Consider the following 223673-nt stretch of genomic DNA (forward strand, 5'->3'; position numbering starts at 1 on the left):
TGCCCACGGGCGCGCCCGCCACGTCCGGCACGGTCGCCCAGGCGGACGGCAAGCGGTTCCTGCTGGTCGCGGCGGCCACCGTGGCCGCCATGCCCGACGAGGGCACGTGGTGGGGCAGTAGGGAGGTCCAGGGCCTGCAGTACCGCGATCCGGGCGGCCGGTACGTCCTGCACGAGAGCACGTCGATCGAGACCTGGATCCCCGCGGATCCCGAAGGGCTCACCTGGTACCGCGAGACCCCACAAGGGGTCAGGCCCGCGACGCCCCGGGACGAGGCGGCCTGGCGTGCCGACGGCTCACCCACGTCGTGGACCTACGACGGGGCCGGGGAGCGGGAAGGCCCCGGTGTCGTCCGGGCGGAGCCCGGCGAACAGCGGACCTGGTCCACCGAGGACTGGGACTTCCGCATCGTCACGGCCGGCAAGCCGCTGACCAAGATGGGCGATCTCCCCGGCACCCCCGAGGGGCTCAAGACGCTCTTCGGCGGGGACGACCGCACGACCGTCGACACGGCGGCGCGGCTGCTGGTCTTCGCGCCGGTGACGAGCGAGACCCGGGCCGCCGCATACCGGCTGCTCGCCTCGACACCCGGGGTCGCCGCCGTCGGGCAGGTGACCGACGTCCTGGGCCGGACCGGGCAGGCGATCGAGTACGAGTCCGGGGAGTTCGCCCTGTCCGGCCGGGTGGGGGCGACCAGGACCCGGCTGGTGATCGACCCCGTCACCGGCAAGCCGCTTTCCCTTGAGACCCGTTCCGCCGCGGACGGCCTGCTCCGGCTGTACACCGCGATCCAGGACAGCCGCTGGGCGGATGAGAACCCGTTGAAGGAGAAGAAATGAGATTCACCCTCGCTGTCACCGCCGGACTCGTCTTCGCCGGTGTGACCGCCGCCCCCGCCTCCGCCGACGCGCCGGAGGGCGCGTACTGGCGGGTCGAGACGACCATCACCATGACGCATCCCCGCCCGGTCGGCAGCGGCTACCACCTGACCCAGCGCCGGGTCAGCACCGAGTGGCTGTCGCCCGAGGGCAGGAGCTGGCACGGCTTCCGCGAACTGGGCGCCAGGCCCGCGACGCCGAAGGACGAGGCCGCCTGGCGCGCGGACGGTTCGCCGACGACGTGGGCGTACCGGACGGAGGGGATGAAGATCCGCCTGTCCACCGAACCGGGCAAGGGCTCTGTCACGCAGGCCGAGGGCCAGCCTGCGGGATTCCGTCTGGGCGAGAAGTATGTGACGTACCAGCAGCTCCAGTCGCTGCCCACGGACGCCGGGGTGCTCAGGAAGCAGTTGTCCGCGGAGGTCGACGCCTGGATCGACGAGGCCGCCGAGGAGGCCAAGACCACCAGCCCGAACTCCAGGAAGGACGACTGGCTGGTCAACAGGGACAGGTACGTGGCCCAGCGGGCGATCGAGCTGCTGTACGCGAACCCGGTGCCGGAGAAGGTCAGGGCCGCCGCCTACCAGGTGCTGAAGACGACCAAGGGCGTCGTCGACCTCGGCCGGGCCAAGGACCCGCTGGGCCGCTCCGGCCGGAAGCTGGCCCTGCCCGTCCCCTCCAACCGCGACTCGGTGCTCAAGCAGGCGTTCCTGGTGGACGCGAAGACCAGCACGCTGCTGGCCATGTACACCGATCTCAAGGACGGCGGCAAGCAGATGCTCGGCAAGTCCGGCGTGCAGACGTACGAGGTCGGCTGGACGAACGACAAGCCCGCCGTTCCGGGCGCGCGCTGACCCGCCGGTCCCGGCACAGGGGCCGGGGCCGCGGCGGTGGGTCAGGAGGAGTGCACGGCGGGCTCGGTGAGGCGGTTGCTGAAGCGGGCGAGCATGGTGGTCTGAATCGTCTCGGGGAACAGCCTGGCGAGGATCGGCGGGGTGCGCCAGTTGGCGGGATTACGCCTGGCCAGCCGGGAGACCAGGGAGATGCGCGGGTAGCGGTCCTTCTCGTAGGCACGCAGCCGTGCCGCCGGATCGTCGTCCCCCTTGGCCAGCTCGCGCCCGAGCACCCACGCGTCCTCCAGGGTCTGGTTGGCGCCCTGCCCCAGGGTGGGCGGCATGGTGTGGGCGGCGTCGCCGATCAGGGTGATGCGGCCCTCTCCCACCACCGGGCGGACCTTGTTCCAGTGGTGCCCGAAGAATTCGAGGTCGCCCTCGGTGGCGGCGGCGAGCACCTCGGGAACGGGCGACGCCCAGTGCCCGAACCGTCTCCTCAGCTCGGCCAGCGGCGCGGCGGGCCGCGGGTCGGCAGGCGACCAGCGCACGTCGAACCACCACTGCAGCAGTCCCCCGCCCACCGGCATGAGGCCGCACGCGCCCTCCCTTCCCGAGATCATCAGGTGGCGGGCGGTGTCGGTGATGTCGATGTCGATCGGGCTGAGCCCCTGCCAGGTGCCGAACGTCGCCGGCCGGACGGTGCCCTCGCCCCACAGGTGGCGCCGGACGACCGAGTGGTGGCCGTCGGCCCCGATGAGCAGGTCTGCCGTGTCCGTCGAGCCGTCACTGAAGGTCGCCGTGACCCGGCCCTGGTCCTGCGTGACGGCCCGGCAGCTCGCGCCGTAGCGGACGAGGCCGTCGGGGAGCCCTTCGGCCAGGCGTCGCTGCAGGTCACGGCGGGCGATCGCCTGGGTGACGAAGCCGTAGCGGTCGGCCGCGTGGGCGATGTCCATGCTGGTGCGCAGCCGGCCGTCGTGGGTGAGCGCGTCGATGCGGTCGATGCGGGCGCCCACGCCGTCGAGGCTGACGCCGAGGTCGGCCAGGACGGCGTTGCCGTTGCTCCAGACGAGCACCGCCTTGCCGCCGGTCCGGGGGCCGGGGGCCTGCTCGTGGACCCGCACGCGGTGGCCGGCGGCCAGCAGCGCGCGTGACACGGCGAGCCCGCCGACCCCGGCGCCTATGACGAGAACGTCCATATCTCCTCCACATCGGAGTATCTTCGATATGAAGATACTCCGGGGAGGAGTAGGTTGGGAAAGTGGCCCACAAGCATCCCGGCGAGGCGGTCTTCCGCGAGTTCCTGATCTCGATCGTGCTGCACAACGAGGCGGTCGCCGACCGGCTCGGCCTGCAACCGGTGGACGTCGCCGCCACGATGCTGCTGGAGACGCGCGGACCGCTCGCCGTGGGAGCGATCGCCGACGAGCTCGGGCTGCCGTCCGCCTCGGCCACCCGGCTGATCGACCGGCTGGAGAAGGCGGGCTACGCGCGCCGGGTGCGCGGCGAACGCGACCGGCGCACGATCACCGTGGAGCTGGTCGAGGGCGGCCTGGACGCCTACCACGCCGCCTGCGCGACCTCCCGGCGGCACGTGGAGGCCTTGGCCCTGCGCTACGGGCCGGAGCAGGCGCCGCTGCTGCTGGACATGTTCGCCCGCGTCACCGACGCCCACCGCTCCGCCACCGCCGAACTCCGCGCGACCACGCCCTGACCACCTAAGCCCGTCGGTTTGTAAGCCTTCAGTCGGTTCTCACCAAGTACGGGTGTAGATCGACGAAGGGAGCAAGGCCGGTGCGTCTCAAACGGGGAAAGCTTGCCACCGACCCCGTGGCGTTCGAAGCCTTCTACCGGCGGCACATCGACGCTGTCACGCGTTTCCTGTCACGCCGGGTCGACGACCCGCACACGGTCGCCGACCTGGCGGCCGATGTGTTCCTCGCGGTGTTCGACTCGGCGCACACGTACCGCCCGGGCAGGGGCAGCGAGATCGCGTGGCTGTACGGCGTCGCGCGCAACACGCTGTCGGCCGAGCGGCGGCGAGCGCTGCGGGAGTCCCAGCTCACCCATCGTGTGAGCGGGCGGCGTCCGCTCGACGGCGACGACGTGTCCCGGTTGGAAGAGCAGATAGACGCGGAACGGCCCGCCAGGGCGGCCTTCCAGGCCATGGCCGGGTTACCCGACGGGGAGCGCGCTGTCCTGGAACTGGTGGTTCTGGAGCAGCTCACGCCGTCGGAGGCGGCGGTAGCGCTGGGAATCCGGCCGGGGACCGCCATGGTGCGGCTGCACCGCGCCCGCAGGACACTTCGCGACCTTCCCTTCGTCATGGAAGGAATCCCACGATGAGATTCGAGGAGCAGTTGCTGATGGACCTCAAGACCGAGATGACCGCGCGGAACGAACGCAGCCGCCGTGTCGGCCGCCGCCTGCTCGCGGGGGCGGCGGTGGCCGGGCTGGCGGCTGTGGCGGCGGTGGCGATGCCGCTGCTGACCGGGCCTGAGCCGGCGTACGCGGTGAGCGAGAACGCCAACGGCACCATCACGGTGGAGCTCAAGGAGTTCAGGGACGCCGACAAGCTGGAGCAGGACCTCAAGGATGTGGGCGTGAACGCCGACATCACGTACCTCAAGCCCTACACGAAGTGCCAGGACGGCCGCGGCACGCTCGTCGGCGGCGAGTACGACACTCCGGAGGAGTGGCGCCAGTCCGTGCACTACAAGGTCGCCAGGCCGGGGCCGAAGAGTTTCGTCATCGATCCCCGCTATGTCGGGAAGGGTCAGACGGTGGCGCTGGAGTTCACCGAGAACCCGAAGGGGCCGTTCAAGTCGCAGCTCAACGCGTCGGTGATCGAGGGCTCTGTCAAGCCGTGCGTCCCGGTGCACGACCCGACGCAGCTCGGCTGACCGGCGGCTGTGCGAGGCCGGTCCGCGCGTCGTGGTGATCGGCGACAGCTGGTGGCGCATGATCTGCGCCACCAGCTGTCCCACCGACCGGCCCGGCCAGGTCCTCATCCCGCTCCTGCACGGAGGCGCCGGCGTTGGGGGACGACCGTGTACTTGGGGTCGAGGGCCGAGGCGCGGCCCGCCTCCAGGATGCCGAAGCGGGTGCACAGGGAGCCCGCGGTGAGGGCGAGGCCGGACAGGACCGTGAGGGCGCGGCTGCGTCCCGCGACCGCCGCCAGCAGCCCGCCGCCCGCCGTCAGGGCGCGGGCGGTGCGCATGAGCCGGCCCGCCCGTCCCGTCCGGTACGGCTCGCCGAGGAAGCCGAGTCGGCGTTCCATGACCTCGCCCGCGACCGTCTCCACGGCGGCTCCGAGCACGGCGACGACCCGCGCGGGACCGGCGTGGACCCGGGGCGTGCCCAGCATGGAGACCGCCCCGGCGGCGGCCATCGCGCTGCCCGCGAACAGGAAGGGCAGCTCCCGGTAGGCCTCGTGCCAGGCGGGCACGGCGGTGTCGGCGACGAGGACGGCGGTGTAGGTGGCGGTCAGCGGCCCGGTCACGCCGCTGGCCAGCAGCGCCGCGTCCCCGAGGGGCCGCAGGACGCCGTGGAGGACGCCGGCGGGCGCGCGGCCCGGACCACCGGTCCGGCCGCCCGCGTGAGGCAGGCCGCCGGGTGGGCCGGCGTTCAGGGGACCGGCCAGCGCGGCGGCCGACAGGCCGCCCTGGGCGGCGAGGATCCATGAGCCTACGCTCATCGGCGAGGTGGGCTTGAAGATCCGCAGCATGTTGAGGAACCGTTCGGGCCTGCCCAGTTCGGCGGCGAGCAGGGCGGCTCCGGAGGCCGCCCCCGCCGCCGCGGCGACGCGGGCGGTGGCGGCCAGGCGGTCGTGACCGGTCAGCCGGGCCATGACGGCCATCATGGACGAGACCCCGGACATTCCGCCCAGATAGAGATATGTCGGCATGTGGGGCTCGTGCCAGATGGGCGGCTTGATCACCGGGCGGCCGTAGTAGGACCGGAACTCCGCCTCCGGCACCACGGCCCGTTCCCGCGTCACCGCCCGCCTCCCGCACGCGAGCCAAGCGGACCAAGCGGACCGCGCGAGCCGCCCCAGCCGCGCGAGCCGCCCGACCCGCGCTGTCCGCGCGGGCCCAGGAACGCCAGCGCCACGGCCCCCACCGCCGACACGGCCGCCGCGCCCGCCCAGCGCCACATGGCCGGCAGGTCGCGGGTGGTCACCACGGGGTCCGGCGGCAGCCCGTACGCCTCGGGCTCGTCCAGCAGCAGGAAGAACGCCCCCGCTCCCCCGACCCCGTCAGAGGGGCTCTCGCCGTACAGGCGGGCCTCCTCGTGCCCGTCGGCGCGCAGCCGGGCCACCCGCTCCTCGGCCCGTTCCCGCAGCTCGTCGAGCGGCCCGAACTGGATCGAGTCGGTCGGGCACGCCTTGGCGCAGGCGGGTTCGAGCCCGCCGCGCTGCCGGTCGTAGCACATCGTGCACTTCCAGGCCCGCCCGTCGTCCTCCCGCCGGTCGATCACGCCGAACGGGCAGGCGGGCACGCAGTAGCCGCACCCGTTGCAGATGTCGGGCTGCACCACCACGGTGTCGAACTCGGTCCGGAACAGCGCCCCTGTCGGGCAGACGTCCAGGCAGGCGGCGTGCGTGCAGTGCTTGCACACGTCGGAGGACATCAGCCAGCGCTCCACGCCCTCGTCGCCGCCGGGCACCGGCCGCGACTGCTCGATGAACGCGACGTGCCGCCAGGTGCTCGCCCCGAGCATGCCGGTGTTGTCGTAGGAGGTGGCCTGGAAGACGAAGCCGTCGTCGGGGAGCTGGTTCCACTCCTTGCAGGCCACCTCGCACGCCTTGCACCCGATGCAGACGCTCGTGTCGGTGAAGAACCCCGTCCGCTCAGCCATGGCGGTACATCTCCAGCAGGTCGAGCGCCGCCCGGCCCCTCGGCCGACGGCCCGGCCGCACGTCGCAGGTCATGGCCTTGCCCTCCTGGATGTAGACGTTCGGGTCGAGCACCAGCGGCAGCAGGTCGTTGGTCACGTCGCCGGTGACCAGGCCGCCTCCGCCCCACCCCCAGTGGTACGGCAGGCCGACCTGGTGGACCGCCCTGCCCTCGACGCGCAGCGGCCGCATCCGGCCGGTGACCAGCACCCTGGCCTCCACGACGGCGCGGCTGGTCACGATCGTCGCCCAGTCGCCGTTGGTCAGCCCGAGCCGGGCGGCGAGCTGCGGCGACACCTCGCAGAACAGCTCGGGCTGCAGCTCGGCGAGATAGGCGAGCGGCCGGCTCATCCCGCCGGCCGTGTGGTGCTCGGTCAGCCGGTACGTCGTCAGCACGTACGGGAAGCGTCCCCCGGGCGCGTTGTACGGGCTCTCGGGGCGGTTGTAGGTGCGGCGGGCCGGGTTGGCCTGCTGGGCGTACAGGGGATTGGCGACCGGGGACTCGTGCGGCTCGTAGTGGGCGGGCAGCGGGCCGTCGGCGAGACCGGCCGGCACGTACAGCCAGCCCTTGCCGTCGGACTGCATGATGAACGGGTCGGTCCCGGCGAGCGCGGCCTCGGCCCACGCGCCTTCGGGCGGCACGTAGTCCGGCGGCTTGCCGATCTCGCAGTCGGGCACGTCGTGCCCGGTCCACTCGCCGCGTTCGGCGTCCCACCACACGTACGCCTTGCGCTCGCTCCACGGGCGCCCCTCGGGGTCGGCGGAGGCCCGGTTGTAGAGGATGCGCCGGTTGGCGGGCCACGCCCACCCCCATTCGGGCGCCACGGCGCTCTGTTCGCGGCCGGGGCGGCGGCGGGCGGCCTGGTTGACCTCGTCGGCGTACACGCCGCAGTAGATCCAGCAGCCGCACGCCGTGGAGCCGTCGGGGCGGAGCTGGGTGGACGACGACAGCGCCCGCCCGTCGGGGCCGACCCCGTTGATCTCGCGCAGCACGGCCTCGGCGGAGGGCTCCCGGTGCGCGCCCTGTTCGGGGTAGTCCCAGGTCAGCTCGCGCACCGGCCGGTCGATCTCGTCGTCGGTCAGGCGTTGCCTGACGAGCCTGCCCAGGTGGTAGTAGAACCACAGCTCGCTGCGGCAGTCGCCGGGCGGGTCGAGCGCCTTCTCCCGCCACTGGAGCAGCCGCTGGGTGTTGGTGAACGTGCCCTCCTTCTCCACGTGGCTCGCGGCGGGCAGGAAGAACACCTCGGTGCCGATGTCCTCGGTGCGCAGCTCGCCGGTCTCCAGTTCCGGGCCGTCCAGCCAGAACGTGGCCGTCTCCACCAGGGTCAGGTCGCGGACGACGAGCCAGTCGAGGTTCGCCAGGCCGAGGCGCTGCGCCCGGCCGCCGGAGGAGCCGACGGCGGGGTTCTCCCCCACCACGAAGTAGCCCTTCACGATCCCGTCGATCTGGCCCATCACGGTCGTGTAGTGGCCGTGGTCGCCGGTCAGGCGCGGCAGGTGGCCGAAGCAGTAGTCGTTCGCCTCGGTGGCGGCCTCGCCCCACCACGCCTTGAGCAGGCTCACCAGGTAGGCGCGCCGGTTGCCCCAGAAGCCCGTCGAGCCGCCTGCCACCTCCAGGTAGTGGTCCAGGCCCTCGTGCCGCTCGGCGTGCGGCATGTCCAGGTAGCCCGGCAGGATGTTGAACAGCGTCGGGATGTCGGTCGAGCCCTGGATGCTGGCGTGGCCGCGCAGCGCCAGGATGCCGCCGCCGGGCCGTCCCATGTTGCCGAGGAGGAGCTGCAGGATCGAGGCGGTGCGGATGTACTGCGCGCCGACGGTGTGCTGGGTCCAGCCGACCGAGTAGACCCAGGCGGTGGTGCGCTCCCGGCCGGAGTTGGCGGTGACGGCCTCGGCCAGCTCGGCGAAGCCGTCCCGCGGGATGCCGCACAGCCGCTCGACCAGCTCCGGGGTGTAGCGGGCGAAGTGCCGTTTCAGGATCTGGTAGACGCAGCGCGGGTGGGCCAGCGTCGGGTCGGTGCGGGGGCTGGGGTGCGCGGCGGGCCCGCCCGCGCCGTAGGTGTCGGCCCCCGCTGCCTCGGCGTGCCGGCGGCCGCCCTCCGCCTGCTCGGCTGAGGGCTGCTCGGTGGAGGGCTGCTCGGTGGAGGGCTGCTCGCCCGTGGACTCGTACGCCCAGCTCCTCGGGTCGTACGTGGCCGTCTCCGGGTCCCAGCCGGAGAACAGGCCGTCGAGGTCCTCGGTGTCGCGGAAGTCCTCGGACACGATCGTGGCGGCGTTGGTGTAGGCCAGCACGTACTCGCGGAAGTCCAGCCCGTTCGTCAGCACGTGGTTGATCAGCGCGCCGAGCAGCACGATGTCACTGCCCGCGCGGATCGGCAGGTGCCGGTCGGCCAGCGCGCTCGTGCGGGTGAAGCGCGGGTCCACGTGGAACACCCTGGCCCCGCGCGCCTTGGCCTCCACGACCCACTGGAAGCCCACGGGGTGGCATTCGGCCATGTTGGAGCCCTGGATGACGATGCAGTCCGCGCCCGCCAGGTCCTGCTGGAAGGTGGTCGCGCCGCCACGCCCGAAGCTGGTCCCCAGACCGGGGACGGTGGAGGAGTGTCAAATGCGCGCCTGGTTCTCGACCTGGATGGCGCCGAGGGCGGTGTAGAGCTTCTTCATCAGGTAGTTCTCTTCGTCGTCGAGCGTCGCCCCGCCCAGGCTGGCGATGCCCATCGTGCGGCGCACGACCCTGCCCTCGCGGGTCTGCTCCCAGGTCTCCCGCCGGGTGCGCACCACCCGGTCGGCGATCATCTCCATGGCGGTGTCCAGGTCGAGCCGCTCCCAGCCGGTGCCGTACGGCCTGCGGTGGAGCACCTCGGTCCGGCGGCCGGGATGGGTGACGAGCTGCTTGCTGGCCGAGCCCTTGGGGCACAGCCGCCCCCGGGAGATCGGCGAGTCGGGGTCGCCCTCGATCTGGGTGACCTTGCCGTCCTCGACGTAGACGAGCTGGCCGCAGCCGACCGCGCAGTAGGGGCAGATGGAGCGGGCGACCGTCGTGGCGTCCTCGGTGCGGGGCCGCAGCGCGTCGGTGCGGGCCGAGCGTGCGGCCTCGCTCCTGCCGTCCTCGCCCCTGAGCTGGCGGATCACCGGCCAGCGGGCAAGCCATCCCCTTCCTGACACAACGCGAGTTCTGCCCGCTTTCGTACGGTCTATGCGAGATGTCGGGAGACCGGTGTGACGGCGGCGGGCAGGGACCCTGGACCTCAGCGGTCGCGGACCAGCGCGTCGACGTGCTCCTCCGCCTCGGCGACACCCTCCTCGCTCCACAGCCGGCGCAGCTCCGGACAGCTCTCCAGCAGCTCGCCGAGCGGGCCGTACCCGGCCACCCGGCCACGGTCGAGCACGACCACCTGGTCGGCCTGCTCCAGCGCCGCCCTGCGGTGCGAGACCACCAGCAGCGTGCCGGGGCCGCGCCCGTCTCGGGCCGCCCCGGCGATCCGCTCCCACAGCAGCCGTTCGGTCTCCACGTCCAGCGCGGACGACAGGTCGTCCACGACCAGCAGCTCGGGGTCGCGCACCAGCGCCCGCGCCGCGGTCGCCCGCTGCGCCTGGCCGCCCGACAGCCGCACCCCGCGCGGCCCGACGACCGTGTCGAGGCCCTCGGGCACGGCGGCCAGGTCGTCGTCCAGCACGGCCAGCTCCAGCGCCCGGTCGAGCCGGTCGTCGCCGGGCCGGCCGAGCAGCAGGTTCTCCCGCAGGGAGGCGGAGAACAGGCGGGGCACCTGACTCGCGTACGCCGCCCGGTCCGGCACCAGGAACGCCCCCGGGTCCTCGATCGGCCGGCCGTTCCAGGAGATGGTGCCGGCCTGCGCCGGGATCAGGCCGAGCAGCGCCCGGACGAGCGTCGTCTTGCCGGACCCGACGGCGCCCGTGACGACCGTGAACGAGCCGCGCCGGAGCGTCAGGTCCACCTCGCGCACTCCCCGGCCGCCGCCGTGGAGCGCGGTGAGCCCGCGCACCTCGACCGTCTCCAGCGGGTCGTCGCCGCGCGGACGCGGGACCGCGGCCGGGGGCGGCTCGCGGTGGTACCAGACGCCGGAGTCGCGCGACAGGGCGGCGGCGTCCTCGTGCGCGGCCATCAGCCGGGTGAGCCGCTCGGTGGCGACCGCCGCCTGGGGCAGGCGCGACAGGATCCCGCCGATGGTGCGCGGCAGCGCCGTCAGCCAGCCGATGTAGCTGGTGAACAGCGCCAGGTCGCCGACCGTGAACTCACCGCTGCGCATCGAACCGGCCGCGAGCAGCAGCATCAGGCCGATGCTGATCTCGACGGTGGCGCCCGTCGCCGTGCCGAGCAGGTCGGCGGCCACCCGGTTCTTGACGGCGGCCTCGCGGCGCGCGCGGTTGCGCCCGCGCAGCCGGTCCAGCGCGGCGTCCTCGGCGCCGGCCGTCTTGATCGCCAGCACCCCGCCGAAGAGGTCGCCGAGGTACGCGGTGACGGCCGCCCCCAGCTCGCGGGCCCGCAGGTGCAGCCGGTGGACGAGCCGGTGCGTCATCCGGCTCAGCACGGCGACGGCCGCGATCGGCAGCACCAGCACGACCGTGATCACCGGGTCGATCGAGGCCATGACCACCAGAGCGCCGAGGCTGAAGAGCGCCGAGTTCACCAGCGGGACCGACTCGTCCGCGAGCTGCACCAGGTCGCTGACGTCGTCGCGCAGCCGGGCCAGCGACTCGCCGGACGAGTGCGGCAGCCGGGCCGCCGCCGGACCGCGCGCGGTCAGGAGCGAGCGGAGCACGTTGGCGCGCAGCAGGGTCGCCGCCGCGTTCCACCAGTAGACCCCGTACGACCAGGCGACCACCGTCATCACGCCCCGCACCAGCTCCGCGCCGACGAACGCCGCACACAGCCACAGAGCGTGGTCCAGGGACGCCGCCCGGCCGCCGCTGATGTGGTCGAACAGCTCCTTCAGCAGCCAGCCGCTGCCCAGCAGGACGAGATCGACGGGCAGCCACAGCAGCGCGCCGATCAGGTAGCGGCGCAGGTCGAACCGGAGCAGCCGGCCGACCACCACCCGGACGGGCCTCATCCGTGCACCCCCGCCAGGCCCAGCAACCGCGCGAAGGCGCTGTCCGGGTCCGCGGCCAGGTCCTCGCGACGGCCGTACTCGACCACCCTGCCGTCGGCGATGACCGCGATCTTGTCCACCTTCGCCAGGGACGAGAGCCGGTGCGCGATGAGCACCCCGGTCCGGCCGGCGAGCAACCGGTCGATGCCGCGCTCGATGCGCCGCTCGGTGGCCGGGTCGAGCCGGCTGGACGCCTCGTCCAGCACGACGAGCCCCGGGTCGGCGAGGAACGCCCGCGCGAACGCGAGGAGCTGCGCCTCGCCCGCCGACACGCCGCCCAGCTCGCCGTCCAGCCCGCCCGGCACGCCCGCCAGCCACTCGGCGAGCCCCACCTCGGCGAGAGCGGCCAGCAACCGACCGTCACCCGGCCGATCCCCACCCAGCCGGTCCTCACCCGGCCGGTCCTCACCCAGCCGGTCCTCACCCGGCCAGTTTCCACCCGGCCAGTCGTCACGCGGCCGGTCCTCACCCGGCCAGTCACCACCCGGCCGGTCACTGTCGGCGGCGACCGGCCGGAAGAGCGTCAGGTTGTCGCGGACGCTGCCCGAGAAGAGCTGCACGTCCTGCGTGACCACGCACAGCCGGCGGCGCAGCGAGCCGGGATCGGCCTCGCGCAGGTCGATCCCGCCGACCCTGACCACCCCTTCGACCGGGTCGTGGAGGCGCAGCACCAGCCGGCCGAGGGTGGTCTTGCCGCTGCCCGTCCGGCCGACGAGGCCGAGCGTCTCACCGGGGGCCAGCGTGAGCGTGACGTCCGACAGCACCCGTTCGTCGTCGTAGGCGAAGCCGACCCCGTCGAGCTCAAGCCCGAGCGCCCCGGTCTCGGGCAGCGGCCGGGGCCGGGCCGGCTCGGTCAGCGTGCTCCGCTCGGCCAGCAGCTCGCCGATGCGGGCCACGCCGGCCAGGGCGGCCTGGTAGTCGCGCAGCCGGTCGATCAGCCGCTCGAACGGCGTGCGCACCATCAGCGTGTACTGGAAGAGCAGCACGGCGGTGCCGACGGTGAGCGTCCCGGACTGCCGGCCCCACGCGGCCATGGCGAGCACGACCGCCGTGCCCGCCGCGAACACCACGGCCGTGCCCGCGATCAGCCCGCTGCCGACCGTCGATCCGCGCAGCTCCGCGCGGTACCACGCGGCTGCCGACTGGTGGAAGCGGCGGACGACGTGCTCGCCCGCGCCGTTGGCGCGGATGTCCTCCGCTCCGGCGAGCCGCTCCTCCAGGGCGCCGAGCATCTCGGCGTCGGCCGCGCGCGAGCGGGCGGCCGACGGGACCGCGAGCCGCTGCGCCCGGGCCATGCCCCACCCGGCCAGCACGCAGTAGACGAGCAGCACCCCGCCGAGCCGCGGGTCCACCGCGAAGACCACGACGAGCACCCCGCCGAGCAGCAGCACCCCGGCCACCACGTCGAGCAGGAACGCCACCACGAAGTCGGCGACCGCGACCACGTCGCCGTCCACCCGCTCGATGAGCTCGCCGGGCGTGTGCCGGGCGTGGAAGCGCAGGTCCAGCCCGAGCGCGTGCCGGGCGAGCCGTTCGCGCAGCCGGTCGGTGCCGTCCCAGGCGAGCCGGCTGGCCAGCCAGGTGGTGACCATCCGGGCGGCCTGCCCGGCGACGGCGACTGCGAGGTAACCGAGCGCGATCAGCGTGAGGTGCCGCAGGCCGGTCCCGCCGATCGCGTCGTCCACGAAGGCGCGGGTGAGCTGCGGCCCCGCGAGCGGCAGCGCGGTCATGGCGGTGACGGAGACGGCGAGCGCGACCGCCTGGCGGCGGCGCGGCAGCAGGTGGCGCAGCTCCGCGAATGAGGTGGCCATCGGCTACACCCGCCGCTGGACGTGCAGCAGGTATTCCTTGCGGTCGAGCGGATTGTGATCCGTCCGCGGCCGTTCGGGCGGCGCGCCGCGCACCGGCTCGTAGTGGTCGAAGGCGCTCTCCAGGATGCCTTCGCCACTGGTCAGCGACGGCAGCCGCTGCTCCAGCCCGTGCACCCGGGCCGCCGGGATCAGGCCCTCCACCGCCGCCGGCTCGACCCGGACCGGGACGGCGCCCAGCCGGGTGAGCGCCGGCAGCACCGCCCCGACCAGGTCGGCCGGCACCTCCAGGCGGAAGCGGTGCATCGGCTCGCACACCGTCGTGCCGGCCCGCCGCAGCGCCTCCATCAGCACCAGCGGCGTCAGGCCGCGGAAGTCCGCCCCGGTGCTCGACATGCTCTTGTCGAACGAGGCGTGGCTGTGGCTCTGCCGCGGCGCGTAACCGCTGTGGGTGAGTGTGACCACGCAGTCGGTGACCTCCCAGCCGTGCGGGCCCTGGCGCAGCGTCTCGCGCACGGTGTCCTCGACCACCTTCATGAACGCGTACGGCATCGAGCCCAGCTCGACCTCCAGCCGGTAGGCGACGCCGGACCCGGGCGGGGCCGGTTCGACACGCAGGCCGACGGTCGCGAGGAACGGGTTGGGCTCGTGCCCCATCACCTCCACGGCGGCGCCGGTGCCCGCGAGACGTTCGACACAGATGGTGGTCGTCTCGCGGAAGGCGACGTCGAGCCCGAACTCCTCGGCCAGCGTCGCCTGGATGACCTCCTTCTGCACCTCGCCGTAGAGCGAGACGGAGATCTCCTGCCGCACGTCGTCCTGGCGCAGGTCGATCAGCGGGTCCTGCTCGGCGAGCCGGCCGAGCGCCACGTGCAGCGCGGGCCGGTCGGCGGGGCGGCGCGGCTCGACGACGGTCTCCAGGCTGGGCGGGGCGAAGCGGTGACTCGGCCGCGGCGGCGGGGTTCCGACGTGGTCGCCGATCCGGACCCCGGCGAGACCCCAGAGCCTGCCGATCCGGCCCGCGCCCACCGCGTCGCGGGATACCGCGGAGCCCGCCTCGAACACGCTGATCCCGGTCACCTTGGCGGCGCCGGCCTGCCCGGGGCCGAAGCTCACGGTGTCGCGGGTGCGGACGGTGCCGGAGAACATCCGGACGTAGGCGATCTTCTCGCCCGCCGGGCCGCGTTCGACCTTGAACACGGTGCCGGAGACGGGCCCGCCGGCGTCGCCCCCGGCTGCGGGCAGCAGCTCCGTCAGCCCGGCGACGAGCGCGTCCACGCCCGCCCCGGTGATGGCGGAGCCGAAGTACACCGGGTGCACCAGCGCCCGCCGCGTCTGCGCGGCCAGCTCGGCGCGCAGCCGGCCGTACGACACCCGCGACTCGCCGACGTACGCGGCGAGGACGGCGTCGTCGTGCTCGGCGAGCACCTCGGCCGCGCGCGCCGTGAAACCCGGATCGCCCGGCCCGTAGGGGACGAAGCCCGCCTCCGGGGTGCCGAGGGCGTGCGCGGCGCCCATGGCGACGAGCGACGGGGTCAGCCGTTCGGCCATCGCCTTCACCACGGCGTCGTCCCGCGCGCCCGACCGGTCGATCTTGTTGACGAAGACGAGCGTGGGGATGCGCAGCCGCCGCAGCGTGCGCATCAGAACGCGGGTCTGCGGCTGCACGCCCTCGACGGCCGAGACGACGAGCACGGCGCCGTCGAGCACGCCGAGCGCCCGCTCCACCTCGGCGATGAAGTCGGGGTGACCGGGCGTGTCGATGAGGTTGACGGTGACGCCGCCGACGGCGAACGACACGACGGCGGACTTGATCGTGATGCCGCGCCGGCGCTCCAGCGCGAGGGAGTCGGTCTGGGTGTTGCCGTCGTCGACGCTGCCGATCTCGTCGATGACGCCGGCGGCGAACAGCAGCCGCTCGGTCAGGCTGGTCTTACCGGCGTCTACATGCGCCAGGATCCCCAAGTTGAGCGTACGCAAGAAGCGTCATGTCCTTTGGATAGACGGAGATTACGAGCTGGGACATGACCGGAGACCTCATCCTCGTTACCTCCTCGATCCGTGGGACGTCACCGCGAGTAGAACAGACACCGCGCCACGCGATCAACCGGTTTTCCGGCGTGGCGGGAAGATGGACGGGTCAACGCACGGCACGACAGCGCGAAACGAGGCCCGAATGCCGACCGTCCTGATCCTGAACGGCCCCAATCTCAACCTCCTCGGCACCCGCAGGCCCGAGGTCTACGGCTCGACCACGCTGGCGGAGGTGGAGGCGCTGTGCCGCGAGGAGGCCGAGCGGCTGGGCCTGGAGGCCGTGTGCCGGCAGTCCAACCACGAGGGACAGCTCGTCGACTGGATCCACGAGGCGGGCGTCGAGCACAAGGCCGGCCGGTGCGTGGGCGTGGTGTTCAACGCCGGGGCCTACACGCACACCTCGGTCGCGCTGCACGACGCGATCGAGGGCGCCGACGTGCCGGTGGTCGAGGTGCACATCTCGAACGTGCACCGGCGAGAGGAGTTCAGGCACCGCTCCTACCTCTCGCCGGTCGCGCGCGGCATCGTCGTCGGGTTCGGCGTGTACGGCTACGTCCTCGCCATCCACGGCCTGCACCAGGCGACGCGCCCCTGAGCCCGTCTCATTCGGGCAGCCGCCAGCCGGCCGTCCACAGGCGCGTCCCCGACCGGCGGTCGAGGCGGCGCAGGAACGACAGGACACCCGCGGCGCCCGTGCTCCAGGTGTGGCCGGGCTTGTCGAGGTCGTTGCCGGGAAAGACCGGTCGCGACGGCTCGCCGCCGGCCCGGACGAGCATCAGCTCGGCGACCTCCTCGGCGCCGCGCCAGTAGCCGTCGTCGCCGGTGACCATCGCCAGGTCGATCAGCGCCTCACCGATGCCCGCAAGCCCGCAGCACTGGGAGACCACCCACGCCTGCGGGGCGACGGCCAGGCACGCCCGCGCGCCCCGCTCGGCCAGCTCCAGGTAGCCGTCCTCGCCGTACACGCGGGCCGCGTGCGCCAGCGCGCCGGAGATGCCCGACATGCCCTGGCACCAGGACGCGCCCATCGGGCGGGCGTCGGGGCCGGTCAGCTCCCCCACCAGGGCCTCGGCCCGCACGGCGAGCGCCGCGAACCGTTCCCTGGCCGCCTCGCCGGCCGCCCGGTCGCCGGTGGCCTCGTGGTAGGAGAGCAGGAAGTCCGCGCAGCCCGCCTCGCCGTGGGCGTAGGCCGTCTCGACGGCCACGCCGGAGCCCGCGGGCGGCGGGGGCGCGTCCGCCGCGTCGTCCGGATCCGTGACGTCGCCGGCCACCAGCAGCCGGGCGCACTCGGCGGCGACGGCCAGGTGCCGCGCACCGGCGGCGGGCTCGACGGCGGCCAGCGCGAGATGGCCGGAGCCGATCCCGGCCAGGCCGTGCGCCTGGTCGGCCCGCTGCGGTCCGTCGAGGGTGACCGGCGCCGGCTCGGCCAGCTCGGGCACGGCCGTCAGGCGGGCGGCGGTCAGGAACAGCGCGGTGCCGGTGCGGCCGAAGTACAGCGAGGGCGGCAGCTTGGCGGGCGGCATCACCCGGGCCGTCCACCGGGCCAGGTCGCCGGCCACGGTCTTGGCCTCCGGGTGGTGCAGCAGTTCCATCCCGACGCCGGCGCAGCCGCCGTAGACGTTCGTCACCGGCGGGCTCTCCCGGCGGGCGTCCTCGGGGGCGGCCATCAGCCGTTCGGCGAAGGCGGCGCACTCGCGCAGGGTGTGGTCGAGCGCCCGCGACAGCAGCTCGCCGGTGAGCTTCGGCGTGGCGGGCAGCGGCCACCGGCTGCTGCGGGCCGCGCTCGGCGCGCCCGCCACGCGGGCGGTCCCGTACGTGGCGCGGATCTCGGCGGCGGCTTCGGTGCGCTCGCCGGGGTCCAGACTCAGCAGGCCCGGCAGCAGGCCGCGCACGCCCGTGGCGCCGCCGGGGAACATCCGGGCCAGGCACATCAGCGTGCGCTCGACGTTGCGGGCCGGATCGGGGTCGATCATGATCGGGTTCATCGTGGTGGCCGCGAAGAACAGGGTGGCGCCCAGCGAGAAGTAGTCGTCGGCGGGCACGGACTCGCGGCCCGACTGCTGGCCGGGGACGCTGTAGCCGTAGCTCCAGCCGGGCAGTTGCAGGCCGTCGTACCTGCTGTTGCCGAAGTCGATGAGCGTGCACCGGCCGTCGTCGCCGAGGACGACGTTCTTGGGCGAGAGGTCCCTGATGACGACGCCGCGCTCGTGCACCGCGTCCAGCACCTCCAGCAGCCGGGCGGCCAGCGCGCCGAGGTCCCGTTCGGTGCCGGGTTCCTCGGTGAACAGGCCGTGTTCCCCGACGTACCGGTTGAGGTCGCGGCTGCCCGCGTCGGTCATGACGAGGAACTCGTCGTCGCCGTGCCGGAAGTGGTCGATCGGCTCGGGCACGCCCGCCACGCCGCGCAGCGCCTGGAGGATGCGCAGCTCGTTGCGGAGGTACATCCGCAGGTCCCAGCCCTCGGTGTTCTCCCCGACGTAGGCGCGGGCCTCCTTGACGACGACCCGCCTGCCGGCGGCGTCGGTGGCGCGGTAGACGTTGCCGCGCGGGCCCCGGACGACTCCGGACGTCACGCGGTAGCGGCCGCCCACGATCCGGCCGCCGCCGGTCCCGTCCTCCTCCGGCCCCGTCTTCCCCGGGGGAGCGGCGGAAGGGGCGGCGTCGGGGCGGAACGGGTCGGTGGCCCAGGGCGGGCAGGTGAACTCGGGCCCGGCCGCGCCCGCGAGCTGCTCGCCGTCCGGCCCGATCACGATCAGCTCGAAGTCGCCGTTCTCGTCCACCCGGTACTGCGGGGCGAACGGGGCGTAGCGGTAGTAGACCGGCGCGTCGGGCCGTACCCGCCGGTCGCTGACGATGCGCGGCGCGGACAGCCCCGACAGGGCGTCGGCGAGGGCGTGGCCCAGCTCGACCACCGCGTCCTGCTCCGGGTAGACCGTCATGGCCTTGCCCACGGCCGCGGCGTCGACGTCGCCGGTGTTGAGCTCCATGAGCGTGCCGGCCGACCGGGCCACCTTGAACACGCACCCGGCCTCGGCCAGGATCGGCAGCGCCCGGTCAAGGGTGTCGGCCAGCGTGCCCGGACGTGCGGAAACGTGAATTTTCCAACCTTGCGGTGGAATGTCGCTGTGAGGGTCGTGGACGCTGATCCACGTGTCGTCCTCGTATAATTCCCTACTGTTCGACTCTGCAAATTGGGCAAGGCGGTCCCGCACGGTTTTGTCCACAGTCACCCCTCGATCGCGCAGCGCATCGGCCCTCATGCGAGAAAGGCCGCCGGAATGGCGCCGGCGGCCTTTCCCAGCGCATGGCGTCACCCCGCGTCACCACGCGGGAACTGACGCTTCTAGACGATGGACGGGCAGCAGGGGAAGCTGCTGCACACCGTGCGCTTGCAGGTGTTGACGCAGGCCTGCGGGCCGTGGAGCAGCTTGCCCAGCTCGGCTTCGAAGTCGACGACGAGGTCCTCGTACTCGAGGACTCCGGCGTCTCGGGGTTCCAGGGCCAGGACCGACATAAGGGCTCCTTCCTTGGTCGCCTTTGGGCGGCCGACGTAGGGATCTGAGCCTCGGGATGGTACCGGTAGGCACCTTTTCCCGTGCCCTGCCCGCGACCGCGAATCGTTCTCACGATCCCCGCGTCGCAAGCAAACGGACGCATTATGTGCATATATCCGGAAGCCTGTCCATAGGGTGGCCGTAATCGCCAAAATGTATTTACATGCACCTTTACACGGCGAGTTCGATCTTCTAGATTGACCTGCGTGATGGGGGCATTCCGGGCGTTCCGGCGACCGTGGGCGGGCGCCGGCGTATGAGGCTCTGGCGGCGCAGACGCCGGACGGACGTCCCGGACGACAGGTCGGGACTCGTGGTCGCGTACTGGGAGAGCCACGACGAGCACCTGCTGACCGCCGGCCTCGGCACGATCGCCCGCAGGCTGCCGTCCCTGGTCGCCGCGGCGCTGCGGATGGCGTGGCAGGCGAACCCCCGCGACACGGCCGTCGCCCTGGCGGGCAACCTCGTGGCCGGCGTCTTCACGGTCTTCGGCCTGGTCGCCACCTCCGATGTGCTGGCCTCGCTGCTCGCCGCCGGTCCCACACCCGAGCGGGTCCGGGCCGCGCTGCCGTCGCTCCTGCTCGTGGCGGCGGCGACCGGGCTGCGCGGCGCGCTGCTGGCGGGCGCGGGCTGGGCGCAGGCTCGGCTGAAACCGCAGGTCGAGCGGCTGGCCGAGACCCGCCTGTTCGAGCTGACCACCCAGGTGGAGCTGGCCGCGTTCGACGACCACGACTTCCACAACGCGATGCGGCGGGCCCGTGACAGCGGCGTGCCGGACACCGCCACCGTGGTGGAGACGACGATCGCCGTCGTCACGGGCGCGGTCGGCGTGCTCGCCTCAGCGGTGGCGCTCGGCCTGCTGCACCCGATCCTCATGCCGTTGCTGCTGGTCACCGCCGTGCCGGCGGGCTGGGCGGCGGTGCGGACGGCCCGGCTGGGCTACCAGGCGTTCTACCGGCTGTCGACGGCGCGGCGGCGCAAGTTCATGCTGTCGGACCTCATGGCCGAGCGGCAGCCCGCCGCGGAGGTGCGGGCGTTCACGCTGCGCGACTTCCTGCTCGGCCAGTACGGCAAGGTCGCCGACCTGGAGCAGGACGTCCAGCTCGACGTGGCCCGCCGCCAGGCGGCCGTCAAGGCGAGCGGCGACCTGCTGACCGGCGTCGCCACGGCCGGCGTGTACGTCGTGCTCGGCGTGCTGCTGGCCGTCGGTGTCATCCCGCTGTCGGTGGCCGGTGCGGCCGTGCTCGCCATCCGGACCGGGCAGGTGTCGCTCACCGCCCTCGTCCAGACCATGAACCGGCTCTACGAGGCCGGCCTCTACTTCGGCGACTACCTCGCCTTCTGCGAGCTGGCCCGCGAGCGGATCCCCGCACCGCCGCTCCCGGCCGCCGCCGCCGAGCCCGCGCCGTTTCGCCGCCTGACGGCCGAGCACGTCACGTTCACCTACCCCGGCGCCGACCGGCCCGCGCTGTCGGACGTCAGCGTCACCCTCGGCAGGGGCGAGGTCGTCGCCCTGGTCGGCGAGAACGGCTCGGGCAAGACGACCCTCGCCAAGCTGCTCGCCGGGCTCTACCGGCCGCAGCACGGCACGATCCACTGGGACGGCGTGGACCTCGACGCCTTCGACGGCGAGACGCTGCGCCGGAGCATCTCGGTGATCGCCCAGGACCACACCCGCTGGCCGCTGACCGTCCGCGAGAACATCGTCATGGGCCGTCCTCCGGAAGACGACCGGCTGGCCGCCGCCTGCGCCGCAGCGGGGGCCGACGAGGTGGTGGCCGGGCTGGCCGGCGGCTACGACGCGCTGCTCGACCGCCGCTTCCGCGGCGGGCACGACCTGTCGGGCGGCCAGTGGCAGCGCATCGCCGTGGCGCGCGGGTTCTACCGCGACGCCGCGCTCGTCATCTTCGACGAGCCGACCTCCGCGCTGGACGCCCGCGCCGAGCACGCCCTGTTCGAGCGGATCCGCGGCCACGCCGAGGGCCGCACGATCGTGCTGATCACGCACCGGCTGGCCAGCGTCCGCTACGCCGACCGCATCTACGTCCTCGACCACGGCACGGTCGCCGAGCAGGGCACCCACGCCGAGCTGATGGCCCGCGAGGGCCTGTACGCCGACCTGTACGAGCTGCAGGCCTCCGCCTACCGGCAGCGGGTGCCGTGATCGTCGCGGAGTCGGCTCACCTCGCCGTGGCCGCGGTGCTGCTGGTGGCGGCGCCGGCCAAGCTGCGTGACGTGCCGGGCTTCGCCGCGTCGGTGGCCGGCTACCGGGTGCTGCCCGGCAGGCTGTCGCTGCCGGTGGCGGTGGCCGCTCTGGCGGCCGAGGTGGTGTCCGCCGGGCTGCTGCTCGTGCCGGGTGCGCGGCAGTGGGGGGCCGCGGTGGCCGCGCTGCTATTCACGGCATTCCTCGTGGCCATGGTGGCCGTGCTGCGGCGCGGGATGAGCGTGGCCTGCGGCTGCTTCGGCGGCCGTGATCTGGTCGGTCCCGGCACGCTGGCGCGTACCGGCCTGCTGCTGGCGCTGGCCGTGACGGCGGGCCTGGCGGGGCCGGTCGCGTTCGCGCCCGCCCAGGTGCCGGTGGCGGCGGTCCTACTGGGGCTCGCCTTCCTGACGCCGCGCCTGTTCCGGCGGCGACGCCCCTCGTCCGGCCCGCGCCCCGGCAGCCGCTTCGCCCTGTCCGGCGCGCCGGAGCCGGCCGGGGACCGGGTGCTGTACGCGCTGGTCTCGCCCGGGTGCGGGCTGTGCGGCGCGATGCTGCCGGAGTTCGCCGCGACGGCCGCTCGCATGGAGGTCGTGCTGGTGAGCGCGGTGGACGGGTACGGCGGCGCCGGGCTGCCCGTGGTCGTGGACCCGGACGTCTTCGACCGCAACGACATCCCCTGGCCGCCGTACGCGGTGGTGACCGGCCGCGACGGGACCGTCCTGGCCGGCGGCGGCGCGGCCGGGCCGGCCGAGTTGGAGCGGGTGCTGGCCCGCGCCGAGCGGGTCGCGCCGACCTGACGAGCCCTCCGGTGGAGATCCACGCGGGCGGGCGTCAGAAGGTGCCTGACCGGCGCAGGTCGGCGGGGCGGCCGTCCGGGTCGACGGCGATCCGGTACAGCGGCAGGGCCAGCAGCTTGCGCAGCCGTCCCAGCTCCGGTCCGGCGTGCGGCCGCAGCCGGCCCCGCGGCCGGGGTCCCCGGCAGCCGTCGCGGTGCCAGCTCTCCAGCCGCGCGGCGCACTCGGCGAACGCCTCGAACGCGGCCTTCGGGTCGCACAGGTCGTCGCCGTCGTCCGCCGGGTCACGGCCCAGGTGCTCGGCCGCGAGCGCGATCCGCAGCCGCCGGGCGAAGACCCGCCCACCGGCGGGCAGGCGGGGGTCGGGCTCCTCGTCCACGACCGCGCAGCTCAGCTCGGAGTCGTACGTCCACGACCGCAGGTTGATGTTGTCGGAGCCGACCGTCGCCCACACGTCGTCCACCACGCACACCTTGGCGTGCACGTACACCGGGGTGCCCGCCTCGTTCTCCAGGTCGTAGACGCCGACCCGGTCGCCACCGGCCTCGCGCAGCCTGGCCAGCGCCTCGCTCCTGCCGATGAGGCTGGCCGGCGAGGCGAGCCAGCCGTCCTGGTCGGGGTGGCGCGGCACCACGACGATCATGCGGAGCTCGGGCTCGCGCTCCAGCGCCTCGGCGAACGGCTCGATCACCTCGGTGGACCACAGGTACTGGTCCTCCAGGTAGACGATCCTGCTCGCCCGGCCCAGCACCTTGTGGTACGCCCGAGCCACGCTGCGCTCCCCTCGCGGCGCGAACGGGTAGGGGCTGCGCCGGCTGGGATAGGTCCGCAGCAGTTGCACGGCGTGCGTGCCGACCGGGCCGGGGGCGGGCCCCGGCGGCGGCAGCGGCGGCACGTCGTCCATCTGCTCCAGGCGGTCGCGCAGCCGTCTGAACGGCTGGCGGGTCTCGGGAGCGGGGTCGTCCCAGCGTTCGCGGAAGACCTTCTCCACCTCGGCGACGGCCGGACCCCGGATGGCCGCCTGCGCGTCGTGCCAGGGCGGCCGCTCGCCGTACACGTGGGGCATAGGAGCCGCCTGGGGGTCGCCCACGTGCCGGGCGTCGTCGCGGCGGCTGTGGCACAGGTCGATACCGCCGACGAACGCCACGTCCCCGGCCGGGTCACGGCGGTGGCGCAGCACGACGAACTTCTGGTGGTGGGAGCCGCCCGGCCGGACCCGGGTGTCGAGCAGGGCCTGGCCGCCCGCGGCCTCGACGTCCTCGCCGAGGTGCCGGTTCTCGGCGGCGCTGAAGCGCAGCGCGTCGAGGTGCGAGCGCCAGATCAGCCCCCTGACCAGCGCTCCCCTGCGGGCCGCCTGCGCCAGCGCGCGCCCCACGGCGGGCCCGTCGTCGGTGAGCCGCTCGTCGGGGTCGCCCCGCCAGTCGGCGAACAGCAGCAGGTCGCGCGGACCCAGCCGCTCCAGGCAGGCGCGCAGCTCGGCGAAGTAGGTGGCGCCGTGGACGAGCGGGCGCACCAGGTTGCCCGTCGTCCAGGGCAGCAGCCGGGTCGACGGGTTGTCGCGCTCCTCAGCGGTGAGGAACCACTCTGCCAGGTCCGCGGTGCTCATCGGCTCCGGCTACCCGGGCTGGGCTCCGGCATTCCTCAGCAGGCGCCAGACGGTCTCCGGCGTCAGCGGCGTGCGGGTGACCCGGTCGGCGATCTCGGGCAGGGCGGCGGCGACGGCGTTGCCGATGGCCGCGGGCGGGCCGATGGTGCCGGCCTCGCCGACGCCCTTCATGCCGCCCGGGGTGACGGGCGAGGCGGTCTCCAGGGTCACGACGTGGATGCCGGGGACCTCGCGGGTGGTCGGCAGGAGGTAGTCGGTGACAGGCTGCCCGTCGCCGGTGTAGACGATCTCCTCGGTCAGCGCCATGCCGATGCCCTGCGCGACCGCGCCGCGGAGCTGGCCCTCGACGATGGCCGGGTTCACCATCACGCCGGCGTCGTTGACCACCCAGTAGCCCTCCACCTCCACGGCCCCGGTCTCCGGGTCGACGGCCACGGCCGCCGCGTGCGCGCCGTAGGCGTAGGTGGACGACGAGGGGTCGTAGGTGGCGCGTTCCTCCAGGCCGGGCGAGGCGCCCTCGGGCAGGTCCCACCCGCGCCACGCCGACGTGGCGATCTCCCGCAGGGTCAGCGAGGCGCGCGGGTCGCCCTTCACCCGTACGGCCGCGCCGGCGATCTCCAGGTCGCCGGGCGCCGCTTCGAGCCGGTGGGCGGCGATGGCCAGGATCTTCTCGCGCAGCCGGGCCGCCGCCTGGATGAGCGCCCCGCCTCCGACCGCCAGCGACCGGCTGGCGATCGAGCCGATCGAGGAGTACGGCGTGACCGCCGTGTCGCCCAGCACGACCCGGACCCGGTCCAGCTCCACCCCGACCCGGTCGGCGGCGAGCTGGGCGAGGGCCGTCTCGATGCCCTGGCCGATCCCCGCGACACCGGAGGCGACGACGACCGAGGCGTCCGGTTCCATCCGCAGCACCGCGGTCTCGAAGCCGCCCGCCAGCATCCCCATGGCCTTCATCTCCATGGACGGCCCGAGCCCGGTCGACTCGACGTGACAGGAGAAGCCGATCCCGCGCCGCCGCCCGTCGTCCCGGGAGACGGGCCTGACCAGGTCGCGCAGGACGCGCAGGGCGCGCGGGTAGTCGCCGGAGTCGTAGGGCTGCCAGGTGCGGGTGGTGCAGGGCAGTTCGTCCGGGCCGAGCAGGTTGCGCAGCCGCAGCTCGACCGGGTCGATACCGAGCCGGCGCGCCGCCTCGTCGATGAGCCGTTCCCGGGTGAAGGTGGCCTCCGGCTGGCCGAACCCCCGGTAGGAGCCGGTCGGCGTGGTCGTCGTGACGACGCCGCGCAGCCGCGCACCCGCCCGGTCGAACCGGTACGGCCCGGGCAGCGTCACGGCGGTCACCGCGAACGGTGAGATGCCCACGTTGGACGGGTGCGCGCCGAGGTCGCCGACCACGTCGGCGTGCAGCGCCACGAACCGCCCGGTCCCGTCCAGCGCGAGCCGCGCCCGGTGCACGGCGGCGCGGGCGGGCAGTGTGGCGACCAGGCGGTCGCCCGGCGACTCGGTCCAGGCCACCGGGACGCCCAGGCGCGTCGCGGCCAGGCAGACCAGCGCCTCGTCCGGGTAGAGATGCTCCTTGCCGCCGAACCCGCCTCCGGCGTCGCCGGTGACGACCCGCACCCGGTCGTGCGTGAGACCGAGCGCCTCGGCCGCGTGGTCGCGCACATGGTGCGGCGCCTGCGTGGACGTGCGGATCGTCAGCTCCCCGTCGGTGAACGAGGCGACGACGCCGCGCGGCTCGATCGGGTGCGGCGAGGCCCGTCCGATGGAGAAGGCCAGTTCGACGACGTGTTCGGCGCCGGCGACGGCCTCCTCGCAGTCGGGGTCGCCGAGGACGGAGTCGGTGACCACGTTGGTGCCCCAGTCCGGGTGGAGCAGCGGCGCGCCGTCCGCCAGGGCCCGCTCCACGCCGACGACCGCGGGCAGCTCCTCGAAGTCGAGATCCACCAGCCGGGCGGCGTCGGCGGCGGCCTCCGGTGTCCGGGCGACGACCAGGGCGAGCGGCTGGCCCACGTAGCGGATGGCCTCGTCCAGCACCGGATAGGAGGTCTGGAGCTGGCCGAGGCCGAGCGTGACGCAGGGCAGCCGCATCCCCTCGGCGTCGGCCGGGATGATGACGTCGAGCACCCCTTCGACGGTCCAGACGTCCTTGGGGTCGCAGCGGGTCAGCCGCCCGTGGGCGATGGGGCTGCGGACCACCACGGCGTGGGCCGTGCCGGGCAGGCGGACGTTGCCGACGTACCTCGCCCGGCCGGTGAGCAGCCGGGCGTCCTCCCTGCGCGGCGTGCGCGCACCCACGTGCCGCTGCCCGTCCCGCCGCTCGTCCCGCCGCTCGTCCCGCTGCCCGTCCGGCCGCTCGTCCCGCTGCCCGTCCGGCCCGTCGTCGTGTCGTCCCGGGGCGCGCTCGTCTCCACGGTCATCCATGACCTCGAGTGTGAGCCTCGTCCAGGGACCGGTCCAGCGTCTGGTCCACGAGCCGCAGGACCTGGTCGCGGTCGGTGATGCCGAACGCCCCGCCGAGCGCCTCGGCGAGCTTGTCGAACGGGTCGTCCATCGGCAGACCGGGCAGCGCCTCGGCGAGCCCGGCCACGTCCCACGGGCCGTCCTTCTCGGCCCGTGCACCGCGCGACCACCCGTGGTTGACCGCCACCGAGCCGCCGCGGATCGACAGCACCTGCCCGGTGAGAGGGCAGTCCGCGGCGGCCAGGTAGGCCGCGAGGGGCGCGGTGGTGGCCGGGTGCTGGGCGTCGAAGCCGCCGGAGGGCGGCTCCTGGATGCCGGGCACGCCCGTGGTGAGCCGGGTCCGCACCATGGACGGCGAGACGCAGTTGACCCGCACGCCGTACCTGCGCAGTTCGAGGGCGCCGACGACGGTCATGGCGGCGACGGCGGCGTTGCCCGCGGCGTACGAGGTCTGGGTGGGCAGCGGGTTGAGCAGGCCGGAGCCGGAGGCGGTGTTGACGATGGCCCTGTCTGTGCGGTCGCCCTCCTCGAAGCGGGACCGCCAGTGGCGCGCGGCCCAGTGGCTGACCGCGAAGGTGCCCTTCAGCTTGACGGCCAGCACGTCGTCGAAGTCGGCCAGGGCGAGGGCGACCAGGGGCGCGTTGCGTTCGATGGCGGCGTTGTTGACTACGACGTGCAGGTCGCCGAACGCCTCGACGGCCGTGGCCACCATCCGGCGGGCGCCGTCCCAGTCGGCCACGCTGTCGGTGCTGGCCACGGCCCGCCCGCCGCGGGCGGTGATCTCGGCGACCACGGCGGCGGCCACGCCGTCGTCGCCGCCGCTGCCGTCGGCGGCCACGCCCGGGTCGTTGACCACCACGCTCGCTCCCTCGGCGGCGAACAGCAGCGCCTCCTCCCGGCCGATGCCGCGTCCCGCGCCGGTGATGAGGGCGACGCGCCCGTCCAGTGTTCCCATGAGCCGTTCCTTTCGCAGGTCAATCAGTGCAGTCACTGTAGCAATTCAGTGAGTGTAGTAAAGTGGCGGCATGAACGAGGGGTTGCGGGAACGCAAGAAGAACCGCACGCGGCAGGCGCTGGTGGACGCCGCCGTGCGGCTGTTCGAGGAGCGGGGGTTCGACGCGGTGACGACCGCCGACATCGCCGCGGCGGCGGACGTCTCACCGCGCACGTTCTTCCTGCACTTCGCGGCCAAGGAGGACGTGCTGTTCGCCCACTCCGAGATGCGCGTCGACCTCGGGCTGCGGACGCTCGCCGAGCGGGCGGCCGGCGAGCCGCCGGGCACGGTGCTGGCGCGCGCGATGGAGCGGATGATCGTCGACAGCTGGGGCGCCGACCTGACCAGCGGGCTGGCGGCGCTGCGGGTGCGGCTCGCCGCCTCGGCCCCGGCGCTGCGGGCGAGGCTGGTGCAGCGTTTCGCCGGCGCGCAGCACGACCTGGCCGCGGCCCTGCTGGCGGCCTACCCGGAGGAGCTGGACACGGTCACGGCCGCCGCCCTGGTGGGCGCCCAGGTGGGCGCGGTGGGCGCCGCCGCCGTGGCCAGCCTGGACCGCGGTGACGCGCCCGGCGAGGTGCGCGACGCCATGCTGCTGGCCGCCGCCCTGGCCGCGGGCTCTACCGGGACGCGCGCCAGCGCGCCACGACCTTCTCCACGTCGTACGGCACCAGGTTGAGCGGCGGGCCCGCCAGGCCCGTCCTGATCGCCTCGCGGATCCGGTCGTTGACGTCCTCGACGATGCGCCGCGCCTCGCTCTCGGACCGGGCCCGGGCCGCCTCCTCCAGCGCCTCTTCGGCCTCCTTGCGCAGCGCGAGCGTCGGCGGCAGCGGCATGGACAGGCCCTCGCTGCGCATCTTCTGCTTGATCCACCACATCTCGTCGTACGGCTTGTCGAGGTCGGGCAGCGGCTTGCCCTTGCCCGGCAGGTCGTCGAACTCGCCGCGCTCCTCCGCCTCGCGGATCTGCCGGTCGATCCACGACTCGAAGTTCGTACCCAGCGGCTTGCGTTCGGTCACGGTAGGGGCCCCCGTCGCTCGGCTCGCACACCAGGCTACGTTCCCGGGCCGCGTACCGGCGGGGCCTCACTTCCCCCGCGCTAAAGGGACATCTCGCCATCCTCACGCTCCGTACACACGTCGCCACTACACTCGGGCCCGTTCAACCGGCCGATGACCCGCGAGGCTCTGGCCCCGTCGGCCCCGTCCCTTGGGAGTCACGTGAGAAGCGGGCTGACCCAGGCGCCGCCCAGGCACGTGCCCGCTCACCGGCGCCCGCGCGAGCCCCGGCGCTGGGCGTGGTGGCTGGTCACGGCCGTGGCGGCCCTCGTCCTCCTGGTCGCGACCACGATGGTGATCGTCTACGCCAGGCTGACCGGCAACGTCAGGCACATCGACGTGACCGGAGCCGACCTCGGCGCGGCCCGCCCGGCCAAGATGGCGAGCACGGCGCTCAACGTGCTGATCGTCGGCTCCGACCGGCGCGACGGCGGGAACTCCAGGTACGGCCGCCTCGCCGGCGAGCGCACCGACACGATCATGCTCGCGCACCTGTCGTCCGGCCGCGACAACGCGATGGTGGTCAGCTTCCCCCGCGACTCGCTGGTGCGGCTGCCCGCCTGCCAGGCCCGCGACGGCCTGCCGGGCCAGCAGCCCCACCTCGGCATGATCAACGAGTCGTTCAACTCCGGCGGCATCGCCTGCACCTGGAAGACCGTCGAGACGCTCACCGGCATCCGCATCGACCACTTCGTCAAGGTGGACTTCAGCGGCTTCACGAGCATGGTGGACGCCGTCGGCGGCGTCGAGGTGTGCCTGCCCGAGCCGGTGCACGACGCCAAGGCGCTGCTCCACCTGCCGGCCGGACGCCAGACGCTGAACGGCGAGCAGGCCCTCGGCTACGTCCGAGCCCGCTACAGCTTCGGCGACGGCTCCGACATCGGGCGCATCCAGCGGCAGCAGATGTTCATCGCGTCGATGGTGAAGAAGGTGATGAGCGGCGAGACGCTCACCGACCCGGCCCGGCTGCTCGGCTTCCTCGACGCGGGCACCAAGGCCGTCACCACCGACCCGGCACTGACCCCCGGGGTGATGAAGGACCTGGCGCTGAGCCTGCGCGGCCTGAACGCCGGGCGCATCCGCTTCATCACCACCCCGTGGCACTACTCCCTGACGCATCCCGGCCGGGTGGAATGGGTCCAGCCACAGGCCGACCGGCTGTTCGAGCTGGTCGCCCGGGACCGCGACCCGGGCGAGGTCGAGGGCGGCCAGACCACCGTCCCCCGCTCCCAGGTGCAGGTGGAGCTGCGCAACGGCACCTACCAGGCGGGCCTCGGCACGCAGGTGGCCGCCCTGCTCGAACAGCGCGGCTACCACGTCACCAAGGTCGGCGACACGACGCGCAAGCCGTACGCGAAGACGCTGGTCTACTACTCGCCGAACGGCGAGGCCCGCGTCCCCACCCTCACCAAGGACCTGGTCGCCGCCACCCCGGCGGCCGTCCCGCAGGCCGCCACCAGCCGCCTGGTGCTGGTCCTCGGCGACGACTGGGCCGGGCTCAAGCCGCTGCGCACCGGCGACACCGAGGCCGTCAAGGGCTTCGACGCCACCCACGACACCTGCGCCACCTCGTAGGCGGCGCAGGGCCACCCGAGGACTGGTGTGGCCGACTGTCCTGGGTGGCGCAGGTGTCGCTGGCGGTGCCCGTGTCGTGGGCGGTGCGTGCCGGTCAGGAGACCGGGGCGCCGGCGTGCTCGGCACCGGGCATGCCGGCCGGCGCGGTCCCGGCCGGCCGGTCGCGCAGGACGAAGAAGGCCAGGGCGGCGGCGGCGAGAACCCCGGCGGCGCTGATCACGAAGGCGGAGGACATGGCGGTGGTGAAGGCGTCGCGGGCGGCGCGGGCGATGCCGGGGTCGCCGAGCGCGAGAGCGTCACCGATCGACAGCCTGGCCCGGCCGGGGGCGCTCGCGGGCAGCGCGGCGGCGTACGTGCCGGACAGGACGCTGCCCAGGACGGCGATGCCGAGGGCCGCACCCATCTGCTGGATGGTGTCGTTGAGCGCCGAGCCGACACCGGCGTGCGCGGCCGGCACCCTGCCCATCAGGGCGGAGACGGCGGCGGGCATCGCGGTGCCACCTCCGGCGCCGAGCACGAAGAGCGCGAGGACGCAGACGAGGAGCCCGTCGGCGGGACCGAGGGTGGCGAGCAGCGCGAACCCGGCCGCCATCACGGCCAGCCCGGTGACGATCATCGCGCGGTTGCCGATCCTGGCGCCCAGCGTGGCGCCGAGGGTGTTGAAGGTGAGCGAGGCCACCGCCATCGGGATGAAGGCCAGCCCGGCCTGGGTGGGCGTGTAGCCGAGCACGAACTGCAGGTACTGGGTGAGGACGAGCAGCAGCCCGCCGTTCCCGATCTGCACGAGGGTGAGGGAGAGGCTGCCGCCACTGAACGTCCGGTCGCGGAACAGGGCCAGCGGCACCATCGGGTGCGACGTGCGCAGTTCCCACACCACGAAGGTGGCCAGGGCGGCGGCAGCCAGCAGCAGGGTGGTCAGCGTGCTCGGGTGCGTGAGGCCGTGCGCGGGCAGTTCGATGATCGTCCAGACCAGGGCGGTCATGCCGACCACTGACAGGATCGCGCCCAGCGGGTCGGGCTTGCTCCACGGCCCCTTCGACTCGGGCATCAGCACGAGCGCGGCGACGATGGCCAGGACCGCGATGGGCACGTTGATCAGGAAGACGGCGCCCCACCAGAACCACGCGATCAGCACGCCGCCCAGAACCGGGCCTCCGACCAGGCCGAGCATGGCGACGGCGCTCCAGGCGGCCATCGCCTTGCGCCGCTCGTCGTCGTGGAACACGGTGATGAGGATCGACAGCGTGCTCGGCATGATCAGCGCCCCGCCCACACCCATCGCGGTCCGCGCGACGATGAGCTGGGCCGGGTCGGCGGCGTGGGCGGCCGCCACCGAGGCCGCGCCGAACAACACCAGACCCACCACCATGACGCGCCGGCGGCCGAACCGGTCGGACAGGCTGCCGGCCGTCAGCAGCAGCCCGGCGAACACCAGGATGTAGGAGTCGAGGATCCACTGGGTGTCCTGGGCGGTGGCGCCCAGGTCGGCGGCCAGCGCCGGGATCGCCACCGCCAGGACCATGTTGTCGACGACGAGCACCAGCGTGCTCAGGCAGAGCACCACCAGGATCAGCCACCGGCGTGGGTCTCGCGCTTCCATGAAGCCTCCTCCTGCGTACAATATTCTCGCGTTGCGAACACTGTACGCAGACGAGTCGATCGTACGCAACCCGTCCGGCCAACCGGCCGCGCACCCGCGCACCCGCGCGGCCGGGCGGGCGGACGGACGGACGGGCGGACGGGCGGGCGGGCGGGCGGGCGGACGGGCGGTGGACGGACGGGCCCGCCTGGTAGCGGCCGCTGACGGCCTGGTCCGCCTGCCCCCTCCCCGTCCGGAGAGCCTGCGCGGCGGCGGACGGCCCGGCGTCGGTACAGTCGTGTCCCGTGCTGTACGGCAGAGCCACGGAGACCGCCGCGATCGGCGGCCTGCTGTCCTCGGCCGCCTCGGGACAGGGCGGCGCCCTGGTGCTGCGCGGCGAGGCGGGCGTGGGCAAGTCGGCCCTGCTCGACCTGGCCGCCGCCACGGCGGCCGCCACCACGGCCACCACGGCCACCACTGCTGCCACAACCGCGACCACCACCGCCCTCACCACCGCGAAGGGGGCGTCACGCCCCCCGGGCGCGAGGATGCGGGTGCTGCGGGCGAGCGGGGTGGAGCCGGAGGCGGACCTGGCGTTCGCGGCGCTCCACCAGCTGCTCCACCCGGTGACCGGCCTGCTCGACGCGCTGCCCGCACCGCAGCGGGACGCCGTCGCGGGCGCGCTCGGGCTGGCCGCGCCCACCTCCGACCGGTTCCTGGTGTCGGCAGGGGTGCTGTCGCTGCTGACCGAGGCGGCGGCGCCCGGTGGGCTGGCGTGCCTGGTGGACGACGTGCAGTGGTTCGACCGGGCCTCGGCGGACGCGCTGCTGTTCGCGGCCAGGCGGCTGCGCGCCGAGGGCATCGCGATGCTGCTGGCCGTCCGGGGTGACGCGCCGTTGAAGGGGCTGCCCGAGCTGCGCGTGCGCGGGCTGGACGCGGACAGCGCCGGTGACCTGCTCGCCTCCCGGGCGACGGTGGCTCCGGCGGTGCGCGCGCACCTCGCCGCCCTGTCCGGCGGTAACCCGCTCGTCCTGCGCGAGACGACGGCCCGGCTGACGCCCGACCAGCTCTCGGGCCGTGCCCCGCTGCCCGACCCGCTGCCGGGAGGCGAGCAGCTCTTCGGCGAGCAGGTGTCACGACTGAGCGAGGCGGCCCGGCTGGTGTTGCTCGTCGCCACCCTCGACGCCCACCTCCCCACCGTCCTACGCGCCTCCCCCACCCTCGCCGCCGCCACCCTCACCCCCACCACCCCCACCACCCTCGCTCCCGTCGTCCCGCCACCACCGGCCACACCCACGGAGGCCGTCCCGGGCACGCCACCCGGCGTCCCGGGCACACCACCCGACGGCCCCGCGGCGACCACTCCGGCCGCCCGAGCCGACGGGCCCGCGGGTGGGGTGGGGCTCGCCGAGGGCTCGGCCGGCTGGGTGGCCGAGGCGCTGCGCGAGGCCGAGACGGCCGAGCTGGTCTTCGTGGAGGGGGCGGCGGTCCGGTTCCGCCATCCGCTCGTCAGGTCGGCCGTGCACGTGGCGGCCGGTTCGGTGCGGCTGCGGCAGGCCCACGCCGCCCTGGCCACCCTGGCCTCGGGCGACAGGCGGGCCTGGCACCTCGCCGCCGCGAGCCTCGGCCCGGACGAGTCGGTGGCCGCCGCGCTGGCCGCCTCCGCCGTACGGGCGCGGGCACGCGGCGGGTACGGTGACGCCGCCACCGCCCTGGCACGGGCCGCCGAGCTCACCCCCGACCCCGCCCCGCGCGCCGAACGGCTCAAGGACGCGGCCACGGCCGCCTGGCTCGCCGGCCGCCCCGGCCTGGCCCAGAGCCACCTGTCCGAGGCCCGCGACCTCGCCGAACACCTCGCGAAGAGCCACGAGCGCGACCCCCGCCTCCCCGGCACGTCTCCCGAGCGGCCCGTCCCGTCCACCGGTGAGCCGATGCGGGGAAGCGGGGGTCCGGCCGCGGCGACGCCGAAAGGGGCGCTGCTGGCGGAGATCGCGCAGTTGCGCGGCCGGTTCGAGCTGAACTCCGGGGACGCCGCCGAGGCCGTGCGGATCCTGAGCCGGGGTGACACGCTGGAGATGCTGGCCGACGCCTCCGAGGCGGCGAGCTACGTGGGTGACGTGCCCGCCATCGTGGAGCTGGGCCGCCGGGCGCTGGCCCACCCCAGGGGGTTCCTGCGCGACACGGTCGCGGGGATCGGGGCCGTCCTCGGCGGCGACCCCGGCGGGGCCGAGCTGCTGCGGGCCGCGCTCGACCGCACCGGGACCCTGACCGAGGCGGCCGAGTTCCTGTGGGCGTCGGCCGCCGCCAGTTACCTGGGCGAGGCGGACCTGTCGGCCGAGCTGGTCGGCAGGGCGGGCGGCGTGGCGCGGATGTCGGGCATGGTGGGCCAGCTTCCCGTCGTGCTGGAGTTCGTCTCGACGGCCGAACGCTTCCGGGGCCGGCTCGCCGAGAGCGCCGCGATCGCCGAGGAGGGGCTGGCATTGGCCCGCGAGGCCGGTTACACCAACTCGGTGAGCGCCCACCTGGCCAACCTCGCCGTGGTGGCGGCGCTGCGCGGCGAGGAGGAGGCGTGCCGCCGCCACGCGGAGGGGGCGCTGGCCATCGCGATCCCGCATCGGGTGGGGCTGCGGGCGGGTGTGGCGGCGTACGCGCTGGCCATGCTGGACCTGGGCCAGGGCCGGTTCGCGGCGGCGCACGACCGGTTCGTGTCGATAACCACCGCGGGGCCGGGGGCCGGGCACCCGACCGTGGTGTGGCGTTCGACTCCCGACCGGGTGGAGGCCGCCATGGCGGCCGGCGAGCCCGACGCGGCGCGCGAGGCCGTGTCGTGGCTGGAACGGTGGTCGGCGAACGCGGGCACGGCCGAGTCGCGGGCGCTGCTCGCCCGCTGCCGCGCCCTGGTGGGCGGCGGCGACGAGCTGTTCGAGGAGGCGCTGAGCCTGCACGGGGAGCCGTTCGAGGGGGCGCGCACCGCGCTGCTGTACGGCGAGCGGCTGCGTCGCACCCAGCGGCCGGGGCAGGCGCGGCCGCATCTGCGGGCCGCGATGGAGACGTTCCAGCGGCTCGGCGCGGAGCCGTGGGCCCGGCGCGCGCACGGCGAGCTGCGGGCGGCCGGCGAGTCGGCGGCCCGGCCGGACGCCGGGGTCCTGGCCGGGCTGACCCCGCAGGAGCTGCGCATCGCCCGGCTGGTCGCGGACGGCGCGTCCAGCAAGGAGGTGGCGGCACAGCTCTTCCTCAGCCCGCGGACCGTCGAGTACCACCTGTACAAGATCTACCCGAAGCTCGGCATCACCTCCCGTACCGAACTCGCCCGCCTCCTGTGAAGCCCAGTAGGACTACGGAAGGCGTACGGGCACCCGCGCGCCACAGTGAGCTCATGCAAACGAACCTGATCGACATCGACGGCGTCCAGCTCTTCACCGAGGAGTTCGGCGACCCGGCCCACCCACCCGTCCTGCTGGTGATGGGCTCCATGACGCAGGGCATCCTGTGGCCCGACGAGTTCGTCGGCCGGCTGGCCGCCGGGGGCCGCAGGGTGATCCGCTACGACCACCGCGACACCGGCCAGTCGGCCGTGTTCGACTTCGAGCGGCAGCCGTACACGTGGGAGGACATCAAGGACGACGTGCTGCGGGTCCTCGACGCGTACGGCCTCGACAGCGCCCACCTGGTGTGCCACTCGGCGGGCGGGCTGCTCGGCCAGCTCATCGCGGTGGAGCGGCCCGAGCGGGTGCGAACCCTCACCGTGATCGGCTCCTCACCGCTCGGCGGGCACGAGGGCGCAGTGATCTTGCGTGCGCTCATGGGCGAGCCGCAGCCCGAGGGCAGCCTCCCGCCGCCCAGCCCGGAGTTCGTGGCCTACTACCAGAAGGTGATCACCAGCCCGCCGGCCACCGGCCGCCGGGAGCAGATCGACCGGATGATCGAGGAGGCGCGGCTCCTGAACGGCACCGCACTGCCGTTCGACGAGGACGCCGAGCGGCGGCTGCAGGAGCGCGTGTACGAGCGGGCCCGCGACCTGTCGGCGCTGGCCAACCACCGGCTGGCCCACGCCGCCAAGCCCGACTTCGAGCCGGAGGGGGTGCTGGACCGGGTGAAGGCCCCCACCCTGGTCGTCGAGGGCACGCACGAGCCGGTCAAGCCCGGCCACAGCGCGATCATCGCGGAGCGGATCCCCGGCGCCGAGCTGCGCATGATCGAGGGGATGGGACACATGATCCCGCCCCAGGCGTACGAGGAGCTGGCCGCGGCCGTCCTCGCCCACACGGCCCGGTAGGCCGTGCGGCTCAGAGCCTCCGGCCCGTGAAACCTCGGCCCGGGGAACTTCCGTCCGCGAAACCTCGGCCCGGGAAACCTCCGGCCCGTGAAACCTCGGCCCGCGGACCTCTCACGAACACCTCAGGCCGCGAACATCGTCAGCGCGGCGAGCGCGTCCACGACCTGCCGGGCGTCGGGCGTGCTCGCCGGGTCGAGCAGCCACTGCAGCAGCAGCCCGTCGGAGACGGCGATCAGCACGGAGACCAGCACCTCGGGCTGGACCGGCGGCTCGACGCCCATCTCGGCGCAGGCCCGTCTGATCATCCCGACGCCCGCCTCGCGCGCCCGGGCGTACATCGCCGCCATCCTCTCGCGCAGCACGCTCTCGCGCAGCGCGGCCGGGTAGCCCTCGACGCAGACGACGAGCTGGGGCCGCAGCTCCTCGAACACGTCGACCAGCGCCACCATGGCCCGCTCCAGCAGCTCCCTCGGCGTGCCCGGAGCCGGGCTGAAGATCGCTTCCTCCACCCGCCGGGTCCACGCCTCGAAGCAGCCGGCGATGGCCTCGTGCAGCAGCGCGTCCTTGCCACCGAAGTGGTAGCCGATGGAGGCCAGGTTGGTGCCCGACGCCGCCACCAGGTCGCGTGCCGTCGTGCGGGCGTAGCCCTTCTCCTGCAGGCACGCCACTGCCCCGGCGAGCAGCCTCTCGCGGTATCCGCCGGCTTGCGTTGTTCGTGACACGAGACCATGCTACAGATATATACAAGCGTATATGACGTACGTACATATCAACTGGAGGCATGGCATGATCCCTCCCGGACCCCGGCTGCCCGCGCCGGTGCAGACGGCGTGGTTCCTCAACGACCCGATCGGCTTTCTCACGCGATGTCACCGCAGGTACGGGCCGGTCTTCACCGTGCGGTTCCTCGGCTTCCCGCCCGAGGTGTACGTCACCACCGGCGAGCTCGCCGACCAGGTCTACAGGACCGACCAGGGCGGCGGTAAGGCCGGCGAGGCCCGCCGCGACTTCCTGGAGCCCCTGGTCGGCGTCCACTCGGTGCTCACCCTGGACGGCGACGCGTGGTGGCAGCACCGCAAGCTGCTCAACCCGCCGCTGCGCGCCCGGCAGGTGGCCGGCTACCACGACGAGATCACCCGGATCGCCGCCGCGCGCATCGCCACCTGGCCGCTCGGCCGGCCCTTCACGCTGCGCGAGCGCATGCAGGAGATCACCCTCGACGTGATCCTGCAGCTCGTCTTCGGCATCCGCGACGCCGGGCGCCTCGACCGGTTGCGGGTGCTGCTGCAGCGCCTGATGGAGGCGAGCGGGACCATGTCGGTCGCGATGGCGCCGCCGAAGCTGCGCGACAGGATGGCCCGCGTGCCGGTCACGCCCTACGCGCGCTTCCTGAGAGTGCGGGCGGCCGTGGACGCGATCCTGTTCGACGAGATCGCCCGCCGCCGCGCCGAGCCCGGCGGCACCGACGTGCTGGCCCGGCTCCTGGAGACCGAAATGGGCGATCAGGAGATCCGCGACGAGCTGATCACGATGCTGCTCGCCGGGCACGAGACGACCGCCACCGGCCTGTCATGGGCCTTCGAGCGCCTGCTGCGCACGCCGGACGTGCTCGACCGCCTGCCCGACGACGAGCCCTACCTCGACGCCGTGGTCAAGGAGGCACTGCGGCTACGGCCGGTCGTGTACGAGGCGCCGAGGCTGCTCGACGCCCCGCTGCGCCTCGGCGCGTACGAGGTCCCCGCCGGATGGTACGCCGGACCCAGCATCCCGCTCGTCCACCATGACCCGGTGGCGTTTCCCGCACCCGAGGAGTTCAGGCCCGAGAGGTTCCTCGACGGCGGGCCCCACAGGTCGTGGATGCCGTTCGGCGGCGGCCGGCGCTTCTGCGTCGGCGCGCAGCTCGCGCTGCTGGAGATGCGCGTGATCATCCGCGAGGTGTTGCGCCGCCTGGAACTCTCCGTGACCGATCAGGCCCCGGAGGCCAGGCGGCTCACCGGCGTGACGCTGTCGCCCGCGAAGCGGGCCCGCGTCATCGCGCGGGCTCGGACTCTTGCTCGGACGACGTAGCGGGGTGCATGTCGTCGCGTCGCGAGTCCGCCCCCAGCTCCTCGCGGAGCCGGTCATAGTCAATGGTGTGGCTGGTGTACTTCAGCTGGCGAGCGACCTTCGTCTGCTTCGCCTTGGCTCTTCCTCGGCCCATGGCTACTCCCTCAGTCCCCGCTGTCATCCTAGCCAACAACGTTACGACTTGAAGAATTATGCAACTGCACTGGATTAGTCTGTCACTATGCACGTGGAGGTCTACCAGGCCAAGGCCGACTTCTTCCGCACTCTCGGCCACCCCGCTCGCATCCGAGTGCTGGAGCTCCTACAGGAAGGCCCGCTTCCCGTCCGGGATCTCCTGGCCCGGATCGACATCGAGGCGTCCAGCCTCTCCCAGCAGCTGGCGGTCCTGCGCAGAGCCGGGATCGTGACCGCCATCCGCGAGGGCAGCACGGTCGTCTACACGCTGGCCACCCCCGAGCTTACGCAGTTGCTCGGCACCGCCCGGCGCATTCTCACCGACATGCTCGCCGATCAGGGCGAGCTGCTGGCGGAGCTACGCGCGGAGGTCACCTAGCGGGGGTTCGGTTAGGCTCGGCCCCATGGTCTCCGAGCTGTTCGATCCCAAGGCGTGGCAGCAAGTCGAAGGGTTCGACTTCACCGACATCACCTATCACCGGGCGGTCGACCAGGGCACGGTGCGCATCGCGTTCGACCGTCCCGAGGTGCGCAACGCCTTCCGGCCGCAGACGGTCGACGAGCTCTACCGGGCGCTCGACCACGCCCGCCAGACCACCGACGTCGGGTGCGTGCTGCTCACCGGCAACGGCCCCTCGCCCAAGGACGGCGGCTGGGCGTTCTGCTCCGGCGGCGACCAGCGCATCCGGGGCAAGGACGGCTACCAGTACGCGGACGGCTCACCTTCCACCGGCCGGCTGCACATCCTGGAGGTGCAGCGGCTGATCAGGTTCATGCCCAAGGTGGTCGTCTGCGTGGTGCCCGGCTGGGCGGCGGGGGGCGGGCACAGCCTGCACGTGGTGGCCGACCTCACACTCGCCAGCGAGGAGCACGCCCGCTTCAAGCAGACCGACGCCGACGTGGCCAGCTTCGACGGCGGCTTCGGCTCCGCCTACCTCGCCCGGCAGGTCGGCCAGAAGTTCGCCCGCGAGATCTTCTTCCTGGGTGACACCTACACGGCCGCCGACGCCCACCGCATGGGCATGGTCAACGCGGTCGTGCCGCACGCCGAGCTGGAGGCGACGGCCCTGGAGTGGGCCCGCAAGATCAACGGCAAGTCGCCGACGGCGCAGCGGATGCTGAAGTTCGCGTTCAACATGGTCGACGACGGGCTGGTGGGTCAGCAGGTGTTCGCCGGGGAGGCGACGCGACTGGCGTACATGACCGACGAGGCCGCCGAGGGCCGCGACTCGTTCCTGGAGAAGCGGGCCCCCGACTGGTCGCCGTTCCCCTGGCACTACTGACCCACCGGAGCCGCCACCGGCACGACGGCGTCGGAGATGCGCAGGGCGGCCACCGGCGACCGGTAGAGGTCGCCGGTGGCTCCGCGTGCCCGCCCTGGGCGCGTACCCGGCCACCCTCCAGGACCACGATGCTGTCGGCGTCCATCACCGTGGACAGACGGTGACGCTCTGGGCGATGCTCTACGCGGCCTGGACGCACAGCCGCGACAGCTGCGTGCCCAGGCACACCGCGCTCCAACTGCGCCTACGGTCCTTCCGGAAGTCGATCGCGGCGGGCGATCCTGACGGCGCCACGGTCGGAGTACTCGGCCGGCCCGGCGGTGGGCGGCCGCCGGACCGGGCTTTCGGGGGAGGTGGCCGACGGTCACCGCCGGCCGGTCCCACCGCGCGTAGAGTGGAGGAATAAGGCGACAAGGGATTGGGTTCTGGCCTATAAGTTTAACTTTCAACTAGGCCGAGGAGTCGTCATGGAACTTGCCTTCATGATCGCCATGGGCGCCGTCATCGGCAGCCTGCTGACGATCGCGGTGGTCGCACTGGTGCTGAGCGGCATCAGGGGCAACGAATGGCCGGTGCTGCGGCGGAAGCGGACCGTCTACCGCGGCTTCCACCCGCGCTGACCGCCGTCAGCCGACAACAAGGGCGATCTTGCCCCGGCCGTGGCCGGTCTCGATCTCCCGGTGCGCGTCGGCCGCTTCCTCCAGCCGATACGTCCTGCGGATGGGGAATTTCAGCCGCCCCTCGGCATACCGCACGGCGTAGCGGCCGAGGCGCTCGGCCGACCGGGTACCCCGCACCACCTGGACCCCCAACTCGGCCGCCTTGCCGTGCTCGACCAGCGTGACGATGCGCCCCCGGTCCTTGACGAGTTCCAGCGAGACGTCCAGCGCCGCGCCGCCCGCGCCGTCGAGTGCCGCGTCCACGCCACCCGGGGCGAGGGCCCGCACCCGATCGGCCAGCCCGTCGCCGTACACCACGGGCACCGCCCCCAGCTCGCGCAGGTGCTCGTGGTTCTCCTCCCGGGCGGTGCCGATCACCACGGCCCCGCGGCTCCGGGCGATCTGCACCGCCGCCGTGCCCACCGCGCCCGCCGCGCCGTGGACGAGCAGCGTGTCGCCTTCCCCCACGGCCAGCCCGTCGAGCGCCAGCTCGGCCGTCTGCACCGCGGCCGTCAGCGCGCCCGCCACCTCCCAGGGCACGCCCGCCGGCTTGGGCGTCACGTCCGTGGCGGGCACCACGATGTACTCGGCGTAGCTGTTGAGCAGCGAGAACCCGAGCACCTCCTGTCCCACCGGCACGCCCGTGACCTCCTCGCCCACCTGGTCCACCACTCCCGCGAACTCGTTGCCGGGGATGCGCGGCAGGTCGCCCGAGACCCCGGGCGGCGTCCATCCCGCCCGCACCGCAGCGTCGAACGGCTGCACCCCCGCCGCCCTGACCCGCACCCGCACCTCGCCCGGCCCGGCCACCGGCGCCGGGAGCTCCATCACCTGCAGCACCTCCGGCCCACCGAAGGTCCGGAAGGCCGCCGCTCTCATCGTGTGTTCGCTCATGAGGACGAGCGTTCAGCCTCAACCATGGTTGAGGTCAACGCCTTTCGCCGATGTTTCACGTAAAACATCGGCGACGGCAGGTGGGCGGCCCGGCGCGCGGATCACAGGAAGCCCGCGTACCCGGCCGTGGACCTTGACGGCCGCGAACCGTCTCGTCAGCACCTCTCACGACTCGGTCGTGAGCTCGGCGGTGGCGCTCCGCTGGACGGCGGTGGCGCGGGTGAGGAAGTCGAGGATCACCGCCAGTTCCTCGTCCGTGTAGCGCTCGTACAGCTCGGAGAGCCCGCGCACCAGCGGCTCGAACAGCTCGGCGAACCCGGCGAGCCGCTCGAAATTGATCTCCACAATGACCCGCCGCCGGTCCTTCGGGTCGCGGACGCGGCGCACCAGCCACTTGCGCTCCAGCCGGTCGATCAGCCCGCTGACGGAGGCCGGCGCCAGCCCCGTGTGCTGCGAGACCTCCCCCGCCGTCAGCGGCCCGAGCCGCTGGAGCAGGTCGAGCGCCTTCTCCTCCGTCATGCCGAGGCCGATCCGCTCGCCCATGGCCGTGTGGTACATGACGGCGGCGTTGCTGTTGTCCCGGCCCGCCTCGCTGAGCGCCTCCAGCAATTTCTTTCGTCCGTCCGAAATATCTCTGGACACCCATGCCTCCCGCCCCATATATTTCTTTCGAGCGAACGAAAGGTTATCACGATGAAGGCTCTGATCGTTGGGTGTGGTATCGGCGGCCCGGCCACCGCGATGGCACTGCGTAACGTGGGCGTCGACGCCGAGATCTTCGAGGCGTACCCGGAGTCCGCCGAGGGCGTGGGCGCGTTCCTCAACGTCGCCTCCAACGGCCTCGACGCGCTGCGCGTGCTGGGGGCGCACCGCCAGGTCATGGCGGCCGGCGTCCCCACCCCGCACATGGTCATGTGGAGCGGCACCGGCAAGCGCCTGGGGCAGGTGGCCAACGGCCTGGCCCTGGACGACGGCACGGTCAGCCACACGATCCTGCGTTCCGACCTCTACCGCATCGTCCGCGACGAGGCACTCGCCCAGGGCGTCGCCATCACGTACGGCAAGCGCCTGGTCGGCTTCGACGACACCGGAGACCAGGTCGTGGCCCACTTCGAGGACGGCACCCAGGCGGCGGGCGACATCCTCGTCGCCGCCGACGGAGTCCACTCGCGCACCCGCGCGCTCCTCGACCCCGGCGCGCCGCGACCGCGCTACAGCGGCCTGTACAGCCTGGGCGGCATCGTCCGCAACTCCGGCGTCACCGGCACCCCGGGCGTCTACAACATGATCTTCGGTAAGCGGGCCTTCTTCGGCTACACCGTGACCCACGGCGGCGACGCCTGGTGGTTCGCCAACCTGCCGCGCGAGCTCGGCGACGTGCCCGCCGACTGGAAGGCTGCGCTGCTGGAGGCGTTCGCCGACGACGCCGGCCCGGCCACGGAGCTGATCCGGCGCGGCCCGGTCGGCGACGGGCTGCCGGTGCACGACCTGCCGCCGCTGCCGGCCTGGCACCGAGGGCGGGTCGTGCTCACGGGCGACGCCGCGCACGCCACCTCGCCCAGCGCCGGGCAGGGCGCCTCGCTCGCCATCGAGGACGCGATCGTGCTGGCCCGGTGCCTGCGCGACGCCTCCGGCCACCGCGAGGCGTTCGAGCGGTTCGAGGCCGAGCGGCGCGGCCGGGTCGAGCGGGTCGTCGCCTACTCCAGGACGATCAGCAACGGCAAGGCCGCCGGGCCGGTGGCGCGGGTGTTCCGCGACCTGGCGCTGCCGTTCTTCCTCAAGAAGACCGCGAGCCAGGAGTCACTCGCCTGGATGTACCGCCACCATGTCGCACTCTGACAGGGCACGCGCCACCGCCTCCGCGCCGGCGGGCAGCAGCGGCAGCCGGACGTCCGGCGTCGGGATCAGGCCGCGCGCGTGCAGCACGCCCTTGACGACGGTGGGGTTCGGCTCGGCGAACAGCGTGGCCGACAGCCTCGCCAGCCGGTGCCCCAGCTCCCTGGCCCGTACGGCGTCGCCCGCCTGCCACGCGGCGACCAGTTCGGCGAACCGGCCGGTGGCCAGGTGCGCCGAGGCGAGGATGCCGCCCGAGGCGCCCAGCGCGAGCAGCGGCGAGACGAACACGTCGTCGCCGCCCAGCACGTCGAACTCCGCCGGCGGCTCGCCGAGCAGGTCCACGGCGTCCTGGTCGATCCCGCCCGCCGCGTACTTCACGCCGGCGACGCGCGGATGCCGGCCCAGGTGGCGCAGTGTCGCGGCGCTCACCTGTTGCCCGGTGCGGTAGGGGATGTGGTAGATCACCAGCGGCACCGGCGATCCGGCGGCCAGCGCCTCGAAGTAGGCGATCACGCCGCGCTCCCCCGGCCGCAGGAAGTACGGCACGGTGACCAGGGCCGCCGCGACCCCGTCCGGCAGCTCGCGCAGCGCCGTCAGCACCGAACGCGGCTCGTTGCCCGTGACGCCGACCGTCAACGGCACGTCCCGCTCCCGGCAGACCCGGGCGCACACCTCGACGACCGCCGCCCGCTCGGCCGGGGACAGCGCCGCGACCTCGCCCGTGGTGCCGAGCGCGACCAGCCCGGCGGCTCCCTGATCGAGCAGGTGCCCGGCCAGCTTCTCGACCGCGTCGAGGGCCACCTCGCCGGCGGGGCCGAACGGGGTGACGAGTGGTACGTGGATTCCCTTCAGCATGCTTCGAGCGTGGAGCCGGCACACCCGTAAGGTCCAGCGCCAATCTCTGCGGTTGAGCTTAAGCTGGACTGATGCTCGACCCTCGCAAGCTGCGCCTCCTGCGCGAGCTGGCCCGCCGCGGCACGATCGCCGCCGTCGCCGAAGCCGTCACGTTCACCCCGTCCGCGGTGTCCCAGCAACTCAGCGCACTCGAACGGGAGGCGGGGGTGCCTCTGCTCGAACGCACGGGGCGCACCGTCGCCCTGACCCCGGCCGGCCACCTGCTGGTGGAGCACGCCCAGGCCGTCCTCGAGGAGCTGGAACGGGCCGCGGCGGCGCTCGCCGCGGTGCGCGGGGCGCCGTCGGGCCCGCTGCGGATGGGCGCGTTCCCCACGGCGGCGCGCGTGCTGGTGCCGGCCGCCCTGGCGGAGCTGGCGCGCGCCCATCCCGCGCTGGAGCCGATGGTCCGCGAGATCGACCCCGCCGACGTGTCCGGCGCGCTGCGGGCGGGCGAGCTGGACGTCGCCCTGGTCCACGAGTACGACTTCGTGCCGCCGGTGACCGACGCCTCGCTGGCCACCGAGCCGCTGTTCGCCGAGCCCATGTACCTCACCGGCCGCCGGACGCTCGGCGACGCCCGCCACGACCCGTGGATCATGAGCAAGCCGGACACCCTCTGCCACACCATGGCGGTGCGCGCCTGCCAGGCGGCGGGCTTCGAGCCGCGGGTGCGCCACCACGTCGACGACTTCGACACCGTGCTCGCGTTCGCCGCCGCGGGGCAGGGCGTGGCGCTCGTGCCGCGCCTGGCCGCCCTCGCGCCGCCGCCCGGGGTGACGCTCACCGAGCTGTCCCTCAGCCGCCGCACGCTGGCGGCCTTCCGCAGAGGGTACGGCGAGCACCCGGCGATCAGGGCGGCCGTCGCCGCCTTCCACACCGCGCTGACCGGCCTGCCGCTCACCCCGTCGAACCTGCCGTCCAGCCGGCCGGGGCCGCCGCTCAGCCGGTCGTGACATCCTCGGTCACGGCGCGCAGCACCGCGGCCGTGCTGCGCTGCTCGGCGTTGTACTCCCCGGCGGTCACCGCCACCACCAGCTCGCGCTCCGGCGCCACGTAGATCCGCTGCCCGCCGTTCCCGTGCGCCGCGATCCACCGGCGCGGTCCGCCGCCCACGTACCACTGGTAGCCGTAGTCGGTGTCGTCGCCGATCCGGACCCGGGGCCGCGTCATCTCCGCGATCCACTCCCCCGGCACGATCCCGCGCCCGCCGTCGAGCACCAGCGCGCCCAGGGCGGCCAGGTCACGCGGCGTCAGGCGCAGCCCCGCCGCGGCCATCTCGACCCCGTCGGCACCCGTCATCCACTCGAACGCGGAGATCCCGGCCGGCCCGAACAGCCGCTCCCCGGCGTACTCGGCCAGCGGCCGGCCCGTGCCCTTCGCGATCAGCCTGCCGAGCAGCGCCGCCGCGCCCCCGCAGTAGACCCACTGCCGTCCCGGCTCCGCCACGACCGGCCGTTCCAGCACGTAGCGGTGCCGGTCGGGCGCCGCCTCCATGGCGATCTCGCTGTTCTCGGTGCTGGTGTAGGGGGCCGTCTCGTCCCATTCGAGCCCGAGCGTCATGGTCAGCACGTGCTCGACCGTGATCCCCGCCCGTGCCGGGTCGGCCACCAGGTCCGGATACTCCGGGAACTGCGCCAGCAGCTTCTCCCCCGGCTCCGGCACCGCCCCCTCGGCCAGCGCGATGCCGTACAGCAGGGCCACGACGCTCTTGGTCACCGACCGGACGTCATGCGGCGTGCCCGCGTCGAAAACGACGTGCCCGAGGGACTGGTTGAGCCGGAAGTCCTCCCCCGCACCGTACCGCTCCAGCACGACCCGCCCGCCCCGCAGGACGACCAGCCCGTGCAGGCCGGGTGCCCCTCCGTCGCTGAGCAGCCCGTCGATCCGCGCGACGATCCCCATGATCCCTCCTACAGTCGGCAACCTCCGTAGAACTAGCACCTGACACGGTGTCCGGGTCAAGCGCCCTCGACTGCGACTCGCGGACGACCGGCTCCACGGCACGTCCCTCACCAGGCCGTCCAGGAGGGTGAGCGGCGCCGGAGCCGTCCAAGGTGCCGGGCCCGACGCCCTCAAGATCGCCGTCTCCCGCGCAGGCTACGCCCCCGACCTGCCGCTGGACCTGCGCTGAGGCCCGGAGGACCTGGTCGCCGCCTGGCGGTGATGGCGTCGCACACGGTCATTGACGGCCAGGAGTCGTGATTTGTTGGAATGATTGGTAGAAATGCCCCGCACGGCGCGCGGAGTGTGCTCATACTGGAGTCAGCTGGCCCTACAGGAGCGCCTCATGCGGAAGACACCCCCACGCATGACGCCGGAGGAAGGGCTGCCGTCGAGCCAGTTCCTGCAACTCGCAGCAGTCGACTTCACCGGCATCTATGCCGTCCACCTCGCCGCCAAGGACGAGCGCCTGAAGATGACCAGGCTCGCGATGAGCCTGCTGTCTGGACCGTTCCTGGCGACCATCGCGCTCGCCGGGGCCAAGGTGGTGGACCCGCAGGACCTGGCCGCCTGGCACACGGTGCCGTGGTACCTGTTCGCGCTGGTGGTGGCGTTCGGGCTGCTCAGCGTGCTGCCGTTCCTGCGGCTGATCGAGGCGGTCAACGCCTGCGCCAGGACCGCCCGCGCGATCAACAACTTCCGGCTGCTGTACGCCACCCGGCTCAAGGACGAGCTGGCCTGGTCGCCCAACCTGCCGGTGGACCCGCGCTTCCCCGAGACGTACGCGCCGCTCGCCTGGCCGGGGATCAACGTCATGGTGCTGGCGATCGCCAACTCGGCCTACCTGACCATCGGCGTCACGGGCCTGAGCGGGCAGGATCCCCACACGGTGCTCCTGCTGACCGGCGTCCTGCTGGTCGCGCTCGTGCACTACTCCGTCTACTACGTGCGGTGCAACGTGACCAGGCGACGCCGGCTGCCGCACAACCCCTACCAGTTCCCGAACGTGGAGACCTGAATGCCCGGCCCGGATGTGTGGGCGTCATGTGGGGAGGCGTGGCTCTGGCTGATGCGCCACGTGTGGACCGCCGGAGCGCTCGGCGACGACGACCGGGGCCCGGTCATGGAGGGGCCGCCCGTGCTGTTCGAGATGGCCGAGGTCAGCAGGGACGACCCCATCATCGGCAGGTACGGCGACGCCGACCGGCTGGCGCTCTACTGTCGCAAGTTCACCCAGGACACGGTCGTGCCGCCGTTCAAGTACAGCTACGGGGCCCGGATCAAGGGGCAGCTCCGCTGGGCCGCCGACCTGCTCCGGGCCAAGCCGTACAGCAAGAGCGCCTGGATCTCGCTGACCACGCCGGGCGAGCCGTACGACTCGGTGCCCTGCCTGAGCGGGCTGGCGTTCCGGCTGCGCGACGGCACGCTGATCATGACGGCGGTGTTCCGCTCGCAGAACGCGTTCACCAGCTACCTCAACTACGTGCCGCTGGCCGACGTCCAGGCGGGGATGGCACGCCGGCTCGGCGTGGAGACCGGGCCGATGCGGGTCTTCGTGGACGTGCCCCACCTCTACCTGTCCGACAGCACGCAAGTGCTACGCGTCATGCGGCCTTCTCTGCCGCGGCTGCTGTGAGGGGCGAAGATCAGCGGCCCTCTACCGGCTTCTCTCCCGCGAGCATCCACATGTTCGCCCACGGCCCGCCGTACCAGTAGCGCCAGCCGAGGTCGCGCCGGCGCACGTTCACCATGCCGAGGTCGCGCAGGATGTCCTCGTACGCGGCCGTGTGCCACAGGTCGGCGACGAGGATCAGCCCGCCGGGACGCAGCACCCGGTACGCCTCGCGCACGGCCCGCGCCCGTTCCTCGGCGTCGTGGACGTGGTGCAGCGCCAGGCTGGAGACGACCACGTCGAACGCCCCGTCGCCGAACGGCAGGTCGCGCATGTCCGCGGTGACCAGCTCGACGGACACGCCCTCGGCGGCGGCGTTGGCCCTGGTGACGCGCCCGGTGTTGCCCGACTGGTCGCGCGAGCGCCACATGTCCGCGCCGACCGCCCGCCCCTCGGGCAGCCGCCCAGCGGCGAGGAGCAGCACCGCTCCCCTTCCGCAGCCGAGGTCGAGCAGTCGCTCATCGCCCTTGAGCCGGTCGAGCTCGCCCGCCCAGACGGCGAACTTGCCGCGGCGGGTGGTGTACAGATGGCTGCCCGCGCTGGCCAGCGTGTAGAGGCCGCCGAGGAGGAAGACCACCCCGGCGGCGGGCACGTCGAAGGCGAAGGAGACCGCGCCCAGCCCCAGCAGCGCCAGGCCGCCGAGGACGAGGCCGGCCAGCGCCCAGGGCGCGTCGAACCCGTAGTTTCCGCGTCGCACACTCACAACCATGCCTTGCCCGCGAATTGGGGCGACACTTCCCTAACGCAATCCCAATCGACGACAAACCGTTACTAACCTGGAATGGTCGTGCTCGGAAACAGGGGGTTGACCAGGGATGACAGGCACGGAGCGTGGTTTCAGCCCCGTCTCGAGCATCGCCCTGACCCTGGGCTCCGCCCTGCTGTGGGGCGTGGCCCATCTCGCCACCGACCGCCGCCGGACCGGCCTGGCCCTCATGGCGGCCCACGTGTTCGTGCTCGCCGTGGTCATCACGGCCGTCACCGGGTTCGGCCCGCACCTGCTGGCGCTGGCCGTGCAGCCGGCCTGGCTCACCACGCTGTCGGTCGTGCTGGGCCTGATCGCGCTCGCCTGGTCCCTGGTGATCATCCGCTCGTTCGTCCTGGTCCGGCCGGCGCCCTCCGACACCGTGGGCCGCGCCCTGACCGCGATCGTGGCGGCCGGGCTGTGCGCGACCGTCCTGGCGCCCACCGCGTACGCGGCCCGGATGGCCTACCTGTCACGGGACGTGGTGCAGACGCTGTTCACCAGCACCTCGCCGGTCGTGGCCCAGGACCCGTGGAACGGCGCCCCGCGGATCAACTTCCTGCTGCTCGGCGGTGACTCGGCCCCGAGCCGGCCGGGGGTGCGCACCGACAGCATGACGGTGGCGAGCGTGAACACCGCCACGGGCGCCACGGTCCTGTTCGGCCTGCCGCGCAACCTGCAGCGAGTGCCGCTGCCCGTCGGCCCGGCCAGGGACCGTTTCCCGAGCGGCTTCGCCGGCGCCGGCCCGGAGACACCGGGGCTGCTCAACGAGGTCTTCCAGTACGCCGAGGACCATCCCGAGGTGGTGCCGGGCGTGCGGCGCGGCCAGCGGGGCCCGGCGCTGCTGAAGCAGACGGTCGGCGACATCCTGGGGCTCCCGGTGAGCTACTACGCGCTGGTCGACATGCGGGGCTTCGCGCAGATCATCGACGCGATGGGCGGTGTGAAGGTCACCATCAAGGAGCCGATCGTCTACGGCAAGTACCGCGAGGGCCTGATCGCCCCCGGCACTCGCAAGCTCAGCGGCTCCGAGGCCCTCTGGTACGGCCGCTCGCGCACCGACAGCGACGACTACGTGCGCATGGGCCGGCAGAAGTGCCTGCTCAACGCCGTCGCCAGGCAGGCCGACCCGATCACCGTGATCAACAGCTTCGAGCAGCTCGCCACGGCCACCAAGCGCGCCATCTCCACCGACATCCCGCAGGGCCTCCTGCCGCCGCTGGTGGACCTCGCCCACCAGGTCAAGGACGCCAAGATCCGGAGCCTGAACTTCGTGCCGCCGCTGGTCAACACCGCCTACCCCGACTGGGACCTGATCAGGGACAAGGTGGCCGAGGCGCTGGCCGACGGCCCGGGGCACCGCACGCCGCGCAGCGCCACGCCGGGCACCGGGGCGCCGACCGCCCCGCCCGCGCAGAACCCGGAGCAGGCCGTCGCCCTGGACGCGGCCTGCGGGTAGCGTCCGGCGGCCTGCGGGTGGCGTCCGGCGGCCGACGGGCGGCACAGCGGGCACCGGGCCGATTGGTCAGACGGTCTCGTCGAGGTGGTCGGCGTAGTAGTCGACGGCCCGGCGGTAGCGGCCGACCTCCTCGGTCTCGGCCAGCACCTTGAGCAACGTGCCGACCGCCTCGCGGGCCTGGCCGGTGTTGTAGAGCGCCATCGCCATGAACGTGCGCAGCCCCTGGTCGCCGGGGTACTCGGCGAGCCCGCGCCGGAAGACCTCCAGCGCCTCGCCGTAGCGCCCGAGCACCCGGAACGTGCTGCCGAGCCCGGTGAAGGCGCCCAACCGGTCGTCGGCGGCGAGCCCCGTGCCGTCCAGCGCCCGTTCGTAGAAGGGCACGGCCTCGGCCTCCAGGCCGAGCGCGTCGTGCACCCAAGCGGTCTGGTAGGCGATCTCCGCGTCGTCGGGATGCCGCTCGGACAGACTCAGCAGCAGCTCGCGGGCCTCCTCGCGGCTGCCCGCCTCCCGCAGTCGCACGGCCTCGGCCAATTCGTCATCGCGCACCGACCGAGTGTGGCATGATTGCCAGCGATCCATTCGACAACGGTTTTCATAATCATTTGGAGCGCGCGTGAGGGTGGCGTTCGTCGGCAAGGGCGGCAGCGGCAAGACCACGATGTCGGCCCTGTTCGCGAGACACGTGGCGAGCCAGGGCGGCCCGGTGGTCGCCATGGACGCCGACATCAACCAGCACCTGGCCCTGGTGCTCGGCGTGGAGGAGCCGCCGGAGCCGCTGGGCTCCCATCTCACCGCGATCAAGCACCACCTGCGCGGCGACAATCCCCGCATCGCCTCGGCCGAGGCGATGGTCAAGACCACCCCGCCGGGGCGCGGTTCGCGCCTGCTGAGCTTCGCGGACCTCGCCGCCGGCCGGATCGAGGGCCGCGAGTTCGCCGTCACCACGCCGGAGGGCGTCCGCCTCATGGCGACCGGCCCGTTCAGCGAGGACGACCTGGGCGTGGCCTGCTACCACTCCAAGGTCGGCGCGGTCGAGCTGCTGCTCAACCACCTCGTCGACGGCCCGTCCGAATACGTCGTGGTCGACATGACCGCCGGGGCCGACTCCTTCGCCTCCGGCCTGTTCACCCGCTTCGACCTGACCGTCCTGGTGGCCGAGCCCACCCGGCAGGGCGTCGGCGTCTACCGGCAGTACCTCGACTACGCCGCCGAGTTCGGCGTGCGGATCGCCGTGGTCGGCAACAAGGTCCACGACGCCGCCGACGTCGACTTCCTCCGCTCCCACGTGGGCGACGACCTGCTCACCTGGATGGAGCACTCCGCCGCCGTCCGAGCCATGGAGCAGGGCCGCCCGTTCGCCCTCGGCGACCTGGAGCCGGCCAACGCCGACGCCCTGACGGTGCTGCTCAAGGAGGTGGACGCGCAGGAGAAGGACTGGGCGCGGTTCGGCCGCCAGGCCGAGGAGTTCCACCTGCGCAACGCCCGCGCCTGGGGCGACGCGCGGACCGGGCTCGACCTGGGCGAGCAGATCGATCCCGGGTTCGTCTACGGCCCCTGACCACACGAGTGTCCCCCTCCAGACACCTGGAGTGCCACGCCGGTGCCGCATAGCGTCGGTGAGATCCCTTCCGAGAGGAGACAGCATGTCGCTGACCGTTCCGAACGATCTTCTCGACCGGGCCAGGGCAGGCGAGATCGACGACGCGGCGTTCGTCGCCTGCGTCCGCGACTCCCTGCCGTACGCGTGGTCGCTGATCAGCGAGCTGGTCCAGCAGCGTGACACGAGCGGAGCCGAGTTCGCCGACAACCACGTGCCGCCGCCGTCGGAGGAGGCGCGCGGCCAGCTCCTGCGCTGCCTCGCCAGCGACGCGATGCGTGGCGCGCTGGAGCGTCACTTCGGCGTCCGGCTCGCCTTCCAGAACTGCCACCGGGTGGCCGTCTTCGACCCGGCGGCCACCGAGGCGCTGCGCGACTTCGTGACGCCGCGGGCGCAGATTCTCAACCAGCAGCCCGAGCTGGTCGACTGCTGATCGGGCGCGGGGCGGTGGTGGGCCGGGGCTCCCGGTTCACCACCGTTCGTGTGCGCGGACCTCGGGCAGCACCTCGGCGCCGAGACGGCGGATGTTCTCCAGGGTGCGCCGGTGGTCGCCGGCGCCCTCCACCAGGAGGATCAGGTGCCGCAGGCCGGTGGCCTCGGCGGTGGCGACGATCGTCTCGGCGCAGTGGGCGGCCGACCCGACCGGGTGGACTCGGGTCAGGAAGTCCACGTACGCGCCGACGTCCCGAGGCGGGCGGGGCCGGCCGTCCACCCGCAGGTAGCCCGCCAGACCCGGCTCCAGCCAGCGCGGCATCGCCTCCGCCAGCTCCCTGACGGCCTGCCGCGTGGAGTCGGCCACGTACCCGACCGCCGCCGCCACATGCCCCGCCATCCCAGGCCCCGCCACCCCGTCCTCACCCCCTGCTGCGGCGTCTGCCCGCACCCGCTCGTAGGCCGCCACGGCCGCGGCCTTCTCCCGGTCGTCCACGTGCATGCCGAGCAGCATCGGCAGCCCGAGCCGCGCCGCCAGCGCCAGCGTCGCCTCCGAGGTGCACGCCACGACCGGCCGCATGGTCGCCGCGGGCACCATCGGCACCTCGCGGAAGCCGAAGAACTCCCCGTCGGCCGACACCCGCTCCCCCGACAGGGCCCGCACCAGCACCTGCAGCAACTCGCCGAAGCCCCGCTCGAAGCGCACCAGCCCCGTGCCGAACACCTCCAGGTCCACCCACGGCCCGCCCCGCCCGACGCCCAGCGTGAACCGCCCGCCCGACAGGTGGTGCAGCATCGCCGCCTGCTCCGCCAGGGCCACCGGATGCCAGGTGGACAGCACGCTCACGGCCGTGCCGAGCCCGATCCGCGACGTCCGCCCGGCGGCCACCGCCGCGAACGTGGTCGCCGACGGGCACACCCCGTAGGACATGAAGTGATGCTCGGCGATCCAGGCGTCGTCGAACCCCGCTGCCTCGGCCGCCACGACCAGCTCCACCGCGTCGGCCAGAACCCGCCCCGGCTCCCGGCCCGGAAACTGGGCCGCGACCAGAAAGATCCCGATTCGCACCCAACCGATAATGACCGATTCTTCGAGGTCAGGACAGTGCTTAGTATCAGGTTGTAGAAGTAACGCATGACACCCGAACCGGTGATCACATGAAGATCAACAGCAAGGGCCAGGTGACCATCCCCGCGCCGCCCGGCGCTTTCGCACCTACTTCCCCAAGCTCCGGCTCGTCTGCCCCGACTAGCCGAACAGGCTGACCTGGCCCTCGGTCACCGCCGGATCGCGGTGCCGCTTGAGGTGCCGCCAACGCGGCAGGTCGTCGAGGTAGGACCACGACAGCCGGTGGTGCTCGGTGGGCCCGAGCCTGGCCAGCGCCTCCTGATGCGCCGGCGACGGGTAGCCCGCGTTGTCGGCGAAGCCGTACTCCTCGCAGCCGAGCGCCGCCAACTGGGCGTCGCGCCGCACCTTGGCCAGCACCGACGCAGCCGCCACCGAGACGCTGGCGGCGTCGCCCCTGACCTCCAGGCGCACCGGCCAGGGGGCGCCGATGTAGTCGTGGCCGCCGTCGAGGATCACCGCGTCGGGCCTGACCGGCAGGGCCTCCAGCGCCCGGCGGGCGGCGCGGCGCAACGCCTCGGTCATGCCGACGGTGTCGATCTCGGTGTGGGTCGCCTCGCCGAAGCCGATGCCGGCGGCCCACTGGAGCAGTTCGGCGGCGACGCTCTCGCGCCTGGCGGGCGTGAGCTGCTTGGAGTCGGTCAGCCCGGCGGGCGGCTCGGACAGGTCGGTGACGACCGCGCAGACGGTCACCGGGCCGGCCCAGGCGCCCCGGCCCACCTCGTCGACGCCCGCCACGGTGCGGGTGCTGGGCTGCGCGAGCAGGAGGTGCTCGATGTCGTAGGTCGGCGCCATGGCCCCAGACGCTATCGGTCCGCCGGCCGTACCGGACCCGGAATCTCCTCGCCCGGCGCGCCGGTGACGCCCGCGGCCGGGCCCGGATGGCGGTCGGCGAGCCGGATCGGCTCCAGGTCGGCGGCGATGTAGCGGGCGGCCACGTGGATGGCCCGCAGCGTGACCGACACCGAGGGGCGGTGCACGCTGGAGCCGCGGGCGACGGCGTGCACGTCGCGCCCCACCGGGTTGCCCGGGAACTGCCGCACCACCACCCCGCGCACCCCCGCCGCGAGCGCCAGCGCCGGCACGGCGGCGATGCCGAGGCCCTTGGCCACCAGCGACAGGATCGTGCCCAGCCCCTCGAACTCCCACGGCTGCGGCTTGGTGCCGCCCACGTCCACCAGGAGCCGGTCGACCGCCAGCCGCGACGGCTCGCCGTCCGGCGTGGCCATCCACGGTTCGTCGCGCAGCTCGGCCAGCTCGAACGGCACGCCGGGGTCGGCCAGCCGGTGCCTGCGCGGCACCACCAGCACGAGCGGGTCGTGCAGCAGGGGGAAGACCCGCAGGCTCTCGCTGTCGCGCGCCCGGCCGTACCAGTCGTCCACGAGCGCGATGTCCACCTCGCCCGACTGCACCTCCCGCATCCCCCGTCCGGACCTGCTCTGCCGCAGCCGGAGCGTGAGTTCGGTGTGGCGGCGCAGCGAGCGGGCGAGCGCCGGCGCGAATGCGACGGCCGCTGTGGGGAAGGCGGTGACGACGACCCGCCCGGCAGGCGTGCCCCGGTGCGCCGAGAGGTCCGACTCGGCCTCTTCGACCATGGAAAGGATGCGTTCGGCGTGGAGGACGAGCCGGCGGCCGGCGTCGGTCAGCTCGGCGCTGCGGGCGGTCCGGTCGATGAGGGCCGCGCCGGCCTCGCGTTCGAGCGCGGCGAGCTGCTGGGACACCGCGGAGGGACTGTAACCGAGCGACTCGGCGGTCGCGGCGATGCTGCCGCGCCGGGCAAACTCGCAGATCAACGCCAAACGCCGCAAATCGAGCATCGCACTTCCTTATGCCTACCCACGAAAAGCCTCGCTTGTACTGATGCCCTCATCCAATCACCCTGGGAACGTGACAAACATGACCGTGACGCTGTCCGCCACGCTGGCAACGAACGAGGACATCGAGCGAAGACGACGCGCCGGGGCACGGGTCCTGCACCTCGCCTTCGGAGAGGCAGGGCTGCCCGTCCACCCGGCGCTGCGCGACAGGCTGGTCGCCGCGTCCGGGAACAACGGCTACGGGCCGGTCGCCGGAGCCTCCGGGCTGCGCGACGCGGCGGCGGGCTACTGGACCCGGCGCGGCCTCCCCACCGACCCCGACCAGGTCGTGAGCGGCCCCGGCAGCAAGTCGCTCCTGTACGGCCTGCTGCTCGCCCTCGGCGGTGACGTGGTGCTGACCGTGCCGAGCTGGGTCAGCTATGCGGCGCAGGCCGCCCTGGTGGGCTCCCGCCCCATCCTGGTGCCCCCGCCCGTCGGCGAGGGCGGCGCGCCCGACCCCGACCGGCTGGTCTCGGCCGTGCTCCACGCCCGCGCCCAGGGCCGGACCGTCAGGTCCGTGGTCGTCACCCTGCCCGACAACCCCACCGGCCGGCTGGCCACGCCCGGCACCATCGCGCGCCTGGCCGACGTCGCCCGCGAGCTGGACCTCGTCATCATCTCCGACGAGATCTACCGCGACCTGCTGCACGACCCCGCTCCGCCGTACACCTCGCCCGCCGAGCTGGCTCCCGAGCGCACCGTCATCACGACGGGGCTCAGCAAGAGCCTCGCGCTGGGCGGCTGGCGCATCGGCGTGGCCCGGCTGCCCGACGGCGCGCACGACCTGCGCGCTCGGCTGCTCGCGGTGGCCAGCGAGATCTGGTCCGCGCCGGCCGCGCCGGTGCAGGAGGCCGCGACATACGCCTTCACCGACCCGCCCGAGCTGGTCGAGCGCATCGAACGCAGCCGCAGGCTGCACGGCGCGGTCGCGCGGGCCGCCCACGCGGCCTTCACCGAGATCGGCGCCTCGGTGCCCGCGCCGCAGGGCGGCTTCTACCTCTACCCCGACCTCAGCCACCTCCGCCTCGGCGGCTCGGCCGAGATCACCCGCGTCCTGCTCGACGACCACGGCATCGGCGTGCTGCCGGGCCACGCCTTCGGCGACGACCCGTCCGCCGCCCGGGTGCGGGTCGCCGTGAGCCTCCTGTACGGCGAGACGGCCGAGGAGCGCCAGGCCGCGCTCGACAGCGACGACCCGCTCCACCTGCCGTGGATCTCGGCCGGTCTCGACCACCTGTCGATGGGGCTGAAGGAGCTCTCGCTGGTGCGGCGGGACGCCTCGCGTGAACGGCGCCAGGCCCTCATGCCGACCGTGTGTCACGGTTAGGCGAAATCTTCTCCCGACCGGCCCCCCACACCCCTCAGATCATCGCTCTGACCTGCGAAAACATCGCATGCCCGCAAGGCCGCGAAAGTTCCCTGTCGCCGCCTGGTTACAGCGGGGGCGGGCAGCCCTCATCATGTGCTCATGCCCGCTCTTGTCACCTTGTCCGGGCGCCTCGTGCGCCTGGAACCTCTCAGCCACGCGGCGATCGACGACCTCGTCGCCGCGGCGAGTGAAGACCGCTCCACGTATGCCTTCACTCGCGTCCCGAACGGTCGGGACGAGATGGTCTCCTATGTGGAGGCCGCCCTGGCTGAGCAGGCGGAGGGCCGCACGATGCCCTTCGCCATCCGGTGGCTGGCCACCGGCCGTCTGGTCGGTGCCACCCGTCTCATGCACCTGGAGTACTGGCAGGGCCCCCTGCCGTGGCCTCCCGGCTCGCTGGGTGTGGTGGGCGAGATCCCGTCCGTGGCCGACATCGGTTACACCTGGCTGGGCGCCACCGCCCAGGGCACGGGTGTCAACCGGGAGAGCAAGTTCCTGCTGCTCTCGCACGCCTTCGACACGTGGAACGTCCACCGCATCACGCTCAAGGCAGATGTACGCAACGTCCGATCCCGGGCCGCCATCGAGGCCCTCGGCGCACACTTCGACGGGGTGCGGCGAGCGGAAAGCCGAGGCGCCGACGACACGGTCCGAGATACCGCGTTCTACTCGATCCTGCATTCCGAATGGCCCGCGGTTCGCGAACGGCTGATGCCGAGACTCGCGCCGCTGGAAGCGGCGGTCGAGGCGGCCTAGAAAACATCCGTCGAGGCCCCGCCCGGAAAATGGGCGGGGCCTCCCGTTTTCGCCGAGATCTCTGCGCCTCTATTGCTGGGGCGGGCACGGTCGCCCCCGCGATCTGGGACCATGCCTGCTGACGCCTTGAGCATCGGCCTGGGTGGGCAACGGGGGATTAACGTGCGATCAACGCTTCGGTTAACGCAATGCCCCATGCCTATGTGTCGGGCTGGGTTGGTTCTATGATTTGGTAACAAAGCGTTCCATTGCCTTGGAGACATACGGCATGGCTGGTCAGAGCGTCGAAAGCGGGTTGCGCTTCGCCGTGCTCGGTCCCGTGCGCGCGTGGCGTGATGGCGAGGAGCTCGACCTGGGCACCCCGTTGCAGCGTTCGATCCTGGGCATGCTGCTGCTGAGGGAGGGCCGGGCTGTCAGCCCGACCGAGCTCATCGACGCGGTGTGGGGCGAGGAAGCACCCCCGCGGGCGCTCGGCGCGCTGCGCACGTACGTCTCCCGGCTGCGCACCGTGCTCGAACCCGGCCGGCCCGCCCGCTCGCGGCCCGAGATCCTCACCTCCGTCGGCCGCGGCTACGCGCTGCGCCTGTCCGACGGGGCACTCGACCTGACCCGGTTCGAGCGGGCCGTCCACGACGCCGAGGCGGCGCGCAAGGCCGGCCACCTCGGCGAGGCCGCCGTCGCGCTGCGGGAGGCGCTCGCCCTGTTCGACGGCGAGCCGCTGACGGGGACCGTCGGCCCGTACGCCGAGCACCAGCGCGACCGGCTGGTCGAGCGCCGGATCGGCGTGATCGAGACGCTCATGGACGTCGATCTCGAACTGGGCGAGCACGCCGCGGTCGTGTCGGAGCTGATCGCGCTGACCGCCGAGCACCCGCTGCGCGAGCGGCTGCGCGCCCAGCTCATGCTCGCCTACTACCGGTGCGGGCGGCAGGGCGACGCGCTCGCCGTCTTCACCGAGACCCGCGAGGCGCTGGTCGAGGAGCTGGGCATCGAGCCGGGCCCCGAGCTCACGGCGCTGCACCAGCGCATCCTCGCGGCCGACCCGTCGCTCGCCCCCGCCGCCCCCACACCCGCCGCCCCTGCTCCGGCCGCCCCTGCTCCGGGCACCGCGGCGGCGCCGGAGCCGGCCGGCGCCGAGGAGCCGGCCCACGAGTTGCCCCGCCCGGCGCAGCTCCCGGCCGCGGTCAACGACTTCACCGGGCGCAAGGAGATCGCCGGACGGCTGCGCGCGCTGCTGTCGGCGCAGTCGTCGGCCGAGGGCGTGCCCGTGGTCGCCATCTGCGGGATCGGCGGCGTCGGCAAGACCACGCTGGCCGTGCACGTGGCCCACGCGGCCGACGACCTGTTCCCCGACGGGCAGCTCTACGCCGACCTGCGCGGCTACACCGACGAGGCGATCGCGCCCGAGTCGGCGCTGCGCGCGTTCCTGCGGGCGCTCGGCGTCCCGCCCGACGTCATCCCCGAAGGGCTCGCCGAGCGCTCGGCGCTGTTCCGGTCGCTGCTCGCCGACCGGCGCATCCTCGTGCTGCTGGACAACGCCCGTGACGCCGGGCAGGTCGGCCACCTGCTGCCGGGCTCGCCGGGCTGCGCGGCGATCGTCACCAGCCGGGTCAAGCTGGCCGACCTGCCCTCGGCCCGGCTCATCGACCTCGACGTGATGGAGCCGGACGAGGCCCTCTCGCTGTTCGCGGCGGTGGCCGGGCCCGAGCGGGTCGCGGCCGAGCACGGCGCGGCCATGGACGTGGTGGCGGCGTGCGGGTTCCTGCCGCTGGCCGTACGGATCGTGGCCGCCCGGCTGGCCGCGCGGCCCTCGTGGACGGTGGAGTCGCTGGTGCCGCGGCTGGCCGACGAGCAGCGCCGCCTCGACGAGCTGCGGGTGGGCAACCTCGCCGTGGAGGCGACGTTCGCGCTGGGCTATGGGCAGCTCGACCCCGCCCAGCAGCGGGCGTTCCGGCTGTTGTCGCTGCCCAACGGCCCCGACATCTCAGCCGGCGCCGCGGCGGCCGTGCTGGCGCTCAACGCGTTCGAGGCCGAGGACGTGCTGGAGTCGCTGGTCGACGCCAGCCTGCTGGAGGCTCCGGCACCGGGCCGCTACCGCTACCACGACCTGCTCAAGCTGTTCGCCCGGCGCACCATGGACAAGACCGAGCAGCCGCAGGCCCACACGCCGGTGCTGCGGCGGCTGCTCGGCTACTACCTCGCCTCCGCCCAGTCGGCCCACCGGCTGGCCTACGAGGGCAGCTCCATCGCCGACAACCTGGTGGAGATCGGCAGCGGGCGGAGCTTCGGCGGCGCCGACGAGGCCGTCGCCTGGCTGATCGCCGAGGGCGACTCGCTGTTCGCCGCGATCAACCAGGCCGCCGCGGCCTCGCCCGCGACCGACCAGCTCCTGCCGGCCGCCGACCTGCTGGTCGCCATGGAGCCGCTGCTGGAGTCGGGCACCCACACGCGCGAGTTCGACCAAGCCACCCGCGCCGTGCTCGCCGCCGCGCGCGGCATCGGCGACCCCGGCAGCGAGCTGCGCTCCCGCTACGTGCTGGGCCGGGTGCTGTTCGCGGGCAACCGGCTGACCGAGGCCGAGGAGCAGTTCAGGATCGTGCACGAGCTGTCGGTGGCCCGCGGTGAGAAGGTCGTCACCGGCGAGGTGATGAACGCGCTGGCCGTGGTCGTCGGCAGGCAGCGCCGCCACACCGAGGCCCTGTCGTGGTTCGAGTCGGCCATGCGCCACTACCGCGAGCACGGCATCCCGGCCGGCGAGGCGCTCGTGCTCAGCTACTCCGCCCGCGACCACCTCGGCCTCGGCCGGGCCGAGGACGCCATCACCGCGGCCGAGCGAGGTCTGGAGATCTTCACCGAGCTCGGCAGCGGCGCCGGCACCGCCCGGGCCCGCTACCACCTCGGCATCGTGCTGTCGCGGGTCGGCCGGCTCACCGAGGCCGTCCACCACCACGCCGAGTGCCTGGCCTTCTTCCGGGCCGGCAAGCAGCGCGTGTGGGAGCAGCGGGTGTGCTCGCGGCTGGCGGAGACGTTCATCGCCGCGCAGCGCTACGCCGACGCCGTCCGGCACGCCGAGCAGGCCCTGGTGGTGTCGCGGAACATCGGACACCCCTACGGCGAGGCGCTGTCGCTGACCGTCCTCGGCAAGGCGCTGAAGGGCCTCGGCGACATCGCGCGCAGCGCCGACTGCCTACGTCAGGCCTTCGACATCTTCTCCCGGCTCGGTGCTCCCGAGGCCGGGGACCTCAGGCTCCTCCTCGACACCGCCCAGGTCGTCGAGTCCTGAGTAGAGCGCGTCGTCCAGAGGCGTCATCCACACATGGTTGATCAAGGCTGTCCTCTGCGGTCCTCGATGCCCTTGCGGTGGTGGTGCAGCCCGGCCGGCCATCGTGACCGTCACGCGTTGCCAGGGGGCCCGGTTCTTCCGGTTGCTCCACGTGACGGCTAGCCGCCTCACATCGACGGCCGGCCGGACTCTGACACGGGCCTCGAACCCCCCGGGCCCGCGTCGTGGTCCACAGCCTCCACCGGAGGACTTGACGTCGGATCAACAGCCGATTGCGAAACGAGGCAGAACCTGGTCAAAGGTGGAAGTAGCCCTCGGCGATGAGCGGGCGGACCGCGTCGGCGTGCGGGATGTCGCCGTTGCCGACCAGCTCGGCGATCACGTTGAGCAGCGGGCCGAGCGCCAGCTCGCCGTCACACACGCCGGCCAGCGCGGCCTCGACCGTGCCGACCTCCCTGCTGCGGCGCAGGCCGGTGGTCTGGCGGAGCACGATCCGCATCGGGTCCTCGGCGCCGGGCAGGCCGATGCGTTCGTCCAGCAGCCCGTCGGCCGTGCGCAGACAGGCCGAGTTGAGGTCCTGGACGCGGTGGGCGGCCGCGATGGAGTCGAGCACGTCGTCCACGTAGTCGCCCACAGGAAGCGTGACCTGGTGGGTGAGCCGCTCCACGCGGACCACCGGGTCGAGGGCGCCGGAGTTGCGCAGTGTGATCCAGCCGAACCCGACCGCCTCGACCTTGCGCTGCTCGAACCACGCCAGCCAGCGGTCGTAGTGCTCGGCGTAGCCGGGCGTGCCCTGCTCCGCGGCGTCCCTGAGCCACAGCTCGACGTACTCGGCGGGGTCCTGGACGTCGCGCTCCACCACCCAGGCGTCGCAGTCGGTGTCGGCCAGCCAGCCGCCGACGCGGTCGCGCCAGTCCTCGCCCTCGACGTGCAGCCAGTTGGCCAGGAAGTGGGCCTGGCCGCCGGGGGTGAGGTGGCGGGGGGCCTGCCGGACGAGGTCGCGGCAGAAGGCGTCGCCGTCCTCCCCCGTCTCGCGGTAGGTCAGGTTTCCGGCGGGTGAGATGACGAACGGCGGGTTGGCGACGACGAGGTCGAACAGCTCGTCGCGCACCGGCTCGAACATCGAGCCCACCCGGGCGTCCACCCCGCGCACGCCCGACAGCTCCCAGCTCAGCCGGGCCAGCTCGACGGCGCGCGGGTTGAGGTCCGTGGCCACGATCTCCTCGGCCCGCCCGGCGAGGTGGAGCACCTGCACGCCGCAGCCGGTGCCGAGATCGAGCGCCCGCCCCACGGGTCGGCGGGAGACGAGCTGGGCGAGGTTGGCCGAGGCGCCGCCCGCGCCGACCACGTGGTCGGGGCGCAGCGCCGGGTCGCCGGGGCGCACCTTGCGGTCGGAGACCACGTAGCCGCCCGTCTCCCACGGCTGGAGGTGCACGTCGGCGGTGACCTGCTCGCCGGCCACGGTGACCAGCCCGGACTCCAGCACGGCCGGGGCCAGCCACGCCCGCGGGACGGCCACGCCCAGCCACCACAGGCGGATCAGCGCGCCGAGCGGCTCACCGCCGGCCGTCGCGCGCAGAGCCGGGACCAGCTCCTCGCGCGCCAGGGCCGAGGCCGCCACGTCGCCCAGCCGGTCGCGGACGCCGTCAATCGTGTAGCCGGTTTCGTGCAGATGATCGCGCAGTCGTTCCACGCGCACCATCCTTTCACCGCATACTCCCGCGCATGATCCAATACCTACAGTGATCGTACTGTTACCGAGAAACGCGGCGTTCTGTAAGCGGTTCGCAACCGGTACGCGGTATCTCTGGGGAACCCTGTCAGGGGGATCTTCTGCCACGTCGGGACCTGTTCAAAGAGGAGCGGACCCATGCTCATTCCGTGCCTGGCCTGTGAGTCCCGATTCATCCCCGACGAGTATTTCCGCGCCTGTTCGGCCTACAACCGCGGCCTCGATCTCGTGCTGTGGACCTGCCCGCGGTGCGGCAACCACGACGAGTTGCGCGTGCTCCCCGGCGAGCTGGGCTTCGGCTACACGAGCCGGGGCCGCTTCGCCGTGCACGACCGGGTGCGCGTGCCCGGCCTGCGCCGCCACCGGGGCGACCTGCGGCTCGACATCTCGCTCGACAAGGCGAGCTGGCGGGTGCCCGGCCGGGTCCGCCAGCTCGTCTGAGCGCCTCGGCTAGGGCGTCAGCACGACCTTCGTGCACTCGTCCTGCTTGTGCTTGAACATCTCGAACCCGCGTGGCGCCTCGCTGAGCGGCAGCCGGTGCGAGATGACGAAGCTCGGGTCGATCTCGCCGGCGCGGATCCGGTCCAGGAGCGGCCGGAGGTAGCGCTGGACGTGGCACTGACCGGTGCGGATGGTCAGCGACCGGTTCATCAGCGAGCCCATCGGGAACTTGTCCAGCAGCCCGCCGTAGACGCCGATGACCGAGACGACGCCGCCGTTGCGGCAGGCCAGGATGGCCTCGCGCAGCGCGTACGGGCGCTCGGTCTCCATTCGGGCGGCCTGCTTGGCCCGGTCGTAGGCGTACATGGCGGGAGTGGGGTGGTGCGCCTCCATGCCGACGGCGTCGATGCACGCGTCGGGGCCGCGGCCGCCGGTCAGGTCGCGGAGCGCCTCCAGGACCTCCACCTCCTCGTAGTTGAGCGGATGCGCGCCGGCCTGCTCGGCCTTCCGCAGCCGGTACGGGAAGCGGTCGATGCAGATGACCTTGCCGGCGCCGAGCAGGTGCGCGCTGGTCACGGCGAACAGGCCGACGGGGCCGGCGCCCCAGACCGCGACCGTCTGGCCGGGCCTGATGTCGCACATCTCGGCGCCCATGTACCCCGTCGGCAGGATGTCCGACAGGAACAGCACCTTGTCGTCGGGCAGATCGTCCTCGATCTTGATCGGTCCCACGTCGGCGAACGGCACCCGCGCGTACTCCGCCTGCCCGCCCGCGAAGCCGCCCAGCATGTGGGAGTAGCCGAAGATGCCCGCCGGCGAGTGGCCCATGAACTTCTCCGCCAGGCCCGCGTTGGGGTTGGAGTTCTCGCAGATCGAGTACAGGCCCTCCTCGCAGGCGAAGCAGTTGCCGCAGGCGATCGGGAACGGCACGACCACCCGGTCCCCGACTCGCAGGTTGCGCACCTCGGGGCCGACCTCCACCACCTCGCCCATGAACTCGTGGCCGAGGACGTCGCCCTTCTTCACGGTCGGGATGTAGCCGTCGACGAGGTGCAGGTCGGAGCCGCAGATGGCGGTCGAGGTGATGCGCACCACGGCGTCGCGCGCGTTGAGCAGCCGCGGGTCCGGCACGTCGAGCACCTCGACCTTGTTGCGGCCCATCCAGCAGGTGGCCTTCATGACCGTCCTCCTACGGGCTGGGCGGGGCGCTGCCTGAGCTGGCGCAGCGCGCGCGTGCCTTCGGGGCTGCCGTCGGAGCGGAGCACCTCACCGGTCTCCAGTATCTGCTTGAACCGGCGCAGGTCGTCGCGGACCTGCTGCTCGGGGTGCTCGCCCAGCATCTTGGCGACCGCCGCGCCCAGGGCGCGGCCCGGCACGGTGTAGTCCATGGCAACGTCCACCACGGTGCCCCGGCCGGCGGGTCCGTCGGTGAAGGAGACCATGCCTCTGGTGTTCACGACGCCGCCTCGCACCGAAGCCCAGGCGATCAGCTCGCCGACCCGGTCGTCGATGATCTCGGCCTCCCACACGACGTCCGTCGCCGGGCCCTTGGCCTGCCACCGGGAGCGGCCCGCCCCGACGGTCCGGACGGACTCCAGGTGGATCATGAAGGTGGGCAGGTTCTCCAGGTCCCGCCAGAACGCGTACACCTCCTCGCGGGGCCGGTTGATCGTGATCGAGGCGTGCAGCGTCAGCGGGGCCGTTGCGGAGCGCGCGCCGCGCACCGCGCACAGCAGGTCGAGGGCGGTGATGCCGGCGACCGCGGCCATCGCGGCCGCCACCCGGCGGCGTCTGGCGCCCCTGCGGCCGGACAGCGCCGCGCCGAGCAGGCTCAGGTCCAGCGCGTCGCCGGCGACTCGGGTCCACGCCCAGCGGGTCGGCTCGCGACCGCCCAGCAGCGGTGCCGCGTGCAGCAACTCCCGCCCGCCGACCAGCCTCGTGATCCCTCTGGCCGCCGGTGAGTCGTCGACGCCGCACAGGCGGGTGACGGTGTCGGGCGTGGCCAGTTGCGCCGCGCCCAGACCCAGGCTGGCCCATCCGAGCACCCGGGGCAGACTGTCGGTTCTCATGGTCGCTCGTCCTTCGGCTGTCGATGTCCGTACGCGAACGGCGCGACGCCTCACGACCGACTGCTGTGGGCGGCGCGTGCGGGTCCTGCGCCCGCGTTCACGACCCCGTACCCGACCGCCCTTGTATGACACCCTTTCGTGTGCTGTGTCCGAAATTGTCGGCGGCGGGGTCGGTCAGTCGGCGTGCCGGCGGAGGCTCTGCCAGGCGGCCTCGCCCAGCCCCTTGATCTCCTCGTCGGTCGGCGTGTGCGCCCCGGCGAACCACAGGCGGCACACCTCCTGCGCCGGTCCGAGCCACAGGACGTAGCACATCGTCGGGTGCACCTGCCGGAGCAGGCCGTTGTCCATGTGCGGCCGCCACCAGTCGGACACGCGGCGGAAGAACGCGCGGCGCGCCTCGGCCACCTCGGCGCCGCCCAGCTCGTGCTTGCGCGGCGGCCGCTCGCTGATCAGCAGCCTGGCGCGCTCGGGATGCTCGCCGGCCCAGCGCATGTGGAAGGCGACGACGGCCTCGATGCCGTCGCGGGCCGACTCGTGGCTCTCCAGCTCGGCGAGGAACGCCTCCTGGTAGGCCGTGAGTATCTCGGCGTAGAGCACGCTGAAGACGTGGTCCTTGCCGGTGAAGTGGTGGTAGAAGCTACCGACGCTGACGCCGCTCTCCTTGCGGAGATCGCTCAGTGTGGTGGCCGACACGCCGTCCTGACTGAATCGGCGGAGGGCCCCCTCGATGATGCGGGTCCGCCCGTCACGTCCGTTCCTGGCACTCTTCACACTGTCAATGGTGAAGCAGCAGAACGTTGTTCCGCAAATGGCGCGGCCCGGTCGATCATAGCGGTCACCTCGACGGTCCCGGAGACGACCTTCATCGTCGCGTCCGGCCACAGGCGGCGGATCACGCGCAGGGCCCGCCGGTTCTCGCCCATCACGTCCATGCCGACCGTCGTGGCCCCTCCTGCGGCGGCGCGGCGGAGGAGGGCGTCGGCCAGGCGCGGCCCGAGCCCGTGCCCCTGCCACCGGTCGGTCACCACCACCGCGATCTCCACGTCGGTCACGCCGCCGCGATAGCTCATGGCGTGGCCGATGATCTCGCCGTCAAGGGTGGCGACCAGGGCGTCGCGGTGTTCGTCCACGGCGAGCAGCGTGCGGACCAGGCTCGCGGCCGGGCGGCTGAACCCGGTGAAGAACCGCAGCGTGCGCGTGTGCAGGGACAGTCCGGCCAGAAAGCGCCTGATGCGCTCGTCGTCGTCGGTCCGGGCGGGCCGGATCTGGGTTCCTTGCATGGACTCAGCCTGCCTGCCATCCGCTGAGTCTGTCAAATGAACTCAGGTATGATGTGACGCATGAACGTGCCCTTCCGGGTCACCAACTGCTCGATCGAGCGCACCCTCAACGTCGTCGGGGAGAAGTGGACGTTCCTCGTGCTACGCGAGGCGTTCAGCGGCGTGCGCCGGTTCGCCGACATGCAGGCCAACACCGGCGCCCCCCGCCAGGTGCTCAGCGCCCGCCTGACCCGGCTGGTGGACGAGGGCCTGCTGCGCAAGGAGCCCTACCGCGAGCCAGGCCAGCGCCAGCGTGACGAATACCGGCTCACCGAGAAGGGGCGCGACCTGTATCCCCTGCTGGTCGCGCTCATGCACTGGGGCGACCGCTACCTGGCCGGCGAGAACGGCCCGCCGGTCCTGCTCACCCACCGCGACTGCGGCGCCCCCATCGAGCAGCACTTCCGGTGCGCCGAGGGCCACGAGGTCGCCGGACCCCGCGAGGTGACCGCCCGGCCCGGCTCAGGCGCCGCGCTGCAGAGCGCGTAGGCAGCGCCGGAAGTCGCCCAGCGTCAGCAGCGCGGCCCCCGTCAGCAGCACGGCCACGGCCGACGTCCGCACGAGGAGGTACGTCTCGATCGGCTGGCTGAGCAGCAGCCACAGGCTCAGCGTGGCGTTGCCGAGCTGGGCGCACCCCCAGACCAGCGACTGGCGCGCGAAGAACCGCCGCATGACCGGCTCCTCCATGACGTGCCCGGGCAGCGGCACGAGGTCCTCCGCCACCCGCCGCGCCAGGGGCCGCCGCACCCGGGCCGTCCCCAGGAACGCCGCGCTGGCGCAGAACACGCCCAGCGTCGGCTGCAGGAAGAACAACAGCGGGCTGCCCGTCAGCAACGCCAGCGCCGCCCGCACGGTCACCATGAGCGCGGCCAGCAGCACCCCGCCCGGCACGCTCCGACCCCTGACCAGCCGGACCAGCGCTCCCCCGTACACCCAGGCCACGGCCGTGGCGACGCCGCCCGCCGGCCCGGCGGCGAGCAGTCCCGCATAGAACACCGCGACCGGCAGGATCATGCTCTCGACGATCCGCGGCACCGCGTGCCGCACCAGGGCGGCGAGCCGGGGCAACTCGATCACGGGCCCCTCGGGGGGCGCGGCAAGCACGGTCATGGAGCTCTTCGAGGGCCTCTCGACAGGCAGGGGGTTCCGCGCGAGGCCCGGGGGAGGCTCACGGCACGATTCATGACCGTACGCGATGAACGGCTTCCTGGTAAGGGTTTCGACCAGATTGCGATTTGATCACGTCGGCGGCACCACCGCAGGCCACGGAGGCGCGTGAGGGAGCACCGGGTGGGGTGCCTACCCTGGAAGGGTGTACCGCTTCCTCCTCACGCCCCGCTGGATCGCGCTGCATGTCGTGGTCCTGCTGGTGATCCCCGCCTTCGTCCTGCTGGGACGCTGGCAGTTCGGGCGTTTCGAGGAGAGGTCGGCCAACAGCGACCGGGTCACCGCCAACCTGGCCGCTCCGCCGGTGCCCGTGGAGAGCCTGGCCGGGCCCGTGGCCGAGGAGGACGACCGCTACCGGGCCGTGACGGCCTCGGGCAGCTACGACGCCGCGCAGGGGCTGCTCGTACGCCGGCGGCCGCAGGAGGGCCGGCCCGGGTTCTACGTGCTGACGCCGCTGGTGATGGCCGACGGGCGGGCCGTGCTCGTCAACCGCGGATGGGTGAAGGCCGGCGCCACCGCCGACACCCCGCCCGAGGTGCCGCCGCCCCCCACAGGTCAGGTGAATGTCACCGGACGGCTACGGCTGAGCGAGTCCGAGGAGTCGAGCGGCATCAGGGACCGTCAGGGGTTGCCCGCCGGCCAGGTGCTGCTGATCAACCTCGACACCATCGGCAAGCGCCTGCCGTACGAGCTGCTGGGCGGCTACGTCGACCTCACCGGGCAGCAGCCGGACACCGACCCGGCACCGGAGCCGGTCCCCGCGCCCGACGTGGGCGCCGGAGGCGGCCTCAACCTCGCGTACGGCGTGCAGTGGTGGCTGTTCATCGGCGTGGCCATCGGCGGCTGGATCCTGCTGATCCGGCGCGAGGCGGCCGACCAGCGGGCCGAGGGCGCCCAGGCGGGGGCCGACGAGGAGACCGCCGCGCCCGCCGGCTGACTACATCGATCACGCCCGGGTAGGAGCCCGCGGGGCTCGCACGAGCGGCATCCTCATCACGGCGGGCCCCGATGGCCCGGGGTCGCCCGGCGTCCCCCTCCCGGCGATCCCGGGTCCGCAAGGACATGGGGATATCCGTCACAGGGATATCCAACGGAGACGTCGCAGCTTGTTCGACGTTATCCCGCCGTCGTACGGTTGCCTGCGTGACTACGCCGCTGCTCCCCGACCCCGATCCGAGGCGGCGCGACTATGTGATCATCTCCGCCGACGATCACCTGATCGAGCCGCCGGACCTCTTCGAGGGCCGGTTACCGGAGAAATACGCCGATGTCGCGCCCAAGGTCGTGGAGACGGAGGCCGGTCACCAGGTCTGGCGCTACGGCGGGGCCACCTACCCGTGCGCGGCCATGGACGTGGGCGCCGGGCTGCCGCGCGAGCAGCGCACCCTGGAGCCGATCCGCTTCGAGCACATGCGCCCCGGCTGCCACGACATCGAGGCCCGCATCGAGGACATGGACGTGGCCGGGATCTGGGCCGCGCTCTGCTTCCCCGGCATGCTCGCCGGGCAGGCGGGCATGCCGTTCGCCAGGACCCGCGACCAGGACCTCGGGCTGGCGCTGGTCAAGGCGTGGAACGACTGGCACATCGAGGTCTGGGCCGGCACCTACCCCGAGCGCGTGATCGGCCTGCAGCTTCCCTGGTTGCCCGACCCCGACGTGGCCGCCAAGGAGATCCGGGCCAACGCCGCCCGCGGGTTCAAGGCCGTGGTCTTCCCCGAGTTCCCGACGCGGGTGCGGCTGCCGTCGATCCACAGCGGCCACTGGGACCCGTTCTTCGCCGCCTGCGAGGAGACCGGCACGGTCGTGGCGCTGCACACCGGCGCGTCGAGCTGGGCGCCGGTGCCCTCGCCCGACACGCCGATCGAGGCGATCACCACGCTGATCCCGACGAGCGCCATGTTCGCCTGCGCCGACTGGCTCTGGTCGGGCGTGCCGCTGCGCTTCCCCAACCTGCGCATCCTCATCGTCGAGGGCGGGGTGGGCTGGCTGCCGCTGCTGGCCGAGCGGGCCGACTACGCGCTCGACCACCCGGTGGCGGGCGACGCGGCGTGGGACGGCGGGCTCAAGCCGAGCGAGGTGCTGCGCCGCAACTTCTTCTTCGGCACACTCGACGACCACGCCCTTTCGGGGGTGCGCCTGGCGGTCGGCCTCGACCACGTGCTCCAGGAGAGCGGCTATCCCCACTCCGACTCGACCTGGCCCGACACGCAGCAGGCCGTGGCCCGCAACCTCGGCGCGCTGCCGCCGGCCGACATCGCCCGCGTCGCCTACGGCAACGCCGCCCGCCTCTTCGGCCACCCGCTGCCCTCACGTGCCTGGCTGCGGATGGAGGAGATCTAGCCCGATCTAGCCCTCCAGCGTGCCCCGGACGACCTTGCGCTCGTGGTCGAGATAGCGCCCGCTCTCGCCCAGCAACGACCCCATGAGCCAGAGGAAGACCCCGAAGTCGTCGGCGACGCCGATCAGGACGAGGAAGTCGGGCACCAGGTCGATCGGCGAGATGAGGTAGACCACGCCGAGCCCCATCAGGGCCAGCCTGCCCTTGCCCATCTCGCCGTACTCGCCGCGCATCACGGCGCCGATCAGGCGCGGGATCGCCCGGATCCGCGCCATCAGTCCGGGCGTGCCGGGCTTGGTCACGTCCTGGTACGTCCGCCAGGCCGCCGCCGCGCGTGCTGCCTTCGCTTTCATGCCCACCCCCATACCCAGGCTTCTCACGACATAACGTGTTTCGCCAACGGCGGGTTCCCCAGGGGTCAAAGGTCGCCTGTCACCCCAGGGCCGCGTGCGTGAACGGTCGTGCCGCCTCCACCTGTGCCGCGACCCGGACGAGCAGGTCCTCGCGACCGGCGGCGGCCACGAGCTGGACGCCCACCGGCAGCCCCGACCGCGACACGTGCAGCGGCAGGGAGATCGCCGGCTGCCCGGTGGCGTTCACCGGCGAGGTGTAGGCCACCGCCCGCGCCGTCCGGCCGCTCGCCACGCTGAGGTCGTGCGGCGGGATCCAGCCCAGCTCGAACGGCGCGACGCCCAGCGACGGCGCCAGCAGCAGGTCGTACCCCGACTCCCACCAGGCGGCCATCCGCCGGCGGAAGGCGTCGATCCACTGCACGGCCAGGATGTGCTGGGCCGCGCTGTGCGCGCGCCCGGCACGCACCAGCTCGGCGTTGCGCGGCTCCAGCTCCGTCAGCTCGACCGGCCTGCCCCGCCAGGAGCCGATGTTCTCGATCTCGGCGGCCAGGTTGTCCGCCACGACCGCGCCGAAGCGGAGCGGGAAGCCGGCGTCACCGAGTGCCTCCGGCCAGGACGGGCCCACGTCGTGACCGAGCGCCTCCAGCAGCCCGGCGGCGCGGGTCACGGCCTCGGACACCTCGGGGTCCTCGGGCACGTCGCCTCTCGGATGCCGGGTGACGAACCCGACGCGCAGCCGTCCCGGGTCCGCACCCACCTCACCGGCCAGCGGCCCGGGCAGCGCGGGCGCGTCGTACGGGTCGCCCGGCCGGAAGCCGGAGACCAGGTCGAGCGCCGCCGCCGTGTCGCGCACGCTCCGCGTCACGAACCCCGGGCAGGAGAACCCGCTCCACCCCTCGCCCCCGTCGGGCCCGAAGCTGATGCGGCCCCGGGTCGGCTTGAGCCCCACCAGCCCGCACAACGAAGCCGGGATGCGGATGGACCCGCCGCCGTCGCTGGCCGTGGCGACCGCCACCATCCCGGCCGCGACCGCCGCCGCCGACCCGCCGCTCGACCCGCCCGGCGAGTAGCCCGGCCCGTACGGGTTGCGGGTGGGCCCGAACGCCACCGGCTCGGTCGTGATCGTGCTGCCGAGCTCGGGCGTGTTGGTCCGGCCCAGCACCACGAAGCCGGCCGCCCGCAGCCGGGCGACACCGTAGCCGTCACGCTCGACCCGCAGCCCGTCGAGGACGTGTGAGCCCCCGCTGTACGGCTCGCCCGCCTGTCGCCAGCCGAGGTCCTTGAGCAGGATCGGCACCCCTCGGAACGGCGCCTCCTCGGGGATGCCCGCCAGCTCGGCCAGCGCCCGTTCGAACCGGCGATGGACGACGGCGTTCAGCTCGCCGTCGCGCGCCTCGATCCGGGCGATCGCCGCCTCGACCAGCTCCCGCGGCGACACCTGCCCGTCGCGCACGGCCCGCGCCTGCCCGACCGCGTCCATCCGCAGCACGTCGTCCACGCCCGCTCCCCTCGCCCCCGCCTCACCCGTGTGAAGGCGCCCGTCGTCTCACGAGACGGCCATGTTCTCAGGACCGGGGTGAGACCGCCGCGCCCGCGAGCCGGTCGAGCGCTCCTCCAGCCGCATGAGCTGCCGAGCCGGGCGCGTCTCAGGCCCCGGGAGCCAGCGCGCGGACGGCCTCCGCGATCGGCACCTCACCGCCGGCCACGGGCGCGAGCACCGGCGTGTCGAGCCCGGCAGCCACGTACTCCCGGATCCGGGCCCGGCAGGTCGCCGCGTCGCCGTGCACCACCAGCGCGTCCACCACCTCGTCGGGGATCGCCCGCACCGCCGCCTGCCGGTCGCCCGCCGCCCATGCCTCGTGCATCGGCCGCAGCACCTCGCCGCGCCCCAGCCAGTCGTGGAAGGCCGCGTACACCGGCACGGTCAGGTACGCCGCCAGCATGCGCCGGGCCAGCGCCCGCACCCGCTCGGCGTCCTCGCTGACGATCACGAACAGGCGGGCGATCAGCTCGGTGTCCGGCCCGATCTCGGCGCGCACCCGGCGCACGTCCTCCGGCGACAGCCAGTTGGTGATCGCCCCGTCGGCCTCCTCGGCCGCCAGGCGCAGCATGCGGGGCCGCAGCGCGGCCAGCACGATCTTCGGAGGGACCTCCGGCGCCCGTTCCAGCCGGAATCCGCCGACCTCGAACGTCTCGTACGCCTCCGACACCTTCTCGCCCGCCAGTGCCCGCCTGAGGAAGCGCAGCGTGTCACGGGTGCGCGCGTACGGCCTGGCGAAGGTGCCCGCGTTCCAGCGCTCCACGATCACCGGCGACGACGAGCCGATCCCCAGCGTGAAACGGCCGGGCGCCAGGTCGGCCAGCGTGGCCGCCGACATCGCCAGCAGGCCGGGGCCGCGCGTCGAGACGGGCACGATCGCGCTGCCCAGGCGCAGCCCCGGCGCCCACTGCGCCGCCAGGGCCAGCGGCACGAACCCGTCCACGCCGCTGACCTCCGCCGACCAGACGTCGGTGTAGCCCAGCTCGGGCAGTTGCTCGACGAGCTCGCGCGAGCCGGCGAGCGAGCGGTCCTGGAAGGGGATCGTCATGCCCCAGTTCTGCGTCATGCGGCCTCCACCTCGGCATCCGGTACGGGGACCATACCAACCGGACGGTATGGCGGGCAGTGGGCACTACGCCCGCAGCTCGTGCACCGCCGCGATGAAGTCCTTGGTGATCCCCCGCAGCCCCGGCAGGTGTGACAGCCCGACCAGCCGGTCCACCAGCGGCACCGTGACGTCGATCAGCCGCTGGGTCCGCTCGCAACCGGGCGAGGTGTCGTGCACCCAGAACAGCACCATGCCCATCGACAGCAGCCACAGCAACTCGGGCAGCTCCTCGCGCAGCTCGGCGTTCATCCGGTCGTGCGACCCCTCGACGACCTGCCGGTAGATGGCGATCGACGCCTCGCGCGCGGGTGAGCTCTGCGCGCTGAACGGGCTGAGCGGGTTGGTCGGCTCGGCCGCGTGCTTGAAGAACTTCACCGCGAACTCGTGGTACGGCTCGGAGACGCGCACCCACTCGCGCAGCACACCGCTCAGCCGGGCGGCGAACGACGTCTCCTCGGCGAGCAGCTCGCGGCAGGCCGCCTCGTGCTCCGCCTGGGCGCGGTCGTAGTACGCCTGGATCAACGCCTCTTTGCCGGCGAAGTAGTAGTAGGCGTTGCCCACGGAGACCCCGGCCTCGGCGGCGATGGCGCGCATGGTCGTCGCCTCGAAGCCACGCTCCCGGAACAGTCGCAAGGCCGTCTCGACGATGACCTCTCTGGTGCTCTCCGATCCTCGGTTTCGGGCTTCGGACACGTTCGTCACTTTACGGGTTCGTAGCGCGTTAGGTCATGGAGCCGCACGGTGATCGCCGACACAGGGCAAAAATACCCGTGCGACGGGGGTCAACCCGTGTGAAGCATGGGATTGATGTTTTCAGGCGGAAGGGCTATTTCCGCGAAAAGGCATCGACATGTGGATACGTGGAACCGCTCGGCCCCTGGTGGGCCTGCTCCTCGGCATTGAGATCTCCATAATCGCGCTGGCGCCGGCCGCCTCGGCCGCTCCCATGGCACCCGACGGGGAGCCGCGGCTGACGCCACGAATAATCACTCGGTCGTACCACGTCGAGGAGCCCGTCCAGGTCTCCCGCTGGTACGTCCCGCAGCACCGGCACGTCCACTCGCACGCCCAGCAGTCCGGGCACGTCCCGCAGGACGGGTACGTCTCGGGGTACCGTCCCGGCGACGGCGGCAGGCACCGCAAGGCCGCCGACCGGCGGGCGCGCACGGCGACCGGGACCGCCCGCGCGGCGCTTCCCGCGCTGAACCTCGGGCGTGTGAAGCACCGGCACGCGACCGTGCGCATGTCGCACGACCACGCGGCCAAGTACCTGCTCGGCGCCGGCCTGCGCTACAGGTCGACCGGCCACTGCACCGACAGGCACGTCAACACCTGTACGTCACTGGACTCGGTCCGGACGGGCACCGTCGCCCGGATCATCGCGCTGAAGCACGCCAGCGACTGCCCGATCATGGTCACCGGCGGCACCGAGGTCGGCCACGCGCCGGGCCGCTTCAGCCACGGCCAGGGCTACAAGCTCGACATCTCGCACAACGCCTGCATCGACAGGTACATCGCCCAGCACAGCGAGCCGGCCGGCGTCCGCGGCGACGGCGCCCGCCTCTACCGCGCGCCCTCCGGCACCGTCTACGCCGACGAGTCGGACCACTGGGACATCATGTTCAAGTAGCGGCCCACCGAACGCGCCGCCCACCCCCCTGCCATGGCTTTCACCACCGTGAAGCCCGGCATCGCCGCGCCCGGGTACAAGCCCGGCCGCGTCGCACCCGACCACGACCCCGGCTCCACCACGCCGGAGAACACGTGAATGCCCGCCGGCACGTCAGGCCGGGGGATGCCGCGTGGCCGGGAACACACCGTGCCGCGACCATCCCACCGCCGGGAAACATCCCGCGCCCGGAAACGCCGGACGGCGCCGCACGATCGCGTGCGGCGCCGCCGGACGGGTCCCGTGATCCGGGGACCCCGGACGTCCTAGCCCTCGGCCAGCTCGGCCGCGACCAGCTCGGCGATCTCCGCCGCGTTGAGCGCGGCCCCCTTGCGGAGGTTGTCGCCGCAGACGAACAGGTCGAGCGTGTTGGGGAAGTCGACCGCCTGCCGGACCCGGCCCACGTAGGTCGGGTCGGTGCCCACCACGTCGATCGGCGTCGGGAAGACCCCGTTGGCCGGGTCGTCCATGAGCACCACGCTCGGCGCGTCCTGGAGCACCCGGTGGGCGTCGGCGACGGTGATCTCCCGCTCGAAGCGGGCGTGCACGGCCAGCGAGTGCGTCGTGATCACCGGCACCCGGACGCAGGTCGCGGAGACCTTCAGGTCGGGGATGCCGAGGATCTTGCGCGACTCGTTGCGCAGCTTCAGCTCCTCGGACGCCCAGCCGCCGTCCTTGTACGAGCCCGCCCACGGCACCACGTTGAACGCGACCGGCGCCGGGAACGGCGAGTCGTCGGGCAGCTTGTTGGCCAGCGCCTTGCGCACGTCACCGGCCACCTGGCCCACCGCGCGGTCACCGGCCAGCGCCTCGACCTCGTCGTACAGCCGGGCCGAACCCGCCACACCGGCGCCCGACACCGCCTGGTAGGAGGCGACGACGAGCTCCTTGAGCGTGTATTCGGCGTGCAGCGCGCCCATGGCCGCCATCATCGACAGCGTCGTGCAGTTGGGCGTGGAGATGATGTTGCGTGGGCGCCGGCGCGCGTCGAGCGGGTTGACCTCCGGCACGACCAGCGGCACGTCGGGCTCCATGCGGAAGGTGCCCGACTTGTCGACCGCGATCGCGCCGCGCTCGGCCGCGATCGGCACCCACACGGCCGACACCTCGTCGGGCACGTCGAAGATGGCGATGTCGATGCCGTCGAACACCTCGGGCGCGAGCGCCTGCACGACGACGTCCTCGCCGCGCACCCGCAACACCTTGCCCGCCGAGCGGGGCGAGGCGACGAGGCGGATCTCGCCCCAGATGTCGTCACGGCTGGACACGATGTCGCGCATGACGGTGCCCACGGCACCGGTGGCGCCGATCAGCGCGAGATTGGGCCTGCTCATCGTCCGGAACCTCCATACACCACGGCTTCGACCTGGTCGGCGTCGAGATCGAAGGCGCGGTGCGCGGCCGCCACGGCCGCGTCGACGCCGTCCTGCCCGACGATCACTGAGATGCGGATCTCCGAAGTGGAGATCATCTCGATGTTGACCCCCGCGTCGGCGAGGGCGGCGAAGAACGTCGCGGTGACGCCCGGGTGGGAGCGCATGCCCGCACCGATCAGCGACACCTTGCCGATCTGGTCGTCGAAGAGCAGCGACTCGTAGCCGATCTCACCCTGGATCTTCTTCAGCGCCGCGAGCGCGGTCGAGCTGTCGGCCGTGGGCAGCGTGAAGGAGATGTCGGTGCGGCCCGTGGCCGCCGCCGAGACGTTCTGCACGATCATGTCAATGTTGATCTCGGCGTCCGCCAGAGTTTTGAAGATCGCGGCAGCCTCTCCGACCTTGTCGGGCACTCCGACAACGGTGATCTTGGCCTCGCTCCGGTCGTGCGCGACGCCGGAGATGATCGGCTGCTCCATCTCGGTTCCTTCGGTGTAAGGGTCGGAGACGACCCACGTGCCTTCCTTGGTGCTGAACGAGCTGCGTACGTGAATCGGCAGGTCGAATCGGCGAGCATACTCGACGCACCGCAGGTGCAGGATCTTCGCGCCGCAGGCCGCCATCTCCATCATCTCGTCGTAGGAGATGCGGGGGATCTTGCGGGCGGCCGGCACGATGCGGGGGTCGGCGGTGAAGACGCCGTCGACGTCGGTGTAGATCTCGCAGACGTCGGCCTCGAGAGCCGCCGCCAGCGCCACGGCCGTCGTGTCGGAGCCGCCCCGGCCCAGCGTGGTGATGTCCTTGGTGTCCTGCGAGACGCCCTGGAACCCGGCCACGATCGCGATGCTGCCCAGGTCGAGCGCCTCGCGGATGCGGCTCGGCGTCACGTCGATGATGCGCGCCTTGCCGTGCGTGGAGTCAGTGATCACACCAGCCTGCGAGCCGGTGAACGAGCGCGCCTCGTGGCCGAGGTTGGCGATCGCCATGGCCAGCAGCGCCATCGAGATGCGCTCACCCGAGGTCAGCAGCATGTCGAGCTCGCGGCCCGGGGGCAGCGGCGACACCTGCTCGGCCAGGTCGAGCAGTTCGTCGGTCGTGTCGCCCATCGCGGAGACGATCACGACCACGTCGTTGCCGGCTTTTTTCGTCGCGACGATCCGCTGCGCGACCCGCTTGATGCAGGACGCGTCGGCGACGGACGAACCACCGTACTTTTGCACAACGAGCGCCACGAGAGTCTCCCGGTTCGGACTGTGAGGTGCCAGTCTACTTGGGGCTTCTCATGACACTGCTGGCTCATACCACTATGTGGGACGTGATCACACCGTGGTGGTCTCCTCCGCGACGTCCAGCCGCGAGTGCGCCACAAGCGCCTGCAGCGCCCGCATCGCCGCGCCCGCGTGGTTGCCCCAGGTGTTGAAGTAGGAGTACTGCCACCACCACAGCGCCTCGTGCGGCCTCCCGGCCTGGAAGTGGCGCAGCCCGTGGATGAGGTCGGCGGCCACCGCGGTCAGGTCGTCGGACAGCCGGTACGGCGTGACGCCCGTGTCCTTGTACGGGTCGAACACCTCGGCGTAGTCGTCGACCGCCTCCAGCCGCTCGGCCAGCGCGGTGCGCACGCCGTCGATGTCGGGGTCCTCGCTCAGCGGCGGCTCGTAGTTGCCCGACAGGATCACGTCCTCGTTGGCGCCCAGCTTGGCCCCCGCGAGGCTCACCTGCGCGACCTCCACCAGCAGCAGCGACCAGATGGCGTCACCGCCCTCGCCGCCCGCCACCCTGGTCAGTCCGTCGAGATAGTTCTGCGCGTGTCCGGCGATCTCTTCTGCCAGCGCGGTCCACTGGTCAGACATCCAGCAGCCTCCGTCCTTCGAAAGCGCGGCCCAAGGTCACCTCGTCGGCGTACTCGAGGTCACCGCCCACAGGCAGACCGCTGGCCAATCGTGTCACTTTGACGCCCATCGGCTTGACCAGCCGGGCGAGATAGGTCGCCGTCGCCTCCCCCTCCAGATTGGGGTCGGTGGCGAGGATGAGCTCGGTGACGCGGCCGTCGGCCAGCCGCGTCATGAGCTCACGGATGCGCAGGTCGTCGGGCCCGACGCCGTCGATCGGGCTGATCGCGCCCCCCAGCACGTGGTAGGTGCCGCGGAACTCGCGCGTCTTCTCGATCGCGACGACGTCCTTCGGCTCCTCGACCACGCAGATCACGTGGGTGTCGCGGCGCGCGTCACGGCAGATGCGGCACTCCTCCTCGGAGGCCACGTTGCCGCAGACCCGGCAGAAGCGCACCTTCTCCTTGACCTCGAGCAGCGCGTGCGCCAGCCGCTTGACGTCGACCGGATCGGCCGCCAGCAGGTGGAACGCGATCCGCTGCGCGCTCTTGGGACCGACGCCGGGCAGCAGGCCCAACTCGTCGATCAGGTTCTGGACGACCCCCTCGTACATGGCCTAGAACCCTGGCAGCTGGCCGAGACCGCCGCCGCCCAGCCCCTGGGCCAGCGGGCCGAGCTTCTCCTGCTGCAGGTCGGCCGCCGCCCGCACGGCGTCACGAACCGCCGCGATCACCAGGTCGGCGATCGTGTCGGCCGTGTCCTGCGGGTCGGCGGCATCGATCACGCTCGGGTCGATCTTGAGCTCGAGCAGCTCGCCCGAGCCGTTGACGACGGCCGTGACCAGGCCGCCACCGGCCGAGCCCTCGATCTGCGCGTCGTTGAGCTCCTGCTGGGCGCTCACAAGCTGCTGCTGCATGAGCTGGGCCTGCTCCAGCAGCTGCTGCAGGTTGACATCCCCTGGGTTCACCGTCGTGCGCTCCTCGTGGCTCCGCGTTCTTGACTCCACGAGCCTACGGTGTTTGGGCCTAGTCATGTACTGGGGCCTACTGGTGTTTCGCCCAAGGAGGGGATCGGCCCGCCGGACGCCCCCGCCTGACGGGTGTGCGCCCGGTTTGCTGGCCGGATCCCGGCCCCCCTCCAGTGTCCGAGACCCGGCCACAACGCCGACCGGAGCGGCCGCACCATGCCGACGCCTGAATGGAACCATAGCCCCGCGCACGTTGCACACACGTTGCTATCGTTCAATCACGTTTCGCGATCGACTCTAACGACTTGCGCGGACCCTTTCCGGCGCGGATGCTCGCCATACGGGTCCGACTACTTGGAGTATCCGATGAGTTACGCCGATCTCGCCGCGTACTCCCGCCTCCTTCGCGGCGCCCACGAGACGGCCGTCACCGGTGACGCGTGCCCCGACGGGCCGCGCCGGCTGATCGGCGCCTCCTGGCGGCGTTCCCTGGACGCGGGCATCGACCCCGCGACCGGGGCCGCTCCCCTGGCGTTCAGCGCCGCCGGCCTGGCGGACGCCCGCGCCTCCCATCCGCTGCGGCCCCTGGTGCCGCTGTTCGTCGAGACCCTCGGGCGGATGGCCGGCGAGGCGGCGCACATCGTGGTGATCACCGACCGCGAGGGCCGCGTGCTGTGGCGCGAGGGCGACCGCGGCACGATGCGCCGCGCCGACCGGGTGGGGCTCGCCGACGGCCACGCCTGGGCCGAGGACCGCATGGGCACCAACGGCATCGGCACCGCCCTGGCGATGCTGCGGCCGGTCCACGTCTACTCCGAGGAGCACCTCGTCCACGTCCTGCACGTCTGGTCGTGCAGCGCCGCCCCGATCGTCGATCCCGACTCCGGCGAGGTGCTCGGCTGCCTCGACGTCAGCGGCACGGCGTCCAGCCTCCACCCGGCCACCGTGGCCCTGGTCGGCGCCACGGCCCGGCTCGCCGAGGCGCAGCTCACCCTGCGCATGCACGAGCACGACGAACAGCTGCGCCGCCGCTACGAGTCGCTGCGCTCGCGACCCGGCATCCTGCTCTCCCCCACCGGCCGCGTCCTCGCCGGCGACCCCGGGGGCATCGCGGGCGAGCGGGTGCCCCTCCCCGCGCCGGGCGGGCGCATGCTGCTGCGCGACGGCCGGGTGGCGGTGCTGGAGCCGTTCGCCGACGGCTACCTGCTGCGCTCCGCCCCCTCGGCCGCTCCTCCCACGCTCCGGCTCGCCCTCCTCGGCGACGGCCCGCCGGCGGCCGTCCTCGGCGAGCGCCGCCTGCCGCTCTCCCTCCGGCACGCCGAGATCCTCGCCCTCCTCGCCCTGCACCCGCGCGGCCTCAGTGCCGAGCAGCTCTCCTTCCACCTGTACGGCGACGACGGCAACCCCGTCACCATCCGGGCCGAGATCCACCGGCTGCGCACCCAGTTGCGCGGCACGATCGGCGCCAAGCCGTACCGGCTCACCTCGCCCCTCGAAGCCGACTTCCTCCAGGTGCGGCGGCTGCTGGCCGCCGGAGAGCCGGCGTCACTGGCTCGTGCCTACCCGGGGCCGCTGCTGCCGCGTTCGGAGTCGCCGGAGATCCGCCGCGAACGCGACGAGCTGGAGGTCCAGGTACGCACCTGCCTGCTGCTGCGCGGCTCCCCCGACGACCTGTGGACCTACGCGCAGACCTCCAGCGGGCGGGCCGACGTCCAGGTCCTCGAACGCATCGCCGCCTCCCTGCCCTCCACCGACCACCGCGCCGCCGCCGCCCAGGCCCGCCTCTTCGCCGGCTGACCGTGTAGCCCGAACCCCCAGCAGCCCCACGCCCGGGAAGGGGATTTCCAGCCGGAAAAGCCTCGCCGCCGAGTGCCGGGAAAGCCTTCCCCCGTCCACCGGTGAGGATCATGCGTCAGGTGTGGTCTATCTCGCCGATCACCTGGGCGCCCAGCTCCCGTTGCAGGAGCGCCATGCCGGACAGCTCGTCCACGTCGGCGTTGGCGTCGTTCAGCGGGTCGACCTCGTCGGAGTCGGGGACCCGGCGACGGCCGGGCACGGCGTCCGGCCAGCCGGCGGAGCCGCCCTGACGCGGAGCCGGGGCCCGCGGACCGGCCTGGGCCGCCGCCTTCGCGGCCGACCGCGCCGCGGCCACGGCCGAACTCGCCGCACCCGCGGCCACCCCGCCCGCAGCGGCCACGCCGGCGCCGGCGGCACCCGCGACCGCGCCGGGCGTCCCGGCAGCCGGGGCGGCACCGGGCGTGCCGCCGCCCGAGCCGGACGGGACCGCGCCTCGGCCGAGGGCGCCCGTGGTGTGGTCAGACGTGGGCGGCGAACCCGGGGCGAAGTCGTCGGGAGCGTCAGGCCACGACTCGTCGGTGGTCTGCCTGCCCCGGTCCGCCGCCCCGCCGGGCCGGCCCGGCTCCTGCCCGCCGGTCTCACCGGCCGACGACCCGTGCGGCCCTGACCCGTGCGGCCCCGAGACCTGCGCCCCTGACGCCTGCTGTGCCGGCGCGGGTGGTGCCGGGGCGGGTGGTGCCGGGGCGGCGGGCGGCCGCTGGGGTGCCGGCGGCTGCGGCTGGGCGGGCCGGGCAGGACCCGGAGGCGGGCCCGCGTGCGAACCCCGGCCACCCTGGGGAACGGGCGAGCCGCCGACCACGGCCTCCACCCGCCAGGTGCCGCCCAGCACGTCACCCAGCGCGGTGGCCACCACGGCGTCCTTGCCGCCGCCCGTGAAGTTCTTCATCGCGCCGACCTGGGCGAACCCGAGCGTCACCAGGTTGCCTTCGACGCCCACGACCTGGGCGTTGGTGCTGACGTTGGCCCAGACGACGATGCTGCGCTGCTTGAGCGCGGCGAGCACGGCCGGCCACTGCTGCTGGATCGCCCCCGCGCCCCCACCGGACCCGGCGTGGCTGTGACCGGGGGCGGGATGAGCGGCAGACCCGCCCTGCCCGTGACCCTGCTGCCCCGCCGCCCCGCCCTGCCCGTGACCGGACCGGGCCGGCGCCCCGCCCTGTGCGGGCGCGCCCGGTCGTGCCGGCTCGGGCCAGTCGTCCTGCCCGCCGGAGTCACCCGAGGCCGGCCCCGCGGACGCGCCGTCGACCGGCGCGGACGCCTCCCCGTCTCCTGCGACCGGCGCTCCCGCCTGGGAGCCGCTCCCGGCCTGAGCCCCGGACGGCTGCGGAACGGCCCCAGGCTGCGAGGACTGGGCCGACGGCTGATGGACGGGCGCCGACGGCTGGTGGGCGGGTGCCGGAGGCGGGCCACCGGCGGGCCCGGAGCCCGAGGCGCGGGCGGCCATCGCCGCGAGGGTGCCGCCGCGTTCCAGCCGTTCGAGCCGGGCCAGCAGCGCCTCCTCCCCCTGCGCCGCCCCCGGAAGCAACACACGCGCGCACATCAGCTCCAGCAGCAGCCGTGGGGACGTGGCGCCGCGCATCTCGGTGAGCCCCGCGTTGAAGACCTCGGCGGCCCTGGTCAGCTCGGCCGGGCCCATCGAGGCGGCCTGCGCCACCAGGCGCTCCAGCTCGTCGGCCGGCCGGTCGAGCAGCCCGCTGGAGGCCGCCTCCGGCACGTTGGCCAGGATCACCAGGTCACGGAAGCGCTCCAGCAGGTCGGAGGCGAACCGGCGCGGGTCGTGACCGCCCTCGATCACCCGGTTGACCGTGTGGAAGACCCGGGCGCCGTCGCGGGCGGCGAACGCGGCGACCACCTCGTCGAGCAGGTCGCCGTCGGTGTAGCCGAGCAGCGAGACGGCCTTGGCGTAGGTGATGCCGTCGTCGTCGGCGCCCGCGAGGAGCTGGTCGAGGATGGACAGCGAGTCTCGGGCCGACCCGGCGCCGGCGCGGACGACGAGCGGAAGGGCGTTCGGCTCGAACGGAACGCTCTCGGAGGTGAGGATCTCCTCCAGCAGCGCTCGCAGCGTCGCCGGCGGCATCAGCCGGAACGGGTAGTGGTGGGTGCGCGACTTGATGGTGCCGATGACCTTCTCGGGCTCGGTCGTCGCGAAGATGAACTTCAGGTGTGGCGGGGGCTCCTCGACGAGCTTGAGCAGCGCGTTGAAACCCTCGCGGGTCACCATGTGCGCCTCGTCGATGATGTAGATCTTGTAGCGGGCGGCGACCGGGGCGAAGAAGGCCCGCTCGCGCAGGTCGCGCGCGTCGTCCACACCACCGTGCGAGGCCGCGTCGATCTCGATGACGTCGAGGTGACCGGGACCGGTGGGAGCCAGCGCGACACACGACTCGCACTCGCCGCACGGGTCGGGCGTCGGGCCCTTCTCGCAGTTGAGCGAGCGCGCCAGGATCCGGGCGCTGGAGGTCTTGCCGCAGCCGCGCGGGCCGCTGAAGAGGTAGGCGTGGTTGATGCGCCTCGTACGCAACGCCTGCCGCAACGGGTCGGTGACGTGCTCCTGACCCTTGACCTCCGCGAAGGTCCCAGGGCGGTATTTGCGGTAAAGCGCAAGGCTCATGCGACCATCCCGCCTGCGAGGGGCTCACAACGAAGAGAACCCCTCGCACACCCGCCAGAGCCCGCTTATCCTTGCTGCCTTCCGGCCCTGGGGAGGTTCACAGGATGACGCCGCGCGAGGGGTCCGTGGACAGTCTAGCCGGATACGGCAGTGCTCGCTCCCATGCCGCCACACGGAAAATCGTGGTCCGCAGACCCTGATGAGTCCGGTAAGCTCGTCGGCGGAGGATTCGCCTAGTGGCCGAGGGCGCACGCTTGGAAAGCGTGTATAGGGCAACCTATCAGGGGTTCAAATCCCCTATCCTCCGCCAGCTCCGAAGGGGTGTGCCGAAGTAGCGGCACACCCCTTCCGGCTTTCCAGTCTCAGTTCTGGTCTCAGTCGGCCCCTTCGGAGGACTCCTCCCCTCCCAGAGCAGGCCGTCGACCTGCTTCGCCACCGTGTTCCGGACGCCGTCGGTGACGTGCTGGTGCCGGCGTGCCATGCCGCTACCGGACCACCCCATCGTGATACGCGAGACCGGTCCCGGCTCTCACCTGCTTGCGCTTGGGGCAGACGGCGATGACCCGTCCCAGGCGTCCACCGTCGCGCCGCCGCGCACCTCCAGGCGGCGGCGGCATGCCTCAGGTCCCACCCGTTCTGGGCGTGCCACCGCATGCATGGAACGCGTCCCGCCGACGAGGGAGTGCTCTGGTGGGAGCGCGTTGGAGGCTGCCGTGACCGGTACATGGCGTCCTCCGCCGGGACTGGCACCAGTCGCCGTCACCCAGAATTCGTCCAGATCGAAAATGTCGGGCATTGGGTGACACGCGCCGGGGTGAGGGTCAGAGCATGTTCTTGATCGGCTGGGGTGTTTCCGGCACGGCCTGGGCGAGGGTCTCGGTCGCCTCCCGGGGCGTGAGCAGGCGGGCGTCGCGCAGGAGGCGGACGGAGTCCTCCCACTGTTTGCGTGCTTCGCCGTGCCGTTCGAGGTCGTGCAGCGTGGTGCCGAACCACCAGCGTGACACGGCTTCCTTCAGGCGGTATCCCGACTCGCGGAGCAGCCGCACGGCCGTCGTGTAGCTTTCCATCGCCTCGGGCAGCCGACCGGCATGACGGTAGGCGTCGCCCAGCGAACCGTGTGCAATGCCCGCATCGGCGAGCGGGCCCACCTTCGGCCCCAGCTCCACCAACTGGCGTGCTTCCGCGATCGCCTCGTCGAAGCGCCCCTGACGGTAGTAGACGTGCACCCGGTTGTTGCGGATCGTGGCCGTGGCCCCAGGGCGTTCGGCGTCGTCGTTGAGCTCCAACGCGGACTCCAGGTAGCCGAGTGCCTCGTCGAGACGGCCCACGATCGTGTTGATGACGCCGAGGTTGTTGAGCACCCCGACCTTGCGCCGAGGCAGGCCGGCACGGTCCCAGTCGGCGAGAGCTGTCTTCAGTTGCGCGATCGCGGCGTCGTAGCTGCCCTGGTCTCGGTAGACCCAGCCGAGAAAGCTGCGGAGCTGGGCCTTGTCCTCCCATGCCCCGATGCGATCGGCCACCTCGATGGCGTGCGCGTAGATGTCGGCCAGTTGCGTGTGCCAGCCCTGGTAGCAGAAGGGCCAGTGGAGTCCGACGGCCAGGCCGATGGCGGTCGCCGGGTCGGGGCCGACCAACGCCTGCTGCGCGGCGGCGAGCAGGTTGTCCCGCTCGCCCTGGACCCATCGTTCCGCCTCCGCCAGGTCCTCGAAGGAGATGTCGGGCAACTCGACGGGGCATCGCAGTACGGAATCGCTGGCGAGCATGGTGCTCGCCATCCAGAGGGTGGTCAGGTAGTGGTGGAGCGCGCGCCGTTCGGCGGCGGTGCGTTCCTCCTCCGACAGGTCCTGGTGTGCGCGTTCGCGGGCATAGAGGCCGACCAGGTCGTGGAACTGGTAGCGGTCGGGCCCGGCGGACTCGAGGAGACGAGCGTCCCGCAGGCGTTCCAGGGCGGCTTCGGCGCGGTGGTGGGGCCAGTCGGTCAGGGCGGCGGTGGCGGCGGGGGTGTGGGTGGGCAGGCCGAGCAGGCCCAGCAGGGGCAGCAGGTCGGCGGCGTCGCGGCCGGCGGGTTCTTCTCGGAGGCGGTGGTGGCTGACCGCGATGCTGGCGCGAATGGCCAGGTCGGCGTACTCCAGCACGTCCAGGCGTCGGGTGGCGTCGGCCAGCCGTACTTCCAGGTCGGACAGGGCCCAGTCGGGGCGGGCCGCCAGGCGGGCGCCGACGATCCGCAGGGCGAGGGGGAAACCGCCGCACAGGTGGACGATCCGCTCGGCCGCCTGCGGTTCGGCGCGTACCCGGTCGGGTCCGGCCAGGCGGGACAGTAGCGCGGCGGCGTCGGCGGCGTTCAGGGTGCCCAGGTGGAGGTGGCCGGCGTTGTCCAGGGTGGCCAGCGGGTCCCGGCTGGTGATCAGGACCCGGCAGTCGGGGCCGGCGGGGATGAGCGGGCGGATCTGGCGGACGTCGCGGGCGTTGTCCAGGATGACCAGCAGGTTGCAGGTCGCGGTCAGGGAGCGGTAGCGGGCGGCGGCCTCGCCGGGGTCGGCGGGGACGGCGGCGCCGTCCAGGCCGAGGGAGCGCAGCAGGTGACGCAGGGCTTGGGCTGGGGTCAGCGGGTCGAGTCCGGGGGTGGATCCGTGCAGGTTGAGGTAGATGACACCGTCGGTGAATCGTTCGGCCATGGCGTGGGCGACGTGGACGGTCAGGGCGGATTTGCCGATGCCGCCGGGTCCGTCGATCACGGTGATGGTGGGTCCGTGGGTGAGTCCGTCGGCGGGGCCGAGCGCGGTGCGCAGGTGTTGGATCTCGGTGGCGCGGGCGGTGAAGGCGTTGGTGCCGGCGGGCAGTTCGGCCGGGATGTACGACTCGCTGAGCGTGGCCTGTTGGGCCGGGGTGGTCAGGTCGAGGACGGGGTCCTTGACCAGGACGGCCTGGTGCAGGCGGCGTAGTTCGGCGCCGGGTTCGATGCCGAGTTCGGAGACCATGATCCGGCGGGTGTCCTGGTAGACGGCGAGCGCTTCGGACGGGCGGCCGGCGCGGTGCAGGGCGAGCATGAGTTGGGCGGCGGGGCGTTCGCGTAGTGGGTGGGCCCGCACGTGTGCGACCAGGTCGACGGCCAGCGCGTGGTGGTCGCCGGCGGCGAGGCGGAGATCGGCGTGGTCTTCCAGGACGGTGAGGTGTTCTTGTTCCAGGCGGGTGGCTTCGATTCGTGCCCAGGGGGCGGCCAGTCCGGCCAGTGGTTCGCCTCGCCACAGCTGAAGGGCGGTGCGAAACAGGGCGTCCGCGGTGTCCCTGGCCCCCTGCGCCTGGGCGGTGCGGGCGCGTTTGGCCAGGCGGGTGAACAGGTGGGCGTCGATGTGGTCTGGCTGGAGCGCGAGCCGGTAGCCGCCGGGCACGGTCTGGATGATCTCTTCGGTGGTGTGGGGTCCGAGGGTTTCGCGGAGTTTGGAGATCACGATGTGGAGTTGTTTGGCCATGGTCGACGCGGAGCTGTCTCCCCATACGTCGGTGAGGATCCGCTCGGTGGGTACGGCCTGCCCGGCGTCCAGGGCGAGTCTGGCGAGCACGCCGATTCGTCGATGCCCGGCGAACCGGACCGGTTCGTCAGCGGCCAGGACCTGCCACGGGCCGAGGAATCTGATCTCCAGCGTCACGAGGAGCGCTCCCCTCCTTCAACGAAGTCGGCATTGAATGGGATGATCGAGCCTATTTGCGGCGACTGCGGAGGAACGCCGTCTTCGTGCAGATTTCCGGCGTCTTGGTTCACATGTGCATGTCTAGATGTGCAGGCTTACAGGCGCCTTACAAATGACTCGCCAGGCTACTGATCACCAGGAGAGACCACGGCAGGACATCCTCCAAGCTCGCCGGATGCGTTGCCGTCGGGTCGGGACAGCACGAGCGTCTCTGCTGCGCGGAGCGCTTTCCACCTCCACTTGAAGGCGGTCTGCAAGTCGTCGAGCACGTTGTCCACCCGCGATCCCGCCATCGCCGTCGTCGACCCTGTTCACCACGACCCAGCGGTGGCGGCGTGGCAGGCGCTCAGAGCTGTGAGTGCGACCGGTTGGCGATGGCCGGCAGTTGGGCGGCACCGCGGCCAGTCGCCTCATCTGGCGCCCCTGCGGACCACCCGCTGGTGCAGCAGCGCCGCCTTGATCGTGCAGGCGGTGGAGACCCGTCCTCTCGAGCGCGTCCGCCCCTCGGACCTCACGCCTGAAGTCGCCGGCCCGCAGGAATGCCGCGCTCACCGGGGAGACGAAGTTTGTCGGGTGTTCGCCTGACACCGTCACATTCCTACCGTTCATAGGCTCGTGCCCCAGCCTTATAGGGAGGATTGTGTCGTGATCTCTGTGTCCAATACCATCACCCCTTCATCTTCGTATCGCACGGGAGGTCTCGTGACACACGTCAGACTGCTCAAGAAGCTCGCCGTGGTGACCGCAGCCGGTCTTCTCGCGATCGGCCTTGGCGCTGCGACCGCCTCTTCCGCCTCCGCCGCCGGATCCGCCGAGAAGATCTACGACATCACCCCCTCCGGAGAAATCTCCTCCAACCCCCTTCAGTAGTGATTCCACGGTGCCGCCGGTCTCCGGCGGCCAGGTAACCCGCCGTAGTCACCGGTCTCGGGTGCGTCGGCGTGGCACCACCGCGATGTGGGTGCGTGACGACCTAGACGGCTTGCGGAACGATAGGGACGGTGGTCGCCAACGCCGCCGGGATTTCTCGGCACGGATCCGGTCTCCCCGCGTTGAACCCCGATTGGGCGCCCACATCCCTGATCCCGCGTGAGCACGCCACGGGTGCTCGACCTCCGGGACAAGGACATGTGCGTTGGGAGAGGAAGACCACCGACGGCGATCCGGAGGGCGGCAACCTCCTGACCGGCGGTGGACGAAGGTCCACAGACTTGGAAAGCGTGTGTAGGGCGACCTATCAGGGTTCAAATCCCCTACCGCCAGCTCAGCGGGGTTGTGCCGTGATCATCGGCACAACCCCTTCTGTTTCTGGTCCCAGCCGGCCTCTTCCGCCTCCCGGAGGCGACCGCCGCCCCGGCCCGACCCCGATGGCGACATCCTCGGGCTGATTCAGGGCCGATGAGTGCCGATCCCCGCTCCCGCGCTCAGCGCCGTCGCGGCACCGGGCGTCGGCGCCCCCATGGCAAAGAGGTCCGGGCGGCCAGTGCCTCGACCCGCGTGCGCCGGCCACCCGTACCGGTGGTCCCACATCTCCCCGGCATGCCGCCTTGGTTCTCGCGCCGAGCGCCGACCCGGCCGGCACCGCCGATCAGGCGGTCAGCGGACCGTTGCCGCGACCGTCGGACGACGCGAACAGACGTACGGCTCGAAGCTGGTTAGATCGAGCGGGGCGACGCCGACGGATACCGCGAAGGCGGCCCCCGCGTAGGAAATGGAGACATATGAGCACGCCCACGAGGACGGACACGCAGTCGCCTGCGCTGCACGTCGCCGACAGCCACGATCTGATCCGCGTGCAGGGCGCGCGCGAGAACAACCTCAAGGACGTCAGCATCGAGATCCCGAAGCGCCGGCTGACGGTGTTCACCGGCGTCTCCGGCTCGGGCAAGAGCTCGCTGGTGTTCGGCACGATCGCCGCGGAGTCGCAGCGGTTGATCAACGAGACCTACAGCGCCTTCGTGCAGGGCTTCATGCCGACGCTGGCACGGCCGGAGGTCGACCTGCTGGAGGGGCTGACCACGGCGATCATCGTCGACCAGGAGCGGATGGGCGCCAACTCCCGCTCCACGGTCGGCACCGCCACCGACGCCAACGCGATGCTGCGGATCGTCTTCAGCCGGCTCGGCGAGCCGAGTGCCGGGCCGTCGTTCCACTACAGCTTCAACCTGCCCGCCGGCGCCTGCCCGCGCTGCGAGGGCATGGGCAGCGTGACCGACGTCGACCTGACCCAGCTCTACGACGAGAGCAAGTCGCTCGCCGAGGGCGCGATCACCATCCCCGGCTACACCGTGGACGGCTGGCTGGTGCGGGTCTTCACCGCGTCGGGCTTCCTCGACCCGGACAAGCCGATCCGCGAGTACACGGAGAAGGAACTGCACGACTTCCTCCACCGCGAGCCGACCAAGGTGAAGGTCGACAGCATCAACATGACCTACGAGGGGCTGCTCCCCCGGGTCCAGAAGTCGTTCCTCTCCAAGGACCGAGAGGCGATGCAGCCGCACATCCGGGCGTTCGTGGACCGGGCCGTCACCTTCACCGCCTGTCCCGAGTGCGATGGCACCCGCCTCAACGAGGCGGCCCGCTCCTCGCGGATCGGCGGGATCAACATCGCCGAAGCCTGCGCGATGCAGATCAGCGACCTGGCCGCGTGGGTCCGCGGCCTCGACGAGCCGTCGGTGGCGCCGCTGCTCGGCGTGCTGCAGCGCACTCTCGACTCGTTCGTGGAGATCGGGCTGGGCTACCTGTCGCTGGACCGGCCGTCGGGCACGCTGTCGGGCGGCGAGGCGCAGCGCACCAAGATGATCCGCCACCTCGGCTCCTCGCTCACCGATGTCACCTACGTCTTCGACGAGCCCACCACGGGCCTGCACCCCCATGACATCCAGCGGATGAACGAGTTGCTGCTGCGGCTGCGGGACAAGGGCAACACGGTGCTCGTCGTGGAGCACAAGCCGGAGGCGATCGCGATCGCCGACCACGTCGTCGACCTCGGCCCCGGCGCCGGTACGGCGGGTGGCAGCGTCTGCTTCGAGGGGACCGTCGAGGGGCTGCGGGCCGCCGGCACGCTCACCGGCCGCCATCTCGACGACCGGGCCGCGCTGAAGGAGACGGTGCGCACGCCCAAGGGCATGCTGGAGATCCGCGGCGCGACGGCGCACAACCTGCGCGAGGTCGACGTCGACATCCCGCTCGGGGTGCTGTGCGTGGTCACCGGTGTCGCCGGTTCGGGCAAGAGCTCGCTGATCCACGGGTCGATCCCGGCCGGGGCTGGTGTGGTGTCGATCGACCAGGGCGCGATCCGTGGCTCGCGACGGAGCAATCCGGCGACCTACACCGGGCTGCTCGACCCGATCCGCAAGGCGTTCGCGAAGGCCAACGGTGTGAAGCCGGCGCTGTTCAGCGCCAACTCCGAAGGTGCCTGCCCCAACTGCAACGGCGCCGGTGTCATCTACACCGACCTGGCGATGATGGCCGGGGTCGCCACGACCTGCGAGGAGTGCGAGGGCAAGCGGTTCCAGGCGTCGGTGCTGGAGTACCACTTCGGCGGCCGTGACATCAGCGAGGTGCTGGCGATGTCGGTGGCCGAGGCCGAGGAGTTCTTCGGCGCCGGCCCGGCGCGCACGCCGGCCGCGCACGCCGTCCTGGTCCGGCTGGCCGATGTCGGGCTCGGTTACCTGAGTCTCGGCCAGCCGCTCACCACGCTGTCCGGGGGCGAGCGGCAGCGGCTCAAGCTGGCCACCCACATGGCCGAGAAGGGCGGCGTGTACGTGCTGGACGAGCCGACCACCGGCCTGCATCTCGCTGATGTGGAGCAGTTGCTGGGCCTGCTCGACCGGCTGGTCGAGTCCGGCAAGTCGGTCATCGTCATCGAGCATCACCAGGCGGTGATGGCGCACGCCGACTGGATCATCGATCTCGGTCCCGGTGCCGGCCATGACGGCGGCCGGATCGTCTTCGAGGGGACGCCCGCCGATCTCGTCGCCGGCCGTTCCACGCTGACCGGGGAGCATCTCGCGGCCTACGTCGGCGCCTGACCGAGGCCCGTACGCCGGCGCGGAAGGGGTGTGCAGCACGCGCGGCACACCCCTTCCGCGTATCCGGTTCGGGTGCGCGTCGAGGCCGGCGCCCCGCACCGGTTTTGCATCATTTGGTGCAGAACCGGTACCGTGCCCGCATGGCCAGACCACGGGCGTTCGACGAGGAACGGGTCCTGGACGCGGCGATGCGCGCGTTCTGGGCGGGCGGCTACGAGGGCACGTCCACCCGCGACCTCTGCGCGGCCACCGGCCTCGACCGCAGCAGCGTCTACAACGCCTTCACCAGCAAGCACGAGCTGTTCAAGCGGGCACTGACCCGCTACCTCGACACCATGACCGCAGCCCAGGTCGAGATCCTCGGCGCGGGCGGGCAGTCCGCCGCCGAGCGCGTCCGCGCGCTCCTCGCGAAGATCATCGACGACGAGTTCCGCCACCGGGGCGGCGGCCCCAGCATCGGGTGCCTGAGCGTCAACACCACCGTGGAGCTCGCCGGGCACGACGAGGAGATCTCCCGCCTGCTCGATCGCGACCTGCGCAGGCGGCTCGACTCGTTCGAGGCCGTGATCGAGGAGGCGCGGCGGGCCGGCGACATCGTCTCCGACCGCGACTCCGCCTCCCTCGCCCGCTATCTCAACGCCGTGATCGCCGGGATCCGGGTGTCGGCCAAGGGCGGCGCCGGCCGCGCCGACCTGGAGGCCATCGCCGCGACCGCCCTGGACGTCCTGGTCCGCTGACCCTTCCGGCCCGGCGCCCCGCCTTCCCACACCCTAGTTCTGCACCGATCAGTGCAGAATCGATCGACAGGAGCGCTCCCTTGCCCCGTGCCGTGTACGTGCTGGCCCTCGGCATCTTCGCCATGGTCACCAGCGAGTTCGCCGTAGCGGGGCTGATGCCCCGGCTCGCCGCCGGCCTCGACGCCACGATCCCGCAGATCGGCTACCTGATCACCGCCTTCGCGGTCGCCATGGCCGTCGGCGGGCCGTTCATGACGGTCGCCCTGATGCGGCTGCCCCCCAGGACCGCGCTCATGACCCTGTTCGCGGTCTTCCTCGTCGGCAACGTGCTGGCGGCCGTCGCCCCCACGTACGCGGTCATGCTGGTCGCCCGCGTGATCACCGGCGTCGCCTCGCAGGCGTTCTTCGGCGTGGCCGTCTCGCTCACGGTCCGGCTGACGCCTCCCGAGGTACGCGGGCGCGCCATCGCCGTGGTCATGAACGGGCTGATGGTGGGCACCCTGCTCGGGCTGCCGCTGTCCACGTTCGTCGGCGACCGCCTCGGCTGGCGGGCGGCGTTCTGGGCCGTCAGCGCGCTGACCCTGGTCGCCGCCCTCGCCACGACGGCCGGGGTGCCCCGGTTGGAGCGGTCGCAGGACGACCGCGCGGGCCTGCGCCGGCAACTGGGCGTCTTCCGCAACCCCCGGCTGTGGCTGGCGCTGTCCACCAGCACGCTCATCATCGGCGCGACGTTCTCCGCCTTCAGCTACCTCAACCCGATCCTGACGCGCCTCACCGGGTTCGCCGCCGGGACCGTCCCGCTCCTGCTCGTCGCGTACGGCGCCGCCGCCGTGGCCGGCAACATCGTCGTCGGCCGCCTCGCCGACCGGCACACCATCGGCGTCCAGGTGTACGGCCTGGCCCTGAACGCCGTCTTCCTCGCCGGCTTCGCCCTGCTGGCCCACGTCAGCGTGCCCGCCCTGCTCTTCATGCTCGGCGTCGGCCTGGTCGGCGTCACCATGAACCCGGCCATGGTCACCCGCGTCCAGCGAGCCGGCAACGCCGGGCCACTGGTCAACACGGTCCACTCGTCGTTCATCACGCTCGGCGTCATCGTCGGCTCGTCGGCCGGCGGGCTGGCCATCGACGCCGCCGGGCTGCGTGCCCCGCTGTGGCTCGGCGCCGCGCTGGCCGTGCTCGGCCTGCTCACGCTGGTCCCGGAGCTGGTCCATCGGCCGGCCGCCGGCCGGCCGATGCGTGGAACGGCGGACACCGGACGGGCTACGGGCCGGATGGCGGCAGGGTCAGAACGGCGGCCGGCAGGTGACGCAGGGCCGGGGGGACGGTGACGGTCCCGTCCGGGTCGATCTGCGCCGGGCCCTCGCCCCAGTAGGCGCCCGGCCCTCGCACCGCCACGCCGAGCAGGTCGGCGGGCAGGCGGAAACCGCCGTGCGCCGGGTCGAGCGCGATCACGTTGAGCGCCCCGTCGGGGCGGACCGTGTAGCGCAGCGGCGCGCCCGCCGGCTCGGCGTGGCGGCGCCAGGGCCGGGTGCCGTAGACGGCGTGCGGGTGGGCGGCCAGCCAGCGGCCGAGGTCGCGCAGCCGGCCGACCTGCGCACCGGGCAGGGAGCCGTCGCCGCGCGGGCTGATGTTGAGCAGCAGGTTGCCGTTCTTGGCGACGGTGTCCACGAGGAGATGGACCAGTTCGGCGGCGTCGATGAGGTGGGTGTCGTCCTCTGCGCGGTTGTAGCCGAACGAGGCGCCGAGACCGCGCGTCGCCTCCCACGTCCACTCCGGCGCGGTGGTCTCGGTGCGGTACTCGCGGGTGCGGAAGCCCCGATGCGGCACGCCCCACCGGTCGTTGACCACTCCCTCGGGCACGCGCTCGTAGTAGTGCCCGAACAGCGCGGCCAGGCTGTGCGGCCCGGCGGCCTTGGCGGAGTCGGGCCAGTCGATGTCGTTCCACAGCACGTCGGGCCGGTGCCGTTCGACCAGCTCCCGCACCTGGTCGAAGCAGTAACGGGCGAAGGCCGGGTCGTTGCGGCGGTAGGTGAACAGGTCGGTCAGCGACCGGATCGGCGGGAAGTGCGACACGTGCCAGTCGAGTGCCCCGGAGTAGTAGAGCCCGAAGCGCAGCCCGGCCGACCGGGCGGCGGCGGCCAACTCGGCGACGACGTCGCGGCGGGGCCCCCGGTGGACGCTGGAGAAGCGGGTCGTGGCGGTGTCCCACAGGCAGAAGCCGTCGTGGTGCTTGGCCGTCGGCACCACGTAGCGCGCCCCGCACGCGGCGAAGAGCCGCATCCAGCCGTCGGGGTCGTACCTCTCGGCCGCCCAGTCGTCGGCCAGGTCCTCGTAGGAGGTGCCGACGCCGAAGGCGCTCTCGTGGAACGCGCCGGTCGGCGAGCCGGGGATGCGCAGGGTGTTGGCGTACCACTCGGCGTACTGGTGGTGGCTGTACTCGAGCTCCACGGGCACGTCCTGGCCCGGCCGGCGCGGCGGCGCCCATCCGCCGACCGAGTACAGCCCCCAGTGGACGAACACGCCGAACTTGGCGTCCCGGTACCAGTCGGGCACCGGTCTGTCGGGGTAGTCCGGCGCGTCCGCGCCGAGGTCGGGACCCGTACGGCGATCGAAGAAGAGCATGGATTCCTTTCAGCGCCCGGCCAGCCCGGCCGTGGCGATTCCTTTCACCAGGTGTTTCTGCAGCGCGACGAGCAGCAGCAGGGTGGGCAGGATGGAGATGACGGAGGCGGCCATGACCAGGTGCCACTGGTTGCCGTTCTGGCCGAAGAAGAGCTGCAGGCCGAGCGGCACGGTGCCCCTGGCGTTCACATCGTTGATCATGATGAGCGGCCACAGGAAGCTGTTCCAGTAGCCGATGAAGGTGAACACCGCGAGCACCCCCAGGGCGGGCCTGGCGAGCGGCAGCATGACGCCCAGGAAGATGCGCAGCTCTCCGGCGCCGTCGAGGCGCGCCGCCTCGCGCAGCTCGCCCGGCACGCTCCTGAAGAACTGCCGCAGCAGGAACGTGCCGAAGGCGGTGAACGCCCACGGGAAGATGAGCGCCTGGTAGCTGTCCACCCAGCCGAACGCCTGCATGAGCAGGAACATCGGCACGACCAGCACCTCCTGCGGCACCATCATGGTGGCCAGGAAGACGAGGAAGACGCCGTCCCGGCCGCGCCAGCGCAGCGCGGCGAAGGCGTAGGCCGACAGCGCCGAGGCGGCCAGCACGACGAGGGTGCCCACGCCCGACACGAGCACGCCGTTGCCGATGTAGCGCTCGAACGGCACGTAGTCGAAGACCTCGGCGAAGTTGCGCCAGCGCAGCTCGGAGCCGATCAGCGCGGTCGGCGAGCCGAACGTCTCGCCCGGCGGCTTGAGCGCCGTGGCGACGGCGAAGAGCAGCGGGTAGAGGAACGCCAGGGCGACGCCGGCCAGCAGGATGTGCGACAGCACGCGGCTAGCTCTCATAGTGGACCCACCGTTTCTGGCCCAGGAACTGCACGGCCGTGACGCCGAGGATGATCGCGAACAGCAGCCACGCGCCCGCGGCGGCCAGCCCGAGGTCGCGTGACTCGAAGCCGGCCTGGTAGACGTTCATGACCAGCGTCTCGGTGGCGTTGCCCGGCCCGCCCGCCGTGAGGATGTAGGGCTGGGTGAAGACCTGCAGCGCGTTGATCAGCGTCATGGTCGTCGCGAAGAACAGCGCCGGCGAGATCAGCGGCAGTTGCACGCTGACGAGCCTGCGCAGCCCGGTCGCCCCGTCGAGCGAGGCGGCCTCCAGCACGCTGGGCGACATCTCGTTGACGGCCGCGGAAAAGACGATCATGTTGTAGCCGAACCCCTGCCACACGCTCATCGCGACCACGGCCAGCAGCGCGGTGCGCCCGTCGGCCAGCAGGTTCGGCTCCCCGCCGACGGCCTGGAAGAGCAACTTCCAGATCACCGCGTTGGCCACCATCGGGGTGATGGCCGGGACGAAGAACAGCACCCGCCACAGGTTCGCCCAGCGTGACCGGTTGATCCAGAACGCCAGGCCGAGCGCGAGCAGGAGGTTGAGCGGCACGTAGAGGCCGGTGAAGACGAAGGTGTTGCGCAGCGCGGTCAGGAAGTCGGGGTCCTCGCCGAGCAGGTAGCGGAAGTTCTCCAGGCCGACGAACTCCCGCGTGCCGAGCATGGGCCACTCGAAGAAGCTCATGACGACGGCCATCCCGACCGGGAACAGGGTGAACAGTCCCAGCCCGAGCACGCTCGGCGTGACGAAGCCGAGCGCGCTCCACTGCTCTGTCGTGCGCGGGTTCACTGGCCGCGGGCGCTCTGCTGCTGGATCGTGCCGAGCGCGGCCTCGGGCGCCTGGTCACCGGTGTAGACCTGGATGAGGTACTGCGCCATGAGCTTGCTGACGCTGTCCCAGTTCTTGGTGGTGAACAGGGGGACGCCGCCGGCCAGGCCGTCCTTGAGCGAGGCGATCGCGCCGCGCACCGCCTCGGCGTTGCGCGGGTCCTGCTTGACGAGGAACTCCTCGTAGGTGGCCTGCTGGTCGGTGCGCGACGGGAAGCTGCGGCCCTGCCCGGCGAGGTAGGCCTGGGCGTCCGGCCCGGCCAGCACCGATACGGCCTTGACGGCCTCCTGCGGGTAGGGGCAGCCCTTGGCGACGCCGAAGCCGGAGGCGGCGAGGTAGGTCTTGGCCCCGCCGGACCCGGCGGGCAGCGGCGCGAAGCCGACCGCGAACTTGGCGTCCTTGACCGCCGAGCCGATGTTCCACGACCCGTCGACCGCCATCATGGCGTTGCCGTTGACGAACTGCGTCTCGCCCCAGCCCACGTCGGACGAGCTGGCCGGCACCAGCGCCGCCTTGCTCGCGGCCAGGCCGGCGTACCAGGTGAGCGCGTCCGCCATGGGCCGGCTGTCGAACTGCAGCTTCACGTCCGGGGTGACCGGCTGGGCCCCGTTGTAGGACAGCATGAGCGACAGGGAGTGCAGGTCGGCGAAGGACATGCCGAACCCGGCCTTGCCTCCGGTGGAGAGCTTCTTGGCCGCCTGCTCGAAGTCGGCGACGGTCCAGCCGCTCTTCGGCTCGGCCACGCCCGCCTTGGCGAAGGCGTCCTTGTTGTAGTAGAGGAGCATCGAGGCCAGGTCGTACGGCAGGGCGAGCTGCTTGCCGCCCAGCTTGAGCGTCTCCAGGGCGGAGGGGGCGAAGCCCTGGGTGTCGGCCTTGCCGTCGAGCGGCTCCAGCAGGTCGGCGTAGGCGCTGAGGCGCAGGCTCTGCATGGACACCACGCACGGCTGCTTGCCGGCCGCGAACTCGGTCTGAAGTTTGGTGAAGTAGTCGTTGAACGGCGCCGTGCGGAGTCTCACCCTGATGGTGGGGTGTTTCTGGGTGACGAGCGCTGCGAGATGGTCGAGCTGGGCCTTCTCGTCCTCGCTGCCGGCCCACATCTCCCAGTCCAGCGTGACGGTGCCTCCGGTGTCCCGGGCACCGCCCGACGTGCCGGAACCTCCGCCGCCGCACGCGGCGGCGACCATCATGCCTGCCAGCCCCAGGGCCGGCAGGACGCTTCTGCGCATGCGCATCTGCGCTCCCTCCTGGACGCCGCCCGTGATATTTTTCGGGGGCGAATTTATTATGGTGGCTGACCTTAGGGTCGGGACGTGCAGGGCGTCAAGAGAGGAAGAATGAGCGACATGCCCCCACCCCCGTACCGGGAAGACCTGATCAAGGCGGAGATCCTCGCCATGCTCGGGTCACGGCCGCTCAACCGGTCACAGATCGCCGCCGGGCTGGGCCTCGGCGCCGCGACGGTGACCGAGCACACCCGCCGCCTGATCGAGCTGGGCTTCCTGCGCGAGCTGCCGCCGCAGGTCAGCGGCCGAGGACGGCCGAAGGTGCCGCTGGAGGTCGTCCCCGACGCCGCCTACACGCTGGGCCTGCGCGTCCACTCCGACCACCTGATGGGCGTGCTGGCCCGGCTCGACGGGAGCGAGGTGGCCCGCTTCACCCGGCCGTTCTCGCCCACGGGCGACCCCGTGCGGCAGCTCGCGGCGGCGTGCGAGGACGTGCTGCGCGATCCCGCGACCGGCTCGCGGGTGCTCGGCATCGGGTTGGCCGTCCCGGGCGTGATCGACCCCGGCACCGGCACGGTACGGCTGTCACCGCGCATGGGGTGGACCGACCTGCCGCTCCAGCCGCCGCTGGCGGCGCGCCTGCCGGTGCCCGTGCTGATCGACAACGACACCCGCGCCTCCACCACGGGAGAGCTGCTCTACGGCACCGGCCGCGACCACGACGACTTCCTCGTGCTGGCCATCGGCGACGGCGTGGGGATGGGCATCGTGCTGGGCCGCCGGGTCCATCGCGGCCCCGACGGGGTGGCCGGCGAGTTCGGCCACGTGCCCACCGGTCCGGGCGGCCCGAAGTGCGTGTGCGGACGGCGCGGCTGCGTCGACGCGTACGTCGCGGACTACGCGCTCGCCGCCGAGGCCGTGGCGCGCGGCCTGGTCGGCGCGCCGCCGACGCTGGAGGGGCTGCGCCGCCTCGCCGCCGACGACGCCCCGGGCATGCGCGATCTGCTCGCCGAGGCCGGCGAGATCCTCGGCCGGGCCGTCGCCGGCGTGGTGAACGTGCTGGCCGTGCGGGCGCTGACCGTCATCGGGGAGAGCCACGTCCTGTGGCCGTACCTCGCGCCCGGCTTCCACCGCGCGGTCGACGAGGGGGTCATCGCGGCGCTGCCCGGACTGGAGATCACCCTCAGGCCGTGGGACGACAGCGGTCACGCCCGCGGCGCGGCCAGCCTGGTGCTGGCTGCGAGTCTCGCCTCCTGATATCGCCAGGACGTCCCTAGGCCGTCGTGAGCGCCCGGGAACGGTCGGTGGCCAGGTGGACGGCGATGCCGGCCAGGACGGTGCCCATGAAGTAGCGCTGCACCCGCAGCCACAGCGGCCGGCGGGCGAGGAACGCGGCCAGGGCCCCCGCGGAGATCGCGATCAGGCCGTTCACCAGGGTGCCGATCGCGATCTGCACCGAGCCGAGCGCCAGGCTCTGCAGCAGCACGTCACCCATGGCCGGGTCGATGAACTGCGGCAGCAGCGAGAGGTAGAGGATCGCGATCTTGGGGTTCAGCAGGCAGGTGAACAGGCCCATGGCGAACAGCCGGCGCGGCGGCTCGGCCTCCAGCTCGCGCGGCTCGAAGGCCGAGGTGCCGCCGGGCCGGACGGCGGTCCAGGCGAGCCAGAGCAGGTAGGCGGCCCCGGCGAGCTTCAGCGCCGTGTACGCGGCGGGCACGTACGCGAAGATCGCGGTCAGACCCAGACAGGTCGCGGTCAGATAGATCGTGAAGCCCAGGGCCACGCCCGTGAGCGAGATGAGACCGGCACGGCGACCCTGGGTGATCGACCTGGACACCAGGTAGATCATGTTCGGGCCGGGGGTGAGGACCATGCCCAGTGACACCAGGGCGATCCCGATCAAGCCTGTGGTCATTTCGCAAGATTAGCTGACACGTCGTGGCCGGGTCCGGGCGCCTCCCGGCCCGGCCCTGGCATCTCGGAGCCGTCCGGGGGAAGCACTTCCTGCGGGCTCTTCCGAGGAGGGACTTCGGCGATGGACTTCAGAGACAACGCCAACCTCGACGCCTCCCAGGTGGAGGACGTCGGCGGCAGCGGCGGGGGCGGGGGCAGGTTCCCCGGCGGCATGGTCATCGGCGGCGGGGGCATCATCGGCCTGATCGTGACGATCGCCGTCATCCTGCTGAACAGCCTCGGTGACGGCGGGAGCGGCGCCGAGCAGCCGGTGGGAGCGCAGCCCACCTCCAACCTCGCCCAGCAGTGCCGGACCGGCAAGGACGCCGACCAGTCGGAGAAGTGCCGGGTCGTGGGCGTGGTCAACAGCATCCAGGACTACTGGAGGGACGAGGTCTCCGGCTACCGGCCGGCCAAGACGGTCCTCTACAGCGGCGGCGTGCGCACCGCGTGCGGCGCGGCCGACTCCTCGGTAGGTCCCTTCTACTGTCCCGCCGACCAGCGCGTCTACCTGGACCTGAGCTTCTTCGACGACCTCCACAGCCGCTTCGGTGCCAAGGGCGGGCCGTTCGCCCAGGCATACGTGATCGCCCACGAGTACGGCCACCACGTGCAGAACCTCGTCGGCGGCCTCGAAGGCGGCGGCTCGGTGGCCACGGAGCTGCAGGCCGACTGCTACGCGGGCGTGTGGGCCAAGAACGCCGTCGACACCGGCTTCTACGACAAGCCGTTCACCGACACCGAGATCGCCGAGGCCCTCGACGCGGCCGCCGCGGTCGGTGACGACCGCATCCAGCAGCGGACCCAGGGCCGGGTCGATCCCGAGTCGTTCACCCACGGCTCCTCCCGGCAGCGTGTCGACGCCTTCAAACAGGGCTACACGACCGGTCAGCCCACCCGCTGCGACACCGCTGAGCTGGGATAACAGCAGCGAACAGTACAAGAAGGCCGTTTCTCTCCTAAAATCAATGGGGTGATCTTCAAGCTGGTCGGCGACGGACGCCCCTATCCCGAACATGGTCTGACCAATCGAGATTGGGCCCAGATACCGCCGCGGCAGGTCCGGCTCGACTCGTTGATCACCACGAAGGCGATGCTGGACCTGCATTCCCTGCTCGCCGCCGACTCCACGTTCTACGGTGATCTCTTTCCGCACGTGGTGCAGTGGCAGGGCGAGCTGTACCTGGAAGACGGCCTGCACCGGGCGCTGCGGGCCGCGCTCCACCAACGATCCATCCTGCACGCCCGCGTGCTGGAGCTGCCCACCTGAGACAGTCCCCCGCCGGAACAAGCGAAAGGGCCTGCGATCCATCAGGATCGCAGGCCCTTTCGGCCGGCGGTGGTGGTGGGATTTGAACCCACGGATGAGTTGCCCCATCACACGCTTTCGAGGCGTGCGCCCTCGGCCACTAGGCGACACCACCGCCGACGAGCTTACCGGATCCGCCGAGTGGCGAAGAACTCCTTGAGCGCAGCCGAGCACTCTTCGGCCAGCACGCCCATGACGACCTCGGGGCGATGGTTGAGCCGGCGGTCCCTGACGACGTCCCAGAGCGAGCCCACGGCGCCGCCCTTCTCGTCCGTCGCGCCGTACACGATGCGCGCCACCCGGGCGAGCACGGCCGCGCCCGCGCACATCGTGCAGGGCTCCAGCGTGACCACGAGCGTGCAGCCGTCGAGCCGCCACTGCCCGCGCCGCCGCGCCGCCGCCCGCAGCGCCAGCATCTCGGCGTGGGCGGTCGGGTCGGCGCCGGACTCGCGGTCGTTGCCCGCGGCCGCCAGCACCTCGCCGAGCGGGTCGAGCACCACGGCCCCGACGGGCACCTCACCGCGGGCCCCCGCGGCGACGGCCTCGGCCAGGGCCAGGCGCATCGCCTCGGCGTGGGTCACCGCAACCGGTCGAGCTCGTCGCCGAACGACAGCCGCTCGGCGATCACCGAAAGCACGTCGGCCGGGAGCACGCCCTCCTCCATGCTGAGCTCCAGCAGTTCGTCGGAGCTGATGCCGAGGTCGCTGAGCAACTCGAAGTCACCCGCCGGCCGCACGCCGAGCGTGTTGCCCTCCTTCTCGGGGGCCACGCCCGCGAACTCGGCGAACAGCTCACCGAGGCTGCCGGGCGCGATCGCGTGGGCGTCGGAGAGGAACACCCGCGGCTCGTCCTCGCCGAAGTAGCGCGCGATGGCGAACCACTCGTCCTCCACCTCGACACAGAGCAGCGCCAGCTCGTCGCCCGACAGGCCGAGGGCCTCCGTCACGGCGTCGCCGAGGTCGTCGACGATCTCGGCTTCGCCCAGGTCGACCTCGGCGCCGCTCCAGCCGCCGGTGGTCTTGACGAACGCCGCGGAAAAGGTGTTGGCCGCCATGTGTCCCGCTCCAGATGGGGTCAGCCGAAGACCGATTCGAGGGCACGCTCGAACGGCTCGGAGAAGCCGAGTCGAGCGGCGATGCTGGACAGCACGTCCTCGGGCAGCAGGTCGATGTCACCGGACAGGATGCCCAGCTCCATCTCGTCGAGCCCCAGGTCGGCGAAGATCGACAGGTCGCCGGCGGGCAGCGCCAGCTCCTCGTCCTGGAGGATCTCGTCGAGCTCCTCCTCGTCGGGCACCGGGACGTCGAGGTATTCGAGGACCTGCCTGGCCAGCGGGAAGTCCCACGAGGCCGCGATGTCGGACAGGAACACGTCGACCCGCTCACCCAGCACGCGCAGCGCCACGAAGAACTCGTCGCCCACGGCGACCAGCCCGATCGTGCCGCTCTCGCTCGGCTGCTGCCGCAGGGCCTTGATCAGGCCGTGGAGGTCGGACGTAAGTGTCACCGGGAGCATCTCGGCGTCCCAGCACTCGTCCTCCCGATAGACCACGACGGCGAAGTCGAACACGTCTTCGTCTGTCATCGCACACCCCACCTGACGTGGCCTCTCCGAGTTCCAATCGTTTCAGACGTGACCCGCCGCCGTGTGCCGCTCCGACCAAATTGTGATCAAAACCGGAGGCACATCGTGCCGGTACGTCCCTCACAAGATAGCCTTGTCCCCTATGAAAACCCTCGTCGTCGACCATCCGCTCGTGGCCCACAAGCTCACCACGCTGCGCGATGTGCGGACCGACTCCCCCACTTTCCGCAGGCTCGCCGACGAGCTGGTGACGTTGCTGGCCTACGAGGCCACCCGCGACGTCCGCATCACCGACGTGACCGTCCAGACGCCGGTGGCCGAGGCGCACGGCGTGCGGATGGCCCGCCCGTACCCGCTGGTGGTGCCGATCCTGCGCGCCGGGCTCGGCATGCTCGACGGCATGACGCGGCTGCTGCCCACGGCGGAGGTCGGCTTCCTCGGCATGATCCGCAACGAGTCCACGCTGCAGGCCGAGACGTACGCCACCCGGCTGCCCGAGGACCTGTCCGGGCGGCAGTGCTTCGTGGTGGACCCGATGCTGGCCACCGGCGGCACGCTGGCCGCGGCCGTGCAGTTCCTCTTCGACAGGGGGGCACAGGACGTGACGGCCATCTGCCTGCTCGCGGCGCCGGAGGGGCTGGCGTACATGGAGAAGGTCTTCGCCGACTCCGGCAGGCCGATCCGCGTGGTGACGGCGGCGCTGGACGAGCGGCTGAACGAGAACGGTTACATCGTTCCCGGGCTGGGCGACGCGGGCGACAGGCTCTACGGCGTCGTCTGAGCCGGGCTCCGCCGGAGCCGGGCCCGCCCGAGGGCGGCTCCGCCTGAAAGCGGCCCCGGGAAATCCCCCTTCCGTCACGCGGAGTGGTCTCTTCGTTACATACTGTTGTCGTGTGGGTATGCAGGGAGAGGAAGGCAGCTTCCGCATGGGCGCGAGGGGGCGCGATGAGCGATTTTCCGACTACCGGGGTGTTCTCGTGAGCGAGCACACCGAGGCGGATCCGACTCCGTACGCGGACGTCGAGGCCGCGCTGTGCGACGAGTTCGCCGGCGTTCACTCCGCGACCACCGTAACGCGCTGCGTCGAGGCCGCACACTACGGCGCGCTGGAAGTCACGGGCTACGCCCATCCCAGCCTCGTCGAGCGGATCGCGCGCAAGCATCTTCACGTTCTGGCGCTGGTCGCCAGCGAACGCGGTTAAGCAAGATCATGACCAAGCCGTGAAGTCACCTTTACCCGGGCGGCCGGGTGGGTAATGTATACGGCGGGTGTAGTGGGTAACATCTCGGAGGCAGACAGTGCAGGTCAAAAAAGTCCTCTCATACGGCGGCATCGCATTTGCCGCCTACTACCTGCTGGCGCGACCATCCGAGGCCGCCACCGCGGTCAAGGGGGCCTTCGACAGCGTGATCAACGCGGCCGACTCCCTGGCCCAATTCGTGAACAACCTCGCATGAGACTTGTGACCCACGGGGACTCCGCCCCGTCGTCGGTCAACCGTTACCTACTCCCCGACGAACAACAGGTCATCATGGTGCGGCGCCACCCGGCCGTGCTGCTCCGCCCCGTCGCCGAGGTCTTCGGCGGCCTGATCCTCGCCGGGCTGCTCAGCAAGTTCCTCGGCGACAACGGAGGCGGCGGCACGGCCCTCGTCGTCGTCTGGTGGCTCTGGCTGGTGCTGCTGATCCGTTTCGTGTGGAAAGTCGCGGAGTGGTCGGTCGACTACTTTGTGGTGACCTCGAAACGCATGCTGCTGACGACGGGTCTGATCACGCGCAAGGTCGCGATGATGCCCCTCGCCAAGGTCACCGACATGAGCTTCAAGCGATCTCTCCTTGGGCGCATGCTCGGTTACGGTGAGTTCATCCTCGAATCGGCCGGTCAAGATCAGGCGCTGTCCAACGTCGACTACATTCCGTACCCCGAGACCCTCTACCTCGAGGTCTGTCAGATGCTTTTCCCCAGCCAGGACAGCGGTGACGATTAATCCGCACGTGCGGATTTCTTCACGTGGGGATACCAGATTCGGCTACTTCATGCAATCATTGCGTGTTGTTGACCCTTCCCCGCCTTGAGAGATGAGATGCCGAGTCAGGGAACCATCGGTGACCGCGTCCGCGGACTGCGGCTGAACAGGCGGATGTCCCAGGCCCAACTGGCCGGACCCGACCTGTCTGACAGTTATGTCTCGCTCATCGAGTCGGGTAAGCGCACTCCGACTCCGGTTGTAGCCCGACTCCTGGCCGAGCGCCTGGGGTGCACCACCGAGTTCCTCCTGCACGGGATCGAGCCTCGGCAGCGCATCGACACCGAGCTCGGGCTGCGTCACGCCGAGCTGGAGCTCCAGCATGGCGATCCGGCCGTCGCCGCCGAGCGCTTCACGGAGATCGTGAAGGCCGCCGACGAGGAGAACGCCATGCTCACGGCGCACGCCCGCTTCGGCCGGGCGCGCGCTCTGGAGGCGCAGGGCCGGCTGGGCCAGGCCGTCGAGGCGTTCGAGCGGCTGCGCAGGGAGGCGTCGGCGCACCCCGAGCGGCTGGCCGACCTGCCGCTGACCGTCGCGCTGAGCCGCTGCTACCAGCGTGCCGGCGACCGGCTGCGCGCCCGTGACCTCGCCGCCCACGCGCTGGAGCAGGCGCTCAAGCTGTCGATCACGCAGGGCGAGATCGCCATCGACCTGGCCGCCGCGATCGTCGAGGCCCGCGGCGAGCTCGACGAGGGCTCCGCCGCCCCGGCGTTCGTCGCGCGGGTGCTCGACGACAATGGCGTGCCCGACGTTGTGGACCGTTCCGGAGAGATCCGGACCCTGTGGCAGGCGAGCGCCGCCGCCGCGGCCGGCGACGACTCCGCGCTGGCCGTTCGCCTGGCCGACGACGCCATCACCGCGGGCCGCTCCACCAGGCTCGCGCTCCAGCTCGCCCGGACCGCCATGCACTGGGCCACGCTGGCCACCACGCCGGTCGACGAGGCCGAGCACCTGGCGCGGGAGGCGACCAGGGCGTTCGCCGCGACGCCGGACACCACCCGCGAGCACGGCGAGGCGCTCATCGCGCACGGGCGGGTCAGGCTGCGCGTGGCCGACCCGGCGCGGGCCGGCGAACTGGCGTCGGCGGCGCTCGACCTGGCACACGCCGCTCCCCACACGGTCCCCGCCGAGGCCCACCTGGTGCTCGCCACGGTCGCGCTCGACCTCGGGGGCGACGCCGCCAAGCACCTCAACGCCGCCCGCGGGCTGCTGGAGACGCTCGACCGGCCGGCGTTCGGCTCCGACAGGCAGGCGGCCCGCTGCTGGCGCGAGCTGGGCGACCTGTACGGTCGGGTCGGTGACCAGGGTCATCAGACGGCCGCGTATCGTAAGGCCCTGGAAGCGGCAGGAGTGCGCTCCGCGCTGGCAGGCCTGACGGTCGACGCCTCGGTTTCCCGCTGACGAAGGACTCCGGGGAAGTTCCAGATTTGTGCTGAACGGTCTGGAATAATTAGGGTCTACCAGTCATTGACTCATAGGATGATTGGTTTCCCCGGAGGAGGCGGACTGTGAGTCTGCGTACGACGCAGCGGGCTTCGCTCGTGGACCAGGTGATCGATCAGCTCAAGGAGCAGATCACATCAGGGTCGTGGCAGATGAACGGCAAGATCCCGACCGAGACCGTGCTCGCGGAGCAGCTCGGGGTCGGCCGCAACACCGTTCGCGAGGCCGTGCGCGCGCTGACGCACGCCGGGCTGCTGGAGTGCCGCCAGGGTGACGGCACCTACGTCCGGGCCACCAGCGAGCTCTCGGGGGCCATGCTCCGCCGGCTCAAGCAGGCGGAGCAGCTCGAGATCCTTGAGGTGCGGCGCGCGCTGGAGGTCGAGTCGGCCCGGCTGGCCGCCGCCCGGCGCACCGACGACGACATCAAGCGCATCGAGGCCGCCCTCGCCGAGCGCGACCGGGCCTGGGAGCTCGACGACCCCGACTACTTCGTCGAGGCTGACCTCGCCTTCCACATGGCCGTCACGCACGCCACGCACAATCTGGTGCTCATCGACCTGTTCGAGGACTTCTCGGCCGCGCTCCGGGCCAGCATCACGGCCGCCGGCACGTCGCTCAACAAGAGCTACATCCCGCACGACGCGATCGCCCGCGCCATCGCCGCCGGCGATGCCAGCGCCGCCGAGCGGGCCAGCCACGCCTGCATGGAGCACATCCTCATCGCTCTGACCGAGTCGTAACGACTTTTCGTTTTCGACACGGATTTCCCCCTCCACGGCGACACGGCCTTCCTCCTTACGGCACGTCCGGGCAGCCCGGCGGCCGTCCGTACGGACGGTCGTCCTTGGCGGGTGACGCGGCGGCACGCCGACCGCAGACCCCTGGACGCGGGGACCGGTCAGGACGAAGTCGGGGCCGCGAGCCGGTCGGCGTGGGCGTGGGCGAAGTCCAGGAACGAGCGCGGGGCGTGACCCACGACCGAGGTGAAGTCCGGCGTGGTGTAGTCGCCCCAGCCGCCCGCGTAGGCGACGGCGTACTCGACGCTGACCGCGGCGATCCACTCCGGGAGCCCGGCGTCCAGCATGGCGGCGTGGACCTGGTCCGGCGACAGCGGCTGGTAGGAGATCGGCCTGCCGTAGACGTCCCCCAGGTGACCTGCCGCTTCCCCCAGGGAGATGCTGGCGGGGCCCGTGAGGGTGTAGACCTTGCCTGTGTGCGGTCGGGGATCGGTGAGGACCTTGGCGGCGAACTCGCCGATGTCCCTGGTGTCGATGAGGCCGATCCGGCCCTGGCCGGTGGAGCCGTACAGGGTGCCGCCGTTCACCGCGCCGAGCAGGTTCTGCATGAAGAACGCCGGGCGGATGATCGTCCAGTCGAGGCCGGAGGCCTGGAGCTCCACGTCGGAGAGGGCGTGCAGCCGGCCGTTGCGCGTGGGGGCGTCGTGGGCGGCGCCGATGGCCGACAGGCGGACGACGTGGCGCACGCCGGCCCGGCGGGCCGCCCAGACCGCGTTCATGCTGGCGTGCGGCGCCTGTGGGCCCATGGCGGTGAGCAGCCAGAGCGTGTCCACGCCGTCGAACGCCTCGCCGAGTGTCGCCGGGTCGTCCAGGTCTCCGACGGCCACCTCGTACCCGGCGGGGGCCTTGGCCGGATCCCGTACCAGCACCCGCACGTCGTCCTTGACGGGCAGCGACCGGAGGACCGCGCTGGAGACGGTGCCGTTGGCTCCGGTGATGAGGATGGTCATGATCTGCTCTCGCTGTCTGCCGTGGCGCCCGCTTCCGCGGACACCAGCTCGTCGATCAGGTCGAAGAAGGCCCGGATGCCGGGCAGGTTGCCGCCTTTGGCGCGGGAGGCGGCGAAGTCCTCGGGCGTGCGCCACTCCACGATGTCGAGCCACTCGTCGCCGGGCAGGCGCACCAGACGCGCGCCCAGGAAGCCGGCGCGGTCGGCGCGGAAGTCCGCGAGCATTCCGGGGCGGGCGGCCAGCAGGTGGGCGGCACGCTCCGGGGACACGCGAAACCGGGTGAGTTCCACTGTTGTGGTCATGCCCTGACAATATAGTAATAACTAGTGATTATCAAGATAAGTGACTAATTGGGAGGCGTGGTCGTGCGCAGAAGTGAGCGCAAGCAGCAGGATCCCGACCTCGGCGTCCTGGCCGGGCGCACGCTGTTCGGGCTGCAGCGGGAGCTGTTCGCCGCCGTGGCCGAGCAGGGGCACCCGGAGCTCAGGCCGCGGCACGGCGCGGTGCTGGCCTACCTGGACGAGGAGGGCAGCCGGGCCACCGACCTGGCCACCCAGTCGGGGCAGCACAAGCAGGTCATCGGCACGCTCGTGGACGAGCTGGTCGCGCTGGGATACGTGGCACGCCGGCCGGACCCGGCCGACCGGCGCGCCAAGCTGATCGTGCCGACGGCCAAGGGGCTGGACCACATGGTCAAGTCGGACGCGGCCGTGGCGGCGATCGAGGCTCGGCACGTCGAGGCGGTGGGCGAGGAGGCCTACGCCGAGTTCAAGCGGGTCTTCAAACAGGTGGCGGGGCGCTACTAGCCCTCGGGATCCGGGGGCGGTCGGGTCAGGTGCCCTGGCGGAGGGACATGACCAGGTAGCGGAAGGCGGGGTCGCCGTCGCCCGGCACGTCCTGGATCAGGGCCGGCCGGGTGGACGACTGCATGTTGATGCGGGCCAACTCGCTCTCGATGCCGGTGAGGCCGTCGAGCAGGAAGTGGGACTGGAAGGCGATCTGGATGTCGTCGCCGCGCAGGTCGCACTCGACCACCTCGGAGCCGCGGCCGATGTCGCCGCCGCCCGCCTGGATGAGCACCTGGCCCTGGGTGAACGACAGCCGGATCGCGGTGTTGCGCTCGGCCACCAGCGCGACGCGCTTGATCGCGTCGACGAACGGGCCCACCCGGACGTCGGCCCTGATGGACCAGTCGGCGGTCAGCCGGGTGCGGTAGTCGATGAACTGCTCGTCGAGCAGCCGCACGGTGGTGCTGCGGCCGACGCTCTCGAAGCCGGCCACCCCGTCGCCCATGGCGACCTGCACCTCGCCGCCACGCAGTGACTTGGCCACCTCGACCAGCACGCGGGCGGGCACCATGGCGGAGACGGCCACGTCGGGCCGGGCGGGCCGCCAGGCGAACTCGCGCGCGGCGATCCGGTAGCGGTCGGTGGCGGCCATCGTGACCGTCTCGCCCTCGATGTCGACGCGGATGCCGGTGAGCATGGGCAGCGTGTCGTCGCGGCTGGAGGCGGGCGCGACCTGCCCGACGGCCGAGGCGAACACCCCGCCGCCGACCGCGCCGATGCTTGGCGGCATCGTCGGCATGGTCGGGAAGTCCTCGATGGGCATGGTGACCAGGCCGAACTCCGCGCTGCCGCAGGTCAGCACCGCCTCGGCGCCCTCGGTGACGATCTCCACCTGCTCGCCGGGCAGGCTGCGGCTGATCTCGGCCAGCAGCCGGCCGGGGATGAGCACGCCGCCCGCCTCGGCCACGTCGGCGTCGATCCTGGCCCGCGCCGAGACGTCATAGTCGAACGCCGACAGCGTCAGCTCGTCGCCGGCCTCGATGAGCAACCCGGAGAGCACGGGCATCACAGGACGGCTGGGCAGGACCCTGGCGGCCCACGCCACCGCGTCAGCCAGTACATCGCGGTTAACCCGGATTTTCACCTGATCGACCCTTTCCTCTCGCCTGCCTCCTCCGAAGGTATCGGGTGGGACCGACAAACCCGGCCGGCGGTCGCCGGGAGGTCAGCGGCTGTTGAGGTAGGCGAGGACCGCCAGGACGCGCCGGTTGTCGTCGTCGGAGGGGGCGAGGCCGAGCTTGGCGAAGATGTTCGCGGTGTGCTTGGCGACGGCGCTCTCGCTGAGGTAGAGCCGCTGGGAGATGGCGGCGTTGGACCTGCCCTCGGCCATGGCCTCCAGCACCTCGCGCTCGCGGGGCGTCAGGGCGGCCAGCGGCTCGTGGCGGGCGTTGCTGGCCAGCAGCTTGGCAATCACCTCGGGGTCCATGGCCGTGCCGCCCTCCGCCACCCGGCGTACGGCGTCGACGAACTGCTCGGCGTTGAAGACCCGGTCCTTGAGCAGGTAGCCGATCGCGCCGGAGCCGTCGGCGAGCAGCTCGCGGGCGTAGAGCTGCTCGACGTGCTGGGACAGGACGAGGACGGGCAGCCCCGGCACCTGCCGGCGGGCCGCGAGCGCCGCCTGCAGCCCCTCGTCGGTGAACGTGGGCGGCAGCCGCACGTCCACTACGGACACGTCGGGGCGCAGCTCGACCAGCCCCTTGAGCAGCTCGGGCCCGCTCTCCACGGCCGCCACGACGGTGAAGCCGTGGGCCTGGAGCAGGTGGACCAGGCCGTCGCGGAGCAGGTAGAGATCCTCGGCGATGAGGACGCGGCTCATGCGCGGAACCCTGGGCGACGCGGCGACGCCTCGACCATCCAGCGTCCCCTGCTGTGGGCGGCGGGGATCGTGAGCGCCAGGACGTACATGGAGACACCCACCGCGATCATCAGCAGGATGGCCGGCCACTGCCACGGGCCGGGCAGGTAGAGGGCGAGGAACCACGACCTGGTCGGGATCTCGAAGGTCTTGAAGACGGCGGCGACGACGCCCTGCGGGAAGGTGGGGCACCAGGCCGTCAGCCAGAGGAAGACGACCAGCGCGGCCTTCCAGCGCGGCATCCTCGGCAGGTTGCCCGCCCAGTGCTCGGGCAGCACGCGCGGCAGATCCATGGTCACGGAGGTCGGCCCGCCGGGCGGGCTGGTGATGGCCATCACCCCGTCGAAGGCGGCGAGCCGGCGTTCGATGCCGGTCAGGCCGCTGCCCCCGCTCGGGTCGGCGCCGCCCAGCCCGTCGTCGGTCACGCTCACCCGCAGGTCTGCGTCGTGGACGCGGACGTCGACGGTCGCCGAACGGGCGTCGCCGTGCCGTGCGGCGTTGGCCAGCAGTTCGCTGACCGCGAAGTAGACGGCGGCCTCCACCGGGGGCTCCGGGCGGTGCGGCAGGTCCACCTCCACGCTCACCGCCAGCGGGCTGTCCATGGCCAGCGCCCGCACGGCGTCGGCGAGCCCGCGCTCGGCCAGCACGGGCGGGTGGATGCCCCGGATGACCCGGCGCAGCTCCGTCAGGGTGTCGGCGGAGGCCTCCCTGGCCTTGGCGAGCAGCGCCCTGGCCGAGGCGGGGTCATTGTCGATCAGCTCCTCGGCGGCGCCCAGGGTCATGCCGATCGCCACCAGCCTCGCCTGGGTGCCGTCGTGCAGGTCGCGCTCGATGCGGCGCATCTCGGCGGCCTGGGAGCCGACCGCGAGGTTGCGCGCCTGGTTGAGGTGGGTGACCTGCCCGGCCAGCCGGCTGGCCGTGGTCGGCGCGAGCAGCAGCTCGCACCACAGGGCGTACAGGCGCAGTCCGCGCCCGGGAACGACCAGGAGCAGCGGCAGCAGGCAGATCTTGATCAGCGGGTCGAGCAGCAGCCACAGCCCGTCGCGCCAGGTGGCCGGGTCGCTCAGCATCCACGTCCACCTGGCGCTCCAGGCGGGGATGCGCGGCGTCCGGTAGAGCGTCCGATCGGAGCGGTACATGCCGTCCGGCCCCGGCTGCGGGGGCGGCGGTTCCGGCAGGTACGGCGGGTCGATCACGATGCCCGTCCAGGCGGCGGACCGGCGGCGGGCGTCCTGCGCGAGCCCCCGCACCAGCCGCACGTGCGGCGGATAGAGGAAGACCATCCCCAGCGCGAACGCCAGCAGGAGGAACACCACGGACACCAGCACCACGGCGGCCTGCACGACGATCAGCCCGAGCAGGGTGAGAGCCCGGCCGTACCTTCTCAGCATGCCCCCAAGTCTGCGCGACCCGCCCGGTTGCGGACACTGCACCTAGGTACACCTTCGCCCGGCACCCAGCCGCATTCCGCGCGGAAGGCGCCGTTTCTACCGTCGATGTCATGAAGGTGATCGAGGTCAGCAACCTCCACAAGCGCTACCCCGCCCATGTGGCGGTGGACGACGTGTCGTTCGAGGTCGCCGAGGGGGAGATCTTCGGCATCCTCGGCCCGAACGGCGCCGGCAAGACCACCACGGTCGAGTGCGTCGCGGGGCTGCGCGTCCCCGACGGCGGCACCGTCCGGGTGGCCGGGCTGGACCCGCACCGCGAGCGGGACGGGCTGCGCCGCGTGCTCGGCGTGCAGCTCCAGAGCGCCGCGCTGCCCGAGAAGATCAAGGTATGGGAGGCCCTGGACCTGTACGCCTCCTTCTATCCCGACCCCGCCGACTGGGCCGAGTTGATGGACCGGGTCGGGCTCGCCGACAAACGGGACACCGCGTTCGCCAAGCTGTCCGGGGGGCAGCGGCAGCGGCTGTCCGTGGCCCTGGCGCTGGTGGGCAGGCCACGCGTGGCCGTGCTCGACGAGCTGACCACCGGCCTCGACCCGCAGGCCCGCCGGGACACCTGGGAGCTGGTCGAGCAGGTCCGCGCGTCCGGCGTGACGATCGTGCTGGTCACGCATTTCATGGAGGAGGCCGAACGGCTCTGCGACCGGATCGCGCTCATCGACAAGGGGCGGGTCGCGGCCACCGACACCCCGGCCGGGCTCATCGCCCAGGTGAACTCCGGCCAGCGGGTGCGGTTCAGGCCGTCGGCGCCGGTGGCCGACGGGCTGCTGCTGACACTGCCCGAGGTGCGCGAGGTCACCAGGAACGGCGACCAGGTCGTGGTGTCCGGCTCCGGCAACCTGGCCGCCGCCGTCACGCTGGCGCTGGCCGAGCACCAGATCATCCCCGCCGACCTGCGCATCGAGCAGGCCACGCTGGACGACGCGTTCCTCGCGCTCACCGGAAGGAAGCTGTCTTGAAGAAGTTGCTCCTCGTCGAGACCAAGCTGTACCTGCGCGACGGGGGGACCGTGGTGTTCAGCCTCGTGCTTCCCGTGCTGCTGTTGCTGGTCATCGGCAGCATTCCCGCCATGTCCCAGCCCGATCCGGCGTTCGGCGGCGAGCGCCTGATCGACACCCAGCTGCCCGCCATGATGACGCTGCTCGCGCTGCTGACGCTGGCGTTCACCGTGCTGCCGGCCGTCCTGACCACCTATCGCGAGCAGGGCGTGCTCAGGCGGATGTCCACCACGCCGGTCCACCCGGGCCGGATGCTGGCGACACAGCTCCTCATCAACCTGGCGCTGGGGACCGTCGCGGTGGTCCTGCTGGTCGTGTCCGGCAGGCTGGTGCTGGGGACGTCCATGCCCAGGCAGCCGGTCGGGTTCGTGCTGGTGTTCCTGCTGGGCACGGCCGCGCTCCTGGCCATGGGGCTGGTGATCGCGGCTCTGGCGCGCACCGGGAAGGCGGCGCCCCTCATCGGGACGTCGGTGATGTTCCCCCTGATGTTCGTGGCCGGCATGTGGTTCCCGCGCGAGGTCATGCCGGACGCGCTGCGGGCGGTCAGCGACTTCTCGGTGGCCGGGCCGTTCGCCCAGGCGCTGCGCGACACCTGGGCCGGCGGCTGGCCGGAGCCGCTGCACCTGGGCGTCATGGTCGGCGGGCTGGTGCTCTTCGGCGGGCTCGCGGTGCGGCTCTTCCGCTGGGAGTGATCAGCTGGGAGTGATCAGCCCCACACCGGCCGGGCTCCCGTCACGTTCAGCATCAGCGAGTAGAGCGAGGTGGAGGCGGCGATGAACAGCCGGTTGCGCTTGGGCCCGCCGAAGACCAGGTTGGCGACGTGATCTGGCAGGTGCAGCATGCCGATCAGCGTGCCGTCGGGGTCGTAGCAGTGCACGGCCTTGCCCACCGCCGCCCAGACGCGGCCCGCGTCGTCGAGGCGCAGCCCGTCGGGTTTGCCCTCCCCCGTCTCGGCGAGCACCGCGCCGCCCGACAGCGCGCCGTCCGCGTCCACGTCGAAGACCCGCAGGTGCCTGCGGCGCGTGTCGGCCACGTACAGGCGGCTCTCGTCCGGGGAGAACGCCAGGCCGTTGGGCCGCTCGAAGTCGTCGGCGACGATCTCGACCCGGCCGGTCACCGGATCGGCCCGGTAGACGTGGCAGCCGTCGATCTCCTGCTCGGCCCGGACTCCCTCGTAGTCGCTGGTGATGCCGTACGGCGGGTCGGTGAACCAGATGGAGCCGTCGGAGCGCACCACGACGTCGTTGGGGCTGTTGAGCCGGTTGCCCCGCCACCGGTCGGCGATCACGGTGATGGAGCCGTCGTGCTCGGTGCGGGTGACCCGCCTGTTGCCCTGCTCGCAGGACACCAGGCGGCCCTGGCGGTCGAGGGTGTTGCCGTTGACGTAGCCGGCGGGCCGCCGGAAGGGGCCCACGGCGCCGGTCATCTCGTCCCAGCGCAGCATCCGGTCGTTGGGGATGTCGCTCCAGACCAGGAACCGGCCGGCCGGGAAGTAGACCGGGCCCTCGGCCCAGCGGGTGCCGAAGTGGAGCCGCTCGACCACGTCGTCGCCGGCGACCCCGGCGAAGCGCTCGTCCAGCGCCTCGAAGTGGGTGGGGATGGTGTCCATCATGCCTGCAGCTAACAACACAGGATGAGCTTTGGTCAAACGCCGGAATGGCGAGATAGCATATGGCAATGGATGAGATCGACAGGAAGCTGATCGGCCTGCTTCAGGAGGACGCGACCCGGTCGTACGCGTCGCTCGGCAAGGAGGTGGGGCTGTCCGGCGGGGCCGCCCACGAGCGGGTGCGCAAGCTGCGCGAGCGCGGGGTGATCAGGCGCACCACGATCGAGGTGGACCCGGCGGCCATCGGCCGCGACGTGGTGGCGTACGTGCTGGTCGACGGCGGCACCTGGATGGGCGACACGGCCGAGCGGCTCGCCGCGATCCCGGCCGTCGAGGAGGCGCACGTCATCGCTGGCCCGGCCTCACTCCTGCTCAAGGTCCGTACAGCGGGCACGCGCCGGCTCCAGGAGGTGCTGCGGCAGGTGTTCGAGGTGGAGGGGGTCACCAGCACGCAGACGGTCGTGGTGCTGGAGACGTTCTTCGAGCGCCCCAGCGATCCTCAAGTAGAGTTGAGGTTATGACCAGGGCGGCGTGGAACTCCAAGGAGCTGACCGTCGGGCAGCTCGCCGAGCGCAGCGGGGTCGCCGTGTCGGCGCTCCACTTCTACGAGGCCAAGGGCCTCATCTCCAGCCGCCGCACGGCCGGCAACCAGCGACGCTACACCCGCGACACGCTGCGCCGGGTGGCGTTCGTCAGGCTGGCCCAGCGACTCGGCATCCCGTTGAAGACCATCAGGGACGCCCTGTCGGCGCTGCCGGAGGAGCGCACGCCGACGCGCGACGACTGGGCGCGGCTGTCGGCCACCTGGCGGGCCGAGCTGGACGACCGCATCGAGCAGCTCCAGCGGCTGCGCGACGACCTGACCGACTGCATCGGCTGCGGCTGCCTGTCGCTCGACCGGTGCGTGCTGGCCAACCCCTACGACCGGCTGGGCGAGGAGGGGCCGGGCGCCCGGCGCATGGACACCCGCATCTGCCCGCCCCAGGGCCGCTGCACCTAGCGGCACCCTGCGACTTTCGGGCCGCGCCCCGCCGCCGGTCTCGTCCCGGGCGTCACACCTCCTGGAGGGGGAAGTGGCACGCGGCGGCGTGCAGCGGCTCGTCGCCGGACGACTCCAGGGGCGGCACGGCCTGGGCGCAGACGTCCTCGGCCCGCCAGCAGCGGGTCCGGAACCTGCACCCCGACGGCGGGTCGAGCGGGGAGGGCACCTCGCCCTTGAGCAGGATGCGCTCGCGCCGCACGCCCGAGGTGACGTCGAGCACGGGCGCGGCGGACATCAGCGCCGCGGTGTACGGGTGACGCGGATGGTCGAACACCTGCTGTGTCGGCCCGGTCTCGACGACCTTGCCGAGGTACATCACCGAGACCCGGTCGGCGACGTGGCGGACGACGGACAGGTCATGCGAGATGAACACGTACGACACGCCCAGCCGGGCCTGCAGGTCGGTGAGCAGGTTGAGCACCTGCGCCTGCACCGACAGGTCGAGCGCCGACACGGGCTCGTCGCAGACGATGACGTCCGGTTCGAGGGCGAGCGCGCGGGCGATCCCGAGCCGCTGGCGCTGGCCGCCGGAGAACTCCTGAGGGAAGCGGCGCGCGTCGCCGGCCCGCAGCCCCACCATCTCCAGGAGCTCGGCCACCCGCCTGCCGCGTTCCTTCGCCGGCACCAGGTCGCGGTGCGTCCGCCACGGCTCACCGATGATGTCCTCGGCGCACAGCCGGGCGTTCAGCGACGCGAACGGGTCCTGGAACACCATCTGCACCCGGCGACGCCACCTGAGCAGCTCCTTGCCGCGCAGCGCGAACGGGTCCACGCCCTCGAACCGGACCGAGCCCTGGTCGGGGCCTTCCAGCATGAGCAGCACCCGGGCGAGGGTCGACTTGCCGCAGCCGGACTCCCCCACCAGGCCCAGCGTCTCGCCGTGCCCCAGGCGCAGGTCGACACCGTCCAGCGCGCGCAGGCGGTTGCGGCCGGAGGCGCCGCGGGCCACGTGGAAGGTCTTCGTCACCCCCGTCACGTCCAGCAGGGGAACGGCCGTCTCTCTCGCCGCGAGCGCCGGCATGGCAGGCTCAGTCATCGGCCAGCTCCCTCCAGTGGTGACACGCGGACCGGCGCCCGGGTCCGGACTCGACGAGGACCGGGCGGCTCTCGGCGCACACGTCGGTGGCCATCGCGCAGCGCGCCCGGAAGGCGCACCCCGAAGGCACCGCGTGCAGCTCGGGCGGGCTGCCCGGGATGGACTTCAGGGTGGCGCCGCGGGCCACCTCCGCCGGCACCGAGTCGAGCAGCCCCCGCGTGTACGGGTGCCGGGGCCTGGCGAACACGTCCGCCACCCGCCCGGTCTCGACGACGGATCCGGCGTACATGACGGCCACGTGGTCGGCCTGCTCGGCCACGACCGCGAGGTCGTGGGTGATCAGGATGAGCGCCGTCTGCTGCTCGGTGCGCAGCTCGCGCAGCAGCTCCATGATCTGGGCCTGCACGGTGACGTCGAGCGCGGTGGTGGGCTCGTCCGCCAACAGCACCTTGGGGTGCAGCGCCACCGCCAGCGCGATGAGCAGCCGCTGGCGCATGCCGCCGGAGAACTGGTGCGGGTACGCCCCCACGCGGGAGCGCGGCTCGGGGATGCCGACCCGTTCCATCAGCTCGACGGCCCGCTCCTTCGCCGCGCGGCGCGACAGCCGCTGGTGGATCCGGAACGGCTCGGCCAGCTGGGCGCCGACCGTCTGCACGGGGTTCAGCGCGGTCAGCGCGTCCTGGAAGACGATGGACAGGCCGGGACCGGCCAGCTTCCGGCGCCGCGCCGGCGCCAGGCCGAGGATGTCGGTCCCGTCCAGGCGCACCTCCCCGCCGGCGACGTGGGCGACCGGGTCGAGCAGGCCGACGATGGCCTGTGCCGTCATGCTCTTGCCGCAGCCGGACTCGCCCAGCAACGCCAGCGTCTCGCCGGAGCGGACGGAGAAGCTGACCTCGCGCACGGCTCGGACCGTCCCGGCGGGGGTCCGGATGTCGACCGCCAGCTCGTCGACCTCCAGCACCGGGCGGCCGGCCGCGGCGGACCCGCCGGCCTCGACCTGCGCCTCGGTCATGCTCGCACCTCCTTGGCCAGGGCCTTGTTGCCGCGCCGCGAACGGGGCAGGGTGAGCCGCCACCGCTGGCCGGGGTCCATCGCGAGGCGGGCCCAGGAGGCGAGCACGGTCGCCGAGACGGTGGTCACGACGATGGCCAGACCCGGGAAGACGGCGATCCACCAGGCGCTCTGCAGCGCCTGCCGGCCCTGGGCGACCATCAGGCCCCAGCTCATGTCCGGCGGCTGGATGCCGATGCCCAGGAAGCTCAACGACGACTCGGTCAGCATCACGAAACAGAAGTCCAGGGTTGCGACGGTGAACAGGGTGGGGAGCACGGTCGGCGCGACGTGCCTGGCGATGATCGCCCAGCTCCCGGTGCCGAACGTCCGCGCCGCGTCGACGAACAGCCGGCTCTGCAGCTCGGCCGACTCCGCCCGCGCGGCCCGCAGGTAGATCGGGATCCTGGCCACGGCCAGGACGAGGACGATGTTCACGGCGCTCGGCGAGAAGACGTACAGCACGACCACGGCCAGCAGCAGCGACGGGAAGCTGAGGATGACGTCGGCGATCCGCATCGAGACGCTCTCGCGCCAGCCGCGGTGGTATCCGGCCCACATCCCCCAGACCGACCCGATGACGAGCGAGATCACGACGGCCGGGACCGCCACGGAGAGCGTCGTGCCGCTCGCCACGACGAGCCGGGCCAGCAGGCTGCGCCCGAGCGAGTCGCTGCCGAGCACGAACGCCCAGCCGTCGTCGAGGCTGAAGGGCGGCCGGTTGACCGCGCGCAGGTTCTGCCGGGTGGCGAGGTCGCCGAGCAGCAGCGGCCCCACGATGGCGCAGGCGGCCACGACCAGCAGGATCACCACGGCCAGGCAGGCGAACCGGTCCCGCAGCAGCAGCCGCCACCAGATGGCCCGGCGGGCGGCCGGCCCCGCCGCGGGCGGGTCGGCCGGGCGTTCGAGCCCGGCCTGAGTCGTGGGCATGAGGTCTCCGTTCGTCACGTCGTCACGCCCTGGCGGACCCGGGAGTCCAGAAGCGCGTAGCAGGCGTCGATGACGATGTTGAGCGCGAAGATGGTGATGGCGGTCACCAGGACCGCGGCCTGCAGCACCGCGAAGTCACGCTGCAGGATCGAGGTGATCATCAGCTTGCCGATGCCGGGCCAGCCGAAGATGGTCTCGACGACCACGGCCCCGTTGACCAGGCCGACCGTGAGGTCGCCCGCCACGGTGAGCGCCGGAGGGGCGGCGTTGCGCAGCGCGTGGCCGAAGACCACCCGCAGCTCCCCCGCGCCCTTGCTCCGGGCGACCTTGATGTAGGGCGCGGACAGGGCGCTGACCATCGCGCCGCGCACCACCTGCACGAGCACGCCGAACGGCCGGATGAGCAGGGTGAGCACCGGCAGCACCCAGGCCAGCGCGCCGACCGTCCCCGAGGTGGGCAGCCAGCCGAGCGCCACGGCGAAGACCAGGACGCCCATGATGGCGAACCAGAAGTCCGGCATGCTGGCCGCGGTCGTGGAGGTGAAGCTGGCGATCCGGTCGGCCGCCGAGTTGGGGCGGTAGGCCGCCCAGCTCCCGACGGCGATCGCGCCGAGGATCGCCAGGATCATCGTCGCCCCCGCCAGTTGCAGCGTGGCCGGGAACGCCCGCAGCACGGCCTCGGCCGCGGGCTCCGCCGTCCGCAGCGACTCGCCGAAGTCCAGCCGGACGACCTGGGCCAGGTACTCGCCGAACTGGACGTACAGCGGCTGGTCGAAGCCGTGGCGGGCGGCGAACTCGGCACGCATCTCCGGCGTGGCGCTGAGGGGCAGATAGAGGTTCGCCGGGTCGCCGGTGAGGCGGGCCAGGCAGAACACCCCGAGGATCACCACGACCAGCGGAATCGCGCTGGAGGTGATGCGACGCCGCAGGAAGGTCAGCACACTGGTTCCTCTCAGCCGGCCGGGTGCATGTCGGCGAGGCGCATCTCGTCGTTCGTCGCGGCGTTGGGCTTGTAGGTGACCCGCGGTGACAGGGCGAGGATGCCCGTCATGTGCGCCAGGACCGCGTCCCGTACGACGTCCTTGCTCTGGTGCTCCAGCGCCTTGGCGAACGCCGTCTGCCGCTCCTCCCCGGAGGCCTGCTCCGCGGCGGCGATCATGCTGTCGAGCTCGGAGGTGCCGTAGCTGCTCTGCGCTCCCTTGCTGCCGTAGATCTGGCCCATCGTGAACGCCGCGTCACCGGCCTGGTTGCCGTGCTGGGCCTGGAGCAGCGTCGGGCCGAGGTTCTTGGGGAACGGGCGCAGCAGGTACTCCAGCCAGGCGTTCACGTCGAGCATCTCGATCTCGACCTTGAGCCCGGCCTCGATCAGGGAGTTCTGCACGACCTCCATCGCCTCGGCGGCCTTGGGGTAGATCCCGTTCCGGCCGATGATCTTGATGGGGGTGTCGGTGGGGACGCCGGCCGCCTTGGCCTCCGCGACCAGCTTCTTGGCCTGGGCCATGTCGTGCGGCCAGGCCTGGACGGCGCTGCTATGACCGGTCACGCCCTCGGGGACGAGCTGCCCGGCCGGCTTGCCGAGCCCGGCGAAGACCGAGGCGACGAGGCCGTCCCTGTCGATGGCGTAGTTGATCGCCTGACGGACGCGGATGTCGTTCAGCGGCGCCTTGGTGGCGTCGATGCGCAGGTAGGAGGTCTCGTTGTTGGGGTACTGCACGGCCGAGTCGCCGGCGCCGTCCTCCGGGGCGAGGCCGATGGCCACGTCCGCCTCGTCGCTCTTGACCATGGCCGCGCGGATGCTGCCCTCCGCGCGCCAGACGTACTCCGCCGCGGCGAACTCGGGGGCCTTGCCCCAGTAGCCGGCGTGGCGCTCCAGGCGCAGGCTGCGGCCCGTGTCCCACTTGGCGATCTTGTAGGGGCCGGTGCCGACGGGCTCGCGGACCTTGCCGGTCGCGCTGGTGGTGGCCGGCACGATCTCCACGAACGACAGCCGCAGCGGGAGGATCGGGTCCGGCTTGGCCGTCTTCACCTTGAGGGTCGTGTCGTCCACGGCCGTGGCCGTGAGCTCGATGCCGCCGAAGACGTAGCCGTCGACGTTGCAGTCGATCTCGGAGCCCACCGTGCGGTCGATGGAGAACGCGGCCGCCTTGGCGTCGAAGGCCGTGCCGTCGTGGAACTTCACGCCCGGCCGCAGGGTGAAGGTCCACTCGGTCGGCGAGTCCTGCTTCCATTCGGTCGCGAGCGCCGGCTGGAGCCGGCCGGTGCCCGGGTCACGCTCGGTGAGCGCCTCGGTGATGTTGGCCCGGGTGACGCGCCCCGTGGCGGTGAGGGACGCGTCGCACGGCTCCAGCGTGGGCGGCTCCTCCGGGAGCACGATGCGGACGGTGTTCGCCGCCGCGCCGCCGGACGAGGTCTCCGGGCCGCTGTTGGCGACCGAGCACGCGCCGGCGGACAGCATGGCGCCGAGCGCCAGCAAGGCGGAAGCCGCCTGCCGCCGGCGGGGGGTGCTCGGCACTCGCATGGTCTTGATCATGATTCCTCCGAAATCGCCTGCTCCCGGTGCCGGGAGGGCCACGTGCTATGCGACCGGTGTCGCGCTGACGGCGGCGAGGCCGCGGTCGATGATGCGGGCGAGCTGCTCGCGGTGCTCCGGAGCGACGTCCGCCAGGGGCGGGCGGACGGGACCCGCGGACCGGCCGCGGATCTCCAGGCCGGCCTTGACGAGGGCGACGGCGTAACCGGGGGTCGTGTCGCGAAGTTCGGCGAGCGGGGCGTAGAACTCGCGCAGCAGGAGGTCCTGCGTCACGTCATCGCCGTTCTGGAACGCCGTGAAGAACGCGCCGGCGACCTCCGGCAGGAACGCCAGCGCCGCCGAGGAGTAGGCGCGGGCGCCGAGGCCGGCGTAGGCACTGGCGAAGATCTCGGCGGTCGGCATGCCGTTGAGCAGGGCCAGCCGGCCGCCGGTGGCGGTGCGGATGCGCTGGAGCAGCTCCATGTCACCGTACCCGTCCTTCAGGGCGACGATGTTGTCGATCTCGGCCAGCTCGGCCACCGCGCCGGGCGAGAAGATCGCCGTGCCGCGCTGGTAGAGGATGACGTCCAGGTCCGTGGCGGCGGCCACCTCCCGGTAGTGGGCGACGAGTCCGGCCGGCGGGCCGACCTGCAGGTACGGCGGGAGCGCCAGCAGGCCGTCGGCCCCGGCGGCCTGCGCCGCGCGGGCGAACTCCACGGCCGTCCGCGTGCCGCCCCCCACTCCCGCGAGCACCGGGGTCGCGCCGGCCACGTGCTCGACGGCGGCCCGGACCACGTCCTCGTGCTCGGTGGCGGTCAGCGAGGCCAGCTCTCCGGTGCCGCAGGCGACGAAGATCGCGCCGGGCCCGGCGGCGAGCACGTCGGTGAGGTGCTCCTTGAAGCAGGGCAGGTCGAGGTCCCCCGTGTCCGTGAACGGCGTGACGGGGAACGCGAGCAGGCCGGTCAGGGAGGCGGCTCGCGAAACGGCGGCGGACATCAATGGAAACCTCTTGTCTACATATAGAGACACCGTCTATACTTGTAGCCCGAGACATTAAGTTGCTGTTTCCATAAACGTCAAGAGGTGACAGATGGGGCAATACGTCCCGGACCTGTCGGCCGAACCGGCCGAGGCCGGGGGCGTCCGCAGCGTGAAGTCCGCCGAACGGACCATCGCGGTCCTCGAATACCTCAGCTCGGCGAAGGACGCGCGCACGCTCCGCGAGGTCACCACCGACTTAGGGCTGCCCCGGGCCAGCGGCTACGCGCTGCTCACCACGCTGGTGCAGACAGGCTGGGTCGAAACGGACGGGACCGGCCGCTACCGGCTGGGCATCCGCGCGCTCCGCGCCGGGGAGTCGTACGTCGAACGCGACGACGTCGTCCAGCGGGCACAGCCGGTGATGGACGCCCTGCACGACGAGCTCGGTGAGACCATCCACCTGGCCCGCCTCGACGGCGCCGAGGTCGTCTACCTGGCCACCCACATCTCCCGCCACTCCCTCGCCGTCGTCTCCCGGCCCGGCCGGCGCCTGCCCTGCTGGACGACCGGGCTCGGCAAGGCCATCCTCGCCGGCCGGCCCTGGGAGGAGGTCGACGCGCTCCTGCCGGAGGTCATGGAGGCGCGCACCGTCCACACGATCACCGACCGGGCGGCGTTCCGCGCCGAGTTGGAGGAGATCCGGCGCCGCGGCCACGCGGTCGACGAGCAGGAGTCGACCATCGGCCTGCGCTGCTTCGCCGTCGCCCTCGACTTCGGGCCCGTCCCTCACGAGGCGCTGAGCTGCTCCATCCCCATGGTCCGCCTCGATCCCCAGCGTGAGGAGGCGATCGTCACGGCGCTGCGCCGGGCACGGGCCCGGATCATCCGCTGAGCGGACGCGGCTCAGGACAGGGCGAGACCGGCGAGCTGGGCCCTGCCCGCTTGGGAAGGGCCCAGATGTCAGGAACCGCGCGGGGTCACCAGGCCGGACTCGTAGGCGAGGACCACGAGCTGGGCGCGGTCGCGGGCGTGGAGCTTGGCCATGGCTCGGTTGACGTGGGTTTTCGCGGTCTGCGGGCTGATCACCATGCGGTCCGCGATCTGGTCGTTGGACAGACCCCGCGCGACCAGGGCGACAGCCTCACGTTCGCGGTTGGTGAGTTCTTTCAGCCCCGTGTCGGTGGCGGTGTTGAGCGGCTGGGTGACGTACCTGCTGATGAGTTTGCGGGTGATCGACGGGGCGAGCAGCGCGTCACCGCGCGCGGCGACGCGTACGGCGTGAAGGAAGTCTTCGGGCACGATGTCCTTGACGAGGAACCCGGCCGCGCCGGCGCGCAGCGCGTTGAAGACGTATTCGTCGAAGCCGTAGTTGGTCAGGATGACGACGTGCACCCCGGCCAGGTCCGGGTCCGCGGCGATGCGCCGGGTCGCCTCGATGCCGTCGACGACCGGCATCTGGATGTCGATGAGAGCGACGTCGGGCAGATGTTCCTTGGCCAGGGCCAGGCCCTCCATCCCGTCGCCGGCCTCGGCCACCACCTCGATGTCGTCCTCGAGGTCGAGGAGCGCGCGGAATCCGCTGCGCAGGAGCGGCTGGTCGTCGACCAGCAGGACACGGATCATGACGTCCGGTCCACAGGGAGTTCGGCCTGGACGGTGAAGCCGCCCTCGCCGCGCGGCTCCGCGCGCAGGCGACCGCCGAGGGCGGTGACGCGTTCGCGCATCCCGAGCAGCCCGACGCCGGGCACCGGGGCGGTGTCCGGTGTGGCCTTGCCGTCGTCATCGATGCGTACCGCGAGGGCGTCCGGACGGCAGTCGATCCGGACCGACGCGGTAGCCGCGGCGGAATGCCGGGCGACGTTGGTGAGCGACTCCTGAACGATCCGGTAGACGGTCCGGCTCACGGCGGCCGGCACGTCCTGTCGTTGCCCTTCGATCGTCAGCGTCGCGTCCAGGCCGATGGTGCGGGCCCGTTCCACCAGTTCAGGGACGTGGTCGAGCCCACGCGGCGGGGTCGTGTCGTCGTCGCGCAACGCCTGCAGCGTCGCGCGCAGTTCCCGGGTCGCCTCACGTCCGGCCTCCTGGATCGCCAGCAGGGCCTCCGGCACCTGTTCGCCACGCCTGCGGGCCACGTGGACGGCGACCTCGGCCTGCACCTTGATGATCGAGATCTGGTGGGTGAGCGAATCGTGCAGCTCCCTCGCGATGTGCAGCCGCTCCTCGTCGGCGCGGTGCCGCGCGGTCTCCTCCCGGGTGCGCTCGGCTTCCTCCGCCCGCCGCTCGGCCTGCCGCAGCGCTTCGCCCGCGGCGCCGGCCGCGATCAGCCAGGCCAGCTCAAGGGCGCCTCGGGCCTGCGCGAACGCCTCGCCCGTGTCGTGCAGGCCCGAGGCCAGGGCGGCGAGGGGAAGAGCGGCCAGCACGGCCACGCTCGCCGCCACCGTGACGGTGCGATGGCCCGCCCGTACGGCGGCGTACACCGCGAACAGGTACGCGACGGCGGGCGCGTCGAAACCGGCCGCCTGATAGCCCACCGCGCACAGCCCGGTGACGGCCAGGACGGGGACCGGAGCCCGGCGGCGCGCGGCCAGCACCAGGCCGCCGGCCACCAGCAGCGCGTAGCCGAACAGGTCGAGGTTCGTGGCGGAGTTCTGCCCGGACAGCCCGGTGACCAGCAGCGCCGCCGCCACGCACACGGCGATCGCCCAGTCTTTGAGACCGGCCCGGACACCGGACCGTCCTGTACTCATGCGCGCACCCTAGCCGGATGTCCGCGCGGGCGACTCCTGCGCGCGGATGACCGACCGCTACCGCACCCGCGGTACCTTCGCGGCTCCTGCGGCTCCTGTGGCAGCCGGCTGCGGCATCGGCGGCAGCGCGAACTGCCCGCGTCCGCTGGACGACCGGCGAGGGGTCCGGCGGAGATGATCGGGCGAACGCCCGTAGTAGAAGGAGGAGCACCTCATGTCAGTCCGATTTGTGCTTGCCGTGGCCGGAGCCGCCCTGCTCGGAGTTTTCGAGCTTGCCACACCGGCGGCCGCGCACGTCCTGGTCCAGCCGGACCCCGTCAGTGCCTACGCCTTGACCTCCGGGCGTCTCTGGTCCGCGGTGGGCGCGCTGCTGGGGCTGGTCGGCGTGGTCATCGGCGGGCTGGCTCTGGCCCGCTCCGCCGGTCGTATCGGCACCGGCACCGGCGGACGCGGGGCCGTCGTGGCCCTGGTGGCGGGGCTGGCCGGCGCGGTCATCGGCGCGCTGGTCGTGGCCGCCGCCGACGGTGGTCCCGGCACCGGCTACGGAATAGTCGGGGGCTACGTGGCCCTGGTGGTGGGGCTGATCGCCATGGTCCTCGGCGGGCTGGCTCTGGCCCGCTCCCGCCGCACCAGTTGACCATCGGTGGCCCCGAGCCGCGGGATTCCCCCGGCGGAGCCTCCAGTGTGGTCGCCGCCCGCATCCAGGAGACCACCGCAGAGTGCTGCCCATGCTCATTGGTCACACGGATTTGCTGGGACTGTGCTCATGGTCGGCCGGAAGTGTTCACGGGATCGCGGAACCCGCACCCGCTCCGCCTAGATGATTGATGCCAAGGGGTCTGGTTACGGTTAGTGGTCGTAGGCGATCAGGGATCGCTTGATCGGCTGACCGGTCTTGTCGGCGTGCCAGATCGCTGTCGTCAGCGCGAGGACGCGGGCCAGTACGCGGATGATGACGCCGGCCGGCGTACGTCCTCCGTGACGTTCCAGGTCGAGCTGGCTCTTGAAGGTCTGGTTGATCGACTCGATGGTCTGGCGTAACGGCTTGAACAGGTGCGCGCCGGCCCGTTCCGGCTCGCCCCGGCGGGCCGAACGCAGCAGGCGCAGATCACGTTCGGTGAGTTCTTGTTCGAAGGCTCGGCCGTAGTACTGCCGGTCAGCGATGAGCGTCTGCCGTGGATGGGCGGCCACCACGTCAGGGGCGGCCTCCAGCATGCCCAGCAGCACCTCGCGCTCGTCGGCTTTGGCACCGCTCAGCGCGAACAGTACGGGCAGCCCGCCCAGGGTGCACAGCAAGTGCAGCCGTAACCCCCAGAAGTACCGTGAGTGACTGGCGCAGTAGCCGTACTCGGCCCATCCGGCAAGCTCGGAACGCTGGGTGGTATCGCGGGAGCGGCCGCATTCCACAGGGGTGGAGTCGACAACCCAGACATCGTCGCTCCAGAGTGAGGTGTCGGAAGCCAGCATCCTGGTCATGTGTGTGACCAGCCCGGACGCCTGCCGCAGCCGCCGGTTGTAGCCGGACTGGCCTGGGATGTACGGGAACATCCCGCTCAGCTCGGCACGGGCGTGACGCAGCCGGCGGCGTTCGGAGGTGAAGCCCAGCAGCGCTGACAGCACCGCCAGGGCGACCAGCTCGGCGTCACTCAGCGTGGGCGCGATGCCGATCTTCGGCCGCCACGGTGCCAGGTGCGGCTGGGCCTTCAACGCATCGTCGATCTGCACCTACAGTGCGGTTGCGAGGGTGTCTAACTCTTTCGTCACACATCGAGGATGGGCACCCTCGCCCTATCTCCGCAGCTACGCCTTTACATCAATCATCTAGTGCTGGGCCATGTCGACGAAGCGGCTGTAGTGGCCCTGGAAGGCCACGGTCACGGTCGCCGTGGGACCGTTACGGTGCTTGGCCACGATCAGGTCGGCCTCACCGGCCCGCGGCGACTCCCGCTCGTAGGCGTCCTCGCGGTGCAGCAGGATGACCATGTCCGCGTCCTGCTCGATGCTGTTGTGGACGGAGATGCCGTTGGCGACGAAGTTGTGCGTGTCCAGCACCGTGGCGTCGTAGACCGGATGCTCGCCCATGCTCTCGATCGAGGCGACCTCGTCCCAGAAGACGTCGTTTGTCGCCAGCATCTCCAATCCGGCGTCGTCCAGGATCGTCGCCACCCGGGCGAGGCGCTCACGGCTGGGCGCATGCTTCCACAAGGTGCTGCCGCAGAACTGTGTCCCCAACTCGGCGGAAAACGCCCGCTGGGTCATGCCCTTCTCCGCCAGCGCGTCACGTACGCGGCCCCAGACCCCACGCGGAATCGTGTCGAGGTTCGTGTTGCCCTTGACCGCCCGCAATGCCGAGATGCTGCAAGTGGCATGCTTGGCCCGTTCGCCGTGCACGCCCACCTTCTCCAGGAACCGGAGCTGGTTCTCCGCGCCGTAGACGTGCAGCTGAAATCCCGGCCGGTTGTCGCCCTTCTGCGTCGTCTTGACGCGAGTCATCACGTTGAACCTGAGGAGCAGTTGCGCGACGTCGTCGATCAGACGTCGACTCGTCGAGCCGTAGTAGATCCGCGACTGGCCCAGCTTTTCGTCCCACCAGACGCATCCGTCCGTCGCCCACAGATGCCGCAGGAACAGGGCGATCTGGTCCTTGGACAGAGAGAAGACCCCCTGGGGGACGAATTTCTCGTGACTACGAAGGCCGAACAGGCCCAGGTCGTCGAGCCAGGCGGCGATGGGGTTGCGCTTGCCGTGGGTGAGCCGGTAGGGGGCGGGCAGCCGCAGCGTGGTAACCCGCGCGGCTGCATATTCGTCGCGGATCGCGCTGACCCCGAAATGCAGAGCCGCCTTCGTGACCGCCTCCAGGCAAGCCTCGTCTCTGCTCGCGTACCGAATCGGCTGGTTCTTGACGAACGAACCATCTCCAATCATGTGCCCCAGAAGGACGACCTCCTCCGCGGGCCACTCCTGAAGATCCCGAGGGGCCAGGACGTGGCGCGGAACAGCGAGGCGGGTGCCTGGGCCGATCTCTCCCAGTGGACGCCAGCCGTCGTAGGTCATGAAGGGGTGGTTGGCCGTCGCCTTGACTTCCCGACCCGAGGTCAGCCGGAGCTTGAAGACCTCCTTCGTGCCGCTGGGGAAGACATGCGTCATGGTGCGCCGCACGAGCCGCAGATTCGCGTCCAGAGACCACACGGGGATGTCGCGCTCACCCGACTCCAGGAGCTCGCCCATCGACACCTCGGCTCCCGTGTCGGCTCGGAGGACTCGGGCATCCGCCGTCAAGCAGCCCGACTCACGCAGATCGCTCACTTGGGGGCGTTTGTCCGTGCGCTGCTCGGGGCCACGGTTGAGCTGGGAGATGGCGATGACCGGGACCTCGAGCTCCTTTGCCAGCAGCTTGATGGCACGGGAGATCTCCGACACCTCGTTCTGGCGGCTCTCGGTCTTCTTCGGCGAGCTCATCAGCTGGAGGTAGTCGATGACCACGAACCTCAGGTCGTTGCGCTGCTTGAGCCGCCGGCACTTGGCCCGGATCTCCATCATCGACATGTTGGGCGAGTCGTCGATGAACAGCGGGGCCTCGGCCACCTCGCTCATCCGGCGCGCGAGCCGGGTCCAGTCGTCGTCGCTCATCATGCCGGACCGCATCGACTGCAGCGACACCCGCGCCTCGGCCGACAGCAGGCGCATGGTGATCTCGTTGCGCGACATCTCCAGCGAGAAGATGACGGTGGTCATCCCGTGCTTGATGGCCGCCGACCGGGCGAAGTCGAGCCCGAGCGTGCTGTTGTGCGTGGGGATGCAGCTTCTGCTCGCCAGGTACATGTGGTCGGCGTTGTCCACCTCGACACAGCGCACAGGCCGCGACCCGACGGGGCGTACATCCACGATGTGGCGGACGCGCGTCGAGGGGTGGGCGGTGCGGGCCTGCCGCTCCGCCTTGCGGGGCAGGCGGAACACCTTCTCCGCCGTGGTGAAACTGATCATGTAGCAGGTGGAGGGCGACCCCGTGTGGCCCCTGACCGGTTCGGTACGCATCGTCGCCCTGTGGCCCAGGCTGAGGATCAGCTCATGCACGTCGTACGCGAGCCGCCGGTTCGTCACGGCGAGCTGGATCCGGCCGGAGCGGTCGACGTGACCGTCGGTGTCGAGCAGACCCGCCAGCAGGTCGTGGCGCTGGCGCCTTGACGCGCGCAGGTAGGACTGCGGGATGTGCTTGTCGCCGAGGACACCGAGTGTGCGCAGGATGCCGCTGACGGTGCCCTCCGTACGGTGGCACGCCCGGCACCGCGAGATGGCACCGGTGGGGGCGCCGCATTCGCGGCACATCAGCGTGGATGCCTCGTAGGTGATGGAAGACCCGACCCTGGTGATCGTGAGACCCTCGCCCTCCAGGCCGGCGATGATCTCAGGCTCGACCGTGGTCAAGCGGGCGGCGGCGGTCTCCCCGTCACCCAGCCAGACGCCGAGCGCGTACGGCGGGAGCGGCAGGTCTCGCTCGTCGAGCTCGAAAGCCGCCGAGACCGCGACAGCGTGGCTGGGGCGCTGGCCGGCCGTCGGGCACCTCAGCGTCGCGGCGATCTCCTCGGTGGTGACCACACCGTCGTGCACGGCCGTCGTGGCGGAACTCGCCGGTGCCCTCTCGGGAAACGCGCCCGGCAGCGCCGCGGTGGGACGGGCTGGGGCAGTCGGCGGGTGGGCGCGCGCCGGCCCTCCGACCGCCACGGGGGCCGCGCGGGTGACCCGTGTGGTGGTGGTGCGCCACTGGTGCTGCGCGTCAGCGACGATCACTGTGCCGTCGCTGAACTCCACCTCGTAGCACGGCCTGTCGTCCATGACCTCGGTGGCCGCGACGACGCGGGTCGGCCTGCCGTCGGCGCCGATCAGCTGGTCGCCCACCCGGACCTCGCCCATCGTCGTCCAGCCCGTCGGCGTGGGAAGGGGCGTGTCGAGCGCGAGCGCCTTCCCGATGGCCGGGCGGGCGGCGACGACGATCATCTGGCCGGAGTGGAGGCCGTTGGTGAGCTGGTCGAGGTCCTGGAAGCCGGTGGGGACGCCGACCATCTGGCCGCCGCGGCTGCCGATGGCCTCCAGCTCGTCGAGGGCGCCCGGCATGATGTCGGCCAGCGGGGCGTAGTCCTCGGAGGTGCGGCGCTCGGTGACCTTGTAGATCTCGGCCTGGGCCCGGTCGACGAGGTCGTCGACCTCTTCGTTGTTGCCGCCGTAGCCGAAGGAGACGATGCGGGTGCCGGCCTCGATGAGCCGGCGGAGGATGGCCTGCTCGCGGACGATCTTGGCGTAGTAGCCGGCGTTGGCCGCCGTGGGGACGACGGCCGTCAGGGTGTGGAGGTAGGCGGCGCCGCCGACCCGGGCCATCTCGCCGCGTTTCTGCAGCTCGTCGAAGACGGTGACGGCGTCGGCGGGCTCGCCTCGGCCGTAGAGGTCGGTGATGACGTCGTAGATCATCTGGTGGGCGGGCCGGTAGAAGTCGTCGGCCTTGATGATCTCGACGACGTCCGCGACCGCGTCCTTGGAGAGCAGCATGCCGCCCAGGACCGACTGCTCCGCCTCGATGTTGCTGGGCGGCGTGCGTTCGAAGCCGGGACCCGCACCGGTCTCTTCGTCAATGCTCACCGCGCCCCCTCGACAACCCTTGCGGCGGTCGCACCACCCCCACTTGTAGTCGACCGGGCTGACAGTTTCGCGGGTTCGACGGACGTCGGCAACGCGGCCTGTGGATAACCCTGTGGACAGCCTGTGCATGACAGTCCCCAGGGTGTGAAAGCACTGTGGACAGAACCTGTGGATAACTCCGAAGATCATCCACCACACCCACTCTGAGCAGGCACGACTTCATCCACCGACTGTGGAGAAAAGAAAGTTGGCCCCAGATGCCCGGTAATGGGCATAATAGTCAAATGCCCATTACACGCCAGGACAGGGAGATCCTCCGGCTTGCGGTGCCCGCGTTCGGCGCGCTGGTCGCCGAGCCGCTGTTCCTGCTGGCCGATTACGCGATCGTCGGCCACGGGCTGGGGACCACGGCCGTGGGCGCCCTGGGCGTGGCGGGCACGGTGCTGGCGACGATGGTCAACCTCTGCGTCTTCCTGGCCTACGGCACCACGGCCACCGTGGCCCGCCAGAGCGGCGCGGGCAACCACGGGCAGGCCATGCGCGGCGGTGTGGACGGCATCTGGCTGGCGCTGGCCATCGGCGTCGCGCTCGTCGCGCTCTGCTGGCCCGCCGCCCCGGCCATCGTCGGGATGTTCGGCGCGCCGCCGGGCCAGACGGAGGAGGCCGTGACCTACCTGCGCATCAGCCTGCTCGGCGCCCCGTCCATGCTGGTCGTGCTGGCGGGCACGGGCGTGCTGCGGGGGCTGCAGGACACCGCCACCCCGCTGGTCGTGGCGGTCGGCTCGTTCGCGCTCAACGCCGCGCTGAACGCCTGGTTCGTGCTCGGCATGGACTGGGGCATCGCCGGGTCCGCCTGGGGGACCGTGCTGGCACAGACGCTCGGCGCCGTCGTCTACGTAACCGTGGTCGTCAGGGGGGCGCGGCGGCTCGGCACGCGGCTGCTGCCCGACCTGGCCGGGGTCAGGCAGGCCGGTACGGCCGGCGTCGCCCTGCTGATCCGGACCGTCTGCCTGCGGATCGTCCTCATCGTCGCCACCGTGGTGGCCACCAGGATGGGCGAGGCGGAGCTGGCCGCGTACGCCATCGCGACCCAGGTGTGGACCCTGCTGGCCCTCGCCCTGGACGCCATCGCGATCGCCGGGCAGGCCATCACCGGCCGCACGCTCGGCGCCGGCGACGCGGAGGCCACCAAGGAGGCGACCCGGCGCATGGTGCGCTGGGGCGTCTGGTCGGGCATCGTGCTGGCGGTGCTGGTCCTCGCGGCCAGACCGCTGCTGCCCGGACTGTTCGACGCGGACCCGCAGGTCACCGAGCAGTTGCTGGCCGTGCTGTGGCCGGTGGCGCTGCTCCAGCCGCTGTGCGGCGTGGTGTTCGTACTCGACGGGGTGCTGATCGGCGCGGGAGACCAGCGCTACCTCGCGTGGGCGGGCGTGTGGACGACGCTCGCCTACCTGCCGGCCGCGTTCCTGACGGCCGATTTCGGCATCGTTGCGCTTTGGTGCGCGCTTGGCCTGTGGATGTTCGCACGTTTGATCACGCTGGTCCGGCGGGCCGCCGGGACTGCCTGGCTGGTGACCGGGGCGTAACCGTCCTGTGCTTGCCGTGGCAGGAGTGGTGAGGCACTGTGGGCGAGTTCCACGAGCGGAGTGTGCCTATTGTCCACGATTCTCCGACGTCTTCCCCCCAGCGAGGCGACTGGGTTGCGCACGGGTGCCCGGCACAGCCTTGCCGAGCTCTACCGGCCGGCCGACCTCGTCGTCCTCGGCCTGGGCGTGACGATCGGGGCGGGCATCTTCAGCGTCGCCGGCCGGCAGGCCGCCACCATGGCCGGGCCCGGCGTGATCCTCTCGTTCATGATCGCGGGCATCGCGGCGCTGCTCGCGTGCCTGTGCTACGCCGAGCTGTCATCCACGATGCCGGCCTCGGGCAGCGCCTACACCTTCACCTACGTGATCTTCGGTGAGGTCTGGGCGTGGATCATCGGCTGGGCGCTCATCTTGGAACTCCAGCTCGCCGCGGCAGTGGTCGCGCGCGCGTGGGGCGAGCTCACCGTGCGGGCCATCGCGAACTTCGGCGTCCAGCTGCCCGCGCCCGACCTCGTCGTGGACCTGCTCGTGCTGCTCATCCTGGGGCTGCTCGCCGCCACCGTCGCGCTCAACGCGCGGATCGGACTGCGGGCCCTGTGGGTCATGGTGGCGGCCAAGCTGCTGGCCATCGGCGCCGTCATCGTCGTGGGGGCCTTCCACGTCGTGCCGGCCAACTTCGGCGACTTCTACGCCGACCCCAAGCCGCTGGACGAGCCGTCCACGACCGTCCTCGACGTCTTCCTGGGACAGAGCCACGCCTTCGGCTGGTTCGGCATCTTCGCCGCGGCGCCGGCCATCGCCTTCGCCTACATCGGCTTCGACATCGTGGCCACCGCGGCCGAGGAGACCGTCAACGCGCCCCGGGCGGTGCCGAAGGGCATGATCCGCAGCCTGGTCCTCGCCACGATCATCTACATCGCGGTGGCCGTGGTCATGGTGGGCATGATCCCGTACACCCGGATCTCCCTGGACGCGCCGCTGTCCAGCGCGTTCCGCGGCGTGGGCGTCGACTGGATGGCGCACGTCATCGACATCGCCGCGGTGCTGGGCCTGACCACGGTGATCCTCGTGCTGCTCGTGGGGCAGACCCGGGTAATGTTCTCGATGGCCCGCGACGGCCTCATGCCGCGCCGGCTGGCCACGATCAGCCGTCGCTACCACACGCCGTCCCGGGTGACCCTGGTGATCGGCGGCATCGCGATCCTGCTGGCCGAGTTCGCGCCGGTGTCCACGCTGGAGCAGCTCGTCGTCATGGGGGCGCTGTTCGCGTTCATGTTCGTGGCGGCCGGAGTGATCGTGATGCGCCGCCGGATGCCGCACCTCGACCGCGGCTTCAGCGTGCCGCTGTCGCCGGCGCTGCCGGCCCTGTCGCTGCTCGCCACGCTCTGGCTCATGGTGAACCTGCACGTCATCACGTGGGTGTGGTTCGCACTGTGGATGCTCTTCGGCCTGCTCGTCTACCTCGGGTACGGCCGGCGTCACAGCCTGCTCGCCGCGCCGCGGCCGGCCCCGTTCCCCGACGCGGCCCCGGGCCGAGGCCGGCACCGCCGGTAGCAAGGAGCTCGCAGTGCACAAATCCCATGACGTACCCCCACTGACCGCACTGTGGCGGGGCCGGCCTTTCGCTTCAGCAGGACTCCCGACAGCTTCTCAGGCCGGCCTTCATCTCCGCTGAGCCATCCTGGGGACCGCAGCCGTTGACCCTTCTGAAGATTCGAAGTCCGTACAGGCCCCTAGAACCGGCCCGCTTCGAGCACCGCGCGCAGGAAGTCGCGGGTGCGGGTGTGCTCCGGATCGTTGAAGATCTTCTCCGGCGGGCCCTGCTCCAGCACCACCCCACCGTCGAGAAAGCACACGGTGTCGGAGATGTCACGGCAGAAGCCCATCTCGTGCGTCGTCAGAATCATCGTCATGCCCGACTGCTTGAGCTCTCTGATGATCTCCAGCACCTCGACCACCAGCGCCGGGTCGAGCGCGGAGGTGACCTCGTCCAGCAGCATGAGCATCGGCTCGGTGGCCAGCGCGCGGATGATGGCCACCCGCTGCTGCTGGCCGCCGGAGAGCTGGTCGGGGTAGGCGCGCGCCTTCGCGGCCAGCCCGAACCTGGTCAGCAGGTCGTGCGCCCGCTCCTCCGCCCGCGCCCGCGTCACCCCGTGCACCCGGCGCGGCGCGAGCGTGATGTTGTCGAGCACCGTCATGTGCGGAAACAGGTTGAACGCCTGGAACACGATGCCGAGCCGCTTGCGCACGTCGTCGACGTCCACCCGCGGGTCGGTGATGTCCTGGCCGTCGAGCAGGATCACCCCGTCGTCGACGGTCTCCAGCAGGTTGACGCAGCGCAGCAGCGTGGACTTGCCGGAGCCGGACGCGCCGATCAGGCTGACGACCTCGTGCGGACGCACCTCCAGGTCGATGCCGCGCAGCACGCTGTGGTCACGGAAGTTCTTCCACACGCCATCGATGGTCAGCAGGCTCATGCTCCCCGCCTCCTCCTGGTGCGCTCGGCCAGGTGGTCGGTGAGCCTGGCCATGGGGATGGTGAGCAGGATGAACAGCAGCGCCGCCGCCAGGTAGGGCGTGTAGTTGAACGTGCTCGCCGCGTGGATCTGCGCCTGGCGCAGCGCCTCCAGCGGGCCGATGGTGGCCACCAGCGCGGTGTCCTTCTGCAGCGAGACGAAGTCGTTCAGCAGCGGGGGGACGACCCTGCGGGTGGCCTGGGGCAGGACGACGTGGCGCAGGGTCTTGGCGTGGCTGAGGCCCAGGGAGCGGCCCGCGGCCACCTGGCTGGGGTGGATGGAGTCGATGCCCGACCGGAACACCTCGGCCACGTACGCGCCGTAGGACAGCGTCAGCGCGATGATGCCCAGGGTCACCAGATCGGTGGGGATGCCCTGCAGGTTGAGTGCCGGCAGCCCGAACCCGATCAGGAAGATCACCAGGATCGTGGGCACCCCACGGAAGATGTCGGTGTAGAGCGTGGCCAGCGCCCGGATCGGGAAGAAGGCCGGCGTCCTGATGCCCCGGGCGAACGCCACGAGCAGGCCCACGAGGAGGATGCACGGCTCGGCGATCAGGAAGATCTTGATGTTGAGCAGGAAGCCTGCCGCCACGTCGGGCAGCGCGTCAGCGAACACCTCGCCGTTGAAGAACTTTTCCCGCACGCGGGGCCAGCCCGGCGCGTTGGTCACGACCACCACGAGGAGGACGGCGAACACGAACGTGGAGGCGGTCGCGATCGAGGCCGAGCGGCGGGCCCGCGACCTGCGGACCCGCTCGCGCTCCCGCTGCCGGTCGCTCTTGACCCAGGCCGGGCCGGCAGGCATGTCGCTCATCGGCCGTCGGCTAGCCGAGCTCGGGCGCGCCGGCCGCCGAGCCGAGCCACTGCTGCTCGATCTTGGCCAGCTCGCCCTTGGACTTCAGCGCGTCCACGGCCTTGTCCACGCAGGACTTCAGCGGGCTGCCCTTCTGCATGACCAGCCCGAACTCCTCCGGCGCGCCGCCCGTCGCGCTGAACTGGCCGACGATCTTGGACTTCTCGACCTGGGCGGCGGTCACGTAGAACGCGGTGGGCAGGTCGACGACGATCGCGTCCACCTGCTTGTTCTCCAGGGCGTTGACCGCGTCGATCTGGTCGTTGTAGACGTTGGGCTCCGCGGCCGGCTTGATGACCTCCTTGACCGCGGCCAGCGAGGTCGTGCCGACCTGCACGCCGATCTTGGCGTCCTTGAGCTCGGCCAGGCTCTTGGCACCGGCGAACTTGCTCCCGTCGATCGCGACCACGGCCTGCTTGACGGCGTAGTAGCCGTTGCTGAAGTCGACCGCCTCGGCCCGCTTCGGGGTGATGGAGACCTGGTTGACGTCGAAGTCGAACTGCTTGGGCCCCGGGGCGAACGCCGAGTCGAACTTGACCGTGGTCCACTGCACCTCGTCACGGTCGAAGCCCAGCTCCCCGGCCACCGCGAAGGCCACGGCGCTCTCGAACCCCTGGCCGTTGGCGGGGTCGTCGTCCTTGAACCACGGCTCGAAGGCGGGCTTGTCGGTGCCGATCGTCAGCTTGCCGGCGTTGACGAGCTTGAGCTGGTCCTTGCCGCACGCCGTGGACGGGGCGGGACCGGCGGTGCCGGTCGTGCTCGCCGTGTTGTCGGCGGGTGCGCACGCGACGGCCGCCGCCGCCAGCGCGCCGAGCGCGAGCAGCGTAGAGGGACGGACCATGGGTGGTGCCTCCAGAAGGAACGCGGGGAAGAACGTGCCTGATTCTACGGCCGCCACGATCGGCTATACGCCCCACCTGGGGTCATACCGCCCATCTTGACTCCTGTCATGGCCCGTCCCTACGACCGGGGACACCAGGTTCCCAGCGCGAAAACGGCCCCCGCTCCGTGGGAGCGGGGGCCGTTTGCCAGGCGGCGCCGGTGTCAGCCGGCGACGACCTCGACGTCCACCGAGGCCGAGACCTCGGGGTGCAGCTTGACGCTGATCTTGTGCGAGCCGACGCTCTTGATCGGGTTGACGATCTCGATGCGACGGCGGTCGAGGGCGGGACCGCCGGCGGCCTTGACCGCGTCGGCGATGTCGCCCGTGGTGACCGAGCCGAACAGGCGGCCGGAGTCGCCCGCGCGGGTGGTGAGCCGGACGCGCAGGGCGCCGAGCTGGCCGGCGACCTCCTTGGCCGTGCCCATGTCGCGGATCTCGCGGGCGTCACGAGCCTTCTTGATGGACTCGATCTGCTTCTCCGCGCCACGCGTCCAGCGCATGGCGTAGCCGCGCGGGATGAGGTAGTTGCGGCCGTAGCCGTCCTTGACCTCGACGACGTCGCCGGGGGCACCGAGGCCGGAGACCTCGTTGGTGAGGATGAGCTTCATGTCGACAGACCTCCTTAGCGCGCGGTGCTCGTGTAAGGCAGCAGGGCCACCTCACGGGCGTTCTTGATCGCGGTCGCCACGTCACGCTGGTGCTGGGTGCAGTTGCCCGTCACCCGGCGCGCACGGATCTTGCCACGGTCGGAGATGAACTTCCGCAGCAGGGCCGTGTCCTTGTAGTCGACGTAGGAGATCTTGTCGTGGCAGAACAGGCAAACCTTCTTCTTGGGCTTGCGCAGTGCCGGCTTTGCCATCGTGGTGCTCCTTTCAGAGCCCCGCCGTCAAGCGGGAATGGACTCGGGCTGGTGAACTGGATTTAGAAAGGCGGTTCGTCGCTGAAGTCGCCGCCGCCGCCGAAGCCGCCGCCCTGCTGGCCGCCGCCCTGCTGGCCGCCGCCGCCCTGGTAGCCGCCACCGCCGCCGAAGCCGCCGCCCCCCTGGGGCGGGGCGGGCGACGCGGACGCCCACGGGTCGTCGGCGGGGCCGCCGCCGAAGCCGCCACCACCGCCGCCGCCCTGACGGGAGGTGCGGTTGACCTTGGCGGTGGCGTTGCGCAGGGACGGGCCGACCTCGTCGACCTCGACCTCGTAGACCGTGCGCTTCTCGCCTTCCTTGGTCTCGTAAGACCTTTGCTTGAGCCGTCCCTGCACGATGACCCGCATGCCGCGCTGGAGGCTCTCAGCGGCGTTCTCCGCCGCCTGCCGCCACACGTTGCAGGTCAGGAACAGGCTTTCGCCGTCCTTCCACTCATTGGTCTGACGGTCCATGAACCGCGGAGTGGACGCGATGCGGAACCGAGCCACCGCTTGACCCGTCGGGGTGAAGCGCAGCTCCGGGTCGTCGACAAGGTTGCCGACGATGGTGATTACGGTGTCGCCTGCTGCCATGGCCAGCGCTCGCCTTCCTGCACGCCTTCGCTTTGGTTACGGCTCAGAGTACGGCCGCCGCCCGACAAAAAGCCGGGCAACGAGCTGCTTAGTGCACGTCGGGGCGGAGAACCTTGGTGCGCAGGATGCCCTCGTTGAGGTTCATCTGGCGGTCGAGCTCCTTGACCGTCGCGGGCTCCGCGGACAGGTCGATGACGGCGTAGATGCCCTCGGACTTCTTGTCGATGTCGTAGGCGAGACGGCGACGGCCCCAGACGTCGACCTTCTCCACGGTGCCGCCGTCGTTGCGGACCACGGTGAGGAACTGGTCGAGGGACGGCGCGACAGTGCGCTCATCGAGCGAAGGGTCCAGAATGACCATTACTTCGTAACGACGCATGCGGGACTCCAACCTCCTCTGGACTCTTGCGGTCACGGCGCTCTGCCGTGACAGGAGGACGCTGACGCCTTTACCCGAGGTGCCCCTTTCGGCCCCCGGGGTGACGGGTCACCCATCACAACGCAGCCTGACCAGGTTACCAGCCGTGCGCAGGTGGGAAGGCCCTAGGAAACAAGGGGGTGATAGTTGTGCCACACATCCTTCAACCTTCCGAAAACGAGCGGTTCAGGCCCACGCTCAACACCGACGGGCGACCCCACCCGGTCGAGAACATCCTGGCGGTGGCCACACTCTCCCTGGGCCTCGTCGCGTTCGTCGCGACGTTCTTCGACGGCGGTCACGTGGTCGCGTCGTGGGCGGGTGCGCTCGGCTTCGGCACCGGCCTCTACTCCCAGTACATCTCCGCGACCACGGCGCAGCGCGCGCTCAACATCGTCGGGATGGTGGCGGCGTTCGTCGGCGTGGCACTCGGCATCGCCCGCGGCGGCTTCCTGCCCTGACCCACGGGGGGTGGCCCACCGGCCGGTGGACCACCCGTCCGGTCATCCGCCGATGTTCAGGTCCACGCCCAGCAGGACGAGGAACCACAGGAAGACGGCGAGCAACGCCTCGGCGAAGTCCCTCAGGACGGCCGGGGTGATGTAGTCGTACGCCCACGCCACATAGACGCCGATCGCGACGTAGACCAGGAAGACCAAGGAGCGCACGCGCCAGCGGGACATCTCGTTCTCCTCGTTCGGGGGGTGGCGTGCGACTGCCCCGGTACGGCCCCGGCAAACGGATAGGCTCGATGGCATGGTGCGCATCGGAGCTCATGTCGGTCAGGACGACCCCGCCGCCCACGCAGCCGAGGTCGGCGCCGAGGTGGTGCAGTTCTTCCTCGGCGACCCGCAGGGCTACGACAAGCCCGTGCTCCCGGCCCGGCCGGTGGAGGGCCTCGACGTCTACGTCCACGCGCCCTACCTGATCAACGTGGCCACGACCAACAACCGCATCAGGATCCCCAGCCGCAAGCTGCTCGCCCAGCACCTGGAGGCCGCGGCCGGGCTCGGCGCCAAGGGCCTGATCGTGCACGGCGGCCACGTCAACAAGAACGACGACCCGCAGGCCGGCTTCGACAACTGGCGCAAGGTGTTCGAGCGGCTGGAGTCCCCGATCCCGGTGCTGATCGAGAACACCGCGGGCGGCGGCAATGCGATGGCACGCAAGCTCGACCGGATCGCCCGGCTGTGGGACGCGCTCGACGGCTTCGACGTGGGATTCTGTCTCGACACCTGCCACGCGCACGCGGGCGGCGAGGAGCTCGTCGACCTGGTCGACCGGGTCAAGGCGATCACCGGGCGCATCGACCTGGTGCACTGCAACGACTCGCGCGACGCGTTCGACTCCGGCGCCGACCGGCACGCCAACCTGGGCAAGGGGCGGATCGACCCGGAGCTGATCCTCGCGGTGTGCCGGGCCGCCGGGGCGCCGATCGTGGTGGAGACGCCGGGCGAGGGTCAGGCCGAGGACATCGCGTTCCTGCGGAAGAACCTGTAGGGAAAACACACAGCCTGTGGATAACTTCCCTGGATTACTGATCCGCGAAAGTGGGTAGGAAGGTCAGCCGGCCCAGGCGCCACTCAGGAAGCGCAGCGTGCCCAGCACCATGAGCGGCCCCGCCACCATGGCGTACACCACGATCACCCACCGCCGCGCGGTGGCCAGCCGGGCGAGCGCCACCCACAACGGAAACCACAGCAGCAGCGAGCGCGGGATCGACAGGTAGTACGCCGAGGTCATCAGCGCCCCGGCCTGTAACCCGGTGTAGACCACCTCGCTCCACCGGCCCAGCGCCGCCAGCCAGGCCAGCACCAGCACGGCGACGACCGCGCCGGCGATCTCCATGCGGAAGGCCACGGCGAAGTCGTCGGCGCCCTGGGCCGCGCTCCACGTGGTGCTCCAGGATTTCCACGGCCACACCAGCTCACGCCCCCACCCGGCCTCCTGGGCGTCCTTCCACGCGAACCAGTTGCCGGACCGGGTGTGGTGGAAGGCCGAGTACGCCACCAACGGCAGGAACGGCACGAGCAGCCACGGCGCCTGCCGCCACGAGGCCCGTACGGCGGAGCCCCGCGACGGCCCCGTGACGAACTCCGCCACCAGCGCGACCGCCAGGAACAGCCCGGTGATCCGCACGCAGGAGGCGCCGGCGGCGAGCAGGACGGCCTGCGGCCAGCGGCCCTGCCGGGCGGCCAGCCACGCGGGGATCGCGAACGCCAGGAAGAGCGACTCGCTGTATCCCGCGGTCAGGAAGACGGCCGTGGGGCAGAGCAGCAGTCCCAGCACGGCGATCCAACCGGAGGCGCCCTCCAGCTCGGCCAGCCGGGCCAGGGCCACCATGGCCACGGCCCCGGCCACCAGCGAGATGAGCAGCCCGGCCGCCGTCCAGTCGGGGACCACGAGGTGCACCAGCCGCAGCGCCATCGGGAAGCCGGGAAAGAAGGCGGGCAGCCCCGCGTCGGGCGGGGCTGCCGGATCGCCGTCGTAGCCGTACCGGGCGATCGTGACGAACAGCCCCGCGTCCCACTGCTTCCACCTGCCGACGTAGTCGTGCAGGGCCACCCCGAGCACCGTGGCGACCGCCAGCCCGGCCCGCGAGGCCAGCCACAGCAGCAGGGCGTCGCGATCGGCCGAGCGGGTGATCACCGGGTGGCGGGGGCCAGCGTGAACCGGTCGGGCGCCCCGTCGAAGACGCCGCCGCCCTGGTCGTCGACGTCGCCCTGCCGGACGAGGTCCTTGTGCGGGCGCAGGATGTCGCGGACCACGAACGCCATCATGATGCCGATCGTGATGACGCGGCCCCAGACGGCGGTGAAGTAGGTGTCGTCACCGATGCCCAGGTCGTCGCGGTCGAGCGGCGGCTGGCCGAGCAGGTAGAGCCAGATCGCGAAGAAGTACCACACCTCGGCGACCTGCCACAGCGCGAGCGGCTTCCAGTTGGGCCTGGCCAGCACGGCCAGCGGCACCAGCCAGAGCACGAACTGCGGCGACCACACCTTGTTCGTCATCATGAACGCGGCCAGCGCGAGGAAGCAGATCTGGGCGAGCCGCGGCCGGCGCGGGGCGGCCAGCGTGAGCACGGCGATGCCCACGCACAGCAGGAGCAGCGACGCCATGCCGAGCGTGCTGACGTCCATGTCGCCGAGCACCGGCCAGCCCTTGTTCTGGAAGAACAGCCACGGCGAGCCCCAGTCGACGCCGCGGTCCTGCGAGAACACGTAGAACCGGCGCCAGCCGTCCCAGGCCAGCACCATGAACGGCACGTTCACCACGAGCCAGGCGGCCACGGCCGCGCCCATCGTCACGAGGAACGGCCGCCAGCGCCCGGTGCGCAGCGTGAGCAGGAACAGCGCCCCGACGAACATCAGCGGATAGAACTTCGTCGCGATCGCCAGCCCGAGCAGCACGCCGGCCAGCACCTGCCGCTTGCGCGCCCAGGCCAGCAGCACGCCCATGGACAGGGCCCCGGCGACGAAGTCCCAGTTGATGTACGCGGCCAGGATCACCGACGGGGCCAGCGCGTACCACAGGGCGTCCCAGCGCCGGGTCGGCCCGGCCACCGCGGCCATCAGCAGCACGCCGGCGACGAGGCAGACGCCGAGGAAGACGACCGTGAAGTCGTAGAACAGGGGTGCCTGGACGCCTTCCACCAGGCGAGGGGGGCCCGGCCTGAGCAGGCGGGCGATCCAGGCGAACACCTGCATGACCTCGCCGAGCACCACCGGGTACTCGACGTGCTTGTCGAAGGGCACCTGCGCGAAGTAGGGGTTCTCCGCCGCGAGCTGCCGGTCGAAGTAGAGGGGGAAGATGTCGGTGTAGCAGAAGTTGGTGTAGACGGTGGTCTGGTCGTTCCAGCCGCCGGTCCTGCAGGGCAGCCGGAAGACGTAGGCGAGGCTCGCCCCCAGGGCCACGAACAGCCCCAGGGGCAGGTAGGGCACGGCCCGCGCGATCAGCGGCGGGCGCACCTCGGTGACCGCCTTCACCGGGTTTCGCGCCGCGCGGGCGTGGGCTCGGGATAGACGTATTCGCCGTCGCCGAGGGCGCCGCCGCCGAGCACGCTGCCGTCGCCGTCCTCGATGGTGCCCATCTCGTTGGGGTCGATCGTGATGATCTCGCCGTCGTCACACGGGCCGATCTCGCAGTCGGAGTCGAGGTTCTCCTCGTCGAGCGGATCCTTGGTGGCCGTCGGCGTGGGGACGGGCTTGGGCGCGAGGTCCTCGCTGATGCCGGAGTCGACCCGCTCGGGGAACTGCTCGACCTTCTGACCCTTCATCGCCTCGGTCATGAAGGTCTTCCAGATGGCCGCGGAGTAGCTGCCGCCCTGGAATCCGGTGCCGAGCGGCACCTCGTACGGCGTGCTGTAGGGGTTCTGGTCGTTGTAGCGCGTGCTCTTGCCCCTGGTCACCGGGCAGATGTCGTTCTTCGGCGGCACGACCTTCCCGGTCTTGGTCCGGCACTCCTGCCGGAACATGCCGACCGCGCTCGAGAGCTGCGGGGTGAAGCCGACGAACCAGGCTTCCTTGTTGTTGTTGTTGGTGCCGGTCTTGCCGGCGACGGGCCGGTCGTAGAGCGCGGCGCCGGTGCCGGTGCCCTGCTTGACCACGGCCTGGAGGGCGGCGGTGGCGTCGGCGGCGGCCTCGGGCGAGATGACCTTGGTGGCCGTCTTCAGCTCGGGGAACTTGAGCTTGCCGTCCTTGCCCTCGATCCGGGTGATGACGTGGTTGGGGATGTGCTTGCCCTCGTTGGCGAAGATCGAGTAGCCGCCGGCCTGTTCGACGGCGGTCACCTCGCTGGAGCCGATGGTGAGCAGGTAGTGCTGGTTGTCGCGGGTCTTCTCCAGCCAGTCCTTGTTGAGGCCGGCCTTCGAGGCGATGTCGATCACCTTGTCGAGGCCGACCTTCTCCCCCATCTTCGCGTACGCGGTGTTGATGGAGTCGGCCGTCGCGGTGAGCACGTCGACCGCCGAGGCTCTGGAGGCGTGGTCGTTGTCGATCGGCGTGGTGCCCTCCAGCTTGACCGGGCCCTTGGCCGGCACGTAGCTGCGCAGGCTGTAGCCGGAGTCGAGCCACGCGGCCAGCACGTACGGCTTGAACGCCGAGGCCGCCTGCTTGCGCGACAGGAAGGCGTCGTTCCAGTAGTCCTTGGAGTAGTCGTCGCCGCCGTAGAAGGCGCGGATACGGCCGGTGCGCGGGTCGACGGCCGCGAGGGTGACCTGGATCTCCGGCGACATGCTCTTGGTGTGCTGGTTCACCGCGCTCTTCGCGGCGATCATGAGGCGCTTGTTCAGCGACGTGTAGATCTTGTAGCCGTTCTTGTCGATGTCCTCACGGCTGATCCCTCGGGTCTTCAGCTCGTTGAGCACGACCTGGACCATGTAGCCGGACAGACCGGCGAAGTAGTCGCGGTTGCTGACCTTCGCCAGCTTGGGGGCCGTCGGCGACTTGGCGCCCAGGTTGCCGTACTTGGCGGGGTCGAGCTTGGCCATCTCGCGCAGCACGTAGTCGTAGCGGAACTCGGTGGGCCCCAGGTCGCCCTTGGCCTCGGCCTTGTCGAAGGTGTCGGGGTTCTGGATGCGGCCGGCGAGGTAGGCGCCCTGCTCGGGCGTCAGGTTCTCCACCTTCTTCTTGAAGAAGGCCTCGGCCGCCGCGCCGATGCCGTTGGCGCCCCGGCCGAAGTAGATGGTGTTGAGGTACTGGGTGAGGATCTGTTCCTTCTTGAGCTGCTTGTTCAGCTTGACCGCGACGAAGATCTCCTTGAGCTTGCGCTCGACGGTGCGCTCCTGGGACAGCCCGTCGTAGTAGTTGCGGGCCATCTGCTGGGTGATGGTGGAGGCGCCCTGCACCTGCGTGCCGGAGACCGTGCTGAACACCGACCGCACCATGCCGGGGAACGAGATGCCGGAGTCCTCCCAGAAGGAACCGTTCTCGGCGGCGACCACCGCGTCCTGCACGTGCTTGGGGATCTGCTCGTACTTCACCGGGGTGCGCTTGACGCCCAGCTTGGCCAGCACCTTCTTGTCGTCGTAGTAGATGACGCTGCCCTGGTCGTCGACGGAGTCCTGGGTCTGGTCCTCCGTGGGCACCGGCATGTTGGCGTAGGCGACGGCGATCATGCCGAAGATGCCGGCCGAGAAGACCACGAAACCGGCCATGACGAGCTTCCAGCTCGGCAGGAACCGGCGCCACTTCGGCTTGTCACCGCCGCCCCCGCCGCCTCCGCCGCGCGGCCGGTCCGGCCCGCCCGGGCCGCCGGGCCCGGCGGGGCCGCTGCCCGAACCGCGACCCCGGGCCCTGCGTGGCATCTCGCTGACGACGGTCTCCTGGTCACCGCGGGCGCGTGTGTCCTGATCGGCGCGCCGCCGCTGCGGGCGCTGGCGGGCGGCCGGCGCGGCGGGCTCCGGCTCGTACGACTGCGCGACCATCGCGCCGGTCTCCTCGTAGGCGGCTTCCGGACGACGTGGTGGCTCCGCCGACGCGCTCCAGCCGGCGTCGGCGGTTTGCGGCGCGTCCCCGTAGGGAACGGAACGGGATGAGCCGGAGCGACGGCGCCTCCCCGGGCGGGCCGTCCCTTCGTTGCTGGTGTAACTCACACGTCCTCGCATCGTCGTCGGATAGCACGGCGGATGGGGCGTGCGACGCCCCGCCGTCCTCGGATCTTCACAATCGGCCGGCGAGGTCCGGTGGTCCGTTGCCGAGGACGAACGAGACCGTCAGGTGGTCGCTCGAGCGACCTTGGCAGACCTCGACGGCGCACACACGGTGCTCGTCGTCATCATGAACCATCTTGACGGGCTCTGACGCGACCTTTGCCGGACCGGCATGACGTGCTGACCGTGACCCCCGGACTTTGATGGCCTCTGTGGCGTTCGCATGCGCGCGCACGGGGCAGAGGCGTGCGGGCGGCGCGCCGACGCGGCGCGGTGCCTCTGGGAGGCGGGGTTGTGCGTCACAGACGTCCGCGTGCCGGGCACGCGGGATGCGGACCGTCGCGATCTTCGCGAGGGCGACGTCCACCACCTTTCTCTGTGACCACATGAGCGCCAGACTACGGCTTTTTGCCCACTCCTCCCAACGACTTGGCGAAGTCGCTGATTGCGGCGATATACCGAACAGACGTATCCTCGGGATGTATCGGTCCGATACATCGACGCGAGAGGGGGCGGTTCCCGTGGCCAGCGGGCAGGGCAGAGTGCTGGAGCTGGCCGTGCTCGGGTCGCTGCATGAGACGCCCCTCCACGGCTACGAGCTGCGCAAACGACTCAACGCCCTGTTGGGGATGTTCCGTGCGTTCTCGTACGGGTCGCTGTACCCCTGCCTGCGATCACTGCTCGCGCAGGGCCTCATCGCCGAGGAGCAGCCGGCTCCCACCACGATCGTGGGCGGCCGATCGAAGATCGTCTACAAGCTGACGGCCGAGGGCAAGGAGCGTCTGCAGGAGCTGCTCACCCAGGCCGGGCCGTCCGCGTGGGAGGACGAGAGCTTCGGCGTCCACTTCGCGTTCTTCAGGCACACGGAGGCCGAGGTGCGCCTGCGCATCCTCGAAGGCCGCCGCAGCCGTCTGGAGGAGCGGCTCGACAGCGTGCGCACCGCGCTGGCGCGCACGAGGGAGCGCCTCGACAGCTACACGCTCGAACTGCAGCGTCACGGTCTCGAGTCGGTCGAACGCGAGGTGCGTTGGCTGAACGAGCTGATCGCGACGGAGAGACGGGCCTCGCAAGAGCCCGATAAGGACACCACGTCAACTGATGAGTAAGGGAGCATGTGCGATGGGTTCGGTTCGCGTGGCCATTGTCGGTGTCGGCAACTGCGCGGCGTCGCTGGTCCAGGGCGTGCACTACTACAGGGACGCCGACCCGGACGTACGGGTGCCGGGCCTGATGCACGTGCGGTTCGGTGAGTACCACGTGGGTGACGTCGAGTTCGTCGCCGCCTTCGACGTGGACGCCAAGAAGGTCGGACGTGACCTCTCGGAGGCGATCGTCGCCAGCGAGAACAACACCGTCAAGATCGCCGATGTGCCGCCCACCGGGGTGACCGTCCAGCGCGGCCACACCTTCGACGGCCTCGGCGAGTTCTACCGCGAGATCATCGAGGAGTCCGACGAGCAGCCCGTGGACGTCGTCAAGGTGCTGCGCGAGAGCGGCGCCGACGTCCTCGTCTCCTACCTGCCGGTGGGTTCGGAGGAGGCCGACCGCTTCTACGCCCAGTGCGCCATCGACGCCAAGGTGGCGTTCGTCAACGCGCTGCCGGTCTTCATCGCCTCCGACCCCGAGTGGGCCGAGAAGTTCACCCAGGCCGGCGTGCCGATCGTCGGCGACGACATCAAGTCGCAGGTCGGCGCCACGATCACGCACCGCGTGCTGGCCAAGCTGTTCGAGGACCGAGGGGTCGAGCTGCTGCGCACGTACCAGCTCAACTTCGGCGGCAACATGGACTTCATGAACATGCTGGAGCGCACCCGCCTCCAGTCCAAGAAGATCTCCAAGACGCAGTCGGTCACCTCGCAGATCCCGCACGAGATGCGCAAGGCCGACGTGCACATCGGCCCGTCGGACCACGTCCCGTGGCTCGACGACCGCAAGTGGGCCTACGTCCGCCTCGAGGGCCGCTCGTTCGGCGACACCCCGCTCAACCTGGAGTACAAGCTCGAGGTGTGGGACTCGCCCAACTCGGCCGGCATCATCATCGACGCTGTCCGGGCCGCCAAGATCGCCCTCGACCGGGGCATCGGTGGCCCGATCCTCAGCGCCTCGTCCTACTTCATGAAGTCGCCGCCCGTCCAGTACTCCGACGACGAGGCGCGCGACTACGTCGAGAAGTTCATCCGCGGCGAGGTGGAGCGCTGACCGGTTCGCGTCGGCGACCGGCCCCGCCCACGGGGCCGGTCACGTCCACCCGCTAGGAGGCCACGCGGGCGGCCGGGGGGAGGTCCGACTCCGGGGCCGGGGCCCAGTCCATGGGGTCGGGGCCCAGCTTCACGAGAAGCGCCACCTGCTCCGCGCACCACGGCGAGATGACCAGCTCGCCCCGGAGCACCGCGCCGGCGAACTCCTCCCACGGCATCCACAGCGTCTCGCCGACCTCCTCCGGGTTGGGCACCGCCGGGCCGTCCACCGTGACGCGGTAGACGGGGCACAGCTCGTGCTCGACGACGCCGTTGGCCATCACGGCGCGGTAGGCGAAGGTCGGCAGGATCAGGTCGGCGGGCGCCGGCGGCAGCCCGAGCTCGTAGGAGAGCCTGCGACCGACCGCGTGGTCGAGCGGCTCGCCGGGCAGAGGGTGGCCGCAGCAGCTGTTGGTCAGCACGCCTGGCCAGGTGACCTTGTGGGCGGCCCGCCTGGTGAGCAGGACACGCCCGTCACGGTCGAAGACATAGCTGGAGAACGCCAGGTGGAGCGGAGTCTCCTGACCGTGCACCGACGCCTTGGGCGCGGTGCCGATCGCGTGGCCGTCGTCGTCGACGAGCACCACGAGTTCATCAGACGTCACGCTGTGAAGCGTACGTGATCATGAGTGTGTTGTGGACCGCGATGCGCAACCTGCGGCGCCAACCTCTTGCGAGCCGGACCGGGCGGGCGCCGGGCTAGGCTGGCTGCGTGTCCTTCGTCGCCGACCTCCGCGTGGTCCTGCAGGGCCGGGACTTCCGCCGGCTGTTCGGCACCCGGCTGGTGTCCCAGTTCTCCGACGGGATCTTCCAGTTCGGGGTGACAGGATTCGCGTTCTTCAACCCCGAGAAGCAGACGACCGCGCTGGCCGTGGCGGCCGGGCTGGCCGTGCTGCTGCTGCCCTACAGCGTCCTGGGCCCGTTCGTCGGGGTGTTCATCGACCGCTGGTCGCGGCGGCAGATCCTGGTGGTCGCGCCCATCGTGCGCGGGGCGCTCCTGCTGGCGACCGCCGCCCTGGTGGCAGCCGACATGCCGGACGCGTTCTTCTACGCCGCCGCGCTGGGCGTGCTGGGCGTCAACAGGTTCTTCCTGGCCGCGCTCGGCGCCTCGCTCCCGCACGTGGTGCCGGCCGACCGGCTGATGGCGGCCAACGCCGTCGTGCCGACGTCGGGCACCGTCCTGACGTTCGTGGGCGCGGGCGTGGCGATCGGGATGCGCGAAGTGCTCGGCGGCGACGACGCGGGCACGGCGCTGCTGCTGGTCACCTCCGGCGTGGTGTTCGGCCTGAGCGCGCTGATCGCCCGCACGATGGAGCGCTCGCTGCTCGGCCCGTCCTACGACCCCGACCGGCCGCAGGCGCGCGAGGCGGTGCGCAACGTCGTCGTCGGCCTGGCCGACGGCGTCAGGCACCTGGCGGGCCACCGCATCGCCGCCGCCACGATGGGCGCGATGGCCGCGCACCGGTTCCTGTACGGCATGGCGACGGCCCTCGGCATCATCCTCTTCCGCTACTACTTCACCGACGGCGACGCCGACGCGGCCCTGCGCGGGCTCAGCCTGGTCGTGGCCACCTCCGGCGTCGGCTACTTCGTCGCGGTGCTGATCACGCCGTGGGCGACGGAGCGGTTCACGATCGAGCGGTGGGTGACGATCGCCCTCGCCTCGGCCGGCGTGCTGGCCGGCGCGCTGGTGATGCCGTTCCAGGAGTGGGGGCTGCCCGCGGCCGGCTTCGTGCTGGGCGTCGCCGGGCAGAGCGTGAAGATCTGCGCCGACACCACCGTGCAGCGCGACGTGGAGGACGCCTACCTGGGCCGGGCCTTCTCGGTCTACGACATGCTGTTCAACGGCATGTACGTGCTGGCCGCGGCGCTCTCGGCGGCGATCCTGCCGGCCGACGGCAAGTCCTACCTGGCCGTGGCGATCATCGCGGTGGGTTACCCGGTGGCGGCGATGGCCTACCGGATGATCACCAGGTCCCGCGTCCACTCGGCCTGACCCGGCCGCCCGACCTGGCCGCCTCGCCCGACCGCCCGACCCGGCCGCCCGGCCCGACCGACCGACCCGGCGGGCGGCCGTCAGGAGGCCGCCACGCCGTTGTCGCGCGCCCAGTCGAGCAGCGCCTCGGTGGCCGCCTCCTTGCCGATGACGCCCTTGTCGAGGCGAAGGTCGAGCAGGTGCTTGTACGCCTTGCCCACGATCGGGCCCGGCCCGACGCCGAGGACCCGCTGGATCTCGTTGCCGTCGAGCTCCGGCCGGATCTTGGCCAGCTCCTCCTCATCGGCCAGCCTGGCGATGCGCTGCTCCAGCTGGTCGTACGTGCGCGACAGGGCGGCGGCCTTGCGCTTGTTGCGCGTCGTGCAGTCGGCCCGGGTGAGCTTGTGCAGGCGGTTGAGCAGGTGGCCGGCGTCGCGCACGTAGCGGCGCACCGCGCTGTCGGTCCACTCCCCCGAGCCGTAGCCGTGGAAGCGCAGGTGGAGCTCCACCAGCCGCGACACGTCGGCCACGACGTCCTTGGGAAAGCGCAGCTCCGTCATGCGCTTCTTGGTCAGCTGGGCGCCGACCACCTCGTGGTGGTGGAAGGAGACGCGCCCGCCCGGCTCGTGCCGCCGCGTCTTGGGCTTGCCGATGTCGTGCAGGAGCGCGGCCCAGCGCAGGACCCGGTCGGCGTTGCCGTCCTCCTCCTGGGCGATGGCCTGGTCGAGCACGGTCAGGGTGTGCTCGTAGACGTCCTTGTGCCGGTGGTGCTCGTCGATCTCCAGACGGAGCTTGGGCAGCTCGGGCAGCACGTGGGCGGCCAGGCCGGTGTCGACCAGCAGCCGCAGGCCCTCGCGGGGGTGCACGCCGCAGATCAGCTTGTCGAGCTCGTCGCGGATCCGCTCGGCGGAGACGATCTCGATGCGCTCGGCCATCGCGGTCATCGCCTCGACCACGGCCGGCTCCACCGAGAAGCCGAGCTGGGCGGCGAACCGGGCCGCGCGCAGCATGCGCAGCGGGTCGTCGCCGAAGGACTGCTCGGGGGTGCCGGGCGTGCGCAGCCGCCGCCCGCCCAGGTCCTTCAGGCCGCCGTAGGGGTCGACGAACTCGTGGCCGGGCAGGCGCACGGCCATCGCGTTGACCGCGAAGTCGCGCCGTTCCAGGTCGGCCTCCAGCGTCTCGCCGTACATCACCTCGGGCTTGCGCGACTTGGGGTCGTAGGACTCGCTCCGGTAGGTGGTGATCTCGATCTGCCAGCTCCCCTTGCGCACCCCGACCGTGCCGAAGTCGATGCCTATCGTCCACACCGAGTCGGCCCAGTCGCGGACGAGTTCGAGGACCCGCTCGGGGCGGGCGTCGGTCGTCAGGTCGAGGTCGTTGCCGACGCGGCCGAGGAGGATGTCGCGCACGGGGCCGCCGACCAGGGCGAGCTCGTGGCCCTGGTCGGCGAAGAGCCGGCCGAGCTCGTCGGCGACGGGGGCGATCTTGCGGAACAGGTCAGTCATGGCCCGCTGCTGGTTGTCGGTCAGATTTGAATCGGACAAGCTGGGTAGGTCCTTCGATTCCGGAACATATCCCCCGGGCCACCTGAGGTCCGGGTTACCGTCGGTCAAACAGGACCGTCGGGGGCCAAGGAACGAAGGAGCGTGTTATGAAGGACGCCCTCGCGATCCACCGCTGGCTCCTCGCACACCAGGTCCACCATGAGATCGTACGCCTTCCGCGTCCCATCACAGGCGCGGACGAGCTGCCCGAGGCCGTCTCCGCGCCGCCCGGCAGGTGCGTGGCCGTGACGGCGTTCGAGGTCACCGGGAGGATGGGCGAGCAGGTCGTCGCCATCGTCTCGACCGTGGCGGCGCAGCCGCTGCCCGGGGTCGTCGGAGGGCTGCTGGGCGTCCGCGGGGTCCGCCCGGCCTCCGCTTTCGCGGTCAACTCCGCCACCGACTACGCCGCCGGGCTGGTCTGCCCGCTCCTGCTGCCCGACCAGCTCCAGATCCTGATCGACGACCGCCTCCAGCCCGACTCCGAGCCGATCTTCACGGCCACCGGCGAACGACACACCGCGCTCCGCATCCGTGCCCTCGACCTGCTGTCCATGCTGCCCGGCAAGATCGTGGACCTGAGGATCCCCCGCCCCAAAGGACCCCGCGTGGCGGTCGCGTCGCGGCACTGAGCCCGTACCATTGCGGGCGTGCGCCGTACTCCTGCCCGGGCGGACGCGTGATCCGGAAGGCCACGCTGCTCGCCGTTCTGTCCATCGCGTCGCTCGCGCCCATGGTCGCGACGACGCCTGGCACGGCTGCCGCCACGACCCGTACGAGCACCGCCGTGAGCACCACAAGCACCACCGTGAACACCGCGGTGAGCGCCCGCCAGGGGCTCACCCTCACGGTGTCGGCCATCACGCCCGAGTGGGCCAAGGGCCAGGCCGACGTCATCAAGATCTCCGGCACGATCCGCAACGACACCGGCGCCGAACTCCCGCAGCTCCTGGTCCGGCTGCGCTACGCCCCCCAGCGCTTCGCCGACCGGGCCGCGCTGGAGACCTACCAGGCCGACCAGACCGACGCGACACTCCCGGGCAGCGTCTCCAGCCAGTCGAGCGTCTCCATCCCCACGCTGGCCGCCGGGGCCTCGACGCCGTGGGAGTTCACCCTCACCCCGGCACAGCTCCAGCTCGCGTCGTTCGGCGCCTACCCCATCGCGGTCGAGGTGCAGCAGCAGGGCTGGCGCCGGCTCGCCGTGCAGCGCACGTTCCTCACCTACGCGCCGCCGACCCAGCCCAAGCTCCCGCGCAACCGGCTGGCCGTCGTGCTGCCCGTCATCGACCAGCCGCACCGCGCCGACGACGGCACCTTCGCCGACGACGAGCTGAGCGCCGCGCTGACCGGCAAGGGCCGGCTCGCCGACCTGGCGCGCATCGCCAAGACGGCGCCCAAGACCGTCACCTGGTTCGTCGAGCCGTCGCTGCTCGACGACGCCAACGCCATGGTCAAGGGCTACCGCGTCACCGCCAAGAACGGCGAGGCGACCAGGCCGGCCAGCCCCGAGGCGGCGCAGTGGCTGGCCGACATGCGCTCGGCCCTGGCCACCTCGCCCGTCGTGGCCACGCCGTACGCCGACCCCGACGTCACGGCCCTCGTCCACCAGGGGCTCGACGCGCTGACCGGCAGGGCGCTGGAGCTGGGCGCCCAGAAGGCCGGTGAGCTGCTCAAGCCCGGCGTGCAGGCGGCCGTCAACTGGCCGGCGGCCGGCCGGATCGACGCCGACGCCCTCGACGCGCTCGCCGTCGGCAAGGGCTCCGCCCAGGTGCGCAAGGTCCTGCTCAACTCGACCAACCTGCCGCTCCAGACGCCCGTCACGGTCACCCCGGACGCCGCCACGACGCTCGACACCGTCAACGGGCCCGTCACCGCGCTCGTCGCCGACCCCGTGCTGAGCCGCGCGTTCGAGCCCGGCGCGTCGTCCTCGACGGTGCTCAGCAAGCAGCGCTTCATCGCCGAGACCGCGATGATCGCCGCCGAGCCCGGCCAGACCGCGCCACGCTCGCTCGTCGTGGCGCCGTCACGACGCTGGGACCCCAACCCCACGCTCGTCTCCGGCCTGCTCAAGACCGCGGGCGGCCTGCCCTGGCTGACGCTCACCCCGCTCGACTCGGTCAAGCCCGCCAAGACGCGGGTGCCGCGGGCCGGCCTGACCTACACCGACGCCGACCGCAAGGAGGAGCTCGGCGCCAAATACCTCACCCCGGTCAAGACCGCCTGGGAGAAGGCGCAGCTCACCTCACTCATCACGACCGACAAGCGGGTCTCGTCCTTCGACGCCGCCGTGCTGCGGTCCGCCTCCTCGGCCTGGCGCAACCAGACCCGGGCCGGACGCGCGGTGACCAAACTGGTCGACGGCAAGGTGCAGGCCACCATGAACAAGGTGTCGATCACCGGGGCCGACCCCGACTGGCTACTCACCCTGGCGGGGTCCAACGGGGTGGTCCCCATCAGCGTCAAGAACACCATGCCGGCCCAGGTGACGGTCGACGTCGAGGTCACCTCCAACAACCCCAGGCTGCTGCGGGTGGAGCCCCAGCCGTCCAACCGGCTGGTGATCGGCGGCGACGGGCAGAGCGGCACCCTGCAGGTCCCGCTGACGGCCTCGCCGAGGGGCAGCGGCGACGCCACGGTCACCGTGCAGCTCAAGACGTCCGACGGCCGGCCGTACGGCAAGCCCGTCAAGCTGACCATCCGGACCACGGGCTACACCGGAGTCGCCCTGGTGATCGTGGGCGCGGCGCTGACGGTGATGATGGCCGCGGTGGTGACGAGGGTGCTCAGGCGCAGATCGCAGCGACGGCTCGCGCGGGCCGCCAGGACACGGGAAAGTGAGACCGTATGAGCCGCATGCTGCGGGCCAGCGCCGTCATGGCGGCGGGCACCATGGTGTCGAGGGTCACCGGCTTCGTGCGGACCATGGTGCTGGCGTACGCGATCGGCACCTTCGCGCTGGGCGACGCCTACAACGTCGCCTACGCCATCCCCTACAGCATCCTCGACCTGCTCCTGCTCGGCGTGCTCAGCAGCGTCGTGGTGCCAATGATCGTCCGGGCGCAGAAGGAGGACCCCGACGGCGGCCGGGCCTACGAGCAGCGCCTGCTCACGATCTCCACGGTGGCGCTGGCCGTCGTGGCCCTGCTCGCCGTGCTCGCGGCCCCGCTGCTCATCCAGCTCTACACGACCGGCTGGGAGTCCGGCAGCCGCAAGTACGAGGTCGCGGTGCTGCTGGCCAGGCTGATCCTGCCGCAGCTCGCGTTCTTCGGCATCGGCGCGGTGGCCGGCGCGATCCTCAACACCCGCGACCGCTTCGCCGCGCCCATGTGGGCTCCGGTGCTCAACAACATCGTGGTCATCGGCGTGCTGCTGGTCTTCGCGCTGGTGGCCGGTGACGTGGGCGGCGACGTCTCCCGCATCACCGACGGCCAGCTCGTCCTGCTCGGCCTCGGCACCACCGCGGGCATCGTGGCACAGGCGGCCGTCCTGGTCGTCGCGCTGAGGCGGACCGGGTTCGTCTTCACGCCCCGCTTCGACGTGCGCAACGCCCGGCTCGGTGAGATGGGCCGGGCCGGCGTCTGGACGATCGGCTACGTGGTCGTCACCCAGCTCGGCTTCATGCTGACCACCAACCTCGCCAGCGCGGCGGGCGACGCGGTGCACGGCCACGGCATCACGCCCTACACGTTCGCCTTCCAGCTCTTCCAGCTCCCGTACGGCGTCATCGGCGTCTCGGTGATCACCGCCATGCTGCCGCGGATGAGCCGGGCGGTGACCGAGCAACGCTTCGGCGACGTGCGCGGCGAGTTCGGGTCGAGCGTGCGGCTGATCGGGTCGATCATGGTGCCGGTGTCGCTGCTGCTCATGGTGCTCGGGCCGGCGATCACCGTGCCGATCTACGCGCACGGCGTCACGACTGTGCAGGACGCCGTCTACATCGGCAACGTGCTGCAGGTGTACGGCCTGGCGCTGGTGCCGTTCGCGATCTTCCAGTTGCTGCTGCGCGTCTTCTACGCCTTCGGCGACACCCGCACGCCGGTGTACGTCGGGGCGGCCACGACGGCGGTGAACGCGCTGCTCATGTGGATCATGTACCTGGTGCTGCCGTTCGCCTACACCGTGATGGGGCTGGCCTTCGCCTACGCGGTCGCCTATGCTCTCGGCGCGGTGACGGCCTGGTGGCTGGCGAGCCGCCGCGTCCAGGGGCTCGGCGGCTGGCAGATCGGCTGGGCGCTGACCAGGATGTACCTCGCCGCGCTGCCCACGGCCGCGCTGGCGCTGGCCTCGGTCTGGGCGGTACAAATGATCTTCGGCGGGCTCGGCTTCGTCAACTCGCTGATCGTCCTGGCGGTCGGCGGCGGGCTCGGCATGCTGCTGTACCTGGGTGTCGCCCACCGGATGCGCATCCCGGAGGTGAACTCGATCGTTGGGATGGTCGCCGGACGGGTAGGCCGGTAAGGAACGCGGGCCCGACCGGCGCGGCACTACCATGGTGGCCACACGCGCGAATGGAAGCAGGAGGGGCGTGGGCGGATCCACCCGGCATAGCGTGCCTACGTGGGACACCACGCAGGTGAGACGAGTCATGAGCACGCCCACGAGCGGAGTAGGTCAGTGAGCACGTCGGCGGTCGAACCCGGCACCCGTCTCGCCGAGCGCTTCCGGCTCGAAGACCGCGTCGCGGAGTCCGACGGCGCCACCCTGTGGAAGGCCATCGACGAGATCCTCGCCCGCCCCGTCGCCGTCCTCACCTTCTCCCCCGACTTCCCCCGCGTCCACGAGGTCGTCACGGCCGCCCGGGCCGCCAGCCGGCTCACCGACCCGCGCCTGACCCAGGTGTTCGACGCCGCCGAGGACGACGGCCGCTCCTACGTGGTCAGCGAGTGGGTCACCGGCGACACGCTCGCCGACCTGGCCTCTGCGGGGCCGCTGGACCCGGAGCGGGCGGCCGGGCTGGTCGCCGAGGCGGCCGAGGCCCTCGCGCACGCCCACGAGGCCAACCTCTACCACCTGTGCCTGCGCCCGTCCCACCTGATCTGGACGACCGGCAACACGGTCAAGGTGCTCGGCGTGGCCGTCGACGCGGCCCTGTCCGGCCTGACCACCGACCAGCCCGCGCTCGACGACGCAGAGGGGCTCGGCCGGCTCCTCTACGCCGGGCTGACCGGCCACTGGCCCGGTGACGAGGAGGAGGACGGCCTGCCCTCCGCCCCCATGGACGACGGGCACTTCTGCACTCCCCGCCAGGTCACCGCCGGGGTGCCGAGCTATCTCGACACGGTGACCGTCCGGGCCTGCCTGCCCGAGTCGCGCCGGGGTCAGCCGGCCCTGGCCAGCCCGGCCGACGTCGCCGAGTCGCTGGCGGGCGTGGCCAGGCCCATGCCGATCCCGCTGCCCTACAACTCGCCGCCGCCCTCGGTCACCGTGGCGTCGCCCTCCGAGGGGCCCGGCACCGACCGGCACACCGCCGTCCCCCTGCACCGCCCCACCATGCAGCGCCCGGCGCCCGCTCCGCGCGGCGGCATGGTCAACCGGGCGCTGATGACCGTCGTGGTGCTGCTCGTCATCGCCGCGGTGGGCGTGGGCGCCTGGACGATCGGACGCAGCCTGGGCAACCCCGGCGCGCCGGAGGCGCAGACCTCGCCGACAGCCGGCTCCGCCAGCCCGAAGACCGCACCCCAGGCGGTCAAGCCGAAGAAGGCCATCGCCTTCGACCCGCTCGGTGACAACGAGGAGAACGAAGGCGCCGAACTGACCCTCGACGGCAAGCCCGGCACGTTGTGGAAGACCGACAACTACAACACCGCCGAGTTCGGCAACCTCAAGGACGGCGTGGGCCTGATGCTCGACATGGGCAAGTCCATGCAGATCAGCGACGTGGTGGCGACGCTGTCGAAGGCGCCGGGAGCCGGCGTGGAGCTCAAGGTCGGCGACAAGCCCGAGTTGTCCGCGCTGAAAACCGTTGCCCGCAACAAGGACGCGTCTGGCAAGATCACATTGACGCCCGAGGAAGCCACGAGCGGTCAGTACGTTTTGATCTGGTTTACGCGACTTCCGGCGGACACGGGCGGGTTTCATGGCACCATCTATGAAGTAGTGGTGCACTCTCCCGGATCGGCATAATTTCAGGAACCCCTCTTGTGAACTCCCCACCCGAGACACCTTCATCCGCGGAACGGCCGGCGGTCAGCGACGCCGAGCTGCTGGCCGCGCACATCAACGGGGATCCACACGCGTTCAGCGAGATCGTCAAGAGGCACCGCGACCGCATGTGGGCCGTCGCCCTGCGCACTCTCGGCGACCCCGACGAGGCCGCCGACGCCGTGCAGGACGCCTTCGTCTCCGCCTACCGCAAGGCCGCCACGTTCCGCGGCGAGGCGGCCGTCACCACCTGGCTGCACCGGATCGTGGTCAACGCCTGCCTCGACCGGATGCGCCGCAAGTCCATCCGGCCGGTCGCCGACGACGAGCTGATCGAGGCCGCCGAGCGCGACACGCCGATGCCCGACCAGACGGGCGAGCGCGAGGTCTCCATGGAGGTCTCGGCCGCCCTGAAGCTGCTGCCCGCCGACCAGCGTGCGGCCCTCGTCCTCGTCGACATGATGGGCTATTCGGTCGAAGACGCAGCTCAGGTGCTGGAGGTGCCCAGCGGCACGGTGAAGAGCCGCTGTGCCCGGGGAAGAGCGAAACTCGCCCCAATTCTTTCGCATCTGCGGAACCGTTCCGACTTCACTCGCGTCTCATCCGCGAAGGGAGCAGAACTTCGTGACGGGTGATACGCACTACGATCTGGACATCCTGGCTGATCTGGCCGAGGGTCTCCTGGACGCCGGCAAGGCCCGCCAGGTCCGCGACCATCTCGCGGTATGCGACCCGTGTGGGGAGCTACTGGCAGATCTTGCAGCGGTTCGCGAGGTGCTCGCGGCGACCCCCACACCGGCCATGCCGATGGGTGTCGCACTGCGCATCGACAAGGCGCTCGCCGCCGAGGCCGAGTCCCGGAAGGGAGGTGTGGGCCTCGCGGACACTCCTGACTGGGACGAGCTCATGCGGGACGCCCCGTGGGAGCGGCCGGCGACCGTGTACGAGCCGGTGTTCCAGCGCGTGTCCGAGCCGGTGCCGGCGCCGGCCGCCGAGGAGCCCGAGCAGGCCCCCGAGCCGGTGCGCCTGGGGGTGGTCGCCGACGACGGCTCCATCGTCCCGGCCGCGCTGACCGAGCGGCGGGAGTCCCGGCGACGCCGGTGGGCGATGCCCGCCGTTGCCGCGGCGGCCGCCGCGGCCGTGGTCGGCACGGCGGTGGTCTCGACGGGGCTGCTCGCGTCGGGCACGGGTTCGGGTGGCGCCGGGCAGCAGCAGGTTCAGGCCGCTCAGCCGTCCACGCCCACCAGGGTGCCGAAGAAGGCCGCGCGGCCGTACGCGCTCACCGACAGCGGCCACAACTACAGCGACGCCGAGCTGCGCCAGCCCCTCGAAGGCATCTTCGGCCCGGCCCCCATCTTCAAGGGGGCCTCGGAGGACGAGGCGCAGGTGGCCAAGTGCGTGGACCGGGTGTCCAGCCGGACGAAGCTCACCATCTTCGCCGTGGACCAGGGCCAGTACAACGGTCAGGAGGCCGTCATCCTGGCCTCGCGCAGGAGTGAGGGCGCCGCGAAGATCCGGCTCGACATCGTCGATCCGTTCAGGTGCAAGAACCTCCGCAAGCCGACGATCGGCCGCTGGTAGCCGCCTTCGCCCCACGTCAGAGCCCGCTTCGGCGGGCTCTTTCGGTTTCCGGAGGTGTCGCGGGTGGGGGCCGGGAATGGCGGCGGCCTAGGATCTGTTGACGCCACTGGCAACAGCAGACGAGGAAGGCAGCGTGGGAGCGTTGAGCGACGTTCGTAACGTGATCATTATCGGGTCCGGTCCCGCTGGCTACACCGCGGCCGTCTACTCCGCGCGCGCCGAGCTGAAGCCGCTGGTCTTCGAGGGCTCCGTCACGGCGGGTGGTGCACTGATGAACACCACCGACGTGGAGAACTTCCCCGGCTTTCCCGACGGCATCATGGGTCCCGACCTCATGGACAACCTGCGCAAGCAGGCCGAGCGGTTCGGCGCCGAACTGGTCGCGGACGACGTGGTCGAGGTGGACCTGGAGGCCAACCCCAAGGTCGTCAAGACCTACACCGACACCTACTACGCCAAGTCCGTCATCCTGGCGATGGGCTCCGGCTACCGTGAGCTCGGCCTGGAGAACGAGAAGCGGCTCTCCGGCCGTGGCGTGTCGTGGTGTGCCACGTGTGACGGCTTCTTCTTCCGCAACAAGGACATCGTGGTCGTCGGCGGCGGCGACACGGCGATGGAGGAGGCCACGTTCCTGACCCGGTTCGCGCGCATGGTCACCGTCGTGCACCGGCGCGACGAGCTGCGAGCCAGCAAGATCATGCAGGAGCGGGCGTTCGCCAACGACAAGATCCGCTTCGTCTGGGACAGCGAGGTGACCGACGTCCTCGGTGACACCCGGGTGGAGGCGGTCAAGCTGCGCAACGTCAAGACGGGCGAGGAGTGCGAGCTCGCCACCGACGCCCTCTTCCTCGCGATCGGCCACGACCCGCGCACCGAGCTGGTCAAGGGGCAGATAGAGCTCGACGACGAAGGCTACGTCAAGGTCTCCTCCCCCTCGACCGCCACCAACATCCAGGGCGTGTTCGCCGCCGGCGACGTCGTCGACCACACCTACCGTCAGGCCATCACCGCGGCCGGCACCGGCTGCTCGGCGTCACTCGACTCCGAGCGCTGGCTGGCCGCCCAGGAAAGTTAGGAGCGCACCGTGAAGGCAGTAACCGACGCCACGTTCGAAGCCGAGGTCCTCAAGAGCGACAAGCCCGTTCTGGTCGACTTCTGGGCCGAGTGGTGCGGCCCGTGCCGTCAGGTCGCGCCCATCCTCGAGGAGATCGCCCGCGACCACGGCGACAAGCTGGAGATCGTCAAGCTCAACATCGACGAGAACCCTCAGGTTCCGCGCGACTACGGCGTCCTCCAGATCCCGACGATGAACGTCTTCAAGGGCGGCGAGGTCGTCAAGCAGATCATCGGCGCAAAGCCGAAGGCCATGCTGCTGCGCGAGCTCGACGGCATCATCTAGACCCGTTCGCCGAAGCCCTCCTACGTGCGCGCAGGAGGGCTTCGGCGTGTCCAGGCCCCGTACGGCCGCCTGCCCGGCCGCCCGCTCAGCCGCCCGGCCGGGGCGCGCGCCGGGCGATCAACGCCTCGACGCCGTCGAGCAGCAGGTCGAGGCCGAACAGGAAGTCGGAGTCCGCCGTCCAGCCCTCGGACGTCCGGAGCAGCCCGGCGCGCATCATGGCCGACAGCGCGGGGTACGCCTCGGGGTCGAGCACCTCGGCGAGCACCTCGCCGTAGTCGGCGGCCCCCGTGATCCCCGCGTCGTCGAGCCGCGGGTCGCCGATCATCATCGTGTGCACGAGCGTGGCGTCGCTCAGCGCGTAGCCGCTGAGGGCGGTGACGACGTTGAACTTCTCACCGTCGTCGAGCTCGGTGCCGGCGAGCGCGTCCAGGGCACGGTCGAGCCAGCGCAGTTGCCGCGGCCCCATGGGCGGGTTGACGCCCGGCACGGACAGCAGCCAGGGGCGCCGCAGCAGGAGGTCGCGGTTGGCCCGGGTCCACACGACCAGGTAGGCGCGCCAGGTCAGCTCGCCCCGCTCCGGCGGCGGGGGGACGGCGCCGTCGGCCATGAGGACCAGCAACTCGTCCTTGCTGCCGACGTACCGATACAGCGCCATCGGCGCGACGCCCACCCGCGCGGCGACGCCGCTCATCGAGACCCCGGCCAGCCCGTCGGCGTCGGCGATCTCGATGGCGGCGGCCGTGATCGTCGCCACGTCCAGACGCGGTCGAGGCCCCCGGCGCGAGACGGGCTCGCGTCCCCACATCCGTGCCACGACCGGTGGCAGCTCCGTCATCCCACTACACCTTCGCCCACTAATAATGTACGTTGTACACAGTACATTATACGCAGTTAAGGGGACCTGATGGAGATCCGTACGTTCAAGGAGACCGACAGCGCCGAGCTGCGTGAGCTGTTCACCCGTGCAGGCGCGGGATCGCCGACCGCGTCGCTGTGGGGGCACGTGGAGTCCGAGGCGGCGGTCTACCTGGAGCCCTACATGGACCTGACCCCCGACTCGCTCTTCCTCGCCGTGGTCGGCGGGGCGCTCGTCGGCTACCTGGCGGGGTGTCCCGACAGCTCGGCGTTCCCCAGCGAAAGCGAGCGTATGAGCCGGGCGATCAGGGAGCACCGGCTGATGTTCCGTGCCCGGCCCGTGGCCTTCTTCGCACGCGCCCTGGTCGACGTGGCGTGGGCCAGGCTCAGGCAGCAGCCCACCGCGGGCGACTTCGACGATCCCCGGTGGCCCGCGCACCTGCACATCAACGTGGCGCGCGAAGCGCGTGGCACCGGTGCGGCCGACGGGCTGATGCGCCACTGGCTCGATCGGCTCAAGGAGACCGGCTCACTCGGATGCCACCTGCAGACCCTGGTCGAGAACACGCGGGCCGTGCGATTCTTCACCCGTATGGGCTTCGCCGAGCACGGTCCGGCGCCACTCGTCCCCGGCGCCCGGTACGACGGCCGGCGGCTGCACCAGCGGACGATGGTCTGGAGCCCCTGACCTCGCGGGGCCACGGGGGCGCTAGACGGGGCGCAGGGCGCGTTCGGGGCTCATGGAGCCCAGGAGGCGCTCCAGGGCCACCTCGACGTCCTCGCGCCACGACACGGCTGTCTTGAGCTCCAGCCGCAGCCGCGGGAACCGCAGATGCGGGCGGACCGTCTTGAACCCCACCGAAAGCAGGTAGTCGGCCGGCACCACGCAGCTCGGCTCCTCCCACTTCAGGTCGCCGAACGCCTCGATCGCCTTGACCCCGCGCCGGGTCAGGTCCTTGGCCACGCCCTGGATGAGCATGCGCCCCAGCCCGCCACCGGAGAACTCCGGGATGATGTGCGCCGTCATCAGCAGCACCGCGTCCGCGCTGACCGGCGAGGTCGGGAACGCCACCGACCGCGGCGTGTAGAGCGGCGGCGCATAGAGCACGAACCCGGCCGGCACCCCGTCCACGTACACGATCTTGCCGCAGCTGCCCCATTCGAGCAGCGTTGCGGAGATCCACGCTTCCTTCTCCAGGCCAGGATCGCCCGACTGGACGGCCCGCTCTCCGTTGACGGGGTCGAGCTCCCAGAAGACGCACCTGCGGCAGCGGCGCGGCAGATCGTCAAGGTTGTCCAGGGTGATATTGACCAGCCGGCGCGACAACTACGGCCCCTATCGTCGACCCGAAAAGCGCGGGAAAACCGCGTCCCCAGCTGGCATCGTAGCTCAGTGACGGCGCCGCCAGCGGGCACCACGGCAGTCAGCCCGGTCACGGGCGACATGTCCGACTGGCGTAACCTGATATTCCAGGTCTCCATGACACCTAGGAGGTGGACCGTGACGGATGAGCGGGATCACGGTCAGACGCCCGCGACCCAAGGGTCGCGCATCGACGCCTACGTCGATCGGTACGCCGCGCGAGCTACCGGGATGGTCGCCTCCGAGATCCGAGCTCTGTTCGCCGTCGCGTCGAGGCCCGAGGTGGTCTCGCTCGCCGGCGGCATGCCGTACGTCACCGCCCTTCCCCTCGACATGGTCGGCGAGCTCGTCTCCGACCTGGTGACCAGGCGCGGCCCGGTCGCGCTCCAGTACGGCTCAGGGCAGGGTGATCCGCATCTGCGCGAGCAGATCTGCGAGGTCATGCGGATGGAGGGAATCCACGCCGGGGCCAACGACGTCGTCGTCACGGTGGGGTCGCAGCAGGCGCTCGACCTCATCACCCGCATCTTCATCGACCCCGGTGACGTGGTGCTGGCCGAGGGGCCCTCGTACGTGGGCGCCCTGGGCACGTTCGCCGCCTATCAGGCCAAAGTCGTACATGTCGCCATGGACGAACAGGGCATCGTGCCCGAATCCCTGGCCCAGACCATCTACGCCCTGGAGACCGCCGGGGCGCCGATCAAGTTCCTCTACACGATCCCGACCTTCCAGAACCCCGCCGGTGTAACGCTCAACCTCGCCCGCCGCCAGCAGGTGCTCGACATCTGCCAGCGGGCCGGCGTGCTCATCGTCGAGGACAACCCGTACGGGCTCCTCGGCTTCGACGGCGAGCCGATGCGCGCGCTGCGGGCCGACAACCCCGACGGTGTGGTCTACCTGGGGTCGTTCTCCAAGACGCTCGCCCCCGGGTTCCGCGTCGGGTGGGCGCTGGCCCCACACGCCGTCCGCGACAAGCTGGTGCTCGCCATGGAGTCGGCCGTGCTGTCGCACTCCTCGTTCACACAGCTCGCCGTGGGCCAGTACCTCGCCACGCAGCCGTGGCAGGAGCAGATCAAGACGTTCAGGGAGCTCTACCGGGAGCGCCGCGACGCGCTGCTGGAGGCCCTGGTCGCGCTGATGCCGCCCGAGGTCACCTGGACCCGCCCTGGGGGCGGGTTCTTCGTCTGGGCCACCCTGCCCGAGGGGCTCGACTCGAAGGCCATCCTGCCGCGGGCAGTGGCCGAGCGGGTGGCGTTCGTGCCCGGCACCGGGTTCTTCTCCGACGGGAGCGGAGCCCGGCAGATGCGGCTGTCCTACTGCTACCCCGAACCCGACCGGATCCGCGAAGGGGTTCGACGACTGTCCGGGGTGATCGAACAGGAGATCCAGCTCCGCGACACGTTCGGCACGGGCAGCACACGCGGCCACGCCGGGGTGGACACTCCCGGCCCCGACCTGGCCTGACCCTTCCTTCGCCCGGCACGGCCGGCGCCCCCTCCTCGGGGTCGCCGGCCGTTCCCTTTCCCGTGAATGTGCTGGAATGAGCACGACCATCGCCCTGCTGGGTGACCCTCGGGCCGCTCTGACCGTCGGGGACGGGAACTCCCGGCCATGCGCCGCGCCTGACCCGCAGCGCCTCGCGTCGACCCTTCCGGACACACCACCAAGCCAGACCTGCTCCGGACCGACGACCCCTCACGGTGCTCCGGGGCGGCGGGGGAAGGCAGACGTCCTCTGGACACCGCACGGGCAGACGGGCGTGCTCCCCGACACCGCGCGGAGGGGACACCGCGCGGAGGGCAGACACACCAGGGGCGGCGCGTGGCGGGGCGGCCTCGTCGTTCTCGGCGGGCGAGCTCGCCCGACTCGCGACGCCACCACGCAGGGCTGGCGTACACCCCCGCCCCCGCACGCCGGTACCGTTGGACAGCGTCCGATCGGCTGAGGAGATGTGATGAGCGATGTGGGGCACGTGCTCGTGCTGGCAGGGGGCCTCTCCTACGAGCGGGAGGTGTCCCTGCGCTCCGGCCGTCGGGTGAGCGAGGTGCTGCGGGCCGCCGGCATCGACGTGGAGACCCGCGACACGGACGCGTCGCTGGTGCCGTCGATCCTGGCCGACCCGCCGGACGCCGTCTTCGTCACCCTCCACGGCGGCGCGGGCGAGGACGGGGCGATCCGCTCGGTGCTGGAACTGCTCAACGTGCCCTACGTCGGCGCCGACCCCGACGCGTGCCGGGTGGCCTTCGACAAGCCCACCGCCAAGGCCGTCGTGCGCTCGGTCGGACTGCGCACCCCCGACTCCGTGACGTTGCCCAAGGAGACGTTCCACGACCTGGGCGCCACCGCAGTGCTGGGGCGCATCGTGGAGCACCTCGGGCTGCCCCTCTTCGTCAAGCCCGCCCGGGGCGGCTCGGCGCTGGGCGCCTCCCTCGTCCGCACCGCCGAAGAGCTTCCGGCCGCCATGGTGGGGTGCTTCGCGTACGGCGACACGGCGCTGATCGAGCGGTACGTCGAGGGCGTCGAGGTGGCGGTCTCCATCGTCGACCTCGGCAGCGGGCCCATCGCGCTGCCCGCCGTCGAGATCGTGCCCGACGAGGGCGTCTACGACTACGCCGCTCGCTACACGGCCGGGCACACCGAGTTCTTCGCACCGGCTCGCCTCTCTCCCGAGGCCGCGGCCGCCTGTGCGGAGATGGCGGTCACGGCCCACACCGCGCTGGGGCTGCGCGACGTCTCCCGTACCGACCTCATCGTGGACGCCGACGGGCAGCCGCACTTCCTGGAGGTGAACGTGGCGCCCGGCATGACCGAGACGAGCCTCCTGCCGATGGCGGTGGAGTCCGCCGGCCAGGACCTCGGCGACGTCTGCGCCACGCTGCTCCGCAACGCCGCCTCCCGCCCCCGCCCCTGAAGGGAGGCCACCCGGCTGCCGGCCATCCGGTCGGCGGCCACCCACCGCAGCACTCCCCCACCGTCTACCGGCAGCCCTCGCTGAGACTCCTCCCATCACGTCGCGCTCCCGCCACCCTTCACCGCTTCCCGGACTCCGCCCGCGTCTGGGCCGTTCCACCGCCGCACCACTGATCCCGGGCGGACCGACGCCTCCCCTCCCCGGCGTCACCTCCTCCCGCACACCCGGCGCGGTCGACCCCCACCACGGCCCATGACGCGCCCCCTGCTCCGGCCGACCGGGCGCGTACGACCGCTCAGTAGCCTGGCGGTGTGCCGATCGAATCCAGGTATCCCAAGAGCTTCGCCAGTGACAACCACGCCGGAGTGCACCCGGACGTCCTCGACGCCATGACGGCGGCCAACCACGGCGACGCCCCGGCGTACGGGGACGACAGATGGACGGCGACCTTCGAGCGCCGCGTCAAGGAGGTCTTCGGGGACGCGGCGGAAGGCTTCGCGGTGCTCAACGGAGCCGGCGCGAACATGGTCGGCCTGGCGCTCATGCTCGGCCGGTACGACGCCATCATCTGTCCGGACACCGCCCACATCGCCACCCACGAGGCCGGAGCGGCGGAGCGGCTGCTCGGCGTCAAGCTCATCACCGTCCCCACCGAGGACGGCAAGCTGAGGCCGGGTGACATCACCAGCCGCCTGGGCGGCCTGGGCAACCACCACGAGTCGCAGCCCAGCGTCGTCTCGGTGTCGCAGGTCACCGAGCTGGGCACCTGCTACTCCCCCGCCGAGCTGGCGGCACTCGCCCAGGCGGCCCACGACGCCGGGATGCGGCTGCACGTGGACGGCGCACGGCTGGCCAACGCCGCCGCCCACCTGTCCTGCGGCCTGCGTACGATCACCACGGACGTGGGCGTCGACGTCTTCAGCTTCGGCGGCACCAAGAACGGCGCGCTGGCCGCCGAGGCCGTGGTCGTTCTCGACGGCTCACTCGTCACCGGCGTGCCCTTCCTGCGCAGGCAGTCCCTCCAGCTCGCCTCGAAGATGCGCTTCATCTCGGCGCAACTCTCCGCGCTGCTCGCCGACGACCTCTGGCGGCGCAACGCCGCTCACGCCAACGACATGGCCGCCCGTCTCGCGGCGGGAGTCGCCGACGTACCAGGCGTACGGATCGCCTACCCCGTCGAGTCGAACGCCGTCTTCGTCGCCCTGCCTCCCGCCGTGGCCGCCACGTTGAAGGAGCGCTACCTCTTCCACTACTGGGACGAGGACGCCTGCGTCGTCCGCTGGATGACGGCCTTCGACACGACACCGGAACAGGTGGACCACCTGGTGGACGACCTCCGCAAGGTCTCCACCTGACCGCTCCCGGGCACGGTTTCACGTGAAACATCGACCCCAAGCAACGAACACCAAGCCGTCGCCCCGACGACTCACCCCTCGCCGCCCACCACCCCCAGCCGGAGGGGCGACCACCAACGACGACCGGGCCGGCGTGCAGCCGGTCTCCGGCGATGGACGGCGGCCGGCTCGGCGGCCGGTGGCGGCGGCCACCGACCTGGGGCCATTAGCCCGATCCGACAACCTGGGACTGCGAACCAGCAACCGAGGGCCGACGGCCAGGGACAAGCAGCCGGGGGCCGGGGACCGCGGGCCGCGAGTCGGGGGGCCGCGGGCCGAGGGTCGGGGACCGGAGACCAGCGGCCAGGGACAAGCAGCCGGAGGCAGCCAGGGACCGCGGGCCAGGGGCCGCGAGTCGGGGGGCCGCGAGTCGGGGGGCCGCGGGCCGAGGGTCGGGGACCGGAGACCAGCGGCCAGGGACAAGCAGCCGGAGGCAGCCAGGGACCGCGGGCCGGGGGCCGAGGGTCGCGGGTCGCAGGTCGGGGGGCCGCGAGTCGGGAGACCGTGGGTCAGGGGACCGCGGGTCAGGGGACCGGGGCCGGGGCGGACGGCCGGACGGGTGGATGGGCGTCGAGTGACTGGCGGACGACGGACGACTGTGCGCATCGTTCGACGAACGAATGCCGAACGAGCGAGAGACGACGGCGCGCTCCGGACGAACACCGAATGACGCCGACGGGCGGGCGACCACGACTTCTCTGGAGACGGGTGACCGGTCGCGGATGACACGCAAACACCGACAAGGCGACCGCCGAACGACGCCTGGCGGCGGATATCAGGGCAGCAACAGACGGCGGGTAGCGCGCGGCGGGCAGCAAACGGTGGGCGGCTGGCCGGGAGCGTGAGCGATGGGCGGCGTGCGTGAGCGGTGGGTGGATGCCGAGTGGGCGATGAACGACCGGGGTGAGAGCCGGCCGCAGGCAGGGGTCGCCAGTTGCCTCTACCGAAAGCCACCCGAAGGTTCGACGGTGTCAGCGATGTTTCACGTGAAACAGGCAGGGAGGACCGTAACTGGCTGACATGAGGAAGAGGACACAGGCGCGCGGAGGGTGTGAGGCAGGGGGCGCGGGCGTCGCTGGTCAGTGTGAAACGGAAGGCAGTCGTGACTGCGTGGTTTCACGTGAAACATTGCGGCTACTCGACGGGCTCCCGCATGGCTCGGGCGGCCTCGGGTGCCATGGTGCCGATGATGCGCTCCAGGTCGTCGATGGTGGCGAACTCCACCACGATGCGCCCCTTTCGCCGGCCCAGGTCCACCTTCACCTTGGTCTCGAAGTGGTCCGACAGGCGGTCCGCCAGGTGGGTGAGGCCGGGCGCGGTGGGCCTGTTGGGTCGCCGTTCGCGCTGCGGCTTCTGCGCCGCCGCTGCCTGAGCACTGCCGAGGGCGACGATCTCCTCGACGGCCCTGACTGACAGGAGTTCGGCGACAACGCGCTTGGCGAGCTGGATCTGCTCCTCGGGGCTGTCGAGCCGGAGGATGGCGCGGGCGTGACCGGCGCTCACGGTGCCGGCGGCTACGGAGAGCTGGACCTCGGGCGGGAGGTTGAGCAGGCGAAGGGTGTTGGTGATGTGGGAGCGGGAGCGGCCGACCTTCTGCGCGAGCTGATCGTGGGTGGCCTGGAAGTCATCGAGCAGTTGCTGGTAAGCGGCCGCCTCCTCCAGCGCGTTGAGCTGCTCGCGCTGGAGGTTCTCGATGAGGGCGTCACGGAGGAGGTCGTCGTCCTGGGTGTTGCGGACGATCGCCGGAACGGCGTCCAGCCCGGCCTGCTTGCTCGCCCGCCAGCGGCGCTCCCCCATGATCAGCTCGTACTGCCCGCCCCCGACCGGACGCACCACGATCGGCTGCAGAAGGCCGACCTCACGGATGGAGGCCGCGAGCTCGTCCAGTCGCTCCTCGTCGAAGACATCACGCGGCTGGCGCGGGTTCGGCACGATGGCGGCGAGAGGGACCTCCTTGAAGTACGCCCCGGCGATCGGCTTGAGGCCTGACTCCGCAGCCGAGCCTTCGACAGGGGATGCCGTCCCCGTGCCGTCAACAATGGGGCCGGTCGGGATGAGTGCCCCGAGCCCCTTGCCCAATCCCCGCCGCTGCTGACTCACTGCGTCTCCTCATCCACCCCGGCCGATTCCGGTCACTCCAGGAGAGGTTACCGTCGTGAACGCAACCGGGTGCCGCCTCGCCACACGGGCTTGTGTCGGATTTACACCACGACGCCATAGCCACACCCCGCACAGGCCATTCCCACCCCGTTCGGGCGGCGAGTCGCAGAGCCCAAAGCACACGAAACCAGCCCGGAGTCACGTCCGCGTCGACGCACCCGCTAAAGAGACGTGCCGATGCGCAGCCGGACCAGCAGCACGACGCGCAGGCGTACCGGCATATGTAAGCGATCACCAGGAAATCCTGGTCGGCGGACATACTGTTCCAGACAGGCGGCCAGATGACTCCTGGTAGACGGTCACCAGAGATCCCGGCTGGCAGTCTCGGATGCCGGTTTGCGAGCACTGCGCCCGCTTGAGGTCTTCCAACTCTGCCCTCGTAGCGCCGCCCGGGCCGGTGAACGGACGTCATCAGCTGTAGTCAGCGCGCTTCGAGTACCGCGATGTCGCGCACCATGTAGCGGCGATGCTCGCACTCCTCCTCCATCACCACGCGCAGGCAACTCCCGACCGAGCGCGGTTCCTCGGGATGGCCGGGCGCAGGTGCGCGCGTGCACATCCGTGCAAGATCGGTGTCGGTGAGGCCGTCGACAATGCCGCGCACCAGCGCCACGCGATCGGCGCGCGCCTCCATCACTGCTGCGTACGACGGGCGCGCATCAAGGTCTATGCCGATTGCCGCCGCGTCCGCGGGCGGATAACCGGTGTGTGTGAGACCGAACCGGTGGAACGGCATTGGCTCGTCGAGGATGGTCCGGCTTGCCCAGGCGTCGGTGGCGAAGATCAGGTGGCGAAGCGTCTCGACGAAGGACCACTCGCCGTCGACCCGTTCGTGGCGAGCCGATTCTGGCAGCCTCTCCGCGTGGGCGACCGTCTCCAGCCAGAGCCGTTCGACTGTGTTCCACATCGCGCGGAAGTCATCGGCTGTCCGCATCGCTCGCAGTTGTACGCGCTCGGGATGTCGCCGGTCGAGCTCGGCCTCGACGAAGGGGGTGACGTCCACGTCGTTGACGAGGAAGTTGTGCACGTCTCCGGACACGCTGACGTCCACGAGCACGGAGTCGACGATCTTAATCTGGCGCATGTCGCAGTCGCGGAATTTCGCGGCCGCGAAGGTGGCGCTCGTGAAGCTCGCACCACGGAACGCGTCGGTATTGTCGTACTGCATTGTCATCGGGCCATTGTGCCCGTACCGACTGTGACGGTACAGCGTCGATGGCGGCCTCCGCACGCTCCGAGAGTCGCCCTCGGCCCCGCCACGAACAGCCGTCGTACGAACGCGAAGCGCATGGCGAACCGATCCCGCCACTGGCCACGGAACCGCGGACTTCATGGCCGCCCGTCCGGAGAACTGGTGTCCGCGTATCTGGACTTCTCGATGTCCGTTCACAACATACCGGCAGGCCCCTCAATCAGGGGTCGACGTGCAGGGGGCCCGCAATCAGGCGGATCGACGTGCAGGCGGGCCAACGTACAGGCGGGCCGGAAGGCAGGTGCCCGAGACTCCCGATGCAGCTGAGCACGCTCACTCAGGCGATCTGCGACCGGCGGGCCCCCGGGAAACGCAACGTGTCGGTCAGTAGGAATGCCGCTGGGCGTACGGCACGTGACCGCGGCGTCTCCCGGCGGTTGGTTCAGCACATGACCGCAGCGCGCTCCAAGGGCCTGTCCAGGACATGCGGGCAGCGCTCCCCCGGAAAGCCGCGCCCCAGCAGCCGGCGCGGTGCAGGCGGACGACGTCCGCCGGTCAACCCGGGCCGCCCTGTTCAGACCAGGGCGCGGTGGGCGATCTCGCGGGCCGCGTCCATGTACGCCATCGCGCCGCTCGAACCCGGGTCGTACGTCATGACCGACTGCCCGTAGCTCGGCGCCTCCGACAGGCGGACGCTGCGCGGGATCACCGTGTTCAGCACCGTCTCGCCGAAGTGCGCCCGGACCTCCTCGGCCACCTGGGACGCCAGCCGCGTACGGCCGTCGTACATGGTGAGGACGATCGTGGACAGGCGGAGCGTCGGGTTGAGGTGTGCCTTGATGAGATCGACGTTGCGCAGGAGCTGCCCCAGGCCCTCCAGCGCGTAGTACTCGCACTGGATGGGGATCATGACCTCGTCCGCGGCCACCAGCGCGTTGACCGTGAGCAGCCCGAGCGACGGCGGGCAGTCGATGATGATGTAGTCGAGTTCGGCGCTGTACGCGCTGAACGCCCGGCGTAGCCGCGCTTCGCGGGCGACGAGCGACACCAGCTCGATCTCCGCGCCGGCCAGGTCGATCGTCGCGGGGGCACAGTAGAGGCCCGGCATCTCGGGCACCTGCTTGACGATGTCAGCCAAGGGAAGATCGTCGACCAGCACCTGGTAGACGTCCGGGACATCGCCACGGTGTTCGGTGGCCAGCGCAGTGGAGGCGTTGCCCTGGGGGTCCAGATCGACCACGAGCACCCGCTGGCCGTTCATCGACAGGGCGGCGGCGATGTTGACGGAGGTGGTGGTCTTGCCCACCCCGCCCTTCTGGTTGGCAACGGCGATCACTCTGCACTTGGCCGGCCTCGGCCAGCCACCCTCGCCACCACCGGACGTCTCCCCCGCCTGGGCGGCCGCCTGAGTCGCAGATGTTTCACGTGAAACCACAGAGCTGAGTGCCTCTCGTACCAAGGGTGAATCGCCGGGGTTCAGTGGGGTCTGGGTCACGATCGCCATCCTTTCAACCAGAGGCCTGCCGGGGTCGGGAATTGGCCGTCGCGACACGCCCATTTCAGGCCAGCCAACACCCGAGGGACTCTCGGACGGAGGCTCACCAGGCCAGCCAAGACCGCTTGACGCGACTGGCACAACCGTCACCTCCTTCGTCGCCGCCTACCGGCCTCCGGCGCGCGACCCGCCACCACCCGAACCAATGTTGCGGGCGGCTCGACCTTACCGCGCCCGACGGTGACAAGCTCGGCCGTCTTCGCTCCGCTCGCACGTAGCTGGGGTTCGGCCTCGGCGAGTTCTTCGGCGGCGCGCTCCCCCTTCATGGCGATCAGCTCGCCGCCCTCGCGAAGCAGCGGCATGGCCCACGTCAGCAACCGGTCGAGCGGGGCGACGGCACGGGCGCTGGCGACGTCGAACAGGCGTTTGCCGGCCAGCTCCTCCGCCCGGCCGCGCAGCACCTCGACGTTCTCCAGCTTGAGCACGTCGACGCACTCCTCCAGGAACACGGTACGGCGCAGCAACGGCTCCAGCAGCGTGACCCTGATGTCCGGCCGTACGATCGCGAGCACCAGGCCGGGCAGGCCGGCGCCCGAGCCGATGTCGACCAGGTGCGCGTCCTGCGGGACGGCCTCGGCGACGACGGCGCAGTTGAGCAGGTGGCGGTCCCAGATGCGCGGCACCTCGCGTGGACCCAGCAGCCCGCGGACGACCCCTGCTCCGGCCAGGAGCCCGGCGAAGGCGTTCGCTCGCTCCCACGCCTCGCCGGTGAAGACGTCCCGTGCGATGTCCGGCGGAGCAGGTAGCTCGTCGCTCACTGGTCGATGGCCTTTCTCGGGTACGTGGTCGCTGGTGGTGCTCGCCGTCGCGGTGCCGACGGGGTTCGGGCTGGCGGGTTCGGGCTGGGGCGGCGTCCGGCCCTTGGCGGCCGGGGGCTGGTGGTCGGGGGCCGCGTCCCGTTCAAGGCGGCCCGGGACGGCGTCCCCCTCAAGGCTAGGGCGTGGGGCGGCGGATGATGACCAGTGGGGGCCGCCCACCCGTCCGCGGCACTGGGCACCCGCGTCGCTCCGTCATGATGTACCCCTTTTCTTCGCGAAGTGCCCTCGGCTCGTCGGCCCGAAGCGGCGAGTGCGTGTTCCCCCAACGGGCCTCACCTTCCGTCTGAGCCGTGCGCTCCGCCGGCGACACGGGGCTCGCCGCCAACCGAAGGTGCACGTCGGCCTCCACCCCGGCGCACGAAAGCACCTCTGTCGTACGAAAACGGCCGCCAGTCCCGGGCACCGGGGCTGACGGCCGTTCGCGTGGGATCACCCCAGCGGGTCAGGCGGGGAGGACCACCACATAACGCTGGGGCTCCTCGCCCTCGGACTCGCTCTGGAGCCCGGCGGCGGCCACCGCGTCGTGGACGATCTTGCGCTCGAAGGGGGTCATGGGCTTGAGCGACTTGGGCTCGCCCTTGTCCCTGACCTGTTCGGCGACCTCGGTGCCGAGCTTGGTGAGCTCGGCGCGCCGCCGTTCGCGGTAGCCCGCGACGTCGAGCATGAGCCGCGACCGCTCCCCCGTCTGCCGGTGGACGGCCAGCCGGGTCAGCTCCTGGAGCGCTTCGAGCACCTCGCCGCCGGGGCCGACCAGCTCGTTGCCCCTGACACCGACGACGGAGACGAGCGCACGGTCGCCCTCGACGTCCATGTCGATGTCGCCGTCGATGTCGGCGATGTCGAGAAGCCCCTCGACGTAGTCGGCCGCGATCTCACCCTCTTGCTCGAGGGCGTTGAGATCAGGAGCCTTGTCCTGCTCGGCCTCGGTCATGGCCGGCCTCTCCTTCGTGTTCACGACTTCTTGCTGCCGGTGCGCTTGCTGCGGGGCTGGCGGCTGGGCTGCTGCCTGACGATCTTAGGCTCCGGCGGAGGGGGAGGCGCCTGCTCCTCGGGGGTGGTGCCGCGAATCTTGGCCAACAGGCCGGGCTTGGACTTGGCGGGGATCACGTTGCCCTTGGCGTCGTACTCGGGCATCGGGTGCCGGCTGTAGAACCAGTGCTGCTGGCCGAGCGTCCACACGTTGGTGGTCACCCAGTAGAGGATCAGGCCGAGCGGGAAGTTCAGGCTGAAGAAGGCGAACAGCGGAGAGATGTACATCAGGATCTTCTGCTGCTGCGCCATGGGGTTGTCCGGCATCTGGGCCATGGAGCGGGTGACGCTCTGCCGGACGGTGAGGAACGTTGTCAGCGAGCTGATGGCCACGAAAATGGCCAGCACGATCTTCGTCTGAACGACGCCGGCGTCGAAGCCCTCGATGTCGGCCGACGACATGAAGAAGTTGGCCGGGAGCGGCGCGCCGAAGATGTGGGCCTTGCGGGCGCTGTCGACGAGCTCCTGCGTCATCCCCCACTTGGCCTGGCCGTTGGCCATGGCCTGCAGCACGGTGAACATCGAGATGAAGATCGGAAACTGCGCCACGATGGGCAGGCACCCGCCGAGGGGGTTGGCGCCGGCGCCCTGGTACAGCGCCATGACCTCCTGGTTCATGCGCTGCTTGTCGTTCTTGTAGCGCTTGCGCAGATCCGCGACCTTGGGGGCGAGCTCCTGCATCTTCCGCGACGAGCGCATCTGCTTGAGGAACAGCGGGAAGATGAGGATCCGCATGAACGCGGTCAGCGTGATGATCGTCAGCGCCCAGGTCAGGCCGCCGTCCGGGTTCAGGAACGTGCTGAAGCCGGTATGGATCCAGATGATGACTTGGGCGACGGCTGCATAGAGCCAGCTGAGCCAGGACAGCTCCACCGAGCTATCTCCCTTGCAATTCGTGGGACCGAACCGGGCGTGGGGGCACCGGGTCTATACCTCCGGGATGGAATGGGTGGCACCGCCCGATGCGCCGGACAGTCAGCCAGGTGCCGCGCAGTGCTCCGTGTACGGCGATCGCCTCGAGCCCGTAGGCGCTGCACGACGGGTAGAACCGGCAGCGTGGACCGAGCATCGGGCTGATGAACGCCCGGTAGAACCGGATGGGGACGATGAGTGCCCGAGCGGCGAGGCTCGGCATCCCCTGCGGCTGCTCCGTCATCTGTGTCCATCCGTCGCGGACTCGCGCCGCCTCAGCAGACGATCCAACGCGAGGTCGAGCTCGGCGGCAAGGTGCTCGTATCGCGCTGACGCGGCCGGTGGATTGGCGCGTACCACAAGCAGGCTACCTCGCGGCAGCCGGTCGAGACGGTCTCGCATCAGGTGTCGAAGCCGACGCTTGACCTTGTTACGGACCACGGCGCCCCCTACGGCCCGGCTGACCACGAATCCGACTTGGGGCGCCTCTTCCCCGGAAACGTTGAGATGCACCACGAGAGCGGGACGACCTGCGCGTTTGCCGCGCTTGATGGCCGTCTGGAAATCCTCCCCGCGCCGCATGCGGGAATGTCGGGACAACACAGAAATTGCACCTTATGCGCCTATTGCCCGCCGGCGAATCTCACCGGCGGGCGGGGTTGTCTGGCGCAGGGCGATCAGGCCGACAGCTTCTCGCGGCCCTTACGGCGACGAGCGGCCAGGATGGCGCGACCGGCCCGGGTGCGCATCCGCAGCCGGAAGCCGTGGGTCTTCGCGCGGCGACGGTTGTTCGGCTGGAAAGTACGCTTGCTCACTGGTGGGCTCCAGGCTTGAAGGTGCGCCCAGGGGCGCTTCAACACACATGGCTGGCCTGCCAGGGAAGCGAGGGCACGCGAAATAGCCGTCGCGTGGCAAGCCGACCGTCGTACGTTACGGGGGAAGCGCCGTCGAGGTCAAACCGGCGCACTCCGTGCCCACCGCCCCGACCGCCGATCCGCGCGGTTGTCCACGTATCCACATGCGGGTTTTCCACCGCCTCCGCCGTGTCCACAGTATGTGCGCGCGGCTACCACTAGGCTGTGGACAACGTCTTGTACACAGGTGTGCACATGGCTACTGTCGGCCTCTTCAGGGCCACCCCCAGGCTGTGGAAATCCTGTGGATCTCCTGTGGATGCCGTGGGGGCGAAGCCCGGCAGCACACGGTGGACGGGCGGGGCCGATCGGCACACGGGCGGCGCCCGGTGTGGATAAACGATCGCGGGGGGCCGCGAAAAAGAAAGGAAGGGGAGCCGCGCCATGAACGCTGTCGACCTCGCCGCCGTCTGGTCGAGGGCGCTGGGCAACTTCCTCAACGAGAACGTGCCCGTCCAGCAGCGCACATGGCTGTCCATGGTCCGGCCGATCGCGCTGGCCGGCGACACGATCGTGCTGGGCGTCCCCAACGACTTCCTCAAGGACCTCATCGAGGGCAAGCTGCGCCCGCTCGTGGCCCACGCGCTGTCGCAGGAGCTGGGCAAGGCCATGAGGCTGGCCGTGATGATCGATACGACGGCCCCCGAGCAGCCCGCTCCGGATCCTCATCCACAACCTGTGGGTCAAGGTTATCCCCAGGGTCCCGAGCCCCAGCTGCGTTATGCACAGCCCACGTCTTCCCAGCATTTCCAGGCTTCCGAGCCCCCGCAGTTCTACTCTCCACAGGCCGAGCCGCCCTCGGTATCCACCGAATATCCACAGCCTGGCTTCTCCTTCGACCAGGCACAGCCCACTGTGGAGAAAGCGCCGGAGTCGACGCCGAACCGGTGGGAAGCGAAGAGCAACAAACCGAGCGAACCAGCCCGTCTCAACCAAAAATACACATTTGAGACATTCGTCATCGGGGCCAGCAACCGCTTCGCACACGCGGCGGCCGTCGCCGTGGCCGAATCCCCCGCGAAGGCGTACAACCCGCTCTTCATCTACGGCGACTCGGGACTGGGCAAGACGCACCTGCTGCACGCCATCGGGCACTACGCGCAGAGCCTGTACGACGGCGCCCGGGTGCGATACGTGAGCTCCGAGGAGTTCACCAACGACTTCATCAACAGCATCCGCGACCACAAGGCCGACGGCTTCCGCGGCCGCTACCGGGCGATCGACATCCTGCTCGTGGACGACATCCAGTTCCTGGAGGGCAAGGAACAGACGCAGGAGGAGTTCTTCCACACCTTCAACACCCTCCACAACGCCAACAAGCAGATCGTCATCTCCAGCGACCGCGCGCCCAAGCAGCTGATCACACTGGAGGACCGGCTGCGCAACCGGTTCGAGTGGGGGCTGATCACCGACGTCCAGCCGCCCGAGCTGGAGACCCGCATCGCGATCCTGCGCAAGAAGGCCATCCAGGAGGGCCTGGCCGCGCCGCCCGAGGTGCTCGAATACATCGCCAGCCGCATCTCCACCAACATCCGCGAGCTGGAGGGCGCCCTGATCAGGGTGACGGCGTTCGCCAGCCTCAACCGCCAGGGTGTGGACCTGCAACTCGCCGAGGTGGTGCTCAAGGACCTGATCACCTCGGAGTCGGGCGCCGAGATCACGATCGCCACGATCATGGCGAAGACGGCCGAGTACTTCGGCATCAGCATCGACGACCTGTGCGGCAGCTCGCGCAGCCGGGCGCTCGTCAACGCCCGGCAGATCGCGATGTACCTCGCACGCGAGCTGACCGAGCTGTCGCTGCCGAAGATCGGCCAGCAGTTCGGCGGCCGCGACCACACGACGGTGATGCACGCCGAACGCAAGATCCGGTCACTCATCGCCGAGCGCCGGTCGATGTACAACCAGGTCAACGAGCTGACAATGCGGATCAAGCAGACAACTCGCGGGTCCTGATTGTTATGCACAGCCTGTGGATAACACTGTGGACCAGGGGAAACGCGCGCGGACGGCCGATCCGCGCCCCACAATGCCCGGAAATTTCGCCCACAGGGCCTGGGGATAAAGGTGGGGACATCCTGCGGAAAACCTGGGGACATCCGGTGGATGACTTGTGGACGCCCTGTGCACAGTCGTCAGAGGGCCGTCCGAGAGGGCGTTTACCCCGTGGATAACCGGTGGAAAGCCAGTGGATAACCAGTGGATGAACGGCCCATGATCTGGGGACGGCCTGTGTGCAACGGATCGTCATCCCCAGGCGGCGAAGTTGTCCCCAGCCGTCACCCACACGGGCAGTGGATAAAAACAGCGGGCCTGACCTGCGGAAACACTGGTTATCCACAGTATCCACAGATCCTAGTGTGATGACCACTTATCTCTCTTACAAAGAACTCAAGACCCATAGAGGGGTTCGCCCGGACCCGAGGCTCGGGAGGGGCGAAACTTGAAGCGACAACGAGCTCAGGAGGCTGATGACCGTGATGTTCCGAATCGAGCGAGACGTCCTCGCTGAGGCGGTGGCATGGACGGCACGCAGCCTGCCCGCCCGCCCGTCCGTGCCGGTCCTCGCCGGCATGCGCCTGGAGGTCACCGACGAGCAGCGGCTGAAGCTGTCCGGCTTCGACTACGAGGTCTCGGCCGAGGTGACGCTCGAACTCCACACGGGCGAGCCCGGAGTCGTCCTCGTCTCCGGCAAGCTCCTCGCCGAGATCACCCGCGCGCTTCCCGCACAGCCTGTGGACCTCGTCGTCGAGGGCGCCAAGGCGGTCGTCACCTGTGGCAGCGCCCGGTTCACCCTGCTGACCATGCCTGTGGAGGACTACCCGTCGCTGCCGGTCATGCCGCCGGCCGCCGGCCGGGTGGGCAGCGACGTCTTCGCCTCCGCCGTCGGCCAGGTCGCCGTCGCCGCGGGCCGCGACGACACGCTGCCCATGCTCACCGGCGTACGGATGGAGATCGAGGGCGAGGTGGTCACCCTCGCCGCGACCGACCGCTACCGCCTGGCCGTGCGCGAGCTGCGCTGGCAGCCCGGCCAGCCCGACTTCTCGGCCGTCGCGATGATCCCCGGCAAGACGCTCGCCGACACGGCCAAGGCCCTCGGCTCGACCGGCGCCGAGGTGGAGATCGCCCTCAGCTCCGTGGGCGGCACCGGCGAAGGCATGATCGGTTTCTCCAGCGCCGGGCGGCGCACCACCACGCGGCTGCTCGACCCCGAGTTCCCCAAGTACCGCTCGCTGCTCCCCACCGAGTTCTCCGCCCGCGCCGACCTGTCCACAGGCCCGTTCGTCGAGGCGGTCAAGCGCGTGGCCCTGGTCGCCGAGCGCAACACCCCCGTACGCCTGGCGTTCAGGGACGGCGAGGTCGTCCTCGAGGCCGGCAGCGGCGACGAGGCGCAGGCCGTCGAGGTGCTGCCGGTGGACTACGAGGGCGAGGAGATGAACATCGCCTTCAACCACCAGTTCCTGCTCGAAGGGCTGGGCGCCATCGACTCCGACGTCGCCCGCCTGCAGATGACCACCTCCACCAAGCCCGCCATCCTCACCGGAGGCAAGCCTGTGGAGGACGGCGGCGCCCCCGACTACCGCTACCTGATCATGCCGATCCGTCTGTCAGGCTGAAAGAGCCATCAGGGATGATGAAAGCCTGACAAGGGGGGTAGATCACCCTGCAGCTCACGAGGGGGTAGATCAGCATGCAGATCGGCATGATCGGGCTCGGCAAGATGGGCGGCAACATGGCCGAGCGGCTGCGCCGCGGCGGCCACGAGGTCGTGGGCTACGACCACCACCCGGAGCTCAGCGACGTGAGCAGCCTGAAAGAGCTGGTCGAACGGCTGGAGGCACCGCGTGCCGTGTGGGTGATGGTCCCGGCGGGCGAGGCCACCCAGCACACGATCGACGAGCTCGGGCGGCTGCTGAGCGAGGGTGACATCGTCGTGGACGGTGGCAACTCGCACTATGTGGACGACCAGCGGCACGCCGCCGAGCTGGCCGACAAGGGGATCTCCTTCGTCGACTGCGGGGTGAGCGGCGGCGTCTGGGGCCTGCAGAACGGCTATGCGCTCATGTGCGGCGGCGACAAGGCCTCCGTGGACCGCGTGATGCCGATCTTCGAGACGCTCAAGCCCGAGGGCGAGGACGGTTTCGTGCACGCCGGCGACGTCGGTGCCGGGCACTTCGCGAAGATGGTCCACAACGGCATCGAGTACGGCATGATGCAGGCCTTCGCGGAGGGCTGGGAGCTGCTGGAGGCGTCCGACGTCGTCAAGGACGTCAAGGGCTCGTTCGGAAGCTGGCGCACCGGCACGGTGATCCGCTCCTGGCTGCTCGACCTGCTGGTGCGCGCGCTGGAGGACGACGAGCACCTGGAGCGGCTGCGCGGTTACGCGCAGGACTCCGGCGAGGGCCGGTGGACCGTCCAGGCGGCCGTGGACCACGCCGTGCCGCTGCCGGTGATCACCGCCGCGCTGTACGCGAGGTTCGCCTCGCGCCAGGACGACTCGCCCGCGATGAAGGTGGTCGCCGCGCTGCGCAACCAGTTCGGCGGCCATGCGACGGCCTCGGCCGAGGGCTCCACGGGCAAGGGCGCCGACTCCCCCGGCGCGGACGTCACCCCGCCGCGCGAGGGGCGCTAGCGCCCGCTGCACGGCCGCCCGCGCGTCGCCTGCCGGGGACGCGCGGCACCCGTGCGACCACGGCGTCCACACCGCTCGTGGACAGCCTGTGGACGAGGGCTGGGGCGGCGGGCTCGTCGTACACGCCCCGCCGGCGAGCCGAGACTGGTTTTCCACATCCGGCTCGCCGGTTGCGCCGGTGACCTGCGTGGCCGACTAACCTTCGTGGGGTGCATGTCGCCCACCTGTCGCTGACCGACTTCCGGTCCTACGCCTCCGTGGAGCTCGGCCTGGAGCCGGGCGTCACGGCGTTCGTGGGGCCCAACGGCCAGGGCAAGACCAACCTGGTCGAGGCCCTCGGCTACGTCGCGACGCAGTCCAGCCACCGGGTGGCGACCGACGCGCCGCTCGTGCGGCAGGGCGCGAGCCGGGCGATCGTGCGCTGCGCCGTCCACAGGGACGACCGCCGGGCGCTGGTCGAGCTGGAGATCAATCCAGGCCGGGCCAACCGCGCGCGGCTCAACCGCTCCCCCGTCTCCCGGCCCCGCGACGTCATCGGGCTGCTGCGCACGGTCCTGTTCGCCCCCGAGGACCTGTCGCTGGCCAAGGGCGACCCGTCGGAGCGGCGCCGCTTCCTCGACGACCTGCTGGTGGCCAGGGCTCCCCGGTTCGCCGGCGTGCGGGCCGACTACGACCGGGTGCTCAAACAGCGCAGCGCGTTGCTGCGCACCGCCGCGCAGGCCCGGAGAGGCTCCAGGAGCACCCGTAGGGCCGAGGGCGACTCCGGGTTCGCGGCGGCGGGCGCGGGCGATGTGACGAGCACTCTGGAGGTCTGGGACGCCCATCTGGCGCGGCACGGCGCCGAGCTGTTGCGGGCCCGGCTCGATCTCGTCGAGGCGCTGCGGCCGCTGGTCGCCGGAGCCTACGCCGCGCTCGCCCCCACGAGCGCTCCCGCGAGCCTCGCCTATCGGAGCACGTTGTCCACAGGCGGGGACGCGGAGGAGGAAGAAATCCCCGGTGAGACGGGATCTTCCGATACACAGACGTTATCCACAGACTTGGGGAAAACCCTTGAAGAACGTCTGCGCGAGCGGCTATTGGAGGTCCGCCCGGCCGAGCTGGAGCGGGGCGTCACGCTCGTCGGACCCCACCGCGACGACCTGATCCTGGGCCTCGGCGACCTGCCCGCCCGCGGCTACGCCAGCCACGGCGAGTCGTGGTCGTTCGCGCTGGCGTTGCGCCTGGCGGCGTACGATCTGCTGCGCGCCGACGGCGGTGACCCGGTGCTCATCCTCGACGACGTCTTCGCCGAGCTCGACAGCCAGCGCCGCCGCCGCCTCGCCGAGATCGTGGCGCCGGCCGAGCAGGTGCTCATCACGGCCGCCGTGCCCGACGACGTGCCCCCAGAGCTGGAGGGGGCCCGGTTCGATGTCGCAGAGGGGAGAGTGACCCGTGTCCGCTGAAGACAACCCCACGGCCCGCGGGGCGGCCATGGCCAGGGAGAAGCTCGCCCAGGCCAAGGCCGACGCCGCCCGGCGCGGTCAGCTCCCCCGCCGCGAGCCGCGGCGCAGGGCGGCGGGGCCGCGCCGCGAGGGCGGCGATCCCCAGCTCTTCGGGCGGGCCATCATGGACCTGCTGGCCGACCGGGGCTGGGAGCGGCCGGCGGCCGTGGGCGGCGTGTTCGGTCGCTGGGCCGACATCGTCGGTCCCGACCTGGCCGCGCACACCAAGCCGGAGACGTTCGAGGACGGCGAGGTGATCGTCGTGGCCGACTCCACGGCGTGGGCCACCCAGGTGCGCCTGCTCGCGCGCACCCTGGTCCGCCGCCTCAACGAGGAACTCGGCGACGGCACGGTGACTCAGGTCCGGGTCCGCGGCCCCCAGTACGGGCCCCGCACGGGCGGCCTCCGGGTGAGGGGCAGCAAGGGCCCCGGCGACACCTACGGCTGACCCCCGGCACAGGTCGCTCCGTTGGGGCGGCTTTCCCGATCGACGTGGCACCCAGGGTGGCTCTCGTGCGGGCCGCGTCCAGCCCACGCACCGCGCGCCACCCGCGGGTGCGCGCGGGCCGTCCACAAGCGGTAGGCGAACCGTCCACAGGCTCGGCGGGACCCGTCCGGGCCGCGTCCTGGGAAGCGGCCGCCTTCCGCGCTCTCCGCCGGCCCCGTCAGTCTCGGGCATGCAGGCGTTCAGGCCGCGGCCCAGACGGAGCCGTCCACAGGCTGTGCGCGGGCCGTGCCGGCCGCGCGGGTGGCTCGCGGCCGGGGCGAGCCGCCGGGGCTCGCGGCGCCAGGGTTTCCGGACGCGACGGGCCCCGGTCCCACCGGCGGTGGGGCTCGGCGTTCTGTCGGTCGCGGGCCGTACCCTTCCACGGGCCGGACTGCGCGAGAACCGATCAGACAGCCGCAGACGCGATGACCCTCCTCCCGCGTGGGGGAAGGCTTACATGGGGGGGAAACGAGCGACAGGCCATTTCAGGCGCGTTCAATGCCACCACGGTGGCTGAGAGCCGGTAGAATGAAAGCGGATTCCGGACACGTCCGCTTGCGTGTCACCCCCGGCGCGCAATGTGACGCCGACTCCCCTGGGTGACCAGCGCAACGGGGCACTCACGACGGTGACGGGCACGGCAGGGGCAGCCGGCACACGCGCTCCCTGCCGCGTGTCCGCGGCAGGAGGATTTGGCACTTGTCCTACGACGCTAGCTCAATCACCGTACTCGAAGGGCTTGAGGCGGTTCGCAAGCGCCCGGGTATGTATATCGGTTCGACCGGTGAGCGCGGTCTGCACCATCTCGTCTACGAGATCGTGGACAACGCGGTCGACGAGGCCCTTGCCGGCCATGCCGACCGCATCGAGGTCACGCTGCGCGCCGACAACGGCGTGCGCGTGGTCGACAACGGGCGTGGCATCCCCACGGGCATCCACCCCGTGGAGAAGCGCTCGGCCGTCGAGGTCGTCCTCACCACGCTGCACGCGGGCGGCAAGTTCGACAGCAAGTCCTACGCGGTCTCCGGCGGCCTGCACGGCGTCGGCTCCGCGGTGGTCAACGCGCTGTCGACGGCCATGGACGTGGTGGTCAAGCAGAACGGCCACTACTGGCGCCAGCGCTTCGAGCACTCCAAGCCGACCGCGCCGCTGGCCAAGGGCGAGGAGACCGACGAGACGGGCACCACGATCACGTTCTGGCCCGACCCGGAGATCTTCGAGACCACCACGTGGAACTTCGAGACGCTCTCGCGCCGGTTCCAGGAGATGGCCTTCCTCAACAAGGGCCTGACGATCACGCTGACCGACGAGCGGCCCGACCATATCAACGGCGAGCCGGTCAAGGTCGAGTACTACTACGAGGGCGGTCTGTCCGACTTCGTCACCCACCTCAACTCCAAGAAGGAGCCGGCGCACGCGTCGGTCATCGACTTCGAGGAGCACGGAGAGGGCGTCTCGGTCGAGATCGCCATGCAGTGGAACAACTCCTACACCGAGTCGGTCTACACGTTCGCCAACACGATCAACACGGCCGAGGGCGGCACCCACGAGGAGGGCTTCCGCGCGGCGCTGACCTCGATCGTCAACCGCTACGCGCGCGAGCAGAAGTTCCTCAAGGAGGGCAAGGACGACAACCTCTCCGGTGAGGACGTCCGCGAGGGCCTGACCGCGATCGTGTCGATCAAGCTGGCCGACCCGCAGTTCGAGGGCCAGACCAAGACCAAGCTGGGCAACACCGAGGCCAAGTCGTTCGTGCAGAAGGCCTGCAACGACCATCTGCGCGCGTGGTTCGAGCGCAACCCCGGCGAGGCCAAGGACATCATCAACAAGTCGCTGCAGGCCGCCAGGGCGCGCCTCGCGGCGCGTCAGGCCCGTGACCTGACGCGCCGCAAGTCGCTGCTGGAGTCGGGCAGCGGCCTGCCCGGCAAGCTGGCCGACTGCCAGTGGAACGACCCCGACAAGTGTGAGCTGTTCATCGTCGAGGGCAACTCGGCCGGCGGCTCGGCCAAGGGCGGGCGCGACTCCCGCTTCCAGGCGATCCTGCCCATCCGCGGCAAGATCCTCAACGTCGAGAAGGCCCGCGTCGACAAGGTCCTGCAGAACGTCGAGGTCCAGTCACTGATCACGGCGCTCGGCACCGGCGTGCACGACGAGTTCGACATCGGCAAGCTGCGCTACAGCAAGCTGATCCTGATGGCCGACGCCGACGTCGACGGCCAGCACATCACCACGCTGCTGCTGACGTTGCTGTTCAGGTTCATGCGCCCGCTGATCGAGGGCGGTCATGTCTACCTGTCGCAGCCGCCCCTCTACAAGATCAAGTGGGACCGGAAGGGCGAGGACGCCTCCTACGCCTACTCCGACCGCGAGCGTGACGCGATCATCCAGGAGGGCATCGCCCGTGGCAAGCGCGACCCGCGCGCCCACGACGGTGTCCAGCGGTTCAAGGGTCTCGGCGAGATGAACGCCAACCAGCTCTGGGAGACCACCATGAACCCCGACTCCCGCATCCTGCTGCAGGCCACTCTCGACGACGCCGCCCAGGCCGACGAGATGTTCAGCGTGCTGATGGGTGAGGACGTCGAGGCACGCAGGGCCTTCATCATCCGCAATGCGCGAGATGTCCGTTTCCTGGACGTGTAGCGACAGCCGTACATCAGAAAAGGATCTACACACGTGACGGAAGTGAACACTCCGCCTCCACCGTCGTCGGATCGCATCGAACCGGTCGACATCCAGACCGAGATGCAGCGCAGTTACATGGACTACGCGATGTCGGTCATCGTCTCGCGTGCGCTGCCTGATGTGCGTGACGGTCTCAAGCCGGTGCACCGCCGCGTGCTCTACGCGATGTACGACGGCGGCTACCGGCCCGACCGCGGCTACTTCAAGTGCTCACGCATCGTCGGTGACGTCATGGGGTCCTACCACCCCCACGGCGACACGTCGATCTACGACACGCTGGTGCGCCTGGCGCAGACCTGGTCGCTGCGCCATCCGCTGGTGGACGGTCAGGGCAACTTCGGCTCCCCCGGCAACGACGCGCCCGCGGCGATGCGCTACACCGAGTGCAAGCTCGCGCCCATCGCCATGGAGATGCTGCGCGACATCGACAAGGACACCGTCGACTTCCAGCCCAACTACGACGGGCGCTCCCAGGAGCCGGTCGTCCTGCCGGCGCGCTTCCCCAACCTGCTGGTCAACGGCTCGGGCGGCATCGCCGTCGGCATGGCCACCAACATCCCGCCGCACAACCTGCGCGAGGTGGCCGAGGCCGTCAAGTGGGCGCTGGAGCACCCGGAGGCGAGCGAGGAGGAGCTCCTCGAAGCCGCCATGGCCCGGGTCAAGGGCCCCGACTTCCCGACCCACGCGCTGATCGTGGGCCGCCGGGGCATCGAGGACGCCTACCGCACGGGCCGCGGCTCGATCACCATGCGGGCCGTCGTCGAGGTCGAGGAGGACAACAAGGGCCGCCACGCCCTCGTCGTCACCGAGCTGCCCTACCAGGTCAACCCCGACAACCTCGCGCTCAAGATCGCTGAGCTGGTCAAGCAGGGCAAGATCTCCGGCATCGCCGACGTGCGCGAGGAGTCCTCCTCCCGGGTCGGCCAGCGCCTGGTGATCGTGCTCAAGCGCGACGCCGTCGCCAAGGTCGTGCTGAACAACCTCTACAAGCACACCCAGCTCCAGGACACCTTCGGCGCCAACATGCTGGCCCTGGTCGACGGGGTGCCGCGGACGCTGCGGCTCGACCAGTTCATCTCGCACTACGTGACCCACCAGATCGAGGTCATCGTCCGCCGTACGCAATACCTGCTGCGCAAGGCGGAGGAGCGTGCCCACATCCTGCGCGCGCTGCTCAAGGCGCTCGACCGGCTCGACGAGGTCATCGCCCTCATCCGCGCCTCCGACTCGGCCGCGGCCGCCCAGCAGGGCCTCATGGGGCTGCTGGAGATCGACGAGGTGCAGGCGCAGGCCATCCTCGACATGCAGCTGCGCAAGCTCGCCGCCCTGGAGCGCCAGGCCATCCAGGACGAGTACAACCAGCTCATGGAGCAGATCGCCGACTACCAGGACATCCTGTCCTCGGAGTCCCGGCAGCGGCAGATCGTCGGCGACGAGCTGACCGAGGTCGTCAACCGCTACGGCGAGGACCGGCGTACCGAGATCACCGCCTACGACGGCGACATGTCCATCGAGGACCTCATCGCCGAAGAGGACGTGGTCGTCACCATCACGCGCGGCGGCTACGCCAAGCGCACCCGCACCGACCTCTACCGCGCGCAGAAGCGCGGCGGCAAGGGCGTGCGCGGGGCGCAGCTGCGCCAGGACGACATCGTCGACCACTTCTTCGTCACCACGACCCACCACTGGCTGCTGTTCTTCACGAACAAGGGCCGCGTCTACCGGGTCAAGGCGTACGAGCTGCCCGACTCGGGGCGCGACGCGCGCGGCATGCACCTGGCCAACCTGCTGGCGATGCAGCCCGACGAGACGGTCATGGAGGTCCTCGACCTGCGTGACTACAACGTCGCCCCCTACCTCGTGCTCGCCACCCGCAGCGGCCTGGTCAAGAAGACCCGCCTGTCGGAGTACGACTCCCCCAGGTCCGGCGGCCTCATCGCGATCAACCTGCGCGACGACGACGAGGTCATCGGGGCCCGGCTCGTCTCCGAGGAAGACGATCTGCTGCTCGTCTCCAAGGGCGCGCAGGCGATCCGCTTCACGGCCTCCGACGAAGCGCTGCGCCCGATGGGCCGCGCGACCAGCGGCGTCATCGGAATGCGGTTCCTGGAGGGCGATGAACTTCTCGCCATGAATAGGATCGCAGACGGGCAAGATGTGCTTATCGCCACGAAGGCTGGGTACGCCAAGCGAACCCCAGTTGAGCAGTATCCGGTTCAAGGTCGGGGCGGTAGGGGCGTGCTGACTGCGAAAATCGTGAGTTCCCGTGGCAAGCTGGTCGGAGCCGTCATGGTCAACCCAGAGGATGAGGTCTTCGCGATCACATCCGCCGGTGGGGTGATCCGGACGAGTGCCGGCGAGATCAAGCTGTCCGGCCGCCAGACCATGGGAGTGCGATTGATGAATCTCGCCGATGGCGACAGTGTGGTGGCCCTCGCCCGCAACGCCGAGTCTATGGAGACTGTGGTGGACACCGAGGAAGACGGGGGAGGAGAGTAAGTCATGAGCGCCCAGGGCGGCAGCGCCAGCGCCAGGACCAAGGCGGCTCGGGAGAACGGGAAGCAGCAGCCTAAGAAGTCCGGCGAAACCGAGATCTTCGACAAGCCCGACGAGGACAACGCCACGGCCGTGCACCCCGTGCCGGCCGCTCCTTCGCAGGGCCCGGCGAGGGAGGAATCCAAGGAGGGCAAGGACGGCGGCCGGATCCGCCCGTCCCTGACCTCCGAAGCTCCCCCGCGGATCGAGCTGCCGAAGAAGAAGAGCTCCAACTCGTCGGGGTCCCGACTCCCCCGCAAGGCCCACCTGGTCCTGCGCCGCATCGAGCCGTGGTCGGCCATGAAGTTCAGCTTCGTGGTGTCGCTGGTCTGCTTCGTGGTGCTGTTCGTGGCAGTGGCCGTGCTGTACGGCGTGCTGTCCGCTTTGGGCGTGTTCGACTCGCTCGTGGACCTGGTCAACCAGCTCGGCAAGGGCGAGCAGGGGCAGCAGGCACTGCCCATCGACATCGCCTCCTGGTTCGAGCCGGTCCGCATCCTGGGCTACACGGCGCTCATCGGCGCCGTGAACGTGGTGCTCATCACGGCACTGGCCACGCTGGGGGCCGTCATCTACAACGTCGCCTCCGACCTCGTGGGCGGCGTCGAGGTGACCTTCAGCGAGGCCGAGTAGCCGGCCGGATTACGGTGCTTGCGCCGCACTCCCCAGGGAGTGCGGCGCAAGCAGCATCCGGAAGGCTGTAAGCTTTTCCTCGTCCGAACGACCGGTTCGCGTCCACAAGCGGGATGCGATACGGTCGGTGTGCGCGGGGCTATAGCTCAGACGGTTAGAGCGCTTCCCTGATAAGGAAGAGGTCCCAGGTTCAAGTCCTGGTAGCCCCACCCAGCTAGAAGGCCCGTTCCGATCTCTCGGACGGGCCTTTGACGGCAGTAGAGACGGCAACGCTACTCGCTCGCATCCCCGAAGAGCTTCCCCGAGATCCTTCCAATGGCTTCCCTGTGGGAGTCCTGATCACCGTGCGTGTAGATCTCCATCGTGACCGAGATGCGTGCGTGACCCAAGATCTCCTTAGCGTCTCGGGGAGAGACCTTCAGGTTCTTGAGCATCGTGCCCGTGGTGTGCCGAAGGTCGTGCAGCCTGATCCGTCGCAGCCCGTTTTCCTTGATCACACGATCGAAGGCGCGGCCCAGGTTGGTCGGTTCGATGGGTCCACCTGAGCGAGACGCGAACACTAGCCCCGAGTCCTGCCACGTCTCCCCCGCCTTACGCCTCGCGTCGGCCTGGAGCCCCGCGTGTTCGATCAGCGCATCCCGGACGAACGGAACCAAGGGCAGGGTGCGCCGGCCCGCGTCAGTCTTGACCGGCAGCCGGACGAGCTTGCCCTTGATCCGCTGGATCTGCCACTCAACCCGGATCGTGTTCGCGTCGAGGTCCACGTCCTCCCACCCGATCCCGAGTACTTCGCCGCGCCGGAGCCCGTACACCAGGAGGAAGACGAACGGCAGGTAGTACGGCAGGGGTTTGGCCGCCTTGAGGAAGATCCGCGCCTCATCCGCACTCCAAGGCCGGATGGTTGACGGCTTGGGCGAGGGAAGCGTGACCAGGCGAGCCGGGTTGCTGGAGATCAGTTCCTCACGCATCGCCCGAGTCAGAGCCGCACTGAGAGTGACCTTCATGGCGTAGACCGTGCCGACCGAGTGACCCGCGCTGATCTGCCGATTCAGGAAGGTCTGGATGGTGGCGACGCGCAACCGGTCGAGCCGTTGCTTGCCGAGACCAGGCTTGAGGTAGAGCCGGACCATGGTCTCGTACTTGGCGTACGTGGTGTCCCGCAGCCGCAGCGGCGCGACGTGTTCGAGCCAGTAGTCCAAGTACTCCCCCAGCTTCCACGGGCGATTCGAGACGGGCAGACCGCGCCGCGACCGGTCGAGTACTTCCACCAGCTTGCCGTGTACCTCCTCTCTGGTCTTGCCGTACTTGCGGACCCGCTTGTACGTGCCATCCGAGGCCAGGACGAACGCGGCCCCCTCCCAGCGCCCGTCTTTCCGCTGGTAGATCGTGCCTTCGCCGTTCGCGCGTCTGGTCTTCTTGGCCATTACGCCGCCTCCTCCCTGAGCTGAGCGACGAACTCATCCAGAGCCGCGACCGGCACACGCCGACTACGGCCGACCTTCACCGACTCCAGTTCGCCGGACCTGATCAGGTTGTAGACCTGCCACCGACTCAGCCCCAGGAGTGCCATGACCTCCGGCACCCGGAGGAGTCGTCGTTCGAGCGGAGCCACGTTCATGCCGCTACCTCCTCTCCGGTTGCCGAAAGATCTGTGCCGTCTGCTTGGGCCTGTAGTCGCTGCATGAGCGCCCGCCAGTGCTGACGGTTGGCGATCTCCGCGAGGAGCCGTTCGCCGAGAGGCGGGAGGCTGGAGTCGCCGGGTGGGACCGGTCGCCAGGTGTAGCGGTTCGGGTCCTGGTCCTCAGTTGCCGAAAGACCGAGCGCTTCCAGGACCCAGGCGCGTCGGTCGGCACGGTGGTCGGTGAGCGTCTTGTTGGACCACTTGCGGGACACCAGGACACGGCGGCCGGCATAGCCGAGGTGTTCGGCCTTGTGCGCTTTGCCCTGGCAGCGGCCCGGGGCCTGACCCGCTCGGGCGTTTTTGGGCTGCACGCCGTAGCGCAGCCAGTTCGGGCACGTCGGCGAACACGGCTCGTAGCGCAGCGCTGCGGTCATCCGCTCGGCATGCTCGCGCTGGCGCTCGTTGTCTGGTTCACACGTCTCGGCGATGGACTTGGTGAGGTACTTGGTCAGGTAGTGCCGGATCAGGTGATCGGCGCGTTCGGTGCCGGCCAGCACACCGATCGGCTTGACCTGCTCACCGAAGCGCAGCACATGCAGCGGCTCGTCATCATCGCCGATGGCGTCGAGGGCTTCGTCCCAGGTGGGCAGCACTTCGCCCGTGCGGGGGTCGAGGTAGCCGACGCTGTCATCCCAGACCGGCAGCTCGTCACCGTCGAAGACGACGCGGTCGGTCGAGGGCCACCACACCTGGTGGTAGGTAGCGGCGGCTATCTGCTTGATCTCCTTGCGCGACAGCGTGCCGCGCATGGCCAGGTGCAGGTGCGGGGCCAGCCTCTTTTGCGGTTCGACGGTGGCGAAGTACTGCACATCCCAGCCAGCCACCCGCCGTAGGTTCTGCACGAACCGGTCCACCAGCTTGGAGAAGTGGATCGCGTCGCGGGCGGCCCGCGTGTAGTCGTAGGAGTCCGGATCGACTGGAGCGCCGTCCATCACGCGCCCGTAGGAGGGCAGGGTGAGGGTGATGAACATCGACGGGCGGAACCGCTTGCCGTCCGCAGCCTCGTAGACGCGTCCCAGCGTGCCGGGAAGCCGCTTGCGCTTGGGAAGATCGGGGGCATCCTGCCGGCGCCGGGTGGAGCGTTGACGGCTCGTGGAGGAGCGTCCGAGCACGCTGCCGCGCAGTCCTGAGCGGCGGATGTCGGCGTCAATGCCGGCCAGGATCTCGTCATACTCGGCCAAGTTCTCACCGGCAGCCGCGGCCACGTCGCGCTTGGCTTGCCAGTCGGCGCGGTGCTCGATCAGCCAGCGCTGTTCGTCGGTCGGCTCGTTGGGCGGGATGATCGGCTCGTCTTCCAGGTGCCAGCCTTCCCGGCACTGAGCCATGCGCAGTTTGCGGTTGCGCTCGGCGCACGGCGGGCACTTGTTCGAAAGCGTCGCGCCGCACGGGATGTCGAGCCGTGTGGTCTGTCCGGTGAGGGTGTCGAGCCGGTACATCGGCACGGGCCGGATGCACACGCCGAAGGAGATGGCGAGTTGGTCAACGACCTCCCGCGCGAGCGGCTGGGCCAGTCGCACCGCGCGGGGAGTCGAGCGATCGTCTCGGGTCACTTGGTCTTGCTCCGGGAGGCGCGAGGGCTACGAGCACGACGGGCGGGCTTGGCCGGCTCCGGCTCAGCCATCACCAGGACCAAGGACGATTGACCGCACTCGTCGCAGGTGACCTGTTGGGTTGCTTGATCGAGCCAGGAGCGACCCTTGGTCCGACATGTGGGGCAGCGATGTTTGGGCAGGCGTTCGGGAGCATTCATCGGGTCACCTCCGCGTTTTCGGCGCATACCTTGTGTGCGGGACGGTCTTGGTCGTCTCGGAGGGGGGTGGCGCGTCCGCAGTGGATGCATGGCCTACGGGTGCCGCCCCAATGCTTGGCATCACGCCAGTTGAGGCCGCGTGTGCGGGTCTTCACTCCGCTTCCTGGGCGAGCTCGATCGGGGGCAGCGGGAGCGTGTCGCCGTCAGCCGGGTTGGTGAGCCAGGCGACCATGTCGCGGATGTCGGCGTCGGAGACGTAGGCGGCGCGCACGCGCACCGGCTCTGGGGAGGTTTCGAGCCGGACGTAGGCGACGCCGGCCCCGACGCTCGGGATGGGGGAGATGAAGTCGGCCAGCGCGCCGCGTTCCCGAGCGCCCTCCCCGAGGACCATGTCCACCTGTTCGGACTCGTCCAGCCGCATGGCGATCTTGTCGGGGAACAGGTTGCGGATGTTCATGACCTCCTTGCGGGGGTCCTGCAGTAGCGCCATCACTCCGACGCCGACCGCGCGCCCTTGGGTGGTGAGGGTGGCCAGAGCGGCATTGATGCGCCGCTTGAGGTCCCGATCGTTCTGGTAGGCGGTCAGGAACGCGATCTCGTCCACGATCACCAGCACGAACGGGTCCTCAATCGTGGGCGTGTGGGAACGGCGATGGCCGCCGAACATCGTCGCGCGTTCCTGCATGCGCTTGACGACCTCGTCCAGCAGGTCGGCGCACTCTTCCGGGGCGGCCGCGTACCGGTGGAAGAGTTCACGACCGTAGGACAGCTCCATCAGCTTGGGGTCCAGGCCGACCAACTCGACCAGGCCCGCCCGCACGGCCGGCAGCAGGCCACGCACGACCGACCAGATCAGCGAGCCCTTCCCGGCGCCGGTCGCGCCCGCGCCGAGGATGTGCGTGCCATGCACCTTCAGCGTCCACGACCGGCCGTCCTCACACAGCCCGACCGGAACCGCGTGCAGGTTCACCACGTCCGGGATGGGCAGCGCGGGGATCGGCGTGCGCAGCGGGTCACGGCGGGGAAAGGTCAGCCGCAGCAGACCGGCGCGGACGATCGAGGTGCGGCACGACAGGGCGCGGAAGGCGTGCGCGAGGTTGTCGGCCCTGGTAGTCCAGTCATCGAACGACTGGCCCTTGAGCATCTTGACCGTCACCTGATCGGCCACCGGCCCGCACGTCACCTTGACCAGGCGCGGCCGGTACTCCAGGCCCTTGGCCAGCTTCGATAGGCCCGCTCCGGACATGGCGAACGACCAGTGCGGACGGTAAATCCACACCAGCCGCCAGAAGGCCAGCAGCCGCCAGCCGACCCACCAGGAGAACGACGAGCGGTGCAGCAGCGCCCAGCCGACCAGCCCGAGAACGAGCGAGCTGACCAGGCCGGCCGACCACTGCCAGCCGTAGACGACGGCCAGCGCCGACAGGCCCGCAGTGGCCACGATGGCGATCGGATGACGGTAGAGCATGCGGACGGTCCCGAGAAGGAGCCGCCAGCACAGGAGCGTGATCGTAATGATGGCGGGGGTCTGCACGACAGTCGGGCGGAACATCAGCGGCGCGCCCGGACTGGTCGTGATCAGGTCCCCCGCTACTTCGCCTTGAGCACGGCGAAACATAGGATGGACTCCTCTTCCTTGATCCTTGCTACGGGTTGCGGAGAGATCAGGGGCCACCGGAAGTTGCCGCTTCGCGGTGGCCCCGCCTACAGGCTCACGCAGTCACTCGGTCGGTTCCGAATGCGGTTAGAGCACGGTCAGTTCGAGTCGCCTGCCGCAGGTGCCGCAACTGGCCGTGATCTTGTTTGCGGCCTTGCGGATGTCCGTCCACTCGACGCTGCCGCAGTTGGTGCAGGTAACCGGCTTGCCGCCGGCCACGATGACCGACTTGCACATGATGGGTCTCCTTGATCCTTTGCTACGGGTTGTCGAGAGATTGGGGGCCACTGGAAGTTGCCGCTTCTCGGTGGTCCCGCCAGGTTCGCTACTTGGCCTGTCGGGGGATGACCTGGCCGACGCCACCGCAGACGGAGCACGTCCCGCCGTAGGCGTTCTCACCGTTGCCCTTGCACTTGGCGCAGGTGACCGGCTTGGGCGCGCAGTTGTTGTCGCACATGAGCGTTCCTCCTTGATCGTTGCTACGGGTTCCCCTACTTCTTCTTCTTCTTGTCCGCCTTGCCGTTGGCGAGCTGGTCGTACAGGTCCCGGACGTTCTTGTGCGGGTCGGTGCCAGGCCAGCCCGAGGGGCGCTCACCGTCCGGCCAGGTACCGTCGTTGCGGCCGTGGTCAACGCGCGTGACTTTCGGCATGATGGAGTTTCCTTTCGAGGAGACCCCGGGCTTCGTTCTTGGTCGGATGCGGCCCGGGGTTCAACCGGACAGGGGGATCGACTACCGGGAACGCTCGTGCTCTACCGGGCGGGCTTGCCCGGACCCTTGCGGATGCTGCGCGAGGCGAGCCGGCCGAAGGGCAGCACGCACGTGTGCTTGAACGGGTTGTTGTACGAGTTGCCACAGGTCTTGCAGGTGAAGGTGTCAACCTGCATCGAGACGCGGATGCGCTTGCCCATCAGGGGCACCCCTTCCTTGATCATTGCTACGGGTTGCGGACAGATCAGGAGCCACCGGAAGTTGCCGCTTCGCGACGGCCCTGCCTTGCATCTCAGGCGGCCCGGTTCGGGGCCGCAGGGTCGAGCTGGGCGGCGTGCAGCCGCTCGCACTCAGCCAGGAACGTCCGAGCCTGAGCGACGAACTCACGCACGATCGCCAGGGCCTCACTCGAGACCCGGTCACGCTCACCCGAGGTCGTGATGTCCACCGACGCGCCGCAGATGTTCATGCTCAGGATCGGCGCGGCGTCGGCGTAGGTGTGGCAGCGGAACTGCACGTCCTCACCCAGGTGGAAGCTGATGGCCGCCAGGCTCATGCCGCGCCCTCCGTGTTCTTGACCGGAGCCAGGCCCCGCCAGCGTCGCTCCACCTCGACCGCGAAAACCTGAGCCGCCTTGGCCAGCTCACGAGCGAAGTCGACCGACTCGGCGGTGACCTTGTCGGCGTGCAGACACACGCTGACGATCGCGTTGCCGGCACCCACCGCCAGGACCGGAGTGCGGTCCGGGTAGGTCGTGCACGACGCCTGGCCCTTGCCGTCCACGTGCAACGCCGTCCGCTGCCACGAGCCGCCCTTACGAGTCGCCATCACGCACCCCCGTCCTTGGCCGCCGGAGCGGGAGCCGGCCGGGAGCCGTTGGAGCCGTTCGGCTTGACCATGCCGGACGCCCGCAGCGAGTACGCCAGACGCCGGGTCTTCTCGTTCAGGTACGGCGTCACCGTCATGTCGGTGAACTCCACTGCCTCGAACATCTGACCCGTCGGCGGAACCGGCTGCACTTCCGCCAAAATCTTCACGGCCACCTCACGCGACCGCGCACCCAGCTCCGGGTCCATGTCCATGACTCGGCACGTCCAGACCCGACCGCCCGTGACCTTGTCCTTGGACGGGGACCGCTTGCCCGACTTCTCGTCGTAGTCCTCACCCTGCGCGATCGAACCCGGCACCAGCACGCAGCCAGCCGGGAATACCTCCTCGAACCGAACCCGGAACCGCATTCCACCAGGAAGGGCCATCGCCCTACCTCCCTTCGTTTGACGTCTCCAGTAGGCGTCTACTCGTCTAGAGGAGTAGTTGCCTACTTCCTTTGTACTCCTCTAGACGAGTTTGTAAACCCCTATCGGGCGGGAAGTTCGTAGGACAACACGTAGGCGTCGCTCGACATCACCGTGTCGCACACCTCTACGGGCGTGCCGTCGCTCGCGTAAGCCGTACGGACCAGGTGAAACACCGGAACGCCAGGGGCGAGTCTGAGTGCTCGGACCTCATCCCGTAGCGGCATGCGAGATTTGATGTCCTCCACGAAATGATCAAGTCGGTAGCCCTTCTCCTCGATCCGCGCGTAGATCCCACCTGGCCCGGTGTCCGGCTGCATGATCTGAGTACCCTTGGCGATCTCTACAGGGATGTACGAGATCGCCGTCTCTACCGGTTGTCCATTGATCAAGTAGCGGCGAGAGCGGCGGACCGTTCGGTCCTTTGGGCCGATCTTCAAGCGTTCGGCCACATCCGGTGAAGGCTTCACTTCCGTGATCTCTATGGAGTCCACCGAGGGCTTTCCGCCGGCACCCTCGGTCTCAGCGATGAACGCCGCCTTGCCTTGCTCTCGATGACGCCGAGCGAACCGATCGGAAGCCAGTCGGCGCACGGGAGGATGCGAGCGGACGAAGACTCCGCGCCCGTGCTCGGCTACCGTCAGACCCTCGCTCTGGAGGACTTGCAGTGCGTTGCGGATGGTCATACGCGCGACGCCGTAGTGTTGCATGAGCTGGGCTTCTGAGGGCACCTTGTCACCCTCAGCGAGTTGACCGCGTTCGATTGCCTCTCGGAGGTGATCGGCGATCTGACGGAAGACGGCCCGGTCGCTGATCGGGTCCAGGTCCGGCAAACTCGGCGATTCGGCCACCGGTCAACTCCTCAACTCGTACAGACGTGTACTACAGTCCGATGATAGTGAGACATCCAGCGCGGAGGTATGGGATGAACCGCCAGGACGCGCACTCTGTCAGCGTGGCAGGCGTGATCATCGACGATCAGGGCCGCGCACTGCTCACTCAGCGCCGCGACAACGGTCACTGGGAAGCACCTGGAGGAGTGCTTGAGCTGGACGAGGACATCACGACCGGCTTGCTCCGAGAAGTCCAAGAGGAGACCGGCCTCCAGGTCGAGCCCGTAGCTCTGACCGGCGTCTACAAGAACATGACACGCGGCATAGTTGCCCTGGTATTCCGTTGCAAGGTCGTCGGTGGGCATCTGACCGAGACCGACGAGACCCGCGCCTTCCGCTGGGTGAGTGCCGACGAGGTCCAGGAGCTGGCGTCCGAAGCTTTCGCCGTCCGTGTTCTCGACGCCATGCTCTACGAGCACGCACCAGCCGTACGGCAGCACGACGGGGAACACTTGCTCAGCGCGTAGCTTGCCGAATTGTCATTGTGAGGATCAAGGCGGCGGCTGCGCCGCCGCACCCGCGCGGCCGTCCCCGCCCGCGCTGCGGCCTGGGGGCCGGTCACGGGCGGGAGCCGCGCGGGGCGAAGGGGGAACAGTCGGCCGGCCTGGTCACACATGAAGGCAGTCACCCGCAGCGCAGCCAGCAGGCATCACAGGTCAAGACATGCCTCCGGCGGGGAACTCGGCTCCGGGATGATCGCGGCACGGCCGGCCCGGTAGTCAGTGGGCGGGCGTGAGCCCGATCTTCCCGTCTGCCACGTCCCAGGCAGAGCCCAGCAGACCAAGGGCCTGGGGCCAAGGTCGTTCTTCCAGTGGGGAGCTCCAGCCTTGACCCCAGGCCCTTGGCCCGCTGCCTTCCAGGTGGGACGAGGCAGACGGGAAGATCGGGCGGGGGAGGACGTGCAGGTAGTGGACGGGCGACGTCGCGAGACTTTGACGGCAGCAACGACGGCAACGACGCCGAACTGAGGCGCACGCTCGCGATCCACACCATCAGCTCAGACAGCGGCGACAGCCCTCCGACACGGCGCATGACCGTGCTGATAAGGAAGAGGTCCCAGGTTCAAGTCCTGGTAGCCCCACCAGTGGAAAGCCCCGAAGCGATCAAGCTCCGGGGCCTTTTTACTGGAACCCGTACTGCAACGGCCTCACTCGAACAGCTCGTTGACCCTCTTGATCGCGTTCTCCCGGCTCTCGCCGTCGCCGTGGGTGTAGATCTCCATCGTGACCGAGATGCGGCTGTGGCCCAAGATCTCCATTGCGTCACGTGGCGCGACTCCAAGCTTCTTGAGCAGTGACGCGGCCGTGTGCCCGGATGGGGCGCAACTCGTTCTTCTGCACGATCCGGGCGAAGGACCGGGCCAGGTTTCGCGGCTCGATGGGCCGGCCGGACTTGGTCGTGAACCCGAGCCCCGTGTCCACCCAGCTCTCCCCCGCCTCGCCCTTGAGGATCTTCTGCCCGTCCCGCTGGATCTCCAGCGCCTCGCGGACGATGCCGAGCAGCGGCAGCGATCGGTTGCCCGCCCTGGTCTTCACCACAAGCGGGGACGTCAGTCCATGACTCACGGTGTCTGCGCTGGGCCTCCCAGCTCTTCCAGAAGCTGACGCATCGCCGCACGGATGTCCGCTTCGATCTGCACTCGCTTCTCGGGATAGTTCTCCCAGGCCGATTGCAGACTGAGGAACCTCATCATGATCTCTGTCTGAGGTGGCCAAGACTCGGATTCGATCGCGTCGATGCCGTCAGGTAGTGCATGTCCAAGGTGGCGGATCCGGCGCCGAACAGGCGCAGCGTGACGAAAAGTGCGTGGTTGTAGCCACCTTCGATCGGGTGTTCTGCGCTGTCGGGAGGAGATCTCAGCCCTGCTGGGGCTGGAGGCAGCGGCGAAGGAAGGCGATCTGGTCGGTGAGGACATGTTCGCGGGTGGCGGAGTCGGTGTAGAAGCTGAAATGCGTGCCCGGGTAGCTGCGCAACTCCCCGCGCGGGGCTCGCTCCGCCAGCGCCCGGGTCGTCTCGATGGGCGTCTCGTGGTCTTCGGCCGCGACACAGACCAGCAGCGGTATGGTCAGTCGGGCGGCGGCCTGTTCGGGGTGGTAGCGCATCATGCTCAGCAACCCCCGTGGGGCGACGCTGTTGCGCCACAGGGTGGTCGCCTCTCCGCTGGTGAGTGCCTGGATGTGCTGCTCGGCCTCGGGCGTGGCCGCCACCGCGAGCTCGCCTGGACTACCGACCATGGGTATGTAGTACGGCCGCAGGCCGAGCTTGCCACGCAGCGCGTCCCAGCCGATGGCCCCCAGCAGTCGTAGCGTCTGCCACGTCGAACGTCCCTCCACGCGCTTGGGGAACCCGTTGAACGGAATCTGCGCCACCACCGCGACGATGTCCGGGTCGCCGGCGGCGACGGAAACGACGTGGGCACCGCCGAGCGAGTTGCCCCACAGCATGACGCTGCGGGCGTCGACGTGCTCGTTGCGGCGGGCGAATGCGATGGCGGCCCGCAGGTCCTCCTGCTGACCGCCGATGTCGGCGAGCTGGCGCGGCTCGCCACCGCTCTCCCCGAAGCTGCGATAGTCGAACACGAGGGCCGCCATGCCTTCGGCGGCGAACTGTTCAGCGTGCGGGAACAGCCGGTCCATCGTCCCGCTGAACCCATGGCACAGCACTACGCAGGGCAGTCGCCCGTCGGGTGCGGGTGGCAGGTAGAGGTATCCCGCACAGGTGGTGCCACCGGACTCGAAGGCGACTTTGATCCGCTCGTTCATGCTCTCTACTCCTTTAGACTTACCAATGGTAAGAATGCTAGGCGAAAACTTTTACTAGCGGTAGGTAACCGGCCCTACATCTTGAGGAGTCACATGAGCGCGACCTCGCAGCGGATCCTGGCGGCCTCGCGCGCACTGTTCGCCGAACGCGGTTACCGGGCCTCGTCCATGCAGGCCATCGCGGATCAGGTCGGCATCACCAAGGCGGCGCTCTACTACCATTTCGCGTCCAAGGACGAGATCCTCCGCCATCTCACGCTGCCGCTGCTGGACGAGCTGGAGAGCGCGCTCGCCGAGGCCGAGGCGGGCGGCGATCCGGAAACGGTGCGCTGGCGTGCCATCGAGGGCTACGTCGACGTCTACCTGCGTCACCGGGAAACGCTGGTGATGCTCATCAGGGACATGACGCTGCTGGTCCAGGCGCCGGTGGCGGATCGGTTCCGCGCGGCGATCGCCCTGGCCAACGACCTGGTGTGCGGGCCGGAGCGCAGCCTGGAAGGGCGGGTGCGCGCCTCGCAGGTGGTGGCGGGGCTGGGCGACCCGGTCGTGCTCTTCCTGGACGTGCCCCCCGAACAGCTCAAACGCCTCATCCTCGACGGCGCTCAGGCCCTCCTGGCACGCTCCGACCCCGCGCAGGAGGGAGCGGCGAACGACCCGGCTCCCACCAGCCGGCCCGCCGGGGTGACCGACAGCCCACGCCCTCGCGGGCGCCCACGAGGGCGAAGCGGGGGGCGGCCCACCGCGTTGACCGAGTCGGAGGCGAGGCAGGCGCGCGAGCTGTACGCGGCCGGGCGTCCGGTGGCGGAGATAGCCGAACGTCTCGGAGTCTCACGAGCTACGGTCTATCGCTGTCTCAAAACCTAGGTTGTGCGACATTGATTTTGGAATCAACTGCCGCCTGGCCTGTCCATGGCCTTCGATGTCGGTCGGACTCCTCAGCGCATCCAAGAGCGCACTGCCGTCTCCGTCCCCTGCGCACCGACGACACCCCCCCGTGGTCACCGACTCCCTCCAGAGGGTCCTCGTGACCGGAAAGGACGGAAAGTGACGGTTCCCCGCATCGTCCTCAACCCTCGGCAAGCGATAGCGTTTCCACACGTCACACTAGAGACAAGGCGTTCTTGGAGTGCCATGCTGCACGGGCGTCAGACGGAGCAGTCCATCATCGGCGAGTTGCTGGAAGGCCGGTCCGGCGCTCTGGTCGTGCGCGGTGAGGCGGGCATCGGCAAGTCGGCACTCCTGGAGTACGCCGCCGCGAAGGCGCGGGCACAGGTTCTGCGGGCGACCGGTGTCGAGTCCGAGTCCGATCTCCCGTTCGCCGCCTTGCACATGCTGCTCCGCCCGGTCCTCGACCATGTGGAGGCGCTGCCGCCGCAGCAGGCCGAGGCGTTACGCGGCGCGCTCGGCCTCGGCGGCGCCACTCGGGGGGACCGTTTCCTCGTCGGGCTGGCGACGCTCAGTCTCCTTGTGGAGCTGTCGGTGGCGGGCCCGGTGGTCTGCCTGGTCGATGACGCGCAGTGGCTCGACGGCGAGTCGGCTGATGCGCTGCTGTTCGCCGTCCGCCGCCTGCATGCCGAGCCCGTCGCCGTCCTGTTCGGCGCACGGGAGAGCGACGGGACCTTCCCCGCGAGGGGGCTGCGCGAGCTGCGGCTGGGCGAGCTGGATGCCGAGGCCGCCCACCGCCTGCTCGCCGAGCAGGCGGTGGATCTGCCGCCGGCCGTACGGGACCAGCTCGTCGCCGAGGCCCGGGGAAATCCGCTGGCGCTGGTCGAGCTGCCCCGCATGCTCACCGCCGAGCAGCGCAGGGGCGACCTCGTCCCGCTGTCCTTCTCCCTGGGTACGGCGGTGCCGGTGACCGACCGGGTGCTGACCGGCTTCCGTGACCGGATCGCGGCGCTGCCCGCGGCCACCCGCTCCTGCCTGCTGGTCGCGGCCCTCGACGACCGCGCCGAGCTGGGCGTGCTCGCACGGGCGGTCAGCCTGCTCGGCGCCTCGCTGATCGACTTCGCCGGGGCGGAGCGGGCCGGCCTGGTCAGGGTGGGGTCGGGGGGCGTCGCCTTCCGCCACCCCCTGGTGCGCAGCGCGGTGCTGCTGGCCTGCGACATCGCCGCCCGGATGGCGGCGCACCGGGCGCTGGCCGAGACGGTCGACGACGACCGGCGGGCCTGGCACCTGGCCGCTGTCACCCTGCAACCCGACGAGGAGGTGGCCGGAAAGCTGGAGTGCCTGGCACTGCGCGCACGACAGCGCGGCGGGCAGGCGGCGGTGTCGGCGGCCTACGCGCGCGCGGCCGACCTGTCCGCCGATCCCGCCGAGGCCGCACGCCGGTGGACGGCCGCAGCCCAGGCCGCGGCCGAGGCGGGCCTGTGGGAGCGCGCGCGTGAGCTGGTGGACCGGGCGCGGCGGCTGGCGGAGGAGGCGACGCCGGCCGTGGCCGTGCTGGCCGTGCTGGCCCAGGTGAGAGCGAAACTGGAGATCGAAGCGGGCCGGCCGCTGGAGGGTGTCCGGCTGCTGCACGAAGGCGCCGAGGTGGTCGGCGACATGACTGCCAAGTTGTCGCTGCTGAGCCTGGCGGGCTTCTACACCTGGGCCAGTGCAACGCACCCCGACCAGGTCGCGCTGGCCCGCCGTACCGAGGAACTGTGCCCGGATGGCGACGGGCTGGCCACTGTGGTGCGCACCTTCAACCACGCCTTCCGCCTGATCCTCGAGGGGGACGCCGTGACCACGCTCACCTACCCGATGCCGGATCTGTCTGATGACATACCGTTCGAGGTGCGCTTCATCCTCGCCTATCAGGCCAGCGTCCGCGCCGATCTCGACGGCATGCTGGACGACGCGGCCTGGCTCGTCGAGGGCTGCCGGGCCGAGGGACGACTTGGACGCATGCCCCAGGCCATGACGATCTTCTCCATCGCCCAGCTCATCAGCGGACACCACCGCTCCGCACGAGCCACCGTGGCCGCGGGCCTGGCCCTGTCCTCCGACGTCGGTCAGCCGCAGTGGAGCAGCTACCTGATGGGCGTGCACGCCTGGCTGTCCGCGGTCGCCGGCGCGGAAGAAGAATGCACGGCGATGGCCGAGCAGGCGATCCGCGAAGCCGACCACCGCAGGTGGATGCCGGGAGCCTATTGGGCGGCGTACGCGCGGCTGATGCTCGACCTCGGAGCGGGCCGCTACGAGGCGGTACTCGAGCGGATCGAGCAGGCGGCAACGGGGCCCACCCGCCATGCCTTCCTCTGGCGATACGCCTGGCCCGACTACGTCGAGGCCGCCGCGCGGGTGGGAACTCCCCAGCGCGCGACGGAACCGCTGCGCCGGTACGCGGAGTGGGCCGAGGCCACAGGGCAGGCCAGGCCACTTGCCATACTGCATCGACTCCACGCGCTGGTGGCCCCGGACACCGCGGCCGCGGGACTGTACGAGCAGGCGCTGGCCCTGCACGCCGAGGGCGAGCAGCCCTTTGACGAGGCACGCACCCGCCTGGTCTACGGGGAGTGGTTGCGCCGCCACAAGCGCCGCGCCGAGGCGCGCACCCAGCTCCAGGCCGCCATGGATGCCTTCGACCGGCTCGGCGCCGCCCTCTGGTCTGCCCGCGCGGCCGCCGAGCTGCGCGCCACCGGGCTCTCCCTGCCCGACAGTGGCCGTGCCGGAGATCCACTGGCCGTGCTGACCCCGCAGGAACTCCAGGTGGTACGGCTGGCCGTCACGGGCGCGTCCAACCGGGAGATCGGCGCGCAGCTGTTCCTCAGCCCTCGCACAGTCGCCTCCCATCTGTACAAGGCCTTCCCCAAGCTGGGCGTCTCCTCCCGTGCCGAGCTGGCCAGGCTCCCGGGACTGACCTGAGGGCAGGTCACACCCGGCGGTAGATGATCGGCTGCGCGGCGACGCCGTTGGCCTTGAAGTTGGCCAGCACGAAGCTGCGGAAGGTGGGCCGGAAGATCAGGCTGGGCAGGAAGGTCCGCCAGTTCGGCCAGCTGGCGTGGTTGACGAGCCCGTATTCGGCGGGCTCGCCCTCCAGCGGCCGCATCAGCGCGGAGTTGGGCAGCGCGGTCTTGGCCTGGAACCATCCGGCGGTGTACTCCCACACCTTCAGCAGGGTCTCGCGGTCGTCGGCGTAGAAGTAGTTGAACAGGTAGCGATGGTCCTGGCTGTGGTCCACGTCGCCGAGCCGTCCGGCGTTGTCGGCGATGATCTGATGGGTACGGCGGGCGGCCGCGCGGAGCGTCCGAGCGAGTTCCGTGTAGGCGGCGCTCTCGCGCAACTCCAGGGCGGCCTCCACGGACGCGGTGCGGATCAGCACGACGATGTCGTAACGCGCCGGCTGGATGCCCCTGGCGGCCAGCAACTCGTCGCCCTCGCCGGGCGGGCGCAGGACGGCGCGGAACACGTTCGCCTCGCGCGCCTCGGTGCCCACGGCCAGGGCCTTGAGGTGGGCGGCCAGTTGGACGGGAGTGGACACGAAGGGGCCACGCCAGGAGCCGACCTCGCCGGCCAGCATGAGGAAGCCGTCGCCGGTCGGGGGCAGCACGCGGGCCTTGACGGCCATGTGGTCATTGATCAGCTTCATGGCGCCGACGCTAGCCAGAGGCGCTCGAAGGTCGCTTCCGTCATCTGACTGATGTTCACCGGTCGACTACCGTGCTGATGCTGATCGTCTCCTGTCCCTGAGCCCCGGAGACGATGATCGACAGCTCCCACACGCCGTCCATGGCGAACATCTCCTCCTCGGCGACGAAGCGGCCGGGATCGGCCTGGACGGTGCCGACCGGCGGCAGAGCGTGGCCCATGCCCGGCATGACCGCCGTCACGGTGACCGTGTCGGCCTCGCCGGAGGTCACCCGCACCTCTACTGGATTTGCAGGCCGCACGCTCACGGTGTAGCGGGTGCCCGCCGCCTCCACGCTCTCAGGGTCGCCGTCGAACCAGCTCGTCGCGAAGGCGAACAGCACGCCCGCCACGAGCAGGCAGACGCCCGCGTACTTCATCGAGCCACCTCCACGGTGAAGGGCCGGGTCACGAGCCGACCTCCGGCGGCGTACTGGGCCCAGGCCAGGTAGCGGCCCGGCTCCGGGAGCGTGAGGGTGAAGCGCAGCGCGGAACCTTCCGTCCGCGTCCCATGCGCGTGGGCCAGGTGGACACCGTCCGCACTCCTGACGATCAGATGGCCGGGCATCCCCAGCCACGGCTGTACCGGTCCCTCCGGGCTGACCTCGATGGTCACCGGGCTCGCGGCGGCCGGCGTGGGCGGGGTGAGGCGGGGCGCGGCAGGCTCCTGGGCCGGGGCGTACGGCTGGGCGGCGCCGGAGACTTCGAAGGCGCCGGAGAGGAGTTGCCCGCCCGACTCCTGCCGCTCGATCTCGGCGTAGGCGAGGTAGCGGCCGGGTTGCGGGAGGCGCAGCCGTACGGCGAGGACTCCTGGCGCGGTCCGCAACGGGTGCACGTGCCGGAAGACCGCACCATCCTGGCTGGTGACCACGAGATGCGCCGAGGCCTCGTGGTGGACGGCGAGGTCGTCCACCGGCCGGCCCGTCGAGCCGTCGGTGAGCCGCAAGGCCAGGGTGAACTCGCTGCCCGCAGCGGGCCGGGCGGGCAGCGTCGAGAAGCGGCCCTGCGCGTAGGGTCGGCCGAGTCCGGTGCGGGGCGCGGCGCCTTCCGGCTGGGCGGCAGAGAGGTGCGGCTCCAGCAGCATCACGACGGCCGCGACCGCCGCGGCCGCACTCGCGCCGCCCACGATCGGCCGGGACAGCCGGCCTGCGAGCACGCCGATCACCAGCAGCAGCCCGACCACCACGAACGCACCGTCGAGCAGCATCTCCCAGAGGGCGGCGCCCACCACCAGCACCCGGAACGGGATGACCGCGATCTCGTCACCGGCACGAACGCGAAGCTCATGCGGGCCGCTCTGGAGCGCCTGCAACGCGGCGGGCTGCTGCCCGACGCTCACCGAGCCGGTCGACCTGCTTCCGTCGGTCAGCGAACGCAACTCCAGCTCCAGGCGAAGGCTCGAAGGCGTAACGGCCTGCGCACTCACCCGCAGCGGCGCCGGCACCCGCGAGACCCCGGCGATGACGAGGGTGACCTCACCCGCGCCGAAGGTCTGCGTCACCCGCAGATCCGCTCCGGACCCGACGACATGCGCCCGGGCCGGAGTGGCCAGGAACAGCAGCAGGAACACGACAGCGAAGAGGCGGATCATGGTATGGAATCGATCAACTTCATAGCGCAGGACGCTAGCCATGCCCCTTGGTGCATCGCCTCCGTCAGGTGACTGATGTGACCGGCATGCACATCAGTCAGGTGACAGAGGCGACCGCCACCGCGCTCTTCATATGGTCCAAACCATGACCAAACGACCTGAACCCTATTCGGCGACCATCATGGCGATCCTGGCCGTCGCTTTCTGCACCTGGGCACTGCTCACCCTCCCCGTACAGGGCGCCGTCATCCTCGTGGTGGCCAGCGTGCTGGGCTGGAGCGGGTGGATGGCCTTCAGCTATGCCCGCCCGGTGAAGTCCAGGAAGGTGATCGCCGTCTACCTGTGCGCGGTGGGTTTCCAGCTCATCCACATGGCCGAGGAGTACACCGGCGGCTTCCCCCACGAGATCGTCGAGTTGTTCGACTCGCCACGTGACTGGCCGGAGAAGGAGTTCCTGCTCGTCTTCGTCTTCGGCTTCGGCGCGCTCTACTTCTTCGCCGGAGCGGGCGCGCTCTACCGCGTCCGCGTGGCCAACTTCTTCCTGTGGTGGTACGCCCTGGGCGCGGGCCTGCTCAACGGTATCGCCCACTTCGTCTTCCCGATCCTCAAGGGCGGCTACTTCCCCGGCCTGTACACCGCCGGCGGCCACTTCATCATGAGCGGGCTGCTCATCTACTTCCTCATCAAGGAGAACCGCCTGCTCAAGGCGGAGGAGCAGCAGGTTCAGCCGGCGGTCAGGTAGTGCTGGACGGTCGGTGCGACTCGGCGGCGGTGGCGAACAGCCTCCCCGTCAACAAGTGTCGGCAAAAGCCGAAAGGAGCAAGTCATGCCGAAGACAGTGCTGGTCACCGGTGCCTCCACCGGAATCGGCCGGGCCACCGCGCTGCTTCTGGCACGCGAGGGCTTCACCGTCCACGCCGGAGTGCGCAAGGACGCCGACGGCGAGGCACTCGGGCCCACCGTCACCCCGATCATTCTCGATGTCACCGACGCCTGCCGGATCGCCGAGGCCGCCGAGCGGATCGGCCACCTCGACGCCCTGGTCAACAACGCCGGCATCGGCGTCACCGGACCGCTGGAGTTCGTCCCGCTGGACGTGCTGCGCCGGCAGTACGAGGTCAACGTCTTCGGCCAGGTGGCCGTCACCCAGGCCATGCTGCCGATGCTGCGCTCCTCGAAGGGCCGCGTCGTCACCGTCGGCTCGGTGGGCAGCTGGATCACCCTGCCCTTCGGCGGCCCGCTGTGCTCCTCCAAGCACGCCATCCGCTCGCTGAATGACGCCCTGCGCATGGAGCTCAAGCCGTACGGCGTGGCCGCCGTCCTCATCGAACCCGGCTCGATCCACACCGACGCCGTCGACAAGCTGGAAGACGAGGTCGAACCCCGCCTGGCCTCCCTCGGGGAGGAGGGCAGGCGCCTGTACGGCGCCGCCTACCGGACCATGGTCACCAGCGGGCTCAAGGAGGAGCGCTCCGGCTCCAGCCCGGACGTGGTCGCCCGCGCCGTCCTGCACGCCCTGACCGCACGCAAGCCCCGCTCCCGCTACCCCGTCGGCAAGAAATCCAGGCTGATGAGCACGCTCGGCCGCATCGTCCCCCAGTACACCCTCGACCGCCTGCGCCTGCGCGCGCTCGGCCTGTCCTGAACGGAGCGACACGATGACGCAGCTCGCCGGAGTCGACGCCCTGACCGCGCTCGACCCCGTCTTCGCCCAGCTCGCCGTCGGCGCGGGCCACAACCTGTGGGGCCTGACCCACCTGACGATGCGCGAGAAGGCCTTCGTCTGCCTGACCGCCGACCTGTGCCACCCGCACCTGGACCTGCCCCTGGCCATGCACGTGCAGATGGCCCTGACCAACGGGGTCGAGCCCGAGGCCATCAGGGAGCTCTTCCGCCACCTGGGCCCCTATGTGGGCTACCCCATCCTGGTCACCGCCTTCCAGCGCCTGACGGAGCTCGGCCTGCCCGAGGCGCGGGACACCGATTCGGTCAAACCGGTGCCGCTGACCGGGCCACTGGCGCGTGCCGTCCACGACCTGGAGGAAGTGGACCCGGGACTGGCCGCCTTCACCGAGGACCAACTGGCCCAGCGTTGGGCCCGCCCGCATCTCAGCGTCCGCGAGCGGGCGATCGCCTGCCTGACCGTGGACGTCTTCTACCAGACGCTGGGCGAGTCGATGCGCCTGCACGCCGCCTTGGCCCGGGCGGACGGGGCCACCGAGGAGACCTTCCGCGACCTGATCCGCGGCCTGGCCGAATTCGGGCTCGCCCGAGCCTGGGCCGCCGCGGAGGCCCTGCTCAGCTCCCGGCCACCTGGGGTCAGGTGAGCGTCGCCGGTCGAGACGGAGGATGGTTTTCCGGCTGTTCGGGTCGTTCCTTCACACACATCAGCGTCTGCTGGCCTGTCGCAACGAGCGATCGGTGCTCGTCCTGGACGCCGAACACTTCCAACCGGCACACGGTCAGCGTTCGTCCCGCCTTCAGGACCGTCCCCACGGCCTCGAGGTGATCGCCTACCGCAGGCGCCAGGAGATTGATCTTGTACTCGACGGTGAGCACCGAGGAGTTTTCCGGGAACAGCGTGAATGCCGCATAGCCGCCTGCGCTGTCTGCGATGGCGCTGGTGGCTCCCGCGTGGATGTAGCCGTGCTGCTGGGTGACTTCAGGCCGGATGGGAAGCACGATGTGCACGCATCCTGGTGCGATGTGCACAATGCGCGCACCGAGATGGCGCATCAATCCCTGCCGTTCGAAACTGGCCCTGATCCGCGCCCGCACCTCGGGGTGTGCCTGCTGCTGTTGCGTCCAGTCTTCCATTGCTCCCCTCAATCCTCCGCGGATCCGATCCTGTATCGATCAGTTGCTCTGCCGGCAGCCGGTCCGTGTCATCGGTGGCGCTCCAGGTCGAAGATCCGCTGGGCGTTGCCGTGCAGGAACAGCTCCCGTACCTCGTCGTCCAGTCCGAGCTGGTCCAGCCCGTCGAGCGCCTTGGCCGGTGTGATCATCGGATGGTTGGTGCCGAACAGCACCTTGGTCCGGCCGTGAGCCTTGAGGTAGGCGATCAGCTCGACGGGGTACCGGCGGACGGTGTAGGCGGAGGTGTCGATGTAGACATGGGGATGTTTGGTGGCCACGGCGATCATCTCGGTGGTCCAGGGATAGCCGATGTGCCCCGCGACGATGGTCAGCTCGGGGAAGTCGAGGGCGACCCGATCGACGTAAGGAATCGGCCGGCCCGGCTCGGAGGACCGCAGCGGGCCGGTGTGCCCGACCTGGGTGCAGAACGGGATGCCGAGCTCGACGCACTCGGCGTACAGGGGGTAGTAGCGGCGGTCGTCGGGCGGCAGCTCCCACAGCCATGGCAGGACGCGCAGCGCCTTGAACCCCAGTTCCGTCACCGCGCGCCGGAGCTCGCGAACGGCGGGCATGGGCTTGCGCAGATCGACGGAGGCCACGCCGACCAGGCGGTGGGGGGCCTCGGCGACGAAGGCGGCCACCTCGTCGTTGGAGATCAGCGCGCCCTGCGGGCCGTACCAGGCGCTGATCAGGGCGAGGTCGACGCCTGCCGCGTCCATGGCGGCGAGCGTGGCCGAGACCGGCGGCCGCTCGGCCGGGATCGACGTGCCGCTCCAGCGGCGCAGCGAATCGAACATGTCGTCCTGGAGGAAGCGCTGGGTCGGGTGTTGCGCCCAGACGTCGATCGTCATGGCTGTTCTCCGCTCCCGTCGATGCGGTCCGCCGCCCAGGCCGATCACAGGTGTTTCCTCAGGTCGTCCACGTCGAGCAGCGGCAGGCCCCAGCGCAGCGCGGCGATCTCGAGGTCGGCGGCCTTGGCCATGGTGCCGTCGGGGTTCATGACCTCGCAGCACACCCCGACGGGCGGTAGCCCGGCCGCCATGCACATGGCGACGGTGGCCTCGGTGTGACCGGCACGTTCGGCGAGACCTCCAGGGCGTGCGGCCAGCGGGAACACATGCCCCGGTCGGAGGAAGTCGGCCGGTCCGGCTTCCGGGTGGGCCAGGCGGCGTACGGTCGCGGCGCGTTCGGCCGCCGACACCCCGGTGCCCGTCCCTGTGGCCAGGTCCACCGGGACGTGCGGCCGGGTGCCATGCCGATCACCGGGTCCGGGGATGGGCCCGATCTCCAGACGGTCGAGTATCTCGGGCGCGCACGGCACGGTCGGATGGCCGCAGACCTGGGTGAGCAGGAAGGTGAACGCCTCCGGGCGCAGACGCGCCCCTGCGAATATCACGTCGCCCTCGCCCTCCCGGTCGGGATCCCAGATCATCACGGCTCCTCCGGACGAGAGTTGCGCCAGCGCCTTCTGCATGCCTTGCCCGCCGGAGACCCGTCCCGCCCACGGCAGCGCCGCGACCACCTGGCCCACTGCCCGCCCCGGGTCGGACGGCCAGCGGCGCACCAGGCGGGTGAGCAGGTCGGGCTCCAGGTTCACGCGATCGCCGGCCGACAGCTCCGCCAGCGCGGTGGCCTGCAATGTCGCGGGGATCAGTGCCACCGAGAACCGGTCGCGGGACACCTCGGCGACGGTCAGGCTGACGCCGTCGACCGCGATCTGTCCCTTGGGGACGACCAGCGGGAGAAAGCGGTCGGGCGGCTTGATCCACAGCCGCCGGGAGGTTCCCTCGTCGTCAACCCTCACGACCTTGCCCACGGCGTCCACGGCGCCTTGGACCAGGTGACCGCCCAGAGGGTCGCCCAGTGCCAAAGGCGCCTCCACGTTGACCCGTGTGCCGGGCCGGATCTGGTCGAGGGTCGATCTGCGGCGGGTCTCGGCGGTGAGCCTGGCTTCCAGGACGTCCGTCTCGTGCCCGGTCTGGACGATCATCAGCCCGACGCCGTTCAGGCAGATCGAGCCCGGCGTGCCTGCGGCGGCCTTGGGCGCTCTGACCGCGATGCGATCGTGGTCGACGGCGATCACTGTGCCGATTTCCTGGATGTGTCCGGTGAACATCCGACACCACCTCTCGACAGCGGGAGGACGGTCCTCGCCGCATGCGGAATCAGGGGCCGTGAGCAGGGCCCGAGAGGTGGCGGGGTGTCACCGCGTGGCCCGGAATCACACCGAGTCGTCCCGCCGCGATCAGCGGAACCGGCGGGCTGTCACCGCCGCACCTTGGAATCGCACCAATCCAGCTATATCACCCACCAGCCGACAAGATCAACGCCTCGGAGGGGCCGCTTGGCTCCGAGGCGCGCCTGACCACCCCGGCCGGTGGCATCAGGCCACATCGCACAATAGGGGGCCATGATGACCTTCGACGCAGTGCTCTGCGACCTTGACGGCGTGCTCCGCCACTTCGACCATGCCGTTCAGGCTGAGATCGAGGCCCGATACGCGCTGCCGCTGATGCGAACCGCCTTCGACCCCGCCGTCATCGGGCCGGCCACACTCGGCCTGATCAGCGAGGAGGAGTGGGCGGAGTCCGTCGTCGTGGCCCTGGGCGGAGACGAACGGGCAAGGCGCGCGGTCGCCGAGTTCATCGCCGTACCGTTCACCGTGGACGAGGACGTCAGAGCGCTGCTGGCGAGGGCGCAGGAGCGAGTGCCGGTGGTGCTGGTGACCAACGCCACGGACACCTTGGACGAGCATCTGGACCGAGTCGGACTCACCCACTTCGCCGACGCCGTGGTCAGCAGCGCCCGGGTCGGGGTGGCCAAACCGGACCGGCGCATCTACGAGATCGCCGCAGAGGTCGCCGGCGCCGCGCCGGAGCGGTGCCTGTTCGTGGACGACCGCCTGGAGAACGTGGAGGCGGCCAGATCGCTGGGCATGACCGGTGTCCACTACCGAGCGGTGGCGGATCTCGCCGCGGTCCTGATGTAGCGGTGGCTGGTCGCATGCGGAGCGCGCGTCCACGGCTCTGTGTGAGCTGGATCACTCGCCGTATCTGTCACGCTCCCCCGCGCCGGCCCGTCCAGACGCATGAAGGCTTCCCGACCAAGCCAGAGGATCACCATGCTTCCCCCTGTCAACAACACACCTCAGACGACGGTCACCCAGCCGGTGCGCAAGCGGCGCCGGCACCGCCGGCTGGCGGCTGCGGTAGCGGTGCTGGTGGCCGCGATGCTGTTCGGCGCGTACGGCTGGCAGCCGGCCGAGGACGGCCGCGCGTTCCGCTCGCCGTACCTGGCCCAGGTCGGTTCACGCTACGCCGACACCCCGATCGCCCGCTTCCACTACGTCCGGGCGGGATCCGGCACGCCGGTGATCCTGCTCTCGCCCGGTGGCACCTCTGTCATCGGTTGGAAGGACCAGCTCGACGCGCTGGCCCGTGACCACACCGTGTACGTGGTCGACCTTCCCGGCCAGGGCTACACCCAGCTGAAGGACTCAGATTTCGCCTTCGACCTGGGCGCCATGGTCTCCGCCGTCGGCGCGTTCATGGACGGCCTCGGTGTACGGCAGGCCGCTCTGGCGGGCAACTCCTGGAGCGGCGGCTGGGCTCTGGCCTTCGCCCAGCGCCACCCCGATCGCGTCACCAAGCTCGCCCTGCTGGACGCCACCGGGCTGGACCTGCCGGGCACCCTGATGTGGGAATCCCTGAAGATCCCCGTCATCGGCGAGCTGGCCGTCAAGCTGTCCACCGGCAAGTCCACCGTCCGCGGCCTGGCCGAGGGCATGATGGTCAACAAGCAGCGCCTGACCGCGCAGTTGCTGGACGAGTGGTGGGCGCCGATGACCTTTCACGACAACATCCGCGCCACCTACCTGCTGGAACGCCGTCTGGACTGGGCGCAGACCGAACGTGCCCTCCCTGCCACCAAGACTCCGACCCTGGTGTTGTGGGGCAAGCAGGACACCATCCAGCCTGTCGAGCGCGCCCATCGCTTCGCCGAGCTGCTCCCCGACGAGCAGCTCGTGATCCTGGACGGCTGCGGCCACGCCCCCCAGCTGGACTGCCCGGAACCGGTCAACCGCCACCTCCAGAGCTTCTTCACCGACTCACGATGACCATTGCCCACGCGACCAAAGCCCCCGGGGCATGATGCTCAGCCCCCTGCCTAACCTGCCGGTGGGAGCCACGCAAAGATTCAGTCGCGATGACTGATTCGGCCGGAGCCGCCGGGCCGTACGGTCGTGATCAGTTGTCTGATCATGGGAGGAACGCTGTGCGGGGCATTGTGCTGGAGCCTGTCGGGACGGTCGTCGGTGGGCGCGTCGAGGCGTTCGACGACGACTGGGACACCGAACAGGCGGTGATCCGTGTCGACGGGACTCGTTTCGGGCCGGAATCCCTCGCGGGGTTGGACGCCTTCTCGCACCTGGAGGTGGTGTTCCAGTTCCATCGCGTGGAGCCCGCCTCGATCAACACCTCCGCCCGCCACCCTCGGGGAAACCCGGACTGGCCCAAGGTCGGCATCTTTGCGCAGCGTGGCAGGAATCGCCCGAACCTGTTGGGCGTTTCCCGCTGCCGGCTGCTCGCCGTCGATGGTCTCGACGTCCACGTGCGCGGCCTGGACGCCATCGACGGCACCCCCATCCTGGACATCAAGCCGTACATGGCCGAGTTCGGCCCACAGGGCCCGACGGTGCAACCGGAGTGGGCGACCGAGCTGATGCGCGCCTACTACTGACCCGGGAGGAACCCTCACGGGGGCCTCCACCGGAATCGGCCGCCGGCCGGGCGGCCCGCCCTTGACCGTCGGGCGGCAGCCTGGCCCTACGAGTTCGGCTTCCAGTCCTGGACGAGGAGCCCGAGCAGCACCTCGTCCAGGAACTCGCCCATCACCCAGGCCGAGGAGCGCAGCACGCCCTCGCGTACGAAACCGTTGCGCTCGGCGGAGCGCAGCATCGCGGCGTTGTCCGACAGCGTCTCGATCTGCAGTCGCTGCAGGCCGCGCACGACGAAACCGTAGTGGCACAGCACCGCGACCACGTCGGTGCCGTAGCCCATGCCGCGGGCCGACGGCAGCAGCCCCAGCCCGATGTGCGCGGACCGGTGGTGGTTGTCGATGCCCCACAGCGTCGCGGTGCCGACCAGCGTGCCGCCGTCCAGCTCCACGACCGAGAACGGGACGTGCCCCTCCTCCTTGTCGTCCACCACGAGCCGCGGATCCTTCGAGCCGGGTGTGATCGGCCGCCACGGCCGGCCTTCGGCCCGCGAGGCGTTGACCACGTCGTCGTAGAGCTCGGCCAGCAGGATCGGAATGTCGTCCTCGTGCCGGGCCCTGAGCCCAACCTTGTTACCTCTTAGCATGCAAGCTTCCTATCCGACCGCACTGGCCGGCGGCAAACAGGGCCATTGCGGCGGAATGGTAGGTCAGCCCTGTGGCATGCGGTACGTGCTGCGGACCAGGTCAGCGGTGAGGCGCCTCACCACCCGGCGAGGGTTCGCAGGGCGTTCCATCGTCTGCTTCGGCGCGGACTGTCATCATTGCCTCGTGCCCTGTCCGGAGCTCGACTTCGTAGTGCCCGTCAGCGGTGCGCCTCGTCAGGACGCTACACGTCTCCTTACGACCGGTGGTCAGGTGTAGCAGTTTGATCTTCTGGTGGATTCTGAGCAGCCGTGCGAGACGTTCCGGCATGAGCTTCTCCGAGTCGACCGGCAGAGCGTATGCGTTCCGCACCATGGTGATCTTGTCAGGGGTGTTGTCTTGCCAGGTAGGAGCCCCAGCTGCTCCGCAGCCGTCTCGCGCCGGTCCGGTTGTGACGTGTCGTCAGGTCAGCTGGATCCGCACAGCCTGTTGAGCTCCGCGGCGTCTGTATTGACATCCGCGATCACCTGGTTGGGATCGCCGCCGGTCATGCCGGTCAAGCGGAAGTTCAGTTCCTGGAATTCGGCGGCCAGCCGACTGATCTTCGCCCCCACCGCTCCTTGCGCGTCGAGGCCTGCGCCCATCAGATCGCGGTACGTCTGCTGAGCCGCGGCTGCCTGGCTGCTGCGGATGGTCCCGGCGTTCCGGCGGTATGCGGTCAGCGCCGCCGCCGCCTCGTCACAGCCACCGGGACGGACCGCTGCCAGCGGTGCGGAGGAAACCGGAACCGCCCGCGTGGAGCTGGGCATGGGTGGCTGGGGCGTGCTGGACTCAGGCGATGGACTCGGGGTCGGCGGTGCGGGCCGGGTGGTGTCCGGATCTGGTGACGATGACTGCGTGGCCGGGGTGGGGACTATCGCGTCGGGCTGGGGCTGCCTAGGCGGGGTCGGCGGCGCCAGGTAGGCGATCAGCGCGACCACGGCGGCAACCGCACCCGCCATAGCGCTCACAGCCGGCCAGTCCAGGCGCAAGCCCGCTCCTCCGCCCGCCGCCGGTGGCTGCGCTGATCCGTTCTTCCTCATGCCCTCATCGTGGCCGAGCCGCCGAGCTCGGTCCAGAATGCCTCCTGCTGATCTTCTTGAAGAGAACTCGCCTATGAAGGCGGGAGGGTGAAACGGCTTCGGCGGCCGGAAGAGGTCGATGGGAAGGACGGCGACGCCCCGTAACCGGTGCGTACCCGATGGGGCGGTGATCAAGGGGGTAGCGGGCACACACGGATCTCTTGCGTGCACACGACGTCGGGACGATGCCGCTCCAGAAACGCCAGCACCCGCCCCAACCGCATCCGCAGCGAATTCACGTTCCACGTCACGACCAGCACGCCGCCCCCCGTGCCCGACCACCGCCGGCGGTGGAGTGGTCTCGCCCCCTGCTGACTCACACCGCGTGAGCCACTCCAAGGGTTTCGCCTCAGCTCTCGCTGGTTCTTCCCGCCGCCAGTCGAGGCACGCCACCACTTCGAGGACCGGTCGCCGATGACTCGTCGTAGCGCAGGCGGGAGGCGGCCACATAGGCACGGTGCTGCTCGGCCCACGAGATGAGTCCGGAGACCTGGGCCGAGAGCGTCTGCCCGACCGGGGTCAGTGCGTAGTCCACCCGCGGCGGGGAGGTGGGGGCGACGGTGCGTTCCACCAGGCCGTCGCGCTCCAGGCTGCGCAGGGTGAGGGTGAGCATCCGCTGGGATATGCCGTCGATGGCGCGCTGGAGTTCGGAGTAGCGCTTGGGGCCGCCGCCGAGCAGGTTCATCACCAGGACGCTCCACTTGTCGCCGACGCGGTCGAGGATGTCGCGCAGTTGGCAGGTCGGGTGGCCCTCGCCGATGGTTTCACGCACATCGGTGTGCCTTGCGCGGGTCAAAGTGCCTTCTTCCGCCATGACGGCATTGTGGACCAGACTCTGGGAGCGCACAAGAAGTAACCAGCGCACAGAAAGTGCTGTTGTGATGAGCATCGACCTGACCGATCCCCCGCCCCGCTCAGGACCGCGCCCGCGGACCACGGGCCTGGAGATCCCGCATGACCAGCTCGACCAGTTCTCTCCGCCGCACATCAGGACCGCCCTGGTGGCGGACGCGCAGGCGCTGGCGGGCGTGTTCACCGGTCCCAGCCAGGTGTCCGAGCCCGCCTCGCTGGCGCTGCGGCTACGCGAGCCCGTAGGGCCGTGGGAGGCGTTCCTGCACCCCAGCCGCGACGAGTTCGGGCACATCCACCGCTCGGGTTTCCTCCACCTCACCGTGCCCAGGCCGCTGATGGCGCCGCTGGAGCGGACGGGGTGGATCGAGCCGCATCCGATCAGCCGCCGCCCCGAGTGGCCCGACACGATCGTCATGCTGTACGCCCCCCGCGACGAGGCCGAACTGGCCGTCGCCCGCGCCGTCCTGCGTGCCTCATGGCGGCAGGCCACCACACCATCTACCACGGAAGTGAAGTGATCATCATGCGTGCCATGGCTTTCACCGACTTCGGAGCCGACCTGGCGGCCACCGACCTGCCCGTGCCGGAGCCGGGCCCGGACGAGGTGCTGGTCCGGGTGCTGGCCTCCTCGGTCAACGGCTTCGACCTGGGCGTGCTGGGCGGCTACCTCAAGGGCTCGTACGACTACGAGTTCCCCGTCGTGCTCGGCAAGGACTTCGCGGGCACCGTGACGGCCGTCGGCGCGGACGTGACCGGATGGACGCCGGGCGAGGACGTGTTCGGCGTGGTCATGCGCCCGACCCTGGGCCAGGGCGGCTTCGCCGAGTATGTGGCGGTGAGCGCGGGGTACGGCCTGGCCAAGATCCCCGGCGGGCTCGGCCACACCCGCGCGGCCGCGCTGGGCCTGGCCGGGACCGCCGCGCTGAACGCCGTCGACGCCGTCGCGCCGGCACCGGGGGAGACCGTGCTGATCTCGGGCGCGACCGGCGGCGTGGGCTCCTTCGCCGTCCAGCTGGCCGCCGCGCGCGGCGCCAGGGTGATCGCCACCGCCCGGCCCGGAGCCGAAACCGCGTTCGTCACCGGCCTGGGCGCCACCTGGGCCGTGGACCACACCGACCTGTCAGGGGACGTACGCGCGATCGCGCCCGGCGGGGTGGACGCCGCGCTGCACCTGGCGGGCGACGGCCCGGCCGTGGCCGCCCTGCTGGCCGACGGCGGGAGGCTGGCCTCCACGCTGCACTACACCGTCGACGAGCCCGGCCGGGATATCAAGGCCACGGCGGTGATGGCCGACCCGAACCCGGACACCCTGGCCCGGCTCGCGGCCGACGCGGCCGAAGGACGCCTGCGGGTCCCGGTGGCCCGCTCGTACCCGCTGGCGGAGGCGGCACGCGCGCTCGCCGACTTCACCACCGGAACCGTCGGCAAGCTCGCCATCACGATCTAAGGAGACGCCGTGACCGGCGCCCATCGCTCCCGCACCGGCATGCCGCGTCAAGACGTTTCATCCGACGATGGCCTGGGCGAGGGTGATTCCGACGAACACCGCGCCCAGCCCGGCGATGACCGAGGCGATGACGTTGGTGGCGGCGAGGAAGGCCGCGCCGCTCCCGGCCAGCCGCAACGTCTCGTAGGAGAACGTCGAGTACGTGGTCAGCGCTCCGCAGAAGCCGGTGCCCAGCAACAGCTGCGCGCCGGCGCCCATCGCTCCGGACAGTGCCGCCCCGGCCAGTGCGCCCAGGATCAGCGAGCCGACCACGTTGACGGTGAAGGTGCCCCAAGGGAAGACGGTATCGTGGCGGGCTTGCACGGCGCGGTCGGTCAGATAGCGCAGCAGCGCGCCGGTCGCGCCGCCGAGCAACACCAGCAGCCAGTTCACGGCGCCTCCTGCCGGCCGCGGTAGTGGACGACCTCGACCTCGTCCAGGACGGCCAGGCCCTCGATGAGCAGGTCGTCCAGCTGGGGCAGGAAGGCGCGGACCTTCTCGGCGGTGTCGACGATCACGACGGCCACCGGCAGGTCGCCGGCCATCGACAGCAGCCGGGTGGTGTGCACGACCGAGGAGGCGCCGAAGCCCTCGACTCCGTGAAAGACCGACGCCCCGGCCAGCCCCGCGGCGTGGGCTCGATGCACGATCTCGGTGAACATGGGGCGGTGATGCCAGGTGTCGGTGTCGTCGACGAAGACCGTCAACCGCAGAGCCCGTCCGATCAGATTCAAGGCGTCCCCCTTGTCCTCTTCATCGCCAGGAGGCGGCGGGTGGCCAAGGCGCCGGCCGTCACCGCGGCCAGGGCCGCCACCGGTGTCGCCGCCAGGTAGACCAGCGCGAGAGCGGGCCTGCCCTGTGCGACCAGGTGCTCGATGTCCACGCAGTAGGTGGAGAAGGTGGTGTATCCGCCCAGCACGCCGGTGCCGAAGAACGGGCGCACCCAGACGGGGGTCGCCTCGGTCATCGTCACCATGAGGATCCCGATCAGCAGGCAGCCGGAGGCGTTGACGCCCAGCGTGGTCCACGGGAAGGAGCCGGTCGCGGTCGGCCACAGCAGCGCCGCGCCGTAGCGGGCGCCTGCTCCGATCGCGCCGCCCGCGGCGATCACCGCCGGCACACCGTAGCGCGCGCCGCGCGGCCGGCGACGCCTGCGCGCATCGGCGAGATCGACCGTGGGGTCGACGGGTTCAGTCACGGCCCTGTACCTCATCTGATCCGAACGCCTGCCTCTCCCCACGCGTGGCCTGTGCCCGCGCGAGCGGGCGTGAGCTGTCACGTAGGGACCGTTGGCGGCAGCGAAATCACCGCGGTTCGGGTACGGCGGGCCCCACCGCCGCGGGCACCCACCTGTAGGCGGCGCCCTCACGTCCTGCCAGCCTAACGCCGGTACACCTCGACGGTCCTTCAGGGGGGTCGGCGTGGCGTGGCCGAGCTGGGCATCGACCCCGCGGCGGCCGTCAGGCCGGCAGCCCTCTCCGAATGGGCGCCTTGACTGATTTGAGAGTTGTCTATTTAGATGGAGGTCTCATCGGTTTGAGGAGGCTCCCATGAGTCAAGCGAACGACCTGCGCGAACAGGTGAGAGCCCGCTATGCGTCCGCGGCCCTGGCCGTCATCGGCAACACCTCAACAGGTTGTTGCGGCGACGGCTGCGGCTGCGAACCGGGCGGTGGCCAGGTGTTCGGCAGTGGCCGTTACGGCTCCGACGAGCGGCGGGAACTGCCCACCGACGCGGTGACCGCCAGCCTGGGCTGCGGCAACCCCGTCGCGGTCGCCGACCTGCGGGAGGGCGAGACGGTTCTCGACCTCGGCTCCGGCGGCGGCATCGACGTGCTGCTCTCCGCCCGCCGGGTCGGCCTGAGCGGCACGGTATACGGCCTGGACATGACCGACGAGATGCTCCGCCTGGCCGAGGCCAACGCGGCCAAGGCCGGGGCGACCAACGTCGAGTTCCTCAAGGGCACCATCGAGGCGATCCCGCTGCCAGATGAGACCGCGGACGTGGTCATCTCCAACTGTGTGATCAACCTCTCCACCGACAAGCCGTCGGTGTTCGCGGAGACGTTCCGTGTGCTCAAGCCCGGTGGCCGGCTCGGCGTCTCCGACGTGGTCGCGCAGGATCACCTCTCCGCCGCCGACCGGGCCGAACGCGGTGACCATGCCGGATGCATCGCGGGGGCGCTGTCCATGGCCGAGTACCGCGACGGGCTCGCCGCCGCCGGCTTCACCGGCATCGAGATCACGCTCACCCACCAGGTGGCCGACGACATGCACGCGGCCATCATCCGTGCCGTCAAACCGCGGGATACCCACAGCACGTAGGGCCGGAACGGCAGTCCGAGCTCCTGGCTGAACAGATGCGACAGCCTGCTCTGCGACAGGTGTACGGTTCGCGCCACGTCGCCGAGCCGTACCCGCGCATGCAGCAGGCCGGGGATGATCTCGGTGGCTTCGATCAGCGCCGGGTGTTCTGGGGCAATGGGGGGCGGAAGGGTCACGGGTGGCGAACATTGACAGACGTGATTACGGCTTGCCAAGATCAGCATTTCGTGGCGGGTTGATTCCCGCCCCCCATAGAAGAGGGCTCATGAAGAAACTTGCGGTTGCGGGGCTCGCGCTCGCCGCGTCGTTCTCCGTGCTCACTGTCAGTCCGGCCCAGGCGTCGCTGGCCGACAGAAACCTCATCACGCTCTGGCAGCACGACGACTACCAGGGCACACGTAAGGACTACACGTGTGTCACCCTGGGGCACGAGAACCTGGGCACCCTCGAGAACCAGGCGAGCTCGATGGCGAACGCGTCCTACGTGGGCGTCGACCTCTACAGCGGTGACAACTTCACCGGCGTCCGTTACTATGCGGCGCCGCGCAGCAACGACAGCGACTTCACCAACAACGGGTTCGACAACACCGTCGAGTCCCTCCGGTTCAGGAAGATTCCCTGCGACGTTCCGTGATCGCCGGACGATGGGCGTGGGGCTGCCTGATGCTGGCGCTGGCCTGCAGCGCCGCGTGCGCGGCTCCCGCCCCCTCGGCCGCCTCGAAGGCGAACGGGCCGCCTGTCATCGACCCGTCCGCCGAAGCGAAGGCGCTTCGCCTGCCGTTCGACGCCTACAAGCGGACCGAGACGGACATCGAACGGGTGGAGCGGGCCGTGGACGTCCTCGCCGGCCGGTGCCTCCAGCAGAAGGGGTACAGCCGGCCGGCCCTCCCCGGGGTGGCCGTGATCGAAGCACCCCACCGCCGTCGCTACGGCGTCATGGAACCCCTGGTCGCCCAGCAGGTGGGTTATCGCGCCCCGATCACCTCCGCCGAGCGGGAGCAGAATCGGGCGGAGGAGGCCCGTGGCGGCTACCGCGACGCGGCGGAGAGATCGGCGGCGCACGGCTGCCTCGATGACGGCATGGGCCGCGTCTACGTCGAGGGCGCCGACTCGCCCCTCGCGGTGCGCCTGGAGCGGGAGATCTTCGAGAGGACCCGGACGAAGGACCCCCACGTCCGGTCGGCGTTCGACGCGTGGCGGTCGTGCATGCGCGTCCGCGGCCAGAGGGAGTACGCCGACCCGTTGGCCGCCGCCGCCGACGACCGGTGGAAGGACCCGGCTGCGGTGGAAGCCGAAAGAGCCGCCGCGGTCGCCGACGTGGCCTGCAAGGAGGAGACGGACCTCGTCGAGGTCTGGCACCGGGCGGAGGAGAAGCTCCAGACCGCCGCCCTGGAGCAGCACGCCGCCGCTTTCGACCAGATCCGCCAGGCGCTGGAGAAGGAGCGCGCCGAGGCCGCCCGCATCGTCCAGCCCGGGTGATCATCTCGTGCGACCTGGGTGACCGCGCACTCCTGATCAGGTCGCCGCGCCCCGCGGGTCGTTCACGACCTCGCCTGGCGGGTCGCCAACCGGTGGGCGGTGAGGGCCCGTACGTCCACCTCGTCCAGCGAGGTGACGACGAGGTCGGCGTGCGCGGCGGCCAGCAGGTGCCGGTCGCCGGCGCGCGCGACGCCCAGCGCGGCCATTCGGCCCGCCCTGGCGGCCTGGATCCCGCTGACGGCGTCCTCGACCACGAAGCAGTGCTCGGGCGCGACCTTGAGCTCGGCCGCCGCGGCCAGGAAGATCTCCGGGTCCGGCTTGCCCCGTGCCAGGTCGCGCCCGGACAGGTCGGCGTCGAAGAGGTCGAGCAGGGTCAGCCCCGGGTGGACGAAGTCGTAGGTCAGCCCCTCCTTCTCGGTGAAGGTGTCGAGGCGGATGTGCTTGAGGAACAGGTCGGCGTTCTTCGACGACGAGGCCGCCGCCTCCGGGATGCCGAGATCGCGTACGGCGAGGACGAACCGCAGCGCGTCGGGATAGGCCGTGAACTGCCGGGCCTCGACGAGCCGGACGATGAGCGCCTGTTTGCGTGCGGCGTAGACGTCCACGCGGGCCTCCGCGTCCGGGATCCTGAAGTGGTGGAGGGCCGCCAGCGCGCCGGCCATGCGGGGTTTGCCGGAGAGGACACGCTGGTAGACCTGCGGGGTGAAGGCGTCCTCCGACCAGGCGCTCCGCTCGCGGATGTCGGCCCACTCCCCGTCCATCAGCTCACGCAGCGCGTCCCGCCAGGCCTGCTCGTGCGGCGAGTCGACGAGGACGCCGTCCACATCGAAGATCGCTCCCTCGAACCCGCCGGTCGCCACGGCGGCTCATCTCCCGTCGCCGGAGGGCCGCGGGTGCGCCGAGGACGCCTGGCCGGGAACCTGGAACACGTAGGCGCGGCCCGGGGTCAGTTCGCGCAGGTCACCGCTGATGCACACCCGCAACGGCCCCCGGAACCCCTCGGCCTGGACGAGGACGGTCAGCTCGTCCCCCTTGACGCTCAGCCGCAGTGAGTTGCCCCGGAACCGCATGCACAGGCCCACCCCGTCGAGCCGGTCGAGCAGCCGCGGCTGCAGGTGCAGCACACCTTCGTCGTCGATGCTGCTGCCCACGTAGCTCCGCTGCAGCAGGTCGAGGGTGCCCGACATGACGCCCATGTGGATGCCCTCCTTGGTGGTGCCCCCCTGCACGTCGTTCACGTCGCTCTCCAGCGCCACCATGAACCGGTCCCAGGAGCTCGGCGGGTCGAGGCCGGCCAGCACCCCGGCGAAGGTGACGAAGCTGAGCGTCGAGCCGTGGGAGGTGCGGCGGTCGTAGTACTCGATGGTGCGCCGGGCGAGGTCACGGTCGTACGCGTAACCGAGCCGCTTGAAGATCATCTGGAGGTCGCCGTGGCCGAACAGGAAGAACAGCATCACCGCGTCGGCCTGTTTGGACACCTTGAAGGCGTTCGGGTCCCTGCCCTCGGCCTTGAGGATGCGGTCGAGGCGCTGGATGTTGGGGTAGGTGGCCCGGTAGTGGTCCCAGTCGAGCTCCTCCAGGTCGGCGTAGCCCTCGAACTGGCTGATGACGCCGTCGTGGAACGGGACGTACATCCGGCGGCTCATGTCCTCCCAGACGCGCAGCTCCTCGTCCGTGACCTCCAGGATCCTGCGCAGCATGGCGGCGCGGCTGGCCGGAAGCAGCTTCAGCACCTCCGGCACGGTCGCGCTGATCCAGGCCACCATGACGTTGGTGTAGGCGTTGTTGCGCAGCCCGGCCTCCTCCGCGCCGGGGTAGCGCTCGTGGAACTCGTCCGGGCCCATCACCCCGTGGATCTCGTACCGCTGCCTGCCGGGGTTGAAGTGGGCGATCGACGCCCAGAACCGGGCGATCTCCAGCAGCAACTCGGCGCCGTAGTCGCGCAGGAACTCCAGGTCGTCGGTCGCCTGGTAGTACCGCCACACGTTGTAGAAGATCGCGGCGTTGACGTGGCGCTGGTTGTGGCTGAGGTCGGGATCCCACTGCCCGGACAGCGGGTTGAGGTGGACCTGCTGCGTCTCCTCCGTGCCGTCGCTGCCGCTCTGCCACGGGAACATCGCCCCCCGGTAGCCCGCCTCGCACGCGGCGGCCCGCGCCTCCGTCAGCCGCCGGTACCGGTACAGCAGCAGCGCCCGGGTGATCTCCGGCAGGCGCAGGTTGAGGAACGGATAGACGTACATCTCATCCCAGAAGACGTGCCCGCGGTAGGCCTCCCCGTTCAGGCCGCGGGCCGGCACACCGGCGTCGTGGCGGGCGGTGTGGCGGGAGCACACCTGCAGCACGTGGGCGACGTGCAGGCGCAGCAGCAACTGGGCGCGCGGCTCGCGGGGGAGCTGGATGTCGCAGCCCTCCCACAGCTCGGTCCACGCCGACTGGTGCTCGTCCAGCGCCTCGTCGAAGCGCGGGTAGCGGAGCACGTGCCGGCCGGCGGCGGTCAGGGGCTCGGTGATCGCGTTGTCGCGCGAGGTGAACAGGGAGACCATCTTCTCCAGCCGGGCGGGCTCGCCCTCCTCGACGTCGAACGTGAGGATCTGCTGGATGTAGTCCTCCATCTGGTACAGGTCGCGCTCCACGTCGGCGGCCCTGCCGCCCAGGAACACCCGCGTCCGCGCGGCCTCGGCGACGTAGATGTTCGACTGGCGCGTCTGCACCTTGAGCGCGATGATGTCGTGTCCGAACGTCCGCGGCGACACGGGGTCGAGGTGACGCCCCTCCAGCTCGCGGTAGCGGGCGACCATCCGGTTGGCGACGCGGCCGTCGAGCGCGGTCACGATCTCGACGTGGCCCGACCAGTTCTCGGGGATCAGAGTCCACTCGATCCCGGCCTGGTGGCTGTGGGCCATGCTGACGAACCGGCGGCTGATCAGGGTCGTCACCCGCCCGGCGCGGTCGCGGAAGCGCAGGTCGCGCCGCACCAGCGCGAACCGGATGTCGTACGAGTGCCGGTAGTCGAGCAGTTCGACGCTGCCGAATCGGACGGCGGCCTCGCCCCCGATCCGCAGCTTCAACACCAGCCAGTTCGGCAGGTTGACCAGGTCCTCGTTCAGCACCGGACTTCCGCCGAAGAGCGAGGTCTCCCGGTTGTAGCCGCCGTGGGCGTAGGTGCCCGGGTAGTGGACGGAGCCCATGTCCTCCCACTCGGCCGTGCCCCGGGTGCAGAAGTAGCCGTTGCCCGTCGAGGTCAGCGCCTCCCGCAGCGCCTCGGCTGCCGGGTCGTAGTCGTCGTAGGTGAGTGTGAAGCCCTGCATGGCGCCCCCCCGAGCGCGTCCGGCGCGGCTAGTACGCCAAGGTGGCCAGGAAGCGCTCCACCTCCTCCGGGGAGGCCAGCGAGAACTCCGCCGCCGTCGGCCGGTCGGCCACCTCGGCGTCGTCCGGGCGGCCGACGATGATGCCGATCCCGCGGCCGCGCAGCGCGCGGAACGCGTCCTCGTCGGTGAGGTCGTCACCCAGGTACAGCGGGACGAACCGGTCGGGGTCGAGCTTGAGTACGTCGAGCAGGTAGAGCACGGCCCTGCCCTTGTTCCAGTCGACGTTCGGCTGGATCTCGTACACCATCTTGCCCGGCAGGATCTTGAGGTCGTCGGGATGCTCGGCCTGCAGCGACCGCACCACGTCGGCGACCCGTTCGCGGTCCTCCGGGGCCGCGAGCCGGTAGTGCGCGGCGACCGACGACCGCTTCGGCTCCACGATCACCCCGTCGAGCGCCTGCGTCTCGGCCCGGAGCCGTTCGGTCACCTCGGCGATCAGGTGCGCCGATCCCGGCGCCGGATCGTGCGCGATCACGCCCTCCTCGGGGCTCCAGATGTCGAAGCCGTGGCTGCCCGCCACCACGAGGTCGTCGACGCCCATCAACCGCTGCACGACCGTCCGGTCCCGGCCGCTGACGACGCACACCGGGCACCGGGAGGCGAGGGCGCGGACGGTGTCGCGCATCCCGTCGGAGATCACGGCGTCCTCGGGCCGGTCGACGATGGGGGTCAGCACGCCGTCGTAGTCGAGGAACACGGCGGGGTGACGCCCCGCGGTCCGGGCCGCCAGCCGCCCGTCGTCGTGCAGCGCGTCAGGCAGGTCTCGAACGGTCGCCGTCGCACCCATCCGAGGTCACCTCCCCGATCGCGACCGTACCCCTCCTCTTCAGGGTGACCCCGCGACGCGGCCCCGTGCAAGCGGTCGCCCCGCCGGCGCGGATGGGACCTTCGGGCCCCGTCGCCGGGACCAGTGGCCCTCACGCCGCGCGTCCGGCGATCGAAGACTCGGAGGGCGGCTCCGAAAGGGGCCGCCGTGGTCGCCAAGGAGGAGCGCGAGATGAGTCTTGTACGAAGGACGGCGGTGGCGCTGTTGGGTGCCGCCGGTGCCGCGATGCTGGTCGCGGGACCGGTCATGGTGGTCAGGGGTGGGAAGGGGCGTGCCGAGATCCGGTCCGAGTTGCGCGGGCAGTCGATCACCTTCCCGGACAAGGGGCCGGCCGCCGACGCGGGCCGGGCCGTGCTGACGGGGCCCGAGGCCCGCCGGTACGCGCAGGTGATCGAGGGCAACGTGCGAGCGGCGACGGGCGGCCGGACCTACGCCGAGGTCAGCGCCGACCTGATGGCGGCCGGAGGCGCCGACGAGAAGCTGGCCGCGCTGCGGCAGACGGCGTTCACCGGGCAGATGCTGCGCGCCTCGCTGCTGAACGCCTACCAGGCATGGGAGGTGACGACGCTGGTCGTCGGTCTGGGGGCGGTGCTGACGGGGTCGGGCGCGGCGCTGACGGCCACGGCCTGGCTGCTCGCCGGCGGGGAGGGGCGCCGTCCGTGAACCACGCGGCGGGGGGAGGCGGTCGGCGCGCGGATGGACGTCGTGCGGCGGCGGGTGGGCTATGTCGTCGCGGGGGAGGCGGGACTCAGCCGGAAGCCCGTGACGATCTCGGGGCTGATGCGGACCACCTGGTCCATCTCTCCCGACACCCACGGGCGAAGCCGCGCCTTGTAGTGCGCGGCCTCCTCCGGATCGTCCACCAGCCGGGCGACTCCGGTGACGATCACGCTCCAGCCGAGGTGCCGGTCGGAGTCCAGCTCGTCGGCCTCGAACGCCACCACGGCACCCGACGGCGCCACCTCCGCGCTGAGGACGGTGCCCGGGTTGGACCGGATGACGATCTGCCCGTCGGCGACGAGGTGGTTCACCGGCCGGATCGCGGGCAGCGCGTGGCGGGTGAACACGACGCGGCCGATCGGCACCCCGGCCAGGAGGCGAAGGGCCTCGGCCGTCGACAGCTCTTCCAGGTTGCGGGACGTCACCTCGACGGTCCACCCATGTCGCTCGAAATCATCCCCCCATGATGATGGCCGGTGCTATGTCCGGAACAGGGACCAAAGTCCTTTCCGTCGTGGACGAGAGGCAGGCCGGGGCGTCTCCTCAGCCGGGGCGCAGGCCGGTCGAGCCGAGGCCGCTGCGGGCGAAGAAGTCCTCGACCGCGATGAGGTGGTTGTCGATCGTGCCGCGGGCGTAGCCGCCGCCCTCCAGGTGCAGGCGGTACGCGCGTGCCGTCCGCACGGCCGC

217 protein-coding genes, 3 tRNA genes and 1 other RNA gene (2 of these 221 running past the window's edge) are annotated in these 223673 nt (G+C 71.1%); 96 read left to right on the top strand and 125 right to left on the bottom strand.

Going from position 1 to position 223673, the window contains the following annotated elements; genetic code table 11:
- Both FHU36_RS12015 and FHU36_RS12020 read left to right on the top strand, forming a co-directional pair.
- A protein-coding gene (locus FHU36_RS12015; RefSeq protein ID WP_185083795.1) for a CU044_5270 family protein crosses the window boundary here: on the top strand, positions 1 to 839 show its 3' portion. Its footprint begins 202 nt before the window's first position; only the last 839 of its 1041 coding nucleotides appear in the window; its start codon lies beyond the left edge, outside the window; its stop codon occupies positions 837 to 839.
- Complete coding sequence (locus FHU36_RS12020) at positions 836 to 1732, top strand: hypothetical protein (RefSeq protein ID WP_185083796.1); 897 nt, start codon at positions 836 to 838, stop codon at positions 1730 to 1732. Before FHU36_RS12015 ends, FHU36_RS12020 begins: the two co-directional genes overlap by 4 nt.
- 41 nt (positions 1733 to 1773) lie before the next feature.
- On the opposite strand, the gene FHU36_RS12025 is transcribed toward FHU36_RS12020, so the two are convergent.
- Positions 1774 to 2907, bottom strand: a complete 1134-nt coding sequence (locus FHU36_RS12025) for an FAD-dependent oxidoreductase (protein WP_185083797.1) — start codon at positions 2905 to 2907, stop codon at positions 1774 to 1776.
- A 62-nt stretch (positions 2908 to 2969) separates the two neighbouring features.
- Here FHU36_RS12025 and FHU36_RS12030 point away from each other — a divergent pair, with 62 nt between their 5' ends.
- From FHU36_RS12030 to FHU36_RS12040, 3 genes are all read left to right on the top strand, one after another.
- Positions 2970 to 3422 carry a MarR family winged helix-turn-helix transcriptional regulator gene (locus FHU36_RS12030; RefSeq protein WP_185083798.1) on the top strand — a complete coding sequence of 151 codons (453 nt, stop codon included), beginning with the start codon at positions 2970 to 2972 and terminating at the stop codon, positions 3420 to 3422.
- A gap of 80 nt (positions 3423 to 3502) precedes the next feature.
- On the top strand, positions 3503 to 4054 hold the full coding sequence (locus tag FHU36_RS12035; protein ID WP_185083799.1) for an RNA polymerase sigma factor: 552 nt from the start codon (positions 3503 to 3505) through the stop codon (positions 4052 to 4054).
- Positions 4051 to 4611, top strand: coding sequence for a hypothetical protein (locus tag FHU36_RS12040; protein ID WP_185083800.1), 561 nt, complete (start codon positions 4051 to 4053; stop codon positions 4609 to 4611). The genes FHU36_RS12035 and FHU36_RS12040 overlap by 4 nt, the downstream gene beginning before the upstream one ends.
- Positions 4612 to 4715: 104 nt before the next feature.
- Here the strand turns inward: FHU36_RS12040 and nrfD are convergent, their stop codons facing one another.
- The 6 genes from nrfD to FHU36_RS12070 form a co-directional block, all read right to left on the bottom strand.
- The gene (gene nrfD / locus FHU36_RS12045; RefSeq protein WP_312891548.1) at positions 4716 to 5708 is read right to left on the bottom strand and encodes an NrfD/PsrC family molybdoenzyme membrane anchor subunit; all 993 of its coding nucleotides are present in this window, start codon (positions 5706 to 5708) and stop codon (positions 4716 to 4718) included.
- Positions 5705 to 6568 carry a 4Fe-4S dicluster domain-containing protein gene (locus FHU36_RS12050; RefSeq protein WP_185083801.1) on the bottom strand — a complete coding sequence of 288 codons (864 nt, stop codon included), beginning with the start codon at positions 6566 to 6568 and terminating at the stop codon, positions 5705 to 5707. Before FHU36_RS12050 ends, nrfD begins: the two co-directional genes overlap by 4 nt.
- The gene (gene fdh / locus FHU36_RS12055) at positions 6561 to 9767 is read right to left on the bottom strand and encodes a formate dehydrogenase (protein ID WP_185083802.1); all 3207 of its coding nucleotides are present in this window, start codon (positions 9765 to 9767) and stop codon (positions 6561 to 6563) included. Before fdh ends, FHU36_RS12050 begins: the two co-directional genes overlap by 8 nt.
- A gap of 83 nt (positions 9768 to 9850) precedes the next feature.
- Entirely contained in the window at positions 9851 to 11674 is a 1824-nt protein-coding gene (locus FHU36_RS12060) for an ABC transporter ATP-binding protein (protein ID WP_221495849.1), read from the bottom strand.
- Positions 11671 to 13524: an ABC transporter ATP-binding protein gene (locus tag FHU36_RS12065; protein ID WP_185083803.1), complete on the bottom strand. Its 1854-nt coding sequence runs from the start codon at positions 13522 to 13524 to the stop codon at positions 11671 to 11673. The genes FHU36_RS12060 and FHU36_RS12065 overlap by 4 nt, the downstream gene beginning before the upstream one ends.
- Positions 13525 to 13527: 3 nt before the next feature.
- Complete coding sequence (locus tag FHU36_RS12070) at positions 13528 to 15501, bottom strand: elongation factor G (protein WP_185083804.1); 1974 nt, start codon at positions 15499 to 15501, stop codon at positions 13528 to 13530.
- A gap of 196 nt (positions 15502 to 15697) precedes the next feature.
- Here FHU36_RS12070 and aroQ point away from each other — a divergent pair, with 196 nt between their 5' ends.
- Complete coding sequence (aroQ, locus tag FHU36_RS12075) at positions 15698 to 16150, top strand: type II 3-dehydroquinate dehydratase (protein WP_185083805.1); 453 nt, start codon at positions 15698 to 15700, stop codon at positions 16148 to 16150.
- Positions 16151 to 16157: 7 nt separating this feature from the next.
- On the opposite strand, the gene lanL is transcribed toward aroQ, so the two are convergent.
- Together lanL and FHU36_RS12085 are read right to left on the bottom strand one after the other, a co-directional pair.
- Positions 16158 to 18815 carry a class IV lanthionine synthetase LanL gene (lanL, locus tag FHU36_RS12080; RefSeq protein WP_185083806.1) on the bottom strand — a complete coding sequence of 886 codons (2658 nt, stop codon included), beginning with the start codon at positions 18813 to 18815 and terminating at the stop codon, positions 16158 to 16160.
- A gap of 83 nt (positions 18816 to 18898) precedes the next feature.
- Positions 18899 to 19069 carry a hypothetical protein gene (locus FHU36_RS12085; RefSeq protein ID WP_185083807.1) on the bottom strand — a complete coding sequence of 57 codons (171 nt, stop codon included), beginning with the start codon at positions 19067 to 19069 and terminating at the stop codon, positions 18899 to 18901.
- A 296-nt stretch (positions 19070 to 19365) separates the two neighbouring features.
- Between FHU36_RS12085 and FHU36_RS12090 the strand changes: the two genes are divergently transcribed.
- Both FHU36_RS12090 and FHU36_RS12095 read left to right on the top strand, forming a co-directional pair.
- Positions 19366 to 21273, top strand: a complete 1908-nt coding sequence (locus tag FHU36_RS12090; RefSeq protein WP_185083808.1) for an ABC transporter ATP-binding protein — start codon at positions 19366 to 19368, stop codon at positions 21271 to 21273.
- The gene (locus FHU36_RS12095; RefSeq protein WP_185083809.1) at positions 21270 to 22109 is read left to right on the top strand and encodes a MauE/DoxX family redox-associated membrane protein; all 840 of its coding nucleotides are present in this window, start codon (positions 21270 to 21272) and stop codon (positions 22107 to 22109) included. Before FHU36_RS12090 ends, FHU36_RS12095 begins: the two co-directional genes overlap by 4 nt.
- A 34-nt stretch (positions 22110 to 22143) precedes the next feature.
- On the opposite strand, the gene FHU36_RS12100 is transcribed toward FHU36_RS12095, so the two are convergent.
- The 3 genes from FHU36_RS12100 to FHU36_RS12110 are packed head-to-tail and all read right to left on the bottom strand — an operon-like array spanning position 22144 to position 27127.
- Positions 22144 to 23712 carry a phospholipase D family protein gene (locus FHU36_RS12100; RefSeq protein WP_185083810.1) on the bottom strand — a complete coding sequence of 523 codons (1569 nt, stop codon included), beginning with the start codon at positions 23710 to 23712 and terminating at the stop codon, positions 22144 to 22146.
- A 9-nt stretch (positions 23713 to 23721) separates the two neighbouring features.
- Complete coding sequence (locus FHU36_RS12105; RefSeq protein ID WP_185083811.1) at positions 23722 to 26133, bottom strand: xanthine dehydrogenase family protein molybdopterin-binding subunit; 2412 nt, start codon at positions 26131 to 26133, stop codon at positions 23722 to 23724.
- The gene (locus tag FHU36_RS12110) at positions 26126 to 27127 is read right to left on the bottom strand and encodes an SDR family NAD(P)-dependent oxidoreductase (protein ID WP_185083812.1); all 1002 of its coding nucleotides are present in this window, start codon (positions 27125 to 27127) and stop codon (positions 26126 to 26128) included. Before FHU36_RS12110 ends, FHU36_RS12105 begins: the two co-directional genes overlap by 8 nt.
- 70 nt (positions 27128 to 27197) lie before the next feature.
- On the opposite strand from FHU36_RS12110, the gene FHU36_RS12115 reads away from it, so the two are divergent.
- A complete protein-coding gene (locus FHU36_RS12115) occupies positions 27198 to 27842 on the top strand; it encodes a TetR/AcrR family transcriptional regulator (RefSeq protein ID WP_185083813.1) in 645 nt (214 codons plus the stop codon).
- Here the strand turns inward: FHU36_RS12115 and FHU36_RS12120 are convergent.
- Positions 27784 to 28182 carry a DnaJ family domain-containing protein gene (locus FHU36_RS12120; RefSeq protein WP_185083814.1) on the bottom strand — a complete coding sequence of 133 codons (399 nt, stop codon included), beginning with the start codon at positions 28180 to 28182 and terminating at the stop codon, positions 27784 to 27786. The genes FHU36_RS12115 and FHU36_RS12120 overlap by 59 nt on opposite strands.
- A gap of 201 nt (positions 28183 to 28383) precedes the next feature.
- On the opposite strand from FHU36_RS12120, the gene FHU36_RS12125 reads away from it, so the two are divergent.
- On the top strand, positions 28384 to 29796 hold the full coding sequence (locus tag FHU36_RS12125) for an LCP family protein (RefSeq protein ID WP_312891549.1): 1413 nt from the start codon (positions 28384 to 28386) through the stop codon (positions 29794 to 29796).
- Positions 29797 to 29890: 94 nt separating this feature from the next.
- Here the strand turns inward: FHU36_RS12125 and FHU36_RS12130 are convergent, their stop codons facing one another.
- Positions 29891 to 31396, bottom strand: coding sequence for an MFS transporter (locus tag FHU36_RS12130; protein ID WP_185083816.1), 1506 nt, complete (start codon positions 31394 to 31396; stop codon positions 29891 to 29893).
- 284 nt (positions 31397 to 31680) lie between these two features.
- Here FHU36_RS12130 and FHU36_RS12135 point away from each other — a divergent pair, with 284 nt between their 5' ends.
- Together FHU36_RS12135 and FHU36_RS12140 are read left to right on the top strand one after the other, a co-directional pair.
- Positions 31681 to 34698, top strand: a complete 3018-nt coding sequence (locus FHU36_RS12135) for a helix-turn-helix transcriptional regulator (RefSeq protein ID WP_185083817.1) — start codon at positions 31681 to 31683, stop codon at positions 34696 to 34698.
- A 53-nt stretch (positions 34699 to 34751) separates the two neighbouring features.
- Positions 34752 to 35651 carry an alpha/beta fold hydrolase gene (locus FHU36_RS12140; RefSeq protein WP_246502024.1) on the top strand — a complete coding sequence of 300 codons (900 nt, stop codon included), beginning with the start codon at positions 34752 to 34754 and terminating at the stop codon, positions 35649 to 35651.
- Between the two features lie 122 nt (positions 35652 to 35773).
- Here the strand turns inward: FHU36_RS12140 and FHU36_RS12145 are convergent, their stop codons facing one another.
- Positions 35774 to 36373 (bottom strand): TetR/AcrR family transcriptional regulator, encoded by a 600-nt coding sequence (locus tag FHU36_RS12145; RefSeq protein ID WP_185083818.1) that lies wholly within the window; start codon positions 36371 to 36373, stop codon positions 35774 to 35776.
- A gap of 64 nt (positions 36374 to 36437) precedes the next feature.
- Here FHU36_RS12145 and FHU36_RS12150 point away from each other — a divergent pair, with 64 nt between their 5' ends.
- Positions 36438 to 37718: a cytochrome P450 gene (locus tag FHU36_RS12150; protein WP_185083819.1), complete on the top strand. Its 1281-nt coding sequence runs from the start codon at positions 36438 to 36440 to the stop codon at positions 37716 to 37718.
- Here FHU36_RS12150 and FHU36_RS12155 read toward each other — a convergent pair.
- Positions 37681 to 37878 carry a DUF3073 domain-containing protein gene (locus FHU36_RS12155; RefSeq protein WP_376774128.1) on the bottom strand — a complete coding sequence of 66 codons (198 nt, stop codon included), beginning with the start codon at positions 37876 to 37878 and terminating at the stop codon, positions 37681 to 37683. The two genes, FHU36_RS12150 and FHU36_RS12155, sit on opposite strands and share 38 nt — an antisense overlap.
- 60 nt (positions 37879 to 37938) lie before the next feature.
- Between FHU36_RS12155 and FHU36_RS12160 the strand changes: the two genes are divergently transcribed.
- The 3 genes from FHU36_RS12160 (at position 37939) to FHU36_RS12170 (ending at position 39795) form a co-directional block, all read left to right on the top strand.
- Positions 37939 to 38271, top strand: coding sequence for an ArsR/SmtB family transcription factor (locus FHU36_RS12160; RefSeq protein WP_185083820.1), 333 nt, complete (start codon positions 37939 to 37941; stop codon positions 38269 to 38271).
- Between the two features lie 25 nt (positions 38272 to 38296).
- Complete coding sequence (locus FHU36_RS12165) at positions 38297 to 39175, top strand: 1,4-dihydroxy-2-naphthoyl-CoA synthase (protein WP_185083821.1); 879 nt, start codon at positions 38297 to 38299, stop codon at positions 39173 to 39175.
- A gap of 467 nt (positions 39176 to 39642) precedes the next feature.
- The gene (locus tag FHU36_RS12170) at positions 39643 to 39795 is read left to right on the top strand and encodes a hypothetical protein (protein ID WP_185083822.1); all 153 of its coding nucleotides are present in this window, start codon (positions 39643 to 39645) and stop codon (positions 39793 to 39795) included.
- Between the two features lie 6 nt (positions 39796 to 39801).
- On the opposite strand, the gene FHU36_RS12175 is transcribed toward FHU36_RS12170, so the two are convergent.
- Positions 39802 to 40713, bottom strand: a complete 912-nt coding sequence (locus FHU36_RS12175; RefSeq protein ID WP_185084765.1) for an NADP-dependent oxidoreductase — start codon at positions 40711 to 40713, stop codon at positions 39802 to 39804.
- A 180-nt stretch (positions 40714 to 40893) separates the two neighbouring features.
- Positions 40894 to 41370, bottom strand: a complete 477-nt coding sequence (locus FHU36_RS12180; protein WP_312891550.1) for a MarR family winged helix-turn-helix transcriptional regulator — start codon at positions 41368 to 41370, stop codon at positions 40894 to 40896.
- Between the two features lie 51 nt (positions 41371 to 41421).
- Here FHU36_RS12180 and FHU36_RS12185 point away from each other — a divergent pair, with 51 nt between their 5' ends.
- Positions 41422 to 42567, top strand: coding sequence for an FAD-dependent oxidoreductase (locus FHU36_RS12185; RefSeq protein WP_185083824.1), 1146 nt, complete (start codon positions 41422 to 41424; stop codon positions 42565 to 42567).
- Here the strand turns inward: FHU36_RS12185 and FHU36_RS12190 are convergent.
- Positions 42529 to 43419, bottom strand: coding sequence for a 4-hydroxy-tetrahydrodipicolinate synthase family protein (locus FHU36_RS12190; protein ID WP_185083825.1), 891 nt, complete (start codon positions 43417 to 43419; stop codon positions 42529 to 42531). The genes FHU36_RS12185 and FHU36_RS12190 overlap by 39 nt on opposite strands.
- A gap of 71 nt (positions 43420 to 43490) precedes the next feature.
- Between FHU36_RS12190 and FHU36_RS12195 the strand changes: the two genes are divergently transcribed.
- Positions 43491 to 44411, top strand: a complete 921-nt coding sequence (locus FHU36_RS12195) for a LysR family transcriptional regulator (RefSeq protein WP_185083826.1) — start codon at positions 43491 to 43493, stop codon at positions 44409 to 44411.
- Here the strand turns inward: FHU36_RS12195 and FHU36_RS12200 are convergent.
- A complete protein-coding gene (locus tag FHU36_RS12200) occupies positions 44398 to 45360 on the bottom strand; it encodes a serine hydrolase domain-containing protein (protein ID WP_185083827.1) in 963 nt (320 codons plus the stop codon). The two genes, FHU36_RS12195 and FHU36_RS12200, sit on opposite strands and share 14 nt — an antisense overlap.
- Positions 45361 to 45745: 385 nt before the next feature.
- On the opposite strand from FHU36_RS12200, the gene FHU36_RS12205 reads away from it, so the two are divergent.
- On the top strand, positions 45746 to 46417 hold the full coding sequence (locus FHU36_RS12205; protein ID WP_185083828.1) for a hypothetical protein: 672 nt from the start codon (positions 45746 to 45748) through the stop codon (positions 46415 to 46417).
- Positions 46418 to 47035 carry a thymidylate synthase family protein gene (locus FHU36_RS12210; protein WP_185083829.1) on the top strand — a complete coding sequence of 206 codons (618 nt, stop codon included), beginning with the start codon at positions 46418 to 46420 and terminating at the stop codon, positions 47033 to 47035. It begins immediately after the preceding gene.
- A gap of 10 nt (positions 47036 to 47045) precedes the next feature.
- On the opposite strand, the gene FHU36_RS12215 is transcribed toward FHU36_RS12210, so the two are convergent.
- Positions 47046 to 47768, bottom strand: coding sequence for a class I SAM-dependent methyltransferase (locus tag FHU36_RS12215; protein WP_312891551.1), 723 nt, complete (start codon positions 47766 to 47768; stop codon positions 47046 to 47048).
- Between the two features lie 118 nt (positions 47769 to 47886).
- On the opposite strand from FHU36_RS12215, the gene FHU36_RS12220 reads away from it, so the two are divergent.
- On the top strand, positions 47887 to 49275 hold the full coding sequence (locus FHU36_RS12220; protein ID WP_246502025.1) for an LCP family protein: 1389 nt from the start codon (positions 47887 to 47889) through the stop codon (positions 49273 to 49275).
- A 66-nt stretch (positions 49276 to 49341) separates the two neighbouring features.
- On the opposite strand, the gene FHU36_RS12225 is transcribed toward FHU36_RS12220, so the two are convergent.
- Positions 49342 to 49821 (bottom strand): tetratricopeptide repeat protein, encoded by a 480-nt coding sequence (locus FHU36_RS12225; RefSeq protein WP_221495852.1) that lies wholly within the window; start codon positions 49819 to 49821, stop codon positions 49342 to 49344.
- A gap of 67 nt (positions 49822 to 49888) precedes the next feature.
- Between FHU36_RS12225 and FHU36_RS12230 the strand changes: the two genes are divergently transcribed.
- Together FHU36_RS12230 and FHU36_RS12235 are read left to right on the top strand one after the other, a co-directional pair.
- On the top strand, positions 49889 to 50833 hold the full coding sequence (locus FHU36_RS12230; protein WP_185083832.1) for an ATP-binding protein: 945 nt from the start codon (positions 49889 to 49891) through the stop codon (positions 50831 to 50833).
- Between the two features lie 85 nt (positions 50834 to 50918).
- Complete coding sequence (locus FHU36_RS12235; protein WP_185083833.1) at positions 50919 to 51305, top strand: SCO5389 family protein; 387 nt, start codon at positions 50919 to 50921, stop codon at positions 51303 to 51305.
- 36 nt (positions 51306 to 51341) lie between these two features.
- On the opposite strand, the gene FHU36_RS12240 is transcribed toward FHU36_RS12235, so the two are convergent.
- From FHU36_RS12240 to FHU36_RS12250, 3 genes are all read right to left on the bottom strand, one after another.
- Entirely contained in the window at positions 51342 to 52373 is a 1032-nt protein-coding gene (locus tag FHU36_RS12240; protein ID WP_185083834.1) for an LLM class flavin-dependent oxidoreductase, read from the bottom strand.
- Positions 52374 to 52553: 180 nt separating this feature from the next.
- Positions 52554 to 53225 (bottom strand): ribonuclease HII, encoded by a 672-nt coding sequence (rnhB, locus tag FHU36_RS12245; RefSeq protein ID WP_185083835.1) that lies wholly within the window; start codon positions 53223 to 53225, stop codon positions 52554 to 52556.
- 11 nt (positions 53226 to 53236) lie between these two features.
- On the bottom strand, positions 53237 to 54247 hold the full coding sequence (locus FHU36_RS12250; RefSeq protein WP_185083836.1) for a LysR family transcriptional regulator: 1011 nt from the start codon (positions 54245 to 54247) through the stop codon (positions 53237 to 53239).
- 79 nt (positions 54248 to 54326) lie between these two features.
- Here FHU36_RS12250 and FHU36_RS12255 point away from each other — a divergent pair, with 79 nt between their 5' ends.
- The 3 genes from FHU36_RS12255 to FHU36_RS12265 all read left to right on the top strand — a co-directional run bounded on the left by FHU36_RS12255 (position 54327) and on the right by FHU36_RS12265 (position 59694).
- On the top strand, positions 54327 to 55613 hold the full coding sequence (locus tag FHU36_RS12255; RefSeq protein ID WP_185084767.1) for a pyridoxal phosphate-dependent aminotransferase: 1287 nt from the start codon (positions 54327 to 54329) through the stop codon (positions 55611 to 55613).
- 141 nt (positions 55614 to 55754) lie between these two features.
- Positions 55755 to 56411 carry a GNAT family N-acetyltransferase gene (locus FHU36_RS12260; protein ID WP_185083837.1) on the top strand — a complete coding sequence of 219 codons (657 nt, stop codon included), beginning with the start codon at positions 55755 to 55757 and terminating at the stop codon, positions 56409 to 56411.
- Between the two features lie 268 nt (positions 56412 to 56679).
- Complete coding sequence (locus FHU36_RS12265; protein WP_185083838.1) at positions 56680 to 59694, top strand: AfsR/SARP family transcriptional regulator; 3015 nt, start codon at positions 56680 to 56682, stop codon at positions 59692 to 59694.
- Between the two features lie 295 nt (positions 59695 to 59989).
- On the opposite strand, the gene FHU36_RS12270 is transcribed toward FHU36_RS12265, so the two are convergent.
- Positions 59990 to 61396 carry a DUF7059 domain-containing protein gene (locus tag FHU36_RS12270; protein WP_185083839.1) on the bottom strand — a complete coding sequence of 469 codons (1407 nt, stop codon included), beginning with the start codon at positions 61394 to 61396 and terminating at the stop codon, positions 59990 to 59992.
- Positions 61397 to 61564: 168 nt separating this feature from the next.
- Here FHU36_RS12270 and FHU36_RS12275 point away from each other — a divergent pair, with 168 nt between their 5' ends.
- Complete coding sequence (locus tag FHU36_RS12275; RefSeq protein ID WP_185083840.1) at positions 61565 to 61867, top strand: hypothetical protein; 303 nt, start codon at positions 61565 to 61567, stop codon at positions 61865 to 61867.
- 9 nt (positions 61868 to 61876) lie between these two features.
- Here FHU36_RS12275 and FHU36_RS12280 read toward each other — a convergent pair whose 3' ends face one another.
- The 4 genes from FHU36_RS12280 to FHU36_RS12295 form a co-directional block, all read right to left on the bottom strand.
- Complete coding sequence (locus FHU36_RS12280; protein ID WP_185083841.1) at positions 61877 to 63046, bottom strand: zinc-dependent alcohol dehydrogenase; 1170 nt, start codon at positions 63044 to 63046, stop codon at positions 61877 to 61879.
- Positions 63043 to 63936, bottom strand: coding sequence for an SRPBCC family protein (locus FHU36_RS12285; protein WP_185083842.1), 894 nt, complete (start codon positions 63934 to 63936; stop codon positions 63043 to 63045). Before FHU36_RS12285 ends, FHU36_RS12280 begins: the two co-directional genes overlap by 4 nt.
- A gap of 174 nt (positions 63937 to 64110) precedes the next feature.
- Positions 64111 to 64707, bottom strand: coding sequence for a TetR/AcrR family transcriptional regulator (locus tag FHU36_RS12290; RefSeq protein WP_185083843.1), 597 nt, complete (start codon positions 64705 to 64707; stop codon positions 64111 to 64113).
- The gene (locus FHU36_RS12295) at positions 64704 to 65216 is read right to left on the bottom strand and encodes a GNAT family N-acetyltransferase (RefSeq protein WP_185083844.1); all 513 of its coding nucleotides are present in this window, start codon (positions 65214 to 65216) and stop codon (positions 64704 to 64706) included. Before FHU36_RS12295 ends, FHU36_RS12290 begins: the two co-directional genes overlap by 4 nt.
- 60 nt (positions 65217 to 65276) lie before the next feature.
- Here FHU36_RS12295 and FHU36_RS12300 point away from each other — a divergent pair, with 60 nt between their 5' ends.
- Positions 65277 to 65744 (top strand): winged helix-turn-helix transcriptional regulator, encoded by a 468-nt coding sequence (locus FHU36_RS12300; protein WP_185083845.1) that lies wholly within the window; start codon positions 65277 to 65279, stop codon positions 65742 to 65744.
- Here the strand turns inward: FHU36_RS12300 and FHU36_RS12305 are convergent.
- The gene (locus FHU36_RS12305) at positions 65718 to 66365 is read right to left on the bottom strand and encodes a VC0807 family protein (protein WP_185083846.1); all 648 of its coding nucleotides are present in this window, start codon (positions 66363 to 66365) and stop codon (positions 65718 to 65720) included. The two genes, FHU36_RS12300 and FHU36_RS12305, sit on opposite strands and share 27 nt — an antisense overlap.
- A 202-nt stretch (positions 66366 to 66567) precedes the next feature.
- Here FHU36_RS12305 and FHU36_RS12310 point away from each other — a divergent pair, with 202 nt between their 5' ends.
- Complete coding sequence (locus tag FHU36_RS12310; protein ID WP_185083847.1) at positions 66568 to 67359, top strand: SURF1 family cytochrome oxidase biogenesis protein; 792 nt, start codon at positions 66568 to 66570, stop codon at positions 67357 to 67359.
- A 206-nt stretch (positions 67360 to 67565) separates the two neighbouring features.
- Positions 67566 to 68762: an amidohydrolase family protein gene (locus FHU36_RS12315; RefSeq protein ID WP_185083848.1), complete on the top strand. Its 1197-nt coding sequence runs from the start codon at positions 67566 to 67568 to the stop codon at positions 68760 to 68762.
- Between the two features lie 6 nt (positions 68763 to 68768).
- Here the strand turns inward: FHU36_RS12315 and FHU36_RS12320 are convergent, their stop codons facing one another.
- The 4 genes from FHU36_RS12320 to FHU36_RS12335 form a co-directional block, all read right to left on the bottom strand.
- A complete protein-coding gene (locus FHU36_RS12320; protein WP_185083849.1) occupies positions 68769 to 69113 on the bottom strand; it encodes a YkvA family protein in 345 nt (114 codons plus the stop codon).
- 79 nt (positions 69114 to 69192) lie between these two features.
- Positions 69193 to 70611, bottom strand: coding sequence for an amidase (locus FHU36_RS12325; RefSeq protein ID WP_221495853.1), 1419 nt, complete (start codon positions 70609 to 70611; stop codon positions 69193 to 69195).
- Between the two features lie 148 nt (positions 70612 to 70759).
- Positions 70760 to 71719 carry an LLM class F420-dependent oxidoreductase gene (locus tag FHU36_RS12330; RefSeq protein WP_185083850.1) on the bottom strand — a complete coding sequence of 320 codons (960 nt, stop codon included), beginning with the start codon at positions 71717 to 71719 and terminating at the stop codon, positions 70760 to 70762.
- Between the two features lie 66 nt (positions 71720 to 71785).
- Complete coding sequence (locus FHU36_RS12335; RefSeq protein ID WP_185083851.1) at positions 71786 to 72454, bottom strand: TetR/AcrR family transcriptional regulator; 669 nt, start codon at positions 72452 to 72454, stop codon at positions 71786 to 71788.
- Positions 72455 to 72611: 157 nt separating this feature from the next.
- Here FHU36_RS12335 and FHU36_RS12340 point away from each other — a divergent pair, with 157 nt between their 5' ends.
- The gene (locus tag FHU36_RS12340; protein WP_185083852.1) at positions 72612 to 73391 is read left to right on the top strand and encodes a hypothetical protein; all 780 of its coding nucleotides are present in this window, start codon (positions 72612 to 72614) and stop codon (positions 73389 to 73391) included.
- A gap of 305 nt (positions 73392 to 73696) precedes the next feature.
- Here the strand turns inward: FHU36_RS12340 and FHU36_RS12345 are convergent, their stop codons facing one another.
- From FHU36_RS12345 to FHU36_RS12365, 5 genes are all read right to left on the bottom strand, one after another.
- Positions 73697 to 74764, bottom strand: a complete 1068-nt coding sequence (locus FHU36_RS12345) for an aspartate-semialdehyde dehydrogenase (protein ID WP_185083853.1) — start codon at positions 74762 to 74764, stop codon at positions 73697 to 73699.
- Positions 74761 to 76035: an aspartate kinase gene (locus FHU36_RS12350; RefSeq protein WP_101787601.1), complete on the bottom strand. Its 1275-nt coding sequence runs from the start codon at positions 76033 to 76035 to the stop codon at positions 74761 to 74763. The genes FHU36_RS12345 and FHU36_RS12350 overlap by 4 nt, the downstream gene beginning before the upstream one ends.
- An 87-nt stretch (positions 76036 to 76122) precedes the next feature.
- Positions 76123 to 76653, bottom strand: a complete 531-nt coding sequence (locus FHU36_RS12355) for a DUF5063 domain-containing protein (protein WP_101787600.1) — start codon at positions 76651 to 76653, stop codon at positions 76123 to 76125.
- Positions 76646 to 77245, bottom strand: a complete 600-nt coding sequence (gene recR / locus FHU36_RS12360; RefSeq protein WP_185083854.1) for a recombination mediator RecR — start codon at positions 77243 to 77245, stop codon at positions 76646 to 76648. The genes FHU36_RS12355 and recR overlap by 8 nt, the downstream gene beginning before the upstream one ends.
- 3 nt (positions 77246 to 77248) lie before the next feature.
- Positions 77249 to 77599 carry a YbaB/EbfC family nucleoid-associated protein gene (locus FHU36_RS12365; protein ID WP_101787598.1) on the bottom strand — a complete coding sequence of 117 codons (351 nt, stop codon included), beginning with the start codon at positions 77597 to 77599 and terminating at the stop codon, positions 77249 to 77251.
- Between the two features lie 366 nt (positions 77600 to 77965).
- Here FHU36_RS12365 and FHU36_RS12370 point away from each other — a divergent pair, with 366 nt between their 5' ends.
- Positions 77966 to 79396, top strand: coding sequence for a helix-turn-helix domain-containing protein (locus tag FHU36_RS12370; RefSeq protein ID WP_185083855.1), 1431 nt, complete (start codon positions 77966 to 77968; stop codon positions 79394 to 79396).
- Between the two features lie 115 nt (positions 79397 to 79511).
- Here FHU36_RS12370 and FHU36_RS12375 read toward each other — a convergent pair whose 3' ends face one another.
- Entirely contained in the window at positions 79512 to 82067 is a 2556-nt protein-coding gene (locus tag FHU36_RS12375; protein ID WP_185083856.1) for a DNA polymerase III subunit gamma and tau, read from the bottom strand.
- 31 nt (positions 82068 to 82098) lie between these two features.
- Positions 82099 to 82194: signal recognition particle sRNA small type (ffs, locus tag FHU36_RS12380), an RNA gene on the bottom strand.
- Between the two features lie 95 nt (positions 82195 to 82289).
- Between ffs and FHU36_RS12385 the strand changes: the two genes are divergently transcribed.
- Positions 82290 to 82377 (top strand) — tRNA-Ser (locus FHU36_RS12385).
- A gap of 511 nt (positions 82378 to 82888) precedes the next feature.
- Here the strand turns inward: FHU36_RS12385 and FHU36_RS12390 are convergent.
- A complete protein-coding gene (locus tag FHU36_RS12390) occupies positions 82889 to 85714 on the bottom strand; it encodes an AfsR/SARP family transcriptional regulator (RefSeq protein WP_185083857.1) in 2826 nt (941 codons plus the stop codon).
- 744 nt (positions 85715 to 86458) lie between these two features.
- Here FHU36_RS12390 and FHU36_RS12395 point away from each other — a divergent pair.
- The 4 genes from FHU36_RS12395 (at position 86459) to FHU36_RS12410 (ending at position 91855) form a co-directional block, all read left to right on the top strand.
- On the top strand, positions 86459 to 86626 hold the full coding sequence (locus FHU36_RS12395) for a hypothetical protein (RefSeq protein ID WP_185083858.1): 168 nt from the start codon (positions 86459 to 86461) through the stop codon (positions 86624 to 86626).
- An 851-nt stretch (positions 86627 to 87477) separates the two neighbouring features.
- On the top strand, positions 87478 to 89790 hold the full coding sequence (locus tag FHU36_RS12400; RefSeq protein ID WP_185083859.1) for an ATP-binding cassette domain-containing protein: 2313 nt from the start codon (positions 87478 to 87480) through the stop codon (positions 89788 to 89790).
- Between the two features lie 140 nt (positions 89791 to 89930).
- A complete protein-coding gene (locus FHU36_RS12405) occupies positions 89931 to 90527 on the top strand; it encodes a TetR/AcrR family transcriptional regulator (RefSeq protein ID WP_185083860.1) in 597 nt (198 codons plus the stop codon).
- Positions 90528 to 90607: 80 nt separating this feature from the next.
- Positions 90608 to 91855 carry an MFS transporter gene (locus FHU36_RS12410; RefSeq protein ID WP_185083861.1) on the top strand — a complete coding sequence of 416 codons (1248 nt, stop codon included), beginning with the start codon at positions 90608 to 90610 and terminating at the stop codon, positions 91853 to 91855.
- Here FHU36_RS12410 and FHU36_RS12415 read toward each other — a convergent pair.
- From FHU36_RS12415 to FHU36_RS12430, 4 genes are read right to left on the bottom strand one after another with little or no spacing between them, the layout of a single operon-like run.
- Complete coding sequence (locus FHU36_RS12415; RefSeq protein ID WP_185083862.1) at positions 91788 to 93149, bottom strand: alpha-L-fucosidase; 1362 nt, start codon at positions 93147 to 93149, stop codon at positions 91788 to 91790. The two genes, FHU36_RS12410 and FHU36_RS12415, sit on opposite strands and share 68 nt — an antisense overlap.
- Before the next feature lie 9 nt (positions 93150 to 93158).
- On the bottom strand, positions 93159 to 93980 hold the full coding sequence (locus tag FHU36_RS12420; protein ID WP_185083863.1) for a carbohydrate ABC transporter permease: 822 nt from the start codon (positions 93978 to 93980) through the stop codon (positions 93159 to 93161).
- Complete coding sequence (locus FHU36_RS12425; protein WP_221495854.1) at positions 93970 to 94812, bottom strand: carbohydrate ABC transporter permease; 843 nt, start codon at positions 94810 to 94812, stop codon at positions 93970 to 93972. Before FHU36_RS12425 ends, FHU36_RS12420 begins: the two co-directional genes overlap by 11 nt.
- On the bottom strand, positions 94809 to 96083 hold the full coding sequence (locus tag FHU36_RS12430) for an ABC transporter substrate-binding protein (protein WP_185083864.1): 1275 nt from the start codon (positions 96081 to 96083) through the stop codon (positions 94809 to 94811). The genes FHU36_RS12425 and FHU36_RS12430 overlap by 4 nt, the downstream gene beginning before the upstream one ends.
- Positions 96084 to 96185: 102 nt before the next feature.
- Between FHU36_RS12430 and FHU36_RS12435 the strand changes: the two genes are divergently transcribed.
- Positions 96186 to 97331 carry an ROK family transcriptional regulator gene (locus FHU36_RS12435; RefSeq protein ID WP_221495855.1) on the top strand — a complete coding sequence of 382 codons (1146 nt, stop codon included), beginning with the start codon at positions 96186 to 96188 and terminating at the stop codon, positions 97329 to 97331.
- 16 nt (positions 97332 to 97347) lie between these two features.
- Here FHU36_RS12435 and FHU36_RS12440 read toward each other — a convergent pair whose 3' ends face one another.
- On the bottom strand, positions 97348 to 97989 hold the full coding sequence (locus FHU36_RS12440) for a LysE family translocator (protein WP_185083866.1): 642 nt from the start codon (positions 97987 to 97989) through the stop codon (positions 97348 to 97350).
- A 120-nt stretch (positions 97990 to 98109) separates the two neighbouring features.
- On the opposite strand from FHU36_RS12440, the gene ypfJ reads away from it, so the two are divergent.
- Positions 98110 to 98952 carry a KPN_02809 family neutral zinc metallopeptidase gene (ypfJ, locus tag FHU36_RS12445; RefSeq protein ID WP_185083867.1) on the top strand — a complete coding sequence of 281 codons (843 nt, stop codon included), beginning with the start codon at positions 98110 to 98112 and terminating at the stop codon, positions 98950 to 98952.
- Positions 98953 to 99000: 48 nt separating this feature from the next.
- Positions 99001 to 99297, top strand: coding sequence for a type II toxin-antitoxin system VapB family antitoxin (locus FHU36_RS12450; protein WP_185083868.1), 297 nt, complete (start codon positions 99001 to 99003; stop codon positions 99295 to 99297).
- A gap of 67 nt (positions 99298 to 99364) precedes the next feature.
- Here FHU36_RS12450 and FHU36_RS12455 read toward each other — a convergent pair.
- From FHU36_RS12455 to FHU36_RS12470, 4 genes are all read right to left on the bottom strand, one after another.
- Positions 99365 to 99451 (bottom strand) — tRNA-Ser (locus FHU36_RS12455).
- Between the two features lie 10 nt (positions 99452 to 99461).
- Complete coding sequence (locus tag FHU36_RS12460; protein ID WP_185084770.1) at positions 99462 to 99899, bottom strand: nucleoside deaminase; 438 nt, start codon at positions 99897 to 99899, stop codon at positions 99462 to 99464.
- 14 nt (positions 99900 to 99913) lie between these two features.
- Positions 99914 to 100390 carry a tRNA adenosine deaminase-associated protein gene (locus tag FHU36_RS12465; RefSeq protein ID WP_185083869.1) on the bottom strand — a complete coding sequence of 159 codons (477 nt, stop codon included), beginning with the start codon at positions 100388 to 100390 and terminating at the stop codon, positions 99914 to 99916.
- Positions 100391 to 100410: 20 nt separating this feature from the next.
- Entirely contained in the window at positions 100411 to 100920 is a 510-nt protein-coding gene (locus tag FHU36_RS12470; RefSeq protein ID WP_185083870.1) for a tRNA adenosine deaminase-associated protein, read from the bottom strand.
- A gap of 142 nt (positions 100921 to 101062) precedes the next feature.
- Between FHU36_RS12470 and upp the strand changes: the two genes are divergently transcribed.
- The 6 genes from upp (at position 101063) to FHU36_RS12500 (ending at position 105130) form a co-directional block, all read left to right on the top strand.
- Positions 101063 to 101701 (top strand): uracil phosphoribosyltransferase, encoded by a 639-nt coding sequence (gene upp, locus FHU36_RS12475; protein WP_185083871.1) that lies wholly within the window; start codon positions 101063 to 101065, stop codon positions 101699 to 101701.
- Positions 101702 to 101897: 196 nt separating this feature from the next.
- Positions 101898 to 102122 (top strand): hypothetical protein, encoded by a 225-nt coding sequence (locus FHU36_RS12480; protein ID WP_185083872.1) that lies wholly within the window; start codon positions 101898 to 101900, stop codon positions 102120 to 102122.
- A 97-nt stretch (positions 102123 to 102219) separates the two neighbouring features.
- Positions 102220 to 102378 (top strand): hypothetical protein, encoded by a 159-nt coding sequence (locus FHU36_RS12485; protein WP_185083873.1) that lies wholly within the window; start codon positions 102220 to 102222, stop codon positions 102376 to 102378.
- A complete protein-coding gene (locus FHU36_RS12490) occupies positions 102375 to 102908 on the top strand; it encodes a PH domain-containing protein (protein ID WP_185083874.1) in 534 nt (177 codons plus the stop codon). The genes FHU36_RS12485 and FHU36_RS12490 overlap by 4 nt, the downstream gene beginning before the upstream one ends.
- 96 nt (positions 102909 to 103004) lie before the next feature.
- On the top strand, positions 103005 to 104348 hold the full coding sequence (locus FHU36_RS12495; protein WP_185083875.1) for a helix-turn-helix domain-containing protein: 1344 nt from the start codon (positions 103005 to 103007) through the stop codon (positions 104346 to 104348).
- A gap of 107 nt (positions 104349 to 104455) precedes the next feature.
- Entirely contained in the window at positions 104456 to 105130 is a 675-nt protein-coding gene (locus tag FHU36_RS12500; protein ID WP_185083876.1) for a FadR/GntR family transcriptional regulator, read from the top strand.
- A 158-nt stretch (positions 105131 to 105288) separates the two neighbouring features.
- Here the strand turns inward: FHU36_RS12500 and FHU36_RS12505 are convergent, their stop codons facing one another.
- Entirely contained in the window at positions 105289 to 106137 is an 849-nt protein-coding gene (locus FHU36_RS12505) for an SDR family oxidoreductase (RefSeq protein WP_185083877.1), read from the bottom strand.
- Complete coding sequence (locus tag FHU36_RS12510) at positions 106134 to 106439, bottom strand: antibiotic biosynthesis monooxygenase (RefSeq protein ID WP_185083878.1); 306 nt, start codon at positions 106437 to 106439, stop codon at positions 106134 to 106136. Before FHU36_RS12510 ends, FHU36_RS12505 begins: the two co-directional genes overlap by 4 nt.
- A gap of 63 nt (positions 106440 to 106502) precedes the next feature.
- Here FHU36_RS12510 and FHU36_RS12515 point away from each other — a divergent pair, with 63 nt between their 5' ends.
- Positions 106503 to 106943, top strand: a complete 441-nt coding sequence (locus tag FHU36_RS12515) for a MarR family winged helix-turn-helix transcriptional regulator (RefSeq protein WP_185083879.1) — start codon at positions 106503 to 106505, stop codon at positions 106941 to 106943.
- 25 nt (positions 106944 to 106968) lie between these two features.
- On the opposite strand, the gene dnaN (FHU36_RS12520) is transcribed toward FHU36_RS12515, so the two are convergent.
- The 3 genes from dnaN (FHU36_RS12520) to FHU36_RS12530 form a co-directional block, all read right to left on the bottom strand.
- A complete protein-coding gene (dnaN, locus tag FHU36_RS12520; protein ID WP_185083880.1) occupies positions 106969 to 108069 on the bottom strand; it encodes a DNA polymerase III subunit beta in 1101 nt (366 codons plus the stop codon).
- 81 nt (positions 108070 to 108150) lie between these two features.
- Positions 108151 to 108801: a response regulator transcription factor gene (locus FHU36_RS12525; RefSeq protein WP_185083881.1), complete on the bottom strand. Its 651-nt coding sequence runs from the start codon at positions 108799 to 108801 to the stop codon at positions 108151 to 108153.
- Complete coding sequence (locus tag FHU36_RS12530; RefSeq protein ID WP_185083882.1) at positions 108798 to 110231, bottom strand: sensor histidine kinase; 1434 nt, start codon at positions 110229 to 110231, stop codon at positions 108798 to 108800. The genes FHU36_RS12525 and FHU36_RS12530 overlap by 4 nt, the downstream gene beginning before the upstream one ends.
- Before the next feature lie 110 nt (positions 110232 to 110341).
- Here FHU36_RS12530 and FHU36_RS12535 point away from each other — a divergent pair, with 110 nt between their 5' ends.
- Together FHU36_RS12535 and FHU36_RS12540 are read left to right on the top strand one after the other, a co-directional pair.
- Positions 110342 to 111247: an ABC transporter ATP-binding protein gene (locus FHU36_RS12535; protein ID WP_185083883.1), complete on the top strand. Its 906-nt coding sequence runs from the start codon at positions 110342 to 110344 to the stop codon at positions 111245 to 111247.
- Positions 111244 to 111978 carry an ABC transporter permease gene (locus FHU36_RS12540; RefSeq protein WP_185083884.1) on the top strand — a complete coding sequence of 245 codons (735 nt, stop codon included), beginning with the start codon at positions 111244 to 111246 and terminating at the stop codon, positions 111976 to 111978. The genes FHU36_RS12535 and FHU36_RS12540 overlap by 4 nt, the downstream gene beginning before the upstream one ends.
- 14 nt (positions 111979 to 111992) lie before the next feature.
- On the opposite strand, the gene FHU36_RS12545 is transcribed toward FHU36_RS12540, so the two are convergent.
- On the bottom strand, positions 111993 to 112898 hold the full coding sequence (locus tag FHU36_RS12545; RefSeq protein ID WP_185083885.1) for an SMP-30/gluconolactonase/LRE family protein: 906 nt from the start codon (positions 112896 to 112898) through the stop codon (positions 111993 to 111995).
- A gap of 65 nt (positions 112899 to 112963) precedes the next feature.
- On the opposite strand from FHU36_RS12545, the gene FHU36_RS12550 reads away from it, so the two are divergent.
- Together FHU36_RS12550 and soxR are read left to right on the top strand one after the other, a co-directional pair.
- Positions 112964 to 113416, top strand: coding sequence for an Lrp/AsnC family transcriptional regulator (locus tag FHU36_RS12550; RefSeq protein WP_185083886.1), 453 nt, complete (start codon positions 112964 to 112966; stop codon positions 113414 to 113416).
- Entirely contained in the window at positions 113413 to 113895 is a 483-nt protein-coding gene (gene soxR / locus FHU36_RS12555) for a redox-sensitive transcriptional activator SoxR (RefSeq protein WP_185083887.1), read from the top strand. Before FHU36_RS12550 ends, soxR begins: the two co-directional genes overlap by 4 nt.
- A 52-nt stretch (positions 113896 to 113947) precedes the next feature.
- Here soxR and FHU36_RS12560 read toward each other — a convergent pair whose 3' ends face one another.
- From FHU36_RS12560 to FHU36_RS12585, 6 genes are read right to left on the bottom strand one after another with little or no spacing between them, the layout of a single operon-like run.
- The gene (locus tag FHU36_RS12560) at positions 113948 to 114973 is read right to left on the bottom strand and encodes an ABC transporter ATP-binding protein (RefSeq protein WP_246502026.1); all 1026 of its coding nucleotides are present in this window, start codon (positions 114971 to 114973) and stop codon (positions 113948 to 113950) included.
- On the bottom strand, positions 114966 to 115985 hold the full coding sequence (locus FHU36_RS12565) for an ABC transporter ATP-binding protein (RefSeq protein ID WP_185083888.1): 1020 nt from the start codon (positions 115983 to 115985) through the stop codon (positions 114966 to 114968). Before FHU36_RS12565 ends, FHU36_RS12560 begins: the two co-directional genes overlap by 8 nt.
- Complete coding sequence (locus FHU36_RS12570) at positions 115982 to 116953, bottom strand: ABC transporter permease (RefSeq protein ID WP_185083889.1); 972 nt, start codon at positions 116951 to 116953, stop codon at positions 115982 to 115984. The genes FHU36_RS12565 and FHU36_RS12570 overlap by 4 nt, the downstream gene beginning before the upstream one ends.
- A 14-nt stretch (positions 116954 to 116967) precedes the next feature.
- The gene (locus FHU36_RS12575) at positions 116968 to 117894 is read right to left on the bottom strand and encodes an ABC transporter permease (RefSeq protein ID WP_185083890.1); all 927 of its coding nucleotides are present in this window, start codon (positions 117892 to 117894) and stop codon (positions 116968 to 116970) included.
- An 11-nt stretch (positions 117895 to 117905) separates the two neighbouring features.
- Complete coding sequence (locus FHU36_RS12580) at positions 117906 to 119483, bottom strand: ABC transporter substrate-binding protein (RefSeq protein ID WP_185083891.1); 1578 nt, start codon at positions 119481 to 119483, stop codon at positions 117906 to 117908.
- A 45-nt stretch (positions 119484 to 119528) separates the two neighbouring features.
- The gene (locus tag FHU36_RS12585) at positions 119529 to 120458 is read right to left on the bottom strand and encodes a 5-dehydro-4-deoxyglucarate dehydratase (protein WP_185083892.1); all 930 of its coding nucleotides are present in this window, start codon (positions 120456 to 120458) and stop codon (positions 119529 to 119531) included.
- Positions 120459 to 120552: 94 nt separating this feature from the next.
- Here FHU36_RS12585 and FHU36_RS12590 point away from each other — a divergent pair, with 94 nt between their 5' ends.
- The gene (locus FHU36_RS12590) at positions 120553 to 121335 is read left to right on the top strand and encodes an IclR family transcriptional regulator (protein WP_185083893.1); all 783 of its coding nucleotides are present in this window, start codon (positions 120553 to 120555) and stop codon (positions 121333 to 121335) included.
- Positions 121336 to 121403: 68 nt separating this feature from the next.
- Here FHU36_RS12590 and FHU36_RS12595 read toward each other — a convergent pair whose 3' ends face one another.
- Positions 121404 to 122066 (bottom strand): response regulator, encoded by a 663-nt coding sequence (locus FHU36_RS12595; protein ID WP_185083894.1) that lies wholly within the window; start codon positions 122064 to 122066, stop codon positions 121404 to 121406.
- Complete coding sequence (locus tag FHU36_RS12600; protein WP_185083895.1) at positions 122063 to 123190, bottom strand: sensor histidine kinase; 1128 nt, start codon at positions 123188 to 123190, stop codon at positions 122063 to 122065. The genes FHU36_RS12595 and FHU36_RS12600 overlap by 4 nt, the downstream gene beginning before the upstream one ends.
- A gap of 214 nt (positions 123191 to 123404) precedes the next feature.
- On the opposite strand from FHU36_RS12600, the gene FHU36_RS12605 reads away from it, so the two are divergent.
- Complete coding sequence (locus tag FHU36_RS12605) at positions 123405 to 123827, top strand: DUF6223 family protein (protein ID WP_185083896.1); 423 nt, start codon at positions 123405 to 123407, stop codon at positions 123825 to 123827.
- Positions 123828 to 124039: 212 nt separating this feature from the next.
- Here the strand turns inward: FHU36_RS12605 and FHU36_RS12610 are convergent, their stop codons facing one another.
- Both FHU36_RS12610 and FHU36_RS12615 read right to left on the bottom strand, forming a co-directional pair.
- Positions 124040 to 124915 carry an IS982 family transposase gene (locus FHU36_RS12610; protein ID WP_185083897.1) on the bottom strand — a complete coding sequence of 292 codons (876 nt, stop codon included), beginning with the start codon at positions 124913 to 124915 and terminating at the stop codon, positions 124040 to 124042.
- A gap of 96 nt (positions 124916 to 125011) precedes the next feature.
- The gene (locus FHU36_RS12615; RefSeq protein WP_376774129.1) at positions 125012 to 128821 is read right to left on the bottom strand and encodes a replicative DNA helicase; all 3810 of its coding nucleotides are present in this window, start codon (positions 128819 to 128821) and stop codon (positions 125012 to 125014) included.
- A 284-nt stretch (positions 128822 to 129105) separates the two neighbouring features.
- Between FHU36_RS12615 and FHU36_RS12620 the strand changes: the two genes are divergently transcribed.
- Both FHU36_RS12620 and FHU36_RS12625 read left to right on the top strand, forming a co-directional pair.
- The gene (locus tag FHU36_RS12620; RefSeq protein ID WP_185083898.1) at positions 129106 to 130407 is read left to right on the top strand and encodes an MATE family efflux transporter; all 1302 of its coding nucleotides are present in this window, start codon (positions 129106 to 129108) and stop codon (positions 130405 to 130407) included.
- Positions 130408 to 130521: 114 nt separating this feature from the next.
- Positions 130522 to 131961 (top strand): APC family permease, encoded by a 1440-nt coding sequence (locus FHU36_RS12625; protein WP_246502027.1) that lies wholly within the window; start codon positions 130522 to 130524, stop codon positions 131959 to 131961.
- Between the two features lie 179 nt (positions 131962 to 132140).
- Here the strand turns inward: FHU36_RS12625 and FHU36_RS12630 are convergent, their stop codons facing one another.
- From FHU36_RS12630 to rpsF, 7 genes are all read right to left on the bottom strand, one after another.
- Entirely contained in the window at positions 132141 to 132884 is a 744-nt protein-coding gene (locus tag FHU36_RS12630) for an amino acid ABC transporter ATP-binding protein (RefSeq protein ID WP_185083900.1), read from the bottom strand.
- Positions 132881 to 133738 carry an amino acid ABC transporter permease gene (locus tag FHU36_RS12635; RefSeq protein WP_246502028.1) on the bottom strand — a complete coding sequence of 286 codons (858 nt, stop codon included), beginning with the start codon at positions 133736 to 133738 and terminating at the stop codon, positions 132881 to 132883. Before FHU36_RS12635 ends, FHU36_RS12630 begins: the two co-directional genes overlap by 4 nt.
- A 10-nt stretch (positions 133739 to 133748) precedes the next feature.
- A complete protein-coding gene (locus tag FHU36_RS12640) occupies positions 133749 to 134618 on the bottom strand; it encodes an ABC transporter substrate-binding protein (RefSeq protein ID WP_185083901.1) in 870 nt (289 codons plus the stop codon).
- A 203-nt stretch (positions 134619 to 134821) separates the two neighbouring features.
- Positions 134822 to 135268, bottom strand: a complete 447-nt coding sequence (gene rplI / locus FHU36_RS12645) for a 50S ribosomal protein L9 (protein WP_185083902.1) — start codon at positions 135266 to 135268, stop codon at positions 134822 to 134824.
- Positions 135269 to 135282: 14 nt separating this feature from the next.
- A complete protein-coding gene (rpsR, locus tag FHU36_RS12650; protein WP_020543048.1) occupies positions 135283 to 135519 on the bottom strand; it encodes a 30S ribosomal protein S18 in 237 nt (78 codons plus the stop codon).
- 62 nt (positions 135520 to 135581) lie between these two features.
- Complete coding sequence (locus FHU36_RS12655) at positions 135582 to 136151, bottom strand: single-stranded DNA-binding protein (RefSeq protein WP_185083903.1); 570 nt, start codon at positions 136149 to 136151, stop codon at positions 135582 to 135584.
- An 88-nt stretch (positions 136152 to 136239) separates the two neighbouring features.
- Positions 136240 to 136530, bottom strand: coding sequence for a 30S ribosomal protein S6 (gene rpsF, locus FHU36_RS12660; RefSeq protein WP_026214314.1), 291 nt, complete (start codon positions 136528 to 136530; stop codon positions 136240 to 136242).
- A gap of 281 nt (positions 136531 to 136811) precedes the next feature.
- Between rpsF and FHU36_RS12665 the strand changes: the two genes are divergently transcribed.
- Entirely contained in the window at positions 136812 to 137030 is a 219-nt protein-coding gene (locus FHU36_RS12665) for a hypothetical protein (RefSeq protein WP_312891552.1), read from the top strand.
- A 42-nt stretch (positions 137031 to 137072) separates the two neighbouring features.
- Here FHU36_RS12665 and FHU36_RS12670 read toward each other — a convergent pair whose 3' ends face one another.
- Positions 137073 to 137252, bottom strand: coding sequence for a hypothetical protein (locus tag FHU36_RS12670; protein ID WP_185083904.1), 180 nt, complete (start codon positions 137250 to 137252; stop codon positions 137073 to 137075).
- Positions 137253 to 137325: 73 nt separating this feature from the next.
- Here FHU36_RS12670 and FHU36_RS12675 point away from each other — a divergent pair, with 73 nt between their 5' ends.
- On the top strand, positions 137326 to 138069 hold the full coding sequence (locus tag FHU36_RS12675) for a deoxyribonuclease IV (RefSeq protein ID WP_185083905.1): 744 nt from the start codon (positions 137326 to 137328) through the stop codon (positions 138067 to 138069).
- A 63-nt stretch (positions 138070 to 138132) separates the two neighbouring features.
- On the opposite strand, the gene FHU36_RS12680 is transcribed toward FHU36_RS12675, so the two are convergent.
- From FHU36_RS12680 to FHU36_RS12695, 4 genes are all read right to left on the bottom strand, one after another.
- Complete coding sequence (locus FHU36_RS12680; RefSeq protein ID WP_185083906.1) at positions 138133 to 139218, bottom strand: mannosyltransferase family protein; 1086 nt, start codon at positions 139216 to 139218, stop codon at positions 138133 to 138135.
- A complete protein-coding gene (locus FHU36_RS12685) occupies positions 139215 to 140555 on the bottom strand; it encodes a glycosyltransferase family 87 protein (protein WP_185083907.1) in 1341 nt (446 codons plus the stop codon). Before FHU36_RS12685 ends, FHU36_RS12680 begins: the two co-directional genes overlap by 4 nt.
- Positions 140552 to 142993 (bottom strand): transglycosylase domain-containing protein, encoded by a 2442-nt coding sequence (locus FHU36_RS12690; protein WP_185083908.1) that lies wholly within the window; start codon positions 142991 to 142993, stop codon positions 140552 to 140554. The genes FHU36_RS12685 and FHU36_RS12690 overlap by 4 nt, the downstream gene beginning before the upstream one ends.
- 235 nt (positions 142994 to 143228) lie before the next feature.
- A complete protein-coding gene (locus tag FHU36_RS12695; protein WP_185083909.1) occupies positions 143229 to 143606 on the bottom strand; it encodes a DUF5318 family protein in 378 nt (125 codons plus the stop codon).
- Between the two features lie 133 nt (positions 143607 to 143739).
- On the opposite strand from FHU36_RS12695, the gene FHU36_RS12700 reads away from it, so the two are divergent.
- Together FHU36_RS12700 and FHU36_RS12705 are read left to right on the top strand one after the other, a co-directional pair.
- Positions 143740 to 144324, top strand: a complete 585-nt coding sequence (locus FHU36_RS12700) for a PadR family transcriptional regulator (protein ID WP_185083910.1) — start codon at positions 143740 to 143742, stop codon at positions 144322 to 144324.
- Positions 144325 to 144337: 13 nt separating this feature from the next.
- Positions 144338 to 145417 carry an inositol-3-phosphate synthase gene (locus FHU36_RS12705; protein WP_185083911.1) on the top strand — a complete coding sequence of 360 codons (1080 nt, stop codon included), beginning with the start codon at positions 144338 to 144340 and terminating at the stop codon, positions 145415 to 145417.
- 52 nt (positions 145418 to 145469) lie between these two features.
- On the opposite strand, the gene idi is transcribed toward FHU36_RS12705, so the two are convergent.
- Positions 145470 to 146060 carry an isopentenyl-diphosphate Delta-isomerase gene (idi, locus tag FHU36_RS12710; RefSeq protein WP_185083912.1) on the bottom strand — a complete coding sequence of 197 codons (591 nt, stop codon included), beginning with the start codon at positions 146058 to 146060 and terminating at the stop codon, positions 145470 to 145472.
- A gap of 107 nt (positions 146061 to 146167) precedes the next feature.
- Between idi and FHU36_RS12715 the strand changes: the two genes are divergently transcribed.
- On the top strand, positions 146168 to 147451 hold the full coding sequence (locus FHU36_RS12715; RefSeq protein ID WP_185083913.1) for an MFS transporter: 1284 nt from the start codon (positions 146168 to 146170) through the stop codon (positions 147449 to 147451).
- An 80-nt stretch (positions 147452 to 147531) separates the two neighbouring features.
- Here the strand turns inward: FHU36_RS12715 and FHU36_RS12720 are convergent, their stop codons facing one another.
- A complete protein-coding gene (locus tag FHU36_RS12720; protein WP_185083914.1) occupies positions 147532 to 148935 on the bottom strand; it encodes a CCA tRNA nucleotidyltransferase in 1404 nt (467 codons plus the stop codon).
- A 146-nt stretch (positions 148936 to 149081) separates the two neighbouring features.
- Between FHU36_RS12720 and FHU36_RS12725 the strand changes: the two genes are divergently transcribed.
- From FHU36_RS12725 to trxA, 8 genes are all read left to right on the top strand, one after another.
- Positions 149082 to 149603: an aminoacyl-tRNA deacylase gene (locus FHU36_RS12725; protein ID WP_185083915.1), complete on the top strand. Its 522-nt coding sequence runs from the start codon at positions 149082 to 149084 to the stop codon at positions 149601 to 149603.
- A gap of 47 nt (positions 149604 to 149650) precedes the next feature.
- Positions 149651 to 151819 carry a DUF6049 family protein gene (locus tag FHU36_RS12730; protein ID WP_185083916.1) on the top strand — a complete coding sequence of 723 codons (2169 nt, stop codon included), beginning with the start codon at positions 149651 to 149653 and terminating at the stop codon, positions 151817 to 151819.
- Positions 151816 to 153429: a murein biosynthesis integral membrane protein MurJ gene (murJ, locus tag FHU36_RS12735; RefSeq protein ID WP_246502029.1), complete on the top strand. Its 1614-nt coding sequence runs from the start codon at positions 151816 to 151818 to the stop codon at positions 153427 to 153429. The genes FHU36_RS12730 and murJ overlap by 4 nt, the downstream gene beginning before the upstream one ends.
- 156 nt (positions 153430 to 153585) lie before the next feature.
- Positions 153586 to 155094, top strand: a complete 1509-nt coding sequence (locus FHU36_RS12740; protein ID WP_185083917.1) for a protein kinase family protein — start codon at positions 153586 to 153588, stop codon at positions 155092 to 155094.
- 17 nt (positions 155095 to 155111) lie between these two features.
- Complete coding sequence (gene sigM, locus FHU36_RS12745) at positions 155112 to 155747, top strand: RNA polymerase sigma factor SigM (RefSeq protein ID WP_185083918.1); 636 nt, start codon at positions 155112 to 155114, stop codon at positions 155745 to 155747.
- Positions 155737 to 156693: an anti-sigma factor family protein gene (locus FHU36_RS12750; protein WP_185083919.1), complete on the top strand. Its 957-nt coding sequence runs from the start codon at positions 155737 to 155739 to the stop codon at positions 156691 to 156693. The genes sigM and FHU36_RS12750 overlap by 11 nt, the downstream gene beginning before the upstream one ends.
- Positions 156694 to 156835: 142 nt before the next feature.
- Positions 156836 to 157768, top strand: coding sequence for a thioredoxin-disulfide reductase (trxB, locus tag FHU36_RS12755; RefSeq protein ID WP_185083920.1), 933 nt, complete (start codon positions 156836 to 156838; stop codon positions 157766 to 157768).
- Between the two features lie 9 nt (positions 157769 to 157777).
- A complete protein-coding gene (gene trxA, locus FHU36_RS12760; protein WP_185083921.1) occupies positions 157778 to 158092 on the top strand; it encodes a thioredoxin in 315 nt (104 codons plus the stop codon).
- Between the two features lie 85 nt (positions 158093 to 158177).
- Here trxA and FHU36_RS12765 read toward each other — a convergent pair whose 3' ends face one another.
- Positions 158178 to 158927: a TetR/AcrR family transcriptional regulator gene (locus FHU36_RS12765; RefSeq protein WP_185083922.1), complete on the bottom strand. Its 750-nt coding sequence runs from the start codon at positions 158925 to 158927 to the stop codon at positions 158178 to 158180.
- 69 nt (positions 158928 to 158996) lie between these two features.
- Here FHU36_RS12765 and FHU36_RS12770 point away from each other — a divergent pair, with 69 nt between their 5' ends.
- Positions 158997 to 159635: a GNAT family N-acetyltransferase gene (locus FHU36_RS12770; RefSeq protein ID WP_185083923.1), complete on the top strand. Its 639-nt coding sequence runs from the start codon at positions 158997 to 158999 to the stop codon at positions 159633 to 159635.
- A 21-nt stretch (positions 159636 to 159656) separates the two neighbouring features.
- Here the strand turns inward: FHU36_RS12770 and FHU36_RS12775 are convergent, their stop codons facing one another.
- Positions 159657 to 160274, bottom strand: a complete 618-nt coding sequence (locus FHU36_RS12775; RefSeq protein WP_185083924.1) for a GNAT family N-acetyltransferase — start codon at positions 160272 to 160274, stop codon at positions 159657 to 159659.
- Between the two features lie 153 nt (positions 160275 to 160427).
- On the opposite strand from FHU36_RS12775, the gene FHU36_RS12780 reads away from it, so the two are divergent.
- The 3 genes from FHU36_RS12780 (at position 160428) to FHU36_RS12790 (ending at position 164576) form a co-directional block, all read left to right on the top strand.
- The gene (locus FHU36_RS12780) at positions 160428 to 161774 is read left to right on the top strand and encodes an aminotransferase-like domain-containing protein (protein WP_185083925.1); all 1347 of its coding nucleotides are present in this window, start codon (positions 160428 to 160430) and stop codon (positions 161772 to 161774) included.
- Positions 161775 to 162264: 490 nt separating this feature from the next.
- Positions 162265 to 163221 carry a D-alanine--D-alanine ligase family protein gene (locus FHU36_RS12785; protein ID WP_185083926.1) on the top strand — a complete coding sequence of 319 codons (957 nt, stop codon included), beginning with the start codon at positions 162265 to 162267 and terminating at the stop codon, positions 163219 to 163221.
- Between the two features lie 311 nt (positions 163222 to 163532).
- Positions 163533 to 164576, top strand: a complete 1044-nt coding sequence (locus tag FHU36_RS12790) for a threonine aldolase family protein (protein ID WP_185083927.1) — start codon at positions 163533 to 163535, stop codon at positions 164574 to 164576.
- 1173 nt (positions 164577 to 165749) lie between these two features.
- Here the strand turns inward: FHU36_RS12790 and FHU36_RS12795 are convergent.
- From FHU36_RS12795 to rpmH, 9 genes are all read right to left on the bottom strand, one after another.
- Complete coding sequence (locus FHU36_RS12795) at positions 165750 to 166715, bottom strand: ParB/RepB/Spo0J family partition protein (protein WP_185083928.1); 966 nt, start codon at positions 166713 to 166715, stop codon at positions 165750 to 165752.
- A gap of 481 nt (positions 166716 to 167196) precedes the next feature.
- Positions 167197 to 167949, bottom strand: coding sequence for a DinB family protein (locus FHU36_RS12800; RefSeq protein WP_221495860.1), 753 nt, complete (start codon positions 167947 to 167949; stop codon positions 167197 to 167199).
- 592 nt (positions 167950 to 168541) lie between these two features.
- Entirely contained in the window at positions 168542 to 169471 is a 930-nt protein-coding gene (locus tag FHU36_RS12805) for a ParA family protein (RefSeq protein WP_221495861.1), read from the bottom strand.
- A gap of 137 nt (positions 169472 to 169608) precedes the next feature.
- Complete coding sequence (rsmG, locus tag FHU36_RS12810) at positions 169609 to 170280, bottom strand: 16S rRNA (guanine(527)-N(7))-methyltransferase RsmG (protein WP_185083930.1); 672 nt, start codon at positions 170278 to 170280, stop codon at positions 169609 to 169611.
- Between the two features lie 502 nt (positions 170281 to 170782).
- Positions 170783 to 171271 (bottom strand): Jag family protein, encoded by a 489-nt coding sequence (locus tag FHU36_RS12815; RefSeq protein ID WP_185084777.1) that lies wholly within the window; start codon positions 171269 to 171271, stop codon positions 170783 to 170785.
- 20 nt (positions 171272 to 171291) lie between these two features.
- Positions 171292 to 172242, bottom strand: a complete 951-nt coding sequence (yidC, locus tag FHU36_RS12820; RefSeq protein WP_185083931.1) for a membrane protein insertase YidC — start codon at positions 172240 to 172242, stop codon at positions 171292 to 171294.
- Positions 172243 to 172246: 4 nt separating this feature from the next.
- Complete coding sequence (gene yidD / locus FHU36_RS12825; protein WP_185084778.1) at positions 172247 to 172504, bottom strand: membrane protein insertion efficiency factor YidD; 258 nt, start codon at positions 172502 to 172504, stop codon at positions 172247 to 172249.
- Positions 172505 to 172521: 17 nt separating this feature from the next.
- A complete protein-coding gene (gene rnpA / locus FHU36_RS12830; RefSeq protein WP_185083932.1) occupies positions 172522 to 172884 on the bottom strand; it encodes a ribonuclease P protein component in 363 nt (120 codons plus the stop codon).
- A 74-nt stretch (positions 172885 to 172958) separates the two neighbouring features.
- Positions 172959 to 173096 carry a 50S ribosomal protein L34 gene (gene rpmH, locus FHU36_RS12835; protein WP_043614899.1) on the bottom strand — a complete coding sequence of 46 codons (138 nt, stop codon included), beginning with the start codon at positions 173094 to 173096 and terminating at the stop codon, positions 172959 to 172961.
- 483 nt (positions 173097 to 173579) lie between these two features.
- Here rpmH and dnaA point away from each other — a divergent pair, with 483 nt between their 5' ends.
- From dnaA to FHU36_RS12880, 9 genes are all read left to right on the top strand, one after another.
- Entirely contained in the window at positions 173580 to 175151 is a 1572-nt protein-coding gene (gene dnaA, locus FHU36_RS12840) for a chromosomal replication initiator protein DnaA (RefSeq protein WP_185083933.1), read from the top strand.
- Between the two features lie 521 nt (positions 175152 to 175672).
- Positions 175673 to 176812: a DNA polymerase III subunit beta gene (dnaN, locus tag FHU36_RS12845; RefSeq protein ID WP_185084779.1), complete on the top strand. Its 1140-nt coding sequence runs from the start codon at positions 175673 to 175675 to the stop codon at positions 176810 to 176812.
- Positions 176813 to 176886: 74 nt separating this feature from the next.
- Positions 176887 to 177828, top strand: a complete 942-nt coding sequence (gene gnd / locus FHU36_RS12850) for a phosphogluconate dehydrogenase (NAD(+)-dependent, decarboxylating) (protein ID WP_185083934.1) — start codon at positions 176887 to 176889, stop codon at positions 177826 to 177828.
- 209 nt (positions 177829 to 178037) lie between these two features.
- Complete coding sequence (gene recF, locus FHU36_RS12855; protein WP_185083935.1) at positions 178038 to 179270, top strand: DNA replication/repair protein RecF; 1233 nt, start codon at positions 178038 to 178040, stop codon at positions 179268 to 179270.
- Positions 179260 to 179757, top strand: a complete 498-nt coding sequence (locus FHU36_RS12860) for a DciA family protein (RefSeq protein WP_312891553.1) — start codon at positions 179260 to 179262, stop codon at positions 179755 to 179757. The genes recF and FHU36_RS12860 overlap by 11 nt, the downstream gene beginning before the upstream one ends.
- Positions 179758 to 180495: 738 nt before the next feature.
- The gene (gene gyrB, locus FHU36_RS12865) at positions 180496 to 182439 is read left to right on the top strand and encodes a DNA topoisomerase (ATP-hydrolyzing) subunit B (RefSeq protein ID WP_185083936.1); all 1944 of its coding nucleotides are present in this window, start codon (positions 180496 to 180498) and stop codon (positions 182437 to 182439) included.
- Between the two features lie 33 nt (positions 182440 to 182472).
- Positions 182473 to 184980 carry a DNA gyrase subunit A gene (gene gyrA, locus FHU36_RS12870; RefSeq protein ID WP_185083937.1) on the top strand — a complete coding sequence of 836 codons (2508 nt, stop codon included), beginning with the start codon at positions 182473 to 182475 and terminating at the stop codon, positions 184978 to 184980.
- Positions 184981 to 184983: 3 nt separating this feature from the next.
- The gene (locus FHU36_RS12875) at positions 184984 to 185646 is read left to right on the top strand and encodes a DUF3566 domain-containing protein (protein ID WP_185083938.1); all 663 of its coding nucleotides are present in this window, start codon (positions 184984 to 184986) and stop codon (positions 185644 to 185646) included.
- A gap of 135 nt (positions 185647 to 185781) precedes the next feature.
- Positions 185782 to 185855 (top strand) — tRNA-Ile (locus tag FHU36_RS12880).
- Positions 185856 to 185918: 63 nt separating this feature from the next.
- On the opposite strand, the gene FHU36_RS12885 is transcribed toward FHU36_RS12880, so the two are convergent.
- From FHU36_RS12885 to FHU36_RS12935, 12 genes are all read right to left on the bottom strand, one after another.
- Entirely contained in the window at positions 185919 to 187070 is a 1152-nt protein-coding gene (locus FHU36_RS12885) for a tyrosine-type recombinase/integrase (protein ID WP_185083939.1), read from the bottom strand.
- Positions 187070 to 187264, bottom strand: coding sequence for a helix-turn-helix domain-containing protein (locus FHU36_RS12890; RefSeq protein ID WP_185083940.1), 195 nt, complete (start codon positions 187262 to 187264; stop codon positions 187070 to 187072). The genes FHU36_RS12885 and FHU36_RS12890 overlap by 1 nt, the downstream gene beginning before the upstream one ends.
- A complete protein-coding gene (locus tag FHU36_RS12895) occupies positions 187261 to 188844 on the bottom strand; it encodes a replication initiator (RefSeq protein WP_312891554.1) in 1584 nt (527 codons plus the stop codon). The genes FHU36_RS12890 and FHU36_RS12895 overlap by 4 nt, the downstream gene beginning before the upstream one ends.
- A 384-nt stretch (positions 188845 to 189228) precedes the next feature.
- Positions 189229 to 190629, bottom strand: coding sequence for an FtsK/SpoIIIE domain-containing protein (locus tag FHU36_RS12900; RefSeq protein ID WP_246502030.1), 1401 nt, complete (start codon positions 190627 to 190629; stop codon positions 189229 to 189231).
- 192 nt (positions 190630 to 190821) lie between these two features.
- The gene (locus FHU36_RS12905) at positions 190822 to 190971 is read right to left on the bottom strand and encodes a hypothetical protein (protein ID WP_185083943.1); all 150 of its coding nucleotides are present in this window, start codon (positions 190969 to 190971) and stop codon (positions 190822 to 190824) included.
- 88 nt (positions 190972 to 191059) lie between these two features.
- A complete protein-coding gene (locus tag FHU36_RS45560; protein WP_281394170.1) occupies positions 191060 to 191191 on the bottom strand; it encodes a hypothetical protein in 132 nt (43 codons plus the stop codon).
- 34 nt (positions 191192 to 191225) lie between these two features.
- Positions 191226 to 191384 (bottom strand): hypothetical protein, encoded by a 159-nt coding sequence (locus tag FHU36_RS12910; protein ID WP_185083944.1) that lies wholly within the window; start codon positions 191382 to 191384, stop codon positions 191226 to 191228.
- Positions 191385 to 191485: 101 nt separating this feature from the next.
- Positions 191486 to 191668 (bottom strand): hypothetical protein, encoded by a 183-nt coding sequence (locus FHU36_RS12915; protein WP_185083945.1) that lies wholly within the window; start codon positions 191666 to 191668, stop codon positions 191486 to 191488.
- A gap of 68 nt (positions 191669 to 191736) precedes the next feature.
- The gene (locus tag FHU36_RS12920) at positions 191737 to 192000 is read right to left on the bottom strand and encodes a hypothetical protein (RefSeq protein WP_185083946.1); all 264 of its coding nucleotides are present in this window, start codon (positions 191998 to 192000) and stop codon (positions 191737 to 191739) included.
- Positions 191997 to 192272, bottom strand: coding sequence for a hypothetical protein (locus tag FHU36_RS12925; RefSeq protein WP_185083947.1), 276 nt, complete (start codon positions 192270 to 192272; stop codon positions 191997 to 191999). The genes FHU36_RS12920 and FHU36_RS12925 overlap by 4 nt, the downstream gene beginning before the upstream one ends.
- The gene (locus FHU36_RS12930) at positions 192272 to 192682 is read right to left on the bottom strand and encodes a plasmid replication, integration and excision activator (protein WP_221495864.1); all 411 of its coding nucleotides are present in this window, start codon (positions 192680 to 192682) and stop codon (positions 192272 to 192274) included. The genes FHU36_RS12925 and FHU36_RS12930 overlap by 1 nt, the downstream gene beginning before the upstream one ends.
- 119 nt (positions 192683 to 192801) lie before the next feature.
- The gene (locus FHU36_RS12935) at positions 192802 to 193590 is read right to left on the bottom strand and encodes a GntR family transcriptional regulator (RefSeq protein WP_185083949.1); all 789 of its coding nucleotides are present in this window, start codon (positions 193588 to 193590) and stop codon (positions 192802 to 192804) included.
- A gap of 74 nt (positions 193591 to 193664) precedes the next feature.
- Here FHU36_RS12935 and FHU36_RS12940 point away from each other — a divergent pair, with 74 nt between their 5' ends.
- Positions 193665 to 194099: an NUDIX hydrolase gene (locus tag FHU36_RS12940; RefSeq protein WP_185083950.1), complete on the top strand. Its 435-nt coding sequence runs from the start codon at positions 193665 to 193667 to the stop codon at positions 194097 to 194099.
- 795 nt (positions 194100 to 194894) lie between these two features.
- Here the strand turns inward: FHU36_RS12940 and FHU36_RS12945 are convergent.
- On the bottom strand, positions 194895 to 195170 hold the full coding sequence (locus tag FHU36_RS12945; RefSeq protein ID WP_185083951.1) for a hypothetical protein: 276 nt from the start codon (positions 195168 to 195170) through the stop codon (positions 194895 to 194897).
- A gap of 318 nt (positions 195171 to 195488) precedes the next feature.
- The gene (locus FHU36_RS12950) at positions 195489 to 196394 is read right to left on the bottom strand and encodes an alpha/beta hydrolase (protein ID WP_185083952.1); all 906 of its coding nucleotides are present in this window, start codon (positions 196392 to 196394) and stop codon (positions 195489 to 195491) included.
- 93 nt (positions 196395 to 196487) lie between these two features.
- On the opposite strand from FHU36_RS12950, the gene FHU36_RS12955 reads away from it, so the two are divergent.
- The gene (locus tag FHU36_RS12955; RefSeq protein ID WP_185083953.1) at positions 196488 to 197258 is read left to right on the top strand and encodes a TetR family transcriptional regulator; all 771 of its coding nucleotides are present in this window, start codon (positions 196488 to 196490) and stop codon (positions 197256 to 197258) included.
- A 267-nt stretch (positions 197259 to 197525) separates the two neighbouring features.
- Positions 197526 to 200240: an ATP-binding protein gene (locus FHU36_RS12960; RefSeq protein ID WP_185083954.1), complete on the top strand. Its 2715-nt coding sequence runs from the start codon at positions 197526 to 197528 to the stop codon at positions 200238 to 200240.
- A 7-nt stretch (positions 200241 to 200247) separates the two neighbouring features.
- Here FHU36_RS12960 and FHU36_RS12965 read toward each other — a convergent pair whose 3' ends face one another.
- The 3 genes from FHU36_RS12965 to FHU36_RS12975 are packed head-to-tail and all read right to left on the bottom strand — an operon-like array spanning position 200248 to position 202593.
- Entirely contained in the window at positions 200248 to 200964 is a 717-nt protein-coding gene (locus FHU36_RS12965; protein ID WP_185083955.1) for a hypothetical protein, read from the bottom strand.
- 55 nt (positions 200965 to 201019) lie between these two features.
- Positions 201020 to 201382: a hypothetical protein gene (locus FHU36_RS12970; RefSeq protein ID WP_185083956.1), complete on the bottom strand. Its 363-nt coding sequence runs from the start codon at positions 201380 to 201382 to the stop codon at positions 201020 to 201022.
- Positions 201379 to 202593, bottom strand: a complete 1215-nt coding sequence (locus FHU36_RS12975) for a DUF8832 domain-containing protein (RefSeq protein ID WP_185083957.1) — start codon at positions 202591 to 202593, stop codon at positions 201379 to 201381. Before FHU36_RS12975 ends, FHU36_RS12970 begins: the two co-directional genes overlap by 4 nt.
- A gap of 145 nt (positions 202594 to 202738) precedes the next feature.
- On the opposite strand from FHU36_RS12975, the gene FHU36_RS12980 reads away from it, so the two are divergent.
- From FHU36_RS12980 to FHU36_RS12990, 3 genes are all read left to right on the top strand, one after another.
- Complete coding sequence (locus FHU36_RS12980) at positions 202739 to 203335, top strand: HXXEE domain-containing protein (protein ID WP_185083958.1); 597 nt, start codon at positions 202739 to 202741, stop codon at positions 203333 to 203335.
- A gap of 84 nt (positions 203336 to 203419) precedes the next feature.
- Positions 203420 to 204238, top strand: coding sequence for an SDR family oxidoreductase (locus tag FHU36_RS12985; protein WP_185083959.1), 819 nt, complete (start codon positions 203420 to 203422; stop codon positions 204236 to 204238).
- Positions 204239 to 204251: 13 nt separating this feature from the next.
- Complete coding sequence (locus FHU36_RS12990) at positions 204252 to 204920, top strand: carboxymuconolactone decarboxylase family protein (RefSeq protein ID WP_185083960.1); 669 nt, start codon at positions 204252 to 204254, stop codon at positions 204918 to 204920.
- On the opposite strand, the gene FHU36_RS12995 is transcribed toward FHU36_RS12990, so the two are convergent.
- The 3 genes from FHU36_RS12995 to FHU36_RS13005 form a co-directional block, all read right to left on the bottom strand.
- Positions 204913 to 205410: a PaaI family thioesterase gene (locus FHU36_RS12995; protein ID WP_185083961.1), complete on the bottom strand. Its 498-nt coding sequence runs from the start codon at positions 205408 to 205410 to the stop codon at positions 204913 to 204915. The two genes, FHU36_RS12990 and FHU36_RS12995, sit on opposite strands and share 8 nt — an antisense overlap.
- A 68-nt stretch (positions 205411 to 205478) precedes the next feature.
- Positions 205479 to 206300 (bottom strand): amidohydrolase family protein, encoded by an 822-nt coding sequence (locus FHU36_RS13000; protein WP_185083962.1) that lies wholly within the window; start codon positions 206298 to 206300, stop codon positions 205479 to 205481.
- A 44-nt stretch (positions 206301 to 206344) separates the two neighbouring features.
- Positions 206345 to 207565: a riboflavin synthase gene (locus FHU36_RS13005; protein ID WP_185083963.1), complete on the bottom strand. Its 1221-nt coding sequence runs from the start codon at positions 207563 to 207565 to the stop codon at positions 206345 to 206347.
- A gap of 294 nt (positions 207566 to 207859) precedes the next feature.
- Between FHU36_RS13005 and FHU36_RS13010 the strand changes: the two genes are divergently transcribed.
- From FHU36_RS13010 to FHU36_RS13020, 3 genes are all read left to right on the top strand, one after another.
- Positions 207860 to 208438, top strand: a complete 579-nt coding sequence (locus FHU36_RS13010; RefSeq protein WP_185083964.1) for an HAD family hydrolase — start codon at positions 207860 to 207862, stop codon at positions 208436 to 208438.
- A 132-nt stretch (positions 208439 to 208570) separates the two neighbouring features.
- The gene (locus FHU36_RS13015) at positions 208571 to 209566 is read left to right on the top strand and encodes an alpha/beta fold hydrolase (RefSeq protein WP_185083965.1); all 996 of its coding nucleotides are present in this window, start codon (positions 208571 to 208573) and stop codon (positions 209564 to 209566) included.
- A 158-nt stretch (positions 209567 to 209724) separates the two neighbouring features.
- Positions 209725 to 210189: an SAM-dependent methyltransferase gene (locus tag FHU36_RS13020; RefSeq protein ID WP_312891555.1), complete on the top strand. Its 465-nt coding sequence runs from the start codon at positions 209725 to 209727 to the stop codon at positions 210187 to 210189.
- Between the two features lie 86 nt (positions 210190 to 210275).
- On the opposite strand, the gene FHU36_RS13025 is transcribed toward FHU36_RS13020, so the two are convergent.
- The 4 genes from FHU36_RS13025 to FHU36_RS13035 all read right to left on the bottom strand — a co-directional run bounded on the left by FHU36_RS13025 (position 210276) and on the right by FHU36_RS13035 (position 212703).
- Positions 210276 to 210812 carry a GNAT family N-acetyltransferase gene (locus tag FHU36_RS13025; protein ID WP_185083967.1) on the bottom strand — a complete coding sequence of 179 codons (537 nt, stop codon included), beginning with the start codon at positions 210810 to 210812 and terminating at the stop codon, positions 210276 to 210278.
- A gap of 465 nt (positions 210813 to 211277) precedes the next feature.
- Positions 211278 to 211619, bottom strand: a complete 342-nt coding sequence (locus FHU36_RS13030) for a hypothetical protein (protein ID WP_185083968.1) — start codon at positions 211617 to 211619, stop codon at positions 211278 to 211280.
- A gap of 443 nt (positions 211620 to 212062) precedes the next feature.
- On the bottom strand, positions 212063 to 212251 hold the full coding sequence (locus FHU36_RS46780) for an endonuclease/exonuclease/phosphatase family protein (protein WP_376774130.1): 189 nt from the start codon (positions 212249 to 212251) through the stop codon (positions 212063 to 212065).
- Between the two features lie 29 nt (positions 212252 to 212280).
- The gene (locus tag FHU36_RS13035) at positions 212281 to 212703 is read right to left on the bottom strand and encodes a winged helix-turn-helix transcriptional regulator (RefSeq protein WP_312891556.1); all 423 of its coding nucleotides are present in this window, start codon (positions 212701 to 212703) and stop codon (positions 212281 to 212283) included.
- 109 nt (positions 212704 to 212812) lie between these two features.
- Here FHU36_RS13035 and FHU36_RS13040 point away from each other — a divergent pair, with 109 nt between their 5' ends.
- Positions 212813 to 213301 carry a luciferase domain-containing protein gene (locus tag FHU36_RS13040; RefSeq protein ID WP_185083970.1) on the top strand — a complete coding sequence of 163 codons (489 nt, stop codon included), beginning with the start codon at positions 212813 to 212815 and terminating at the stop codon, positions 213299 to 213301.
- 14 nt (positions 213302 to 213315) lie between these two features.
- Positions 213316 to 214230, top strand: coding sequence for an NADP-dependent oxidoreductase (locus FHU36_RS13045; RefSeq protein ID WP_221495865.1), 915 nt, complete (start codon positions 213316 to 213318; stop codon positions 214228 to 214230).
- A 57-nt stretch (positions 214231 to 214287) separates the two neighbouring features.
- On the opposite strand, the gene crcB is transcribed toward FHU36_RS13045, so the two are convergent.
- From crcB to FHU36_RS13060, 3 genes are read right to left on the bottom strand one after another with little or no spacing between them, the layout of a single operon-like run.
- Positions 214288 to 214662: a fluoride efflux transporter CrcB gene (gene crcB / locus FHU36_RS13050; RefSeq protein ID WP_185083972.1), complete on the bottom strand. Its 375-nt coding sequence runs from the start codon at positions 214660 to 214662 to the stop codon at positions 214288 to 214290.
- Entirely contained in the window at positions 214659 to 215003 is a 345-nt protein-coding gene (locus FHU36_RS13055; RefSeq protein ID WP_185083973.1) for a DUF190 domain-containing protein, read from the bottom strand. Before FHU36_RS13055 ends, crcB begins: the two co-directional genes overlap by 4 nt.
- Positions 215000 to 215467, bottom strand: a complete 468-nt coding sequence (locus FHU36_RS13060) for a fluoride efflux transporter FluC (RefSeq protein WP_312891557.1) — start codon at positions 215465 to 215467, stop codon at positions 215000 to 215002. Before FHU36_RS13060 ends, FHU36_RS13055 begins: the two co-directional genes overlap by 4 nt.
- A gap of 352 nt (positions 215468 to 215819) precedes the next feature.
- On the opposite strand from FHU36_RS13060, the gene arsM reads away from it, so the two are divergent.
- From arsM to FHU36_RS13075, 3 genes are all read left to right on the top strand, one after another.
- Positions 215820 to 216593: an arsenite methyltransferase gene (gene arsM, locus FHU36_RS13065; RefSeq protein ID WP_185083975.1), complete on the top strand. Its 774-nt coding sequence runs from the start codon at positions 215820 to 215822 to the stop codon at positions 216591 to 216593.
- Between the two features lie 265 nt (positions 216594 to 216858).
- A complete protein-coding gene (locus FHU36_RS13070; protein ID WP_185083976.1) occupies positions 216859 to 217227 on the top strand; it encodes a hypothetical protein in 369 nt (122 codons plus the stop codon).
- Positions 217224 to 218072, top strand: a complete 849-nt coding sequence (locus tag FHU36_RS13075) for a hypothetical protein (protein WP_185083977.1) — start codon at positions 217224 to 217226, stop codon at positions 218070 to 218072. Before FHU36_RS13070 ends, FHU36_RS13075 begins: the two co-directional genes overlap by 4 nt.
- 62 nt (positions 218073 to 218134) lie before the next feature.
- Here FHU36_RS13075 and FHU36_RS13080 read toward each other — a convergent pair whose 3' ends face one another.
- The 3 genes from FHU36_RS13080 to otsB are packed head-to-tail and all read right to left on the bottom strand — an operon-like array spanning position 218135 to position 222227.
- Positions 218135 to 218932 (bottom strand): HAD family hydrolase, encoded by a 798-nt coding sequence (locus FHU36_RS13080; protein WP_185083978.1) that lies wholly within the window; start codon positions 218930 to 218932, stop codon positions 218135 to 218137.
- 6 nt (positions 218933 to 218938) lie between these two features.
- Positions 218939 to 221380, bottom strand: a complete 2442-nt coding sequence (locus FHU36_RS13085) for a glycoside hydrolase family 65 protein (RefSeq protein ID WP_185083979.1) — start codon at positions 221378 to 221380, stop codon at positions 218939 to 218941.
- Between the two features lie 28 nt (positions 221381 to 221408).
- Positions 221409 to 222227, bottom strand: a complete 819-nt coding sequence (gene otsB / locus FHU36_RS13090; RefSeq protein WP_185083980.1) for a trehalose-phosphatase — start codon at positions 222225 to 222227, stop codon at positions 221409 to 221411.
- Between the two features lie 210 nt (positions 222228 to 222437).
- Here otsB and FHU36_RS13095 point away from each other — a divergent pair, with 210 nt between their 5' ends.
- A complete protein-coding gene (locus FHU36_RS13095; RefSeq protein ID WP_185083981.1) occupies positions 222438 to 222929 on the top strand; it encodes a hypothetical protein in 492 nt (163 codons plus the stop codon).
- A gap of 59 nt (positions 222930 to 222988) precedes the next feature.
- On the opposite strand, the gene FHU36_RS13100 is transcribed toward FHU36_RS13095, so the two are convergent.
- Positions 222989 to 223411: a pyridoxamine 5'-phosphate oxidase family protein gene (locus tag FHU36_RS13100; RefSeq protein ID WP_185083982.1), complete on the bottom strand. Its 423-nt coding sequence runs from the start codon at positions 223409 to 223411 to the stop codon at positions 222989 to 222991.
- A gap of 118 nt (positions 223412 to 223529) precedes the next feature.
- Positions 223530 to 223673, bottom strand: the 3' portion of a protein-coding gene (locus tag FHU36_RS13105) for a site-specific integrase (protein ID WP_185083983.1). 189 nt of this gene lie beyond the right edge of the window; only the last 144 of its 333 coding nucleotides appear in the window; its start codon lies off the right edge, out of view — the gene reads right to left on this strand; its stop codon occupies positions 223530 to 223532.

It is taken from the genome of Nonomuraea muscovyensis (assembly GCF_014207745.1).
In the GTDB taxonomy this organism is placed as follows: Bacteria; Actinomycetota; Actinomycetes; order Streptosporangiales; family Streptosporangiaceae; genus Nonomuraea; species Nonomuraea muscovyensis.

Coding starts and splice junctions, on each gene's coding strand:
- rplI (WP_185083902.1), bottom strand. CDS start 135,268: ATGAAGCTCATCCTCACCAACGAGGTCTCCGGCCTCGGTGCCCCCGGC.
- FHU36_RS12175 (WP_185084765.1), bottom strand. CDS start 40,713: ATGAGAGCGGCGGCCTTCCGGACCTTCGGTGGGCCGGAGGTGCTGCAG.
- FHU36_RS12370 (WP_185083855.1), top strand. CDS start 77,966: ATGAGTTACGCCGATCTCGCCGCGTACTCCCGCCTCCTTCGCGGCGCC.
- FHU36_RS12670 (WP_185083904.1), bottom strand. CDS start 137,252: ATGTCCCGCTGGCGCGTGCGCTCCTTGGTCTTCCTGGTCTACGTCGCG.
- FHU36_RS12415 (WP_185083862.1), bottom strand. CDS start 93,149: ATGCTCTTCTTCGATCGCCGTACGGGTCCCGACCTCGGCGCGGACGCG.
- rpsR (WP_020543048.1), bottom strand. CDS start 135,519: ATGGCAAAGCCGGCACTGCGCAAGCCCAAGAAGAAGGTTTGCCTGTTC.
- FHU36_RS13015 (WP_185083965.1), top strand. CDS start 208,571: ATGCTTCCCCCTGTCAACAACACACCTCAGACGACGGTCACCCAGCCG.
- FHU36_RS12510 (WP_185083878.1), bottom strand. CDS start 106,439: ATGACCACAACAGTGGAACTCACCCGGTTTCGCGTGTCCCCGGAGCGT.
- FHU36_RS12605 (WP_185083896.1), top strand. CDS start 123,405: ATGTCAGTCCGATTTGTGCTTGCCGTGGCCGGAGCCGCCCTGCTCGGA.
- rnhB (WP_185083835.1), bottom strand. CDS start 53,225: ATGGCGCCGACCTACGACATCGAGCACCTCCTGCTCGCGCAGCCCAGC.
- FHU36_RS12400 (WP_185083859.1), top strand. CDS start 87,478: ATGAGCACGCCCACGAGGACGGACACGCAGTCGCCTGCGCTGCACGTC.
- FHU36_RS12535 (WP_185083883.1), top strand. CDS start 110,342: ATGAAGGTGATCGAGGTCAGCAACCTCCACAAGCGCTACCCCGCCCAT.
- FHU36_RS13010 (WP_185083964.1), top strand. CDS start 207,860: ATGATGACCTTCGACGCAGTGCTCTGCGACCTTGACGGCGTGCTCCGC.
- FHU36_RS12490 (WP_185083874.1), top strand. CDS start 102,375: ATGAGACTTGTGACCCACGGGGACTCCGCCCCGTCGTCGGTCAACCGT.
- FHU36_RS12900 (WP_246502030.1), bottom strand. CDS start 190,629: ATGTTCCGCCCGACTGTCGTGCAGACCCCCGCCATCATTACGATCACG.
- FHU36_RS12090 (WP_185083808.1), top strand. CDS start 19,366: ATGAGGCTCTGGCGGCGCAGACGCCGGACGGACGTCCCGGACGACAGG.
- FHU36_RS12915 (WP_185083945.1), bottom strand. CDS start 191,668: ATGATCAAGGAAGGGGTGCCCCTGATGGGCAAGCGCATCCGCGTCTCG.
- upp (WP_185083871.1), top strand. CDS start 101,063: ATGAAAACCCTCGTCGTCGACCATCCGCTCGTGGCCCACAAGCTCACC.
- FHU36_RS12355 (WP_101787600.1), bottom strand. CDS start 76,653: ATGTCTGACCAGTGGACCGCGCTGGCAGAAGAGATCGCCGGACACGCG.
- recR (WP_185083854.1), bottom strand. CDS start 77,245: ATGTACGAGGGGGTCGTCCAGAACCTGATCGACGAGTTGGGCCTGCTG.
- FHU36_RS12525 (WP_185083881.1), bottom strand. CDS start 108,801: ATGAGCCGCGTCCTCATCGCCGAGGATCTCTACCTGCTCCGCGACGGC.
- FHU36_RS12165 (WP_185083821.1), top strand. CDS start 38,297: ATGGTCTCCGAGCTGTTCGATCCCAAGGCGTGGCAGCAAGTCGAAGGG.
- FHU36_RS13045 (WP_221495865.1), top strand. CDS start 213,316: ATGGCTTTCACCGACTTCGGAGCCGACCTGGCGGCCACCGACCTGCCC.
- FHU36_RS12965 (WP_185083955.1), bottom strand. CDS start 200,964: ATGAAGCTGATCAATGACCACATGGCCGTCAAGGCCCGCGTGCTGCCC.
- FHU36_RS12495 (WP_185083875.1), top strand. CDS start 103,005: ATGCCGAGTCAGGGAACCATCGGTGACCGCGTCCGCGGACTGCGGCTG.
- FHU36_RS12020 (WP_185083796.1), top strand. CDS start 836: ATGAGATTCACCCTCGCTGTCACCGCCGGACTCGTCTTCGCCGGTGTG.
- FHU36_RS12275 (WP_185083840.1), top strand. CDS start 61,565: ATGCTCATTCCGTGCCTGGCCTGTGAGTCCCGATTCATCCCCGACGAG.
- FHU36_RS12560 (WP_246502026.1), bottom strand. CDS start 114,973: ATGACTGAGCCTGCCATGCCGGCGCTCGCGGCGAGAGAGACGGCCGTT.
- FHU36_RS12140 (WP_246502024.1), top strand. CDS start 34,752: ATGCAAACGAACCTGATCGACATCGACGGCGTCCAGCTCTTCACCGAG.
- FHU36_RS12770 (WP_185083923.1), top strand. CDS start 158,997: ATGGAGATCCGTACGTTCAAGGAGACCGACAGCGCCGAGCTGCGTGAG.
- FHU36_RS13085 (WP_185083979.1), bottom strand. CDS start 221,380: ATGCAGGGCTTCACACTCACCTACGACGACTACGACCCGGCAGCCGAG.
- aroQ (WP_185083805.1), top strand. CDS start 15,698: ATGCCGACCGTCCTGATCCTGAACGGCCCCAATCTCAACCTCCTCGGC.
- FHU36_RS12950 (WP_185083952.1), bottom strand. CDS start 196,394: ATGAACGAGCGGATCAAAGTCGCCTTCGAGTCCGGTGGCACCACCTGT.
- FHU36_RS12925 (WP_185083947.1), bottom strand. CDS start 192,272: ATGGCGACTCGTAAGGGCGGCTCGTGGCAGCGGACGGCGTTGCACGTG.
- FHU36_RS12595 (WP_185083894.1), bottom strand. CDS start 122,066: ATGATCCGTGTCCTGCTGGTCGACGACCAGCCGCTCCTGCGCAGCGGA.
- FHU36_RS12780 (WP_185083925.1), top strand. CDS start 160,428: ATGACACCTAGGAGGTGGACCGTGACGGATGAGCGGGATCACGGTCAG.
- FHU36_RS12260 (WP_185083837.1), top strand. CDS start 55,755: ATGCCCGCTCTTGTCACCTTGTCCGGGCGCCTCGTGCGCCTGGAACCT.
- FHU36_RS12375 (WP_185083856.1), bottom strand. CDS start 82,067: ATGAGCCTTGCGCTTTACCGCAAATACCGCCCTGGGACCTTCGCGGAG.
- FHU36_RS12105 (WP_185083811.1), bottom strand. CDS start 26,133: ATGGATGACCGTGGAGACGAGCGCGCCCCGGGACGACACGACGACGGG.
- FHU36_RS12085 (WP_185083807.1), bottom strand. CDS start 19,069: ATGTCGGTCCTGGCCCTGGAACCCCGAGACGCCGGAGTCCTCGAGTAC.
- FHU36_RS12340 (WP_185083852.1), top strand. CDS start 72,612: ATGTGGATACGTGGAACCGCTCGGCCCCTGGTGGGCCTGCTCCTCGGC.
- FHU36_RS12800 (WP_221495860.1), bottom strand. CDS start 167,949: ATGACAATGCAGTACGACAATACCGACGCGTTCCGTGGTGCGAGCTTC.
- FHU36_RS13030 (WP_185083968.1), bottom strand. CDS start 211,619: ATGCCCAGCTCCACGCGGGCGGTTCCGGTTTCCTCCGCACCGCTGGCA.
- FHU36_RS12785 (WP_185083926.1), top strand. CDS start 162,265: ATGAGCGATGTGGGGCACGTGCTCGTGCTGGCAGGGGGCCTCTCCTAC.
- FHU36_RS12285 (WP_185083842.1), bottom strand. CDS start 63,936: ATGAGAACCGACAGTCTGCCCCGGGTGCTCGGATGGGCCAGCCTGGGT.
- FHU36_RS12720 (WP_185083914.1), bottom strand. CDS start 148,935: ATGACTGACCTGTTCCGCAAGATCGCCCCCGTCGCCGACGAGCTCGGC.
- dnaA (WP_185083933.1), top strand. CDS start 173,580: ATGAACGCTGTCGACCTCGCCGCCGTCTGGTCGAGGGCGCTGGGCAAC.
- FHU36_RS12980 (WP_185083958.1), top strand. CDS start 202,739: ATGACCAAACGACCTGAACCCTATTCGGCGACCATCATGGCGATCCTG.
- FHU36_RS12990 (WP_185083960.1), top strand. CDS start 204,252: ATGACGCAGCTCGCCGGAGTCGACGCCCTGACCGCGCTCGACCCCGTC.
- FHU36_RS45560 (WP_281394170.1), bottom strand. CDS start 191,191: ATGTGCGACAACAACTGCGCGCCCAAGCCGGTCACCTGCGCCAAGTGC.
- FHU36_RS12305 (WP_185083846.1), bottom strand. CDS start 66,365: ATGACCGTGCTTGCCGCGCCCCCCGAGGGGCCCGTGATCGAGTTGCCC.
- FHU36_RS12130 (WP_185083816.1), bottom strand. CDS start 31,396: ATGGAAGCGCGAGACCCACGCCGGTGGCTGATCCTGGTGGTGCTCTGC.
- FHU36_RS12200 (WP_185083827.1), bottom strand. CDS start 45,360: ATGGGGATCGTCGCGCGGATCGACGGGCTGCTCAGCGACGGAGGGGCA.
- rpsF (WP_026214314.1), bottom strand. CDS start 136,530: ATGCGTCGTTACGAAGTAATGGTCATTCTGGACCCTTCGCTCGATGAG.
- FHU36_RS12550 (WP_185083886.1), top strand. CDS start 112,964: ATGGATGAGATCGACAGGAAGCTGATCGGCCTGCTTCAGGAGGACGCG.
- FHU36_RS12270 (WP_185083839.1), bottom strand. CDS start 61,396: ATGGTGCGCGTGGAACGACTGCGCGATCATCTGCACGAAACCGGCTAC.
- FHU36_RS12115 (WP_185083813.1), top strand. CDS start 27,198: ATGAACGAGGGGTTGCGGGAACGCAAGAAGAACCGCACGCGGCAGGCG.
- FHU36_RS12330 (WP_185083850.1), bottom strand. CDS start 71,719: ATGACGCAGAACTGGGGCATGACGATCCCCTTCCAGGACCGCTCGCTC.
- FHU36_RS12170 (WP_185083822.1), top strand. CDS start 39,643: ATGGAACTTGCCTTCATGATCGCCATGGGCGCCGTCATCGGCAGCCTG.
- FHU36_RS12060 (WP_221495849.1), bottom strand. CDS start 11,674: ATGAGGCCCGTCCGGGTGGTGGTCGGCCGGCTGCTCCGGTTCGACCTG.
- FHU36_RS12280 (WP_185083841.1), bottom strand. CDS start 63,046: ATGAAGGCCACCTGCTGGATGGGCCGCAACAAGGTCGAGGTGCTCGAC.
- FHU36_RS12050 (WP_185083801.1), bottom strand. CDS start 6,568: ATGGCTGAGCGGACGGGGTTCTTCACCGACACGAGCGTCTGCATCGGG.
- FHU36_RS12300 (WP_185083845.1), top strand. CDS start 65,277: ATGAACGTGCCCTTCCGGGTCACCAACTGCTCGATCGAGCGCACCCTC.
- FHU36_RS12295 (WP_185083844.1), bottom strand. CDS start 65,216: ATGCAAGGAACCCAGATCCGGCCCGCCCGGACCGACGACGACGAGCGC.
- FHU36_RS12635 (WP_246502028.1), bottom strand. CDS start 133,738: ATGAGCGACATGCCTGCCGGCCCGGCCTGGGTCAAGAGCGACCGGCAG.
- FHU36_RS13040 (WP_185083970.1), top strand. CDS start 212,813: ATGAGCATCGACCTGACCGATCCCCCGCCCCGCTCAGGACCGCGCCCG.
- FHU36_RS12505 (WP_185083877.1), bottom strand. CDS start 106,137: ATGACCATCCTCATCACCGGAGCCAACGGCACCGTCTCCAGCGCGGTC.
- FHU36_RS12620 (WP_185083898.1), top strand. CDS start 129,106: ATGCCCATTACACGCCAGGACAGGGAGATCCTCCGGCTTGCGGTGCCC.
- FHU36_RS12940 (WP_185083950.1), top strand. CDS start 193,665: ATGAACCGCCAGGACGCGCACTCTGTCAGCGTGGCAGGCGTGATCATC.
- FHU36_RS12970 (WP_185083956.1), bottom strand. CDS start 201,382: ATGAAGTACGCGGGCGTCTGCCTGCTCGTGGCGGGCGTGCTGTTCGCC.
- FHU36_RS13095 (WP_185083981.1), top strand. CDS start 222,438: ATGAGTCTTGTACGAAGGACGGCGGTGGCGCTGTTGGGTGCCGCCGGT.
- FHU36_RS13005 (WP_185083963.1), bottom strand. CDS start 207,565: ATGTTCACCGGACACATCCAGGAAATCGGCACAGTGATCGCCGTCGAC.
- FHU36_RS12910 (WP_185083944.1), bottom strand. CDS start 191,384: ATGCCGAAAGTCACGCGCGTTGACCACGGCCGCAACGACGGTACCTGG.
- FHU36_RS12250 (WP_185083836.1), bottom strand. CDS start 54,247: ATGCTCGATTTGCGGCGTTTGGCGTTGATCTGCGAGTTTGCCCGGCGC.
- murJ (WP_246502029.1), top strand. CDS start 151,816: ATGAGCCGCATGCTGCGGGCCAGCGCCGTCATGGCGGCGGGCACCATG.
- lanL (WP_185083806.1), bottom strand. CDS start 18,815: ATGAGGGCCGATGCGCTGCGCGATCGAGGGGTGACTGTGGACAAAACC.
- FHU36_RS12465 (WP_185083869.1), bottom strand. CDS start 100,390: ATGGCGGCCAACACCTTTTCCGCGGCGTTCGTCAAGACCACCGGCGGC.
- FHU36_RS12235 (WP_185083833.1), top strand. CDS start 50,919: ATGTCGCTGACCGTTCCGAACGATCTTCTCGACCGGGCCAGGGCAGGC.
- FHU36_RS12930 (WP_221495864.1), bottom strand. CDS start 192,682: ATGCGGTTCCGGGTTCGGTTCGAGGAGGTATTCCCGGCTGGCTGCGTG.
- FHU36_RS12040 (WP_185083800.1), top strand. CDS start 4,051: ATGAGATTCGAGGAGCAGTTGCTGATGGACCTCAAGACCGAGATGACC.
- FHU36_RS12150 (WP_185083819.1), top strand. CDS start 36,438: ATGATCCCTCCCGGACCCCGGCTGCCCGCGCCGGTGCAGACGGCGTGG.
- FHU36_RS12205 (WP_185083828.1), top strand. CDS start 45,746: ATGCGGAAGACACCCCCACGCATGACGCCGGAGGAAGGGCTGCCGTCG.
- FHU36_RS12590 (WP_185083893.1), top strand. CDS start 120,553: ATGGGGCAATACGTCCCGGACCTGTCGGCCGAACCGGCCGAGGCCGGG.
- FHU36_RS13000 (WP_185083962.1), bottom strand. CDS start 206,300: ATGACGATCGACGTCTGGGCGCAACACCCGACCCAGCGCTTCCTCCAG.
- FHU36_RS12265 (WP_185083838.1), top strand. CDS start 56,680: ATGGCTGGTCAGAGCGTCGAAAGCGGGTTGCGCTTCGCCGTGCTCGGT.
- FHU36_RS12705 (WP_185083911.1), top strand. CDS start 144,338: ATGGGTTCGGTTCGCGTGGCCATTGTCGGTGTCGGCAACTGCGCGGCG.
- FHU36_RS12585 (WP_185083892.1), bottom strand. CDS start 120,458: ATGTCCGCCGCCGTTTCGCGAGCCGCCTCCCTGACCGGCCTGCTCGCG.
- FHU36_RS12985 (WP_185083959.1), top strand. CDS start 203,420: ATGCCGAAGACAGTGCTGGTCACCGGTGCCTCCACCGGAATCGGCCGG.
- FHU36_RS12580 (WP_185083891.1), bottom strand. CDS start 119,483: ATGATCAAGACCATGCGAGTGCCGAGCACCCCCCGCCGGCGGCAGGCG.
- FHU36_RS12220 (WP_246502025.1), top strand. CDS start 47,887: ATGACAGGCACGGAGCGTGGTTTCAGCCCCGTCTCGAGCATCGCCCTG.
- FHU36_RS12470 (WP_185083870.1), bottom strand. CDS start 100,920: ATGACAGACGAAGACGTGTTCGACTTCGCCGTCGTGGTCTATCGGGAG.
- FHU36_RS12210 (WP_185083829.1), top strand. CDS start 46,418: ATGCCCGGCCCGGATGTGTGGGCGTCATGTGGGGAGGCGTGGCTCTGG.
- FHU36_RS12630 (WP_185083900.1), bottom strand. CDS start 132,884: ATGAGCCTGCTGACCATCGATGGCGTGTGGAAGAACTTCCGTGACCAC.
- FHU36_RS12875 (WP_185083938.1), top strand. CDS start 184,984: ATGAGCGCCCAGGGCGGCAGCGCCAGCGCCAGGACCAAGGCGGCTCGG.
- FHU36_RS12065 (WP_185083803.1), bottom strand. CDS start 13,524: ATGGCCACCTCATTCGCGGAGCTGCGCCACCTGCTGCCGCGCCGCCGC.
- FHU36_RS12420 (WP_185083863.1), bottom strand. CDS start 93,980: ATGAGAGCTAGCCGCGTGCTGTCGCACATCCTGCTGGCCGGCGTCGCC.
- FHU36_RS12255 (WP_185084767.1), top strand. CDS start 54,327: ATGACCGTGACGCTGTCCGCCACGCTGGCAACGAACGAGGACATCGAG.
- FHU36_RS12100 (WP_185083810.1), bottom strand. CDS start 23,712: ATGAGCACCGCGGACCTGGCAGAGTGGTTCCTCACCGCTGAGGAGCGC.
- FHU36_RS12655 (WP_185083903.1), bottom strand. CDS start 136,151: ATGGCAGCAGGCGACACCGTAATCACCATCGTCGGCAACCTTGTCGAC.
- FHU36_RS12690 (WP_185083908.1), bottom strand. CDS start 142,993: ATGGTCGCGCAGTCGTACGAGCCGGAGCCCGCCGCGCCGGCCGCCCGC.
- FHU36_RS12110 (WP_185083812.1), bottom strand. CDS start 27,127: ATGGGAACACTGGACGGGCGCGTCGCCCTCATCACCGGCGCGGGACGC.
- FHU36_RS12815 (WP_185084777.1), bottom strand. CDS start 171,271: ATGACCGAGGCCGAGCAGGACAAGGCTCCTGATCTCAACGCCCTCGAG.
- FHU36_RS12695 (WP_185083909.1), bottom strand. CDS start 143,606: ATGTGGTCACAGAGAAAGGTGGTGGACGTCGCCCTCGCGAAGATCGCG.
- FHU36_RS12725 (WP_185083915.1), top strand. CDS start 149,082: ATGAAGGACGCCCTCGCGATCCACCGCTGGCTCCTCGCACACCAGGTC.
- FHU36_RS12345 (WP_185083853.1), bottom strand. CDS start 74,764: ATGAGCAGGCCCAATCTCGCGCTGATCGGCGCCACCGGTGCCGTGGGC.
- otsB (WP_185083980.1), bottom strand. CDS start 222,227: ATGGGTGCGACGGCGACCGTTCGAGACCTGCCTGACGCGCTGCACGAC.
- gnd (WP_185083934.1), top strand. CDS start 176,887: ATGCAGATCGGCATGATCGGGCTCGGCAAGATGGGCGGCAACATGGCC.
- FHU36_RS12190 (WP_185083825.1), bottom strand. CDS start 43,419: ATGCTGAAGGGAATCCACGTACCACTCGTCACCCCGTTCGGCCCCGCC.
- FHU36_RS12640 (WP_185083901.1), bottom strand. CDS start 134,618: ATGGTCCGTCCCTCTACGCTGCTCGCGCTCGGCGCGCTGGCGGCGGCG.
- FHU36_RS12675 (WP_185083905.1), top strand. CDS start 137,326: ATGGTGCGCATCGGAGCTCATGTCGGTCAGGACGACCCCGCCGCCCAC.
- FHU36_RS12570 (WP_185083889.1), bottom strand. CDS start 116,953: ATGCCCACGACTCAGGCCGGGCTCGAACGCCCGGCCGACCCGCCCGCG.
- FHU36_RS12905 (WP_185083943.1), bottom strand. CDS start 190,971: ATGTGCAAGTCGGTCATCGTGGCCGGCGGCAAGCCGGTTACCTGCACC.
- FHU36_RS12025 (WP_185083797.1), bottom strand. CDS start 2,907: ATGGACGTTCTCGTCATAGGCGCCGGGGTCGGCGGGCTCGCCGTGTCA.
- FHU36_RS12890 (WP_185083940.1), bottom strand. CDS start 187,264: ATGAACGTGGCTCCGCTCGAACGACGACTCCTCCGGGTGCCGGAGGTC.
- yidD (WP_185084778.1), bottom strand. CDS start 172,504: ATGCCGAGCCTCGCCGCTCGGGCACTCATCGTCCCCATCCGGTTCTAC.
- FHU36_RS12195 (WP_185083826.1), top strand. CDS start 43,491: ATGCTCGACCCTCGCAAGCTGCGCCTCCTGCGCGAGCTGGCCCGCCGC.
- FHU36_RS12960 (WP_185083954.1), top strand. CDS start 197,526: ATGCTGCACGGGCGTCAGACGGAGCAGTCCATCATCGGCGAGTTGCTG.
- FHU36_RS12995 (WP_185083961.1), bottom strand. CDS start 205,410: ATGGAAGACTGGACGCAACAGCAGCAGGCACACCCCGAGGTGCGGGCG.
- FHU36_RS12405 (WP_185083860.1), top strand. CDS start 89,931: ATGGCCAGACCACGGGCGTTCGACGAGGAACGGGTCCTGGACGCGGCG.
- FHU36_RS12530 (WP_185083882.1), bottom strand. CDS start 110,231: ATGCTGAGAAGGTACGGCCGGGCTCTCACCCTGCTCGGGCTGATCGTC.
- FHU36_RS12460 (WP_185084770.1), bottom strand. CDS start 99,899: ATGCGCCTGGCCCTGGCCGAGGCCGTCGCCGCGGGGGCCCGCGGTGAG.
- ypfJ (WP_185083867.1), top strand. CDS start 98,110: ATGGACTTCAGAGACAACGCCAACCTCGACGCCTCCCAGGTGGAGGAC.
- FHU36_RS12440 (WP_185083866.1), bottom strand. CDS start 97,989: ATGACCACAGGCTTGATCGGGATCGCCCTGGTGTCACTGGGCATGGTC.
- FHU36_RS12885 (WP_185083939.1), bottom strand. CDS start 187,070: ATGGCCAAGAAGACCAGACGCGCGAACGGCGAAGGCACGATCTACCAG.
- arsM (WP_185083975.1), top strand. CDS start 215,820: ATGAGTCAAGCGAACGACCTGCGCGAACAGGTGAGAGCCCGCTATGCG.
- FHU36_RS12320 (WP_185083849.1), bottom strand. CDS start 69,113: ATGAAAGCGAAGGCAGCACGCGCGGCGGCGGCCTGGCGGACGTACCAG.
- FHU36_RS12185 (WP_185083824.1), top strand. CDS start 41,422: ATGAAGGCTCTGATCGTTGGGTGTGGTATCGGCGGCCCGGCCACCGCG.
- FHU36_RS12435 (WP_221495855.1), top strand. CDS start 96,186: ATGAGCGACATGCCCCCACCCCCGTACCGGGAAGACCTGATCAAGGCG.
- FHU36_RS12600 (WP_185083895.1), bottom strand. CDS start 123,190: ATGAGTACAGGACGGTCCGGTGTCCGGGCCGGTCTCAAAGACTGGGCG.
- FHU36_RS12430 (WP_185083864.1), bottom strand. CDS start 96,083: ATGCGCATGCGCAGAAGCGTCCTGCCGGCCCTGGGGCTGGCAGGCATG.
- FHU36_RS13070 (WP_185083976.1), top strand. CDS start 216,859: ATGAAGAAACTTGCGGTTGCGGGGCTCGCGCTCGCCGCGTCGTTCTCC.
- FHU36_RS12565 (WP_185083888.1), bottom strand. CDS start 115,985: ATGACCGAGGCGCAGGTCGAGGCCGGCGGGTCCGCCGCGGCCGGCCGC.
- FHU36_RS12155 (WP_376774128.1), bottom strand. CDS start 37,878: ATGACAGCGGGGACTGAGGGAGTAGCCATGGGCCGAGGAAGAGCCAAG.
- FHU36_RS12765 (WP_185083922.1), bottom strand. CDS start 158,927: ATGACGGAGCTGCCACCGGTCGTGGCACGGATGTGGGGACGCGAGCCC.
- soxR (WP_185083887.1), top strand. CDS start 113,413: ATGACCAGGGCGGCGTGGAACTCCAAGGAGCTGACCGTCGGGCAGCTC.
- FHU36_RS12975 (WP_185083957.1), bottom strand. CDS start 202,593: ATGATCCGCCTCTTCGCTGTCGTGTTCCTGCTGCTGTTCCTGGCCACT.
- FHU36_RS12805 (WP_221495861.1), bottom strand. CDS start 169,471: ATGGCGATCGTGACCCAGACCCCACTGAACCCCGGCGATTCACCCTTG.
- FHU36_RS12545 (WP_185083885.1), bottom strand. CDS start 112,898: ATGATGGACACCATCCCCACCCACTTCGAGGCGCTGGACGAGCGCTTC.
- FHU36_RS12920 (WP_185083946.1), bottom strand. CDS start 192,000: ATGAGCCTGGCGGCCATCAGCTTCCACCTGGGTGAGGACGTGCAGTTC.
- FHU36_RS13025 (WP_185083967.1), bottom strand. CDS start 210,812: ATGCTAAGAGGTAACAAGGTTGGGCTCAGGGCCCGGCACGAGGACGAC.
- FHU36_RS12955 (WP_185083953.1), top strand. CDS start 196,488: ATGAGCGCGACCTCGCAGCGGATCCTGGCGGCCTCGCGCGCACTGTTC.
- FHU36_RS12160 (WP_185083820.1), top strand. CDS start 37,939: ATGCACGTGGAGGTCTACCAGGCCAAGGCCGACTTCTTCCGCACTCTC.